Source organism: Vallicoccus soli, from assembly GCF_003594885.1.
GTDB classification, from domain to species: Bacteria; Actinomycetota; Actinomycetes; order Motilibacterales; family Motilibacteraceae; genus Vallicoccus; species Vallicoccus soli.
On the sequence record NZ_QZEZ01000001.1, the window covers coordinates 567,948 to 797,491 of the forward strand.

204 protein-coding genes, 1 tRNA gene, 2 pseudogenes and 1 riboswitch (1 of these 208 only partly in view) are annotated in these 229,544 nt (G+C 77.4%); of the genes and pseudogenes, 128 read left to right on the top strand and 79 right to left on the bottom strand.

Annotated features, from left to right (window positions below):
- On the bottom strand, positions 1-1,475 hold the 5' portion of the coding sequence (ppc, locus tag D5H78_RS02745) for a phosphoenolpyruvate carboxylase (RefSeq protein WP_119948828.1). Its footprint begins 1,264 nt before the window's first position; 1,475 of the gene's 2,739 nt are visible here — the first part of the coding sequence; the start codon lies at positions 1,473-1,475; its stop codon lies beyond the left edge, outside the window.
- Between the two features lie 296 nt (positions 1,476-1,771).
- Between ppc and D5H78_RS02750 the strand changes: the two genes are divergently transcribed.
- A complete protein-coding gene (locus tag D5H78_RS02750; protein ID WP_119948829.1) occupies positions 1,772-2,557 on the top strand; it encodes a LamG-like jellyroll fold domain-containing protein in 786 nt (261 codons plus the stop codon).
- Between the two features lie 66 nt (positions 2,558-2,623).
- Here the strand turns inward: D5H78_RS02750 and D5H78_RS19535 are convergent, their stop codons facing one another.
- Positions 2,624-3,718, bottom strand: a complete 1,095-nt coding sequence (locus tag D5H78_RS19535) for a cellulase family glycosylhydrolase (RefSeq protein WP_119948830.1) — start codon at positions 3,716-3,718, stop codon at positions 2,624-2,626.
- 274 nt (positions 3,719-3,992) lie between these two features.
- On the opposite strand from D5H78_RS19535, the gene D5H78_RS02760 reads away from it, so the two are divergent.
- A complete protein-coding gene (locus D5H78_RS02760) occupies positions 3,993-5,600 on the top strand; it encodes a malectin domain-containing carbohydrate-binding protein (RefSeq protein WP_177891088.1) in 1,608 nt (535 codons plus the stop codon).
- A 63-nt stretch (positions 5,601-5,663) separates the two neighbouring features.
- Here D5H78_RS02760 and D5H78_RS02765 read toward each other — a convergent pair whose 3' ends face one another.
- Genes D5H78_RS02765 through D5H78_RS02785 form a run of 5 tightly spaced genes read right to left on the bottom strand, consistent with a single transcriptional unit; the run spans position 5,664 to position 12,420 of the window.
- Positions 5,664-6,581, bottom strand: coding sequence for a sulfotransferase (locus D5H78_RS02765; protein WP_119948832.1), 918 nt, complete (start codon positions 6,579-6,581; stop codon positions 5,664-5,666).
- Positions 6,582-6,591: 10 nt separating this feature from the next.
- Positions 6,592-8,139, bottom strand: coding sequence for a lipopolysaccharide biosynthesis protein (locus D5H78_RS02770; RefSeq protein ID WP_119948833.1), 1,548 nt, complete (start codon positions 8,137-8,139; stop codon positions 6,592-6,594).
- Positions 8,136-9,527: an O-antigen ligase family protein gene (locus tag D5H78_RS02775; protein ID WP_119948834.1), complete on the bottom strand. Its 1,392-nt coding sequence runs from the start codon at positions 9,525-9,527 to the stop codon at positions 8,136-8,138. Before D5H78_RS02775 ends, D5H78_RS02770 begins: the two co-directional genes overlap by 4 nt.
- 53 nt (positions 9,528-9,580) lie before the next feature.
- Complete coding sequence (locus D5H78_RS20225; RefSeq protein WP_119948835.1) at positions 9,581-11,719, bottom strand: glycosyltransferase; 2,139 nt, start codon at positions 11,717-11,719, stop codon at positions 9,581-9,583.
- On the bottom strand, positions 11,716-12,420 hold the full coding sequence (locus tag D5H78_RS02785; RefSeq protein WP_133411989.1) for a hypothetical protein: 705 nt from the start codon (positions 12,418-12,420) through the stop codon (positions 11,716-11,718). Before D5H78_RS02785 ends, D5H78_RS20225 begins: the two co-directional genes overlap by 4 nt.
- A 196-nt stretch (positions 12,421-12,616) precedes the next feature.
- Here D5H78_RS02785 and D5H78_RS02790 point away from each other — a divergent pair, with 196 nt between their 5' ends.
- Both D5H78_RS02790 and D5H78_RS02795 read left to right on the top strand, forming a co-directional pair.
- Positions 12,617-13,693, top strand: a complete 1,077-nt coding sequence (locus D5H78_RS02790) for an SdiA-regulated/phytase-like domain-containing protein (protein ID WP_119948837.1) — start codon at positions 12,617-12,619, stop codon at positions 13,691-13,693.
- A complete protein-coding gene (locus D5H78_RS02795; RefSeq protein ID WP_119948838.1) occupies positions 13,690-14,568 on the top strand; it encodes a phosphotransferase in 879 nt (292 codons plus the stop codon). Before D5H78_RS02790 ends, D5H78_RS02795 begins: the two co-directional genes overlap by 4 nt.
- Here D5H78_RS02795 and D5H78_RS02800 read toward each other — a convergent pair.
- Complete coding sequence (locus tag D5H78_RS02800; protein ID WP_119948839.1) at positions 14,487-15,731, bottom strand: glycosyltransferase family 4 protein; 1,245 nt, start codon at positions 15,729-15,731, stop codon at positions 14,487-14,489. The two genes, D5H78_RS02795 and D5H78_RS02800, sit on opposite strands and share 82 nt — an antisense overlap.
- Before the next feature lie 258 nt (positions 15,732-15,989).
- Here D5H78_RS02800 and D5H78_RS02805 point away from each other — a divergent pair, with 258 nt between their 5' ends.
- A complete protein-coding gene (locus D5H78_RS02805; RefSeq protein WP_165865572.1) occupies positions 15,990-17,072 on the top strand; it encodes a cellulase family glycosylhydrolase in 1,083 nt (360 codons plus the stop codon).
- A 4-nt stretch (positions 17,073-17,076) separates the two neighbouring features.
- Here the strand turns inward: D5H78_RS02805 and D5H78_RS02810 are convergent, their stop codons facing one another.
- A complete protein-coding gene (locus D5H78_RS02810; RefSeq protein WP_133411990.1) occupies positions 17,077-17,841 on the bottom strand; it encodes a class I SAM-dependent methyltransferase in 765 nt (254 codons plus the stop codon).
- A 206-nt stretch (positions 17,842-18,047) separates the two neighbouring features.
- On the opposite strand from D5H78_RS02810, the gene D5H78_RS02815 reads away from it, so the two are divergent.
- Both D5H78_RS02815 and D5H78_RS02820 read left to right on the top strand, forming a co-directional pair.
- Positions 18,048-20,405: a LamG-like jellyroll fold domain-containing protein gene (locus D5H78_RS02815; RefSeq protein WP_119948842.1), complete on the top strand. Its 2,358-nt coding sequence runs from the start codon at positions 18,048-18,050 to the stop codon at positions 20,403-20,405.
- A gap of 174 nt (positions 20,406-20,579) precedes the next feature.
- Positions 20,580-21,419 (top strand): hypothetical protein, encoded by an 840-nt coding sequence (locus D5H78_RS02820; RefSeq protein ID WP_119948843.1) that lies wholly within the window; start codon positions 20,580-20,582, stop codon positions 21,417-21,419.
- Between the two features lie 9 nt (positions 21,420-21,428).
- On the opposite strand, the gene D5H78_RS02825 is transcribed toward D5H78_RS02820, so the two are convergent.
- The gene (locus D5H78_RS02825; RefSeq protein WP_119948844.1) at positions 21,429-23,375 is read right to left on the bottom strand and encodes a fibronectin type III domain-containing protein; all 1,947 of its coding nucleotides are present in this window, start codon (positions 23,373-23,375) and stop codon (positions 21,429-21,431) included.
- Between the two features lie 190 nt (positions 23,376-23,565).
- Between D5H78_RS02825 and mfd the strand changes: the two genes are divergently transcribed.
- The 4 genes from mfd to D5H78_RS02845 all read left to right on the top strand — a co-directional run bounded on the left by mfd (position 23,566) and on the right by D5H78_RS02845 (position 29,253).
- Positions 23,566-27,120 (top strand): transcription-repair coupling factor, encoded by a 3,555-nt coding sequence (gene mfd, locus D5H78_RS02830; RefSeq protein WP_119948845.1) that lies wholly within the window; start codon positions 23,566-23,568, stop codon positions 27,118-27,120.
- A gap of 145 nt (positions 27,121-27,265) precedes the next feature.
- Positions 27,266-27,703, top strand: a complete 438-nt coding sequence (locus tag D5H78_RS02835) for a phosphomannose isomerase type II C-terminal cupin domain (protein ID WP_218566151.1) — start codon at positions 27,266-27,268, stop codon at positions 27,701-27,703.
- 29 nt (positions 27,704-27,732) lie between these two features.
- Positions 27,733-28,797, top strand: coding sequence for an alpha-hydroxy acid oxidase (locus D5H78_RS02840; RefSeq protein ID WP_119948846.1), 1,065 nt, complete (start codon positions 27,733-27,735; stop codon positions 28,795-28,797).
- A gap of 57 nt (positions 28,798-28,854) precedes the next feature.
- Positions 28,855-29,253 carry a MerR family transcriptional regulator gene (locus D5H78_RS02845; protein WP_119949311.1) on the top strand — a complete coding sequence of 133 codons (399 nt, stop codon included), beginning with the start codon at positions 28,855-28,857 and terminating at the stop codon, positions 29,251-29,253.
- A gap of 47 nt (positions 29,254-29,300) precedes the next feature.
- Here D5H78_RS02845 and D5H78_RS02850 read toward each other — a convergent pair whose 3' ends face one another.
- On the bottom strand, positions 29,301-30,131 hold the full coding sequence (locus D5H78_RS02850) for a DUF6299 family protein (protein WP_119948847.1): 831 nt from the start codon (positions 30,129-30,131) through the stop codon (positions 29,301-29,303).
- 189 nt (positions 30,132-30,320) lie between these two features.
- On the opposite strand from D5H78_RS02850, the gene D5H78_RS02855 reads away from it, so the two are divergent.
- The 10 genes from D5H78_RS02855 (at position 30,321) to D5H78_RS02900 (ending at position 38,876) form a co-directional block, all read left to right on the top strand.
- Positions 30,321-31,043 (top strand): hypothetical protein, encoded by a 723-nt coding sequence (locus tag D5H78_RS02855; RefSeq protein ID WP_119948848.1) that lies wholly within the window; start codon positions 30,321-30,323, stop codon positions 31,041-31,043.
- Between the two features lie 101 nt (positions 31,044-31,144).
- A complete protein-coding gene (locus tag D5H78_RS02860) occupies positions 31,145-32,146 on the top strand; it encodes a nucleoside triphosphate pyrophosphohydrolase (protein WP_218566153.1) in 1,002 nt (333 codons plus the stop codon).
- A gap of 110 nt (positions 32,147-32,256) precedes the next feature.
- Entirely contained in the window at positions 32,257-33,543 is a 1,287-nt protein-coding gene (gene eno / locus D5H78_RS02865; RefSeq protein ID WP_119948849.1) for a phosphopyruvate hydratase, read from the top strand.
- Between the two features lie 10 nt (positions 33,544-33,553).
- Positions 33,554-34,126 carry a septum formation initiator family protein gene (locus D5H78_RS02870; RefSeq protein ID WP_119948850.1) on the top strand — a complete coding sequence of 191 codons (573 nt, stop codon included), beginning with the start codon at positions 33,554-33,556 and terminating at the stop codon, positions 34,124-34,126.
- A gap of 26 nt (positions 34,127-34,152) precedes the next feature.
- Positions 34,153-34,647 (top strand): DUF501 domain-containing protein, encoded by a 495-nt coding sequence (locus D5H78_RS02875; protein WP_119948851.1) that lies wholly within the window; start codon positions 34,153-34,155, stop codon positions 34,645-34,647.
- Positions 34,644-35,570: a Ppx/GppA phosphatase family protein gene (locus tag D5H78_RS02880; protein WP_119948852.1), complete on the top strand. Its 927-nt coding sequence runs from the start codon at positions 34,644-34,646 to the stop codon at positions 35,568-35,570. Before D5H78_RS02875 ends, D5H78_RS02880 begins: the two co-directional genes overlap by 4 nt.
- The gene (locus D5H78_RS02885; protein ID WP_119948853.1) at positions 35,567-36,439 is read left to right on the top strand and encodes a uracil-DNA glycosylase; all 873 of its coding nucleotides are present in this window, start codon (positions 35,567-35,569) and stop codon (positions 36,437-36,439) included. Before D5H78_RS02880 ends, D5H78_RS02885 begins: the two co-directional genes overlap by 4 nt.
- Positions 36,440-36,447: 8 nt before the next feature.
- A complete protein-coding gene (locus D5H78_RS02890) occupies positions 36,448-37,788 on the top strand; it encodes an NAD(P)/FAD-dependent oxidoreductase (protein ID WP_119948854.1) in 1,341 nt (446 codons plus the stop codon).
- A 61-nt stretch (positions 37,789-37,849) separates the two neighbouring features.
- Positions 37,850-37,934, top strand: a tRNA-Leu gene (locus tag D5H78_RS02895).
- A 117-nt stretch (positions 37,935-38,051) separates the two neighbouring features.
- Positions 38,052-38,876 carry a Bax inhibitor-1/YccA family protein gene (locus D5H78_RS02900; protein ID WP_119948855.1) on the top strand — a complete coding sequence of 275 codons (825 nt, stop codon included), beginning with the start codon at positions 38,052-38,054 and terminating at the stop codon, positions 38,874-38,876.
- 85 nt (positions 38,877-38,961) lie between these two features.
- Here D5H78_RS02900 and D5H78_RS02905 read toward each other — a convergent pair whose 3' ends face one another.
- The 3 genes from D5H78_RS02905 to D5H78_RS02915 form a co-directional block, all read right to left on the bottom strand.
- Positions 38,962-39,183 (bottom strand): DUF4287 domain-containing protein, encoded by a 222-nt coding sequence (locus tag D5H78_RS02905; protein WP_119948856.1) that lies wholly within the window; start codon positions 39,181-39,183, stop codon positions 38,962-38,964.
- An 80-nt stretch (positions 39,184-39,263) separates the two neighbouring features.
- Positions 39,264-39,635 (bottom strand): hypothetical protein, encoded by a 372-nt coding sequence (locus D5H78_RS02910; protein WP_119948857.1) that lies wholly within the window; start codon positions 39,633-39,635, stop codon positions 39,264-39,266.
- A complete protein-coding gene (locus D5H78_RS02915) occupies positions 39,632-40,729 on the bottom strand; it encodes an SGNH/GDSL hydrolase family protein (RefSeq protein ID WP_218566154.1) in 1,098 nt (365 codons plus the stop codon). Before D5H78_RS02915 ends, D5H78_RS02910 begins: the two co-directional genes overlap by 4 nt.
- 37 nt (positions 40,730-40,766) lie before the next feature.
- Here D5H78_RS02915 and D5H78_RS02920 point away from each other — a divergent pair, with 37 nt between their 5' ends.
- From D5H78_RS02920 to D5H78_RS20580, 3 genes are all read left to right on the top strand, one after another.
- On the top strand, positions 40,767-42,134 hold the full coding sequence (locus D5H78_RS02920; protein ID WP_119948858.1) for a cystathionine beta-synthase: 1,368 nt from the start codon (positions 40,767-40,769) through the stop codon (positions 42,132-42,134).
- A 95-nt stretch (positions 42,135-42,229) separates the two neighbouring features.
- A complete protein-coding gene (locus D5H78_RS02925; RefSeq protein WP_119948859.1) occupies positions 42,230-42,778 on the top strand; it encodes a PAS domain-containing protein in 549 nt (182 codons plus the stop codon).
- Positions 42,779-43,248: 470 nt separating this feature from the next.
- The gene (locus D5H78_RS20580) at positions 43,249-43,755 is read left to right on the top strand and encodes a methyl-accepting chemotaxis protein (protein ID WP_484444086.1); all 507 of its coding nucleotides are present in this window, start codon (positions 43,249-43,251) and stop codon (positions 43,753-43,755) included.
- A gap of 91 nt (positions 43,756-43,846) precedes the next feature.
- On the opposite strand, the gene msrA is transcribed toward D5H78_RS20580, so the two are convergent.
- Positions 43,847-44,512, bottom strand: coding sequence for a peptide-methionine (S)-S-oxide reductase MsrA (gene msrA / locus D5H78_RS02935; RefSeq protein WP_119948861.1), 666 nt, complete (start codon positions 44,510-44,512; stop codon positions 43,847-43,849).
- A gap of 132 nt (positions 44,513-44,644) precedes the next feature.
- On the opposite strand from msrA, the gene D5H78_RS02940 reads away from it, so the two are divergent.
- Complete coding sequence (locus tag D5H78_RS02940; RefSeq protein ID WP_119948862.1) at positions 44,645-45,037, top strand: VOC family protein; 393 nt, start codon at positions 44,645-44,647, stop codon at positions 45,035-45,037.
- On the opposite strand, the gene D5H78_RS02945 is transcribed toward D5H78_RS02940, so the two are convergent.
- Positions 44,977-45,729, bottom strand: a complete 753-nt coding sequence (locus D5H78_RS02945) for an AraC family transcriptional regulator (RefSeq protein ID WP_218566155.1) — start codon at positions 45,727-45,729, stop codon at positions 44,977-44,979. The two genes, D5H78_RS02940 and D5H78_RS02945, sit on opposite strands and share 61 nt — an antisense overlap.
- Positions 45,730-45,787: 58 nt before the next feature.
- Between D5H78_RS02945 and speB the strand changes: the two genes are divergently transcribed.
- The 3 genes from speB to D5H78_RS02960 are packed head-to-tail and all read left to right on the top strand — an operon-like array spanning position 45,788 to position 49,312.
- Positions 45,788-46,831 carry an agmatinase gene (gene speB, locus D5H78_RS02950; protein ID WP_119948864.1) on the top strand — a complete coding sequence of 348 codons (1,044 nt, stop codon included), beginning with the start codon at positions 45,788-45,790 and terminating at the stop codon, positions 46,829-46,831.
- 10 nt (positions 46,832-46,841) lie between these two features.
- Positions 46,842-48,005: a cystathionine gamma-synthase gene (locus D5H78_RS02955; protein WP_119948865.1), complete on the top strand. Its 1,164-nt coding sequence runs from the start codon at positions 46,842-46,844 to the stop codon at positions 48,003-48,005.
- Positions 48,002-49,312 carry a glutamate mutase L gene (locus D5H78_RS02960; protein WP_119949314.1) on the top strand — a complete coding sequence of 437 codons (1,311 nt, stop codon included), beginning with the start codon at positions 48,002-48,004 and terminating at the stop codon, positions 49,310-49,312. Before D5H78_RS02955 ends, D5H78_RS02960 begins: the two co-directional genes overlap by 4 nt.
- Before the next feature lie 231 nt (positions 49,313-49,543).
- Here the strand turns inward: D5H78_RS02960 and D5H78_RS02965 are convergent, their stop codons facing one another.
- From D5H78_RS02965 to D5H78_RS02985, 5 genes are all read right to left on the bottom strand, one after another.
- A complete protein-coding gene (locus D5H78_RS02965; RefSeq protein WP_119948866.1) occupies positions 49,544-50,293 on the bottom strand; it encodes a ZIP family metal transporter in 750 nt (249 codons plus the stop codon).
- Between the two features lie 38 nt (positions 50,294-50,331).
- Complete coding sequence (locus tag D5H78_RS02970) at positions 50,332-51,558, bottom strand: MFS transporter (RefSeq protein WP_218566156.1); 1,227 nt, start codon at positions 51,556-51,558, stop codon at positions 50,332-50,334.
- Between the two features lie 25 nt (positions 51,559-51,583).
- Positions 51,584-53,551, bottom strand: coding sequence for a vWA domain-containing protein (locus tag D5H78_RS02975; RefSeq protein ID WP_119948867.1), 1,968 nt, complete (start codon positions 53,549-53,551; stop codon positions 51,584-51,586).
- Positions 53,548-54,945 carry a sigma 54-interacting transcriptional regulator gene (locus D5H78_RS02980; RefSeq protein ID WP_119948868.1) on the bottom strand — a complete coding sequence of 466 codons (1,398 nt, stop codon included), beginning with the start codon at positions 54,943-54,945 and terminating at the stop codon, positions 53,548-53,550. The genes D5H78_RS02975 and D5H78_RS02980 overlap by 4 nt, the downstream gene beginning before the upstream one ends.
- Positions 54,946-55,034: 89 nt before the next feature.
- The gene (locus D5H78_RS02985) at positions 55,035-55,877 is read right to left on the bottom strand and encodes a zinc metalloprotease (protein WP_119948869.1); all 843 of its coding nucleotides are present in this window, start codon (positions 55,875-55,877) and stop codon (positions 55,035-55,037) included.
- 78 nt (positions 55,878-55,955) lie between these two features.
- On the opposite strand from D5H78_RS02985, the gene ilvA reads away from it, so the two are divergent.
- The 4 genes from ilvA to D5H78_RS03005 all read left to right on the top strand — a co-directional run bounded on the left by ilvA (position 55,956) and on the right by D5H78_RS03005 (position 60,532).
- A complete protein-coding gene (gene ilvA, locus D5H78_RS02990; RefSeq protein ID WP_218566157.1) occupies positions 55,956-57,170 on the top strand; it encodes a threonine ammonia-lyase in 1,215 nt (404 codons plus the stop codon).
- Between the two features lie 153 nt (positions 57,171-57,323).
- The gene (locus tag D5H78_RS02995) at positions 57,324-58,325 is read left to right on the top strand and encodes an ATP-binding cassette domain-containing protein (protein ID WP_119948871.1); all 1,002 of its coding nucleotides are present in this window, start codon (positions 57,324-57,326) and stop codon (positions 58,323-58,325) included.
- On the top strand, positions 58,322-59,119 hold the full coding sequence (locus tag D5H78_RS03000) for an ABC transporter permease (RefSeq protein WP_119948872.1): 798 nt from the start codon (positions 58,322-58,324) through the stop codon (positions 59,117-59,119). Before D5H78_RS02995 ends, D5H78_RS03000 begins: the two co-directional genes overlap by 4 nt.
- A gap of 168 nt (positions 59,120-59,287) precedes the next feature.
- Complete coding sequence (locus D5H78_RS03005; RefSeq protein ID WP_133411991.1) at positions 59,288-60,532, top strand: ATP-binding protein; 1,245 nt, start codon at positions 59,288-59,290, stop codon at positions 60,530-60,532.
- A gap of 145 nt (positions 60,533-60,677) precedes the next feature.
- Here the strand turns inward: D5H78_RS03005 and greA are convergent, their stop codons facing one another.
- On the bottom strand, positions 60,678-61,166 hold the full coding sequence (greA, locus tag D5H78_RS03010) for a transcription elongation factor GreA (RefSeq protein WP_119948874.1): 489 nt from the start codon (positions 61,164-61,166) through the stop codon (positions 60,678-60,680).
- An 89-nt stretch (positions 61,167-61,255) separates the two neighbouring features.
- The gene (locus tag D5H78_RS03015; protein ID WP_165865573.1) at positions 61,256-61,660 is read right to left on the bottom strand and encodes a DUF4307 domain-containing protein; all 405 of its coding nucleotides are present in this window, start codon (positions 61,658-61,660) and stop codon (positions 61,256-61,258) included.
- Positions 61,661-61,747: 87 nt separating this feature from the next.
- On the opposite strand from D5H78_RS03015, the gene mca reads away from it, so the two are divergent.
- From mca to D5H78_RS03030, 3 genes are all read left to right on the top strand, one after another.
- Positions 61,748-62,620: a mycothiol conjugate amidase Mca gene (mca, locus tag D5H78_RS03020; RefSeq protein ID WP_119948876.1), complete on the top strand. Its 873-nt coding sequence runs from the start codon at positions 61,748-61,750 to the stop codon at positions 62,618-62,620.
- A 74-nt stretch (positions 62,621-62,694) separates the two neighbouring features.
- Complete coding sequence (locus D5H78_RS03025) at positions 62,695-63,072, top strand: hypothetical protein (protein WP_119948877.1); 378 nt, start codon at positions 62,695-62,697, stop codon at positions 63,070-63,072.
- 75 nt (positions 63,073-63,147) lie between these two features.
- Entirely contained in the window at positions 63,148-63,936 is a 789-nt protein-coding gene (locus D5H78_RS03030; RefSeq protein ID WP_218566158.1) for a hypothetical protein, read from the top strand.
- 56 nt (positions 63,937-63,992) lie between these two features.
- Here D5H78_RS03030 and D5H78_RS03035 read toward each other — a convergent pair whose 3' ends face one another.
- The 3 genes from D5H78_RS03035 to D5H78_RS03045 form a co-directional block, all read right to left on the bottom strand.
- A complete protein-coding gene (locus D5H78_RS03035) occupies positions 63,993-65,162 on the bottom strand; it encodes a zinc-dependent alcohol dehydrogenase (RefSeq protein WP_119948878.1) in 1,170 nt (389 codons plus the stop codon).
- Complete coding sequence (locus D5H78_RS03040) at positions 65,159-65,677, bottom strand: hypothetical protein (protein ID WP_119948879.1); 519 nt, start codon at positions 65,675-65,677, stop codon at positions 65,159-65,161. The genes D5H78_RS03035 and D5H78_RS03040 overlap by 4 nt, the downstream gene beginning before the upstream one ends.
- A gap of 318 nt (positions 65,678-65,995) precedes the next feature.
- Entirely contained in the window at positions 65,996-67,912 is a 1,917-nt protein-coding gene (locus D5H78_RS03045; RefSeq protein WP_119948880.1) for an ATP-dependent metallopeptidase FtsH/Yme1/Tma family protein, read from the bottom strand.
- A gap of 250 nt (positions 67,913-68,162) precedes the next feature.
- Here D5H78_RS03045 and D5H78_RS03050 point away from each other — a divergent pair, with 250 nt between their 5' ends.
- Both D5H78_RS03050 and D5H78_RS03055 read left to right on the top strand, forming a co-directional pair.
- Positions 68,163-70,079: a S8 family serine peptidase gene (locus D5H78_RS03050; protein ID WP_119948881.1), complete on the top strand. Its 1,917-nt coding sequence runs from the start codon at positions 68,163-68,165 to the stop codon at positions 70,077-70,079.
- A 59-nt stretch (positions 70,080-70,138) separates the two neighbouring features.
- Positions 70,139-72,613, top strand: a complete 2,475-nt coding sequence (locus D5H78_RS03055; protein ID WP_119948882.1) for a phosphoketolase family protein — start codon at positions 70,139-70,141, stop codon at positions 72,611-72,613.
- Positions 72,614-72,736: 123 nt separating this feature from the next.
- On the opposite strand, the gene D5H78_RS03060 is transcribed toward D5H78_RS03055, so the two are convergent.
- From D5H78_RS03060 to D5H78_RS03070, 3 genes are all read right to left on the bottom strand, one after another.
- Positions 72,737-74,332 (bottom strand): OmpA family protein, encoded by a 1,596-nt coding sequence (locus D5H78_RS03060; RefSeq protein ID WP_119948883.1) that lies wholly within the window; start codon positions 74,330-74,332, stop codon positions 72,737-72,739.
- A 52-nt stretch (positions 74,333-74,384) separates the two neighbouring features.
- Positions 74,385-76,331, bottom strand: a complete 1,947-nt coding sequence (locus D5H78_RS03065) for a 3-keto-alpha-glucoside-1,2-lyase-like domain-containing protein (RefSeq protein ID WP_218566159.1) — start codon at positions 76,329-76,331, stop codon at positions 74,385-74,387.
- A 145-nt stretch (positions 76,332-76,476) separates the two neighbouring features.
- Positions 76,477-78,144 carry an SIR2 family NAD-dependent protein deacylase gene (locus tag D5H78_RS03070; protein ID WP_119948885.1) on the bottom strand — a complete coding sequence of 556 codons (1,668 nt, stop codon included), beginning with the start codon at positions 78,142-78,144 and terminating at the stop codon, positions 76,477-76,479.
- A 179-nt stretch (positions 78,145-78,323) separates the two neighbouring features.
- Between D5H78_RS03070 and D5H78_RS03075 the strand changes: the two genes are divergently transcribed.
- From D5H78_RS03075 to D5H78_RS03125, 11 genes are all read left to right on the top strand, one after another.
- Positions 78,324-80,195 (top strand): glycoside hydrolase family 3 protein, encoded by a 1,872-nt coding sequence (locus tag D5H78_RS03075; protein ID WP_119948886.1) that lies wholly within the window; start codon positions 78,324-78,326, stop codon positions 80,193-80,195.
- Entirely contained in the window at positions 80,192-81,490 is a 1,299-nt protein-coding gene (locus D5H78_RS03080; protein ID WP_119948887.1) for an exo-beta-N-acetylmuramidase NamZ family protein, read from the top strand. Before D5H78_RS03075 ends, D5H78_RS03080 begins: the two co-directional genes overlap by 4 nt.
- Entirely contained in the window at positions 81,487-83,223 is a 1,737-nt protein-coding gene (locus D5H78_RS03085; protein WP_119948888.1) for a serine hydrolase domain-containing protein, read from the top strand. Before D5H78_RS03080 ends, D5H78_RS03085 begins: the two co-directional genes overlap by 4 nt.
- 19 nt (positions 83,224-83,242) lie before the next feature.
- Entirely contained in the window at positions 83,243-84,151 is a 909-nt protein-coding gene (locus tag D5H78_RS03090; RefSeq protein ID WP_218566160.1) for a MurR/RpiR family transcriptional regulator, read from the top strand.
- Positions 84,152-84,182: 31 nt separating this feature from the next.
- The gene (locus D5H78_RS03095) at positions 84,183-85,139 is read left to right on the top strand and encodes an N-acetylmuramic acid 6-phosphate etherase (protein ID WP_119948890.1); all 957 of its coding nucleotides are present in this window, start codon (positions 84,183-84,185) and stop codon (positions 85,137-85,139) included.
- A gap of 4 nt (positions 85,140-85,143) precedes the next feature.
- Positions 85,144-86,439: an extracellular solute-binding protein gene (locus D5H78_RS03100; protein WP_119948891.1), complete on the top strand. Its 1,296-nt coding sequence runs from the start codon at positions 85,144-85,146 to the stop codon at positions 86,437-86,439.
- Positions 86,436-87,386 carry a carbohydrate ABC transporter permease gene (locus D5H78_RS03105; RefSeq protein ID WP_218566161.1) on the top strand — a complete coding sequence of 317 codons (951 nt, stop codon included), beginning with the start codon at positions 86,436-86,438 and terminating at the stop codon, positions 87,384-87,386. Before D5H78_RS03100 ends, D5H78_RS03105 begins: the two co-directional genes overlap by 4 nt.
- On the top strand, positions 87,383-88,285 hold the full coding sequence (locus D5H78_RS03110) for a carbohydrate ABC transporter permease (protein ID WP_218566162.1): 903 nt from the start codon (positions 87,383-87,385) through the stop codon (positions 88,283-88,285). Before D5H78_RS03105 ends, D5H78_RS03110 begins: the two co-directional genes overlap by 4 nt.
- Positions 88,282-89,232 carry an N-acetylglucosamine kinase gene (locus D5H78_RS03115; RefSeq protein ID WP_218566163.1) on the top strand — a complete coding sequence of 317 codons (951 nt, stop codon included), beginning with the start codon at positions 88,282-88,284 and terminating at the stop codon, positions 89,230-89,232. Before D5H78_RS03110 ends, D5H78_RS03115 begins: the two co-directional genes overlap by 4 nt.
- Before the next feature lie 174 nt (positions 89,233-89,406).
- Positions 89,407-92,769, top strand: coding sequence for an EAL domain-containing protein (locus D5H78_RS03120; protein WP_119948892.1), 3,363 nt, complete (start codon positions 89,407-89,409; stop codon positions 92,767-92,769).
- A gap of 10 nt (positions 92,770-92,779) precedes the next feature.
- Complete coding sequence (locus D5H78_RS03125; RefSeq protein WP_119948893.1) at positions 92,780-94,804, top strand: thioredoxin domain-containing protein; 2,025 nt, start codon at positions 92,780-92,782, stop codon at positions 94,802-94,804.
- A 26-nt stretch (positions 94,805-94,830) separates the two neighbouring features.
- Here the strand turns inward: D5H78_RS03125 and D5H78_RS03130 are convergent, their stop codons facing one another.
- Both D5H78_RS03130 and trhA read right to left on the bottom strand, forming a co-directional pair.
- A complete protein-coding gene (locus D5H78_RS03130) occupies positions 94,831-95,361 on the bottom strand; it encodes a hypothetical protein (protein WP_119948894.1) in 531 nt (176 codons plus the stop codon).
- Positions 95,362-95,420: 59 nt separating this feature from the next.
- Positions 95,421-96,179: a PAQR family membrane homeostasis protein TrhA gene (gene trhA, locus D5H78_RS03135; RefSeq protein WP_119948895.1), complete on the bottom strand. Its 759-nt coding sequence runs from the start codon at positions 96,177-96,179 to the stop codon at positions 95,421-95,423.
- A gap of 102 nt (positions 96,180-96,281) precedes the next feature.
- Here trhA and D5H78_RS03140 point away from each other — a divergent pair, with 102 nt between their 5' ends.
- The 3 genes from D5H78_RS03140 to D5H78_RS03150 all read left to right on the top strand — a co-directional run bounded on the left by D5H78_RS03140 (position 96,282) and on the right by D5H78_RS03150 (position 99,633).
- Positions 96,282-97,091: an isoprenyl transferase gene (locus D5H78_RS03140; RefSeq protein ID WP_245941579.1), complete on the top strand. Its 810-nt coding sequence runs from the start codon at positions 96,282-96,284 to the stop codon at positions 97,089-97,091.
- Between the two features lie 158 nt (positions 97,092-97,249).
- Positions 97,250-98,548, top strand: coding sequence for an RNA 5'-3' helicase PhoH2 (gene phoH2, locus D5H78_RS03145; RefSeq protein ID WP_218566164.1), 1,299 nt, complete (start codon positions 97,250-97,252; stop codon positions 98,546-98,548).
- A 383-nt stretch (positions 98,549-98,931) separates the two neighbouring features.
- A complete protein-coding gene (locus tag D5H78_RS03150) occupies positions 98,932-99,633 on the top strand; it encodes an aggregation-promoting factor C-terminal-like domain-containing protein (protein ID WP_119948896.1) in 702 nt (233 codons plus the stop codon).
- 79 nt (positions 99,634-99,712) lie between these two features.
- Here D5H78_RS03150 and D5H78_RS03155 read toward each other — a convergent pair whose 3' ends face one another.
- Both D5H78_RS03155 and D5H78_RS03160 read right to left on the bottom strand, forming a co-directional pair.
- On the bottom strand, positions 99,713-101,137 hold the full coding sequence (locus D5H78_RS03155) for a class II fumarate hydratase (RefSeq protein ID WP_119948897.1): 1,425 nt from the start codon (positions 101,135-101,137) through the stop codon (positions 99,713-99,715).
- A gap of 113 nt (positions 101,138-101,250) precedes the next feature.
- Positions 101,251-102,078: a DUF2382 domain-containing protein gene (locus D5H78_RS03160; protein ID WP_119948898.1), complete on the bottom strand. Its 828-nt coding sequence runs from the start codon at positions 102,076-102,078 to the stop codon at positions 101,251-101,253.
- A gap of 303 nt (positions 102,079-102,381) precedes the next feature.
- Between D5H78_RS03160 and D5H78_RS03165 the strand changes: the two genes are divergently transcribed.
- From D5H78_RS03165 to D5H78_RS03190, 6 genes are all read left to right on the top strand, one after another.
- Positions 102,382-103,737 (top strand): extracellular solute-binding protein, encoded by a 1,356-nt coding sequence (locus D5H78_RS03165; RefSeq protein ID WP_119948899.1) that lies wholly within the window; start codon positions 102,382-102,384, stop codon positions 103,735-103,737.
- Positions 103,734-104,696, top strand: a complete 963-nt coding sequence (locus D5H78_RS03170; protein WP_119948900.1) for a carbohydrate ABC transporter permease — start codon at positions 103,734-103,736, stop codon at positions 104,694-104,696. The genes D5H78_RS03165 and D5H78_RS03170 overlap by 4 nt, the downstream gene beginning before the upstream one ends.
- Positions 104,696-105,529, top strand: a complete 834-nt coding sequence (locus D5H78_RS03175; protein WP_119948901.1) for a carbohydrate ABC transporter permease — start codon at positions 104,696-104,698, stop codon at positions 105,527-105,529. The genes D5H78_RS03170 and D5H78_RS03175 overlap by 1 nt, the downstream gene beginning before the upstream one ends.
- Positions 105,530-105,562: 33 nt before the next feature.
- Positions 105,563-106,879: an ABC transporter ATP-binding protein gene (locus D5H78_RS03180; protein ID WP_119948902.1), complete on the top strand. Its 1,317-nt coding sequence runs from the start codon at positions 105,563-105,565 to the stop codon at positions 106,877-106,879.
- A 74-nt stretch (positions 106,880-106,953) separates the two neighbouring features.
- On the top strand, positions 106,954-108,606 hold the full coding sequence (locus D5H78_RS03185) for a glycoside hydrolase family 13 protein (protein WP_119948903.1): 1,653 nt from the start codon (positions 106,954-106,956) through the stop codon (positions 108,604-108,606).
- A gap of 35 nt (positions 108,607-108,641) precedes the next feature.
- Positions 108,642-109,346 carry a DUF1707 SHOCT-like domain-containing protein gene (locus D5H78_RS03190; protein WP_119948904.1) on the top strand — a complete coding sequence of 235 codons (705 nt, stop codon included), beginning with the start codon at positions 108,642-108,644 and terminating at the stop codon, positions 109,344-109,346.
- A gap of 39 nt (positions 109,347-109,385) precedes the next feature.
- On the opposite strand, the gene D5H78_RS03195 is transcribed toward D5H78_RS03190, so the two are convergent.
- A complete protein-coding gene (locus D5H78_RS03195) occupies positions 109,386-110,318 on the bottom strand; it encodes a carbohydrate kinase family protein (protein ID WP_119948905.1) in 933 nt (310 codons plus the stop codon).
- Positions 110,315-111,349, bottom strand: coding sequence for a class II fructose-bisphosphatase (gene glpX / locus D5H78_RS03200; RefSeq protein WP_119948906.1), 1,035 nt, complete (start codon positions 111,347-111,349; stop codon positions 110,315-110,317). The genes D5H78_RS03195 and glpX overlap by 4 nt, the downstream gene beginning before the upstream one ends.
- A 145-nt stretch (positions 111,350-111,494) precedes the next feature.
- On the opposite strand from glpX, the gene D5H78_RS03205 reads away from it, so the two are divergent.
- Positions 111,495-112,136 carry a DUF4245 domain-containing protein gene (locus D5H78_RS03205; RefSeq protein ID WP_165865574.1) on the top strand — a complete coding sequence of 214 codons (642 nt, stop codon included), beginning with the start codon at positions 111,495-111,497 and terminating at the stop codon, positions 112,134-112,136.
- A 63-nt stretch (positions 112,137-112,199) separates the two neighbouring features.
- Here D5H78_RS03205 and D5H78_RS03210 read toward each other — a convergent pair whose 3' ends face one another.
- Positions 112,200-112,514 carry an exodeoxyribonuclease VII small subunit gene (locus D5H78_RS03210; RefSeq protein ID WP_119948907.1) on the bottom strand — a complete coding sequence of 105 codons (315 nt, stop codon included), beginning with the start codon at positions 112,512-112,514 and terminating at the stop codon, positions 112,200-112,202.
- 76 nt (positions 112,515-112,590) lie between these two features.
- Complete coding sequence (xseA, locus tag D5H78_RS03215) at positions 112,591-113,823, bottom strand: exodeoxyribonuclease VII large subunit (RefSeq protein WP_119948908.1); 1,233 nt, start codon at positions 113,821-113,823, stop codon at positions 112,591-112,593.
- A gap of 103 nt (positions 113,824-113,926) precedes the next feature.
- Between xseA and D5H78_RS03220 the strand changes: the two genes are divergently transcribed.
- Both D5H78_RS03220 and D5H78_RS03225 read left to right on the top strand, forming a co-directional pair.
- Entirely contained in the window at positions 113,927-114,958 is a 1,032-nt protein-coding gene (locus D5H78_RS03220; RefSeq protein ID WP_119948909.1) for a 4-hydroxy-3-methylbut-2-enyl diphosphate reductase, read from the top strand.
- A gap of 69 nt (positions 114,959-115,027) precedes the next feature.
- Complete coding sequence (locus tag D5H78_RS03225) at positions 115,028-115,333, top strand: hypothetical protein (RefSeq protein ID WP_119948910.1); 306 nt, start codon at positions 115,028-115,030, stop codon at positions 115,331-115,333.
- 52 nt (positions 115,334-115,385) lie between these two features.
- Here D5H78_RS03225 and D5H78_RS03230 read toward each other — a convergent pair whose 3' ends face one another.
- Positions 115,386-116,558 carry a DNA recombination protein RmuC gene (locus tag D5H78_RS03230; RefSeq protein ID WP_119948911.1) on the bottom strand — a complete coding sequence of 391 codons (1,173 nt, stop codon included), beginning with the start codon at positions 116,556-116,558 and terminating at the stop codon, positions 115,386-115,388.
- 144 nt (positions 116,559-116,702) lie between these two features.
- Between D5H78_RS03230 and ychF the strand changes: the two genes are divergently transcribed.
- On the top strand, positions 116,703-117,794 hold the full coding sequence (ychF, locus tag D5H78_RS03235) for a redox-regulated ATPase YchF (protein ID WP_119948912.1): 1,092 nt from the start codon (positions 116,703-116,705) through the stop codon (positions 117,792-117,794).
- A 4-nt stretch (positions 117,795-117,798) separates the two neighbouring features.
- Here the strand turns inward: ychF and D5H78_RS03240 are convergent, their stop codons facing one another.
- A complete protein-coding gene (locus tag D5H78_RS03240; RefSeq protein WP_119948913.1) occupies positions 117,799-118,005 on the bottom strand; it encodes a hypothetical protein in 207 nt (68 codons plus the stop codon).
- A 193-nt stretch (positions 118,006-118,198) separates the two neighbouring features.
- Here D5H78_RS03240 and D5H78_RS03245 point away from each other — a divergent pair, with 193 nt between their 5' ends.
- Positions 118,199-120,589 (top strand): sensor domain-containing diguanylate cyclase, encoded by a 2,391-nt coding sequence (locus tag D5H78_RS03245; protein ID WP_133411992.1) that lies wholly within the window; start codon positions 118,199-118,201, stop codon positions 120,587-120,589.
- A gap of 14 nt (positions 120,590-120,603) precedes the next feature.
- Here D5H78_RS03245 and D5H78_RS03250 read toward each other — a convergent pair whose 3' ends face one another.
- Entirely contained in the window at positions 120,604-121,020 is a 417-nt protein-coding gene (locus D5H78_RS03250; protein WP_119948915.1) for a VOC family protein, read from the bottom strand.
- Between the two features lie 179 nt (positions 121,021-121,199).
- Between D5H78_RS03250 and D5H78_RS19185 the strand changes: the two genes are divergently transcribed.
- Both D5H78_RS19185 and D5H78_RS03255 read left to right on the top strand, forming a co-directional pair.
- Complete coding sequence (locus D5H78_RS19185) at positions 121,200-121,376, top strand: hypothetical protein (protein WP_165865575.1); 177 nt, start codon at positions 121,200-121,202, stop codon at positions 121,374-121,376.
- Between the two features lie 72 nt (positions 121,377-121,448).
- A complete protein-coding gene (locus D5H78_RS03255) occupies positions 121,449-122,459 on the top strand; it encodes a Gfo/Idh/MocA family protein (protein WP_119948916.1) in 1,011 nt (336 codons plus the stop codon).
- 30 nt (positions 122,460-122,489) lie between these two features.
- Here the strand turns inward: D5H78_RS03255 and D5H78_RS03260 are convergent, their stop codons facing one another.
- From D5H78_RS03260 to D5H78_RS03270, 3 genes are all read right to left on the bottom strand, one after another.
- Entirely contained in the window at positions 122,490-123,401 is a 912-nt protein-coding gene (locus tag D5H78_RS03260) for a neutral zinc metallopeptidase (RefSeq protein ID WP_119948917.1), read from the bottom strand.
- Positions 123,402-123,493: 92 nt separating this feature from the next.
- On the bottom strand, positions 123,494-124,345 hold the full coding sequence (locus D5H78_RS03265; RefSeq protein WP_119948918.1) for an NAD-dependent protein deacetylase: 852 nt from the start codon (positions 124,343-124,345) through the stop codon (positions 123,494-123,496).
- Positions 124,342-124,554: a hypothetical protein gene (locus D5H78_RS03270; RefSeq protein WP_119948919.1), complete on the bottom strand. Its 213-nt coding sequence runs from the start codon at positions 124,552-124,554 to the stop codon at positions 124,342-124,344. Before D5H78_RS03270 ends, D5H78_RS03265 begins: the two co-directional genes overlap by 4 nt.
- Positions 124,555-124,639: 85 nt before the next feature.
- On the opposite strand from D5H78_RS03270, the gene D5H78_RS03275 reads away from it, so the two are divergent.
- The 3 genes from D5H78_RS03275 to D5H78_RS03285 all read left to right on the top strand — a co-directional run bounded on the left by D5H78_RS03275 (position 124,640) and on the right by D5H78_RS03285 (position 128,070).
- On the top strand, positions 124,640-125,626 hold the full coding sequence (locus D5H78_RS03275) for an aldo/keto reductase (protein WP_119948920.1): 987 nt from the start codon (positions 124,640-124,642) through the stop codon (positions 125,624-125,626).
- Between the two features lie 58 nt (positions 125,627-125,684).
- Positions 125,685-126,035 carry an NUDIX domain-containing protein gene (locus D5H78_RS03280; RefSeq protein WP_245941597.1) on the top strand — a complete coding sequence of 117 codons (351 nt, stop codon included), beginning with the start codon at positions 125,685-125,687 and terminating at the stop codon, positions 126,033-126,035.
- A gap of 70 nt (positions 126,036-126,105) precedes the next feature.
- Positions 126,106-128,070 carry a SpoIIE family protein phosphatase gene (locus D5H78_RS03285; RefSeq protein WP_165865576.1) on the top strand — a complete coding sequence of 655 codons (1,965 nt, stop codon included), beginning with the start codon at positions 126,106-126,108 and terminating at the stop codon, positions 128,068-128,070.
- 9 nt (positions 128,071-128,079) lie between these two features.
- Here D5H78_RS03285 and D5H78_RS03290 read toward each other — a convergent pair whose 3' ends face one another.
- Both D5H78_RS03290 and D5H78_RS03295 read right to left on the bottom strand, forming a co-directional pair.
- Positions 128,080-129,516 (bottom strand): sensor histidine kinase, encoded by a 1,437-nt coding sequence (locus D5H78_RS03290; protein ID WP_119949323.1) that lies wholly within the window; start codon positions 129,514-129,516, stop codon positions 128,080-128,082.
- Between the two features lie 105 nt (positions 129,517-129,621).
- Entirely contained in the window at positions 129,622-130,386 is a 765-nt protein-coding gene (locus tag D5H78_RS03295; RefSeq protein WP_165865611.1) for a response regulator, read from the bottom strand.
- 159 nt (positions 130,387-130,545) lie between these two features.
- Between D5H78_RS03295 and typA the strand changes: the two genes are divergently transcribed.
- The 7 genes from typA (at position 130,546) to D5H78_RS03330 (ending at position 138,932) form a co-directional block, all read left to right on the top strand.
- Positions 130,546-132,396 (top strand): translational GTPase TypA, encoded by a 1,851-nt coding sequence (gene typA, locus D5H78_RS03300; RefSeq protein ID WP_119948924.1) that lies wholly within the window; start codon positions 130,546-130,548, stop codon positions 132,394-132,396.
- A gap of 290 nt (positions 132,397-132,686) precedes the next feature.
- The gene (locus D5H78_RS03305; protein ID WP_119948925.1) at positions 132,687-134,339 is read left to right on the top strand and encodes a peptide ABC transporter substrate-binding protein; all 1,653 of its coding nucleotides are present in this window, start codon (positions 132,687-132,689) and stop codon (positions 134,337-134,339) included.
- Between the two features lie 182 nt (positions 134,340-134,521).
- Complete coding sequence (locus tag D5H78_RS03310; RefSeq protein WP_119948926.1) at positions 134,522-135,448, top strand: ABC transporter permease; 927 nt, start codon at positions 134,522-134,524, stop codon at positions 135,446-135,448.
- Positions 135,441-136,418, top strand: a complete 978-nt coding sequence (locus tag D5H78_RS03315; RefSeq protein WP_119948927.1) for an ABC transporter permease — start codon at positions 135,441-135,443, stop codon at positions 136,416-136,418. The genes D5H78_RS03310 and D5H78_RS03315 overlap by 8 nt, the downstream gene beginning before the upstream one ends.
- An 11-nt stretch (positions 136,419-136,429) precedes the next feature.
- Positions 136,430-137,464: an ABC transporter ATP-binding protein gene (locus D5H78_RS03320; protein WP_119948928.1), complete on the top strand. Its 1,035-nt coding sequence runs from the start codon at positions 136,430-136,432 to the stop codon at positions 137,462-137,464.
- A complete protein-coding gene (locus D5H78_RS03325) occupies positions 137,451-138,470 on the top strand; it encodes an ABC transporter ATP-binding protein (protein ID WP_119948929.1) in 1,020 nt (339 codons plus the stop codon). Before D5H78_RS03320 ends, D5H78_RS03325 begins: the two co-directional genes overlap by 14 nt.
- Complete coding sequence (locus tag D5H78_RS03330) at positions 138,471-138,932, top strand: PPOX class F420-dependent oxidoreductase (RefSeq protein WP_119948930.1); 462 nt, start codon at positions 138,471-138,473, stop codon at positions 138,930-138,932. It begins immediately after the preceding gene.
- Positions 138,933-139,004: 72 nt separating this feature from the next.
- Here the strand turns inward: D5H78_RS03330 and D5H78_RS03335 are convergent, their stop codons facing one another.
- Positions 139,005-141,122 (bottom strand): S9 family peptidase, encoded by a 2,118-nt coding sequence (locus tag D5H78_RS03335; protein ID WP_119949324.1) that lies wholly within the window; start codon positions 141,120-141,122, stop codon positions 139,005-139,007.
- A gap of 151 nt (positions 141,123-141,273) precedes the next feature.
- Between D5H78_RS03335 and D5H78_RS03340 the strand changes: the two genes are divergently transcribed.
- Together D5H78_RS03340 and D5H78_RS03345 are read left to right on the top strand one after the other, a co-directional pair.
- Complete coding sequence (locus D5H78_RS03340) at positions 141,274-141,885, top strand: class I SAM-dependent methyltransferase (protein WP_119948931.1); 612 nt, start codon at positions 141,274-141,276, stop codon at positions 141,883-141,885.
- Between the two features lie 52 nt (positions 141,886-141,937).
- Complete coding sequence (locus tag D5H78_RS03345; RefSeq protein ID WP_119948932.1) at positions 141,938-144,739, top strand: beta-N-acetylglucosaminidase domain-containing protein; 2,802 nt, start codon at positions 141,938-141,940, stop codon at positions 144,737-144,739.
- Between the two features lie 161 nt (positions 144,740-144,900).
- Here D5H78_RS03345 and D5H78_RS03350 read toward each other — a convergent pair whose 3' ends face one another.
- The gene (locus D5H78_RS03350; RefSeq protein ID WP_119948933.1) at positions 144,901-145,851 is read right to left on the bottom strand and encodes an EamA family transporter; all 951 of its coding nucleotides are present in this window, start codon (positions 145,849-145,851) and stop codon (positions 144,901-144,903) included.
- A gap of 69 nt (positions 145,852-145,920) precedes the next feature.
- Between D5H78_RS03350 and D5H78_RS03355 the strand changes: the two genes are divergently transcribed.
- The 3 genes from D5H78_RS03355 to D5H78_RS03365 all read left to right on the top strand — a co-directional run bounded on the left by D5H78_RS03355 (position 145,921) and on the right by D5H78_RS03365 (position 149,520).
- The gene (locus tag D5H78_RS03355) at positions 145,921-146,469 is read left to right on the top strand and encodes a CGNR zinc finger domain-containing protein (protein WP_119948934.1); all 549 of its coding nucleotides are present in this window, start codon (positions 145,921-145,923) and stop codon (positions 146,467-146,469) included.
- 139 nt (positions 146,470-146,608) lie between these two features.
- The gene (gene mshB, locus D5H78_RS03360; RefSeq protein ID WP_119949325.1) at positions 146,609-147,499 is read left to right on the top strand and encodes an N-acetyl-1-D-myo-inositol-2-amino-2-deoxy-alpha-D-glucopyranoside deacetylase; all 891 of its coding nucleotides are present in this window, start codon (positions 146,609-146,611) and stop codon (positions 147,497-147,499) included.
- 128 nt (positions 147,500-147,627) lie between these two features.
- Positions 147,628-149,520 carry an AAA family ATPase gene (locus tag D5H78_RS03365; protein WP_218566167.1) on the top strand — a complete coding sequence of 631 codons (1,893 nt, stop codon included), beginning with the start codon at positions 147,628-147,630 and terminating at the stop codon, positions 149,518-149,520.
- Positions 149,521-149,548: 28 nt separating this feature from the next.
- Here D5H78_RS03365 and D5H78_RS03370 read toward each other — a convergent pair whose 3' ends face one another.
- Positions 149,549-150,013 carry a heme-degrading domain-containing protein gene (locus tag D5H78_RS03370; protein ID WP_119949326.1) on the bottom strand — a complete coding sequence of 155 codons (465 nt, stop codon included), beginning with the start codon at positions 150,011-150,013 and terminating at the stop codon, positions 149,549-149,551.
- Positions 150,014-150,154: 141 nt separating this feature from the next.
- Between D5H78_RS03370 and D5H78_RS03375 the strand changes: the two genes are divergently transcribed.
- The 3 genes from D5H78_RS03375 (at position 150,155) to D5H78_RS03385 (ending at position 152,824) form a co-directional block, all read left to right on the top strand.
- A complete protein-coding gene (locus D5H78_RS03375; RefSeq protein WP_133411993.1) occupies positions 150,155-150,520 on the top strand; it encodes a DUF6113 family protein in 366 nt (121 codons plus the stop codon).
- Positions 150,517-151,011, top strand: a complete 495-nt coding sequence (locus D5H78_RS03380) for a flavin reductase family protein (RefSeq protein ID WP_218566169.1) — start codon at positions 150,517-150,519, stop codon at positions 151,009-151,011. The genes D5H78_RS03375 and D5H78_RS03380 overlap by 4 nt, the downstream gene beginning before the upstream one ends.
- 88 nt (positions 151,012-151,099) lie before the next feature.
- Positions 151,100-152,824 carry a VanW family protein gene (locus tag D5H78_RS03385; RefSeq protein WP_165865577.1) on the top strand — a complete coding sequence of 575 codons (1,725 nt, stop codon included), beginning with the start codon at positions 151,100-151,102 and terminating at the stop codon, positions 152,822-152,824.
- Between the two features lie 30 nt (positions 152,825-152,854).
- Here the strand turns inward: D5H78_RS03385 and D5H78_RS03390 are convergent, their stop codons facing one another.
- Together D5H78_RS03390 and D5H78_RS03395 are read right to left on the bottom strand one after the other, a co-directional pair.
- On the bottom strand, positions 152,855-153,619 hold the full coding sequence (locus D5H78_RS03390) for a transglutaminase family protein (RefSeq protein ID WP_165865578.1): 765 nt from the start codon (positions 153,617-153,619) through the stop codon (positions 152,855-152,857).
- The gene (locus D5H78_RS03395; protein ID WP_218566170.1) at positions 153,616-154,689 is read right to left on the bottom strand and encodes a GNAT family N-acetyltransferase; all 1,074 of its coding nucleotides are present in this window, start codon (positions 154,687-154,689) and stop codon (positions 153,616-153,618) included. The genes D5H78_RS03390 and D5H78_RS03395 overlap by 4 nt, the downstream gene beginning before the upstream one ends.
- A gap of 124 nt (positions 154,690-154,813) precedes the next feature.
- Between D5H78_RS03395 and fdxA the strand changes: the two genes are divergently transcribed.
- The gene (gene fdxA / locus D5H78_RS19660; RefSeq protein WP_119948940.1) at positions 154,814-155,140 is read left to right on the top strand and encodes a ferredoxin; all 327 of its coding nucleotides are present in this window, start codon (positions 154,814-154,816) and stop codon (positions 155,138-155,140) included.
- Positions 155,137-156,231 carry a succinyldiaminopimelate transaminase gene (gene dapC / locus D5H78_RS03405; RefSeq protein WP_165865612.1) on the top strand — a complete coding sequence of 365 codons (1,095 nt, stop codon included), beginning with the start codon at positions 155,137-155,139 and terminating at the stop codon, positions 156,229-156,231. The genes fdxA and dapC overlap by 4 nt, the downstream gene beginning before the upstream one ends.
- Before the next feature lie 21 nt (positions 156,232-156,252).
- Here dapC and D5H78_RS03410 read toward each other — a convergent pair whose 3' ends face one another.
- Positions 156,253-156,843 carry a transglycosylase SLT domain-containing protein gene (locus D5H78_RS03410; RefSeq protein WP_119948942.1) on the bottom strand — a complete coding sequence of 197 codons (591 nt, stop codon included), beginning with the start codon at positions 156,841-156,843 and terminating at the stop codon, positions 156,253-156,255.
- 65 nt (positions 156,844-156,908) lie between these two features.
- Between D5H78_RS03410 and D5H78_RS03415 the strand changes: the two genes are divergently transcribed.
- Positions 156,909-157,604, top strand: a complete 696-nt coding sequence (locus tag D5H78_RS03415) for a Pr6Pr family membrane protein (protein WP_218566171.1) — start codon at positions 156,909-156,911, stop codon at positions 157,602-157,604.
- 89 nt (positions 157,605-157,693) lie between these two features.
- Here D5H78_RS03415 and D5H78_RS03420 read toward each other — a convergent pair whose 3' ends face one another.
- On the bottom strand, positions 157,694-159,025 hold the full coding sequence (locus tag D5H78_RS03420; protein ID WP_119949329.1) for a 6-phospho-beta-glucosidase: 1,332 nt from the start codon (positions 159,023-159,025) through the stop codon (positions 157,694-157,696).
- A gap of 160 nt (positions 159,026-159,185) precedes the next feature.
- Between D5H78_RS03420 and D5H78_RS03425 the strand changes: the two genes are divergently transcribed.
- The 5 genes from D5H78_RS03425 to D5H78_RS03445 all read left to right on the top strand — a co-directional run bounded on the left by D5H78_RS03425 (position 159,186) and on the right by D5H78_RS03445 (position 166,241).
- Complete coding sequence (locus D5H78_RS03425; protein ID WP_425472910.1) at positions 159,186-160,373, top strand: carbohydrate kinase family protein; 1,188 nt, start codon at positions 159,186-159,188, stop codon at positions 160,371-160,373.
- Positions 160,370-161,740, top strand: a complete 1,371-nt coding sequence (locus tag D5H78_RS03430) for an extracellular solute-binding protein (RefSeq protein ID WP_119948943.1) — start codon at positions 160,370-160,372, stop codon at positions 161,738-161,740. Before D5H78_RS03425 ends, D5H78_RS03430 begins: the two co-directional genes overlap by 4 nt.
- Positions 161,737-162,639 (top strand): carbohydrate ABC transporter permease, encoded by a 903-nt coding sequence (locus D5H78_RS03435; RefSeq protein WP_119948944.1) that lies wholly within the window; start codon positions 161,737-161,739, stop codon positions 162,637-162,639. Before D5H78_RS03430 ends, D5H78_RS03435 begins: the two co-directional genes overlap by 4 nt.
- Positions 162,636-163,469 carry a carbohydrate ABC transporter permease gene (locus D5H78_RS03440; RefSeq protein ID WP_119948945.1) on the top strand — a complete coding sequence of 278 codons (834 nt, stop codon included), beginning with the start codon at positions 162,636-162,638 and terminating at the stop codon, positions 163,467-163,469. Before D5H78_RS03435 ends, D5H78_RS03440 begins: the two co-directional genes overlap by 4 nt.
- A gap of 171 nt (positions 163,470-163,640) precedes the next feature.
- A complete protein-coding gene (locus D5H78_RS03445) occupies positions 163,641-166,241 on the top strand; it encodes a sugar-binding protein (protein ID WP_425472892.1) in 2,601 nt (866 codons plus the stop codon).
- A gap of 126 nt (positions 166,242-166,367) precedes the next feature.
- Here the strand turns inward: D5H78_RS03445 and D5H78_RS03450 are convergent, their stop codons facing one another.
- Positions 166,368-167,009 (bottom strand): FMN-dependent NADH-azoreductase, encoded by a 642-nt coding sequence (locus tag D5H78_RS03450; RefSeq protein ID WP_119948946.1) that lies wholly within the window; start codon positions 167,007-167,009, stop codon positions 166,368-166,370.
- Between the two features lie 90 nt (positions 167,010-167,099).
- On the opposite strand from D5H78_RS03450, the gene D5H78_RS03455 reads away from it, so the two are divergent.
- Positions 167,100-167,660, top strand: a complete 561-nt coding sequence (locus D5H78_RS03455; protein WP_218566174.1) for a MarR family winged helix-turn-helix transcriptional regulator — start codon at positions 167,100-167,102, stop codon at positions 167,658-167,660.
- 17 nt (positions 167,661-167,677) lie between these two features.
- Here D5H78_RS03455 and D5H78_RS03460 read toward each other — a convergent pair whose 3' ends face one another.
- Together D5H78_RS03460 and D5H78_RS03465 are read right to left on the bottom strand one after the other, a co-directional pair.
- Entirely contained in the window at positions 167,678-167,851 is a 174-nt protein-coding gene (locus D5H78_RS03460) for a DUF1059 domain-containing protein (RefSeq protein ID WP_165865579.1), read from the bottom strand.
- 121 nt (positions 167,852-167,972) lie between these two features.
- Positions 167,973-168,668 carry a helix-turn-helix transcriptional regulator gene (locus D5H78_RS03465; RefSeq protein ID WP_119948949.1) on the bottom strand — a complete coding sequence of 232 codons (696 nt, stop codon included), beginning with the start codon at positions 168,666-168,668 and terminating at the stop codon, positions 167,973-167,975.
- A 72-nt stretch (positions 168,669-168,740) separates the two neighbouring features.
- On the opposite strand from D5H78_RS03465, the gene D5H78_RS03470 reads away from it, so the two are divergent.
- Positions 168,741-169,607, top strand: coding sequence for an alpha/beta fold hydrolase (locus D5H78_RS03470; protein ID WP_119948950.1), 867 nt, complete (start codon positions 168,741-168,743; stop codon positions 169,605-169,607).
- A 7-nt stretch (positions 169,608-169,614) separates the two neighbouring features.
- Here the strand turns inward: D5H78_RS03470 and D5H78_RS03475 are convergent, their stop codons facing one another.
- Genes D5H78_RS03475 through D5H78_RS03495 form a run of 6 tightly spaced genes read right to left on the bottom strand, consistent with a single transcriptional unit; the run spans position 169,615 to position 177,573 of the window.
- The gene (locus D5H78_RS03475; protein WP_119948951.1) at positions 169,615-170,208 is read right to left on the bottom strand and encodes a GNAT family N-acetyltransferase; all 594 of its coding nucleotides are present in this window, start codon (positions 170,206-170,208) and stop codon (positions 169,615-169,617) included.
- The gene (locus D5H78_RS03480; protein ID WP_119948952.1) at positions 170,205-172,301 is read right to left on the bottom strand and encodes a penicillin acylase family protein; all 2,097 of its coding nucleotides are present in this window, start codon (positions 172,299-172,301) and stop codon (positions 170,205-170,207) included. The genes D5H78_RS03475 and D5H78_RS03480 overlap by 4 nt, the downstream gene beginning before the upstream one ends.
- Before the next feature lie 4 nt (positions 172,302-172,305).
- Positions 172,306-174,165: an IucA/IucC family protein gene (locus D5H78_RS03485; protein WP_133411994.1), complete on the bottom strand. Its 1,860-nt coding sequence runs from the start codon at positions 174,163-174,165 to the stop codon at positions 172,306-172,308.
- Positions 174,162-174,755: a GNAT family N-acetyltransferase gene (locus tag D5H78_RS19055; RefSeq protein WP_133411995.1), complete on the bottom strand. Its 594-nt coding sequence runs from the start codon at positions 174,753-174,755 to the stop codon at positions 174,162-174,164. Before D5H78_RS19055 ends, D5H78_RS03485 begins: the two co-directional genes overlap by 4 nt.
- Complete coding sequence (locus D5H78_RS03490; RefSeq protein WP_119948953.1) at positions 174,752-176,128, bottom strand: lysine N(6)-hydroxylase/L-ornithine N(5)-oxygenase family protein; 1,377 nt, start codon at positions 176,126-176,128, stop codon at positions 174,752-174,754. Before D5H78_RS03490 ends, D5H78_RS19055 begins: the two co-directional genes overlap by 4 nt.
- Positions 176,125-177,573: a pyridoxal phosphate-dependent decarboxylase family protein gene (locus tag D5H78_RS03495; protein ID WP_119949332.1), complete on the bottom strand. Its 1,449-nt coding sequence runs from the start codon at positions 177,571-177,573 to the stop codon at positions 176,125-176,127. The genes D5H78_RS03490 and D5H78_RS03495 overlap by 4 nt, the downstream gene beginning before the upstream one ends.
- Positions 177,574-177,741: 168 nt before the next feature.
- Between D5H78_RS03495 and D5H78_RS03500 the strand changes: the two genes are divergently transcribed.
- Positions 177,742-178,482, top strand: coding sequence for a siderophore-interacting protein (locus tag D5H78_RS03500; RefSeq protein WP_119948954.1), 741 nt, complete (start codon positions 177,742-177,744; stop codon positions 178,480-178,482).
- A 24-nt stretch (positions 178,483-178,506) separates the two neighbouring features.
- Here D5H78_RS03500 and dapD read toward each other — a convergent pair whose 3' ends face one another.
- A complete protein-coding gene (dapD, locus tag D5H78_RS03505) occupies positions 178,507-179,457 on the bottom strand; it encodes a 2,3,4,5-tetrahydropyridine-2,6-dicarboxylate N-succinyltransferase (RefSeq protein WP_119948955.1) in 951 nt (316 codons plus the stop codon).
- Positions 179,458-179,477: 20 nt separating this feature from the next.
- On the opposite strand from dapD, the gene dapE reads away from it, so the two are divergent.
- A complete protein-coding gene (dapE, locus tag D5H78_RS03510) occupies positions 179,478-180,536 on the top strand; it encodes a succinyl-diaminopimelate desuccinylase (RefSeq protein ID WP_119948956.1) in 1,059 nt (352 codons plus the stop codon).
- Between the two features lie 3 nt (positions 180,537-180,539).
- On the opposite strand, the gene D5H78_RS03515 is transcribed toward dapE, so the two are convergent.
- From D5H78_RS03515 to wrbA, 4 genes are all read right to left on the bottom strand, one after another.
- Positions 180,540-181,403, bottom strand: coding sequence for a carbohydrate ABC transporter permease (locus D5H78_RS03515; RefSeq protein ID WP_119948957.1), 864 nt, complete (start codon positions 181,401-181,403; stop codon positions 180,540-180,542).
- Positions 181,400-182,422: a carbohydrate ABC transporter permease gene (locus D5H78_RS03520; RefSeq protein WP_218566176.1), complete on the bottom strand. Its 1,023-nt coding sequence runs from the start codon at positions 182,420-182,422 to the stop codon at positions 181,400-181,402. The genes D5H78_RS03515 and D5H78_RS03520 overlap by 4 nt, the downstream gene beginning before the upstream one ends.
- Positions 182,415-183,827: an extracellular solute-binding protein gene (locus D5H78_RS03525; protein WP_119948958.1), complete on the bottom strand. Its 1,413-nt coding sequence runs from the start codon at positions 183,825-183,827 to the stop codon at positions 182,415-182,417. Before D5H78_RS03525 ends, D5H78_RS03520 begins: the two co-directional genes overlap by 8 nt.
- A gap of 145 nt (positions 183,828-183,972) precedes the next feature.
- Positions 183,973-184,578, bottom strand: coding sequence for an NAD(P)H:quinone oxidoreductase (gene wrbA / locus D5H78_RS03530; RefSeq protein ID WP_119948959.1), 606 nt, complete (start codon positions 184,576-184,578; stop codon positions 183,973-183,975).
- Positions 184,579-184,688: 110 nt separating this feature from the next.
- Here wrbA and D5H78_RS03535 point away from each other — a divergent pair, with 110 nt between their 5' ends.
- From D5H78_RS03535 to D5H78_RS03560, 6 genes are all read left to right on the top strand, one after another.
- Positions 184,689-185,558 carry an LOG family protein gene (locus D5H78_RS03535; protein ID WP_119948960.1) on the top strand — a complete coding sequence of 290 codons (870 nt, stop codon included), beginning with the start codon at positions 184,689-184,691 and terminating at the stop codon, positions 185,556-185,558.
- A 24-nt stretch (positions 185,559-185,582) separates the two neighbouring features.
- Entirely contained in the window at positions 185,583-185,939 is a 357-nt protein-coding gene (locus D5H78_RS03540; protein WP_218566177.1) for a DivIVA domain-containing protein, read from the top strand.
- Positions 185,921-186,379 carry an SRPBCC family protein gene (locus D5H78_RS03545; protein WP_218566178.1) on the top strand — a complete coding sequence of 153 codons (459 nt, stop codon included), beginning with the start codon at positions 185,921-185,923 and terminating at the stop codon, positions 186,377-186,379. Before D5H78_RS03540 ends, D5H78_RS03545 begins: the two co-directional genes overlap by 19 nt.
- Positions 186,376-186,948 (top strand): DNA-3-methyladenine glycosylase I, encoded by a 573-nt coding sequence (locus tag D5H78_RS03550; RefSeq protein WP_218566179.1) that lies wholly within the window; start codon positions 186,376-186,378, stop codon positions 186,946-186,948. The genes D5H78_RS03545 and D5H78_RS03550 overlap by 4 nt, the downstream gene beginning before the upstream one ends.
- A gap of 153 nt (positions 186,949-187,101) precedes the next feature.
- Positions 187,102-187,269, top strand: a complete 168-nt coding sequence (locus D5H78_RS03555) for a DUF3117 domain-containing protein (protein ID WP_177891090.1) — start codon at positions 187,102-187,104, stop codon at positions 187,267-187,269.
- 253 nt (positions 187,270-187,522) lie between these two features.
- Positions 187,523-189,151 carry a leucyl aminopeptidase family protein gene (locus D5H78_RS03560; RefSeq protein WP_218566180.1) on the top strand — a complete coding sequence of 543 codons (1,629 nt, stop codon included), beginning with the start codon at positions 187,523-187,525 and terminating at the stop codon, positions 189,149-189,151.
- Between the two features lie 73 nt (positions 189,152-189,224).
- On the opposite strand, the gene D5H78_RS03565 is transcribed toward D5H78_RS03560, so the two are convergent.
- Positions 189,225-189,872 (bottom strand): O-methyltransferase, encoded by a 648-nt coding sequence (locus D5H78_RS03565; RefSeq protein WP_119949336.1) that lies wholly within the window; start codon positions 189,870-189,872, stop codon positions 189,225-189,227.
- A gap of 338 nt (positions 189,873-190,210) precedes the next feature.
- Between D5H78_RS03565 and sigE the strand changes: the two genes are divergently transcribed.
- The 4 genes from sigE (at position 190,211) to D5H78_RS03590 (ending at position 193,727) form a co-directional block, all read left to right on the top strand.
- Positions 190,211-190,840, top strand: coding sequence for an RNA polymerase sigma factor SigE (sigE, locus tag D5H78_RS03570; RefSeq protein WP_119949337.1), 630 nt, complete (start codon positions 190,211-190,213; stop codon positions 190,838-190,840).
- On the top strand, positions 190,837-191,616 hold the full coding sequence (locus tag D5H78_RS19665; protein WP_218566181.1) for a zf-HC2 domain-containing protein: 780 nt from the start codon (positions 190,837-190,839) through the stop codon (positions 191,614-191,616). The genes sigE and D5H78_RS19665 overlap by 4 nt, the downstream gene beginning before the upstream one ends.
- An 84-nt stretch (positions 191,617-191,700) precedes the next feature.
- Positions 191,701-193,146 (top strand): S1C family serine protease, encoded by a 1,446-nt coding sequence (locus tag D5H78_RS03580; RefSeq protein ID WP_119948963.1) that lies wholly within the window; start codon positions 191,701-191,703, stop codon positions 193,144-193,146.
- 149 nt (positions 193,147-193,295) lie between these two features.
- A complete protein-coding gene (locus D5H78_RS03590; protein ID WP_119948964.1) occupies positions 193,296-193,727 on the top strand; it encodes a sec-independent translocase in 432 nt (143 codons plus the stop codon).
- A 73-nt stretch (positions 193,728-193,800) separates the two neighbouring features.
- Here D5H78_RS03590 and D5H78_RS03595 read toward each other — a convergent pair whose 3' ends face one another.
- A complete protein-coding gene (locus tag D5H78_RS03595) occupies positions 193,801-194,952 on the bottom strand; it encodes an Mrp/NBP35 family ATP-binding protein (protein ID WP_119948965.1) in 1,152 nt (383 codons plus the stop codon).
- Positions 194,953-195,026: 74 nt separating this feature from the next.
- On the opposite strand from D5H78_RS03595, the gene D5H78_RS03600 reads away from it, so the two are divergent.
- Positions 195,027-195,503, top strand: a complete 477-nt coding sequence (locus D5H78_RS03600) for a MarR family winged helix-turn-helix transcriptional regulator (RefSeq protein WP_218566182.1) — start codon at positions 195,027-195,029, stop codon at positions 195,501-195,503.
- Positions 195,504-195,572: 69 nt separating this feature from the next.
- On the opposite strand, the gene D5H78_RS03605 is transcribed toward D5H78_RS03600, so the two are convergent.
- The 5 genes from D5H78_RS03605 to D5H78_RS03625 form a co-directional block, all read right to left on the bottom strand.
- The gene (locus tag D5H78_RS03605) at positions 195,573-196,373 is read right to left on the bottom strand and encodes an energy-coupling factor transporter transmembrane component T family protein (RefSeq protein ID WP_119948967.1); all 801 of its coding nucleotides are present in this window, start codon (positions 196,371-196,373) and stop codon (positions 195,573-195,575) included.
- Complete coding sequence (locus tag D5H78_RS03610) at positions 196,370-197,833, bottom strand: ABC transporter ATP-binding protein (protein ID WP_218566183.1); 1,464 nt, start codon at positions 197,831-197,833, stop codon at positions 196,370-196,372. The genes D5H78_RS03605 and D5H78_RS03610 overlap by 4 nt, the downstream gene beginning before the upstream one ends.
- Positions 197,830-198,447 carry an ECF transporter S component gene (locus D5H78_RS03615; protein WP_119948968.1) on the bottom strand — a complete coding sequence of 206 codons (618 nt, stop codon included), beginning with the start codon at positions 198,445-198,447 and terminating at the stop codon, positions 197,830-197,832. The genes D5H78_RS03610 and D5H78_RS03615 overlap by 4 nt, the downstream gene beginning before the upstream one ends.
- A gap of 107 nt (positions 198,448-198,554) precedes the next feature.
- Positions 198,555-198,659: riboswitch (TPP riboswitch) on the bottom strand.
- A 38-nt stretch (positions 198,660-198,697) separates the two neighbouring features.
- Entirely contained in the window at positions 198,698-199,303 is a 606-nt protein-coding gene (locus tag D5H78_RS03620) for a DUF1003 domain-containing protein (protein ID WP_245941583.1), read from the bottom strand.
- Between the two features lie 16 nt (positions 199,304-199,319).
- Entirely contained in the window at positions 199,320-200,588 is a 1,269-nt protein-coding gene (locus D5H78_RS03625; protein ID WP_119948970.1) for a magnesium transporter MgtE N-terminal domain-containing protein, read from the bottom strand.
- A 63-nt stretch (positions 200,589-200,651) separates the two neighbouring features.
- Here D5H78_RS03625 and D5H78_RS03630 point away from each other — a divergent pair, with 63 nt between their 5' ends.
- The 9 genes and pseudogenes from D5H78_RS03630 (at position 200,652) to D5H78_RS03665 (ending at position 210,116) form a co-directional block, all read left to right on the top strand.
- Entirely contained in the window at positions 200,652-201,533 is an 882-nt protein-coding gene (locus tag D5H78_RS03630) for a PhzF family phenazine biosynthesis protein (protein ID WP_119949339.1), read from the top strand.
- Positions 201,530-202,750 (top strand): heparan-alpha-glucosaminide N-acetyltransferase domain-containing protein, encoded by a 1,221-nt coding sequence (locus D5H78_RS03635; RefSeq protein WP_218566185.1) that lies wholly within the window; start codon positions 201,530-201,532, stop codon positions 202,748-202,750. The genes D5H78_RS03630 and D5H78_RS03635 overlap by 4 nt, the downstream gene beginning before the upstream one ends.
- A complete protein-coding gene (locus tag D5H78_RS03640; RefSeq protein WP_218566186.1) occupies positions 202,747-203,574 on the top strand; it encodes a hypothetical protein in 828 nt (275 codons plus the stop codon). The genes D5H78_RS03635 and D5H78_RS03640 overlap by 4 nt, the downstream gene beginning before the upstream one ends.
- Positions 203,575-203,653: 79 nt before the next feature.
- Positions 203,654-204,601, top strand: coding sequence for an alpha/beta hydrolase (locus D5H78_RS03645; RefSeq protein ID WP_119948971.1), 948 nt, complete (start codon positions 203,654-203,656; stop codon positions 204,599-204,601).
- A 416-nt stretch (positions 204,602-205,017) separates the two neighbouring features.
- Positions 205,018-205,572: pseudogene (locus tag D5H78_RS20405) on the top strand (ABC transporter transmembrane domain-containing protein); the annotation flags it as partial.
- Positions 205,573-205,936: 364 nt separating this feature from the next.
- Entirely contained in the window at positions 205,937-208,234 is a 2,298-nt protein-coding gene (locus D5H78_RS20410; RefSeq protein ID WP_218566187.1) for an ATP-binding cassette domain-containing protein, read from the top strand.
- Positions 208,235-208,883: 649 nt separating this feature from the next.
- Positions 208,884-209,030: a hypothetical protein gene (locus tag D5H78_RS19190; RefSeq protein WP_165865580.1), complete on the top strand. Its 147-nt coding sequence runs from the start codon at positions 208,884-208,886 to the stop codon at positions 209,028-209,030.
- A 172-nt stretch (positions 209,031-209,202) separates the two neighbouring features.
- Positions 209,203-209,463 (top strand): annotated as a pseudogene (locus D5H78_RS20415) (sugar phosphate isomerase/epimerase); the annotation flags it as partial.
- Complete coding sequence (locus tag D5H78_RS03665) at positions 209,460-210,116, top strand: nucleoside/nucleotide kinase family protein (protein WP_218566189.1); 657 nt, start codon at positions 209,460-209,462, stop codon at positions 210,114-210,116. The pseudogene D5H78_RS20415 and the gene D5H78_RS03665, both read left to right, overlap by 4 nt.
- A gap of 1 nt (position 210,117) precedes the next feature.
- Here D5H78_RS03665 and D5H78_RS03670 read toward each other — a convergent pair whose 3' ends face one another.
- On the bottom strand, positions 210,118-210,669 hold the full coding sequence (locus D5H78_RS03670) for a hypothetical protein (protein WP_119948975.1): 552 nt from the start codon (positions 210,667-210,669) through the stop codon (positions 210,118-210,120).
- Between the two features lie 35 nt (positions 210,670-210,704).
- On the opposite strand from D5H78_RS03670, the gene D5H78_RS03675 reads away from it, so the two are divergent.
- A complete protein-coding gene (locus D5H78_RS03675) occupies positions 210,705-211,628 on the top strand; it encodes a DMT family transporter (RefSeq protein ID WP_177891092.1) in 924 nt (307 codons plus the stop codon).
- 68 nt (positions 211,629-211,696) lie between these two features.
- Positions 211,697-213,577, top strand: coding sequence for an NPCBM/NEW2 domain-containing protein (locus D5H78_RS03680; RefSeq protein ID WP_119948976.1), 1,881 nt, complete (start codon positions 211,697-211,699; stop codon positions 213,575-213,577).
- 32 nt (positions 213,578-213,609) lie between these two features.
- On the opposite strand, the gene D5H78_RS03685 is transcribed toward D5H78_RS03680, so the two are convergent.
- From D5H78_RS03685 to D5H78_RS03695, 3 genes are all read right to left on the bottom strand, one after another.
- Positions 213,610-215,208: a histidine kinase N-terminal 7TM domain-containing diguanylate cyclase gene (locus D5H78_RS03685; protein WP_119948977.1), complete on the bottom strand. Its 1,599-nt coding sequence runs from the start codon at positions 215,206-215,208 to the stop codon at positions 213,610-213,612.
- 87 nt (positions 215,209-215,295) lie between these two features.
- The gene (locus D5H78_RS03690) at positions 215,296-215,655 is read right to left on the bottom strand and encodes a hypothetical protein (RefSeq protein WP_119948978.1); all 360 of its coding nucleotides are present in this window, start codon (positions 215,653-215,655) and stop codon (positions 215,296-215,298) included.
- A 134-nt stretch (positions 215,656-215,789) separates the two neighbouring features.
- Positions 215,790-216,833 carry a YihY/virulence factor BrkB family protein gene (locus D5H78_RS03695; protein ID WP_165865581.1) on the bottom strand — a complete coding sequence of 348 codons (1,044 nt, stop codon included), beginning with the start codon at positions 216,831-216,833 and terminating at the stop codon, positions 215,790-215,792.
- A gap of 476 nt (positions 216,834-217,309) precedes the next feature.
- On the opposite strand from D5H78_RS03695, the gene D5H78_RS03700 reads away from it, so the two are divergent.
- Positions 217,310-217,762, top strand: coding sequence for a YflT domain-containing protein (locus D5H78_RS03700; protein WP_119948980.1), 453 nt, complete (start codon positions 217,310-217,312; stop codon positions 217,760-217,762).
- A 3-nt stretch (positions 217,763-217,765) separates the two neighbouring features.
- Positions 217,766-218,809 carry a DUF2332 domain-containing protein gene (locus D5H78_RS03705; RefSeq protein ID WP_119948981.1) on the top strand — a complete coding sequence of 348 codons (1,044 nt, stop codon included), beginning with the start codon at positions 217,766-217,768 and terminating at the stop codon, positions 218,807-218,809.
- 11 nt (positions 218,810-218,820) lie between these two features.
- On the opposite strand, the gene D5H78_RS03710 is transcribed toward D5H78_RS03705, so the two are convergent.
- Positions 218,821-219,225 (bottom strand): NUDIX hydrolase, encoded by a 405-nt coding sequence (locus D5H78_RS03710; RefSeq protein WP_218566190.1) that lies wholly within the window; start codon positions 219,223-219,225, stop codon positions 218,821-218,823.
- 92 nt (positions 219,226-219,317) lie between these two features.
- Here D5H78_RS03710 and D5H78_RS03715 point away from each other — a divergent pair, with 92 nt between their 5' ends.
- From D5H78_RS03715 to D5H78_RS03755, 8 genes are all read left to right on the top strand, one after another.
- Entirely contained in the window at positions 219,318-219,950 is a 633-nt protein-coding gene (locus tag D5H78_RS03715; RefSeq protein ID WP_119948982.1) for a DUF6758 family protein, read from the top strand.
- Between the two features lie 38 nt (positions 219,951-219,988).
- The gene (locus D5H78_RS03720; RefSeq protein ID WP_119948983.1) at positions 219,989-220,855 is read left to right on the top strand and encodes a PHP domain-containing protein; all 867 of its coding nucleotides are present in this window, start codon (positions 219,989-219,991) and stop codon (positions 220,853-220,855) included.
- Complete coding sequence (locus tag D5H78_RS03725; RefSeq protein ID WP_119948984.1) at positions 220,852-221,460, top strand: MarC family protein; 609 nt, start codon at positions 220,852-220,854, stop codon at positions 221,458-221,460. Before D5H78_RS03720 ends, D5H78_RS03725 begins: the two co-directional genes overlap by 4 nt.
- Before the next feature lie 56 nt (positions 221,461-221,516).
- Entirely contained in the window at positions 221,517-222,257 is a 741-nt protein-coding gene (locus tag D5H78_RS20420; protein ID WP_165865582.1) for a cold-shock protein, read from the top strand.
- A 38-nt stretch (positions 222,258-222,295) separates the two neighbouring features.
- Positions 222,296-223,720, top strand: coding sequence for a glycosyltransferase family 39 protein (locus tag D5H78_RS03740; protein ID WP_119948985.1), 1,425 nt, complete (start codon positions 222,296-222,298; stop codon positions 223,718-223,720).
- An 88-nt stretch (positions 223,721-223,808) separates the two neighbouring features.
- Complete coding sequence (locus D5H78_RS03745; protein ID WP_119948986.1) at positions 223,809-224,909, top strand: S-(hydroxymethyl)mycothiol dehydrogenase; 1,101 nt, start codon at positions 223,809-223,811, stop codon at positions 224,907-224,909.
- Complete coding sequence (locus D5H78_RS03750) at positions 224,906-225,535, top strand: MBL fold metallo-hydrolase (RefSeq protein WP_119949345.1); 630 nt, start codon at positions 224,906-224,908, stop codon at positions 225,533-225,535. The genes D5H78_RS03745 and D5H78_RS03750 overlap by 4 nt, the downstream gene beginning before the upstream one ends.
- Positions 225,536-225,784: 249 nt before the next feature.
- The gene (locus D5H78_RS03755; protein ID WP_425472911.1) at positions 225,785-226,855 is read left to right on the top strand and encodes a S1 family peptidase; all 1,071 of its coding nucleotides are present in this window, start codon (positions 225,785-225,787) and stop codon (positions 226,853-226,855) included.
- Positions 226,856-226,910: 55 nt separating this feature from the next.
- On the opposite strand, the gene D5H78_RS03760 is transcribed toward D5H78_RS03755, so the two are convergent.
- Entirely contained in the window at positions 226,911-227,738 is an 828-nt protein-coding gene (locus D5H78_RS03760; RefSeq protein ID WP_119948988.1) for an oxygenase MpaB family protein, read from the bottom strand.
- Positions 227,739-227,797: 59 nt separating this feature from the next.
- Here D5H78_RS03760 and D5H78_RS19685 point away from each other — a divergent pair, with 59 nt between their 5' ends.
- Both D5H78_RS19685 and D5H78_RS19690 read left to right on the top strand, forming a co-directional pair.
- Entirely contained in the window at positions 227,798-228,835 is a 1,038-nt protein-coding gene (locus D5H78_RS19685; protein ID WP_119948989.1) for an alpha/beta hydrolase, read from the top strand.
- On the top strand, positions 228,832-229,536 hold the full coding sequence (locus D5H78_RS19690) for an alpha/beta hydrolase-fold protein (protein ID WP_218566191.1): 705 nt from the start codon (positions 228,832-228,834) through the stop codon (positions 229,534-229,536). The genes D5H78_RS19685 and D5H78_RS19690 overlap by 4 nt, the downstream gene beginning before the upstream one ends.
- The last annotated feature ends 8 nt before the right edge of the window (positions 229,537-229,544 follow it).

Genomic DNA, 229,544 nt, shown 5'->3' on the forward strand with positions numbered 1-229,544 from the left:
ATGTACGACTCCACGGCCGCGTCGCCGTAGCGCTCGAGGCTCTCGCGGATGGTCGCGAAGACGGCGACGGTCTTGGCGCCGGCCTCGTCGAGCGGCGGCGGCACCGGGGCGAGCGGGCGGCGGCCGGCGAGCTCGCGGCGCAGCAGCGCGAGGCGCTCGGGGCGGGACAGGTCGGCGTACGGGCGGTCGAGCTCGCCGAGGCGGTCGACGAGCTGGCCGAGGGCCTGGTGGTGGGCGTCGGAGTGCTCGCGCACGTCCATCGTGGCCAGGTGCAGGCCGAACGCGCCCACCGTGCGCACCGCGCGGTCGAGGCAGCCGCGCGCCATGAGCTCGCCGCGGTGGGCCAGCAGGCTGTCGCGCATGACGAGCAGGTCGTCGAGCAGCTCCTGCGTCGAGGCGTAGTCCTGCCCCGGGCGGTGCGGCCCCCCGGCGGCGAGGCGCCGGCGGGTCTCGGCGATCTTCTCCCGGATGCAGGTGGCCTTGAGCCGGTACGGCTCCTCCACGTTGAGCCGCCGGTAGCGCGGCTCGATCCCGGGCAGCGCCGCGAGGTCCGCCTCGACGCTCTCGAGGAGCTCGCGGCTGGCACCGGCGATGCGGCTGGAGGTGGAGAGCTCGGCGCGCAGCTGGTCGACGAGCTCGGCGGCGTCGCGCAGGGCGTGGTCGTGCTGCAGGCGCAGGACCTCGGCCGTCACGGCCGGCGTCACGAACGGGTTGCCGTCGCGGTCGCCGCCGATCCAGGTGCCGAACGTCAGCGGCCGCGGCCCCACGGCGTCGCCGAGGCCGACCGCGCGCAGCTGCTCGTGCAGCTCCTCGACGACGTCGGGGACGGTGTCGCGGTAGAGCTGGTCGAAGTAGTAGAGGGCGTTGCGCGCCTCGTCCATGACGTCGGGCTTGCCCACGCGCAGCTCGTCGGTCTGCCACAGCGAGTCGATCGTCTCGGCGAGGCGGCGGTCGACGCGGGGCGACGGCGGGGCGTCGAGCAGGTCGGCGACGTCGCGCAGCTTGCCGAGGACGGTGCGCCGCGCCGCCTCCGTGGGGTGCGCGGTGAAGACCGGGCGCACCTCCAGCCCGGCGATGCCCCGGCGCGCGTCCTCGCCGAGGCCGGCCGCGGCGATCTCGCCGGCGGCCTGCTCGAGCCAGCCGCCCTGCTCGCGGCGCTGGCGGGCCAGCTCGCGGCCGCGGTGGACCTGCTCGGTGACGTTGGCGAGCTGGAAGTAGGTCGAGAAGGCGCGCACGAGCCGCGCGGCCGTCGCGGTGTCGAGGCCGTCGAGCAGCGCCGCGGCGGCCTCGCTGTCCTCGCGCACCAGGGCGCGCACCCGCTCGACGAGGTCGAAGAGCTCCTGGCCCTCCTGGCGCACCAGCGTCTCGCCGAGCAGCCGGCCGAGGCGGCGGATGTCGGCGCGCAGGGCCGCGTGGGCGTCGGCCTGACCGGGCGCGGCGGGCGCGGTCGCGGTCGGCTCGAGGGGGGAGTCCACAGCGGTCACGGGGGGCTCCTCGGCAGCGGGGTCGGGGCAGCGGGGTCGGGGCAGCGTGCGGTGCCGGACGCCGTCGTCCGCGCGGCACCCTACCCCGGGGCCGCGGGGCGCGGCCGGGGTGCGAGGGCGGGGGACCTCCCCGCCGGCGGCGCCGCGCGGGTCGGGGACGGGCCCAGCCCCCCGGCGACCGACTGTTGCGTGGGTCACCAGGTCACTGGCAGCATCCGGCCCGACCCCCACCGTCGACGGTCCCCCTCCGCCGCCGGCGCACCACCGCGCACGTCCCGAGGAGCGCCGTGACGCACGCCCGCACGCCCGCAAGCCCCTCCCGCCGCGGCCGCCGCGCGCTCGCCGCCGCGGCCCTCGCCGCGGGGCTGGCCACTCCGCTCGCGGCCGTCCCGGCCGCCCCTGCCGCCGCCGTCCCCGCCGGCGCCACCTGGGCGCTCGACTTCGACCAGTCCCTGCTCGGCGGCCTGCTCCCCAGCGACCGGGTCACGGACGTGACCGGGCGGGGCAACGACGGGCGGGTGCGGCTCGCGCGCGGGGGCGCCCTGCGCTCCGTCGTCGGCGCGCTGACGGGCTCACGGGCCCTGCAGTTCCCCGCCGCGTGCTCCGGCGCCGCCTGCCCCGCGGCCGTCGTCAAGGTGCCGGACGCTGCCGTGCTGGTGCCGCGCACCCGTCCCTTCGCCTACGGCGCGCGGCTGCGCCTGCCGGCCGCCGCGGTGACCCACGGCGCCAACGTCGTCCAGAAGGGCCTCTGGGGCGACCGCGGGCAGTGGAAGCTGCAGGTCGACGACGGCCGGCCCGGGTGCGTCGTCGCCGGGCAGCACGACGGCGACCTGCGCCGCGCCGTGGTCGCGGCCCCCCGCAGCATCGCCGACGGGCGGTGGCACGAGCTCGAGTGCCGCCGCACCGCCACCGCCGTCGAGCTCGTGGTCGACGGCGCCGTGGCCGCGCGCCAGGCGGCGCCGGCGGTGGACGTGCGCCCGGGCGCCGCCGTCGCCGTCGGCGGCAAGGGCGTCTCGAGCAGCGGGGACCAGTTCCACGGGGCGCTCGACGAGGTGTGGCTGCGGGTCGGCTGACGAGGCGCTGACGCAGCTCGGGGCCGGTGGCGGTCGCCACCGGCCCCGAGCCCCGGAGGGGTCCGCTCAGCAGCGGCCGAGGTAGGCGCAGCCGGCAGCGCGCAGCGCGGGCTTCGCCGTCAGGTCCCGCCGCATCAGGCCGAAGCGGTCCTGGTGCAGGTCGCCCGTCGCCTTGTCCCGGGAGTTGTACCAGTACGCCCGCGTCACCTGCGGGAACTGCGCACTGGCGTACCGGACGCTGCGGACGAGGTAGTCGGCCTGCACGGCCTCGCTCACCCCGCGCGCCCAGACGGGCGTGCTGCTGGTGTTGGCGTGCGCCGACCACCCCATCTCGGTGAACCAGACGTGCTTGGCGCCGTCACCGTGCTTGCGCATGACGTCGAGCAGGACCCGGGTCTGGTCGAGCCACCACTTGTTGCCGTCGGTCGGGTGCTCCGGGGCGGCGCTGCTGTCCCCCTGGTAGGGGTGGACGGCCATGACGTCGAAGGCCGAGCGCGCGCCGGCCTGGTACGCGCGGTCGATCCACGCGGTGTCGACGTACTCCGTGCCGCCGAAGACCACGCGGGCGGCCGGGTTGCCCGCCTTGATCTGCGGATAGGCCGCCTTCAGCAGGCGGGTGTACGCCGTCGGGTCCGGCGGGCTCAGGAAGGCGGCCGAGTTCGGCTCGTTCCAGACCTGCCACGCCTCGACGTCCTTCCACCGGGACGCTGCGAAGCGCGCGACGCGCCCGTAGTCCGCCACGTCGGTGGGCAGGACCTTGTCGCCCCTCCCGCCGTTGGCCCAGGAGGGGGTCAGCCAGAGCGTCGCCAGGACGCGGAGGCCGCGCTCTCGGGCCATGCGCAGGACCTTGTCGACCTGCGGGACGCCCCAGCCGTAGTCGTACTGGCCGCGCCGGGGCTCGATCATGCCCCAGCCCACGTCGATGCGGACCGAGGTCACGCCGTTGGCGCGGAGGGTGTCGAGGGCCTTGGCGCGCTGGGCGTCGGTCCAGTCGGCCCAGAGGCCGTGGAACTGCGCGCCCAGGGCGACCCGGGGCGGGGCGGCGGCCGCGGCGGCAGCCGAGGGCGGGGCGCTCGCGGTGGCGGCCGGCACGAGGCCGACGACGAGCAGCAGGGCCAGTGCGAGGAGCACGGCACGGGGTCGGGGCAGGGTGGGGCTCACGTCTCTCCAGGGGTGCGGCCAACAGGGGGTGCCCGCGACCGTGGGGTCGCGGGATGGCGCGCACGGGACCGAACCAGGACGGCATGGCTGGTGTCAAACCGGCACGGCCCGTCGCGAGTTCACCCGTACGGCCTATCGAGGGGGCCGTCCGCACGGGTCGATGCCTGTCCCACGTGACGGTGGCGCGCCGCCCGCGGCGCCCGGCGCCCGGCAGGCGCCCCGTCCTCCCCTGCCGCACCCCCCACCCCGAGAGGCCGATCTCGTGCATCGACCCGTGTCCCGGACCCTGCGCGCCCTGACGGGCGCCGCCCTGCTCGCCGGGGCCCTCGTCCCCGCCCTGCCCCCGCTCGCCGCCGGCGCCTCGGCCACCGCGACGACCGCGGCCACCGCGACGACCACGACCACCACGACCACCGCGACGACGGTGCGCATCGACGCCGGCGGGTCGTCGTCGACGGCGGGCGCCGACGCCCGCGCCTGGTCCGCCGACGCCGGTGCGACGGGCGGCGCCGTCGCGCGGACCAGCGCCGCGATCGCCGGGACCACCGACGACGCCCTGTACCAGTCGGTCCGCTGGGGCATGCAGCGCTACGCGGTGCCGGTGGCCCGTCGGGGCGTCTACCGCGTCACCCTGCACGTTGCGGAAACCGCGTTCCGCAGCGCGGGGAAGAGGGTCTTCAGCGTCACGGGCGAAGGTGCCCCGGTCGTCACCGACCTGGACGTGTACCGCGTCGCCGGCGCGAACACCGCTCACACCGTGAGCAAGGACCTGCAGGTGCTGGACGGCGTCCTCGACCTCGGGTTCACCGCCCGTGTGGACAACGCGATGCTCGCCGCCCTCGAGGTGGAGCTGCTCCGCCCCGTGGAGCCCCCGGTCGGCGTGGGCTCGCAGTTCCACTGCATGTGGTCCGGCGCCAGCGGCTACGGCACGTACGCCTTCGACGCGCAGCGCGCCGCCGTCCTCGACAAGCTGGTCGAGGCCGGGGTGCGCACGGTCCGCATCGACGTGGGCTGGGACGGCCTGCAGCCCACGGCGACCGCGCTGCCCGACCCTGCGAACTGGTACGTGAAGCTGCTCGACGGCTGCGTCGCCGGCGCCCGTGCCCGGGGCCTGGAGGTCCTGCTCACGCTCGACCGCAGCCCGGCGTGGGCGCGGCCGACCGCGTACGCGTCCACCGCGCGCGTCCTGCCTGCCGACCCCGCGCGCATCCGCCCGGTGGCGGGCTGGCTCGCCGCGCGCTACGCGACGTCCGTCTCGGCGATCGAGGTGTGGAACGAGCCCAACCTCAAGGACTTCGTGCAGGTCGTCGACCCGGCGAAGTACGTCGCCGTGCTGAAGGCCGCCCACGGCGCCATCAAGGCGGCGGCACCCGGCATGCAGGTCGTCTTCTCGGGGGCCGACCGCGTCGCGGTGCGCCCCGGCGCCGCTCCGGTCGACGACTTCTACAGCCTCGCCTACGCGGCGGGCGCCAAGGGCGCGTTCGACGTCATGGGCGTGCACACCTACCAGGGGGCGTCGAACGAGGCCCCGGACGCGCCGGACATCGGCACCTGGCGCATCCTGCACATGCCGGCCCTGCTCGACCTCATGCGGGCCAACGGCGACGGCGCGAAGCCCGTGTGGGTCACCGAGTTCGGCTGGTCGGTCCACCCGAACGCCGCCGGCGCCCCCTCGTGGGCCCTGGGCGTGACGGAGCAGCAGCAGGCGGACTACACCGTCCGGGCCTTCGACATCTTCGCCCGCTGGCCGCAGGTGCAGCGCGCGTTCGTCTACGCGGAGCGGCAGAAGCAGACCGGGGACGCCCACCAGGACGGCTACGGCATCCTGCGGCGCGACCTCACCCCGCGCCCGCTCTTCACCGCGCTCGTGGCGCGGCGCTGACGCCCGCGCACCGACGAGCCGCCCGGGGGGCGGCGGTCCCCGGACCGCCGCCCCTCTGGCGTGTCAGCGGTCCCAGGGCAGGTCGCGCCCGAGCACCCGGGCCAGTTCGGCGTTGGGCCCGCGGAAGTGCTCGACGAGCCGCGCGCGGGTCGCCGGGGCCATGCCGCGCGCCGGCAGGTGGTTGTGGCGCGGGAAGGAGGGGGGCGTCCAGCCCGCGAGCCCCAGGAACGCGCAGACCTGCCGGAAGGTGCGGTCGGGGTCCGCGTAGAGGTCCTCGGCCACGAGGACCAGGAGGCGATCGGGGGGGAGGTCGCGCAGCCAGGGCGCCAGGTGCTCGACGTAGCGCCCCCTGGCGAGGTACGACGAGTTGTCGTGGTGGTGGCTGTAGTAGCCGGGCGACCGGCGGATGCGCTCCTCCTCGCCGCGCAGCCGCTCGGGCTCCGCCTCGATCGCCTCCTCGAACGTGCGCAGCGGCTCCGTGCCGCCCCCCACGCGCTCGTTGTAGTGCGAGTAGGCCCGGTCCACCGGGTTGCGCAGCGTGACGAGGACGCGCACGTCGGGCAGGTCCCGCACGATGCGCTCCCGCGCGAGCGGGTGGAAGACGTAGTAGGGGCTGGCCTCCCCGGTGCGCACGGGTGCCCCGGTGCGCCGTCGCGCCCGCTCGCGCTGCCCCGCGGTGGGGAAGTGCGAGAGGTACCAGTCCCGGCCCCGCCCGTAGTGGATGTCGAAGTAGTGGGGGCTCTTGATCTGCTGCGCCGCGGGGAACATCGGCAGCACCCCGGGGTGCGCGACCAGGTAGTTCCACAGCGAGGTGGTGCCCCCGCGCTTGGTCCCGACGAGCAGGAAGTCCGGGGGTACCCGCCTGCCGGCCGTCGCGACCCCGGCGGTGCGCAGCGCCCGGCGGGCCGCCGCCTTGGCCGGGGCCGGGACCCTGCGCTTGAGCGTGCGCAGCCGGTCGGGGACCTCCACGTGCTGGGCCATCGTGACTCCCTCAGGTCGTGGGTGCGGTGGTCGTCCCGCGCAGGGCCGCGACGAGGGCAGGCAGCCCGAGGCGGTCCCGCGCGAGCAGGAGCAGGAGGGCGTACGCGAGCGTGCCGGACGCCGCGGCGCAGAGCAGGCCCACGGCGCCGTCGCCGAGGACCGTGCGCGCCGCCAGGGCCCCGCCCCCGTAGGCGGCCCCTGCGACGGCGGCGGCGAGGAGGACGGGCTGGCCGACGACGCTGACGCCCGCGCGCAGGCGCACGTCCGCGGCGGTCAGGAGGTTCTCCAGCACGAGGCAGACAGCCCAGGCGGCGGCGGCGCCGGTGACGCCGTGGGCGGGCACGAGCAGGAGGCAGAGCCCCGCGTTGACCGCGAGCGAGCCGAGCACGACGGCCAGGTTCACCCCGCTGCCACCACTCATCAGCTGCACCGTCTGCACGTTGCCGGCGGCGAGGCTGACGAGCATCCCCGCCGCCAGGAGGGCCAGGGCGGTCGCGCCGTCCTCGAACCCCGGCCCGAAGGCGCTCAGCAGCGGAGCCGGGAAAGCGAGGGCCAGGACGAACGGCGGCCACGACGCGAGCACCACCCACACCGTCGACGTCAGGTGCAGGTCCGACGCCGCGTGGCGGTCGCGCTGCGCCATGGCCTGGGCCACGGCGGGGGCCGCGACGAGCCGTACCGCCGTGAGGACGAGCGACCCCGCGACGACGTAGCGCGCGGCGGCGGCGTACACCCCTGCGTCCGCCGAGCCGGCGAGCGCGCTCACGAGGAGCAGCCCCACGGTGGCCGACAGCACCTCGACGGTGGCGGCGACGGCCCGCGGCGCGCTGAAGCGCCAGAAGGGCGCGGCGAGCGCGCGCGGTGGCAGCGCGCCCGTGGCGGCACCGGGCCGCCGGGCGGGCAGGAGGCGCGCGAGCTGCACCCCGGCGACGACCGCGCCGGCGAGGACGGGCAGCACCCAGGCGGCCGCCATCATGAGGGCCGAGCCGCCCGCGAGCGCCACGAGAGCGGCCAGGACCACGCGTGAGAACGGTTTCCCGACGTTCTCGACGAGGACGACCGGAGCGACCCGCCCCAGGCCTCGCACGCCCCCCAGCGCCACCGCGGTGAGCGCGCCGAAGGGCAGCGCGGCGGCGAGCACCCGGAGGAGGTCGGCAGCGCCGCCCGGTCCCGCACCGGGCAGGAAGGTCCGGGCCAGCCAGGGGGCCGCGGCGGCGACGCCGGCGGAGCAGAGCACGGACGCGGCGAGCACCGGGAGGACGGCCGCACGGACGGTCGGGCGCAGGTCCTCGAGCCGACCCGTCGCCCGTGCCGCCGCCAGTGCCCGCACCAGCCCGGTGTCGGCGCCGAGCTCGAGGGTGTTGCTCGCGATGGTGAACAGGGCGGCCGCGGCGAAGAAGACGCCGGCGCCCGCGGGCCCGAGCGCCCGGCCGACGACCACGGTCAGCGCGAACGCGAGGAGCCCGTTGGCCACCGCGCCGGCCATGCCGAGGGCGCTGCCCCTCGCCAGGCCGGCGGCCGCCGGCACCGGGGGCGGCCGGTGCTGCGCCGTGCTCACGGCGCGGCCCCGGGGACGTGCGGGGCGAGCGGCGACGTTCCGGGGACCCGCGCTGGCGGGAGGGTCGCGCGGGCGGTGCCGGCCGCGGCGGACGCGAGACCGAGCAGCGCCCAGACGAGCGCCATGACGAGGGGGTTCTGGAAGGTGACGTCGACCAGGCCCTGGCCCGCGACCGCGACGAGCCCCCCGCCGAGGGCCGCGACCGGCCCTGACGCGGCGGAGGGCGCCGGCGAGCGGGCGGCGGCCACGACGGCCGCGCCGGTCGCCGCGGTCAGGCCCAGCAGCAGGGCGAGGCCGACCAGGCCCGTCTCCGCGGCGACGTGCAAGGGGACCTGGTGGGCGTGGAGGCGGTGGTAGGCGGCGACGAGGGAGTCCGCCTCCTCGGCCTCCACCTTGAACGAGCCCGGTCCGTGACCGGTCACGGGGGACTCCGCGACGAGCCGCGCGGCCTCGCGGAACACCAGGTCGCGGTGGTCGTCCGGGTTGCCGGCCGGGTCGGCGACGCTCGTCAGGCGCTGCCCGACGACGGCGGCCGCCCCGCCGAGCGGGGTGAGGGCGAGCAGCAGCGCGAGGGCGGCCGCGCCCGCGGCCGCGGCGCGCAGGGCCGGCCCCGCGAGCGCGGGGCGGAGCACCAGCAGGGCCACCAGGCCGGCCGCGGTGCCGAGCCACGCACCGCGCGAGAGCGAGAGCGCGAGCCCCAGCAGGCCCGCGACCAGGGCGGCCGCGGCCAGGCCGCGCTGCACCCGGCGGCCCCCGGCGAGCAGGAGCGCGAGGGCGACGAAGACCGTCGTCATGCAGTAGGTGCCGAACTCGTTCGGCTGCACGAACGCGCCGGTCGCGCGGCCCTCGACCAGCGCGCCGCCGTACCTGCTGCTGAGGCCGCCGGCGCCCTGCAGCGCGGGCAGGCAGACCACGAGGGAGCCGGCGCACCAGGCGCTCAGCAGCAGCCGGAGGTCCGGCCCGCGTCGGCACACGGCGACCACGCAGGCGCACAGCGCCAGGCCGACGAGCAGGTTGGCGTCCACGCGCAGCGAGCGCTGGAAGGTCGAGGACGGCAGCGTGGTCACCAGCGCCCAGGTGACGAGGGCGCCGGCCCACAGCAGCTCAGCGGGCAGCGCCCGGGCGGGCGCCGCGGGACGGCGCCCCAGCACGACCGCCCCGAGGGTCAGCACGCCCAGGACCTGCACCACCTGCACCCCGGCCGCGAGCTCGACGAGGCCCCAGGGAGCCGCTGCCAGGGTCCCGGCCACGGCCCAGCGCGGGTCGCGCAGCGCCAGCGCCGCCGCGGCACCGGCCAGGGGCAGGGCCAGGACCGCGCCCGCGCCGGCGGTGCCGCCGAGGAGCCCGAGCACGGCCCCGGCGAGCACGCCGACGGCCGCGAGGGCCACCGCCGCGGCTCCTGCGGCGGCGGGGGTGCGCCCCGCCCCTCCCGGCCCGCTGCTCACCGCGCGTCCGCACCCCGGGCGCGGGACCGGGCGCGCCGTGCGAGCCCCTGTGCGCACCCGACCGCCTTGGCGAGGTCGCGCAGGCCCGCGACCACCGGCACGAGGGCGGCGGCCCGGGCGCCGAGGCGGTGCCGGCGCACGCGCACCAGGGGCAGCGAGGCGTAGGCCGCCGCGCCGGCGACCACGGCGGTGCGCACGGCCGGGCCGCCGCGCGCCAGGGCCAGCGGGCCGGCCACGTACGCGAGGGCCCGCGCCGCGTCCCGGCCGACGAGGAGGGGCGAGCCCGCGAGCCCGCCGCCCCGGCCGTAGGAGCGGTACATCCGCAGCGTGGCCGCCAGGCTCTCGCGCTGCTGCCAGGTGACGAGGGCGCGGCGCACGAGCACGGCGCGACCACCCGCCGCGACCACCGCCCGCCCGAAGAGCACGTCCTCGGCGGTCTGCAGGTGCTCGGGGAAGCCCCCCGCAGCGGCCCAGGCGCTGCGGCGGAACGCCATGGAGCGCCCCGTCGGGAGCGTGGCGTCGTAGAGGCGCCCGAAGGCCCTCCCGTACGCCCGCACGAGCGGTCCCGCGCGCCGCGCCTCGTCGGGGTCGGGGTAGCCGACGGCCGTCCACGCCGCCTCCACGGCGGAGCCGGGCCGGTGGGCCGCCCGGTAGGTGCCCGTCATGAGGTCGGCCGGCCGCCGCTCCGCGGCCGCCGCCCGGAAGGCGTCGAGCCAGCCGGCGTCGGGGTGGCAGCCCGCGTCGGTGCAGGCGACCGTGCCGTGCCGGGCGGCGCGCACCCCGGTGTTGCGCCCGCGGGAGATCCCGGCGCCGGGGTCCTCCACGAGGCGCACCCGGGGGTCCGCGCGACCCCGCGCCCGCACCAGGGACGGCGTCGCGTCGCGCGACCCCCCGTCGACGACGACCACCTCGTCGTCGTCGCGCAGCTGGGGCAGCAGGGCGTCGAGCAGGGCGTCGACCGACGCCGCCTCGTCGAGGACGGTCGTGACGACGCTCAGCGGCGGGCCCCCGGCGGTGCCGGCGCCCGGCAGGCCCGCCGCCTCGGCGAGCACGGCGGCCAGGTCGTCGGCGCAGGAGCCGGCCCGGGGGTGGTCGGCCACCAGCGCCGACCCCCGCGCCCCGAGGCGCTCGCGCGCGGCGGCGTCGAGGCCCGCCAGGGCCGCGGCGACGGCCGCCGGCTCGGCGCGGCCGACGAGGACCCCGCAGCCGCCGGCCGCCCGGCGCGCCACCGGCCCGCCGTCGTCGAGGGCGAGGAAGGGCGTGCCCGCCACCATCGCCTCGAGCGCCGCCATGCCCGCGCCCTCGCGCCCCGGGCCGCGACCGTCGGGGTGGGTGAGGACCGCGACGGCGTCGACGGCGCGCAGGAGGCGACCGGCGGCGGGGACCTGCCCGAGCAGGTGCACGCGCCCGGCCACCCCGCAGCCGCGGGCGACCGCGCGCAGGCGGCGGGCCTCGCCGGGGGCGGCGGGGTCCTCGGACCCCATGACCACGAGCCGCCAGCCCGCGGCGCCGGGCTGCGCGAGGGCCCGTACCGCGACGTCGACGCCCTTGTAGGGGATGAGGCGGGTGAGCATGGCGAGCACCGGCGCACCGTCCGCGGGGACGCCCCGCCGCCGCAGCTCCGCCTGCGCCGCGGCGCGCGGGAGCGGGTCGGGCGGGCGCGGGGGCGGCACGAGCACCACGTCGTCGCGCCCCGTGGCGTCCGCGACGCCGTCGCCGGTGGTCACCACGCGCGTCGCGAGCCGGCCGAGCGGGCGCGCGAGCGCCCGGTCGTGGCTGTAGTCGTGCTTCACCCACACGACCGGGACGCCCTGGACCGAGGCCGGGACCGCGACCGCCGCCTGCGCCTTGACCCCGTTCGCGAGCACGACGTCCGGGTCCAGGCGCCGCAGGACGCGGTGCACCTCCGGCGCGGCCCTCGCCAGGTCGGCCGGTCGAGGTCCCACCGGGAGCACCCGCACGGGCACGCCCCGGCGCTCCAGCTCGCCCCGCAGCGGCCCGGCCTCGAGGAGCACGGCGCTCACGTCCAGGCGCTGCGTCGCGTCGAGCAGCGAGAGCAGCCAGGCCTCGGCGCCGCCCACGAACCCCTTGGGCAGCACGGCGCAGACGCGCAGGCGCGCTCGCCGCGCGGTCACCGGACCGACCTCCGCGGGGGCGCGACCTCACCGGGCGGGCCGGCGGCCGGCCCGCCCCGCCGGCTCCGCTCCCGGGCGCGGGGACGCGGGGCCACCAGCCCTCGAGGGCCGCTGCGGGACGGCGTCGCGAGCCGCCCCAGCAGCAGCACGGCGAGCGCCCCGGCGGCGACGGCCACGACGGCGCCGGCGGCCAGCAGCAGCCGCGGCGGTGTCCCGCTCGGGAACGCGGGTTCCACAGCGGGTGCCACGAGGTCGGCGCGCAGGTTGACGTCAACGGCGGACTGGCGCACGACGGCCGCGCCCAGCGCGTTGGCCAGCCGCGCGGCCTCCGCCGGGTCGGCGGCCGTCGCGCTGACGGAGAGGTTCGCCGTGGCGGGCGGGATGACGGCGGACACCGCGTCCTGGAGCGCGCCGGCGTCGGTGCCCGTCTCCGCTGCCGTGCGCCGCAGGGTGGCGGGCGCCGAGATGTACGCGACGTACTTCGCGGACAGCACCTCGAGCGTGTCCGCCCCGAGCTGGCGGTCCGCGCGCGGCGCGAAGCTGACGACGGCGGTGCTCGTGTACTCCTCGGGCTGCCCGAGCACCTGCTGCGCCACCCCCGCCATGACCGCCAGGGCGACGAGGACGCCCGCGACCGCACGCCGCGCGAGGAGGGCCGTGGCACCCCGTCGCGCGCGCCGGACCACGTCGTCGCGTCGCACGTCGCCCCCCGAGGGTGGTGGATCGCGCCGAGCATAGGCACGCACGGGCCCTGCGCACGGGGCTTCCGCGCAACGGTCGTGCGCCGCCGTCCCGGTGCCGCGCAGTCGCGCGACCCGCGGCGGACGGCGGCCGCGCGCGCCTATGCTCGCCGCCACCGCGGGGCCGACGACGCCCGCGCGGCCGGGGAGGTGTCGCGTGGCGCTGCTCGGGGGGCCCTGCCGCGTGCGGCCAGGGCGCCGGCTCGTGGCCGGCGCCGCTCCCGCCGCGGTCGCCGTGCTGGCCGTGCTGGCCGTGCTCGCCGCGCCCGCCGCGCTCGCGGGCCCCGCGGCCGCGGCACCCGCGGGGCTCCTCGTGTGCACCGTGCAGGACCCCCGGCTCGCCGGCCTCAGCGGCCTCGCGGCGCGGGGCGGGCAGCTGTACGCCGTCTCCGACCAGCCCCCGGCCGCGGTCTACGAGCTGGGCCCCGACTGCGGCGTGACGGCCGTGCGCCCGGTGCCGGGCCGGTTCGTGGACGTCGAGGACCTCGCGCTGCGCCCGGACGGCACGCTGTGGCTCGGCGACACGGGCGGGAACCGCGTGCGGCGCGACGTCGTGGCGCTGCACGCCCTGAGCGCCGACGGCAAGCGGACGACCGCCCACCCGCTGCGCTACCCCGACGGCCCGCACGACGCGGAGGCGTTCGTGGTGGCGGCCGACGGGACGGTGCTCGTGGTCACCAAGTCCTCGAGCGGCGTGGCCGGCGTGTACGCCGCCCCCGCCCCCGTGCTGCCGGACGAGACCACGCCGCTGCGCCGCGTCGCCGACGTCGACCTGCGCGACGTCCCCGGGCGCACGCCAGGCGACGGCTCGACCCTCGTGACCGGTGCGGCGCTGTCGCCCGACGGCACGCGGCTCGTCCTGCGCACCTACCTCGACGCGTACGAGTGGGACGCCCCGGACACCGACCTCGTCGCCGCCCTGCGCGACGGCGAGCCCCGTGTGGTGCCGCTGCCCGCCTCGCCGCAGGGCGAGGCGGTCGCGTACGCCGCCGACGGCGCCTCCCTCCTCGTCGGCACCGAGGGGTCGCCGGCGCCCCTGCACCAGGTGCCGCTCGCCCGGCCGCGGCAGGGCCGGGCCCCGGCCGCGCCCGCCTCCCCGGTCGGAGGGCTCGTGCCGGGCGCCCTCGGGGTGGCAGCGGCGCTCTCGCTGGGGCTGGCGGCCCGGCGAGCCCGCTCGCGGGCGACGGGGGCACCGGTGGGCAGCACGGGCGGGACCGGCGGCGGGGACCGGTGAGGGAGCTCCCCGCGCCGCTCGTCCGCGAGCTGCACGGCCTCGGGGTGGACCCCGCGCGGCTGGTCGAGGCGCCGGCGGCGGGGCCGCCGTCGCCGGTCCGGCACCTCGCCGGCGACGGCGTGGTGGTGGACGTGGCGAGCGCGCCGGACGGCGTCCGCCGCGTCCTGCTCGAGCTGCGGGGCCGGGCGTGGGCCGCCGGCCAGGGCGTGCGGACGGTCCCGGTCCTGCGCGCCGACGCGGCCGGGCGCTGGGCGGTGTCCGCCGCGGTGCGCCCGACCGCCTCGGCCGGTGCCGACTACGTGCTCGCGGCGCTGGAGGCCGCGCGCCGCGTGGCACGGGCCGCTCCGCCGCCGGCTGCCGGCCCCGCGGCGAGCACGTGGCGGGCGCCGCGCCGGACCGTGCTGGCCCGCGCCGCCCGGGCCCGCGCCGCGGGAGTGCCGCTGCTGCGGCTGCGGCGCGCCCGGGGGCGGGCGGCGGCGCTGCCGGTGGCCGCCGCCGCCCACGGGGACTTCCACGCGCGCAACGTGCTCGGCACGGCCGACGGCGTGCTCGTGGTCGACTGGGAGCACCTGGGCCCCGCGCCGGCGGGCACGGACGCGGTGCGGCTCTGGACCACCCTGCGCCGGCAGGACGACCGCGACCTGCTGCTCGAGCACCTGCTGCGGGGACGGACCCCGGTCCTCGCACCGGCGGTCCTGGCGGACCTGCTCGAGCACCTCGGGCTGCGGCTGTGGGCCGAGAACGTCTCCTCGCCGCGGAGCCACCAGCGGCGCGACGACCGCGAGCACGCGCGTCAGGTCGCGGCGGAGGCCCGAGCCCTGGCCGCGGACCTCCGGGGCCGCGGTGCCGGCCGGCGGGCCAGCAGGTCCTCGTAGAGCTCGGAGAGCCGCCGCGCACCGTGCAGGGTCGCGGGCTCGCCCCAGGGGTCGCTCAGGCCGGGCGGCTGGTCGGCGCTCCCGGTGGCGGCGAGCGCCGCGGACAGGGCCCGGGCGAGGCCGGCAGGGTCGTCCGGGGGGACCAGCGTCGCCGCTGCACCCTCGAGCGCCTCCGCCATGCCGACGACGTCGCTCGCCACCACCGGCCGCTGCAGGGCGCGCGCCTCGAGGGCGGCGATCGACATCCCCTCCCAGCGCGAGGGGAGGGCCACGACGTCGGCCGCCGTCATCCACGACAGCGCCTCGTGCCGCGGCGCCACCCCGACGAGCCGCACGCCCCGCAGGCCCGCTGCCCGGGCGACGATCTCCTCCTCCATCGGCCCCCCGCCCACGAGGACGAGCAGGCCCGCGCCCTGCAGGCGCTCCCACGCGTCCAGCAGCACGTCCTGGCCCTTCTGGCGGCACAGCCGCCCGACGCACACCACGACGCGCGCGTGCTGCGGGACGCCGAGGGCCGAGCGCGCCGCAGCGCGGGTGCGCAGCAGCGCGTGGGCAGGGAGGTCGACCCGGTTGGGGACCACCTCCCAGCGGGCGCGCACCCCGGCATCCTCGCCCTCGCGGCGCTCCGCCTCGCTGACGCACACGACGAGGTCGGTCCAGCGGACGGCGAACCTCTCCCAGGCGAGCGCCTGGCGGCGCACGGCGCCCTCGACGGCGCGCCAGGACCAGGCGTGCGGGCTGAAGACGGTGGGGAGACCGCCGCGGACCGCGAGCCGGCCCGCCAGCCCCGCCTTCGCGCAGTGCAGGTGCAGCAGGTCCGGGGCGGTGCTGCGCACCAGCCCGTGCAGGGCCGCCACCTCGCCCCCGGTGCTCCGTCCCGGAGCGCGCGCCGCCTCCCAGGCGAGCACCTGGACGCCCGCGTCGCCCGCCCGGTCCGCGAGCTCCCCCGGTGGGCACGCGAGCAGCACGCTCCAGCCCAGCGCCCGCTGGTGCACCAGGTGGTCGAGCAGGCAGTGGGTCAGCCCGCCGATCTCGCTGACCTGCGACACGTGCAGCACGGCGCCCCGGGTCGGGGGCGCCCCGGCCGTGCCCGCCGTCCACCGGCCGGCCTCCAGAGCGCTCCCGCGCTGGCGGACCAGCCGCCGCGTCGCCTCGAGCCTCATCCCCACCCCCGGGCCGAGAGTCGCCGGGCGACGTCGTCGCTCGCCCGTACGTGTTGCACAGTAGCCATCCGGGAGTCACCTGACAGCCTTCCGTCGATCATCTCGTGCACGTCCTGAGTGCGATCCGGACCCCGGATGACAAAGGCGGCGGCGGGCTGCGGGACAAGCGGGACAACGTTTGCCGCCAGGTCCTACGGTGAGCAGGTGGAGCGCGGCGGCGTCGGTGCGCAGGGCGGTCCCCGACGGCCGCGTCGCCCGGTGGGGACCGCCGTCCTCGCCCTGCTGCTGGCGGTCCTCGCCGGCTCCGGCGCCACCCCGCCCGAGGGCCCGGCCGAGGTCCGCGGCGAGCATCACGGGCCCGTCGTGGGGGCGCAGTTCCACGGGCTCTGGGACGAGTGGGGCCCGGGGGAGCGGGCGCTCGTGCTCGACCGGCTCGCCGCGCGGGGCGTGCGGCACCTGCGCATCGACGTGTCGTGGGCGATGATCCAGCCGGCCGGGCGCGACCGCTACGACATGGCGTGGGGGGTGCCCTTCGTCGACCGCGTGCTCGCGATGGCGCACGAGCGCGGCTTCGAGGTCACGGCCACCTTCTGGCTCACGCCCGAATGGGCGCGGCCCCCGCGGGGGGAGCGCTCGCTGCCGGCCGACCCCGCCGACTACGCCGCGGCGCTGCGCTGGGCAGCGGAGCGCTGGCGTGACGAGGTGGTCGCCTGGGAGGTGTGGAACGAGCCGAACAGCGCCACCTACCTCGACCCGCCGGACCCCGTCGCGTACACCCGCCTGCTCCGCGCGGCGCACGGGGCCGTCCGGGCGGGCGACCGCTCCGCGTGGACCGTGCTCGGGGGGACGGAGTACGTCGACGTCGACTGGCTGCGACGGTGCTACGAGGCCGGCGCCCAGGGGAGCTTCGACGTCCTGGCCGTGCACCCCTACCCCAGCCCCTCCGACGCGTCACCGCTCGACCCGGTCCCGCCCGAGGGGCACGGCCTGCGCGACCTCGACGCGCTGCTGGCCGAGATGGACCGCCGCGGGGACGCGTCGCCCGTGTGGCTCACCGAGCTCGGGTGGTCGGTCCACGGCGACCTGGCGAGCACGCCGCCCTGGGCGAGGGGAGTGGACGAGGCGGAGCAGGCGCGCCACCTCCAGCAGGCCCTGGAGCTGCTGAGGACCGAGTTCCCGAGGGTCCGGCGCGTCTACTGGTACGCCGCGTCCGACACCTCCACGGGGCGGGCCCACCAGGACCACTTCGGTCTCCTGCGGCGCGACGGGTCCCCGCGGCCGGTCCTCGACGTTCTGGGCTGCCACGCCACGGGACGCTGCGGGCGTCCCGCGACGGGATAGCGCTTCACGGACGTCGCAGGACCACCCGGGCGAACGAGGTCAGGGCGGGCACGGGGTGCCGTACGAGGAAGCCCGCCTTGGCCTGCTCCAGCGCGTCCAGCGGCGGGACGCGGTCGTAGTAGCTGTGCCCGAAGTAGCCCTCGTAGGCGACGACCTCGAAGCCCGTCGACCGCAGCCTGCGGAACTGGCGCTCGCCCGGTCCGCGGCACCAGTCGTAGTGCGCGACGAACTTCGCCTCCTGGTGGGCGTCGCGGGGGTGCAGGCGGCGCAGGATCGCCGCACCGACGGCCTCGGGGAGCGCCAGGTTCACCACCAGCGGCAGCGTCCACAGCGTCGGGAAGAAGTGCATGGCGGTGCCCCCCGGGCGGAGCAGGGCGTGCACCGAGCGGTGGAAGGCCCGCGCGTCGGGCACGTGCTCCGCGGTCATCTTGCTGACGACCAGGTCGAAGCCCCCCCGCAGGTGCTCCGGCGGCGGCCCGGCGCACAGGTCCAGCACCTCGGTCGCGTAGCCGGCGGGCGCCTTGCGCAGCTCGTCCGCGGAGACGTCGAGCACCGTGCAGCGGACGCCCGAGGCCTCGACCTCGTCCGGTGCCAGCAGCGGGTTGGCGCCGCCCCCCACGTCGCACACGTCCCGGACCTGCTCCCCGCCCGCCGCGGAGAGGGCTTCCTGGTGGTGGCGCACCCAGGCCTGCGCGAAGTGCGCGAAGCGGACCTCGGGGCGCCCCTCGAGACGGCTGGTGGTGGTTCGGCGGCTCGGCGACGTCAGCATCACGGCCCCCCCGGGGCTCGGCCGGCGACCGTCGCCGGCGCTGCTCGGACAGTAGCCCAGAGCGGTCGCGCGGATGATCGGAAAGCGGCTGCTCGTTCACCCGTCCGGGCGTACGGTGCCGCTGACCGGACACGGACGTCCCTGCGCGTCCTCATCGTCGGGGCGACGGGTGGCCGGTCGCAGGACTCCCGGACGGGGCGGTTCCCATGGCACGACGCAAAGGCGCGCTCGTACTCGCGCTGGCCCTGACACTCCCGCTCTCCGCGACCGCCGGGCTACCGGCGGGCCCAGCGGCGGCCGACACGGCGCCGGCGGCCGGCGTCCCCGAGACGCTCACCGCCGACCCCCAGCCCACGTGGCAGACCAACGGGGTGGTCTGGGCGACGGAGATCGTCGGTGACGTCGTCTACGTCGGGGGCAGCTTCACGGCGGTGCGCCCGCCCGGCGCGGCGCCGGGTGCCCAGGAGGTGCCGCGGCGCAACCTCGCCGCCTTCGACAAGCGGACCGGCGCGCTGCTGCCCTTCGCCCACGACGTGCGGGCACCCGAGTCGACCGCGACGACCGACATCACCTGCCAGCCGGGGACCGCGCCCGGGACGCGCACCTGCGACACGGTGTACGAGATCCAGGCGTCGCCCGACGGCTCCCGCCTCTACGTCGGCGGCGACTTCGCCACCGTCGACGGCAAGCCCCGGGACAAGGTCGCGGCCTTCCTCACGGCCACGGGGGCGCTGGACACGGTCTTCAAGCCGCCGGTGTACGGGAGGGTGCGCGCCATCGCCGTCACCGACTCGACCGTCTACGTGGGCGGGCACTTCACCAGCGTGTGGCCGTCCACGCCGCGCCAGCGCCTGGCGGCGTACGCGCGCTCCACCGGGGCGCTGCTGCCGTGGGCCCCCACGGCCGACCGGCCGGTCCTCGCCATGGCGATGGCGCCCGACGGGAGCCGGGTCGTGCTCGGGGGGCAGTTCGACCGGGTGAACGGCGTGGACATCCACGGCCTCGCCGCCGTGGACGCCACCACCGGCGAGAGCACGCGCTGGGACAGCCGCCCGATCCCGAAGGTGTCCGACACGCGGTACTCGTACGTGACCGACCTCGTGGTCGACGAGGACACGGTCTACGCGAGCTCCAACGGCGAGGGCACGTTCGACGGGCGGGTCGCCGCGGACCCGTACACCGGTCAGCTACGCTGGGTCGACAGCTGCCTGGGCGCCACGTGGTCGCTGGCGCTGGTGCGAGGCCTGCTCTACAGCGGCTCGCACGCGCACAACTGCAGCAGCACGCCGGGCGGCTTCCCGGAGGCGTACAACGGGATCCTCCCGGAGAACCAGCGGTACTACCGGCTGCTCGCGCAGGACGCGCGGGGCGGCACCACGGAGATCCGCCACTGGTTCCCGACGACGAACGGGGGCATCCAGGGCAAGCTCGGGCCGCGCACCATGGCGTCGGACGCGGACCACCTCTGGGTCGGCGGCGAGTTCACGACCGTCAACGGGGTGGCGCAGCAGGGGCTCACGCGCTTCACGTTCCACGGGGTGTCGCCCGACGTCGGGCGCCCGCGCACGCCCGCCGCCGTCCGCGCGTCGACGTCGGTGCCGGGCCAGGTGGTCGTGCACGCCTTCGGCACCGAGGACCTGGACAACGAGCAGCTGGTGTACGAGCTCATCCGCGACCACGACACCGCGCGGCCGCTGCAGCGCTGGGAGGCCGGGTCCAGGCCCTGGGCCTACCCGCAGTTCACCTACGTCGACACCGACGTGGCCCCCGGGTCCACGCACACCTACGACCTGCGCGCCACCGACCCCTGGGGCAACCGGAGCTACCGCTCCTGGGAGGTCCGGGCCACGGTGGCGTCCGAGCGGGGCGCGTACGCGCGGAACGTCCTCGGCGCCGTGCCCGGCGCCTACTGGCGGCTCTCGGAGGCGTCGGGCTCGACGGCCGCCGACGCGTCGACGGGCGGCGTCCCGGGCGCGTACGGCAGCGGCGTGGCGCGCGGCGTCGCGTCCGCGGTCGCCAGCGAGCCCGGCGACGGCGCGGCCTCCTTCGACGGGACCTCGCGCGGCGTGGTCCGGGCCACGCGCAAGATGGCCGGGCCGCAGCACTTCTCGCTCGAGCTCTGGTTCCGCACGACGACGACCCGCGGCGGCAAGCTCGTCGGGTTCGGCACGAGCGCGAGCACGACGGGCGGCACCAGCGGGAGCTACGACCGGCACGTGTACATGAACGGCGCGGGGCAGCTCCTCTTCGGCGCGTACCCGGGCTCGGCGGTCGTCGTCAAGAGCCCCGGCAGCTACCGCGACGGGGCCTGGCACCACCTCGCGGCCACCATGGGGGCAGGCGGGATGCGCCTGTACGTCGACGGGCAGCAGGTCGCCGCGGGCCCGAGCCGCGCCGCGCAGCCGTACGAGGGCTACTGGGGCCTCGGCGGCGACAGCCTCGGCGGCTGGCCCGAGCGCCCGGCCAGCGACTTCTTCGCCGGCCAGCTCGACGACTTCTCCTACTACCCCTTCGAGCTGACGCCGGAGGAGGTCGCGGCGCACCGGGCGTCCGCGACCCCCTGAGGCCCGCGCGACGGTGCCCGTCCCGATGCCCGGGGCGGGCACCGTGGCGCGGACGCCCGGCTTGCGCCGCCGGGCCCGGGTGCGCGAGGGTGCCCCCGCCGGGGGGGACCCGCCGCGCCCGGGCGGCCCGCAGCTCCCGCGGGCGGCCCGCGCGCCCCACCGAGAGGCCCGCCCGTGCCGCCCTGCTCCGTCCTGCGCCCGGCTGCCCGCTCCGCCCTGCTCCTCGCAGCGGCGGCGGCGCTGCTCCTGCCGTCCGCCCCCGTCGCCGCCGTGGAGGCCGCGCGCCTCGACCGCACCCTGCTCGACGCCCGCATCACCGAGTCCAGCGGCCTCGCGCGCAGCGGCTACGACGACGGGCTGCTCTGGACGCACAACGACAGCGGGGACGGCCCCCGCCTCTTCGCGGTGGGACCCGACGGCAGGACCGTGGCGACCGCGGTGCTCCGCGGTGCGTCCGCGGTCGACTGGGAGGCCCTCGCGCGCTACCGCGGCGCCGACCGCTCGTACCTCTACGTCGGCGACGTCGGCGACAACGCGCGGGCCCGGCGCGAGGTCGCCGTGCACCGGGTGGAGGAGCCCCGCTCGCCCCGCGGGGACCTGGTGCTGGCCCCCCGGACGTACCGGCTCGCGTACGAGGACGGTCCGCGCGACGCCGAGGCGCTGCTCGTGCACCCCTGGACCGGGCGGCTGTACGTGGTGTCGAAGGACTACCGGGGCGGCGCGGTGTACGAGGCGCCCGCGGCCCTCAGCACCACCGGGGTGAACGTCCTGCGCCGGGTGGCGTCGGCGCCGGCGCTCGTCACCGACGGCGCGGTGCTCTTCGACGGGCGGGTCGTGCTGCGCGACTACGTCGCGGCGTGGGTGTCGCCGCGCATCGGCGCGCCGGCCACGCGCGTGCCGCTGCCGGCCAGCGCCCAGGGGGAGTCGCTCGCCCCCGCGCCCGGGTCCCGCGCGGTGCTCGTCGGCTCGGAGGGGCTCCGCAGCCCGGTCCACCGCCAGCCGCTCCCCGGCTGAGGCGCCCGCTCAGCCGGTCGGGGACAGCTCGAGGTCGAAGCTGACGTCCGACGAGGACGTCCCGGCGTTGTGCACCTCGACGGCGACGACGTTGGTCCCGGGCAGGAGCAGCGAGCTCGGCAGCAGCTGCTCGACGAAGGTCGTCTCGGCGGCACCGCCCAGGGCCGTCGACGCGGGGGTCGCCGCGGTCACGGGCCCGGCCGGCATGTTGGTGCGCCAGACCTCCGTGCCGTTGAGGTGCACCACCGCGCCGTCGTCGCGCAGCAGGCGAAGGCGCAGGCCCGGCACGGCAGCGGGGTCCGCGACCTGGAAGGACTGGCGGAAGTAGTGCGTCAGCCCCAGGGGGCTGACGACCGTCACCTCGTCCCCGTCGCCGTAGCCGAGCTGGGCGTCGCCCACGGCCCACCCGCGGTCGTCGAAGGCCCGCCCGCGCCAGGCGGTGCCCTGGTCGCTGCCGTTCGACAGGTAGCGCCAGGTCGACCCCTGGCGGACGAGGCTCGTGGACGGGGCGCGGGTCGTGACCTCGAGCGGCGCCGAGGGCGCCGAGCGGTTGCCGGCGGCGTCCACCGCCTCGACCCGGTACGCGTACCGGGTGCCGGGCACCAGCCCGGTGTCCGTCCAGCTCCGGCCGCCGAGCTCGGTGAGGAGCGCACCGTCGCGCAGGAGCCGGTAGCCCACGACACCGCGGTCGTCCGTGCTGGCCGACCAGGCGGTCGTGACCTGCGTGTCACCGACGGCGGTGGCGGTGAGGCCCTGCGGGGTCGTCGGCGGGGTGGTGTCCGCGCTGCTCGCGCCCTGCGGGAACTCGGCGTAGCGCTGCTCCCCGGTGCCCTGGAGCAGCGTGAACCCGCCGCCGACGCGCAGGTGGTCCGGCCCGGGGAGGACGTCCCAGACCCCCGCCCCACCCGTCAGGCGCGGGGCGAAGCCGGGCAGGACCCCGCCGGTGAAGGCGCTCAGCGCGACCAGGCCCGCCCGCGGCTGCCCCGCGAAGGCCGTGTCGAAGTGCCCGCCGGCGTAGAGCGTCGTGCCCTCGAGCGCGACCGCCTGGACGTCCCCGTCGGTGGTCGAGGCCCAGCGCCGGTTCCCCGTGGCGCCGTCCCACGCGCTGACCCGCCCGCCGGGCCCGCCGACCGCCGCGTACACGCTGCCGGTGTCCGCGGCGAGGTCGTAGACGATGCACGGGTTCGTGCTGTCCAGGCAGGGCGCGGGGGGCCGCCAGGCGTGCAGGGCGCCCGACGCGGCCACGAGCCGGCCGACGTAGTCGCGCGGCTGGCCGGCGAGGGTGCGGAAGTGGCCCCCGACCAGCAGACCGGTCCCGTCCGGTGTCGCGGCGAGGGCGTTGACCGCGTCCCCGGCACCCGTCGACCAGCCCGTCAGGAGCGCGCCGGTGGCCGCGTCGACGGCCGCGAGCCGCGCTCGCGGGACGGTGCGGACGTAGGTGAAGGTGCCGCCGAGGAAGAGGGTGCTCCCGATCCGCTCCAGCGCGTGGACGCCGATGTTCACCTCCGCGCCGAAGGCGGCGACGGGCCGCCCGTCGGCCAGGCCGACCGCGCCCAGCCCGCGGCGGGCCTGACCGGCCAGGCCGGTGAAGTAGCCGCCCACGTAGACCGTCGAGCCGTCCCCGGAGACCTCCAGCGCACGCACGTCGCCGCCGCTCGCGCCGGGGTCCCACGGCAGGAGGGCGCCCGACCCCGCGTCGAGCGCCGCGAGCCGGGCCCGCGCGACCGTCGTGCGGTCGTCGGGGCTGCGCAGCGCCGTGAAGGACCCGCCGAGCAGGACGACGTCGCCGACCCGGGCCACCGCGTAGACGCGCCCGCCGGTCGGCGTCCACGCGGCGCGGGGCGACTCGGCCGGGAGGGCGCCGGCGGGAGCGGCGGGCAGGACCAGGGCGAGCGCGGCCACGGCGAGCGCGAGCACGACGCGCAGGAGGCGGGGGACGACGGACGACGCGCTCATGGGCACCACCCTCGGGCCGGGCTCCGGTGCCCCGGCACGCTACTCCGGCCGCGCGTCCCCGTCCGGGGTTCGGCCGAGCCCGCGCCCGCTCCCGCCGGGCGGTGGGTCGCGGGCGGGCGCCGTACCCTGGGAGGACCCCCGGGCCCTCTCGTCGGCGCCCGGCGTTCGTGCTGCCCCGAGGAGCGCCCCCGTGAGCCTGTCCGGCCTGCTCGACGTCCTGCTCGACCCGCAGCGCCCCGACCCCGCCCTGGCGGAGGCGGTCGAGGCGGCGCGCTCGGGCGCGCGGGGGTCGTTCGACGTCACCGGCCCCGCCGCCGCGCGCCCGCTGGTGGCCGCGGCGCTGGCCCGCGACGGCGGGCGCACCGTGCTCGCGGTCACGGCGACGGGCCGGGAGGCGGAGGACCTCACCACGGCGCTGGGCAGCTTCCTCGGCGAGCACGCCGTGGCCGAGCTGCCCGCCTGGGAGACGCTGCCGCACGAGCGGCTCAGCCCCCGCTCCGACACCGTCGGCCGGCGCCTCGCGGTGCTCCGGCGGCTGGCGCACCCCAGCGCCGACGACCCCGAGCACGGCCCGCTGCAGGTCGTCGTCGCGACCGTGCGCAGCCTGCTGCAGCCCATGGTCAAGGGCCTTGGCGACCTCGCGCCGGTGGGGCTGCAGCAGGGGCAGGACGCGGAGCTGGACGACGTGGTGCACCGGCTGGCGGCGGCGGCGTACAGCCGGGTCGACCTGGTGGAGAAGCGCGGTGAGTTCGCGGTGCGCGGCGGCATCCTCGACGTCTTCCCGCCGACCGAGGAGCACCCCGTACGGGTCGAGTTCTGGGGCGACACGGTCGAGGAGGTCCGCTACTTCAAGGTCGCGGACCAGCGCTCGCTCGAGGTCGCCGAGCACGGCCTGTGGGCGCCGCCGTGCCGTGAGCTGCTGCTCACCCCGCAGGTGCGCGAGCGCGCCGCCGCGCTGCTCGAGCAGCACCCCGGCCTCGCCGACGTGCTCGGGAAGGTCTCCGAGGGCGTCGCGGTCGAGGGCATGGAGTCGCTCGCGCCGGCCCTGGTCGACGACATGGAGCTGCTGCTCGACGTGCTGCCCGCGGGGTCGCTCGTCCTGCTCTGCGACCCCGAGCGCGTGCGCACCCGGGCCCGCGACCTCGTGGCCACGAGCCAGGAGTTCCTCGAGGCGTCCTGGGCCACCGCGGCGATGAGCACGGACGCCGCGGCACCGATCGACCTGGGCGCGGCGTCGTACCGCACCCTCGCCGACGTCCGCGAGCACGCGGTCGAGGTCGGGGTGCCGTGGTTCTCGCTGTCCCCCTTCACCGCCGACGCGGAGCTCGACCCCGCCACGGTCGCGCTCGGGGTGCGCGAGCCGGACGGCTACCGCGGCGACGTGCAGCGCGCGCTCGCCGACGTCAAGGGCTGGCTCGGCGACGGCTGGCGGGTCGTCATGCTCAGCGAGGGGCACGGACCGGCCCAGCGCATCGTCGAGCGGCTCGGCGACGCCGGCGTGGCGGCCCGCCTCGTGGAGGACCTCTCGGCGCCGCCCGGCCCCGACGTCGTGCACGTGGGCTGCGGCTGCCTCGAGCACGGCGTGGTCGCGGAGGACCTGCGCCTCGCCGTGCTCACCGAGACCGACCTCGTCGGGCAGAAGTCGTCGACGAAGGACATGCGCCGCATGCCCAGCCGGCGGCGGAACACCGTCGACCCGCTCTCGCTCAAGGCGGGGGACCTCGTCGTCCACGAGCAGCACGGCGTCGGGCGCTACGTGGAGATGATCCAGCGCACGGTGCAGGGCGCCACCCGCGAGTACCTCGTCATCGAGTACGCCCCCGCCCGCAAGGGCCAGCCGGGCGACCGGCTCTTCGTGCCCACCGACCAGCTCGACCAGGTCACCCGGTACGTCGGCGGCGAGGCCCCCTCGCTGCACCGCCTCGGCGGCGCCGACTGGGCCAAGCAGAAGGGCCGCGCCCGCAAGGCGGTCCGCGAGATCGCCATGGAGCTGATCCGGCTCTACTCCGCGCGCATGGCCGCGCCGGGGCACGCCTTCGGCCCCGACACCCCCTGGCAGCGCGAGCTCGAGGACGCCTTCGCCCACGTCGAGACGCCCGACCAGCTCAGCACCATCGACGAGGTCAAGCACGACATGGAGCAGTCCGTGCCGATGGACCGCATCGTCTGCGGCGACGTCGGCTACGGCAAGACCGAGATCGCCGTACGGGCCGCCTTCAAGGCCGTCCAGGACGGCAAGCAGGTCGCGGTGCTCGTCCCCACGACCCTCCTGGTGCAGCAGCACTTCTCGACGTTCGCCGAGCGCTACGCCAACTTCCCGGTCACGGTGAAGGCGCTTTCCCGGTTCCAGTCCGCGAAGGAGTCCGCGGCGGTCACGGCCGGGGTCGCGGACGGCAGCGTCGACGTCGTCATCGGCACGCACCGCCTGCTGTCCGGCGAGGTGCGCTTCAAGGACCTCGGCCTCGTCATCGTCGACGAGGAGCAGCGCTTCGGCGTCGAGCACAAGGAGTACCTCAAGCAGATGCGCACCGCGGTGGACGTGCTCACGATGAGCGCGACGCCGATCCCGCGCACCCTCGAGATGGCGGTCACCGGCATCCGCGAGATGTCGACGATCCTCACCCCGCCCGAGGAGCGCCACCCCGTCCTCACGTTCGTCGGGCCGTACGACGAGAAGCAGATCGGCGCGGCGATCCGCCGCGAGCTCCTGCGCGAGGGCCAGGTCTTCTACATCCACAACCGGGTCGAGTCGATCGACCGCGCCGCGAAGCGCATCCGGGACGTCGTCCCCGAGGCGCGGGTCGCCGTGGCGCACGGGCAGATGGGCGAGCACCAGCTCGAGCAGGTCGTCGTGGACTTCTGGAACAAGGAGTTCGACGTCCTCGTCTGCACGACGATCGTCGAGAGCGGCATCGACATCTCCAACGCCAACACCCTCATCGTCGAGCGGGGCGACACCTTCGGCCTCTCGCAGCTGCACCAGCTGCGCGGGCGCGTGGGTCGCGGGCGGGAGCGGGCGTACGCCTACTTCCTCTACCCCCCGGAGAAGCCCCTGACGGAGACGGCGCACGACCGCCTGGCGACGATCGCCGCGCACACCGACCTCGGCGCCGGCATGCAGGTGGCGATGAAGGACCTCGAGATCCGCGGCGCCGGCAACCTGCTCGGCGGCGAGCAGTCGGGGCACATCGCCAACGTCGGCTTCGACCTCTACGTCCGCCTCGTCGGCGAGGCCGTCAACGAGTTCAAGCAGGGCGGCCCGGTCGTCGAGCAGGCCGAGGTCAAGGTCGAGCTGCCGGTCGACGCGCACATCCCGCACGAGTACGTCCCCGGCGAGCGGCTGCGCCTCGAGGCGTACCGCAAGCTCGCGGCCGTCACGGGGGAGGAGGAGCTCGAGGCCGTCCGCGCCGAGCTCGCCGACCGCTACGGCCAGCTGCCCCCGCCCGTCGAGAACCTCATCGCCGTGGCCCGCTTCCGCGTGCTGGCGCGGCGCGCGGGGCTCACCGAGGTCGTCCTGGCCGGCAACCACGTCCGCTTCGGCGGGGTGGAGCTGCGCGAGAGCCAGGAGCTGCGGGTGAAGCGGCTCTACCCCGGCACGCTCGTCAAGCCCGCGGTGCGCAGCATCATGGTCCCCAAGCCGATGACCGCCCGGGTGGGCGGGCAGCCGGTGCGCGACACCGCGCTGCTGCAGTGGTGCACCGACCTCGTCACGGCGGTCCTCGAGCCCGCGCCGGCCGCCGCGTAGGGCGACGGCGCTGCTGCGCACGGGGGACGTGACGCGCGCCGCCCCGGCGACCTGCCCGGAACGCCGGCAGGGGCGCGCCCGCCGCCGGTAGCCTCGCCCCACCGGCGGCGGGGGGTCGCCGGCGCGCCAGGGGACGGGAGCGGACGTGACGCAGCTCGACGGGGTGGACCGGGTCGAGGCCCTCGACGGCCTCGGGGGCCCCGGGGGGCTCGGGAGCGGCGGTGCCGTGGGCGGGCCGCCGGCGGTCCACGTCGACCACCGGCCCTGGGGCCGGTTCGAGCTGCTGCTGCTCAACGGCCGTGCGAGCGTCAAGGTCCTCACGGTGGAGCCGGGGGCCCGGCTGTCCCTGCAGCGGCACGCCCGCCGCGACGAGTGGTGGCAGATGCTCGACGACGGGCTCGAGGTCGAGGTCGACGGGCAGGCCCGCGCCGTGCCCCGCGGCGAGCGGGCGTGGGTGCCCCGCGGCGCCGCCCACCGCGTCCGCAACACCGGTGACGCCCCGGCGCGCTTCCTCGAGATCGCCTTCGGCGACTTCGACGAGGACGACATCGAGCGCCTCGCCGACGACTACCGCCGCGCCTGAGCGCCGCAGACCACCACCGGAGGACCCCCGTGCTCGCCGTGCTCGAGGAGCAGCTCGCCGCTGCCCAGCGCTCGCTGCCCGCCCCCGTGTACGAGTACTACGCCGCCGGCGCCGGCGAGGAGACGACGCTGGCCGAGTCCGCGCGGGCCTGGTCCGCGTTCCGCCTGCGCCCCCGGCCCCTGCGCGACGTCAGCGCCGTCGACCTCACCACCACGCTGCTCGGCGCGCCCCTCGAGGCCCCCCTGCTCGTCGCGCCCATGGCCTTCCACCGCCTCGCGCACGAGGAGGCCGAGGCGGCCACGGCGCGCGGCACCCGGGAGGCCGGCGGGCTCATGGTCGTCTCGACCCGGGCCTCGCTCGCGGTCGAGGACATCGGCGCCGTCGCGGGCCCCTGGTGGTTCCAGGTGTACGTCATGAAGGACCGCGACATCACCGCGCGCCTCGTCGAGCGGGCGGCCGCCTCCGGCGCCCAGGCGCTCGTGCTGACCGGCGACACCCCGTACGTCGGGGTGAAGCGCAAGGTCGGCGGCGTGCGCATCGACATGCCGGAGGACCACTTCCTCGTCAACCTGCGCCGGCACCTCGGCGACCGGGTCGACGGGGCGGCGGCGGCCGCGCAGGACCCGTCGGTCGACCTGGGCGCGGTCGAGTGGCTCCGCCGGCTCACCGGCCTGCCGGTCGTCGTCAAGGGCGTCCTGCGCGGCGACGCGGCGCAGGAGTGCCTCGACGCCGGGGCGGCGGGCGTCGTCGTCTCCAACCACGGCGGGCGCCAGCTCGACCGCGCGGTCCCCTCCGCGCTCGCCCTCGCCGAGGTCGTCGACGCCGTGGCCGGGCGCGCTCCCGTGCTCGTGGACGGCGGGGTGCGCAGCGGCCTCGACGCGCTGGTGGCGCTGGCCCTCGGCGCCAGCGGCGTGCTCGTCGGCCGGCCGGTGCTCTGGGCGCTCGCGCACGGCGGGGCCGACGGGGTGCGCGCCGCGCTCGCCGCCGTCCGCGACGACCTCGCGCACGCCCTGGCCCTGTGCGGCGCGGCGTCGCTGGCCGAGCTCGACCGCTCGTTCGTCGTCCCCGCCGCGGCCCCGGTGCCGGGGTGGTGAACGCCGGGCGGACCGCCCGTGGACGCCGTCCCCTACCCTGAGCGGGTGGAGCGGCGGATGCAGATCGGCGAGGTGGCCGAGCAGATCGGCCTGAGCCTGCGCACCATCCGCTACTACGACGAGATCGGGCTGGCGCCGCCGACGGCACGCACCCCGGGCGGTTTCCGGCTCTACACCGACGAGGACGTCGCCCGCCTCCTGCTCGTCAAGCGGATGAAGCCGCTCGGCTACAGCCTGGAGGAGATGCGCGACCTCGTCGAGCTCATGGACGCGCTGGCGAGCGAGGAGCGCGAGGACGAGCGGGCCGAGCTGCTGGGGCGCGTGGAGCTCTGGGAGCAGGCGGTCGCCGAGCGCGTCGCGGCGCTGCGCCAGCAGCTCTCGTACGCCGAGGAGTTCTCCTCCCGGGTGGCCGGGGAGAAGGAGCGCCGGCGCGCCCGCACGGCACCGCGCGCCTGAGGGGCGGCGCGGGCGCCGCACGGGCGCGGGAGGGGCCGGAGGGGCCGTCAGCCGCGGGCGCGGGCGATGCGCGTGGCGCCGCGCACGGAGCCCTCGCCGCAGCCGGCGCCGGTGCACACCGTCGCGGCCAGGGCGACGACGGCACGGCCCGGCACCGCGCTCGTGCGGCCCGTGCGCGCGGCCCAGGGGTGCGCCTCGCCGTCGCACAGCGCGAGCGTGCCGTCGAGGGCGAAGGTCCCGGCCGGGCGCCCGCCCTGGCGCAGGGTCCCGCCGGAGAACTCCACGACGACCTGGCCGGCGCGCGGGTCGAGCGCCCCGGTGCAGCGGTACGTCCCGCCCACGACGACGCGGCCCGAGCGCAGCACGGCCGCCGGGTCCACGGTCAGCGACACCTCCGGCGCCGCCGGCGCGTCGCCCAGCGCCACCCGGTAGGCCCCGGGCACCGCGCCGCCCGTCGCCCCCACCGCGAGCAGGTAGCGCTGCCCGGCCACGACGTCCAGGGGCACCGCGCCGCCCAGCGAGCACCACGTGCCGGCCCCGGGGCGCCCGTCGGCGCCGACGGGGAAGGCGGCCACCGTGGGCTCCCAGCCCGGCGTCGTCACCTCGACGAGCACCTGCCCGGTCGCCGAGGCGGTGAAGGCGTGCCAGGTCGTCGCGGCCAGCCGGTCGCTGCAGCCGGGCACCGGGTCGCCGGGGTCGGCGGTCGCCGCGCCGGCGTCGCCCGCGAAGGCGCCGGGGACGGCGAGCTCGACGGGGGCGGTGCGCGCGTCACCGGCCACCGGGGCGGGGGCGGCCGCCGCCGCGGGCAGCCCCGGTGCCGCCAGCAGCGCGAGCGCCCCCAGCGCTGCCGCCGCCCGTCGCGCCGTCGTCGTCGCCATGCGGTCCCCCTGTGGTCGTCATCACCTTGCGCGCCCAGTCTGCTACGGCGCGCACACGCACCTGGAGAGCCGAACGGGTGAACCACGGCGGCCGCGCCGCGCCGCGCCGCGGCCCGCGGTCGCGCCCCCGCCGGCTGCGCCGCCCCCTAGGCTGGCCCGGACGGCGGCGGGTCGACGGGAGGCGGTCGGGTGCGAGGGAGCACGCGTACGGGGCGGGCGGCGCGCGCCGCGACGCTGGCGGCGGCGGCCGCCCTGGCCCTCGGCGGCTGCGCCGTGCTCGAGGAGGCCGGCACGGCGGTGACGGTGGCCGGGGACCGGGTGAGCACCGAGCGGCTGCAGGACCTCACGCAGGAGCTCGTCGGCAGCGGCTGGGCGGTCGACCCGCAGACGCAGCAGCCGCTGGCGCCCGGCGACGCCCAGCGCACCGTGCTCGGCGTGGTCGTCACGAGCCGGGTGCTCGAGCGGCTCGCCGCCGAGGAGGGCGTGAGCGTGAGCGACGGGCAGGTCGACGCGCGCTGGGCGGAGTACGTCGAGGCCACCGGCGGCGAGGAGGCGCTGCGCCAGGGCCTGGCGTCGCAGCGCGGCGTGCCCCCGTCCTACGCCCGCGACTACGTCCGCGACCTCCTCCTCGCCGAGGAGGTGCAGCGCGCCCTCGTGCCCGGGGACGACGCCGACCCGGCCGTGCAGCAGGAGCGCGCGCAGGCGCTCTCCGAGCGGCTCGTGCAGGTCGGGCAGGAGGCCGACGTCGAGGTCAACCCGCGGTACGGCACCTGGTCCCCGACGACGGGGCAGGTGGCCCCGCTGGTCAGCGCGGGCCTGGCCGTGCCCGAGGGCGGGGCGCCCGGGCAGGCGCCGGCCGCGCCGGCGCCGCAGGACCCGGGCGGCGAGCAGCCGGCCCCGGAGCAGCCCTGAGCGCGGGGGCCGGGCGCGTCGTCCTGCTCGCCACGACCCACCGGGTCGCCCCCGGGCTGCTGAGCGGCCCGGCCTGGGCCGCGCTGCACGCGGCGGGCGCCGTGCTGGCCCGCGCCGCCGGCGACCCGCAGGCCGCGGCGGTGCGCGCGGCCGGCGTCGCCGTGCAGGACGCGCACGACCTGCCCGACGCGCGGCTCGCCGCCCGGCTGGCGCAGGAGGCGGAGCGCCACGTCGTCGTCCTGCTGCCCGGACCGGCCGGCGACCCCGCCGCGGACGGGCTCGCCGAGGCCCTGGCCGCCGAGCTCACCCGCCGCTCCTCCGCCGGCGCGCCCGTCCCCGAGGTGGAGCTGGTGCCGGCCTCCTGGGACGTCCCGGGCGCGCGGCTGCTCGACCTCGTCGCCGTCATGGACCGCCTGCGCTCGCCCGGCGGCTGCCCCTGGGACGCCGAGCAGACCCACGAGAGCCTCCTGCGCTACCTCGTCGAGGAGGCGTACGAGGTCGTGGAGGCCGTCGAGCACGGCGACGCGGCCGACCTGCGCGAGGAGCTCGGCGACCTGCTCCTGCAGGTCGTCTTCCACGCGCGGGTCGCCGAGGAGCGCGCCGAGGCCCCCTTCGGCGTCGACGACGTCGCCGCCGGCATCGTCGACAAGCTCGTGCGCCGGCACCCGCACGTCTTCGGCCCCGAGGACGGGGCGGACGCCGGGCCGGACGCCGGGCCGGCGAGCACGGCCGCGGACGTCGAGGCGTCCTGGGAGGTGCTCAAGGCGCGGGAGAAGCGCCGCGCGAGCGCCCTGGAGGGGGTGCCCGCGGCGCTGCCCGCGCTGCACCGCGCCGCCAGCCTGCTCGAGCGGGTGCGCCGCCGCGGCGTCGACGCCCCGGCGCCGGCGCTGCCCGCCGGGGTGGCGCTGCCCGCCGGGGGCGACGCCGCGCTGGGCGACCTGCTGCTGGCGCTCGTCGACGCCGCCGTCGGGGCCGGGCTCGACCCGGAGGCGGCGCTGCGCGGCGCGCTCGCCCGCTGGTCCGAACGGGTCCGTGCCGCGGAGGGGGCCGCCGCGGAGGCCGGGGCCGCGCCCACCGGGGAGGCGGACGCGCCCGGGCCCTGAGCCCCGCCTGCGCGGGGCGGGCCCCGCCCGCCGGTAGGGTCGGGGACGACGTACGAGACGAGGCATCCGCGGTCGGCCGACCGGCCCGCCGCGAGCGAGGAGCAGCCGCAGTGGCCACCATCGAAGCCGTCGGAGCCCGCGAGGTCCTGGACTCGCGCGGCAACCCCACCGTCGAGGTGGAGGTCGCCCTCGACGACGGCACCATCGCCCGCGCGGCCGTGCCCAGCGGCGCCTCGACCGGCGCGTTCGAGGCCGTCGAGCTGCGCGACAGCGAGGAGCGCTACGGCGGCAAGGGCGTGGAGAAGGCCGTCCTCGCCGTGCTCGACGAGATCGGCCCCGAGCTGCTCGGGTACGAGGCGAGCGAGCAGCGCCTCGTCGACCAGGCGATGATCGACCTCGACGGGACGCCGAACAAGGCGCGCCTGGGCGCCAACGCGATCCTGGGCGTCTCGCTCGCGGTCGCCCGCGCCGCCGCGGACTCCGCGGAGCTGCCGCTGTTCCGCTACGTCGGCGGGCCGAACGCGCACGTCCTCCCGGTGCCGATGATGAACATCCTCAACGGCGGCGCGCACGCCGACAGCAACGTCGACGTCCAGGAGTTCATGGTCGCGCCGGTCGGCGCGGAGAGCTTCCGCGAGGCGCTGCGCTGGGGCACGGAGGTCTACCACGCGCTGAAGTCGGTGCTCAAGGCGCAGGGGCTCGCCACGGGCCTCGGCGACGAGGGCGGCTTCGCGCCGAGCCTGCCGAGCAACCGCGACGCGCTCGACCTCATCGTCACCGCAGTGGAGAAGGCCGGCTTCCGGGTCGGCACGGACATCGCGTTCGCGCTCGACGTGGCCGCGACGGAGTTCTTCGCCGACGGGTCGTACCGCTTCGAGGGCGGGCAGAAGAGCGCCGAGGAGATGACGGCGTACTACGCCTCGCTCGTCGACGCGTACCCCCTGGTGTCCATCGAGGACCCGCTGAGCGAGGACGACTGGGCCGGCTGGGCCTCGCTGACCTCGGAGCTGGGCGGGCGCGTGCAGATCGTCGGCGACGACCTGTTCGTGACCAACCCCGAGCGCCTGCAGCGCGGCATCGACCAGAGCGCGGCCAACGCCCTGCTCGTCAAGGTCAACCAGATCGGCTCGCTCACCGAGACCCTCGACGCGGTCTCGCTGGCGCACCGCAACGGCTACCGCTGCATGATGAGCCACCGCTCGGGCGAGACCGAGGACACGACGATCGCCGACCTCGCCGTCGCCACCGACTGCGGGCAGATCAAGACCGGCGCCCCGGCGCGCTCGGAGCGCGTGGCGAAGTACAACCAGCTCCTGCGCATCGAGGAGGAGCTCGACGACGCGGCCCGGTACGCCGGGCGCGGCGCCTTCCCCCGCTCCGCCGCGACGGCGGGCTGAGGCGGTCCCCGTGGCGCCCGACCCCCGCGGCGCACGCCCCGGCCGCCGCTCCGGACGCCCCCAGGGCGCCGGGCGGTCGGCCCGGGCCGGCGCCCGTCCCGCGCGCACGCGCCGGGCCGGGCGCGCGGGCGCGCCCGCGGGGGCGGCGCCGGGCGGCGCGCACGCGCTGCGCCGCGACGGGCGGCCGGGCCTCACCGGCCGGGCCGCGGTGCTCGCGGTGGTGCTCGTCGCGCTCGCCCTGACGCTGGCGTACCCGCTGCGCAGCTACCTCGGCCAGCGCAGCGACATCTCCGGGCTGCGCGCCGAGGTCGCGGCGCAGCAGCAGCGCGTCGCCGACCTGGAGCGGGCGACGGCGCGCTGGCAGGACGAGGCGTACGTCACGGCGCAGGCGCGCGAGCGGCTGCACTACGCCCTGCCCGGGGAGACGCAGTACACGGTGCTCGAGCCGGAGGAGGCCCCGGCCGAGGACCGCGCCGCCGCGGCGCCGCAGGCGCCCGACGGGCCCTGGTACACCGAGCTGTGGGAGTCCGTCGGCAGCGTCGCCGGCGCCGAGCGCAGCGCCGCCCCCGGGGAGGGGCGCTGAGCGCCTCGCCCGAGGACCTCGCGGCGATGCGCGCGCAGCTCGGTCGGCCGCTGCGCGGGGTCCGCGCGGTCGCGCACCGCTGCCGCTGCGGGCTGCCCGACGTGGTGGAGACCTCGCCCGAGCTCGACGACGGGACGCCGTTCCCGACGCTCTACTACCTCACCTGCCCCCGCGCGACCGGCGCGGTGAGCACCCTGGAGTCCCAGGGCCTCATGCGGCGGATGCAGGAGCGGCTGGGGGAGGACCCGGAGCTCGCCGCGCGCTACGCGGACGCCCACGAGGACTACCTCGCCCGGCGCGAGGCCGTCGCCCACGTCGAGCGGATCGCCGGCACGAGCGCCGGCGGCATGCCCGAGCGCGTCAAGTGCCTGCACGTGCTCGTCGCGCACTCCCTGGCCGCCGGCCCGGGCACGAACCCGCTCGGCGACGAGGCGCTCGCGGCGCTGCCGGACTGGGGCGCCGCCGGCCCGTGCGTCGCGCCCGGGGAGCCGGACGGGGCCGGTACGGGGGCCGGCGCGTGAGGGTCGCCGCCGTCGACTGCGGCACCAACTCGATCCGCCTGCTCGTGGCCGAGGCGACGGGCGACCCGGCGGCGCCGCTGGCCGACCTGCACCGCGAGATGCGCGTCGTGCGGCTCGGCCAGGGCGTCGACCGCACCGGCCGCTTCGCGCCCGAGGCGCTCGAGCGCACCCTCGCCGCCTGCCGGGACTACGCCGAGGTGGTGCGCGGGCTCGGTGCGGGCGCGGTGCGGTTCGTCGCGACGAGCGCCACCCGCGACGCGCAGGACCGCGGCGCCTTCGTCGCCGGGGTGCGGGCCGCCCTCGGCGTCGAGCCCGAGGTGGTCAGCGGCGAGGAGGAGGCCCGCCTCTCCTTCCTCGGCGCCACCGGCGAGCTCGCCGCGGCGGGCCTGCCCGGGCCGTACCTCGCGGTCGACATCGGCGGCGGCTCGACGGAGTTCGTGCTCGGCGACGGCGAGGTGACGGCCGCGCGCTCGGTCGACGTGGGCTGCGTGCGCATGACCGAGCGCCACCTGCACGACGACCCGCCGACGCCGGCCCAGGTCGCCGCGGCCCGCGCCGACGTCGAGGCCGCCGTCGCCCTCGCCGGGGAGGCGGTCCCGCTGCGGGCCGCCGGCACCCTCGTCGGGCTCGCCGGCTCGGTCACCACGGTGACGGCCATGGCGCTGGACCTGCCGGCGTACGACAGCGCTTGGATCCACCACGCGCGGGTGCCGGCCGGGCGGGTGCACGAGGTCGCCGGGCGGCTGCTCGCGATGCCCCGCCGCGAGCGCGCGGCGCTGCCCTTCATGCACCCGGGCCGGGTCGACGTCATCGGCGCCGGGGCCCTCGTGCTCTCGGTCGTCGTGGAGCGCACCGGCGCCGCGGAGGTCGTCGCCAGCGAGCACGACATCCTCGACGGCATCGCCCTGGACCTGCTCGGGTGATCGCCCGCGGGGAGGGGCAGGACCCCGACCGGCTCCCGGTCGCCCCGGGCACCGGGTGGCCCGGCGACCCGGCGGGCCCTTCGACGCCGGTCGCGCGCGACCCCGCGCAGGTCGCGGCGCTCGCCGCGGCGGCGCCGGACCTGCGCGAGCTCGAGGCCCGCCAGTCGGTGTGCCGCGCCTGCCCGCGCCTCGTGGCGTGGCGCGAGGACGTGGCGGCCGCCCGGCGCCGGGCGTACGCCGACCAGCGCTACTGGGGGCGGCCCGTGCCGGGGTGGGGCGAGGAGCACCCCCGCGTGCTCGTGGTCGGGCTGGCCCCGGCCGCGCACGGCGGCAACCGCACGGGGCGGATCTTCACCGGGGACCCCAGCGGCGACTGGCTCTTCGCGGCCCTGCACCGCGCCGGGCTCGCGGCGCAGCCGACGTCGGTGCGCGCGGGGGACGGGCAGCGGCTCCTGGGCACGCGCATGCTCGCGGCCGTGCGCTGCGCCCCGCCGGACAACAGGCCGAGCGTCGAGGAGCGCGACGCGTGCGCGCCGTGGGCGCGGGCCGAGGTCGCGGCCGTGCTGCCCGGGCTGCGCGTCGTCGTGGCGCTGGGGGCGTTCGCCTGGCAGGCCTCGCTCGGGCTGCTGAGCGGCGCCGGCGTGCAGGTGCCGCGGCCCCGCCCGCGCTTCGGGCACGGCGCCGAGGTCGCCCTCGAGGGGCCGTCGGGAACCCTCCTGCTCCTCGGGTCGTTCCACCCGAGCCAGCAGAACACCGCCACCCGCCGGCTCACCGCGCCGATGCTCGACGACGTGCTCGGGCGCGCGGCGCGGGCCGCCGGGCTGCCCGCCGGACCCCGGGGCGGTTCACCGGCCCCCGAGGTGGGATGATCCCTGGCATGACCAAGCCCCGGATCCTCATCGTCGGCGGCGGCTACGTCGGCATGTACACGGCCCTGCGCCTGCAGCGGAAGCTGGCGCGCAGCGAGGCGGAGATCGTCGTCGTCGACCCGCGCTCCTACATGACGTACCAGCCGTTCCTGCCGGAGGCCGCGGCGGGCAGCCTCGAGCCGCGCCACGTCGTGGTCCCGCTGCGCAAGGTGCTGCCGGGCTGCGACGTGCTCACCGCCTCGGTGAGCGGCATCGACCACGCGCGCAAGACCGCGACGGTCATCCCGCACCAGGGCGACGCGTTCGAGGTGTCGTACGACCACCTCGTGGTCGCCCTCGGCTCCGTCGCGCGCACCCTGCCCATCCCGGGCCTGGCCGAGTGCGGCGTCGGCTTCAAGCGCGTGGAGGAGGCGATCTTCCTGCGCAACCACGTCATCGACCAGCTCGACATCGCCGAGTCGACCGACGACGAGGCGCTGCGCCGCCGCGCGCTCACCTTCGTCTTCGTCGGCGGCGGCTACGCCGGCGTCGAGGCGTTCGCCGAGCTCGAGGACATGGCGCGCGACGCCTGCCGCTACTACGAGAACATCACGCCGGCCGACATGCACTGGGTGCTCGTCGAGGCGTCCAACCGCATCCTCCCCGAGGTCGGCTGGGAGATGGGGCAGTACACCCTCGAGCGCCTGCGCGAGCGCGGCATGGACGTGCGCCTCGAGACGCTGCTCAAGTCCACGGTGGACAAGCACGTGGTCCTCTCCGACGGCAGCGAGTTCGACACCAACACGGTCGTGTGGACGGCGGGCGTCAAGCCGCACCCGCTGCTCAAGGAGACCGACCTGCCGGTGGACGACAAGGGCCGGCTGATGGCCACCGCGGAGCTGCGCGTCGAGGGCGTCGAGGGCGCCTGGACGGCCGGCGACTGCGCGGCCGTGCCCGACGTCACCAAGGGCCCGGGCAACTTCACCGGCCCGAGCGCGCAGCACGCGGTGCGCCAGGCCAAGCGCCTGGCCGACAACATCGTCGCCGAGCTGCGCGGCCTGCCGACGCAGAACTACCGGCACGAGTACGCCGGGTCGGTCGCCTCGCTCGGCCTGCACAAGGGCGTCGCGGCGGTCTACGGCGTCAAGCTCAAGGGCTGGCCGGCGTGGCTCATGCACCGCGCCTACCACCTGAGCCGCGTCCCCACGACGACCCGCAAGGCCCAGGTGCTCGCCGACTGGACGACCGCGGCGCTCTTCCGCCGCGAGACGGTGAGCCTCGGCTCGCTGTCCCGCCCGCGCGACGAGTTCTCGACCTACGCGGTGCGCACCCAGCCCGAGCCGGCGCTCAACCCCGGCAAGGGGCAGTAGCCGCGGGGCCGGCACGAGCACGCACCACCGGCGCCGGGGCCCGCGGGCCCCGGCGCCGCCCGCCCGGGTGGCGTAACTGGCAGGCGCACGGGGCTTAAACCCCCGGGCCGCGCAGCGGCGTGCGGGTTCGAACCCCGCCCCGGGCACGCCGGCGCACGCGGGTGCGCGCGCCGGGAACGCGGGCGGGCCCGCCGTCGTTACGCTGGGCAGCACCACTCCCAGGACGGGGCCGACCGGCCCCCCTGGCCCGACGGAGGGACACGATGGCGAGGCAGTCCGGCTTCGGACACAGCAACCCCGCGTTCGACCGCAACCCGGCGTTCTCCGGGCACTCGAGCTACGCGGCGGCGGCCCCGGCGATGAGCGCGGCCGACCTGCAGTCGATGTACGACGCCCCCTCCGCGGGGCCGGTCCAGACCCAGCGGATGACGCTGGACGACGTCGTCGTCAAGTGCGCGATCGTGTTCGGCGCCCTCTTCGTGGCCGCCGGCGTGACCTTCTTCGTCCTGCCGGAGTCCACGGCCGCCGGCCTGGCGCTGCCGGGCCTGCTCGTCGGCCTGGTCCTGGGCCTGGTCATCTCGTTCAAGCAGTCGACCAACCCGGCGCTGATCCTGTCGTACGCGGTCGCCGAGGGCCTGTTCCTCGGGGCGATCAGCCGCTTCTTCGACGCGGCGTACGACGGCATCGTGGCGCAGGCCGTGCTCGGCACCCTCGCGGCGGCCGGCGCGATGCTCTTCGTCTTCAGCACCGGGCGCCTGCGCGCCACCCCGAAGTTCACCAAGGTGCTGCTCACGGCGGGCCTGGCGTACGTCGGGATCGCGCTGGTCAACCTCGTGCTGCGCCTGACCGGCGTGCTCGACGGCTGGGGCTTCTACGGCGCCGGCCCGCTGGGCCTGCTGCTCTGCGCCGCGGGCGTGGCCCTGGCGAGCTTCTTCCTCATCCTCGACTTCGACTTCATCCAGCGCGGCATCCAGAACGGCGCCCCGGCCCGCTACTCGTGGTTCGCGGCCGCCGGCCTGCTCATGACGCTGGTGTGGCTCTACGTCGAGATGCTGCGCCTGCTGGCGATCCTGCGCGGCGACGAGTGACCAGCCGCTGACGCGCACCGCAGCACGGCCCGGAGGCCGGTCCCCGCGAGGGGGCCGGCCTCCGGCGCGTCGCGGGGTGCCCCCGTCAGCCGAAGGCGCGCTGCCCGCGGCGCAGGTCGTGCTCGTGCACGATCGCCGAGGCGTAGCCGTGCGGCAGGTCGTGCTCGTCGCGCAGCCAGTTCACCCGCTCGTCGAAGCGCAGCAGGCTCGGGCCGGCCTCGAGGGCGGCCAGCCACGTGGGCAGGTCCTTGCCCGTGACGGCGGGGATGCGGGCCAGCAGCTGCTTGTGCGTCTCCTCGCTGTGCATGGCAGCGAGGGTGCTACAACCGTGACCGGCGCCACAAGACCCCTCCGCGCAGCGGGTCGCCGCCGGGCGGGGCGCCGGCCTCAGAGCGCCCGGCGCAGCCGGACGAGCGCGGCGTGCGCGGCCCGCAGCGCGCCGGCCGCCGCTGCCGGGTCCGCGGCGGCGGCGCGCAGCAGGTCGTGCCCGGTCACCGCGAGGACGTCGCCGCTCGCCGCCGGGGCGAGCACGGGCAGGGCGCGCCGCGTCGCCCCGGCGCCCTCCTCGAGGTCCTGCGCGAGGTCGGCGAGCACCTGCGCCGCGGCGCGCGCCGCTGCGGTGCGCGAGGGCCAGGGCGGGGCGGGGTCGTCGAGCCGGGCGAGCGGCAGCGTCCTCAGCCGATCGGTGCTGCGCCGCAGCTCGCGGGCCACCTCCTCGGCGCCGGCGTCGGCGCCGGCGTCGTCCCCGGGCCCGGTCACGGCCGCTCCACAGCTGGCTCGGCGGGCTCGGCGGGCCCGCCGGGCTCGGCGGGCTCGGCGGGTCGGGGCGTGGGCGGCGGGTCCTGCCGCGACCGGCGCCGCAGCAGGGTCCAGCGGCCCCACGGGCCGCGGTCCCGACCGGCGACGTCGGCGGCGGTGACCTCCGTGCCCGCCCGCCCGGCGGCCTCGACCGCGGCCTCGGCGACGGAGCGCACGCCCTCGCCGCGCCGGGCGTCCGGGGCCGCGTCGGTGCCGACCCCGACGGCCGCGCAGACCGTCGGCAGGAGCGCCCCGGCCGCGGCGCGGTAGCCGGCGGCCGACGGGTGGAACCGGTCCGGCGCGAACATCTCGCGCGGGCGCGCGGCGAACTCCGGGCCCAGCAGGTCGCCGAGCGAGACCGAGCGCCCGCCGGCCTCGACGACCACCATCGTCTGGGCGGCGGCGAGGTTGCGGCTCCACTGCCGGGCGACGAGGCGCAGCGGCTGGCCGATGGGCTCGATCGTGCCGAGGTCGGGGCAGGTGCCGACGACGACCTCGGTGCCGGCGGCGCGCAGGCGCGCGACCGCCTCGGCGAGCAGGCGCACCGAGGTCGCCGGGCGCATGCGGTGCGTGACGTCGTTCGCGCCGACCATGACGAGGACCACGTCGGGGACCGGCCCGGCGAGGGCCAGGCCGACCTGGCGCTCGAGGTCGGAGGAGCGGGCCCCGATGCGCGCGTGCACGACGAGCTCGACCGAGCGCCCCGCGGCCTCGGCCAGGCCGGCCGCCACGAGCGCGCCGGTGGTCTCCGAGGCCCGCTGCACGCCGAACCCGGCGGCGCTGGAGTCGCCGACGACGGTGAGCCGCAGCGGGTCGGCGGTCGGGCCGGGCGGGGGGTCGTACCGGCCGTCGGGGACCGGGGGGCGCTCGGTGGCGCGGGGGATCGCGCGGCGCGCGAGGCGCACCTGCGCGGCGAGGACCGCGACGGCGCCGGCCGAGAAGGCCCCGAGCCCGCCCCCGCCGTACGCGGCGGCGACGGCGACGCGGCGCACGTGCCGCACCCGCACCACGTCGCCCACCTCCTGACCCCGCTGCGGCTGGTTGCCGGTGGCCACCGACCACGTCCCACCGTAGCGGCCCTACGCTGGCGCCATGGAGTACGCGGACTCGGTCGTCGACCTCATCGGGGGCACGCCCCTCGTCCGGCTCAGAACGGTCACCGAGGGCCTCGCGCCCCTCGTGCTGGCGAAGGTGGAGTACTTCAACCCCGGCGGGTCGGTGAAGGATCGCATCGCCGTGCGCATGGTCGACGCCGCGGAGGCGTCCGGCGCGCTGCAGCCGGGCGGCACCATCGTCGAGCCGACCTCGGGCAACACCGGCGTGGGCCTGGCGATCGTGGCGCAGCAGCGGGGCTACTCCTGCGTCTTCGTGTGCCCGGACAAGGTGAGCCAGGACAAGGTCAACACCCTGCGGGCGTACGGCGCGGAGGTCGTCGTCTGCCCGACGGCCGTCGCGCCGGAGGACCCGCGCTCGTACTACAGCGTCAGCGACCGGCTGGTCCGCGAGCGGCCGGGGGCCTGGAAGCCCGACCAGTACGCCAACCCGGAGAACCCGGCCTCGCACTACCACTCCACGGGCCCGGAGCTCTGGGAGCAGACCGCGGGGCGCATCACCCACTTCGTCACCGGCGTCGGCACCGGCGGCACGATCAGCGGCACCGGGCGCTACCTCAAGGAGGCCTCCGGCGGCCGGGTGCGGGTCGTGGGCGTCGACCCGGAGGGGTCGGTCTACTCCGGCGGCGACGGGCGGCCGTACCTCGTCGAGGGCGTGGGCGAGGACTTCTGGCCCGAGGCGTACGACAAGGGCGTCGCCGACGAGATCGTCGCGGTGTCCGACCGCGACTCCTTCGTCATGACCCGCCGGCTCGCCCGCGAGGAGGGCCTGCTCGTGGGCGGCTCCTGCGGCATGGCCGTCGCGGGCGCGCTGCGGGTGGCCGAGCGGCTCGGCCCGGACGACGTCGTCGTCGTGCTGCTGCCCGACGGCGGGCGCGGCTACCTGTCCAAGATCTTCAACGACGAGTGGATGGCCGACTACGGCTTCCTGTCCCGCCCCGGCGGGGCCACCGTCGGCGACGTCCTCGCGCGCAAGGAGGGCTCGCTGCCCTCGTTCGTGCACGTGCACCCGTCGGAGACGGTGCGCGAGGCGGTCGACATCCTGCGCGAGTACGCGGTGAGCCAGATGCCGGTGGTCAAGGCCGAGCCGCCCGTCATGGCCGCCGAGATCGTCGGCTCGGTCGCCGAGCGGGACCTGCTCGACGCCCTGTTCGGCGGGCGCGCCCAGCTCGCCGACCGGCTCGACAAGCACATGTCGGCGCCGCTGCCGCAGGTCGGTGCCGGCGAGGAGGTGTCCGCCGCCGTGCAGGCCCTCGAGCACTCCGACGCCGCGGTCGTCCTCGACGACGGCAAGCCCACCGGCATCGTGACCCGCCAGGACCTGCTGACGTACCTCGCGCAGGACTGACGGCCCCGGCGCGGTGGGGCTCAAGGCCCCTGCGCGCACTGCCGAGAGGATCCCGGAGAGGGCGTCGAGAGGCAGGCGCCCGCACGGGAGGCCACATGGCGGGCAACGCCGTCCGACCCACCGGGGTCGAGCGCACCTTCAGCGACGACGAGATCATCGTCACCAAGACGGACCTGCAGGGGCGGATCACGTACGCGAACGACGTGTTCCTGCGCGTCTCGGCGTTCAGCACCGAGGACGAGGTCCTCGGCAAGCCGCACAGCATCATCCGGCACCCCGACATGCCCCGCGCGGTGTTCAAGCTGCTGTGGGACACGCTGGCGGCCAAGGAGGAGCTGTTCGCGTACGTGGTCAACCTGGCCGCGGACGGGGCGCACTACTGGGTCCTGGCGCACGTCACGCCCTCGTTCGGGCCGGGCGGCGCGGTCGTCGGCTACCACTCGAGCCGGCGCACCCCGGACCGCCGCGCGCTGGAGCAGGTGCGCCCGCTCTACCAGCGCCTGCTCGCCGAGGAGCGGCGCCACAGCGGCGCCCGCGCCGCGGCCGACGCGGGCGCGCGGGCGCTGTCCGAGGTCGTCGCCCAGGCGGCCGGGTCGTACGACGAGTTCGTGTGGTCGCTCGAGCCGCAGGGCAGGGCCGCCTGATGGGCGGGCTGGGGAGCCTGCTCGGCGGGCGCGCCGCCCGCCGGGGCGAGGCCGAGCAGCTGGCGCTCTACCGCGAGGCCGTCGCCCGGGTCGCGGAGGTCTGCGCGGCCGCCGCCCGCGGCGACTCCGAGGCCCGCGTCGTCGGGCTGCCCGGCGCGCAGGAGCACCAGGACCTGGCCGCGCTGCGCACGGCGGTCAACGGGATGCTCGACCGCACCGACGCGTTCGTCCGCGAGGCGGGCGCCTCGCTCACCGCCGCCAGCGAGGGGCGGTTCCACCGCCGCTTCCTGCTGCGCGGCATGCTCGGCGCGTTCCGCGACGGGGCCGTGACGATCTCGCGGGCCAGCGCGGCGATGCAGGCCGGCACGGACCGGGTCGAGAGCGCCCGCACGGCGCGCCTCGGGCTGGCCGACGAGTTCGAGACGGTCGTGCTGTCGATGTCGGAGCAGGTGGCCACGGCGTCCACCGAGATGAGCGCGTCGGCGGCGGGCCTCACGGGCTCGGCCGCGGCCGCGGTCGACGAGGTCGGCCGGGCGCAGGAGACCATCCGCTCGCTCACCCGCTCCTCGGAGGAGATCCAGCAGGTCGTCGCCCTCATCAGCGAGGTCGCGGCGCAGACCAAGCTCCTCGCGCTCAACGCGACCATCGAGGCCGCGCGGGCCGGCGAGGCGGGCAAGGGGTTCGCCGTGGTCGCCAGCGAGGTCAAGGAGCTGGCCGACCAGACGGGGCGCGCGACCGAGCAGGTCATCGCCCAGGTCGCGTCGATCCAGCAGGTGACCGACGCCGCGGTGTCGGTGATCTCCGGCGTGGGCACGACGGTCGCGGAGATGAACGCGCTCGTCGAGGGCATCGCGGTCGCCGTCGACGGCGGCTCGACGGGCACGCTCGGTGGCGACGACTTCTCCGGGCTCTCGCAGATGGCCGAGCGGCTGCGCGCGGAGATGACCGACTTCCTGGCGGTCATGCGCCGGGACTGAGCCGCCCGCAGGCGGCCGCCGGCGCCGCCCAGGCCGAGGGCCCCCTCCCCGTGCGGGAGGGGGCCCTCGGTGCGCCCGGGGCGCCGGGTGCTCAGTCCTGCGGGACGCTGGCGCCGGTGCCCACCGGGCAGCTGACGCCGGTGCCGGCCAGGCCGCAGTAGCCGTTCGGCACCTTGTGGAGGTACTGCTGGTGGTAGTCCTCGGCGAGGTAGAACGGGCCCGCCGGGACGATCTCGGTGGTGATGGGGCGGTGGCCCCGCTCCTGGAGCACGCGGTCGTACGCCGCCCGCGACGCCTCGGCGGCGGCCTGCTGCTGCGGGCTCGTCGTGTAGACCGCCGAGCGGTACTGGGTGCCGACGTCGTTGCCCTGGCGGTGGCCCTGGGTGGGGTCGTGCTCCTCCCAGAACACCCTGAGCAGCCGCTCGTACGACACCTGCTGCGGGTCGAACACGACCTGCACGGCCTCGGTGTGCCCGGTGAGGCCGGTGCACGTCTCCTCGTACGTCGGGTTCGGGGTCACGCCGCCGGCGTAGCCCACGGCGGTGCTCCAGACGCCCGGGGTCTGCCAGAACAGGCGCTCGGCGCCCCAGAAGCAGCCGAGGCCGAAGTACGCGACCTCCAGGCCCTCGGGGAACGGGCCCTCGAGCGGCGTGCCCAGCACCGCGTGGGCCGCCGGCACGGCGTACGGGCGCTCGGCGCGGCCGGGCAGCGCGGTCTCGGGGGTGGGGAGCTCTCGCTTGGCGCGGCTGAACAGCACGTGCGGTCCTCTCGTCGTCGGGCTCCCGCTCCAACGCCCGGCGGGGCGCGACCCTTCCCGCGGGGGCGGGGGGCCCGCCCGTGGCCGGAACGTCCACGACGCGCCGCGCCCCGCGGCCCTAGCGTCGGAGCCATGGAGCTGCGCCCCGCCGTCGTCGAGCTCGTCGTGCCGGACATGGCCGCGAGCGTCGCCTTCTACCGCCGCCTCGGCCTGGACTTCCCCGAAGGGGCCGAGGACGCCCCGCACGCCGAGGCCGAGCTCGGCGGCGGCCTGCGCCTCGCCCTGGACACCGAGGAGACCGTGCGCTCCTTCGACCCCGAGTGGGTGCCGCCGACGGGCGGGCACCGGTGCGCCCTCGCCTTCGCGTGCCCGTCGCCGGCGGCGGTGGACGCGGCGTACGCGGAGCTCACCGCCGCCGGCGTGCAGGGGCACCTCGCGCCGTGGGACGCCCCGTGGGGCCAGCGCTACGCCGTCGTGCTCGGGCCGGGCGGCGCCTCGGTCGACCTGTTCGCGCCGCTGGGCTGAGCGGCGCGGGCCGCCTCCTCCGCCAGCAGCCCCGTCGGGGTGGTGCCCGTGAGGGCGCGGACCTCGCGGGACAGGTGCTGCTGGTCGGCGTGACCGGTGCGGGCGGCGACCTCCGCGAGCGGCAGGCCGGCCCGGGCCAGGTCCAGCGCCCGCCCCAGGCGCAGGACGCGGGCGAGGTGGCGGGGGCCGTACCCGAAGAGCTCGTGCGCCCGCCGCCGCAGCTGGCGCTCGGACCAGCCGGTGGCGGCGGCCGCGACGGGCACGGGCGCGCCGCGCTCGGCGAGGGCGAGCAGGCGGGGGCCCAGCGGGTCGACGTCGAGCCGGGGCAGCCGCCGGGCCCACCAGGCGGCGAGGGCGCCGGCCGGGTCGGCGCCGGCGCCGGCGAGGTCGGCCGCGGCGCGGTCGCCGAGGACGGCGGCGAGGTCGACGGTGCGGTCGCGCAGGGCGTGCGCCGGCACGCCGAGCAGGGCCGGCCCGCGCCCGCCGGGCAGGCGCAGCCCGGCGTGCGCCGCGCCGGCACCGCTCGTGTGGAGCCGCGCCGCGGTGTCGGGGCCCGCGACGACCCAGCGCCCGTCGAGGTGCAGCACGTCGAGGCAGCCGTCGGGGAGGATGCGCCGGGTGACCGGCGCCGGCGGGGCGTCGCTGCGCCACAGCACGGCCCCGCCGGGCAGGGTCCGCTCGCGGTACGCCACCCGGCCATGATGGCCGCCCTCCTGGACCCCGGGCGGCCGGCCCGGCAGGGTGGGCGCCATGGCCCGCTACGGCGCGATGTACGGCCCCGACGTCACGTTCCTCGGGGTGCCGCGGTGCGACCTGGGCGACCCGGCGACGTACGAGGGCGCCGACGTCGTCGTCGTGGGTGCGCCGTTCGACGGGGGGACGTCGCACCGGCCGGGGACGCGCTTCGGCCCGCAGGCGATCCGGACGACGGACTACCTCGGGCACGACGGCTCGCGCCCGAGCCTCGCGCTGCGGACCGACGGCCTGCGCGACCTGCGGGTCCTCGACGCCGGGGACGTCGAGATGCCCTCGGGGCACGTCGAGCGGTCGCTGGCCGCGCTGCGGGAGGCCGTGGCGCGGGTGGCGCGGGCGGGCGCGCTGCCGGTGGTGCTCGGCGGGGACCACGCGGTGGCGTACGCCGACGTCAGCGGGGTGGCGGACGTGCTCGGCGCCGGGCGCGTGTCGATGGTCCACTTCGACGCGCACGCCGACACCGGCGACGAGGAGTTCGGCTCGCTGTGGGGGCACGGGCAGCCGATGCGCCGGCTCATCGAGTCCGGGGCGCTGCGGGGCGACCGGTTCCTCCAGGTCGGGCTGCGCGGCTACTGGCCCGGCCCGGAGGTGCTGGACTGGATGGCCGAGCAGGGGCTGCGCTCGTACGAGATGACCGAGGTCGTGCACCGCGGCCTCGACGCCTGCCTCACGGAGGCCATGGGCATCGCGGTCGACGGCTGCGACGGGGTGTTCCTGTCCGTCGACATCGACGTCTGCGACCCGGGGCACGCGCCGGGCACCGGGACGCCGGAGCCGGGCGGGCTCACGGCGCGCGAGCTGCTCGACGCCGTGCGCCGGCTGTGCCTCGAGCTGCCCGTCGTGGGGATCGACGTGGTCGAGGTGAGCCCTCCGTACGACCACGCCGACGTCACCGCCGCCCTCGCGAACCGGGTGGTCCTCGAGGCGCTCAGCGCCGTCACGCGGCGGCGGCGCGACGCCGAGGACGGGACGCGGTGGGACCCCGCGCGCCCGCTCCTGGCCGACCGGCCCGACCGGCGCCCGGGGCGGGACCGGGGCTAGCCTCGCGGCCATGACGGACCCGCGCGGAGACCTCGCCGACCTCGGCTTCGAGACGCTCGCCCTGCACGCCGGCCAGGAGGCCGACGCGTCGACCGGCGCGGTCGTGCCGCCCATCCACCAGGTGTCGACGTACAAGCAGGACGGCGTCGGCGGCCTGCGCGGCGGCTACGAGTACAGCCGCAGCGCGAACCCCACCCGCACCGCCCTGGAGGAGTGCCTCGCCGCGCTCGACGGCGGCGCGAAGGCGATGGCCTTCGCCAGCGGGCTCGCGGCGGAGGACACGCTGCTGCGCACCGTCTGCGTCCCCGGCGACCACGTGGTCATCCCCGGCGACGCGTACGGCGGGACGTACCGGCTGTTCTCGCAGGTCCTGGCGCGCTGGGGGGTCGAGCACACGCCGGCCGGGGACGACATCGACTCCCTCGCCGCGGCGGTGCAGTCGGGGCGCACCAAGGTCGTGTGGGTCGAGACGCCGACCAACCCGCTGCTCTCGATCGTCGACGTCGCGGCCGCCGCGCAGGTCGCGCACGACGCCGGCGCCCTGCTCGTCGTCGACTCGACCTTCGCCTCGCCGTACCTGCAGCAGCCGATCGCCCTCGGCGCCGACGTCGTCGTGCACTCGACGACGAAGTACATGGGCGGGCACAGCGACGTCGTCGGCGGCGCGCTCGTCGCCGCGACGCAGGAGCTGGGGGAGCGGCTGCAGTACCACCAGAACGCGATGGGCGCCGTCGCCGGGCCGTTCGACTCCTGGCTCGTGCTGCGCGGGCTCAAGACGCTGGCGCTGCGCATGGAGCGGCACAGCGACAACGCCGAGAAGGTCGTGGACCTGCTCGTGAGCCACCCCGCGGTGGACCAGGTGCTCTACCCCGGGCTCCCGACGCACCCGCGGCACGACGTGGCGGCGCGGCAGATGCGGCGCTTCGGCGGCATGGTGTCGTTCCGGGTCACCGGCGGCGCCGAGCAGGCGCTGCGGGTGTGCGAGCGGGCGCGGCTGTTCACCCTCGCGGAGTCGCTCGGCGGCGTCGAGTCGCTCATCGAGCACCCGGCGCGCATGACCCACCAGTCCGCCGCCGGGTCGCCGCTCGAGGTGCCCGACGACCTCGTGCGGCTCTCGGTCGGCGTGGAGACCGCCGACGACCTGCTCGCCGACCTGTCGCGGGCGCTGTCCTGAGCGCTGCCTGCTGCGTCGACGTCGGCTCGACCTGGACCAAGGCCGCGCTCGTCGACCTCGCCGACGGGGCGCTGCTGGGCACCGCGGCGCACCCGACGACGTCCGCCACTGACGTCCTGCACGGCGTCGACGCGTGCGTCGCCGAGCTCGGGGCGCGGGGCGCGCCGCTGCTGCTGTGCTCGTCGGCCGGCGGCGGGCTGCGGCTCGGGGTGGTCGGGTACGAGCGCGTGGTCACCGCGGAGGCGGGGCACCGGGTCGGGCTCACGGCGGGCGCGCGCGTCGTCCACGTGGCGGCCGGGCGGCTCGACCCCGCGGCCGTACGGGCGCTGCGGGCCGACCGGCCGGACCTGCTGCTGCTCGTGGGGGGCACCGACGGCGGGAACGCCGAGGTCCTCCTGCACAACGCGGCCCGCCTCGCGCGCTCGCGGTGGCGCCGCCCGGTCGTCGTCGCCGGGAACGCCGCCGCCGCGGACGAGGTGCTGGGGGTGCTGCGGGCCGGCGGGGTGCCCGCGGAGGCCGTCGCCAACGTGCTGCCCGAGATCGGGACGCTGGAGCCGGCGCCGGCGCGGGCAGCCATCCGCGGGGCGTTCCTGCGCCACGTCATCGGCGGCAAGGGGCTCTCGCGGGGCCCGCGGTTCGCCCGGCTGGTGCGCGCCGCGACCCCGGACGCGGTGCTCACCGGCGTCGAGGTGCTCGCTGGGCTCGCCGGGCCGGTGCTCGTCGTGGACGTGGGCGGCGCGACGACCGACGTGTTCTCGGTGGTCGGGCCGGACGAGGAGCACGCGTCGGACGCGCCCGCGCGGCGCGAGGTCGTGGAGCAGCCGCCGGCGGCGCGCACCGTCGAGGGGGACCTCGGGCTGCGCTGGAGCGCGCCCGGCGTCGTCGACGCCGCGGCTGCCGAGCGGCTGCTGGGCCCGGCCGACGACGGGCTGGCGGCGGCCGCCGCCGCGCGGCACGACGACCCCGGCCTGCTGCCCGCGGACCCGGAGGGGGCGCGGGTGGACGCGCGGCTCGCCGAGCTCGCCGTCACGGTCGCCCTGCGCCGCCACGCGCGGGCGGGCGCGCGCGACCTGTGGCGCGTGCGCCTCGTCGTCGGCTCCGGCGGGGTCCTGCGCCACGGCGACGACGCCCTGCGCCGGCAGGTCCTCGCCCCGGCGACCGGTGACCTGGCGGGCGGGTGGCGGCTCCCCGAGGGCGCGCGCACGCTCGTCGACGCCCGGTACGTCCTCGCCGCCGCCGGGCTGCTCGCGGCCGAGCACCCGGCCGCGGCGCGGGGGCTGCTGGAGGCGGGGCTGCTGGGGCGCTGACGCGTCTCCCTGAGGGGCACCCCCACGCGCCGCGTCTCCTTGAGGGGCACCCTCAGGCGCCGCGTCTCCTTGAGGGGCACCCTCAGGCGCCGCGTCTCCTTGAGGGGCACCCCCAGGCGCCGCGCCTCCCTGAGGGGCACCCCCAGCAGGGTCGAGTCTGCTGAGGGGCACCCCGAGGCGGCGTCCGCGCCTGGGGGTGCCCCTCATGGGTCACGCCCAGGCGCGCCCCGGTCACACCTGGTCCAGCGCGAACGCCGTGAGGAAGCCGAGCGCCGTGATGAGCCCGGTGGAGAGCTGCGCCCGCTCGAAGGCCTCGGGGATCATGGTGTCCGCGAGCATGGCGAGTATCGCGCCCGCGGCGACGGCGGTGATCGCCGCGAGCACCGACGGCGGGACGTCGGCGAGGGCGGCGTACCCGACCGCGGCGGCGGCGGCGCTGGCCAGGGCGATGCCGCCCCAGACGCCGAAGACGTACGCCGCGGAGCGCCCGGCCCGCTTCATGCCGGCCGCCGAGGACAGCCCCTCGGGGACGTTGCTGATGAACACCGCAGCGAGCACCGCGACGCCGACGCCCCCGCCGCCGAGCAGGCTCGTGCCCAGCACCACCGACTCGGGCACGCCGTCGAGCAGCGCGCCGACGGCGATGGCCGCGCCGCTGCCGCCCTGCTCGCCCTCGGACGGCTGCTGGTCGCCGGAGCGCTTGCGGTGGCGGGCGCCGCGCCGGGCGAGCGCGACGTTGGCGAGCACGTACGCGACGGCACCGCCGAGGAAGCCGAGCGCCGTGGGCCCGAGGCCCCCGGTCTCCGCGGCGTCCTGCATGAGCTCGAACGACAGCGCCGAGATGAGCACGCCCGCGCCGAACGCCATGATCGCGGCGATGAGCCGCTGCGGGACCCGGACGAACCAGGCGACGGCGGCACCGAGGACCAGCGCCCCGCCGCCGAGCAGGCCCCACAGCCCCGCCTCGAGCCATCCCGGCACACGTCCTCCTCGGGTCCCGACCGCACCGGCGGCCCCACCTACCCCGGCCGGTGCCCCGCAACCGGACCGGCGGGCGCCGCCCTGCGCGTCTCGGGCATCACCGCGGTGAGCAGCAGGCCCGCCGCGAGGACGCCGGCGCTGGCGCCCCAGGCGGCGCCGTACGACACCGAGTCCGCGAGCGCGCCGGCGAGCACCGGCCCGACGACGGCGCCGAGGTCGCTCGCCATCTGGAACGCCGCGACGGACGTGCCGCCCCGGCCGGGTGCCACGTCGCCGACCACCGCGGCCGGTGCGGTGCCGAGGAAGGCGAAGCCCGCGCCGAAGGCGACCATGGCGAGGACGTACGCGACGACGGACGTCGACAGCGCGAGGGTGGCGGTCGAGCCGACCGCCAGCACCCCGCCGAGGAGCATCGCCGGGCGGCGGCCCACGGTGTCCGCCACCCGCCCGGCCGGCAGGAGCAGCGCGGCCTGCCCGAGGGCGGACACGACGAGCCCGACGCCCGTCCAGAACGGGTCGCGGCCCAGCCCCTCGACGACGAAGAGCGGCAGCAGGGACGCGCGCAAGCCCAGCAGCACCCAGCCCACGCCGAGGTTGGTGACGAGCGCCGCGCGGTACGAGGCCAGCCCCAGCGACTGCCGCAGCGTCGTGCGCTCCGGCGCGGCGGTGCCCTGCGCCGGCGCCTCGCCGAGGTGGGCGGCGCGCAGGAAGACCATGCCGATCGCGCCCGCCGCCGCGAGCGTCGCGGCGTAGACGAAGAACGGCGCGCGCAGCGACCCGCCCGCGAGCGCCCCGCCGAAGGCCGGTCCCGCGATGCCGCCGAGGATGAACCCGCCCTGGTAGACGCCCATCGCCCGCGCCCGCTGGTCCGGCCCCACGACCCGCAGCACCAGGCTCACCGCGGAGACGGTGAACATCGCCGAGCCGACGCCGCCCACCCCGCGCAGGACGAGCAGCTGCGCGTACGACTGCGCCAGGCCCGCGAGCAGGCTGGACACGGCGACGATGCCGATGCCGGTCGCGAGGACGAGCCGCTCGCCGTACCGGTCGACGAGGCGGCCGCCGAGCAGCGCCGAGGCCAGGCGCATCGCGGCGAACGCGGACACGACCGCGCCGGCCGCGGTGCGCCCGACGCCGAACTCGCGGGCGAACAGCGGGATCGCCGGGGCGACGACGCCGAAGCCGAGGGCGACCGCGAACGCGACCGCGGCGAGGACGGCGACCTCCCGGGGCAGGCTCCGGAAGGGGTTGGAGGGGGAGCGCACGAGGGGGCAGGATACGTCGGGCCGCTCAGGACGCCCGCCGCCCCCGCCCGCGCCGCCCGCGCCGCGACCGCAGGTAGTCGTCGACGACGTACGCCCCGAGCCGCTCCGGCGACGGGGAGAGCACCCGCCCGCCGTTGCGCCGCGCGACCTCCTGCACGAAGGCGCGCAGCCGCGGGTCGTCGTCGAGGAGGAAGACGTTGAGCACCGCGCCGCGGCGGGTCATCCGGTCGACCTCCGCGACCGTCGCCGTGATGGTCTCCGGCTCCGGCGGCCAGGCGAACCACGGCCGACCGTCCGGCAGCAGGTGCGCCGTCGGCTCGCCGTCGGTCACCACCATGACGACCGGCTCGGCGCCGCGGTGCTCGTCGAGGAACCGGCCGGCGAGCATGAGCGCGTGCTGCAGGTTCGTGCCCTGCACCATGTCCGCCTCGAGCCCGGCCAGCTCCGCGGGCCGCAGCGGGCGGGCGTACGACGAGAACCCGATGAGCTGGACCGCGTCCTGCGGGAACTGCGTCGTGGCCAGGCTGTGCAGGGCGAGCGCGGTCTGCTTGGCCGCGGCCCAGGTGTCGCGCAGGACCATCGAGTACGACAGGTCGACGAGCAGGCACACGGCCGCGGTCGTGCGCCGCTCGGTCTCCACGACCTCGAAGTCCTCGACGTCGAGCCGGATCGGGCGCCCGCCGCCGGTGCGCCGGACCGCGTTGGAGAGCGTGCGGACCACGTCGACCGGCTGCTCGTCGCCGAAGCGCCACGGCCGGGTCGCGCCGGTCCGCTCGCCGGCGGCCCCCGCGTCGTGCACGTCGTGCCCGCCGCGGCCCGCGCCGTCGAGGTCGGCGAAGACGCGGCGCAGCGCGGTCTGCCCCAGGCGCCGCACCGCGCGCGGGGTGAGCTCGAGCCGGCCGCCCTCGCGCTGCAGGTAGCCCTGGCGCTCCAGCTCGCGCTCGAGCTCCTTGAGCGCGCGCAGGTCGTCGACCGCCGAGCGACCCAGCGCCCGGCGGACCGCCTCCTCGTCGACGTCGTCGAGGTCGGCGCCGCGGTAGTCCTGCCCGAGCGTCGCCTCGAGCTCCTCGAGGTCGGCGAGGTCCTCCAGCGCGGACGTCGCGTCGCCCATGCCCAGCGGCTCGTCGCCGCGCATCCGCTGGCGGCCCTGCCAGTCCAGGTCGGGGCGCCGCTGGCGCAGCGCGGAGGAGAGCCGGTCCATCTCCTGCGCCAGGTCGAGGTCGGCGAGGGCCTGCGCGGCGAGCGCGGCGAGCTCGTCGCGCTGCTCGGGGGTGAGCGACTGCATCATCCGCTCGGCGGCGGCGGCCCGCCGGGCGAGGGCGTCCACGAGCTCGTCGAGGTCCTGCGGGTCGTCGGGGAAGAGGTCCCCGTGCCGGCGCATGAACCCCTCGAACGCCTCCTGGGTGTGCTCGCCGCGGGCGTCCGCCTCGAGCATCGCGTTGAGGTCGTTGAGCATGTCCTTGACCCGCGCCATCGCCTGCGGGTCGGGCGACTCCATCGCCTGCTTCATCCCGCGGAAGCGGGAGTCGAGGACCTCGCGGCGCAGCAGGTCCTGCAGCTCCTGGAAGGTCGCCCGGGCCTGCGGGGAGCGCCACTCGTACGACGAGAGCTCGCGCACCCCCCGCGCCGGGTCGGCGGGCAGGGCGTCGAGCTGGGTCTCGCGGAACCGCGCGTCGTCGGACGGGTCGGGGAAGAGCTCGGCCCGCTCCTCGCCGACGGCGCGGTCGAGCAGCGCGCGCACCTCCTCCAGCGTGCCGTCGAGCCGCCCGCGCGAGCGCGCCTCCTCGCGCCGGCGCCGCGCCTCGCGGCGCAGCGCGTCCAGGCCCCTGCGCCCCTGCAGGCCCTGGCGCAGCAGGTCGCGCAGGGCCTCGCGGGGCGTCTGCCCCGCGAGGACGCCGTCGCCGAGGGCGTCGACCGCCGCCCGCACGTCGTACGGGGGGGCGAGGGGGTCCGGCCCCTCGTGGAACTGCCCGTAGCGGTAGGGGCTGCTCATGCCGCGCCGTACACCGTGCGGCCCGGGACCGCGTCCTTGGCGATGCGCCGGTTGAGGAACAGGCCCTCCATCGCGAACTCCACGGCGCTCGCCGCGAGCGCCGGCTCCTCCGCGGCGTCGTCCATGCCGAGGCGCTCGAGCAGGTGCGCGAGGCCGGGCAGCGGGCCGAGCTGCTCGAGCAGCGTCGAGGACGGCACGAGCTCGCCGCTCTCCACGACGAGGCCCTCGTCGAAGCGCGCGATGAGCCCGGACAGGTCGGAGGCGCCCAGCCGGCGGCGGAAGGTCTCCGCGGTGGCCCGGCGCAGCAGGTGGTCGAGCACCTCGCGCTCGCGGCCCTCGTCGTCCACCTCGAACTCGACCTTGCCCTGCAGCGTCTCGGGCATCCCGGCGAGGTCGGCGACGCGCGCGACGGGGCGGTCCTCGCCGGCGATGGCCGCGCGGCGCAGCGCGCTGGCCGCGACGGTCTCGGCGCCGGCGACGGCGAAGCGCGCCGACACCCCCGAGCGGGAGTCCACCGACGGCGACTCGCGCACCGCGCGGGTGAAGCGGGCGACGACCTCGAGCAGGTGCCGCGGGACGACCGCCTCGAGCTGCGCCTCCTGCTCCAGCAGGGCCACCTCGTCGTCGAGCCGCAGCGGGTAGTGCGTGCGCACCTCGGCGCCGAAGCGGTCCTTGAGCGGGGTGATGATGCGCCCGCGGTTGGTGTAGTCCTCGGGGTTGGCGCTGGCCACGACGAGCAGGTCCAGCGGCAGGCGCAGCTGGTAGCCGCGGACCTGGATGTCGCGCTCCTCGAGCACGTTGAGCAGCGAGACCTGGATGCGCTCGGCGAGGTCGGGCAGCTCGTTCACGGCGAAGACCCCGCGGTTGGTGCGCGGCACCAGGCCGTAGTGCACGGTCTCGGGGTCGCCGAGCGCGCGGCCCTCGGCCACCTTGACCGGGTCTACGTCGCCGATGAGGTCGCCGACCGAGGTGTCGGGCGTCGCGAGCTTCTCGCCGTAGCGCTCCGAGCGGTGCAGCCACTCCACGGGCAGCGCGTCGCCGAGCTCGGCCGCGCGGCGGCGCGAGGCGGGGGTGATGGGCTCGTACGGGTGCTCGTTGGTCTCGGACCCCGCCACGACGGGCGTCCACTCGTCGAGCAGGCCGACGATGGTGCGGATGAGGCGGGTCTTGCCCTGGCCCCGGGCGCCGAGCAGGACGACGTCGTGGCCGGCGAGCAGGGCCCGCTCGACGTGGGGGAGGACGGTCTCGTCGAAGCCGACGATGCCGGGCCAGCGCTCGGCGGTGGTGAGGCCGGCGCGCATGCGCGCGACCAGGTTGTCGCGGATCTCCTGCTTGACGGTCTTGTGGGCGTGCCCGCTCGCGCGGAGCTCGCCGAGGGTCCTCGGTCGGGTCACGCGACGACCGTACGTCGCGCCAGGGCCCCCCGCGAGCGCCGGCGCCGGCGGGTGGTCGGCGGTGGTCGGCGGGTGGTCGGCGGGGCGGCTCAGAAGCAGCGGGACTTCGCCAGCAGCCCGAGGCCGGCCTTGTCGCCCTCCCGGTACGCCGGCCGCGAGGCCCCCGAGATCGTGCCGTGCATGGTCTGGGCGGGGTCGGCGACGTGCGCGAGGTTCACGGCGTGGCCGAGCTCGTGGAGCAGGAGGGTGCCGCGGCTGGCGCCGGGCCCGAAGCCGGGGGTGAGCGCGGTGGCGCGGTCCAGGACGACCGCCCCGAGCACGACGCGCCGCTCGCGCCCGCGGACCTCGACGGTGGAGGCGCCGCCGAGCCCGGCGACGCTGCCGGCGAGGGCGGGCACGGACCGGGCGTCGGACCAGCCGACGTAGATGTCCGAGCGGTGGCTCTCGGGCACCGCCCCGGTCCACCCGCTGCGCAGCGGCTGCACGGCGGTCGTGCCGGCGTAGACCAGGCGCAGCCCCGAGGCGTTCGCCAGCCGCGACGCGGCCTCGTGCACATCGGCCAGCGCGCCGGCGGGGGCCCCGGCGGTGTTCACCCGGTAGCGCACCGGGGTGCAGCGGTCCCAGTGGGCGGCGCCCTGCGGGCCGCTGACGGTGAAGGCGTACGGGGCCGCGGCGGCGGCGGTGCGGGGGGCGGAGGTGGTGGTGGACACGACCGTCGCGGCGCCGCCCGCGACGTCGGTGACCTCGCGGTGCTCCAGCACCGGCGTCCCGTCCACCGTCGCGGCCTCCACCACCGTCGTCAGCCGCTCGGGCGCGGGGGCCGCGGCGCCCGGGCCGGCAGGGGAGGGCCCGGGGGCCAGCACGGCCGCCGCGGCGGCGGCGAGGGCGCCGAGGAGCGCGAGGGGGCGGAGGGTGCGGGCGCTGTTGTCCACACAACGTGTGTCGGTCGCGCGCAGGGCCGCCTGTAGCCCTGGCGGGGCGCGCGCCACCCGGCTGGCAGACTGCGCGCCGTGGTGGTCCCTGCCGTGGTGCTCGACGACGTGCTCGCGGCCCGCGAGCTGCTGCGCGGGGTCGCCCGGCGCACCCCGCTCGAGGGCAGCCGGCCCCTGTCCGAGGCCGTGGGCGGCCCGGTCCACCTCAAGTGCGAGAACCTGCAGCGGGCCGGCTCCTTCAAGATCCGGGGGGCGTACACCCGCATCGCCCGGCTCCCGGCGCACGAGCGCGCGCTCGGCGTCGTCGCGGCCAGCGCCGGCAACCACGCGCAGGGCGTCGCCCTCGCCGCCTCGCTGCTCGGCGCCGCCGCCACCGTGGTCATGCCCGTCGGCGCGGCGATCCCCAAGGTCGAGGCCACCCGGGCGTACGGCGCCGAGGTCGTCCTCGCCGGCACCACCGTGGACGAGGCGCTCGACGTGGCGCGCGAGCGGGCGGCCGCGACGGGCGCCTCGCTCATCCACCCCTTCGACCACCAGGACGTCGTCGCCGGCCAGGGCACGCTGGGCCTCGAGGTGCTCGAGCAGTGCCCGGACGTGCGCACCCTCCTCGTGTGCACCGGCGGGGGCGGGCTGCTGGCCGGCACGGCGGTCGCCGTCAAGGCCCTGCGGCCGGACGTGCGGGTCGTCGGGGTGCAGGCGGCGGCCGCGGCGGCCTGGCCGGGCTCGCTGCGCGCGGGCCGCCCGGTCGCCCTGCCGCGGATGGCGACGATGGCCGACGGCATCGCGGTCGGCCGCCCGGGCGAGGTGCCCTTCGGCCTGGTCCGCGACCTCGTCGACGAGGTCGTGACCGTGCAGGAGGCGACGCTCTCGCGGGCCCTGCTGCTGTGCCTCGAGCGCGCGAAGCTGGTCGTGGAGCCGGCGGGCGCCGCGGCCGTGGCCGCCCTGCTCGAGGACCCGGGCCGGTACGAGCCCCCCGTGGTCGCCGTGCTCTCCGGCGGCAACGTCGACCCGCTGCTCATGGTCCGCGTGCTGCGCCACGGGCTCGCGGTGGCCGGGCGCTACCTCGCGGTGCGGGTGCGCCTGCTCGACCGGGCCGGCTCGCTGGCCGGGGTCCTGCAGGAGGTCGCCGCCACGGGCGCCAGCGTGCTGGAGGTCGAGCACGTGCGCACCGACTCCCGGCTGTCCGTGGACGAGGTCGAGGCGGTGGTGCGCCTGGAGACGCGCGGCGCGGAGCACGCCGAGGAGGTCGTGGCCCGGCTGCGCGCCGCGGGGCACGTGGTCGAGCGCGCCTGAGGTGGAACCTGTCGGTCCCCCGTGGGAGGTTGCCCGCGGACCCGGCGACGGGGGTTAACCGGTGGCAGCCGCGGGCGCCGCTGGCCCAGGATCGGGTCCCGGGGCGCGCCGGGCGGGGCGCGCCCCGCGAGCGTCGACCCGGAGGGGGCAGCGGTGGCGGTGGCGGTCAGCGCCGAGGGGCTGGTCAAGCGCTACGGGGAGGTGACGGCGCTCGACGGGGTCGACCTCGAGGTCCCGGAGGGCACCGTGCTCAGCCTGCTCGGCCCCAACGGCGCGGGCAAGACGACCACGGTGCGCATCCTCGCGACCCTCCTGCAGCCCGACGCGGGCAGCGCGCGGGTGGCCGGGGTCGACGTGCTGGCCGACCCCGCGGGGGTGCGCCGGCGCATCGGCCTGTCGGGGCAGTACGCGGCGGTCGACGAGTACCTCACGGGCTACGAGAACCTCGAGATGTTCGGCCGGCTCTACAAGCTCGGCAAGGCCGGCGCGCGGGCGCGCGCGCAGGAGCTGCTCGAGCGGTTCTCCCTCACCGAGGCGGCGCACCGGCCGGTCAAGACCTACTCCGGCGGCATGCGCCGGCGCCTCGACCTGGCCGGCGCGCTCGTCGCGACCCCGCCGGTGCTCTTCCTCGACGAGCCGACGACCGGGCTCGACCCGCGCAGCCGGCTCGAGATGTGGGAGGTCATCGCCGAGCTCGTGCGCTCCGGGGTCACGCTGCTGCTGACGACGCAGTACCTCGAGGAGGCCGACCGGCTCGCCGACTCCATCGCGGTCGTCGACCGCGGGCGGGTCATCGCGCGCGGCACCGCCGACGAGCTCAAGGCCCGCCTGGGCGGTGACACGCTCGAGGTCGTGGTCGACGGCGAGGCCGGCCTGGCCGCGGCCGAGGGGGTGCTGCGCGGCGTCGGCACCGCCGAGCCCGTGGTGGACCGGGGCTCGCGGCGGGTGTCGGTCGCGGTCGGCGCGGGCCCGGCGAGCCTGCTCGCCGCGGTGCGCGAGCTCGACGACCGCGGCGTCGCCCTGCTCGACGTCGGCCTGCACCGGCCCTCGCTCGACGACGTGTTCCTGGCCCTGACGGGCCGGGCCGCCGGCGACGACGAGCCGTCCCCCGACCCGGCGCCCGCGGGGCGCGAGCACGAGGAGGTGCGCCCGTGAGCGCGCTCGGCGACACGCTGTCCGACGGCCTCACCGTCACCCGGCGCAACATCACCAAGCTGCGCCGGATCCCGGACGTCATCGTCTTCTCGCTCATCCAGCCGGTGATGTTCATCGTGCTGTTCGTCTACGTCTTCGGCAGCGCGATCGAGGTCCCCGGGGTGGAGTACGAGGACTACCTGATCCCCGGCATCTTCGCCCAGACCCTGGTGTTCGGCTCGGCGCTCACGGGCCTCGGCCTCGCCGAGGACCTGCAGAAGGGCATCATCGACCGGTTCCGGTCCCTGCCCATGGCGCGCTCGGCCGTGCTCGTCGGGCGCACGGCGGCCGACCTGCTCAACAACGCCCTCGTGCTCGTCGTCATGGTGCTCGTCGGGCTGCTCGTGGGCTGGCGCCCGACGACGGGCCCGCTCCCGGTGGCGGCCGGCATCCTGCTCATGCTCCTGTTCGCCTACGCCTTCTCGTGGATCTCCGCGACGATCGGGCTCGCCGTGCGCAGCGTCGAGGTGGCGCAGAGCGCCGGATTCATCTGGCTGTTCCCGGTGACCTTCCTGTCCAACGTGTTCGTGCAGCCGGCGGGGCTCAACGACGTGCTGCGCGTGGTCGCCGAGTGGAACCCGGTCAGCGCGCTCGCGGCCGCCGTGCGCGACCTCTTCGGCAACGAGTCGTCGATCCCCGTGGAGGCCTGGCCGCTGCAGCACGCCGCGCTCGTCTCGGTCGGCTGGTCGCTGCTCATCCTGGCCGTCTTCGTGCCGCTGTCGGTCAACCGCTACCGCAAGGCCGCGGCGCGCTGACCCCCGGGCGGGGCCGGCGCCCTGCCGGCCCGGCGCGGAGGGGCGCGGCCGCCCCGCGTGGTTGACGGTGGCCGCGGGGGGAAGAGCGCTCGCGAGGTCGCCGCGCCGGCGGGGGGCCGGCCGGGACAGCGCGGCGACGACGAGGGGCGGGGGCGTGCGGTGGGGGTGGTGAGCCGTCGGCAGGTGGCCCCGTGCGCCGGAGAGGGCGGGGCGGCCCTGCAGCTGGCGCCGGAGCCGTCGAGCGTGGCCGCGGCCCGGCGGTTCGTCGCCGAGCGGGTGCGCGGCTGGGGCGCCGACGAGGCCGTGGTCGACACCTGCGTCCTGCTGGCCTCCGAGCTCGCGACCAACGCCCTGCTGCACGCGGGCACGCCGTTCTCGGTGGCGGTCTGCGGCGACGGCGACGGGGTCGTCGTCGACGTGCGCGACGGCGAGGAGGCGCTGCCCGTCGTGCACCGCTTCGCCGCGACGAGCACCACCGGACGGGGCCTGCGCCTGCTCGTCGGCCTCGCCGAGGACTGGGCCGCCACGGCAGCGCCGGACGGCAGCGGCAAGTCGGTCCGCTTCCGCGTCCCGCTGCGCAGCCGGGCCGGGTCCGGCGGCGGTGCCGACGGTCCCGACGGTGCCGACGGTGCGGGCGCCGGGGGGGCGCAGGGCGCCGACGAGGCGGCGGGCCTCGAGGGCTTCCTCGCGACGGACTGGCTCGCCGAGCTCGAGGGGCCGGCGGCGGACGACCGCCCGGCCGGCGGTGGCGCGGAGCGGGCCGGCGGGGGCGCCGGCGGGCACGTCCGCGGGGCCGCCGGTGCGGGCCGCGAGCGGGGAGCCGCCGCGCCGCCGGCCGCGTCCAGCGGCGCCGGCTCGGCTGCCGGCTCGGCTGCCGGCCCGGCTGCCGGCCCGTCGGTCGGCCCCGCGGTGCCCCCGTCGGCGCCCGGCGCGCGGCCCGAGGACGGTGAGGTGCGCCTGCGCCTGCTGCACGCCCCGGTGGCGCTGTGGGCCCGCTCGGAGGCGCACCGGGCCGAGCTGCTGCGCGAGTTCCGGCTGCTGGCCGCCGCGGGGGAGGGCGAGAGCGCCGAGCCCGCCGGGCGGCTGGTGCACGTGCTGCCCACGACCTTCGCCCGCTACCAGCCGCTGGCCGAGGCCGTCGACCGGGCCCGGGCGGGCGCGGCCCGGGAGGGCTCGCCGTGGACCGACGCGGCGTACGACGTGCCGCCCGAGGCGGTCGAGGAGCTCGTGCTCGCGCTGCCGCGGGTCCTCGCCCTGCTCGAGGAGGCGGACGAGCTGTGCCGGCGCGGCACCGACCTGCTCACCCTCGCCGCACCGCCGCAGGTCGCGGCCTTCCGCCGGTGGTACGTCCACGAGCTCGTCGGGCAGCTGCGGGGCGGCCCGGCGCACCCCTGGACCGGCCCCGCCGCCTGACGCTCCCCGCGGGACGGCCGGGACGGCCGGGGCGCCGGGGTGCCGGCTGCTGGCCGGCCGGACGGCGACGGGGCCGGGCGCCCGCGACGAGGGGCGCCCGGCCCGTCGCGGGTCCGGTCGGTGCCGGTGCTGGAGGTGCTGCCGGTCAGCCCGCGTAGGGGCGGGCCGCGGTGATCCGCACCTCGATCTGCCGGCCGTTCGGCGCTGCGTACGACGTCGTGTCGCCCACGGAGCGGCCGTTGATCGCCGCGCCCAGCGGCGAGGTGGGGGAGTAGACGTCGATGTCGCCGCCGGCCACCTCGCGGCTGCCCAGCAGGAAGGTCATCTCGTCGCCGGCCACGGTCGCGGTGACGACCATGCCGGGCTCGACGACGCCGTCGTCCGGCGGGGCCTCGCCGACCTGCGCGCGCTCGAGGAGGTCGCGCAGCTGGCGGATGCGGGCCTCCTGCTTGCCCTGCTCCTCCTTGGCGGCGTGGTACCCGCCGTTCTCGCGCAGGTCGCCCTCCTCGCGGGCGGCCTCGATCTTGCGGGCGATCTCCAGCCGTCCCTCGCCGGAGAGGTGGTCGAGCTCCGCCTGGAGCCGGTCGAACGCCTCCTGCGTCAGCCAGGTCGTGGCAGGGGTCGTCTCGGTCACGGGGTTCTCCGTCGTCCTCGGTCGGTCTGGTGGTCGTGGCCCGGTCGTGCCGGGGAAACGGCCAGTCTAACGAGAGGTCGTGCCGGGGGTCACTCCTCGCGGCAGTCGCCGACCTCGGCGGTGACCGGCGGGGCGCTGGCCTCGACCAGGACGGGCACCGTCGTGCGCCCGCCGGCCTCGGGGCCCACGACGAGCTCCTCGGCCCCGACGACGCTCGCGCCCGCGTCCCGCACCACGACGCGGCAGACCACGGTCGCCCCCTCGTCCTTGAGCACCCGCACCTGCGCGCGCAGCGACGTCGGCGTCGGCAGGTCGAAGGCGACCACGTCGGCGCGCACCGGGCGGTCGGCCTGGTGCAGCCCGATCCAGGCCACGAGGGCCACGCCCGCGGCGAGGAGCAGCGCGAGGCCGGCGCGCACCCGGGCGCGGTGGCGGGGGCCGGTGCGGTCGCCGTAGCGGTCCGCGGGGCGAGGGGTCGCAGGTCCGTCGGGCACGCCTGCCATCCTCTCCCCCGAGGGACCGCCCGTCGCGGCGCGGTCCGGGGGCCCGCGAGGGACGAGCGGCAGCAGGGAGGTCAGCAGGTGAGCGAGCGGCTCCGGTTGATGGCGGTGCACGCCCACCCCGACGACGAGTCGAGCAAGGGCGCGGCCACGATGGCGCGCTACGTCGACGAGGGGGTGGACGTCCTCGTGGCCACGTGCACCGGCGGCGAGCGGGGGTCGGTGCTCAACCCGCGGCTGCAGGACGACCCCAACGTGCTGGCGAACCTGCCCGACATCCGGCGCCGGGAGATGGACACCGCGCGGGAGATCCTCGGCGTGCGCCAGGCCTGGCTCGGGTTCGTCGACTCCGGGCTGCCCGAGGGCGACCCGCTGCCGCCGCTGCCCGAGGGCTGCTTCGCCCTGGTGCCGCTGGAGGAGGCGACGGCCCCGCTCGTGCGCCTCGTGCGCGAGTTCCGCCCGCACGTCATGACGACGTACGACGAGAACGGCGGCTACCCGCACCCCGACCACATCAAGTGCCACCAGGTCGCCGCGGCGGCGTTCGACGCGGCGGGCGACCCCGAGCGCTACCCCGGGCTCGGCGAGCCGTGGCAGCCGCTGAAGCTCTACTACAACCAGACGTTCTCCCGGGCCCGCACCCTCGCCCTGCACGAGGGCATGCTCGCCGAGGGCATGGAGTCGCCCTGGGGCGAGATGCTCGAGCGCTGGAAGGACCGCGAGGACCGGGCCACCACGACGCACGTGCCGTGCGCGGACTACTTCTCGGTGCGCGACCGCGCCCTGCTGGCCCACGCCACGCAGGTCGACCCCGACGGGTTCTGGTTCGCCTGCCCGCTCGAGCTGCAGCGCCGCCTCTGGCCGACCGAGGACTTCGAGCTGGCCCGCTCGCTCGTCCCGGTCGAGCTGCCCGAGGACGACCTCTTCGCGGGGGTGCGCGAGCGCCTCGCCTGAGGTGGGCCGGCTCACCCCGCGCCCGGCGGGCGGGGCCGGCCCGGGCTGCCACACTGGGAGCAGGAGGTCCCCCCGTGCTGCTCGCCGTCCCCACGCCCGCCACCACCCCCACCCCGGCCGTCGACGAGTACGACGTCACGCCGGGCCTGCTGGGCTTCCTCGTGATCGTCGCCGTCGGCCTCGCCCTGTGGGTGCTGCTGCGCTCGATGAGCCGGCACCTCGGCCGCATCGACGTACCCCACGACGAGCGCCCGCGCGCCCGTCGCGGGCTGGCCTCGCGGGCGTACGCGCCGGTCGTCGCGGACCGCGGCGTCGCGCCCGTGCGGTACGACCGGGCGCCGGACGCCGCCGACGGCGGCCCCGGCCGCGGTGCCGGCGACGACCCGGCCGGGCCGGCCGGGTCCCTGCCGGACCCCGGCGCCGCCGACGGCGGCGGGCGCCGCGGCGCCTGACCCGAGGGCCCCGCGGCACCGCAGGACGGTGGCCTGCGCGCGCGTCCCGCGGCCGTGTCCGGGTAGCACGGGCGCGTGCACCGACCCGCCACCGCGACCCCCGACCCCGCCGACGCCGTGACGAGCGCCGTCACCGGGGCGCTGACCGCCGCCGCGTCCGCCGGGCTGGGCGCCGCCTTCCGCGGCGTCGCGGCGCTGCGCGCGGCCAAGCCGCTGCACCCGTACGGCGTGCTGCTGCGCGCCACGGTGCGCCGCACCGCCGGCGGCCGCTGGGGGGCGCCCTGGCTGGACGAGGCGGGGGAGGACCGCGGTGCCGTGCGCGTCTCGCGCTCGGCCGGCCTGCCCCACCCGCTGCCCGACGTCCTCGGGCTGGCCCTGCGCGTCCCGGGCCCGGACGGGCCCGCCGACCTGCTCCTCGCCTCGTGCCTGGCGGCGGGGGTCCCGGGCCGCTTCGTCTTCGCGCCCCGCCTGGACGTCGCCGCCCGGTGCAGCTCGGTCATGACCTACCGCACCGCGACGGGCCGCGAGGTAGTCCTGGGCGTCGCGCCGCCCGCCGGCGGCCGGCGGGTCCCGATGGACCTGGCGACCCTCCCCGAGCGGCTCGCCGCCGACCCGCTGCTGCTCGACCTGGTCGTCGCGACGCCGGCGGGGCCGTGGCAGCCGTACGGCACCCTCGAGGTCGCCGGCGCGGCGGCCGACGAGCCGGACCCGGCGCTGGCGTACGAGCCGGTGCGCCACCCGCTGCCCGGCCTGCGGATGGCGGGCCCGCTGGCCCGGGTGCGCTCGGACGCCTACACCCAGGCCCGGCGGGGTCGCGGTGCCGACGAGGCGGACCTGGACCGCGAGGTCCCGGTCCGCCCCTGACCGCGCCGGTCCACCGGCCCCCGGCAGCCGCCCTCAGCGGCGGCGCCGGGCTCCGCTCACGGGACGACGACCGAGCGCACGCAGCCGTCCTCCTTGTCCTTGAACATGGCGTAGCCGCGCGGCGCGTCCTCCAGGCCCACCGTGTGGGTCTCGAGGTGCTCGGTGGTGACCTCGCCGGCGGCCATGCGCTCGAGGATCCGCGGGATGTAGCGGTGCCCGTGCATCTGCGCCCCGCGCACCGTCAGGCCCTTGTTGACCACGGCGCCGAGGGGGAACTTGTCGACGACCTCGGCGAAGACGCCGAGCACGAAGACGCTGCCGCCCTTGCGGCAGTTGTGCACCGCCTCGCGCACCGCGGTGGGCCGGTCGGTCTGCAGCCGCAGCTGCTGCTTCACCTGGTCGTACGCGCCCGCGACGCCCTCGCCGTGCGCCTCCATGCCGACCGCCTCGATGCACACGTCGGGCCCGCGCCCGCCGGTCATCTCGCGCAGCTCGCCACCGACGTCGGTCGCCGAGTAGTCGAGGACCTCGGCCCCGATGACGTCCTCCGCCTGCGCCAGCCGCTCGGGGATGCGGTCGATGACGACGACCCGGTCCGCGCCGAGCAGCTGCGCCCCGCGGGCCGCCATCTGCCCCACGGCGCCGGCGCCCCACACCGCGACGACCTTGCCGGGGCCGGCCTCGCCGAGGTGCGCGCCCATGAAGCCGGTCGGCACGGAGTCCGAGGCGAAGAGCGCGCGCTGGTCGCTCACGCCCTCCGGGACGCTGAAGGCGCCGTAGTCCGCGTACGGCACGCGGACGTACTCCGCCATGCTGCCGGAGTAGCCGCCCATGACGTGCGAGTAGCCGAAGCACCCCCCGGGCGCGAAGCCCCAGAGGTTCTCCGGGATGGCCGGGTTGGGGTTGCCGTTGTCGCAGGCCGACCACAGGTCGTTGCGGCAGTACCAGCAGCGCCCGCAGGCGATGAAGGAGCACACGACGACGCGGTCGCCGACGCGGTGGCGGGTCACCGCCCTGCCGACCTCCACGACCTCGCCGACGAACTCGTGCCCGAGCACGTCCCCCTTCTTCATGAAGGGGATGTAGCCGCCCACGAGGTGCAGGTCCGAGCCGCAGGTCGTCGTGCGGGTCACCCGGAGCACGACGTCCTGGTCGTTCTGCACGTGCGGGTCGGGGACGTCCTCGACCGACAGCTCGTTCACGCCCTGCCAGGTCAGTGCCCTCACAGCCGCCCCTCGTCCCGTCCGTGCCCGGTGGCCCACTGCAGCTGCAGGTTGGCCGGCGTGGTCTCCGTCGACGCCGTGCTGTCCGGCTGCAGCACCTCGCCGGTCTCCAGCAGCAGCTTGCTCTCGCGCAGGGCGCGCCGGACGTCCTGCCGGGGGTCCTGGCCCGTGAGCCGCGCGGCGGCCCCGGACACCCCCGACGGCTCCCCGTCGCGCAGGCGCACGTGCACCTCGGTGCCGCGGTCGCCCGGCGCGTCGACGAGGCGCACCTCCAGCGCGTCGCCCAGCTCGGCGAGCGGGGCCGGCAGCCCCCGCTCGAGCTCGCTGCGGGGCACCTGCACCGTCACCGCCCGCCAGCGCCCCGGTGCCTCGTCGTCGTCGCGGCTGAGCGCGCGGGCCGCGAGCGCACCGGCGGCCGCCGCGGCGACCCCCACCGCCCCGGCCACGGCCGCTGCGTGCCCCGACCCCTCGTCCTGGCCCCCGGCGGCGTGCGCGCCGGCGCCCTGCTCGTCCTGCACGTGGACCTCCTGTCGCCGTCCGCCCCCGCTGCCCGCCCCGCCCCGGCGGAAACGGGGGCGCCCGGCCCGGGGTGCTGCCCGCGTGCGACGCGGCCCAGGCGCCGCCGCCCCTGGCGCGCCATCCCCGCGGGAGCACGGCGGAGGGATGGCCGCCACGTGCGCATGATCAGGGCGGGACCTCCTGCGGCGATCATGCGGAGAGGGTCGCCACGTGCGCATGGTCGCGGCGGGACCTCCTGCGGCGATCATGCGGGGATGGTCGCCACGTGCGCGTGGTCGCGGCGGAGATCCCGCGGCGATCGTGCGCGGGGGGTGCCGTCAGCGGCCGGGGACGTTGACCGCCTCGACGCCGTGGGCGCGGGCGAGGGCGGCGACGGCGGCGTGCTCGACGTCCTCCTCGAGCAGCAGGAGCTCGGCGAGGGCGTCGAGGAGGGCGCGGTGCTCGCGCAGGAGGGTGCGGGCGCGCTCGAGCGCGTCGACGAGGAGCTCCTCGACGCGGGCGCGGACGGCGTCGGTCGGGGGGCCGTCGTGGACGGCGAGGGTGCCGGCGAGGCCGTACCGGGCGACGAGGGAGGTCGCGAGCGACGTGGCGCTCTCGAGGTCGTTGTGCGCGCCGGTGGTCGGGTCGCCGTCGAGCAGCAGCTCCTCGGCGGCGCGCCCGCCGAGCGCCACGGCGAGCTGGGCGTGCGCGGCGCTGCGGGCGAGGAAGGCGTCGTCGGAGCCGGCCATCCAGGTCACGCCGCCGGCGTGCCCGCGGGGGACGATCGACACCTGCACGGGCGGGTGGGCGCCGGGCAGCAGGAGCGCGCAGAGCGTGTGCCCCGCCTCGTGCCACGCCGTCACCGCGCGGTCCCGCTCGCTGACCAGCGCGTGCCGGCTGGCCTTGCCGAGGGCGACCGTGGCGAGGGCCGTCGCCACGTGGTCGCCGTCGACGCGGGCGGCGCCCGTGCGGACGGCCTCCAGGGCCGCCTCGTTGAGCAGCTGCTCGAGCTGCGCGCCGCTCATGCCGGGGGTGCGGCGCGAGAGCAGGGCCCAGTCGACGTCGTCGGCGACGACCTTGCCGGCGGCGTAGTGCCGCAGCAGCCCCTCGCGGGCCCGCCGGTCGGGCAGCCCGACGGCGACCGTGCGGTCGAACCGCCCCGGGCGGGTGAGCGCGGGGTCGAGCATCTCGGGGCGGTTCGTGGCGCCGATGACCACGAGGTGGCCGCGCTCGCCGAAGCCGTCGAGCTCGACGAGGAGCTGGTTGAGGGTGCGCTCCGCCTCGCCGTCGGCGCCGCTGCCGCCGCCCTCGGTGCGCCGGCGCCCCACGGCGTCGATCTCGTCGAGGAACACGATCGCGGCCGGGTGCTTGCGGGCCTGGGCGAAGAGCTCGCGGACGCGGGCGGCGCCCTTGCCGGCGAAGACCTCCACGAACTCCGAGCCGGAGACGATGAACACCGGCACGCCGGCCTCGCCGGCCAGGGCGCGCGCGAGCAGCGTCTTGCCGGTGCCGGGCGGGCCGCTGAACAGCAGGCCCCGCGGCATGCGCGCGCCGAGGGCGGCGAACGCGCCGGGGTCGTGCAGGAAGGTCACGACCTCGCGGAGCTCGGCGACGGTCTCCTCGGCGCCGATGACGTCGTCGAAGCGGGTCGTGGGGACCTCGGCGGGCAACCGCTTGCCGCCGCTGAGGCCGAGGGCGCCGCCCTGGCGGCGCAGCACGACGACGAGGACGGCGAGCAGGAGCAGCACCGGCAGCAGGGGGAGCAGGACGTCGGTCGGCGACAGCCCCGCGGGCTCGACCTCGACGGGGACCCGGGCGTCGAGCAGGCGGTCGAGCACCTCCTCCGCACCGGCCCGGGGGACCGCGGACACGACCTGCGCCCCGTCCGGTGCCGTGACGACGAGGCGGCCGGGGCCTTCCTCGTACGAGACCTCCTCCGCGGCGGTGGCCGCCCGCAGCGCGGCGTCGAGGGGCACCTCGCGCGGGTGCGGCCCGTCCGCCACGAGCGCGCTGCCGCCCAGCCAGGCGGCCAGCAGCAGCGCGGCCAGCAGGGCGACGAGCGGGCGCTCGTGGCGGCGGGCCCGCTCCCGGAGCCGCTCGCGCCGCGGCCTCCGGTCGAGGGGGCTGCTCCCGGCCGGCCCGGTCGGGCCGGCCCCGGCCGCCCCGGTCGTGCCGGCCCGGGCCGCGCCGGTCGTGCCGTCCCCGGTCGCCCCGGCCGTGCCGGTGCGACCCGTCGTCCCCGTCGTCCCCGCCATGGACCCGTCCCGCCTGCCGGTGCGCCCCCGGCGCCGCTGCGCGCTCTCCCGCGCTCCTCGGCGGTCCCGGCCCCGGCCTTGAGCGGGAGCGCTGCACCGGCCGGGTGACGGCGCTGGCCCGTACGGGTGCCCGTGGCGCCGAGGCGCTCGCCGCGGGGGCCGTGCGGCCGACAGGGACGTGCCGGGTCCCGCGACGAGCGGTGACCGGGACGCCCGGCGCCCGGGCGCACCACCAGCAGGAGGAGGACCCGTGCCCGTCACCCGTCGTGCCGCCCACCGCCCGCGGGCCGCTCTCGCGGCGGTGCTGGCCGCGGCGCTGCTCGGCGGCGCGACCGCCCCGGCCGCGGCCTCGACGGACGGTGCGGCGGCGACCGCCGCGCTGGCGGGCCTGCTGCCGGCCGACGTCCTGGCCGACCTCGGCGCCGGCGAGCGGCGGGCCGCCGCGGCGGCGCTGCCCGGCCCCGGCGAGCGCGCCGGGCAGGTCGCCCTCGCGGTCGGGGACGGCGACCGGCTGCGGATCAGCACGGTCCCCTCGGCGCCGCCGGACGCCGCCGGGCTCGCCGCCCTGCTCGGGGCGCAGCCCTCGGTCGAGGCGGCGGCGCCGGTGGGGAGGGTCCGGGCCCACGAGGACCCGCTGCGGGGCTACCAGTGGCCGCTGGACCGGCTGGCCGCCGAGGACCTCCGCGCGGACGTCGCGGCCACGGGGACCGGCTGGGACGCGCTGCCCGTCGTCGCCGTCGTGGACACCGGGGTCGACGCCACGCACCCGGACCTGGCCGGGCGGACGGTGGCGGGGTACGACGCCGTGACGGGCACCGCGCTCGCCCCCGGCGCCGCGCGCGACCCCGACGGGCACGGCACCCACGTCGCGGGCATCCTCGGCGCCACCGTCGGCAACGGCGTCGGCGTCGAGGGCCTGCTCCCGCAGGCGCGGATCATGCCGGTGCGGGTGCTCGGAGAGGACGGCAGCGGTACCGACGCGGACGTCGCCGAGGGGGTCGTGTGGGCGGCCGAGCACGGTGCGCGCGTCGTCAACCTGTCCCTGGGCGGCGCCGGCGCGTCGTCGGTGCTCGCCGCCGCCGTGCGGCACGCCCACGCGCGCGGCGCGGTCGTGGTGGCGGCCTCCGGCAACGACGGCGACGGCGCCAACGAGGTGCAGTACCCCTGCGCGAGCGCCGCCACGGTGCTCTGCGTCGGCGCGACCACGCCGGAGGACCGGCGCGCGGCGTTCTCCACCCACGGTCCCCAGGTCGACGTCGCCGCACCGGGCCAGGACATCGCCTCGACCTTCCCCGGCGACGGCTACGTGCTCATGGACGGCACCTCCATGGCGACCCCGTACGCCGCCGCGACCGTGGCCCTCGCCGCCGCGGCGATGCCCTGGGCCGGGCCGGACGCGGTGCGCGCCCGGGTGGTGGGCACGGCCGAGGACCTCGGGCCGGCCGGGGTCGACACCGCCTTCGGCGCGGGCCTCGTGCGCCCCCGTGCCGCGGCGGTGCCGGTGCCCCTCGCACCCCCGCTGCCGGTCGGGACGGGGGCCACGACGTACCCCGCGCCCGGGCGCGTGGTCCTCGCGTGGACCGCGCCGGCGCCGGCGGACGGGCGCGCCGCCGTGACCGGGTACGCCGTGCGGGTCGACGGCGGCGCCGCCCGCGCCCTGCCGGCGACGGCCGCCTCGGTCGTGCTCGCGGGGCTCGCGCCCGGCTCGGCGCACACCGTCTCGGTGGAGGTGCGCTCGGCCGTCGGCGGCCCGGCGAGCAGCCGCCGGGTGGTGCTGCCCCGGCTGCTGCCCGGCGCCCTGGGCGCCGCGGCGCCCGCGTCGGTCGCCGTCGCCGGCGCGCGGGTGCGCGTGACCGGCCGCCTGACGACCCGCCCCACGACGGGCAGCAGCCCCGTCGCCGTCGCCGGCGCCGTCGTGGAGCTGTGGGCCGCCCGGGCCGGGCGCCCGGCGGCGCGGGTGGCGGCGGCCCGTACGGACGCCACCGGCCGGGTCGCGCTCGTCGCGCCCGTGACGGCCGCGGGGACCCTGCAGCTGCGCTCCCCTCTGGGCCGGACCGCGGGCGGCGCCTTCGTCGGGGCGGCCGCCTCGCCGGCCCTGCGCGTGGCGGTGCGCGCCCCCGCGGCGGTCCCGGGCGCGGCAGGGGCGCGCTGGGCCCCGCGCCGCTAGCGTGGCCCCGCACCGACCGTCGCGGGTGTGGGCCCGCCGTCCCCGGGGAGCAGGCGCGCATGACGCAGCTGGCGAGCATGGGCGGGGACACCTCCGCCGACAACGAGTCCGCGGGCGGCGGCGAGAGCCGGGCGCCGCAGCCGTACGCGCTGGGGGAGGTGCCGGGCCCGCTCGACCGCGAGCAGCTCCGGCTGCTCGACCAGTGGTGGCGGGCGGCGAACTACCTGTCGGTGGGCCAGATCTACCTCATGGCCGACCCGCTGCTGCGCGAGCCGCTGCGCCCGGAGCACGTCAAGCCCCGCCTGCTCGGGCACTTCGGGACGGTCCCCGGGCTCAACCTCGTCTACGCGCACGTCAACCGGCTCATCCGCGAGCGCGACCTCGAGGCGGTGTTCGTCGCGGGGCCCGGGCACGGCGGTCCCGGGCCGAACGCGTGCGCGTGGCTCGAGGGGACGTACACCGAGCTCTACAGCCACATCACCCGCGATGAGGAGGGGATGCGCGAGCTGTTCCGCCAGTTCTCCTTCCCGGGCGGCGTCCCGAGCCACTGCGCGCCGGAGACGCCCGGCTCCTTCCACGAGGGCGGCGAGCTGGGCTACGCCCTCCTGCACGCGTACGGCGCCGTGCTGGACAACCCGGACCTCGTGGCGGTCGCGGTGGTGGGCGACGGCGAGGCGGAGACCGGCCCGCTCGCGACGTCGTGGCACTGCGGCAAGTTCGTGAACCCGGCCCGCGACGGGGCCGTGCTGCCCGTCCTGCACCTCAACGAGTACAAGATCGCGAACCCGACCCTCCTCGCCCGCATCCCCGAGGAGGAGCTGCTGACCCTGCTCCGCGGCTACGGGTACGCGCCGCGGGTCGTCGCCGGCAGCGACCCGGCGGCGGTGCACCAGGCGACGGCCCGGGCGTTCGACGAGTGCCTCGACGAGATCCGCGCGATCCAGGCCGCGGCCCGCGCCGGGGGCGCCGCGCCGGAGCGGCGGCCGTGGCCGATGGTCGTGCTGCGCACCCCGAAGGGCTGGACCTGCCCGCCGGTCGTCGACGGCCAGCAGGTGGAGGGCACGTTCCGCGCGCACCAGGTGCCCCTGCCGGGCGCCCGGGGCGACGACGGGCACCGGCGCGTCCTCGAGGAGTGGATGCGCTCGTACCGCCCGGAGGAGCTCTTCGACGAGCAGGGCCGCCCGGTGCAGGAGCTGCTCGAGCTCAACCCGGTCGGGACGCGGCGGATGAGCGCGAGCCCGCACGCCAACGGCAACGTCGTGCGCGACCTGCGCCTGCCCGACTGGCGGGACTACACGGTCGAGGTGGACCCGGCGCACCGCGGCGCGCTGCTGCACGAGGCGACGCGGGTGCTCGGCACGTGGCTGCGCGACGTCACCCGGCTCAACCCCGACAACTTCCTCACCTTCGCCCCGGACGAGCTGGCGAGCAACCGCCTGCAGGACATCCTCGAGGTGACGGGGCGGTCCTGGCAGGCCGAGGTGGGGGAGTTCGACGTCGGCCTGGACCGGCTCGGGCGCACCGTCGAGGTGCTCTCCGAGCACGTCTGCCAGGGCCTGCTCGAGGGCTACACGCTGACCGGCCGGCACGGGCTGTTCACGTGCTACGAGGCGTTCATCCACATCGTCGACGCGATGTTCAACCAGCACGCCAAGTGGCTGCAGGCGAGCGCCGCCGTCGAGTGGCGCCACCCGGTGCCGAGCCTGAACTACCTGCTCTCGTCGCACGTCTGGCGCCAGGACCACAACGGGTTCACCCACCAGGACCCGGGCTTCCTCGACGTCGTGCTCAACAAGGACCCCGCCGTGGTGCGGATCTACCTGCCGCCGGACGCCAACACCCTGCTGTCGACGTACGACCACTGCCTGCGGTCGCGGCACTACGTCAACGTCGTCGTCGCCGGCAAGCAGCCGCAGCAGGACTGGCTCACGGCCGAGGAGGCGGCCCTGCACTGCGCCCGCGGGGCCGGCATCTGGGACTGGGCGGGCACGGAGGGCGGCCCGGGCACGCTGCCCGACGTCGTCCTGGCCTGCGCCGGCGACGTGCCGACCCTGGAGACGCTGGCCGCCGCGTCGATCCTGCGCGAGGAGCTGCCCGACCTCGCCGTGCGGGTCGTCAACGTCGTCGACCTCATGCGCCTGCTGCCGGAGACCGAGCACCCGCACGGGCTGCCGGACCGCGAGTTCGACACGCTGTTCACCGAGGACCGGCCCGTGGTCTTCGCCTTCCACGGCTACCCGTGGCTGGTGCACCGGCTGACGTACCGCCGCCGCAACCACGCCCAGCTGCACGTGCGCGGCTTCAAGGAGAAGGGCACCACGACGACGCCCTTCGACATGGTCATGCTCAACGACCTGGACCGCTACCACCTGGTCATCGACGTGGTCGACCGCGTCCCGTCGCTCGGTCCCCGCGCCGCCGCGCTGCGCCAGCGGATGGTCGACGCCCGCCTGCGCGCCCGCACCTGGACCCGCGAGCACGGCGAGGACGCCCCGGAGGTCACCGGGTGGAGCTGGCCGGGGGACGCCCGTTGACCACGTGAGGCAGGCGCACGGGTGCCCGCGGGGCCGCGGGGCCCCGTCACGCACCCGTGCGCCTCGTCCGGCGCCCGCGCCGCTGCGCCCTGCTCGGTGCCGCTCGGTCCTGGTCGGTGCCGCTCAGTCCTGCTCGGGCTCCACGGGCACGTCGGTGAGGCGCAGCGCGTCCGAGCCGAGGCCCGCGTCCACCTGCACGGTGACCGTCCCGTGCTCGCCCACCTCCGGGTAGAGGACGCTGAAGGTCCGCGTCTGGCCACCGTCGAGCCGCGCGAGCGTGTCGAGGTCGGTCAGGGGCAGCCACAGCCGCGCGCCCGTGGGGCCGACGGCCTCGAGGTGGTCCAGCGGGTAGACGGCCGACCCGCCGAGGAGCACCGTGAGCCCGCCCGCCGAGTGCTGCGGCTGCACGGCGTCCTCGCCGCGGTGGTGCCAGACGCCCGAGAGCGACGCGAAGCCGAAGGCCGAGTCGACCTCCCGGTCCAGCGCGGTCACCTCCACGTCGAGCACCAGGTGCCCGTCCACCGTCCGGGCCCGCGGTGCGGCGACGCGGAACGGCCGCGTGGTCCCCACCTCGACCCCCTCCGGCCCGGGCGCCGTGGGACCGTCGAAGGGCGGCAGCCCGCCGCTCGCCCGTACCGGCGTGCTGGTCGTCACCTCGGAGGCGAGGGTGAGGGTGACGCGCCGGTTGAGGGCGCGCTCGGCGTCGGAGCCGTTCGGCGCCACGGGGTCGAGCTCGCCGCGGCCCGACGCCCGCAGCGGGTAGGAGCCGGCGTCCACGCGCTCGGCGAGCGCCTGCGCCACCGCCGCGGCCCGGCGCTCGGACAGGGCCTGGTTGTACGCCTCGTCCCCGCTGTCGTCCGTGTGCCCGACGACGTCGACGGTGCCGGGGGCGCGCTCGGTGAGGCGCGCGGCGGCGACGTCCAGCGCGGCCCGGGCCCGGGGCGAGAGCTCCGCGGAGTCGACCGCGAAGAGCACGTCCGACCCGAGCGTGACCTGCACCTCCTCCGTGCTCGTGAGGGTGGAGACCGCGCCCTCGAGCTCGCGGGTGAAGGAGTCGAGCCCGACGGTGCGGGCCTCGACCACGGCGGCGAGGTCGAGCGTTGCGACGTCGCCGGGCGCGGGGGCGCCGGTCGCCCCGGGGGCGGGCAGCCCGGGGGGAGGCACCTGCCCGTCGACGACGGGGACCTCGGCGAGGTAGGGCGCCGCCGGCAGGAGCAGCCCCAGCGCCTCGACGCCCGGCGGCGGGGCGGCGTAGGCGAGCTGCAGCCGCGCGCCGCCCGGCCGGACGGTGCCCGCCGGGTCGACGCCGGCCGTCACGGCGTCGCCGTCGGCGTCGACGGCCACGGGGTGCACCCGGTCGTGGGCGAGGTCGACCAGCCGGACGCCGGCGAGCGCGGGCACGCGCACGGGGGTGGTGGCGCCGAGGGCGCCGCCCAGGGGCAGCCCGTCCTCGCCGACCGCGTCGGCGCCCAGGTCGATCGTCGCGACCACGTGCTCGCCCACCCGCACCAGGGGGTGGACCCCCGCGGTGACGGTGGTCCCGCCGAGGGTGAGCTCGACGCGGGCGGCGACGTCCTCGGGGGACGGGCCGGCCGACGGGGCGCCACCGCCCTCCGGCGGCCCGGGACGGGGGTCCCCGCCGGACGTGCAGGCCGCGAGGGCCCCGGCGAGGCAGGCCGCCGCGACCAGCCGGCGGGCCGGTCCAGGTGTCGTACGCACCGGGACAAGGTCGCACAGGCCCGGCGAGCCGACGCCGAGGGTGCGGAGCCGGTCAGCGCACCCCGGTGAGGTCCCGCACCCGGACGTTGCGGAACGACACCCGGTCCGGGTCGCTGCCGTGCGCCTGCAGGCCGACGTGCCCGACGAGCACGCGGCTGCTCGTGCCGGGGTCGAGGGGCCGGTCCGGGAAGGGCAGCCCCGGCCGGTTCACGAACTCGTTGACGACCTCGCCGTTGCGGATCACCGTGTAGCGCTGCCCGACGACCCGCACCTCGAGGTCGTTCCAGACGCCCTTGGGCGTCGGGTCGGCGCGGTCGAGGCCGATGTCGGCGAACCCGTACACCGAGCCGGTCTTGCGCGGGTCGTTGCCCTCGGCCTCGGGGGAGTCGTTGACCTGGATCTCGTGCCCGCAGTTGACGGCGATCCACGAGAGGTTGCCCTGCTCGGAGCCGTTGAAGGTGGTCGGGCAGCCCGGCACCGGCCCGTCGAGGGACGGGAACCGCACCTGCACGCCGCTGTTGCCGCGGGTGCCCCCGGGCGCGTCGTCCCGGAACTGCAGCCTCAGCGAGAAGTCGGCGTACTGGCGGCGGGTGTACCAGAGCGTGCCGAACCCGCCGTCCTCGCCGACCCGGCTCCGCAGCACGCCGCCGGGCAGCACGTCGAAGCCGCCGTCGCCGGCGTACTCCCAGCCGTCGAGGGTGCCGTCGAAGATCCGCTGGTACGACGACGTGCCGCGCTCGCGGAAGGGCTGCAGCGGCACGGCGCTGCCGAGGGCCGCCATGCCCTCGTCGTTCGGGTGCAGCCCGTCGCCGGAGTCGTAGCGGGCGAGCATCCGCTGGGGGCGGTCCGGGTCGCGCAGCACGCGGTCCACGTCGACGACCGCGTCGAAGACCCCGCTGGTGCGGATCCACCGGTTGACCGCCTGGCGCTCGCGCTCCCCCTCCGGGGTCCAGTAGCCGGGGATGGTCGTGCCGCGGTACGGCGCCAGGGTCGCCCCGTGCACGGTGATCCCGCGCTCGTGCGCCCGGTCCACGATCTGCCGGTACGCCCCGATCACCTGCCGCGCGCTGACGTCCTCGGACGGCGGCGCCACCGACGTCGGGTGGCCGAGGTCGTTGATGCCGAGCAGCACGACGAGGTGCTCGACGCCGGGCTGGGCGAGCACGTCGCGGTCGAGGCGCCGCAGCGCGCTCTCGCCGAAGAGCGGGCCGATGCCCGCCGCGTCGGAGTCGGGCAGGGTGTTCCCGTCGTGCAGGAGGCGGTTGCCGCCGATCCCGGCGTTGAGGACCCCGAGGTGGCGCAGCCCCCGCTCGTCCTGGAAGCGGCGGGCGAGCACGTCGGTCCAGCGGGCGTTCGCCCCCGGGGTCGTCGAGGAGCCGTCGGTGATCGAGTCGCCGAGCGCGACGACCGAGGCGCCGCGGGCCCGCTCCACGCTCACCCCGGACAGGAAGTACCAGGAGGTCCGCGTCGCACCCGTCGGGAAGCGGCCCTCGCCGGTGGCGTCGCCGTCGGCGAGGTACGTCGTGGTGAAGGCCGAGCTGTGCAGCGTCGTCGCCGGGGTGCGCCGCGGCAGGTAGAGGTCGACGACGAGGTCCGACCCCGGCGGCAGGCGCAGGTCGACGGGGTCGCTCAGCACGGGGGCGCCGGCGGGGACGGTGACGGCGCCGCGCCCGCCGAAGGTCAGGGCCCGGCCGGTGCCGGCGCGGGCCGCGTCGCCGCCGGCCGAGAGGGCGACGTGCGCGCCGCCGATGCGCAGCGGCCGGTCGCCGTGCTCGTTGGAGAAGCGCACCCGCACCTCGCCGCCGCCGACGCTCGTGCGCACGACCTGGCGCAGCGTCTGGTCGTGGAAGACGTCCGGCGACAGCGGCGCGCCCGGGCCCGCGGTCACGGCCGTGGCCCACGTGCCCACGCGCACGGGCTCCGAGCGCACCGGCCCCTGGTGGGCGGCGCCCGCGGGCGGTGCGGTGAGGGCGAGGCCGGCGGCGGCGAGCAGCGCCACCACCGCCCGTCCGGCGCGGGAGCGGGGTGGGCGCGGTGCTGCAGCGGTCATCGTCGACCGACCTCCGAGGGCGTCGCGGCGGTGCCCGGGACCGGGCGGGGCGCAGGGACGTACGTGTCGAACCTAGGCACGGCGGTCCCCAGCGTCAACGGTCGTCACGCTGGGTCACGGCGGTCGCTGCCGTCCCGGCGCCCGCGCCCGCGCCGCCCCGCCGGCCGGGCGGGCAGCCGCCGAGGCCGTCCTCGAGCAGGGCGCGGACCTCCTCCCACGCCGGGGAGCCCGTGGCCTCCTCGGGCAGCTCGCGCCGCAGCCGGGCGAGGGCGCCGGCGAGGGCGGCGTCCTGCGGGCTGCGCAGGGCGGCGTACCGGTCGTCGAGGAGCCAGCCGCTGCGGGGGGTCGAGGACGCGGCCACCCGGTCGAGGAGCACCTCGAGCCGGCGCGCCGCGGCGGGCAGCGGCGTCGTCGCCCCGCCCAGGCTGACCTGCGTCAGGTCCTGGGCCCACAGCTCCTGGCGCAGCGGCTCCTCGCGCAGGGCCAGCGCGGTGCCGACGGGCGGGCCGCCGTGCTCCTCGCGCAGGCGGCGCACCTGGTGCGCGGCGCGGATGAAGGTGTCGTCGAGGAGGCTGAACCCGACGAAGAGGACGTGCTGGGCGAGCAGCAGCGAGGGCACCACCCCCGCGAGCGCCGCGCGCTCCTCGGGCAGGCGCAGGAAGCCCTCGCGGGTCAGCACCACGTCCCCGGGGCGGCGCACGTCCCCGTGCACCTTGAGGAGCCACGGCTCGCCGGGGCCCTGCGCCGGGGCGTCCCCCGGCAGCAGGCGCAGCGCGCGCCCGGCCCCGGCGAAGGCTACCTCGAGCAGCGGGTCGAAGTTCGTCGTCACGACCTGGCGCACGGGCAGGGCGGCCAGCAGCGCGTGGCTCAGGGCGTGCTCGGTGCGGTCGTAGAGGCTGCGGAGCTCGTCGGCGAGCCCCTGCGGGCCGAGCCGGCCCTCGAGCAGCTGCGCGGCGTCCGGCGGCGCGAGCGCGGCCAGGGCCTCGCGCTCGCCGTCCCCGAGGCCGGCGCGCACGGCGAGGCGGTCGAGCAGCTCCTGCCAGACGGGCAGCCCGGCGGCGCGGCTCACGCCCGCCCCGACGAAGAGGGCGAGCCGCCCGGCCGTCGCGAGCCGGGCGAGCTCGTCGGCGCGGTCGAGCAGCCCCCGCGGCAGCGGCCACCGGCCCTCGCGCCGGCGGACCTCCTGCGCCGCGGCGTGGTCGCGCGGGTCGGCGAGCACCAGGGCGGCGTCCACGTCGAGCTCCGCGCAGAGCCGGTGCAGCAGCGGGAGCAGCCCGCCGATGACGTCGCCGCGGCGGCCCGCCGCGCCGCCCTCGCCGGTGCCCACCAGCGGCATCGCCAGCAGCCGCTTGGCCCGCCCGTGCCGCGGGCCGCCGGGCCGTGCGGCGGCGGCCCGCACGAAGCGCTCCACCTGGGCCGCCAGGCGCTGGACGTCGCCCGAGGCGGTGTCGACCAGCCAGGTGCCCCGCTCGCCGTCGCCCCGCAGGCGCTCCAGCCCGTCCCCGCCCGCCTCGAGCGCCTCCGCCGCGACGTGCCCGCGCCCGCCGGGACCGGCCCGCAGGGCGTCGCCGAGCAGCGGCGCGAAGCCGCGGGTCACCCGGCCCTGCGCGTCGGTCGGCACGAGCACGTCGTCGCAGGCGAGGAGCGAGAGGTCCCCGTGCACGACGAAGACGTGCGCCGCGTCGGCGCCCTCGGGCGCGGCGGCCGCCGCCTGCGCGGCCCTGGCCGGCCCGGCGCCCTCGTCGTCCTCGTCGACCCGCACGGCGCCCGCGCTACCCGGGCTGCGCCGGGCCATGCCCGCCTGCCACCCCGCCGGTCGCCACCGTGCGTCGACGGCTCGTGACCGTTGACCGCTCCCCGGACCGTAGGTATGTTCCGGCGCACCGCAAGACCCGGTGAACGAGCAACATCCGCCCGGTGACCCAGCACCCAGGAGGCCCCGTGCCCCGCTCCACCCCGCCCCGCGAGCACCGGCGCAGCGCCGGGCTCGGTGGCGCCCTCGCCCTCGCCGTCGCGGCGGGCTCGCTGCTCGCGGCGCCCGCCGCCGCGGCTCCCGCCGCCCCCGCCCCGCAGGCGGCCCCTGCCGCCCAGGCCGGCGTAGCCCAGCCGCCGGCCGCGGCCCGCGGCTACGCCCAGCGGACCCTGCGCCGGATGACGCTGGAGGAGAAGGTCGGCCAGCTCATCACGGGCTACGCCTACGGCTCCTCCGCGACCACCGCCGACCCGCGCAACGAGGCGCTCTACGGCGAGGGCGTCGCGACGCCCGCCGACGTCGTCGAGCGCTACCACCTCGGCGGCGTCATCTACTTCGCCTGGACCGACAACGTGCGCAACCCCTCGCAGACCGCCGCGCTGTCCAACGGCCTCCAGGACGCGGCCCTGTCCAGCGGCGCGGAGGTCCCGCTGCTCATCAGCACCGACCAGGAGCAGGGCGTCGTCACCCGGCTCGGCCCGCCCGCGACCGCGCTGCCGGGCGCGATGGCCCTCGGCGCCGGGCGCAGCAGCACCGACGCGCGCCGCGCGGCCGCCATCACCGGCACCGAGCTCGCCGCGGTCGGGATCCGCCAGGACTTCGCGCCCGTCGCCGACGTCAACGTCGACCCCGCCAACCCGGTCATCGGCGTCCGGTCGCACTCGAGCGACCCGCAGCTCGCGGCGCGGATGGTCACCGCGCAGGTCCGCGGCTTCCAGGGGGACGCGGGCGTCGTCGCCACCGCGAAGCACTTCCCGGGGCACGGCGACACCTCGACGGACAGCCACGTCGGGCTGCCGGTCATCGACCACACCCGCGAGGAGTGGGAGCGCATCGACGCGCCGCCCTTCCGGGCGGCGGTCGCCGCGGGCGTCGACTCGATCATGACGGCGCACATCGTCGTCCCCAGCCTCGACCCGTCGGGCGACCCGGCGACCCTCAGCGAGCCGATCATCACCGGGGTGCTGCGCGGGGAGCTCGGCTACGACGGCGTCGTCACGACGGACTCCCTCGAGATGGCCGGCGTCCGCCAGCAGTACGGCGACGGCGAGGTCGCGGTGCGCGCCCTCGAGGCCGGCGCCGACGTCCTGCTCATGCCCGCCGACCCCGCCGCGGCGGTCGAGGCGATCCACGAGGCCCTCGACGGCGGCCGGCTCACCGAGCGGCGCATCGACCAGTCCGTGCGCCGCGTCCTCGAGCTGAAGCACCGCCGGGGCGTCGTGCAGGAGCCGTACGCCGACCCGGACCGCGTCGGCGCCGTCGTGGGCAGCGACGCCCACCGCGCCGAGGCGCAGGCCATCAGCGACCGCACCGTGACGGTGCTGCGCGACGACGCCGGCCTGCTGCCCCTCGCGGCCGGCGCGCGCAGGGTGCTCGTCGCCGGCCCCGGCGCCGGGCCGACCGCGGCGCTGTCCGCGGCGCTGGGCCGACGCGGCCACGCGGTCACCACGCTCGAGACCGGCACCCGCCCGAGCGACGCCGCCCTCGACGCGGCGGCGGCCGGCGCCGCGCGCAGCGACCTCGTCGTCGTCCTCACCAACAAGGCCTGGGACCGCGCGGTCACCGACCGGGAGGGCCGTCAGCAGCGGCTCGTCGCGGGGGTCGTGGCGAGCGGGACGCCCGTCGTGCACGTCGCGGTCCGCGACCCGTACGACGTCGCGCACCTGCCCGGCGCCACGACGAGCCTGGCGACGTACTCGACCACGGACGTCTCGATGGAGTCGGTGGCCCGGGTCGTCACCGGCGAGGTGGCGCCGCACGGGAGGCTGCCCGTCGACGTCCCGCGCGCCGACGACCCGTCGCAGGTCCTCCTGCCCTTCGGGACGGGGGTGACCTGGTGACCCGGGGCACGAGCCGCCGCGCGTTCCTCGCCGGCACCGGCGCCGCCGTCGCGGCGCCCGCCCTGGGGGCCGCGGCCCCCGCCGCGGCCTCCGGGCGCCCCTCCGGCGTCGTCCCCGGCGTCGACGTCCTCGCCGCGCAGGGCTGGTCGCTGCTGCGCGGTCAGCGCGTCGGCGTGGTCACCAACCCGACCGGGGTGCTGCGCGACCTGCGGCACGAGGTCGACGCCATGGCGGCCTCGGGCGCCGTCGACCTCGTCGCGGTCTTCGGCCCGGAGCACGGTTTCCGCGGGGCCGCCCAGGCGGGCGGCTCCGAGGGCACGTACGAGGACCCCCGCACCGGCGTCACGGTCTACGACGCCTACGGCGCCACGGCCGACGACCTGGCCGCCATGTACGCCGCCGCCGACGTCGACACGGTCGTCTTCGACATCCAGGACGTGGGCTCGCGGTTCTACACCTACGTCTGGACGATGTACGACGCCATGGTCGCCGCCGCGCGGGCCGGCAAGCGCTTCGTGGTGCTGGACCGGCCCAACCCGGTCGGCGGCTCGCCGCGCGGCCCGCTCATGACGCCGGCCTTCACGACGTTCGTCGGCAAGCGCGAGGTCGTGCAGCAGCACGGCATGACCGTCGGCGAGCTGGCCCGGCTGTTCGACGAGGAGTTCGTGCCCGACGAGGCGGGCCGGCGGGTGCCGCGCCTCGACGTGGTGGAGGCGCGCGGGTGGCGCCGGGACGTGCTCTGGGAGCAGACCGGCCTGGAGTGGGTGATGCCGAGCCCCAACATGCCGACGCCGACCACCGCGCTCGTCTACCCGGGCACGTGCCTGTTCGAGGGCACGAACCTGTCCGAGGGGCGCGGCACCACGCGCCCGTTCGAGCTCGTGGGAGCGCCCTGGGCGGACCACCGGTGGGCGGAGGCGCTGCGCGCGCTCGACCTGCCGGGGGTGCTGGTGCGCGAGGCGTACTTCCAGCCCACGATCAGCAAGCACGCGGGGGCGACCTGCGGCGGCGTGCAGCTGCACGTCACCGACCCGCACCGGTTCGAGGCGGTCCGCACGGCGGTGGCCATGCTCGTGACCGCCAAGGAGCTCTACGCCGACTTCGCGTGGCGCTACGACTCCTACGACCCGCAGCGGCCGTACTGGGTCGACAAGCTGTCGGGCTCGCCGCGGCTGCGCGAGATGGTCGACGCCGGCGCGGGCGTCGACGAGGTCGAGGCGGCCTGGCAGCAGGAGCTGCGCGCGTTCGCGCGGCTGCGGCGGCCGTACCTGCTCTACCCCGGGCGCTCGTCGTGAGGGCCGCGGTGCTCGCGGGCGCCACGGTGCTGGCCCTCCTGGCGAGCGTCGCGCCCGCGGCTGCGGGGGACGCCGCGCGGTTCGACCAGCCGCGCCGGGGCTTCAGCCCGGCCGGTACGGAGCTCCGCGACAGCTCGCCGCGCGCGGCGGGCCTCGACCCGGCGCCGGTCAGGGAAGCGCTTGCCGCGGTGGAGCGAGGTACGCGCGAGGGTGGCGCCGACGCGTCGGGCACCTCGCGGCCGCTCTTCTCCGGCGCGGTCACGGTCATGGCGACCGGCGGCGAGGTCGTCGCCCGGGAGGCCACGGGATGGGCGCTGCGCTACGCCGACGGGCAGGGCACGGAGCTGCCCCGCGACCAGTGGGAGCCGGTCACCGAGGACACGGTCTTCGACATGGCGTCGGTGTCCAAGCTCTTCACGTCCGTCGTCGTCATGCAGCAGGTCGAGGCCGGCCGGGTCGACCTCGACGAGCCCGTCGCGACGTACCTGCCGGAGTTCGCCGCGGGCGGCAAGGAGGGCGTGACCGTCCGGCACCTGCTCACCCACACCGGGGGGCTGCCGGCCTGGCTGCCGCTCTGGAGCGCGTACCCGGACCCGGGCTCGCGCCTGCGCGCGGCCCTCGAGGCCACCCCGGTCGGCGCGCCGGGGGAGCAGTACCTCTACAGCGACCTCGGCCTCATCGCGCTCGGCGCGCTCGTGGAGCGGGTCAGCGGCGACCCGCTCGACGCGCTCGTGGCCGAGGGCGTCACCGGGCCCCTGGGCATGGTGGACACCGGCTACAACCCCACCGGCGACGTCCGGGACCGGGCGGCGGCCACGGAGCACCAGACGACCCCGCCGCGCGGCATGGTCCGCGGGGAGGTCCACGACGAGAACGCGTGGGCCCTCGGCGGCGTCTCCGGGCACGCCGGGGTCTTCTCCACGGCGCGCGACATGTCCGTGCTCGCCCAGGCGATGCTCGACGGCGGCACCTACGCCGGAGAGCGCATCCTCTCCCGGTCCTCGGTCGAGCAGATGCTGGCCGACGAGAACCGCGAGTTCCCGGGCGACGCCCACGGCCTGGGGTTCGAGCTCGACCAGCGCTGGTACATGGGGGCGCTCAGCGGCCCGCGCACCGCCGGGCACACGGGCTACACCGGCACCTCGCTGGTCCTGGACTACCAGTCCGGCTCCTTCGCCGTGCTGCTCACCAACCGGGTCCACCCCTCGCGCAGCTGGGGGTCGGTCAACGCCGTGCGCCGCGCGGTCGCCGACGGCCTCGCCCGGGCGCTGCGGGTGCCGCCGCGCGAGGGCCGCACGGCCTGGGCGACCCCCACGACCGACGCCACGACCTCCACGCTCACCGCGGCGGTCGAGGTGCCGGCCCGCGGCGGCCGCCTCGCCTTCGACCTGTTCGTCGACACCGAGGCGACCGACGTGCTGGCGCTGGAGACCTCCGCGGACGGCGGGGCCACCTGGTCCCCGCTGCCGTTCGACGTGCGCGACCGCGGCGTGGTGACGCGCACGGACGGGACCGTCGCCGGTGCGGGGCACCGCACCTGGTGGCAGGCATCCACCCGGCTGCCCGCGGGCGACCTGCTCCTGCGGTGGCGCTACACCACCGACGCGGGCGAGCAGGGCCGGGGCGTCCTCGTCGACGGCGTCGTCGCCAGGTCCGGCGGGCAGGTGCTGCTCGACGGCGAGCGGCGCCCGGGCGCGTTCACCGGCGTGGGCTGGCGGACCGTCCGCGGGTGAGGGGCCTACCGTGAGGCGCGTGAGCGACCTCGTCGTGCCGGAGCAGGGGGGCGCCGCCGGCGCCCCCCTGCTCGTCCGCCTGCGCGCGGCCCTGCCGGACCTCGCGCCGGCGGAGCGCCGCGTCGGCCAGCGGGTGCTCGACGACCCGTACGGCACGGCCGCCCTGACCATCTCCGAGCTCGCGCAGGCGGCGGCCACCTCGGAGACGACGGTCATCCGCTTCTGCAAGGCGCTGGGGCTGCCGGGCTACCCGCAGCTGCGGCTCACCCTGGCCGCGGAGTCGGGCGGCGGGGGCGCCGCGCAGGAGGTGGGCGCGGAGATCGGCCCCGACGACGACCTGCGCGACGTGGTGGCCAAGGTGGCGTGGGCCGACGCCCGCGCCGTCGAGGAGACCGCCCAGCAGCTCGACGTCCCGGCGCTGGAGCGGGTCGTGGACGCCCTGGCGGGGGCTGCGCGCGTCGACGTGTACGGCGTCGGGGCAAGCGCTTTCGTCGCCGCCGACCTGCAGCAGAAGCTGCACCGGATCGGGCGGGTGGCCTTCGCCTGGTCCGACACCCACATCGCGCTCACCTCGGCGGCGCTGCTGCGCCCCGGCGACGTCGCGGTCGCGGTGAGCCACACCGGCACGACCGCGGAGGTCGTCGAGGCCCTGCGCCTCGCCGGCCGGCGGGGTGCCACGACCGTGGCGGTGACCAACTTCCCGCGCTCGCCGGTGGCCCGCGCGGCCGACCACGTCCTCACGACGGCCGCGCGCGAGACGACGTACCGCTCGGGCGCCATGGCGAGCCGCATCGCGCAGCTCGTCCTCGTCGACTGCCTCTTCATCGGCCTCGCGCAGCGCCTGCTGCCCGAGGCGCGCGAGGCGCTCGGGGTCACGTACGAGGCCGTGCGCGCGCACCACCTCGACGGGCGCTCCGCCGACCGTTGACGCGCCGCTCGGAGGTAATTAACCTCCGAGCATGACGGTGACCCGGAAGGAAACCTTCGAGGCGGTCCCGGGGCCCACGGAGCTGCGCAACCCGCGCACCACGGGGATCGACGCCCTCGGGACGCTCGAGGTCCTGCACCTGCTCAACGACGAGGACGGGCGCGTCCCCGCCGCGGTCCGCGCGGTCCTGCCGGCCCTCGCCCGGGCCGTCGACCTCGCGGTGGAGCGGGTGCGCGCGGGCGGGCGGGTCCACTACTTCGGGGCGGGCACCTCGGGCCGCCTCGCGGTCCTCGACGCGGCCGAGCTGCTGCCGACGTTCAACGCGCCGCCGGGGCTGGTCGTCGCGCACCACGCCGGCGGGGCGGAGGCGCTCGTGCGGGCGGTCGAGGAGGTCGAGGACTCCGAGGCGCTCGGTGCGCGCGAGGCCGCCGCCGTCGGCCCGTCCGACCTGGCCCTGGGGATCACCGCCTCGGGCCGCACGCCCTACGTGGCGGGCGCGCTCGCCGCCGCGCGCCGCACGGGCGCGGCCACGGTGCTCGTGACGTCCGACCCGGCCAGCGCGCTCGCGCCGCTGGCCGACGTGCTCGTCGCGCCCGACACCGGCCCCGAGGCCGTCGCGGGCTCCACCCGCCTCAAGGCGGGCACGGCGCAGAAGCTCCTGCTCAACGGCTTCTCGACCGCGCTCATGGTCCGGCTGGGCCGCACCTGGTCGAACCTCATGGTCGACGTCGTGCCCACGAACGCCAAGCTGCGCCGGCGGGTGGTCCGCATCCTCGGCGAGGCCACGGGGGCCGACGAGCAGGCCTGCCTCGAGGCGCTGGACGCCTGCGGGGGCGAGCTCAAGACCGCCCTCGTCCACATGCTGACGGGGGCGCCGCCGGCCGCGTGCCGCGACGCCCTCGCTGCGGCCGGCGGCGTGGCCGCCGACGCCGTGACCCGACTCCAGGCAGCGGGGCACCCCCTGCCCGACGCCACTCACCGGAGGTAGTGGAATGCGTTTCCCAACCCCTGCCCGGGCCCTGCTCGGCGCGGCCGGAGCGGTCGCCCTGCTCGTCTCCTGCGCACCCTCCGACGAGGGGTCCGCGGGCGGCTCCGCCGCCGGCGAGGGCGGCGACCAGACCGTCACCGTCTGGTCGTGGCGCACGGAGGACGCGGCGGCGTACGAGCAGATCTTCGACGCGTACGAGGAGGCGAACCCGGGGGTCACCGTCGACTTCCGCGCCTTCAAGAACACCGAGTACAACCAGATCCTCAGCACGGGCCTCACGGGGGACGGCGGTCCCGACGTGGCCCAGCTGCGGGCGTACGGCCAGCTGCAGCCGCTCGTCGAGGGCGGCGACCTCGTGCCGCTGCCGGACGACGTCGACGTGGCGGGCTTCGACGAGACGGTGCTCGAGGGCGCCCGGGGCCGCGAGGACGGCGAGCTCTACGGCGTGCCGTTCGCCGTGCAGACCCTGCAGGTCTACTACAACAAGGGGCTCTTCGCGGACAACGGCATCGAGGTGCCCACCACCTGGGAGGAGATGCTCCAGGCCGCGCAGACCCTGCAGGAGGCCGGCGTCACGCCCTTCGCGGTGGGCGCCAAGGACGCCTGGACGCTGCCGATCCTGCACGACATCGTGGGGTCCGCCCGCTACGGCGGCCCGCAGTTCGAGCAGCAGGTCCTGAGCGGGGAGAAGGACTTCACCGACCCGGCGTGGGTGGACTCCCTCGGCCTGCTCGGGCAGCTGCAGCCCTACATGCCCGAGGACGTCGTCGGCGTCGCGTACACCGACGCGCAGGTGCTGTTCACCTCCGGCCAGGCCGCGATGTTCCCCGGCGGCTCCTTCGAGCTCGGCTTCTTCCAGGAGCAGGCGCCGGACCTCGACATGGGGGTCTTCGAGGTGCCGCCGCCGCCCGGCTCGGTGCTCACCGAGCCCGTCACGCCCGGGTACGCCGACGGCTCCTTCGGGGTCTCGGCGGCGAGCGACGCGCCCGACGCGGCGATGGACCTCGTGCGCTGGATGGCGACGCCCGAGTTCGGCCAGGCCTTCACCGACGCGGTCAAGCAGCTCTCGCCGGTCCCCGGCGTGGAGCCCAGCGACCCGCTGCTGCAGGAGATGGCGACGAACTACGAGGAGAGCGGCGCGCCGTACCTCATGCTCGTCGACTTCCGGTACGGCCAGCCGCTCGGCACCGACCTCGTCGGCACCGGGGTGCAGGAGCTGCTGCTCGGGCAGAAGGACGCCCCGGCGGTCGCGCAGGACGTCCAGGCGGGGATCTCGTCGTGGTTCACGCCCCAGGGGTGACGCGGCGCCGGGGCGCCCGGCCGGCGGCGGGGGGCGCGCCGGCCGGGCTGACCCTCGGGCGGGCCGCGCTCTTCGTGGCGCCGGCGCTCGTGCTCTTCGGGGTGTTCGTGCTCTACCCGATGGTCACGGCGTTCTCGTACGCCTTCTACGACTGGCGGGGCACGGCGCGCGGGGGCTTCGCCGGCCTCGAGAACTTCACGACGCTGTTCACCGAGGCGCCGTACGCCGACCAGCTCCCGCGGGCCTTCGGGCACAACCTGCTGTTCTTCGCGGGCACCATGCTCGTCCAGAACACGCTGGGCCTGGGGTTCGCCGTGCTCCTGCACCGCGGACGGAGGAGCAAGCGCCTGCTGCAGACGCTCTACGCGATGCCCTACCTCGTGAGCCCGCTGGTCATCGGCTACCTGTGGACCCTGCTGCTCTCGCCCACCTTCGGCCCGGTGAACGCGCTGCTCGAGGCCGTGGGCCTCGGCTCGCTCGCCCAGCCCTGGCTCGGCGACCCGACCACCGCGCTGCCGGTCATCGTGCTCATCAGCGCCTGGCAGTGGGTCGGCTTCCCCGTGCTGCTCTACGGCGCGGCCCTCGGCGGCCTGCCCGAGGAGCTCTCCGAGGCGGCGCGCATGGACGGCGCGAGCTCGTGGCAGGTCTTCCGGCGCATCACGCTGCCGCTGCTGCTGCCGGCCATCGGCACCGTCGGCGTGCTCACCTTCATCATGGCGATGGAGGCCTTCGCCCTGCCGTACGCCCTGGGCGGCTCCACGGGAAGCCCGGCGGGCGCGACCGACGTGCTCTCCCTGCTCTTCTACCGGACGGCCTTCGAGTCCGGTGCGACCAACGCCATCGGCGTCTCCTCCGCGCTCGCCACGGTCCTGTTCGCCGTCATCTTCGGCGGCGCCGTCCTGGCGACCCGGGTGCTGCGCCGCCAGGAGGAGGCGATGCTCCGGTGAGCGACGTCGTCCAGACCGCCACCGCCCTGCCCGTCGGCGTCGCCGTCGACGAGCGCCCCCCGTCGCGGCGCCCCCGCCGCCGGCGCGGCGCAGGCCCCGTCGTCGCCTCCGGGCTGCTCTGGGGCTACGCCGTGGTCGCGGTCGCCCCGCTGCTCGTCATGGTGGTCAGCTCGCTGCGCCCCACCCGCGAGCTGTACGACCAGCCCCTCGCGCTGCCGTGGCCGCTCTCGGTGGAGAGCTACCGCACGGCGTGGACGGAGGCGTCGTTCGGCACGTACTTCCTGACCTCGCTGCTCGTCACCGTCGGCGCGGTCCTGCTCTCGACGGCGGTGGCGACCCTCGCCGCGTACGGCCTGGCGCGCAGCCGGTCCCGCGTCATGCGCGGGCTCGAGGCGCTCTTCCTGTCCGGGCTCATGCTCCCGATCCACCTGGCGATCCTGCCGATCTTCTACCTGCTCGACGGCTTCGGCCTCGTCGACAGCCGGCTCGGCCTGACGCTGGTGTACGCCGCCGCCGGCGTCCCGTTCTCCGTGTTCGTCCTCACGACCTTCTTCCGCCAGCTCCCGCTGGACCTGGAGGAGGCCGCGCGGATCGACGGGGCGGGCGCCTTCGCCACCTTCCGGCACGTCATGCTGCCGCTGGTGCGCCCGGCCATGGCCACGGTGCTCGTCTTCCGCTTCGTGCCTGTGTGGAACGACTTCCTCTACCCCCTCGTGCTGCTGCGCAGCAGCGAGAAGTACACCCTCCCCGTGGGGCTGACGACGTTCTTCGGCGAGTACCAGACCGACTGGTCGACGCTCTTCGCCGGGCTCGTCATCGCCACCCTGCCCCTCGTGCTGCTGTTCGTCCTCGCGACGCGGCAGATCGTCGCCGGCCTCACCGCCGGCATGGGGCGGTGATCAGCGGGTCAGGACAGCGTCGTCCTGACGGCACCCCCGTCGCCGGCGTCGACGTCGGCGGCGGGGGCTGCCGGGTCCGCGTCGCGTGGCCCGGCGGCAGCGCCGAGGGCGCGGGGGAGGGCGTACGGGTCCGCGGCGCCGGCATCGACGTCGACGAGGTGGCCGCCGCGGTGGCCGCGGTGCTGGGCCGGCTCCGGGCGCAGGGCGCCCCCGCCCCGGGGGCCGTGGGACTGGGCATGACCGGCCTGCTCACGCTCGCCGACCGCCCGGGCGGGCTGCACGCCGCGCTGCGCGAGCGCCTCGGCGTCGCGCGCACGGTGGTCGCACCGGACGCGGTGACCGCGCTCGTCGGCGCGCTCGGCGGCCTCGTGCCCGGCGCGGTGGTCGCCGCCGGCACCGGCGCGATCGCGCTGGGCACCGACGGGCGCGGGGCCTGGCGGCGCGTCGACGGCTGGGGGCACCTGCTCGGCGACGACGGGGCGGGCTCCTGGGTCGGGCAGGCGGGGCTGCGCGCGGCCTTCCGCGCCCACGACGGCCGCCCCCGCGGGTCGGCCCGGCTGCTCGAGCTCGCCCGGGCCCGCTACGGCGCCCCCGAGGACCTGCCCCGCGCGCTCTACCCCGCGCCCGACCGGGCCGCGCGCCTCGCGGCGTTCGCCCCCGACGTCGCCCTGGCCGCGCGCGAGGGCGACCCGGTGGCGGCGGCGGTGTGGCGCGGCGCGGGGGAGCGGCTCGCCGAGGCGCTGCTCGCGGCCGTGCCCCCGGGCGTGCCCGACCCGGCGCTCAGCCGCACGGGCGGCCTCTTCGCGGCCGGCGGGCTGCTGCTCGAGCCGCTCGCGGCCGCGCTGGCGGCCGCCGGCGCGCCGCCGCTGCGCGCGCCGCGGGGCGGCCCGCTGGACGGCGCGGTGCTCCTCGCCCGCGACGGCGCGGAGGCGGGGCCGGCGGCCTGAGCGGGCGCCCGGGGGGGGCGGGACGACACGTGACGCACGTCGACGGGCCGTGCGCGACCGTCCGCGCTGCGTAGCCAGACGGGCGGCGGGCACCTACCCTCTCCTGCACGGGACGGACGGGCACCCGCACCGCTCCGGACCGCCCTGCCCTGCCGCGACCCCTGGACGTACCGCATGCCCCTGCACGACGACGCCCCGCGCACCCCGGGCGACCCCGAGCCCCTCCCGGGCCTGCACCGGGACCGCGACGGGCTGGTCCGCGCCGCCGTGCGCCACGCGCGCCGCCTCGAGGTGCTGCTGCAGCTGGGCCTGCTCGGCGAGCGCGGGGCCGAGGAGCTCGACGACATCGCGGCGCTCGCCGCGGCCGTGGCCGGGGCGCCGAGCGCGGCGGTGAGCATCGCGCTGCCCGAGCGGGTCGTCTTCGCCGGACGGCACGGCCTGCCCGGCGGCCGGCGCCTCGACGTGCCGGAGACGAGCGTGCCGTGCGCCCACGTGGTGGCCGGGCGCGCCGCGGTGCGGGTCGTCGACGCGACCCTCGACCCGTACTGGGAGAGCACCGAGCTGGTCGTGGCGGGGGCGCTGCGCGGCTACGCCGGGCACCCCGTCGTCGTCGAGGACCAGGTGCTCGCCTCGCTGTGCGTGCTCGGGGACCAGCCCCTCGACCTGCCCCCGGAGGCGCACCGGCGCCTCGCCGCGCTCGCGCGCCAGGTCTCGGACCTGCTCACCCTGCGCCTGCGGGTGCAGGACCTGCAGGACGACCGCGAGCAGCTGCACTCCGAGCGCGGTCTGCTGCACCAGCTCAACGCCGGCCAGCCGGTCGGCGAGGTGCTGCGCCTGCTCGCGGCGCAGGTCGTGGAGGGCCAGGAGGGCGCCGCCGCGCTCGTGCTGCGCGTGCTCGGCGGGCGGCTGCGGGTGGCGGCCGCCCACGGGCTCGGGCCGGTCGAGCGCGCCGTGCTCGACGACCTGCCGGCGACGCCGGTGGGCGGGCCGCTGGGCGAGGCCGCGCAGCGGGGGGTGCCGGTGGACACCGCCGGGCTCGCCGAGGACTACCCGGCGCTCGGGCACCGCCTGCGCGCCGCGCGCGCCGTGCCGGTGCTCGGCCCGAGCGGGGCGGTGCTGGGCGTGCTCGCGCTGCTGACCCGCCAGGAGCGGGTCGAGCCGCGGGCCGGCGCCCGCCTGCTCGCCGCGGCGAGCCTGGCGGGCCTGGCACTGCGCCGCGAGGAGTCCGAGGGCGCGCGCGGCCAGGGCGGCGAGCGGCTGCGGGACGCGCTCACCGGCCTGCTCACCCGCGTCGGCTTCCTCTCCGCGGCGGTGGAGGCCGTACGGGGCGTGCCCGGCCCCCACGCGCTGCTGTGCCTCGACCTGGACCGGCTGGCCGTGGTCAACGACTCGCTCGGCCACCAGCACGGCGACGCCCTGCTCGCCGTCGTCGCCGAGCGCCTGCGCGAGACGGTGCGCGCCAGCGACCTCGTGGGACGGCTCGGCGGGGACGAGTTCGCCGTGCTGTGCCCCGGCCTCGACGCCGCCGCCGCCGCCGAGGTGGCCCGCCGGCTCGCCGCGGACGTCGCGCGCCCCGTGCCCTTGGCGGGGTCGCCCGTCGCGGTGACCGCGAGCGTGGGCGTCGCCGCCGCGGACGCCACCGACGACCTCGTCGCCGTGCTCCGCGCCGCCGAGCACGCCGTCGTCGCGGCCAAGGCCGGCGGGCGGGGGCGCGTCGCCCTCGCCGACCCGGAGGCCGCGAGCGCCGCGCAGGAGAGCAACCTGCTCGAGCTGGACCTGCGGCGCCTGCTCGACGGCGGCGCCCCCGGCGCCCAGCTGCGCCTGGTCTACCAGCCGCAGGTCGACCTCGCCGACGGGCGCGTCTCGGGCCTGGAGGCCCTGCTGCGGTGGGACCACCCCGCGCGCGGCGCGGTGCCCCCCGACCAGTTCATCGCCGTCGCGGAGGACGCCGGCCTCATGCCGGTGCTCGGCGACCACGTGCTGCGCGAGGCCCTCGAGCAGCACCGGCGCTGGCAGGAGGAGGGGGCGCCCTGGGCCGCCAGCGTGGTCTGGGTCAACGTGTCGGGCCGCCAGCTCGAGGAGCGCGGCTTCGCCGCCCGCGTCGCCCGGGCCCTCGCCGACCACCAGGTCGACGCCGAGCGCCTGGGGCTCGAGATCACCGAGAGCGTCGTCACCGGGCGCACGCCCACCGCCCGGCGCGAGCTCGCCGCGCTGCGCGGGCTGGGCGTGCGGCTCGCCGTCGACGACTTCGGGACCGGGTTCTCCAACCTCGCGCTGCTGCGCGGGGCACCGCTCGACGTGGTCAAGGTGGACCGCTCGCTGGTCGCCGGCATGGGGCGCGACCGCGACGGCGCCCGGCTCGTCGACGCGGTCCTCGGCCTCGCGCGCGCCTTCGACCTCGAGGTCGTCGCCGAGGGCGTGGAGACCGCCGAGCAGCTCGACGCCCTCGTGGACCGCGCCTGCACCTCCGCGCAGGGCTACCTGCTGGGCCGGCCCGTGCCCGCCGGCGAGCTCGTCGCGCCGCCCGCGGTGCCGGCACGCGGGGGTGCGTCGGAGCAGGCGGCACCCCCGGCCGTGCCCGGGGCCCCGCCGGTCTTCGCCGACTTCCGCTCGGCCGCCGCGGCCGTGCTGCGGCTGCTGCGCGACGAGGTGGGCATGGACCTCTGGGCGGTCTGCCGCGCCTCCGGCGACGACCAGGTCGTCCTGCTCGCCGAGCGGGAGGCCGGTTCCGCGTACGGCTTCGCCGAGGGCGACGCCCTGCCGTGGCAGTCCTCGCTGTGCCGGCGGATGCTCCACGGGACGGCGCCCAAGGTCGCCCCGCGGGTCGAGGAGGTGCCGGCCTACGCCACCGCCGGCAACCGCTCGCTCCTGCCCATCGCCGCCTACGTCGGGATGCCGCTGCACGACCACCGCGGCGACGTGTTCGGCACGCTCTGCGGCTTCGACGCCCGCGAGCAGCCGGAGCGGCTGCGCGAGGCCGAGCCCCGCATCGAGCTCCTCGCCCGGTTGCTCTCGACCCTGCTGGCCCGCGAGCTCGCCCAGGACGAGCTGGCCCGCCGGCTCGAGCGCGCCGAGGCCGACGCGGCGCGCGACCCCCTCACCGGGCTCGCGAACCGGCGCGGCTGGGCGGACGTGCTCGCCCGCGAGGAGGCGCGCTGCCGGCGGTACGGGGGCCCGGCCTCCGTCGTCGTGCTCGACCTCGACGCGCTCAAGGAGGTCAACGACACGCAGGGCCACGCCGCGGGCGACGACCTGCTGCGCCGCACCGCCCGGGTGCTGCGCGGCACCGCCCGCAGCGTGGACCTCGTCGCCCGCCTCGGCGGGGACGAGTTCGGGGTGCTGTCGGTGCAGGCCGACGGCGCGGGGGTCGACGCCGAGGTGCGCCGGCTCGGCGCCGCCCTCGACGAGGCCGGCGTCGTGGCGAGCATCGGCTGCGCCGCGCGCGGGGCGGGCGGCACGCTCGCCGACGCGTGGGCCGCTGCCGACGCGGCCATGTACGCGCAGAAGCGGGCGCGAGGGGGCCGCGCGGCGGGGTAGGGGAGGGCGCATGCCGAACCGCCTGGCCCGCGCCACCTCCCCGTACCTGCAGCAGCACCGCGACAACCCGGTCGACTGGTGGGAGTGGGGCGTGGAGGCCTTCGCCGAGGCCCGCCGCCGCGACGTGCCGCTCCTGCTGTCGGTCGGCTACGCCGCCTGCCACTGGTGCCACGTCATGGCGCACGAGTCCTTCGAGGACGCCGCGACGGCGGCGTACATGAACGAGCGGTTCGTCAACGTCAAGGTCGACCGCGAGGAGCGCCCCGACGTCGACGCGGTCTACATGGAGGCCACCCAGGCCATGACGGGCCACGGCGGCTGGCCGATGACCGTCTTCGCCACCCCGGACGGGCGCCCGTTCTACTGCGGGACGTACTTCCCGCCGCGGCCCGCCCACCGGATGCCCTCCTTCCGCCAGGTGCTCGAGGCGGTCGCGGACACCTGGGCCACCCGGCGCGAGGAGGTCGAGGACGCGGGGACCCGGGTCGTCGAGCAGCTCTCGGCCCGGGGCGGGGTCCCGTCCGGGCCGCAGCCGCCCGGGCCCGACCAGCTGGCCGCGGCGGTGCGCCGGCTGCGGGCCGAGCACGACGCCGAGCGCGGCGGCTTCGGCGGGGCGCCGAAGTTCCCGCCGTCGATGGTGCTCGAGATGCTCCTGCGCCACCACGCGCTCACCGGCGACGCGGACGCGCTCGCGATGGCCGAGCGCACCCTCGTGGCCATGGCCCGCGGCGGCATGTACGACCAGCTCGGCGGCGGCTTCGCGCGGTACTCGGTCGACGCGTCGTGGGTGGTGCCGCACTTCGAGAAGATGCTCTACGACAACGCGCTCCTGCTGCGGGTCTACCTGCACTGGTGGCGGGCCACCGGCGACCCGCTCGGGCGGAGGGTGGCCGAGGAGACCGCCGACTTCCTGCTGCGCGAGCTGCGCACCCCCGAGGGCGGGTTCGCCTCGGCGCTCGACGCGGACAGCGAGGGGGAGGAGGGACGCTTCTACGTCTGGACCCCCCAGCAGCTGTTCGACGTGCTCGGCGTCGACGACGGCGCGTGGGCCGCGGACCTGCTGGAGGTCACGCCGGAGGGCACCTTCGAGCACGGCAGCTCGGTCCTGCAACTGCTGCGCGACCCGGACGACGCCGCGCGCTGGGCGTCGGTGCGCGCGCGGCTCCTCGCCGCGCGGGCGGGGCGCGTGCGGCCGGGGCGCGACGACAAGGTGGTGCTGGCGTGGAACGGGCTGGCCGTCGCGGCCCTCGCCGAGGCCGGGGAGCTGCTGGGGCGCCCCGACCTCACCGCCGCCGCCGTCGCCGCCGGGGAGCTGCTGGTGCGGGTGCACGTCGTCGACGGGCGGCTGCGCCGGGTGTCGCGCGACGGGGTGGCCGGCGCCCCGGCGGGGGTGCTGGAGGACCACGGGGACGGCGCGGAGGGGCTGCTCGCCCTGCACCAGGTGACCGGCGACCCGCGCTGGCTCGAGGCCGCGGGGGCCTGGCTCGACCTCGTGCTCGAGCGCTTCGCCGACGGCGAGGGCGGGTTCCACGACACGGCCGACGACGCCGAGGCCCTCGTGCGCCGACCCCAGGACCCCACCGACGGCGCCACGCCGTCGGGCCGCTCGGCGGCGGCGGGCGCCCTGCTGTCGTACGCCGCCCTCACCGGCTCGGACCGGCACCGCACCGCGGCCGAGGCCGCGCTCGGCGTCGCCGGGCTGCTCGCGGAGCAGGCCCCGCGCTTCGCCGGGTGGGGCCTGGCGGTGGCCGAGGCGCTCGTCGACGGCCCGCGCGAGGTGGCGGTCGTCGGCGACCCCGCCGACCCGGCGACCGCCGCGCTGCGGGCGACGGCGCTGCGCGGCACGGCGCCCGGGGCCGTGCTCGCCGTCGGCGCGCCGGGCGCGGCGCCCCGCGGCGCGGCGCCGCTCCTCGAGGGGCGGGACCTCGTGGGCGGCGCTCCGGCGGCGTACGTCTGCCGGCACTTCGCCTGCGAGCGGCCGGTCACCGCGCCGGACGAGCTGGCCGCGCTGGTCCTGGCCCGGCGCGGCGGCTGAGGGCGGCGGGCAGGGCCGGCGGGGCCTCAGGCCCCGCGGCCCTCCGGCCCGGCGTCGCGGACGCGCTGCACGGCCTCCATGGCCGAGCGCAGCTCGTCGAGCCAGTCGCCGGTGTGGCGCCCGACGAGGCGCACGCACCACGCGAGGGCGTCGGAGCGCGAGCGGGCGACGCCGGCCTCGACGAGCGTGTCGAGCACCTGGCGCTCGGGCTGGCGCAGCCGGGTCATCACGGGCACCGCGAGGTGGGTGAAGAGCTGCTGGTGCCCGCCGCAGCGCGCGCCCCAGGCGACCTTGCGCCCGAAGCGGTGCTCGGCCTCGCGGGCGACGGCGATCCGCTCGTCACGGGTGCGCTCGCGGAAGGCGCCGACGCGCCCGGCGAGGGCGGCCTCGCGCTCGGCGTCGGTGACGGAGGGGGGCAGGTCGGGGGCGGGGACCGGGACGACGACGGTGATCTCCTCGCGGTCCACGGTGACCTCGAGCGGGCCGGCGGCCCACCCGTCGGGCAGGCGGCCGGTGAACCAGCCGCGGACGGTCTCGGGGGAGGGGGTAGTGCTCATGCAACGATGATTACACCGTTGCAGGAGTGCGTCGAGGTCGTCCGCCGAGGGCGGAACGCTCAGGCGGCCGCAGCGTCCACGACGAGCGCGACGGCGACGAAGTGCAGCGCGAAGGCGGCGAGGGTGAAGGCGTGGAAGACCTCGTGGAAGCCGAACCAGCGCGGCGACGGGTCCGGGCGGCGCAGGCCGTACACGACGGCGCCGATGCTGTAGAGCGCGCCGCCGGCGAGCAGCAGGGTCGTCACCGCCGCGCCGCCGGTGGCGAGGATGTCGGGCACGTAGAAGGCGGCGACCCAGCCGAGCGCGATGTACACCGGGGTGTAGAGCCAGCGCGGCGCGCCGATCCACAGCACCCGGAAGGCGACGCCGAGCAGCGCCCCGGTCCAGACGATCCACAGCAGCGTGCGCCCGCCGCGGTCGTGCAGCAGGAGCAGGCCGAACGGGGTGTACGTGCCGGCGATGATGAGGAAGATGTTGGCGTGGTCCAGGCGCTTGAGGGTGCCGGCCGCGCGCGGGCGCCAGGTGCCGCGGTGGTAGACCGCGGAGACGCCGAACAGCAGCACCGCGGTGAGGGCGAACACGCCCGTCGCGACCCGCGCCGTCGGCGTCGGGCTCAGCAGGACCAGCACGACGCCGGCGACGAGCGCCAGGGGGAAGATGCCGGCGTGCAGCCAGCCGCGCAGGCGCGGCTTGACGAGCACGACCGCCCGGTCGACCGCCTCCTCGACGACCTCGCGGGCCTCCCGCGCGGCCTCCCGCGCCTGCTGCAGCGGGCGCGCGGCCTCGTCGTGCTCGTCCTGCCACTGCTGCTCGGGCATGTCCCGAGCCTAACCTACGGGAGCGTAACCAAACCTGGCGGCGCGGACCCGTCGGCGCGCGCGCCCGGGCTGGGTAGGGTTCGTGCGTTCGCCACGAGGGGGGTGCTCGTCGCCGTGGGCCTGCGCGCCGTCGTCTCGCGCCCGTTCGTGGCGCCGCTGGTCTACGGCCCGTACGAGCGCCGGCTCGCCCGGCACGTGCGGGCCCTGCCCCCCGAGCGCCGCCCCCGCCACGTGGGGGTCATCCTCGACGGCAACCGGCGCTGGGCGCGCGCCGCGGGCTCGCACCCGACCGCCGGGCACCGCGCCGGGGCGGACAAGATCGAGGAGTTCCTCGGCTGGTGCGAGGAGGCCGGGGTCGAGGTCGTCACCCTGTGGCTGCTCTCCACCGACAACCTCGCCCGCTCGCCCGACGAGCTCGCCCCGCTCCTGGCGATCATCGAGGACGTCGTGGGCGAGCTCGGCGCCACCGGGCGCTGGCGCGTGCACCCGGTCGGCGCGCTCGACCTGCTGCCGGCCGAGACGGCGCAGCGGCTGAAGGAGGTCGGCGCGAGCACCGCCGGCTGCCGCGGCACGGTGGTCAACGTCGCGGTCGGGTACGGCGGCCGGCGCGAGATCGCCGACGCCGTGCGGGCGATGCTCCAGGAGCACGCGGGGCGCGGGACGACGATCGAGGAGCTCGCCGGCTCGCTGGACGTCGAGCACATCGCCGAGCACCTCTACACCAAGGGCCAGCCCGACCCCGACCTCGTCATCCGCACCTCCGGGGAGCAGCGCCTCGGCGGGTTCCTGCTGTGGCAGAGCGCGCACTCGGAGTTCTACTTCTGCGAGGCCTACTGGCCGGACTTCCGGCGGGTGGACTTCCTGCGCGCGCTGCGGGCGTACAGCCTGCGCCACCGCCGCCTCGGGACGTAGGGGCGCTGCTCCGTCCGGGTGGTCCGTCCGGGAGTTCACCCGGGGGCAACGCGCGCGTCAGCGTGTTCGCCGCCGGGCGGGCGCGGGCGGGCGTAGCGTCCGGGGGGTCAGCCCCAGACGAGCCGGGCGACCTGCGCCCGGGGCCGGGAGGCGCCCCCGTGACGACCAGCGCGATCCGCACGTACGTCCTGGACACCAGCGTCCTGCTCTCCGACCCGCGCGCGCTGCTGCGCTTCGAGGAGCACGAGGTGGTCCTGCCGCTCGTGGTGGTGACCGAGCTCGAGGCCAAGCGGGACCACCCGGAGATCGGCTGGTTCGCGCGGGCGGCGCTGCGGGTGCTCGACGGGCTGCGCGAGCAGCACGGCCGCCTCGACGCCGCGATGCCGCTGCCCGACGGCGGCACCGTGCGGGTCGAGCTGAACCACACCGACCCCGCCGTGCTGCCGCCGGGCTTCCGCCTCGGCGACGCGGACACCCGGATCCTCGCCGTCGCGCGCAACCTCGCGGCCGAGGGCCGGGCGGTCGTGCTCGTGTCCAAGGACCTGCCGCTGCGCATCAAGGCGGGCGCGGTCGGGCTGGTGGCGCAGGAGTACCGCAACGAGCTGGCGCGGGACACGGGGTGGACGGGCACCGCGGAGCTCGAGGTGACCGGCGCCGACCTCGACGCCCTCTACGCGCAGGAGCGCATCGACCTGCCCGAGGCGCGCGGGCTGCCGTGCCACACCGGGCTGCGCCTGCTCAGCGAGCGGGGGAGCGGGCTCGGGCGGGTGACCCCCGACAAGCAGGTGCGCCTCGTGCGCGGCGACCGCGAGGCCTTCGGGCTGCACGGGCGCAGCGCGGAGCAGCGCATCGCCCTGGACCTGCTCCTCGACCCCGACGTGGGGATCGTCTCGCTCGGCGGGCGCGCGGGCACCGGCAAGTCCGCGCTCGCGCTGTGCGCGGGCCTGGAGGCGGTGCTCGAGCGCCGCGCGCACAAGAAGGTCGTCGTCTTCCGCCCCCTCTACGCCGTGGGCGGGCAGGACCTCGGCTACCTGCCGGGCGCGGAGTCGGAGAAGATGTCGCCCTGGGCCCAGGCGGTCTTCGACACCCTCGGGGCGCTCGTGCCCGGCGAGGTCGTCGAGGAGGTCCTCGCCCGCGGCATGCTCGAGGTGCTCCCGCTCACGCACATCCGGGGCCGGTCGCTGCACGACGCGTTCGTCATCGTCGACGAGGCCCAGTCGCTCGAGCGCAACGTGCTCCTCACCGTGCTCTCGCGCATCGGCCAGGGCTCGAAGGTGGTGCTGACGCACGACGTGGCGCAGCGGGACAACCTGCGGGTCGGCCGGCACGACGGCGTGGCGGCGGTCATCGAGAAGCTGCGCGGGCACCCCCTCTTCGCCCACGTCACCCTCACCCGCAGCGAGCGCTCGGCGATCGCGGCGCTCGTCACGGAGATGCTCGAGGACCTCACGGCCTGACACCGGCGCCGGGCGCCTGCGCACGCGGGGCGACCGTGTCGTCGCGCTGCGTCCCGGATCGGGCGGGGGGACGCGCCTGTGACCATGCCCACGGGGCCTTGCGCTTGCCCTGCGGAGCTCCCGTCGGGCACCGTCGGACGACGTAAGGCCCCGCGGTGAGCGCCGCGAGGGGCGCCACCGCGCCCCGTACGAGCCCCTGGCGGGGCCGGCGCCCCACCGCCGCTCCCGGGGTGCCCCGCACGGCGGCGGCACCGGCCGGCGCCCCCGCGCCCTGGCCACCGGGAGCCGGCCCGCCCCGGCAGCACCGGGCCGTGCCGTGCCCGGGGCGACGCCGCGCCGGCGGACCCGCCGCGCGCGCTGACGGCTGGAAGGTCCCACCCCCCATGACGAAGCGCCCCACCCTGCGCGGGCTCGCCGTCGCCACCGCGACCGTCGTCGCGACCGGCGGCGCGGCCCTCGGCGTGAGCGCCTGGTCCGACTCCCCCTCCGCGCCCAGCGCGGCCACCCTCGCCGCGATGCAGGCCTCGCGCGACGCCGCCGCCCGCGAGGAGGTGCGCGACAAGCAGGAGGCCCTGCGCGCCGCGGAGGCCCAGCGCCGCGCCGAGGTCGCCGCCCAGCGCGCGGCCGAGCGCAAGGCCGCCCTGGAGCGCAAGGCGGCCCTCGAGCGCAAGGCGGCCCTCGAGCGCGCCGCCGCCGAGCGCGCCGCCGCCGAGCGCGCGGCCGCGGAGCGCGAGGCCGCCGAGGAGCGGGCCGAGGAGCGCGCGAGCCGCAGCACCGAGCGCAGCGGCGACCCCCGCGACATCGCCCGTGCCATGCTCGGCGAGCACGGCTGGAGCGACAGCCAGTTCGACTGCCTGGACTCGCTCTGGACCAAGGAGAGCGGCTGGAACCCCACGGCGGACAACCCGACGTCCAGCGCGTACGGCATCCCGCAGGCCCTGCCCGGCAGCAAGATGGCCAGCGCCGGCCCGGACTGGGAGACCGACCCCGCCACCCAGATCGCGTGGGGGCTCGGCTACATCGCCGAGGTGTACGGCACCCCCTGCTCCGCCTGGGACCACAGCCAGGCGAACGACTGGTACTGATCCCCCCCACCCCGCCGTGGCCGTGCGCGGGCGGCGCCGTCCGGGCGCCGTCCGCGCACGACCACGCAGGGGTGCCGGGTCAGGGGTGCGTCATGGAGAGCACGTCGAGCGCCTCGTCGAGCTGCTGCTCGGTGAGGTCGCCGCGCTCGACGTAGCCCCGCTCGAGGACCACCTGGCGGATCGTCTTGCGCTCGGCCAGCGACTGCTTGGCGACCTTGGCCGCCTCCTCGTAGCCGATGTGCTTGTTGAGCGGCGTGACGACCGAGGGCGAGGACTCGGCGTACTCGCGGCAGCGCTCCACGTCGGCCTCGATGCCGTCGACGCAGCGGTCCGCGAAGAGCCGCGAGGCGTTGGCGAGCAGGCGCACCGACTCCAGGACGTTGCGCGCGAGCACCGGCAGCATGACGTTGAGCTCGAACGTCCCCGCGGCGCCGGCGAAGGCGACGGTCGCGTCGTTGCCGACGACCTGCGCGCACACCATGCACAGGGCCTCGGGCACGACCGGGTTGACCTTGCCCGGCATGATCGACGAGCCCGGCTGCAGGTCGGGCAGGCGGATCTCGGCGAGGCCGGTGCGCGGGCCCGAGCCCATCCAGCGCACGTCGTTGGACACCTTGAACAGGCCGACCGCGATCGTGCGCAGCTGGCCGGAGAGCTCGACGAGCGCGTCGCGCGCGCCCTGCGCCTCGAAGTGGTCGCGCGCCTCGGTCAGCGGCAGGCCGGTGGCGCCCGCCAGCTCGGCGATGACGCGCGCGGCGAAGCCGGGCGGGGTGTTGATGCCGGTGCCGACGGCGGTCCCGCCCAGCGGCAGCTCGGCGACGCGGGGGAGCGCGGCCCGCAGCCGCTCGACGCCGTACGCGACCTGGGCGGCGTACCCGCCGAACTCCTGCCCGAGGGTGACCGGCGTGGCGTCCATGAGGTGCGTGCGCCCGCTCTTGACGACCTGCGCGAACTCCTCGGCCTTGCGCCGCAGCGACGCCTGCAGGTGCTCCAGCGCCGGGACGAGGTCCTCGACGACGGCCTGCGTGGCGGCGACGTGGATCGAGGACGGGAAGACGTCGTTGCTCGACTGGGAGGCGTTGACGTGGTCGTTCGGGTGCACCGGGCGCCCGAGCCGCTCGGTGGCCAGGGTCGCGATGACCTCGTTGGCGTTCATGTTGCTCGAGGTGCCCGAGCCGGTCTGGAAGACGTCGACGGGGAAGTGGGCGTCCCAGTCGCCGCGCGCGACCTCCTCCGCGGCCCCCTGCACCGCGCGCGCGAGGTCCGCGTCGAGCACGCCCAGCTCGGCGTTGACCTTCGCCGCCGCGGCCTTGATCCGCGCCAGCGCCGCGATGTGCGAGCGCTCCAGCGGCGTGCCGGAGACCGGGAAGTTCTCCACGGCGCGCTGGGTCTGCGCGCGGTACTTCGCCAGCGCCGGGACCTGCACCTCCCCCATCGTGTCGTGCTCGGTGCGGAAGCCCTCGCCCTCGAGGGCCGCGGTGCTGGCTGCGGTCGGTGAGCTCATGCGCCCATCATGGCCGCGGCCCGGCCCCGGACGTGCGACGACCCCCGCGGCGCGCGCCGCGGGGGTCGTCGGGTGCTCGCCGGGGCCCTGCCGGGGCCCCTGCTGGCGCTGCGTCAGCGGCGGTCGCTGCGGACGCCCTCGGCGTCGGTGACGTCGATCTCCTCGTGGCGCACGGTGTCGGACACCGTCTCCTGGGAGACCTCGACGTCCTTGTCGAGGCGCACGCGCTCGACCGGGACGGTCTCCTTGGCGACCACGGGGCGCTCCTCGGTGAGGGTCACCTCGTGCTCCTCCTCGGAGAGCTCCGGGCCGGAGTACGCCGCGCCGCGGTTGGCGTCGGTGATCGGCTCGCGCTCGACGTGCACCGTCTCGCGCTCGACCGGCACCGTCTCGGTGACGTTCTCGCTGACGATGTACTTGCGCAGGCGCGCCCGGCCGGTCTGCACGCGCTCGGTGCCGACGTGGAGCCGCTCCTCCGAGCGGGTCATCGCGTCGTCCGTCGTCGGGCCCGAGGTGTCGTGCCCGACGGTGCCGGCGGCGTCGGTGCCGGTGGTGGTGCCCGCGGTGCCCACGGTGCCCGTGGTGCCCGTCGTCGTCGTGGTCGTCGTCGTGTCGTAGCCGCTCGTGCCCGAGAGGCCGTAGTAGCGGTAGAGGGCGTCCTCCTCGGACTCGGAGATGTGCCCGTCGCCGCTGTCGACGCTGGGGGCGCCCTTCACCTTCTCCTTGTCGTAGGGGACGGTGAAGTCGTCGCCCCGCGCGGTGATGCCCTGCAGCGGGACGAAGGTCTCCTTGGTGCCGAAGAGGCCCGTGTTGACGGTCACCCACTCGGGCTGGCCCGAGGCGTCGTCGAGGAAGACCTGGCCGGCCTTGCCCAGCTTCTCGCCGTCGCTGCCGTAGATGGTCGAACCGAGGATGCTCTGCGGGTTGCTCAGGGGGTCCATCGCTGTCCTGTCCTCCGTCGTGTGTGCGGTCGTCCTTCGGTGACGACCCCGGGTCTCGCCACTGCGACGGCCCGCAAACCAGCGCCGCGGGATCACCCCGCTGCGTGACGGCAAGCCGGCGAGGAGTAGCCGGGGGTGGCGTGTCGTCCGCTTCGTCCGGGTACGTCCCCGCAGGTCGGCCGGGTCCTGCCGGCATCGAGCGCGGGCGGGCGAAGAGCGGCCCGTCCGGGTGAGTGCCGCGCGGGGAGCAGGGGTAGGGCCCCGTCCACCGCCCTGCCGCGGGGCGGGGCTCGAGGAGGCGACGTGGCCACCAGGACCCCACGCGGGAGCGCACCGGCACGCCCACGCGGGCGTGCACCGGGAGCAGGACGACGACGGCGGCGCGCCCTCGCGGGGGCGCTCGCCCTCACGACGGCCGCGGCGCTCGCGGCCTGCGGCGGCGACGGCGGGGGGCCGCCGACGCTGACCTGGTACATCAACCCGGACTCCGGGGGCCAGGCGGAGATCGCCGCCCGGTGCACCGAGGCGGCGCAGGGCCGCTACACCATCGAGGTCTCGCAGCTGCCGCGCGAGTCGAGCGAGCAGCGCCAGCAGCTCGTGCGGCGCCTCGCCGCCGAGGACGACTCCATCGACCTCATGAGCCTGGACCCGCCGTACATCCCGGAGTTCGCCGAGGCCGGCTTCCTCGCCCCGGTGCCCGAGGAGCTGGCGCAGCGGGTCAGCGAGGACGTCGTGCAGGTGGCCCTGGACGGCAGCACCTGGCGCGACGAGCTCGTCGCGGTGCCGTTCTGGGCCAACACCCAGCTGCTCTGGTACAAGAAGTCGGTCGCCGAGGCGGCCGGGCTGGACCTGAGCCGGCCGGTCACGTGGGACCAGATCGTGCAGGCCGCGCAGGACCAGGACGTCGACCTCGCGGTGCAGGGCATCCGCGCGGAGGCGCTCACCGTCTGGGTCAACGCGCTCGTGGAGTCCGCCGGCGGGTCGGTCATCCAGGACACCGAGGCCCAGCCCGAGGACATCGAGCTCGGCCTCACCGAGGAGCCCGCGGTCCGGGCCGCCGAGGTCATGCAGGAGATCGCCGACGCCGGCATCGCCGGCCCCGCGTTCTCCACCGCGGGCGAGGACGCGAACGTCATCGCCTTCGAGAACGGCGACGCGGCGTTCATGGTCAACTGGCCCTTCGTCTGGCCGCGCGCGCTGTCCGGCGTCGAGGCGGGCACGCTCGACGCGTCCGTGCCGGAGGACTACGGCTGGGCGCTCTACCCGCAGGTCGTCGAGGGCGAGGAGAGCGCACCGCCGTACGGCGGCATCAGCCTCGGCGTCGGCGCCTTCAGCGAGCACCCCGACCTGGCCTACGAGGCCGCCGAGTGCGCCATCAGCGCCGAGAACCAGGCGTACTACTTCGTCACCAACGGCAACCCGGCGGCGCGGGCCTCGGTCTACGACGACCCCGCCGTCCTCGAGGAGTTCCCGATGGCCCCGGTCATCCGGGAGTCGCTGGAGCAGGCCGCGACGCGGCCGCAGACGCCGTACTACAGCGAGGTGTCGAGCAGCATCCAGCGCATCTACCACCCGCCGAGCGCCGTGACCCCGGGGGAGACCGGGCAGCGGGCGGCGGAGCTGATCCAGGCGGTCCTGGCCAAGGAGGAGCTGCTGTGAGCACCACGACACTCCCGCCCGGCACCAAGCAGGAGCCGGTCTCCGCGCCGCCCGGCGGCACCAGCGACCGCGCCCGGGCCGAGCGCCGGCTCGGCTGGCTCCTGGCGGGCCCGGCCTTCCTCGTCATGCTGCTCGTCACCGCCTACCCGATCGCGCAGGCGGTGTACGACTCGCTCTTCGACTTCCGGCTCACCGACCCGGAGAACCGCTCGTTCACCGGGCTCAGCAACTACGCGGTCATCCTCACCGACCGGATCTGGTGGACCTCGCTCGGCGTCACCTTCTTCATCACGGTCGTCACGGTGGCGGTCGAGCTCGTCCTCGGCTTCGCCCTCGCGCTCGTCATGATGAAGGCGCTCAAGTCCATCCGGCCCGTCGTGCGCGCCGCGATCCTCATCCCGTACGCCGTCATCACCGTCGTCTCCGCCTTCGCGTGGCAGTTCGCCTTCGACATCAGCACCGGGTTCGTCAACACCTGGTTCGGCTGGGTCCCCGGCATCGGCCCGGACACCGACTGGTTCGGCGGCACGTGGTCCGCGCTGTTCGTCGTCTGCATCGCCGAGATCTGGAAGACGACCCCGTTCATCTCGCTGCTGCTCCTGGCCGGGCTCGCCCAGGTGCCCGACGTCCTGCAGGAGGCCGCCCGCGTCGACGGGGCCACCTGGTGGCAGCGGATGCGCCGCGTCACGATCCCCAACATGAAGGCCGCCATCATGGTGGCCCTGCTCTTCCGCAGCCTCGACGCCTTCCGCGTCTTCGACAGCATCTTCGTCATGACCGGCGGGGCCAACAGCACCGAGTCCGTCTCGTTCCTCGCCTACCGCCAGACCATCGCGCGGCTCGAGATCGGCCTGGGCTCGGCGGTGTCGGTGCTGCTCTTCCTCTGCGTGGTGCTCATCAGCTTCACGTTCATCAAGGTGTTCAAGGTCGACCTGTCGTCCACGAGGGGGGACGCCTGATGTCCACGCGGGAGCGGAACCTCTGGCTCGTCGCGGGCCTCGTCATCGTCGTCTACGCGCTCTTCCCGGTGGCGTGGATCGTCTCGCTGTCGCTCAAGGCGCCGGCCGACATCGCCAACGGGCAGTTCCTGCCCACGGACTTCTCGTGGACCAACTACGAGCAGATCCTCAGCGGCTCGGCGAGCGACCTGTTCCTGCCGGCGCTGCGCAACTCGTTCGGCATCTGCCTCATCGCCACGTTCATCTCGTGCGTGCTCGCGATGTTCGCGGCGTACGCCATCGCCCGGCTCGACTTCCCGGGCAAGAAGGTCATCCTCTCGACCGCCCTCGCGGTCGCGATCTTCCCGGTCATCTCCATCGTGACGCCGCTGTTCAACCTGTGGCGGCAGGTCGGGCTGTACGACACCTGGCCCGGGCTCATCATCCCGTACCTCTCGCTGACGCTGCCCATCTCGATCTGGACCCTGTCGGCGTTCTTCCGGGAGATCCCCTGGGAGATGGAGCAGGCCGCGCAGGTGGACGGCGCCACGACCTGGCAGGCGTTCCGCAAGGTCATCGTCCCGCTGGCCGCCCCCGGCGTCTTCACGACCGCGATCATCGCGTTCTTCATCGCGTGGAACGACTTCGTCTACGGCATCGTGCTGACCTCGACGGAGGCGGCCCGCCCGGTGCCCGCCGCGCTGGGGCTCTTCTCCGGCGCCTCGCAGTTCGAGGACCCGAACGGCCCGATCGCCGCCGCGGCCGTCGTGGTCACCATCCCGGTCGTCGTGCTCGTCCTGCTCTTCCAGCGGCGCATCGTCGCCGGCCTCACCAACGGCGCCGTCAAGGGCTGACGCCCGCGCCCAGCACGAAGGAGACCTGCCCACATGGCTTCCATCGAGATGCGCAACATCGTCAAGAAGTACGGCGACGGGTTCCCGGCCGTGAACGACGTCAGCCTCGACATCGCCGACGGGGAGTTCGTCATCCTCGTCGGCCCGTCCGGCTGCGGGAAGTCCACGCTGCTGCGGATGATCGTCGGGCTGGAGGACATCACCTCCGGCGACATGGTCATCGGCGGCAAGCGCGTCAACGACAAGGCCCCGCGCGACCGCAACCTGTCGATGGTGTTCCAGAACTACGCCCTCTACCCGCACCTGTCGGTCTTCGAGAACATCGCCTTCCCGCTGCGCCTGGCCAAGCTGCCCGACGACGAGGTGCGCCGCCGGGTCAACGAGGCCGCCGACGTCCTCGAGCTGCACGAGCACCTCGAGCGCAAGCCGGCCAACCTCTCCGGGGGCCAGCGCCAGCGCGTGGCCATGGGGCGGGCCATCGTGCGCCAGGCCGAGGCGTTCCTCTTCGACGAGCCGCTGTCCAACCTCGACGCCAAGCTGCGCGGCCAGATGCGCACGGAGATCTCGCGCCTGCAGCGCCGGCTCGGCATCACCACGGTGTACGTCACGCACGACCAGACCGAGGCGATGACCCTCGGGGACCGGGTCGCCGTGCTCCGCAAGGGCGTCCTGCAGCAGGTCGCGTCGCCGCGCGAGCTGTACGAGCAGCCGGTGAACCTCTTCGTCGCCGGCTTCATCGGCTCGCCGCCGATGAACTTCCTCCCCGCCACGCTGGACGGGACCCGGCTGTCCACCCCGTTCGGCCCGATCGACATGGCCGGGCGCAAGGGCGCGGAGAAGCTGCAGGGCAAGGAGCTGCTGCTCGTGGGCATCCGGCCGGAGTACTTCGAGGACGCCTCGCTCGTCGACCCGGCCAAGCGGGACGTCGGCACGACGTTCCGGGCGCCGGTCGACGTCACCGAGTGGCTGGGCGACCAGCAGTACGCCTACATCCCCTTCGAGGCGCCCGAGGCCGTGCGCACCCAGCTGCGCGACCTGTCCCGCGAGCTCGACAGCGACCAGCTGCGCACCCAGGCGATCGTGTCCATCGACGCGACGAGCCGGCTGCGCGAGGGGCGCGAGGCGGAGTTCTGGCTCGACACCCGCAAGGTGCACGTCTTCGACCCGGCCACGGGCGAGAACCTCACCCGCGACGCCGAGGCGGGCGCCGAGCTGACCCGGATGGTCGCCGAGGAGCGCGAGGAGCAGCTCGACGAGGCGCAGGGCGGCGGCGGGCGCGACGTCGACCTGCGCGAGCGGGCGGACGGGCGCACCGGCTCGGCCGCGTCGGGCGGGGCCACCGCGATCTGAGGCAGCGGTACGACGCCGGCGGGGCGGTCCGGGTCACTCCCGGGCCGCCCCGCCGCAGCGGGGAGGGAGGCGCGGTGGGCGGGCGGGAGCGGCCCTGGTGGCGCGACGCGGTGGTCTACGAGGTCTACCTGCGCAGCTTCCAGGACTCCGACGACGACGGGCAGGGCGACGTCGAGGGGCTGCGGCGGCGCCTGCCGTACCTCGCCGACCTCGGGGTGGACGCCCTCTGGGTAACCCCCTGGTACCCCTCGCCGCTGGCCGACGGCGGGTACGACGTCGCGGACTACCGCGACGTGCACCCCGACCTCGGCACGCTGCAGGACGTCGAGCGCCTGCTCGACGAGGCGCACGCGCTCGGGCTGCGGGTCGTCGTCGACCTCGTCGCGAACCACACCTCGCAGGAGCACCCCTGGTTCCGCGAGGCGCTGGCGGGCGGGCCGGGCTCCCCGGCGCGGGCGCGGTACTTCTTCCGCGACGGGTGCGCGGGCGGGGCGGAGCCGCCGAACGACTGGATCAGCGCGTTCGGCGGCCCGGCCTGGACCCGGGTCACCGAGCCGGACGGGCGCCCGGGGCAGTGGTACCTGCACCTGTTCGCCCCCGAGCAGCCCGACCTGGACTGGACCGACCCGCGGGTGGGCGAGGACTTCGACGAGGTGCTGCGCTTCTGGCTGGACCGCGGCGTCGACGGCGTCCGGGTCGACGCGGCGCCCGCGATGGCCAAGGTCCCGGGGCTGCCCGACGCGGGGCACGCGCCCGGCGCGCTCTTCGAGTCGACGCGCTGGGTCGGCAACCCGCACTGGGACGTGGACGCGGTGCACGAGGTCCTGCGCCGGTGGCGGCGGGTCGGCGACGGGTACGACGGCGACCGGGTCTTCGTCGCCGAGGCCGTCGTCAACGGGCCCGAGCGGCTCGCCCGGTACCTGCGCCCCGACGAGATGCACACCGCCTTCAACTTCGACTTCCTGCACTGCCCCTGGGAGCCGGCTGCGCTGCGCGACGTCGTCGACCGGACCCTGGCCGCGCTCGCGCCGGTCGGCGCCCCGGCGACGTGGGTGCTGTCGAGCCACGACGAGACCCGCCACGCCACCCGCTTCGGGCGCGGGCGCACCGGCGCGGCGGCGATGGGCTTCGACGCGGGGGAGGCCTCGGACCCGGAGCTGGGGCTGGCCCGCGCCCGGGCCGCGCTGCTGCTCCTGCTGGCCCTGCCCGGCGGGGCGTACCTCTACCAGGGCGAGGAGCTGGGGCTGCCCGAGGTCGAGGACCTGCCGGAGGACGTGCTGCAGGACCCGACCTTCCGCCGCTCGGGCGGCACGGCGAGGGGCCGGGACGGCTGCCGCGTGCCGCTGCCGTGGTCCGGGGACGCCCCGCCCTTCGGCTTCTCCTCCCCGGGCGTGCGCCCGTGGCTGCCCCAGCCGCCCGCCTGGCGGGGGCTCACCGTCGAGGCGCAGGAGAGGGACCCCGGCTCGACGCTGCGGCTCTACCGGTCCGCGCTGCGGCTGCGCCGCGGGCTGGCGGCGCTGCACGAGGAGCCGCTGGCCTGGGCGGGGGACGAGGGGGGCAGGGCGCTGGTGCTGGACCGCGGCCCGGGCCTGCGCTGCCTCGTCGACTTCTCCGGCGCGCCCCGCCGGCTGCCGGGGGACCGGGAGGTGCTGCTCAGCAGCGCGCCGGTGCGCGACGGCGTGCTGGCGCCGCACGCCGCCGCGTGGCTGGGGCCGGCGGCGGGCTGACCCCACCGCGGGGCAGCGGCGCTAGGGTCGCCCGCATGAGCGAGGACGTCCCCGGCGCCGGGGCGACACCGCCGCGGCGCCCGCCGCTGCGCATCTCCGACCGCGACCGGGAGGTCGTGGCCGACGCGCTGCGCGAGGCGTACGCCGAGGGCCGGCTGACCTACGAGGAGCACGACGAGCGGCTCGGCCGGGTGTGGCAGGCGCGCACCGCCGCCGACCTCGAGCCGCTCGTCGAGGACCTGCCCGTGGGCGGCGGCGTCGTGCCGCGCGACGACGGCGCCGGGCCGTCGCGCGGTGCCGCGGCCGGGCCGGGGCTGCCGGTCCCGCCGCCGCCCCCCGCCGCGCAGCCCGGGGGCCACGGGATGCACGGGGTGCACGGGCTGCCCGCCCTGCCCGGCGGCTCCGGCCTGGCGCTGCTCTCGGAGTCCACGGTCCGCCCGCCGGCGGGCAGCCGGGAGGCGGCCGGCGCGGCCGTGCTCGGCAACCTCAAGGTCGACCTGCGCGACGCCCTCGGCGAGGGCGCCACGGGCACCTTCCGGCTCACCGTCAACGCCCTGCTGGGCAGCGCGGAGGTCGTCGTGCCGCTGGGCGTCGAGGTGCGCGTGGGCGGGACCGCCGTGGCCGGGTCGCGGCAGCTGCACGGCCCCACCGGCGGCCGGCCCGGCGGCCCGGTGCTCGTCGTCGACGGCGTGGCGCTGCTCGGCAGCGTGGACGTGCGCCGGGTGCGCGCGGAGGACTGAGCCGGTCCCGGTCCCGGGGCCCCGGCCCGGGCAGGGGGGTCAGGCGCCGCCCGCCCGGCGGGCCGCGACCTCCTCGCGGGTCGGTGGGTCGGCGCCCGGGCGGGCGACGGTCATCGCCGCGACGAGGGCGGCCTCGTCGAGCAGCGCGGTGAGCGCCTCCGGGTCGAGGGCGCGCAGGCGCTCGGCGGCCGCCGGCCCGAGCAGCTCGCGCCGGTGCAGCCCGTCGAGCAGCCCGGCCATGAACGCGTCGCCGGCGCCGACCGTGTCGACGACGTCGACCCGCACCGCCGGGCGCTGCACCACCCCGCTCGCCGCGACCGCCCAGGGGCCGTCGGCCCCGCGGGTCACGACGACCAGCGCCGGTCCGAGGCCGAGCCAGCCCGTGGCCACCGCGTCGTACGGCTCGCCCGGGCGCAGCCACGCGAGGTCCTCGTCGCTGACCTTCACCACGTCGCTCTGCGCGACGAGCGCCTCGACCTGCTCGCGCGCCCGCTCCGGCGCGCCCATGAGGGCCGGGCGTGCGTTGGGGTCGTACGACACCGTCGCCCGCCCGCGCGCGGCCGCGACCATGCGGCGCACCGCCGCGGCGCCGGGCTCGAGCGTCGCGCCGATCGAGCCGGTGTGCAGGCAGGTGGTGCCGTCGGCCAGGCCGGGGGTGCCGTCGCCGAGGTCCCAGGCGAGCGAGAAGTCGTACGAGGCCGTGCCGTCGGCGTCGAGGGTCGCCGCGGCCACGCTCGTGGCCGGCGCGCCCGTCGTGCCGGGGCCGAGGCGCACGCCGTTGCCCCGCAGGTGCGCGTCGACGAGGGCGCCGTGCGCGTCGTCGGCGTAGCGCGTCACCAGCTCCACCGGGCAGCCGAGCCGGGCCAGGCCCACCGCGACGTTGGCGGGGCTGCCGCCGGGGTGCGCCACCTCGGTGCCGTCGGTGCGCCGGACCAGGTCGACGAGCGCCTCGCCGACGACGGTCACCGTCATCGGGCGTGCTCGAAGTCGATAGCGGAGTACGCGCGCAGCTTGCTCAGCGCGTGCTCGGACCGGATGGTGCGGATGGTGCCGCTCTTGGAGCGCATGACGATGGACTCCGTGACGGCCGAGCCGCCGCGGTAGCGCACCCCGTCGAGCAGCTCGCCGTCGGTGATGCCGGTGGCGACGAAGAAGACGTTGTCGCTGCGGACCAGGTCGTCGGTGTGCAGCACGCGGTCGAGGTCGTGCCCCGCGTCGAGCGCCTTGCGGCGCTCGTCGTCGTCGCGCGGCCACAGCCGGCCCTGGATCGTGCCGCCGAGGCACTTCACGGCGCAGGCGGTGATGACGCCCTCGGGCGTGCCGCCGACGCCGAGGAGCAGGTCCACGCCGGTGCCGTCGCGGGCGGCGAGGATCGCGCCGGCGACGTCGCCGTCGCTGATGAACTTGATGCGCGCCCCGGTCGCGCGCACCTCCTCGACGAGGTCCCGGTGCCGCGGCCGGTCGAGCACGCACACCGTGACGTCGTCGGGCGCCTCGCCCAGCGCGTCGGCGACGCGGCGGATGTTCTCCGCGGCGGGCTCGCGGATGTCGACCACGCCCGCGGCGGCCGGGCCGGTGACGAGCTTCTCCATGTAGAACACGGCCGAGGGGTCGTACATCGACCCGCGCTCGGCCACCGCCATGACGCTGATGGCGTCGGGCATCCCCTTGGCGGTCAGCGTGGTGCCGTCGATGGGGTCGACGGCCACGTCGCAGTCCGGGCCGCGCCCGTCGCCGACGCGCTCGCCGTTGAAGAGCATCGGCGCGTCGTCCTTCTCACCCTCGCCGATGACGACGACGCCGGCCATGGAGACGGTGGTGATGAGCTGGCGCATCGCGTTGACCGCCGCGCCGTCGGCGCCGTTCTTGTCGCCGCGGCCGACCCAGCGCCCGCCGGCCATGGCCGCGGCCTCGGTGACGCGCACGAGCTCGAGCGCGAGGTTGCGGTCCGGCGCCTCCCGCCCCACCTTGAGCTCCGTCGGCAGGTCGGTGGCGTCGCTCATGCAGGTCCTTTCGGGCCGGGGCGGGGGCCGGCGGCACCCCGCTGCTCGAGTTCCCCGGGATCGTAGCGAGCACCCCCGCCAGGTTCGCGCCCGTGCGCGCGATCGGCGACCATGGGCTGGTGCGACCCCGACCCCTCCCTCGGCGATGAGCGAGCCCGGCGGCCCGGCCGCCCCCGTCGACCCGGCCGGCGGGCCGGCCCCGCGGGCGGGCGCGCCCGGGGGGGGTGCCACCGCGGCCCGCGCCCCGCAGCGCCGGGTCCGCGGCGGTGGCACGGTCGGCGACATGGTGCGCTCGCTCGCGCTCATCCTCGGCATCGTCGCCGTCGTGCTCGTGCTCGTGCCCCGCCCGAGCGGGGAGACCGTGCGCACCGTCGACTGGCGCCCCGTGGCGCAGCAGGCGGCGGGGTCGGCGACGTACGACGTCCTCGTCCCCGCGGGCCTGCCCGAGGACTGGCGCTCGACGAGCGCCCGGGTGGACCGCGCCCCCGGCGAGGGCGGCAGCGTCGCCTGGACGATCGGGTTCGTCACGCCGGAGGACGACTACGCCGCGACCGGGCAGTCCGACGGCGACGCGGCGGTCTTCGTCGAGGACCTGACCAAGCAGGGCGCCGCGACGGGCACGGTCGAGGTCGGCGGCGCGACGTGGGAGCGCCGCGAGCGCGACCTCGCCGGCGAGCCGCGCCGCTCGCTGGTGCGCGAGCTCGACGGCTCGACCGTGCTCGTCACCGGCACCGCCTCCTGGGCCGAGCTCGAGGTCCTCGCCGGGTCGCTGCGCCCGCAGGCCTGAGCGGGCCCGCGGCGCCGCGGGCCGCCGTACGGCGCCCGGCCCGGGCGCCCTCGGCGCCTCGGCTCAGGCGTCCTCGGCGCCCCGGGGCCCGGTGCCGTCGGCGTCGTCGTCCGCCGGCGCGCCGTCGGTGCGGGCCCGGGCCGCGTCGAGGCGCTCGCGCGCCCCGTCGAGCCAGGCCTGGCAGGTGCGGGCCAGCTCCTCGCCCCGCTCCCAGAGGGCCAGCGACTCCTCCAGCGTCGTCCCGCCGGCCTCGAGCCGGCGCACGACCTCGGCGAGCTCGTCGCGCGCCCGCTCGTAGCCGAGCGGGCCCTGCTGCCCCTGCTGCCCCTGCTGGCCCTGCCCCTGCTGCCCCTGCTGCGCGTCGGCCCCCTGCGTCACGCGGCCACCCTACGGACCGGCCCGGTCGCGACCGCGGGGCCGACCCCCGCGCCGGGCGCTGACGCCGGGCCCGCGCTCAGCCCCGGCGCGCCACGGCCGCGAGGTCGCCGCCGGCGAGGCGCAGCCGCAGCGGCGCACCGTCCGCGGCGTCCTGCGGCCGGCGCAGGACGCTGCCGTCGGCGGCCTGCACGACGGCGTACCCGCGCTCGAGCGTCGCCAGCGGGGACAGCGCCCGGACCCGCGCACGGGTGTGCGCGAGGTCGTCGACCGCGGCGTCGAGCCGGGCCGCGGTGCAGCGGCGCGCGCGGTCGCGCAGGGCGAGCACCTGCTCCTCGCGCCGGTCGAGCCCGCTGGCCGGGTCGGCGAGCACCGGTCGCGAGCGCAGGGCGTCGAGCCGCGCCCGCTCCCGCTCGAGCCCGCCGACGACGGCCCGCAGCAGCCGCTCCCGGGCGTGCTCCACGCGGGCCCGCTCCTCGCGCACGTCCGGCACCACCCGCTTCGCCGCGTCGGTGGGCGTGGACGCGCGCGCGTCGGCGACGAGGTCGAGCAGCGGGGTGTCGACCTCGTGGCCGATCGCGGAGACCACGGGCGTGCGGCAGGCCGCCACGGCGCGCACCAGCGCCTCGTTGCTGAACGGCAGCAGGTCCTCCAGCGAGCCGCCCCCGCGGGTCACGACGATGACGTCGACCTCGTCGTGCCCGTCGAGCTCGGCCAGCGCCCGGCCCACCTCGGTCACGGCGTTCACGCCCTGCACCGCCACCTCGCGGACCTCGAACCGCACGGACGGCCAGCGCCGCCGCGCGTTCTCGACGACGTCGCGCTCGGCCGCCGAGGCGCGCCCGCAGACCAGGCCGACCCGGCGCGGCAGGAACGGCAGCGTGCGCTTGCGGGCGGGCTCGAACAGGCCCTCCTGGGTCAGCACGCGCTTGAGCTGCTCGAGCCGGGCGAGGAGCTGGCCGACCCCCACCGGGCGCACCTCGTCGGCGGCGAGCGACAGCGTGCCGCGGCCCATCCAGTAGCTCGGCCGGGCGTGCACCACGACCGTCGCGCCGTCCAGCAGCGGCGCCCCCAGGGCGTCGAGCACGCGCGGCGGGCAGGTCACCGTCATCGACACGTCCGCGGCCGGGTCGCGCAGGGTGAGGAAGACGGTGCCCGCGCCCGGGCGGCGGCTCACCTGCGTCACCTGCCCCTCGACCCAGACGTCGCCGAGCCGGGAGACCCACTGCAGGATCTTCTGCGACACCGTGCGCACCGGCCAGGGCGCCTCGGGGGAGGAGGGCGGCCGCGGCGCCGCCGCGGGAGCGCTCATGCGCCCGAGGCTAGCCGGGCCCGCCGCGCCGGCCGGCCCCGCGTGACCCCGGTCACCGCGCGCGGCCGGGTACCGGGGCTGCCCCGCACCTACCATGGGGGGCATGACGACGAGCGCCACGACCAGCGCCCCGACGCCCGCCACCACCGGGCGGCGCGTCCTGCTCGCGGCGCCCCGCGGCTACTGCGCCGGGGTCGACCGCGCCGTCGTGACGGTCGAGAAGGCGCTCGAGCTGCACGGCGCGCCGGTCTACGTGCGCAAGCAGATCGTCCACAACCGCCACGTCGTCGAGACGCTCGAGGCGCGCGGCGCGGTGTTCGTCGACGAGACCGACGAGGTGCCCGAGGGCGCGCTCGTCATCTTCTCGGCGCACGGCGTGGCCCCGGTGGTGCACGACGAGGCGCGCAGCCGCGGCCTGCGCACCATCGACGCGACCTGCCCGCTGGTGACGAAGGTGCACCACGAGGCGCGGCGCTTCGCCGCCGAGGACGTCGACATCCTGCTCATCGGCCACGAGGGCCACGAGGAGGTCATCGGCACCAGCGGCGAGGCGCCCGAGCACATCCACCTCGTCGACGGCCCCGACGACGTGCCGAACGTGCAGGTGCGCGACCCCGAGCGCGTCGCCTGGCTGTCGCAGACCACCCTCAGCGTCGACGAGACGATGGAGACGGTGCGCCGGCTGCGCGAGCGCTTCCCCGCGCTGCAGGACCCGCCCAGCGACGACATCTGCTACGCGACCCAGAACCGGCAGGTCGCCGTCAAGGACATCGCCGCGCAGAGCGACCTCGTCATCGTCGTCGGCTCGGGCAACTCCTCGAACTCCGTGCGGCTCGTCGAGGTCGCCCTCGAGGCGGGCGCCGGGGCGTCGTACCGGGTGGACAAGGCCTCGGAGATCGACCCGGCCACGCTCGAGGGCGTGCGGACCGTGGGCGTCACGAGCGGCGCCTCGGTGCCGGAGGTCCTCGTGCGCGGCGTGCTCGAGCTGCTCGCCGAGCACGGCTTCGGCCAGGTCGAGGAGGTCGTGTCGGCGAAGGAGAGCCTGCTCTTCGCCCTGCCCCCGGAGCTGCGCCGCGACCTGCGCGCCGCCGGCGCCGCGTCCGGGCGCGCCGCCGAGCCCGCCCCCACCGCCTGAGCGCACGCCGTGCCGCCGCGGCCGGTGCCGTGGCGAGCGGCCCCTGGCCCCCGCGTACCCTGCACGAGCATGACCCACTGGGGCGGGACGGGGCGGTACGTCGAGGGCGAGCGCGTCTTCGCGCCGCCGGCGGGCACGTTCGACGCGGACTGGGCCGCGGCGCTGGCCCGCGAGCGCCTCGGCGCCGCGGCGCCCCCGCAGGAGGACCTCGTCGCCGCGGCGGGCACGGCCTGGCGGGCGCTGCGCGCGGGTGCCGACGAGGGCTCGCTCGCCCCGCTCCTGCAGCGCGAGCACCGGCTCACCGCCGAGGCGGCGTCCGCGGTCCTGCGCAGCGTCCGGGACTACGTCGCGGCCTACGGCGCCGCCCCCGCCTGACCGGGCGCCCCCCGCCCGCGCGTGGCCGCCCGGGCCCGGCCCCCGGTGGCCCTCACGGCTCGCCGACCACCCGCAGGCGCGCCTGCTCCGCCCCGTCGAGCAGCTCCGGCGCGGTGAGCGGGCGGGGCACCTCCTCCACCGGCGCCGGCTCGGCGAGGTCGCGGTCGGTGACCCGCAGCTCGGCCAGGCGCCGCGCCGGGCGCAGGACGCTGCGCTCGAGCGAGCCGACCGCCGCGTTGTAGTCCTCGACGGAGCGGCGCAGCGAGCGCCCGAGCTTGTCGACGTGCCCGCCGAGGGTGCCGAGCCGCTGGTAGAGCTCCTGCCCCAGCTCGAACACCTCCCGCGCGTTGTCGGTGAGCGCCTGCTGCTGCCACGCGTACGCCACCGTGCGCAGCATCGCGACGAGCGTCGTCGGGGTCGCGATGACGACCCGGCGGGCCATCGCGTGCTCGAGCAGGGCCGGGTCCTGCTCGAGGGCCGGGGCCAGGAACGCCTCTCCGGGGACGAAGAGGACGACGAGCTCGGGGGTCGGTCGGAAGGCCGCCCAGTACTCCTTGTCGGCGAGCCCGTCGACGTGCGCGCGCAGGTGCCGCGCGTGGGCGGCGAGCCGCTCGGCCCGCAGCGCGTCGTCGCGGGCCTCGGCCGCCTGCAGGAAGGCGGCCAGCGAGACCTTCGCGTCGACGACGACGCTGCGCCCGCCGGCGAGCCGTACGACGAGGTCGGGGCGCTGCACGCGCCCGTCGACGACGACCGACGGCTGCTCGTCGAAGTCGCACCGCTCGAGCATCCCGGCGAGCTCGACGACCCGCCGCAGCTGCACCTCGCCCCAGCGCCCGCGGGCCTGCGGCGCGCTGAGCGCCGAGACGAGGGACGCGGTCTGCTCGCGCAGCGCCTCGCTCGTCTCGCGCGCGAGCCCGACCTGCTGGGTCAGGGCGTGGTAGGCGCCGACCCGCGCGCGCTCGAGCTCGTGCAGGTGGCCCTCGACGCGGGCGAGGGTCTCGCGCAGCGGGGCGACGACGCCCTCCACCTCGGCCCGCCGCGCGGCGAGCTCCCCGCCCGCGGCGGCGCCCGCCTCGCGGAACCGGGCGTCGGCGAGCTCGAGCAGCCGGCGGTCGCGGGCCTCCATCGCGGCCGGGTCGAGGGCCCGGCGCTGGGCGAGCAGGAGCCCCAGGGCCAGGCCGGCGGCGAGGCCGAGCAGCAGCAGGAGGACGGGCGTCGGGTCCATGGCGCGGATGCTCCCGGGGGCGTCCGACAGGTTCGCCGTGCGAGGCGTACGGGTGCCGGACGAGGCCAGGACGCCTCGCGGGGCACCCGTACGGGTGCCTCGCGTGGTCAACGAGGGGGAGGTCGCGCCGTAGGATCGAACCCCGTGAGCCTCAGCATCGGGATCGTCGGCCTGCCCAACGTCGGCAAGTCGACCCTCTTCAACGCCCTGACGAAGAACGACGTCCTCGCGGCGAACTACCCGTTCGCGACGATCGAGCCGAACGTCGGCGTCGTCGGGGTGCCCGACCCGCGGCTCGACGTGCTCGCGCGCATCTTCTCGTCGCAGAAGACGATCCCCGCGACGGTGTCGTTCGTCGACATCGCCGGGATCGTGCGCGGGGCCAGCGAGGGGCAGGGGCTCGGCAACAAGTTCCTCGCCAACATCCGCGAGGCCGATGCCATCTGCCAGGTCATCCGCGTCTTCGACGACCCCGACGTCGTGCACGTCGACGGGCGGGTCGCGCCGAAGGACGACATCGAGACGATCAACACCGAGCTGATCCTCGCGGACCTGCAGACCATCGAGAAGGCGCTGTCGCGGCTGGAGAAGGAGTCGCGGCTCGCGCGCGACAAGGTCAAGGCCGGCGCGCTCGACGCGGTGCGCAGGGCCAAGGACCTCCTCGACACCGGCACGACGCTCTTCGCGGGCGCCCGCGCGGCGGGGATCGACCTCGAGGAGCTGCGCGAGCTGCACCTGCTCACGGCGAAGCCGTTCCTCTACGTCTTCAACGTCGACGAGTCCGAGATGGGCGACGAGGCGCTCAAGGAGGAGCTGCGCGCGCTCGTCGCCCCCGCGGAGGCGGTCTTCCTCGACGCGAAGATCGAGTCCGAGCTGGTCGAGCTGCCCGACGACGAGGCCCTCGAGCTCCTCGCCTCCATCGGCCAGGAGGAGTCCGGCCTGGCGATCCTCGCCCGCGTCGGCTTCCGCACGCTCGGCCTGCAGACCTACCTGACCGCGGGCCCGAAGGAGGCCCGGGCCTGGACGATCCCCGCCGGCGCGACCGCGCCCGAGGCGGCCGGCGTCATCCACACCGACTTCCAGCGCGGCTTCATCAAGGCCGAGGTGGTGTCGTACGACGACCTGGTCGACGCCGGCTCGATGACCGAGGCCAAGTCCCGCGGCAAGGTGCGGATCGAGGGCAAGGACTACGTGATGGCCGACGGCGACGTCGTGGAGTTCCGCTTCAACGTCTGACCCCTCACGCGCGGTGCACCGCGCGCTCGTGCCGGGTCAGGTCCAGCGTGCGCGGCACGGCGACCCGGTGGTCGTCCGCCAGCCGTTGCAGCGCCGCGAGGTCACCCTCCAGCACCGACTGCCCGTACTCGTCCCCCTGCACCCTCGCCTGCAGCAGGGCGTGCTCCGCCGCCACCACCCGACGACGCAGCTCCGACGCGAACTCACCCATGGCGTGCCTCCTGCGCCGCCCCGCGGCCCCGCGGCCCTCGTGCTGAAGCCCGACCACGTCGAGCGGCGCGGCACGGATCCCCGGTGGTGCGCCGGGGCAAACACCGGTGCGACGAGCGGGTGCGCGCCGCGGCGCCCCGGTGCCGCACGGGCCGGGCCTCAAGCGGCGCGGCGCGGCTGCCGACGGGTCCACGGTGAGCCAGGACCGACCCTCCGCCGCGGCGCTCGTGCGCAGCGGCGCGTTCGCCCTCGCCCACCTCGCCGCCGTCCTGCTGGGCCGGCTCACGGTCGAGGAGGGCGCGAGCCTCAGCCTCGTGTGGCCGGCCGGCGGCGTGGCCGCGGTGTGGTTCGCCGCCCAGCGCCGCGCCGGGACGCGGGGGCCGGACCTGGCCGCGCTCGCGCTGACGACCGGCGGGGCCAACCTCGTGACCGGCGCCGAGCCGGTCCTCGCCGCCTGCTCCGCCGCGGCGGGGCTGCTGCAGGTGCTCGTCCTGCACGCCCTGCTCGCCCGCTGGTGCCCCTCGCTGTGGGGGGCCGGCGGCGAGGAGCCGCTGCGCCGGCCCCGCCAGCTCGGGGCGCTGGTCCTCGCCGCGGTGAGCGCCACCGCGGCGGGCGCCGCCCTGGGCCCGGGCGCGGTGGGGGTGCTCGAGGGCACCTGGTCGCTCGTCACGCTGGGGGTCTGGGTGACCCGCGGCACGGTGAGCGTCGTGGTGCTCGGGACCGTCGGCCTGCTGCTGGGGGCCCGGCTCGCCCAGCACCGCCGCCGCCGGGCGGGCGCGCCCGCGCGGGCGGACGACCTGCCGCCGCTGCTGCCCCCGGGCCGCTGGGCGCGCGTCGAGCTCGCGCTCGCGGTGGTCGCCACGGCCGCCGGCTACGTCCTCGTCTTCACCGTCCTCGACGGCCTGCCCATCGCGTTCCCCCTGCTCGCGCTCACGGTCTGGGTGGCGCTGCGCGCGGGCACGACGGTCGTCGCGCTGCACGGCCTCGCCGCCGCCGTCACGGCGGTCGCGTTCACGCTGCACGGCGAGGGCCCCTTCGCCGCGGTCGCCGACCACCCCGCGCGCGCGCTCGTGGTGCAGCTCTTCGGCGGGCTCGTCGCGGTGCTCGGGACGCTGCTGGCGCTCGGCCGTGACGAGCGCGACGACCTGCTGCGCGCCGTGCGCGCCGTCGCGCGCGAGGCCGAGCGCCGCGAGCGCCTGACGCAGACCGTGCTCGACACGGTGGACGTCGGGATCGTGGTCGCGGACCCCCAGGGCCGGCTGGTCCTGCTCAACGACGCGGCGCGCGGCTGGCACGGCCTCGACGCGCGGGCCGCCCTCGACCCCGGCGAGCACGCGCAGGCGTACGGGCTCCTCGCCCCCGACGGGCGCCCCCTCGACGCCGACGAGGTGCCGCTGCGCCGCGCCCTGGCGGAGGGGGCGGTGGACGGCGTGCCCATGCTCATCCGCGCGCAGGGGCGGGCCGACCGCAGCGTCGTGTGCACCGGCCGCACGATGGCGGCGGCGGACGGCAGCCCCCTCGGTGCGGTCGTGGCCATGCACGACGTGACGCAGGCGCTCGCCCGCGAGGGCGAGCTGCGCACCGCGCACGACCGGCTCACCGAGCACATCGAGCACGCCGAGGTGCTGGCGCGGGCGTCGCGCTCCCTCGCCACGAGCGACGACCCCCGCGGGGCCATCTGCCGCGCCGTCTGCGAGCTCACCGGCGCGGAGGGGGCGTACCTGCTGCAGCCCGACGAGCACGGGGTCCTCGTCTCGACGGCGCTCGTCGGGCTCGACGACGTGCCGGTGCGGCTCGACCCGTCGTCGGACGTCTCGCTGGCGCTCGTCGCGTACGGGTCGGCGCGCCCGCTCTTCGTCGCCGACGTGCGCAGCCACCCGGAGAACAGCGACGCGCTGCGGCGCGCCTTCGACATCGCCTCGGGCGCCTGGCAGCCCCTCGTGCTGCCCGGGGACCGGGTCGTCGGCGTGATCGGCGCGCTGTGGCACCGCCCGGTGGCCGGGCTCCCCGCGCACGTCCCGGCGATGCTCGAGACGCTGGCCGCGGAGGCCGCGCACGTCGTGGAGCGCGCCGACCTGCTCTCCCGCCTCGAGCGCGCCGCGCAGCGCGACCCGCTGACCGGGCTGGCCAACCGGCGGCGCTGGGACGAGGTCGCCGCCCAGGAGACCGCGCGGGCCGCCCGCTCGGGGGCGCCGCTGACCTTCGCCCTCGTCGACCTCGACCGGTTCAAGGCGTACAACGACGGCCTCGGGCACCTCGCCGGCGACGCGCTGCTGCGCGACTTCGCCGTGGCGGCCGAGGCGTGCCTGCGCCGCGAGGACGTCCTCGCGCGCTGGGGCGGCGAGGAGTTCGCGCTCGCCCTGCCCGGCTGCGCGGGGGCCGACGCCGTCGCCGTCGCGGACCGGGTGCGGGCCGCGGTCCCGCACGGGCAGACCTGCACGGTCGGGCTGGCCACGTGGTGGCCGGGGGAGACGGCGGCCGAGGCCCTCGCGCGCGCGGACGCGGCGCTCTACCGCGGCAAGCAGGCCGGGCGCGACGCCACCGTCGTCGCCGACCCGCCCGGCGCCGTGCCGGCGCTGCGCTGAGGGGCCGGCCCGGCTCAGGACCCGGCGACGTTGACCATCCAGTCGATGCCGTAGCGGTCCGAGCACATCCCGAACCAGTCGCCCCAGGGCGCCTTCTCCAGCGGCACCGTGACCTGGCCGCCGTCGGTGAGGCGCTCCCAGACCCCGCGCAGGCGCTCCTCGTCCTCCGGCCCGCCGCTGAGCGAGACCGCGTGCCGCGACTGCTCCGGGGTCGGCATCCCGGCCGGGGTGTCGGCGGCCATGAGGACCATGCCGTCCTCGGTGCGCAGCTGGGAGTGCATGACCTTGTCGGCGTCGGCCGGGTCCTGGGCCATCCCGAACTCGGCGAAGGTGCTGCGCTCGAGCGTGCCGCCCAGCACGGACCGGTAGAAGTCCATGGCCTGGCGGGCCTCGTCGCGGAAGTTGAGGTACGGGTTCAGCTGGACGCTCACGGGTTCCTCCTCGGCTCCGTCGACCCGGTCGGTCGACGTGCTGGCAGACCGGTGCCGGGGACGCTACTCATCGGCCGGCCCGCGCGGGGGCTGCTGCCGGGGGACTAGTCACGACGGGCTAGCCCGGACGGTGCCGACGGGCCATGCGGCGCCCGCGCCCGCGCGCCGAGGGACACCGGGTGACGACAGCGACCACCCGTACGAGGGCCCGCGCGGCCGGCCGGCGCGAGCGCCTGCTCCGCCACCGCTGCGGCGCCTGCCGCTCCCTGTGGACGCTGCAGGTGGACCTGCGGGGCGGCGTCCCGCTCGTGCGCTGCACGGCCTGCGGCGCCCAGCGGGGGCGCGGGGCGGCCTGAGCACGGGGGGCTCGAGCACGGGGCGTGGGAGCGCTCTCGCCCCCGGCTGCGCGGGTGGGGCAGACTGCCCCCGTGCCCACCACCGAGCCCCTGCGCATCGGCGTCCTCGGCGCCGCCCGCATCGCCCCGCGCGCCCTCGTCGCGCCCGCCCACGAGACCGGCGCGCGGCTGGTCGCCGTCGCCGCGCGGGACCGGTCCCGCGCCGAGGCCTTCGCCGCCGAGCACGGGTTCGAGCGCGTCGTCGGGTCGTACGAGGAGGTCCTCGCCGACCCCGAGGTCGAGCTGGTCTACGTCCCGCTCGCCAACGGCCTGCACGGGCCGTGGAACCTGCGCGCGGTGCGCGCGGGCAAGCACGTCCTCAGCGAGAAGCCGTTCGCGAGCGACGCCGTCGAGGCCGAGGAGGTCGTCGCGGCGGCGCGCGGCGCCGGCGTGCGGGTGGTCGAGGGCTTCCACTACGCCCACCACCCGCTCGTGCGCCGGGTGCTCGAGCTCGTGGGCTCCGGCGAGATCGGGGCGCTGCGCCACGTCGAGGCGCACGTCGACATCCCGGCGCCGGCCGACGACGACCCCCGCTGGTCGCTGGAGCTCGCGGGCGGCGCCTTCATGGACCTCGGCTGCTACGCCCTGCACGTCGTGCGGCTGCTCGCGGCGGCGGCCGGCGGCGCTCCGCGCGTCGTCGCGGCCACCGCCCGCGAGCGGGACGGGCACCCCGGCGTGGACGAGCGCCTCGCGGTCGACCTCGAGCTCCCCGGCGGCGCCACGGCGCTCGCCTCCTGCGACATGGCCGCGGCGGGCGTGCGGATGTCGCTGCGCGTCGAGGGCACCGCGGGCGAGCTCTCCGCCCCGGACTTCGTGCTGCCGCACGGCGACGACCGGCTCGTCGTGCGCAGCGCGCGCGAGGAGCGCGTCGAGCGCCTGGGCACGCGCTCGACCTTCACCTACCAGCTCGAGGCCGTCGCCGCGCACGTGCGCGACGGCGCCCCGATCGTCACCGACGCGGACGACGCCGTCGCGCAGGCCCGCCTCGTCGACGCCTGCTACGCCGCGGCGGGGCTGCCGCCCCGCCCCCGCACCGCGCTCTGAGCCGGGCGCCGGGGGCCGGGGGCCGGGGCCTCAGCCGACGGCCCCCGGCGTCGCCGGGCCCGTCGGCTGCACGGCCGCCCCGGGCAGGATCCACTTCTCCGCGGGCGCGGGGTAGCAGGCCGTCGGGCCCCCCTCGTAGCCGTCGCCGAAGGCGCGGATGCGCTGGAAGCCGGTGCCGTGCGCCTGCGGCTCGGTCCACGGCGTCCCCGGCACGTCGCGCGCGGAGATGACGGCGACCGTCGCCTCGTCGAGGTCGCCGGCCTCGAGCAGGCGCTGGTCGGCCGCCGAGCGCGACCAGGCGCCGGCGAAGCAGTCCGCCTGCAGCTCGCGCAGGATGCCGAGCCGCTCCTGGCGCGGCAGGCGCACCTGCACGGCGTGGCCGAACTCGTGGGCGAGGACGAAGGCGGCGGCGAAGTCCCCGGCCTGCACGTAGTAGGGGATGATGAGGCCGGTCTCGTCCCAGGCGATGAAGTCGCCCCGCGAGCAGTAGAACGCGTTGCGCGCGGGCGCCGGCTCGCCGCCGCACGAGGGGCCGGGCTCCTCCTCGGGGCGGTAGTACGTGTAGCCGCCCTGCAGCGGCGTGAACCGCACGCCGAACTCGTCCGGGAGCGTCTCGCCCCAGTAGTCCTCGAGCGACCCGAGCACCGTGCGCAGCGTCGTCTGGAAGGTGGGGTAGTCGAACTCGGTGCGGGTGTCCGAGCGGATCACCACGCCCTCGCGCGCCGCCTGCCCGGGCTCGGCGCGCTCGACCCGGCCGGTCTGCTCGCCCGCGCGCTCCTTGGCCTCCTCGACGGCGCCGCGCACCACCTCGACGATGCGCTGGCCCACGCGGTCGGCGTCGACGGAGTTGCTCTCGCCGGTGCTGCACCCCGCCACGAGCAGGGACAGGGCGGCGGCGGTCGCGGCGGCGGCCGTACGGGCGGTGCGGTGCGGGCTGCGCACGGGGCGGCTCCTCGGGGGTCGGGCTCGGCGGGGCGCTACCCGTCCGCGGGCCCGGGACACCACGGGGGCGCGGCGTCCTCGGCCGCGACCGCTCAGGTGCGCGCCGGGACGAGCCGCGCGGCCAGCGCGGGCAGCACCCGGCCCAGCGGCGCGTCGAGGCGCACCTCCGCGTGCGCGTCGCCCCGGGTGGGTCCCTGGTTGACCACGGCGACCGGGATGCCGCGGTCGGCCGCGCGCAGGACGAAGCGGTACCCCGACATCACCGTGAGGGAGCTGCCGAGGACGAGCAGGCACGAGGCGCCCTCGACGAGGGCGTAGCTGCGCTCGACGCGCTCGCGGGGGACGGTCTCGCCGAAGTACACGACGTCGGGCTTGAGCGGGCCCTGCCCGCACACCCCGCACCCGACGACGTGGAACCCGTCGAGGTCGGTCTCGTCGATCTCGGCGTCGCCGTCGGCGTTGACCACGCGGGCGCGGGCCCCGAAGCCGGGGTTGGCCTCGGTGAGGCGCCGCTCGACCTCCTCGCGGGAGACGTGCGCCCCGCAGCGCAGGCAGACGACCCGGTCGAGCCGCCCGTGCAGGTCGACGACGTCGCGGGCGCCGGCGGCCTGGTGCAGCCCGTCGACGTTCTGCGTGACGATGCCGCGCAGCAGCCCGGCGCGCTCGAGCTCCGCGACCGCGCGGTGCCCGTCGTTGGGCCGCGCGGAGGAGAAGTACGGCCACCCGACGTGGCTGCGCGCCCAGTAGCGCCGGCGGGCGACGGGGTCGCCCACGAACACCTGGAAGCGCATCGGTGCGGTCGTGCGCCGCGAGCCGCTCGGGCCGCGGTAGTCGGGGATGCCGGACTCCGTCGACAGCCCGGCGCCGCTGAGCACGACGGCGCCGCCGTCCGCGACGAGCCCGGCCAGCGCCTCCAGGTCGCCCCGCGGGCCCGCCTCGCTCACCCCTCCATGGTGCCCCGCTCCCCGGGCACCCGCCGCACGGCGGCGACCTCGCGGGCCGGCACGCGCAGCGCGACGACGGCGCGCGGCGCGCCGACGACCAGCCGGTAGTCGGTGAACTCCAGGTGCGGGCCGGCGCGGACCACGTCGAGCGCCTCGACGCGCTCGGGCGCCCGGCCGGTCCAGGGGACGTACTCCACGACGAAGGGCACGGGTCGGCTCCTGCTCCTGCAGCGGCTCGACCCGTCGCGCATCCTGCCCGCGGGGTCCGACGCCCACGCGGCTAGGGTCCGGCGCATGGAGATGAGGACCTTCGGCCGGCTCGGCCGGGACGCGTCGGTGGTCGGCCTCGGGGCGTGGCAGATCGGCGCCGACTGGGGCCGGGTCGACGAGGACGACGCCCTGGCGACGCTCACCGCGGCCGTGGACGCCGGGGTGACCTTCGTCGACACGGCGGACGTGTACGGCGACGGTCGCAGCGAGCGGCTCGTCGGCCGGCTGCTGCGCGAGCGCCCGGACGCCGGCCTGCTCGTGGCGACGAAGATGGGCCGGCGCGCCGACCCGCACGTGGCGGCCGGCTACACCCCGGACGCCTTCCGCGCCTGGAACGACCGCAGCCGCGAGAACCTCGGCGTCGACACGCTCGACCTCGTGCAGCTGCACTGCCCGCCGAGCGAGGTGTACGGCCGCGACGACCTCTTCGACGCGCTCGACGCGATGGTGGGCGAGGGGCGCGTGCGCGCGTACGGCGTCAGCGTCGAGACCGTCGACGAGGCCCTGTCCGCGATCGCCCGCCCGCACGTGGCGAGCGTGCAGATCATCGTCAACGCCTTCCGGCAGAAGCCGCTGGAGCAGGTGCTCCCGGCCGCCGCCGAGGCGGGGGTCGGGATCATCGCGCGGGTCCCGCTGGCCAGCGGGCTGCTGACCGGCAAGTACGACGAGACGACCACCTTCGCGCCGGACGACCACCGCACGTACAACCGCAACGGGGAGGCCTTCGACGTCGGCGAGACCTTCGCCGGCGTGGACTTCACCACCGGGGTGCGGGCGGCCCGCGAGGTGGCGGCGCTCGCGCCCGAGGGCGTCACCACGGCGCAGCTCGCCCTGCGCTGGGTCGTCGACCAGCCGGGCGTCACCACGGTCATCCCCGGCGCGCGCAACGCCGAGCAGGCGCGCGCCAACGCCGCGGCCGCCGGCGTCCCGCCGCTGGCCCCGGAGGTGCTCGAGGGCGTGCGCCGCGTCTACGACGAGCACGTGCGCCCGCTCGTCCACGACCGGTGGTGACGCGCTGAGCGGCGGGCCGCTGGTCGTCGTCGGGGCCGCCCTGCTCGACGGCGGCCGGCTGCTCGCGGCCCGGCGCACCGGCCCGCCCGCGCTCGCCGGCGGTTGGGAGCTGCCCGGCGGCAAGGTGGACCCCGGCGAGGGCGAGCGCGCGGCGCTCGTGCGCGAGTGCCGGGAGGAGCTCGGCGTGGAGGTCGAGCTGCTGCAGCGCGTCGGCGGCGACTGGCCGCTGCCGCCGTCGGCGGTCCTGCGGGTCTGGACCGCGCGGGTCGTGGCCGGGGTCCCGGCGGCCGGGCCCGACCACAGCGAGCTGCGCTGGCTCGACCCGGGCGACTGGTACGGCGTGGCGTGGCTCGACGCGGACCTGCCGGTCGTCCGGGCGGTGCAGGCCCTCGCCGGGCCGGCCGCGTGAGCCCCGCGCGGGGCCGGTCGGCCCCGCGCCGGGCGGCATGGGCGGACCCGCGCAGGGGAGGACCGCCCTCGTGAGCGGAGCGGGCGGTGGCGCGGCGGACGGCGGTGCGCCGGTCGGGGGTGCGCCGGCACCGGGCCGCGACGCGCTCCTCGCCGCGGCGCTGGACCGGCTGCCCGTCGGGGTCGTCGTGCTCGACGCCGACCTGCGGGTGCTCGCGGCGAGCGCCGGGGTCCCGGCGCCGGGCGCCGCGCCGCCGTGGCTCGAGGGGCAGCGCGGACGGCTGCTCGAGGTGCTGCGCACGGGGGAGCCGCTGGAGCCGGGCGGGGCGGCCCCGCTGCGCGCGCGGCGGCTGCGGGCGGCGGACGGCCGCGCGCTCGTGGGCGTGCTCGTCGACCCGCCCGGCGGCCCCCGGGAGCGGCCCGGGCGGGGGCGCCCCGACGTGCTCGCCCTGCTCGACGAGGCCGCGCGGCGCGTGGGCAGCACCCTCGACGTGGCGACGACCGCCCGCGAGGTCGTGCAGGTCGCGGTCCCGGCCTTCGCCGACCTGGCGGCCGTGGACCTGCTCGAGGAGCAGGGTCCGCCCGGCGCGCGCCCGCGGCTGCGCCGGGTCGCCCGGGCCGCGGCGGACCCGGCGCCCGCGGGGCCGTACGCGGCCGCCGGGGCGCCGCCCGTCGATGACGGCGGCCTGGTCGCGCGGGTGCTCGAGGGGCGCGAGCCGGTGCTCGTGGCCGACCCCGGCGCCCCCGCGCCCGGCCCGCCGGGCGGGCCGCCGGGGGAGGGGCCGGGCCCGCTCGTGCTCGCCCCGCTCGTCGCCCGCGGCGCCGTGCTCGGCCTCGTCACCCTCGGGCGCGGCGCCGGAGCCTCCGCGTTCGACGCGCAGGACCTGCGCCTGGCCGGGGAGCTGGCGCGCCGCGCCGCGCTCGCCGTGGACAACGCCCGCCTCTACTCCCGGGAGCGGGCGACGGCGGTGGAGCTGCAGCGCTCGCTGCTGCCCCGCGAGGACCCCGAGCTGGGGCGGGTCGCCGTCGCCCACCGCTACCTCCCCGGCGGCACGACCCAGGTGGGGGGCGACTGGTTCGACGTCATCGCCCTCGCCGGCGGGCGCGTGGCGCTCGTCGTGGGGGACGTCATGGGGCGCGGGCTGCGCGCCGCCGCGGCCATGGGCCAGCTGCGCACCGCCGTGCGCACGCTCGCCGTGCTCGACCTCATGCCCGAGGACGTGCTCGCGCACCTCGACGACCTCGCCCAGTCCCTCGACGAGGTGCAGCTCGCGACGTGCGCCTACGCCGTGTACGACCCGGTGGACCGCGCCCTGCGCTACGCGACGGCCGGGCACCTCCCGCCGGTCCTGCTCGACCCGTCCGGCGCGCCGCGGGTGCTGGCGCCGGCCTCGGGCGCCCCGCTGGGGGTGGGCGGGGTCCCCTTCGGCAGCGTCGTGGTGGACGTGCCCGACGGCTGCCGGCTGGTGCTGTGCACCGACGGGCTCGTCGAGTCGCGCGGCGCCGACGTGGACGACGGCACGGCCCGGCTCCTGGAGGCGCTGCGTCGGGGCCCGGACGACCTCGAGGCGCTCTGCGACGCGGTGCTCGCCGAGACCGGCCGCGACCGCGGCCACGACGACGACGTCGCGCTGCTCGTCGCCCGCCTCGAGGGGGTCGACCCGGCCTCCTGCACCGCGGTCGCCGTACGGGCCGACCTCGCCGCCGTCGGCCGCGCCCGCCGGCTGGCCCGCCGCCGCCTCGAGGAGTGGGGCCTGCACCGCCTCGTCGACACCGCCGAGCTGCTCGTGAGCGAGCTGGTCACCAACGCCGTGCGCTACGCCCGCGAGCCGGTCGTGCTGCGGCTGCTGCTGCTCGACGACCGGGTCGAGGTCTCCGTGGCCGACAGCGACGCCCGCCTGCCCCGCCTGCGCCGGGCCGCGCCCGACGACGAGGGCGGGCGGGGCCTGCACCTCGTCGGCAGCCTCGCCCGGCGCTGGGGCGCCCGCTCGACGCCCGGCGGCAAGGTGGTCTGGTTCGACCTGCCGCTGCGCTGAGGCCGGTCCTCAGGAGGGCGTCCCCGTGCCCGCCAGCGGCAGCGCGACCGTGAACCGCGTGCACCCGGGCGCGCTCGCGACCTCGACGGTGCCGCCGTGGGCCGCGACCACGGCCCGCACGATGGCCAGCCCGAGCCCGGTGCTGCCCGTGGTGCCCTGCCCGCTGCCGCCGGCGCGGGCCCGCCCCTCGTCGCCGCGCGCGAAGCGCTCGAAGACCGTCGGCAGCAGCGCGGGCGCGATGCCGGGCCCCTCGTCCTGCACCGTGAGCACCGCCCGGCCGCGCGCGGTCGCGAGGCCCGCCACGACCCGGGTGCCGGGCGGCGTGTGCACGCGGGCGTTCGCCAGCAGGTTGGCGACGACCTGGTGCAGGCGCGCGGCGTCGCCGTCGACGACGACGGGCTCCTCGGGGAGGTCGAGGTCCCAGCGGTGCCCGGGCCCCGCTGCGTGCGCGTCCCCGACGGCGTCGACGAGCAGGGCCGTGAGGTCGACCGGGCCGTGCGCCACGGGACGGCCGGCGTCGAGGCGGGCGAGGAGCAGCAGGTCCTCGACGAGCGCGCTCATGCGCACCGCCTCGGACTCCACCCGCCGCAGCGCGTGGGCCACGTCGGGGGGAGCGGCCTCGCGGCTGCGCCGGGTCAGCTCCGCGTAGCCGCGGATCGAGGCGAGGGGCGTGCGCAGCTCGTGGCTGGCGTCGGCGACGAAGCGCCGGACGCGGGTCTCGCTCTCCTGGCGGGCCGCCAGCGCGGCGGCGACGTGCTCGAGGAGCCGGTTGAGGGCGGCACCGACCTGCCCGACCTCCGTACGGGGGTCGGTGCCGGCCTCGGGCACGCGCTGGGCCAGCGCCACCTCGCCCGTGCCCAGGGGGAGCCGCGCCACCTCGGTGGCGGTGGCCGCCACCCGCCGCAGCGGGCGCAGGCCGAGCCGGACGATCGCCGCGCCGGCCAGGGCGGCGAGCCCGAGGCCGGCGAGGCCGACCGCCGTGATCGTCCACGCCAGGGTCCGCACCGTGCTCTGCACGGGGGCGAGCGGGAGGCCGACGACGCGCTGCAGGCCGCCGGGCGCGCGGGCGAGCAGCACCCGGTACGCCCCCACCTCGCCGAGGTCCGCCGTCCTCGGCCGGTCCGCGCCGCGCAGGGTGGCGGCGGCTCCGGGGGGCACCTCGACGCCCAGCCGCGAGCCGTCCTCCTGGTCCACCCACGCGGCGCTCACCTCCCCCTCGTCGAGGACCACCGTGAGCCGCCCGGCGCCCTCGGGGGACGGGTCGTCGCCGCGCTCGAAGGCCCCGCCCGGCCCGCCGGCCCCGCCGGGCCCGCCGAGCCCGCCGGGTGCGCCGAGCCCGGGCGGCGCCTGCGCGGCCGCGCGCACCTGGTCGTCGAGGCGGTCCTGCAGCGACCGGCGCAGCAGGGCGGTGCTCACGACGCCGACGACGAGCACCACCACGGCCATGAGCGCCACCAGCGCGACGAGCAGGCGGGCGCGCAGCGTCCACCGCCGCGGGTGGAGCAGCAGGCGGCGCCCGCGCGCCGAGCGCAGGTGGGCGGGGGCCACGCGTCAGCCGGCCGGGTCCGCGGGCTTGAGCACGTACCCCGCGCCGCGCCGGGTGTGGATCATCGGGGCGCGGCCGGCGTCCACCTTCTTGCGCAGGTAGGACACGTAGAGCTCCACCACGTTGGCCTGCCCGCCGAAGTCGTAGTCCCAGACCCGGTCGAGGATCTGCGCCTTGCTCAGCACGCGCCGGGGGTTGCGCATGAGGAAGCGCAGCAGCTCGAACTCGGTCGCCGTGAGGTGCACGGCGTCCCCGCCGCGGTGCACCTCGCGGCTGTCCTCGTCCATGACGAGGTCGCCGACGACGAGCCGCCCGCCCTCGCGCTGGGCGAGCGAGCCGCTGCGGCGCACGAGCCCGCGCAGGCGCGCGACGACCTCCTCCAGGCTGAACGGCTTGGTCACGTAGTCGTCGCCACCGGCGGTCAGCCCCGCGACGCGGTCCTCGACGGCGTCCCTCGCGGTGAGGAAGAGCACGGGCACGTCGGTCGCGTCGGCGCGCAGGCGGCGCAGCACCTCCAGGCCGTCCATGTCCGGCAGCATCATGTCGAGGACGACCGCGTCCGGCCGGAAGCCGCGCGCGGCCCGGGTCGCCGCGCCGCCGTCGCCCGCCGTGCGCACGTCCCAGCCCTCGTAGCGCAGCGCCATGGACAGCAGCTCGGTGAGCGCCGGCTCGTCGTCGACGACGAGGACCCGCACCGGGGTGCCGTCGGGGCGGCGCAGGCGGGGCGGGCCGGGGGCCGCTGCGGGCCCGGGGTGCGGGGCGTCCGTCATCTGCATGCTCCCCACGGTCGGAGGCGTCGCTGTGCGGTCCCGGTGCGCTCCCTGTGGACCCGCTGTGAGCGTACGGACGGGCGCCCGGGCCGGCGCCGTAGACTCCAGGAGCGCCGGTCCGTCGGTGCCCCGCCACCGAGCCAGGAGTCGTACCCCCGCATGCCCCGCCGCGAAGACCTCCGCAACGTCGCCATCGTCGCCCACGTCGACCACGGCAAGACCACCCTCGTCGACGCCATGCTCTGGCAGTCCGGGGCGTTCACCCAGCACCAGGCCGACCAGGGCGACGTGAACGAGCGCGTCATGGACTCGATGGACCTCGAGCGCGAGAAGGGCATCACCATCCTCGCGAAGAACACCGCGGTCCGGCACGGCGACCTCACCATCAACATCATCGACACCCCCGGCCACGCCGACTTCGGCGGCGAGGTCGAGCGCGGGCTGTCGATGGTCGACGGCGTCGTGCTGCTCGTCGACGCCTCCGAGGGCCCGCTGCCGCAGACGCGCTTCGTCCTGCGCAAGGCGCTGCAGTCGCGGCTGCCCGTCATCCTCGTCATCAACAAGGTCGACCGCCCCGACGCGCGGATCGCCGAGGTGGTCGACGAGACGTACGAGCTGTTCCTCGACCTCGACGCGGACGAGGACCAGATCGACTTCCCGATCGTCTACTGCCACGCGAAGGCCGGGAAGGCCTCGCTGGAGCGGCCCAAGGACGGCGAGTCGCCGGACAGCCCCGACCTCGAGCCGCTGTTCCAGGTCATCCGCGACACCATCCCGGCGCCGTCCTTCACCGAGGGCGCGCCGCTGCAGGCGCACGTCACGAACCTCGACGCCTCGCCCTACCTCGGGCGCCTCGCGCTGTGCCGCGTGCACGAGGGCACGATCCGCAAGGGCCAGAGCGTCACCTGGTGCCGCACCGACGGCTCCCAGCAGCGGGTGCGCATCACCGAGCTGCTCATGACCGAGGCGCTCGAGCGCGTCCCGGCGGAGGAGGCCGGCCCGGGCGACATCATCGCCATCGCCGGCATCGAGGACATCACCATCGGCGAGACGCTCGCCGACCCCGAGGACCCGCGCCCGCTGCCGGTCATCACCGTCGACGAGCCGTCCATTTCGATGACCATCGGCATCAACACCTCGCCGCTGGCCGGCAAGTCCGGCACCAAGCTCACGGCCCGCCTGGTGAAGAACCGGCTCGACGCCGAGCTCGTCGGCAACGTGTCGATCCGCGTCGTGCCGACCGACCGCCCCGACACGTGGGAGGTCCAGGGCCGCGGCGAGCTGCAGCTGGCGATCCTCGTCGAGCTCATGCGCCGCGAGGGCTTCGAGCTGACCGTGGGCAAGCCGCAGGTCGTGACCCGCGTCGTCGACGGCAAGGTCCACGAGCCGGTCGAGCGCCTCACCGTCGACATCCCCGAGGAGTACCTCGGCGTCGTCACCCAGCTCATGGCCCTGCGCAAGGGGCGCATGGAGCAGATGGTCAACCACGGCACCGGCTGGGTCCGGATGGAGTACGTCGTCCCGGCCCGCGGGCTCATCGGCTTCCGCACCGAGTTCCTCACCGAGACCCGCGGCACCGGCCTGCTGCACCACGTCTTCGAGGCGTACGAGCCGTGGCACGGCGAGCTGCGCACCCGCCCGACCGGCTCGCTGGTGGCCGACCGCAGCGGGCCCGTGACGTCCTTCGCCTGCCACAACCTGCAGGAGCGCGGCACGCTCTTCGTGAGCCCCACGACCGAGGTCTACGAGGGCATGATCGTCGGCGAGAACTCCCGGGCGGACGACATGGACGTCAACATCTGCAAGGAGAAGAAGCTCACGAACATGCGCTCGTCGACCGGCGACGAGCTCGTGCGGCTCATCCCGCCGCGCGCCATGGGCATGGAGCAGGCGCTGGAGTTCTGCCGCGAGGACGAGTGCGTCGAGGTGACGCCGGCGACGGTGCGCCTGCGCAAGGTGGTCCTGTCCGCGCAGGAGCGCGAGCGCACGCGGGCCCGCCGGAGCCGCTGAGCCCGGTCCCGTCGCCGTGCTGGGGCTGCTCACGGTCGGTGGGCCCGGCGGTGCGGGGCGTGCTCCCGTACCGCCGAGCGTTACCTGATCGGTACGCGTCCGAGCCCGTCGCGAGAGCGATCCGGGCAGATGCGTCGGTTAGCGTCGACGGGTGCCGATCGCGGCGCCGGCCGGAGGATCTCCCGCCGGGGCACGATCCGGTAACGGACCTTGCGGTGCGCCGCGCCCCTCGGGTTGGGTCCTGACGGCCAGAGCTCGAACCTTTCGAGCGTCCACACAGGAGGATCTCTATGCGCGGTCTCGAGCGCGCCCGCTGGGCTGTGGGGGTGGCGTCGATCGCCCTCCTCGCCACGGCCTGCGGCGGCGGGGACGACGACAACGCGGGCGGCAGCGGCGGCGACTCCGCCGGCGGCCCCAGCGGCACGGTCACCATCCAGAACGGTGAGCCGCAGAACCCGCTCGTCGGCTTCAACACCAACGAGACCGAGGGCGGCCTCGTGGTCGACTCGATCACCACGGGCCTCGTGGAGTACGACGTCGAGGACGGCTCGCCGGTGATGGCGGTCGCCGAGTCCATCGAGACCGACGACAACACCACCTACACGGTGACGCTCAAGGACTGGACGTTCCACGACGGCAGCCCGGTGACGGCGAACAGCTTCGTCGACGCCTGGAACTACGGCGCCTACGGCCCGAACGCCCAGCTCAACTCGTACTTCTTCGAGCCCATCCAGGGCTACACCGAGGTGCAGGGCGAGGACGCCAACGGCGACGAGACCATCACGGCCGACGAGGCCCCGGTCACGGAGATGTCCGGCCTCAAGGTCGTCGACGACAAGACCTTCACCATCACGCTGACCGCCCCGGCGTCCTCGTTCATCAACCGCCTCGGCTACTCGGCGTTCGTGCCGCTGCCGGAGTCCTTCTTCGAGGACCCGGAGGCCTACGGCGAGGAGCCGGTCGGCAACGGCCCGTTCCGCTTCGTCAGCTGGGACCACGACGTGCAGATCGACGTCGAGGCCTGGGAGGACTACCCGGGCGAGCGCCCGGCGCAGGTCCAGGCCGTGCAGTTCAAGGTCTACACCGACTCCGACGCGGCGTACGCCGACCTGACGAGCGGCAACCTCGACATCGTCGACACGCTGCCGACGTCGGCGCTGGCCGGCGAGCAGTTCAAGTCCGACCTCGGCGAGGGCCGCTACGTCGAGCAGCCCGAGGGCGTGTTCCAGTCCTTCACGCTGCCGCAGTACCTGCCGGAGTACGCCGACCCGAACCTCGGCAAGGCGCTGTCGCTGGCGATCGACCGCGAGTCGATCACCCAGACCATCTTCAACGGCGGCCGCACCCCGGCCACCGGCTGGGTCGCCCCGGTCGTCGAGGGCTACGTCGAGGGCCAGTGCGGCGAGTTCTGCACCTACGACCCGGCCAAGGCGAAGGAGTACTTCGCCCAGACCGACTTCCAGGGCCCGCTGACCATCGGCTACAACGCCGACGGCGACCACAAGGCCTGGGTCGACGCGACCTGCAACAGCATCAAGAACGCCATCGGCCTGGACTGCCAGGGCCAGCCGACGCCGGACTTCGCCACCTTCCGCGAGGCGATCACGAACCGCGAGGAGGACGGCGCCTTCCGCACCGGCTGGCAGATGGACTACCCGTCGATCGAGAACTTCCTCGCCCCGCTCTACGCGACCGGCGCCTCCTCGAACGACGGCGAGTACAGCAACCCGCAGTTCGACCAGCTCCTGCAGCAGGCCGCCTCGGCCGAGGGCGAGGAGTCGCTCGAGCTCTACCAGCAGGCCGAGCGCCTGCTGGCCGAGGACATGACGGTCATCCCGCTCTGGTACAGCACCCTCCAGGCCGGTTGGTCCGAGCGCCTCGAGAACGTCCGGTTCACGCCCTTCGGCACCCCGGACCTGCAGGGCATCACCGTCAGCGAGTGATCGACCCACGGGCGGCCCGCCGCACCCCCCACCGGGGGGCGGCGGGCCGTCCGCCGTCACGACCCCGTCGCGCGCCCCGTGCGGAGACCCCGCGCGGACGACGTACCCTCGTCGTCGCGCCGGACGACGGGCCGGCCGGCGGGATCCCCACGGACGGGACCCGCCGCTCCTAGGAGGTGTGGATGGGCCGCTACGTGCTGCGGCGCCTGTTGCAGATGATCCCGGTGGTCATCGGTACGACGCTGCTGATCTTCCTCGTCGTCTACGCGCTGCCGGGCGACCCGTTCGCCGGCAAGTGCGGGGACCGCCCGTGCCCCGAGGCCTACGTGCAGGCCGAGCGGGCCCGGCTGAACCTCGACGACCCGGTGTTCGTCCAGTACGGCAAGTACATGCTGAACCTGCTGCAGGGCGACTTCGGGACGACGTCGGCGCAGCGGCCCGTGCTCGAGCTCGTGACGAGCGCGTACCAGGTGACCCTGAAGCTGGCGTTCGTCGCGATCGTCTTCGAGCTCGTCATCGGCATCCTGGCCGGCGTGCTCGCCGGCCTGCGCCGCGGCAGCTTCCTGGACAACCTCGTGCTCGTCTCGACGCTGTTCGTCGTGTCGATCCCGGTCTTCGTCATCGGCTTCGTGCTGCAGCTCGTCCTCGGCGTCCAGCTGGGGTGGTTCCCCGCGACGGTCGGGGCGGGGGCGCCGTGGGGCGACCTGCTCATGCCGGGCTTCGTCCTCGGCTCGCTGTCGCTGGCGTACGTCGCCCGCCTCACCCGCGGGAGCATCGCGGAGAACCTGCGCTCGGACTACGTGCGCACCGCCGTGGCCAAGGGCCTGCCGCGCTCGCGCGTCGTCGGGGTCCACACCCTGCGCAACTCGCTCATCCCCGTCATCACCTTCATCGGCGCCGACTTCGGCACCCTGCTCGGCGGCGCGATCATCACCGAGGGCATCTTCAACATCAACGGCGTCGGCGGCCTGACCTTCCGGGCCATCACGACCCGCGAGAACGCCACCGTCGTGGCCGTGGTGACCCTCCTCGTGCTGGTCTTCCTCCTCGTCAACCTGCTCGTCGACCTGCTCTACGGCGTGCTCGACCCCCGGATCCGCCATGAGTGACCCGCGCACCGCCGGTGCCGCCACCGACCCCGTCGACAACCAGCACTCCGCGCCCGACGTCGACCCGGTCACGCCGGCGACGTACGACGCGGCGGAGCACAGGCCGCGCTCGCTCGCGGGCGACGCGGTGCGCGACCTGGTCCGCAACCCGCTGTTCGCCGTCTCGGCGGTGCTCATCGCGATCCTCGTCGTGATGGCGGCGTTCCCGCAGCTGTTCACCGACCAGCGCCCCGGCACGGCGGGCTTCTGCAACCTCGCCAACAGCCGGCAGGGCCCGTCCTCCCAGGCGTGGTTCGGCTACGACCTGCAGGGCTGCGACGTCTACACGCTGACGATCTACGGCGCGCGCGCCTCGATCCTCGTGGGCATCCTCGGCACCGGCTTCGCGCTGCTGCTCGGCCTGCTCGCGGGCGTCGCGTCCGGCTTCTACGGCGGCTGGGTCGACACGCTCATCTCGCGGATCACCGACATCTTCTTCGGCATCCCGAGCCTGCTGGGCGCGCTGCTCGTCCTGGTCTCCTTCCCGCCGGGGGACAGCGCTCTCAGCTCGATCCTCACGGTCACGGTGGCGCTCGGCATCCTCGGCTGGACGTCGATGGCCCGCATCATGCGCGCGACCGTCATCCAGGTGAAGCAGGCGGACTACGTGCAGGCGGCGCGCGCGCTCGGCGCCCGGGGCGGGCGCATCATCCTGCGCCACGTCCTGCCGAACGGCCTGGCCCCCGTGCTCGTCTACGCGACGATCGCGCTCGGCGTCTTCATCGCCGCCGAGGCGAGCCTGTCGTTCCTCGGCGTCGGCCTGCAGCCGCCGACGGTGTCGTGGGGGATCGCGCTGTCCGACGCGCGCAACTTCATCCGCCAGTCGCCGCACATGCTGCTGTTCCCCGGCGCGTTCCTGTCCGTCACGGTGCTCGCGTTCATCATGCTCGGCGAGGCCGTGCGCGACGCGTTCGACCCGAAGCTGCGCTGAGAGGCACCCGCGTGACCACCACCCAGTCCACGCCGGCGCCGGGCACCCCCGCCGGCGCCGGAGCCCCCCTGCTCGAGGTGGACGACCTCCACGTCGAGTTCCGCACCCGCGACGGCGTCGCGCGCGCCGTCAACGGCGTGAGCTACACGGTGCGCGAGGGCGAGACCCTCGCGGTCCTCGGCGAGTCCGGCTCGGGCAAGTCCGTCACCGCCCAGGCGATCATGGGCATCCTCGACACCCCGCCCGGCTTCATCACCCAGGGCCAGGTGCGCTTCCGCGGCGAGGACCTGCTGGCCCTGCCCGAGGACCGGCGCCGCCAGTTCCGCGGCAAGAAGATCAGCATGATCTTCCAGGACGCGCTGTCCTCGCTGAACCCCGTCTTCACCGTCGGCGACCAGATCGCGGAGATGTTCCGGGTGCACGAGGGCATGAGCAAGAAGGACGCGCGCAAGCGGGCCCTGGACCTCATGGAGCTCGTGCGCATCCCCGCGGCGGCCCAGCGGCTGCGCGACTACCCGCACCAGTTCTCCGGCGGCATGCGCCAGCGCATCATGATCGCGATGGCGATCGCGCTCGACCCCGACCTGCTCATCGCCGACGAGCCCACCACGGCCCTCGACGTGACGGTGCAGGCCCAGGTCATGGACCTGCTCAAGGACCTGCAGCGCGAGCGCCGCATGGGGCTCATCCTCATCACCCACGACCTGGGGGTCGTCGCCGACGTCGCGGACCAGATCGCGGTGATGTACGCCGGGCGGATCGTCGAGCGCGCGCCGGTCCACGACATCTACGCGCGGGCGGCGCACCCCTACACCAAGGGCCTGCTCGCCTCGATCCCGCGCGTGGACATGAAGGGCCAGGAGCTCTACGCCATCAAGGGCATCCCGCCGAACCTCACGAGGATCCCGAGCGGCTGCCCGTTCAACCCGCGCTGCCCGCACGTGCGCGACGTGTGCACCAAGGAGGTGCCGCCGAACTACCAGGTCGACGGCACCCACGACAGCGCCTGCCACTTCTGGGAAGAGGTCCAGCATGCCCGTGTCTAGCGAGCCCGTCCTGCAGGTGCGGGACCTCGTCAAGCACTTCCCGCTCACCCGGGGCATCGTCCTCAAGCGCCAGGTCGGCGCGGTCCAGGCCGTCGACGGCGTGAGCTTCGACCTGCTCAAGGGCGAGACGCTCGGCGTCGTCGGCGAGTCCGGCTGCGGCAAGTCGACCCTGGCGAAGCTGCTCATGGTGCTCGAGCGCCCCACGAGCGGGCAGGTGCTCTACAAGGGCCAGGACATCTACGCCCTCAAGGGCAAGGCGTTCCAGGAGATGCGCCGGAACATCCAGATCGTGTTCCAGGACCCGTACTCCTCGCTGAACCCGCGCATGACGGTCGGCGACATCGTCGGCGAGCCGTACGAGATCCACCCCGAGGTCGCCCCGAAGGGCGACCGGCGCCGGCGGGTGCAGGAGCTGCTCGACCTCGTCGGGCTCAACCCGGAGCACATCAACCGCTACCCGCACCAGTTCTCCGGCGGGCAGCGCCAGCGCATCGGCATCGCCCGCGGCCTCGCGCTGCGCCCCGAGGTCATCATCTGCGACGAGCCGGTGTCCGCCCTCGACGTGTCGGTGCAGGCGCAGGTCGTCAACCTGCTCGGCGACCTGCAGCGCGACCTGGGGCTGTCGTACATCTTCATCGCCCACGACCTCTCCGTCGTGCGGCACATCTCCGACCGCGTCGGGGTCATGTACCTCGGGCGCATGGTGGAGCTGGGCGACGACGAGCAGATCTACGAGCGCCCGTCGCACCCCTACACCCAGGCGCTGCTCTCGGCGGTGCCGGTGCCCGACCCGGCCGCGCGCGAGCACAAGGCCCGCATCGTGCTCGAGGGCGACGTGCCGAGCCCGGCCGACCCGCCGTCGGGCTGCCGGTTCCGCACCCGCTGCTGGAAGGCGCAGGACGTGTGCGCGGTCGAGGACCCGGCGCTCGTCGTCCGGCCGGGCTCGGACCACCCGAGCGCGTGCCACTTCGCGGAGGGCCGCGAGGTCGTGGAGCAGGTGGGCTGAGTGGCCCGCCGCATCGCCACGAGCACGACGGTCGACCGCGACGCACTGCTGGAGTTCCTGCGCCCGCGGCACCGCGCCGTGCTCATGACCACCCGGCGCGACGGCCGGCCGCAGGCCTCGCCGGTGACCTGCGGGGTGGACGCCGAGGGGCGCGTGGTCGTGTCGACGTACCCGCAGCGGGCCAAGGCGGTCAACGCGCGCCGCGACCCGCGGGTGTCGCTGTGCGTGCTCTCCGACGACTTCGACGGCCCGTGGGTGCAGGTCGAGGGCAGCGCCGAGGTGCTCGACCTGCCCGACGCCGTCGAGCCCCTCGTCGACTACTACCGCGCGATCAGCGGCGAGCACCCGGACTGGGACGAGTACCGCGAGGCGATGCGGACCCAGGGCAAGTCCCTCATCCGCGTGACCCTCGAGCGCTGGGGCCCCGTCGCCACCGGCGGCTTCCCGGAGCACCTGGCCTGAGCCCCGCCCCCGCGGCGACCTGCGGGGAGGCCGCCACCCCGCCGTGATCATGCGGGGATGGCGGCCGACCGCTCACCCCTCGCGTCGGGCAAGCGCTTCCTCGAGGAAGCGCACCTGGAGCAGGAGGAGGTTCTCCGCGACGACCTCCTGCGGGGTCATGTGCGTGACCCCGGACAGCGGGAGCACGGTGTGCGGGCGCCCGGCCGCGAGCAGCGCGGAGGACAGCCGCAGCGAGTGCGCGGCCACGACGTTGTCGTCCGCCAGGCCGTGGATGACCATGAGCGGGCGCTCGAGGCGGTGCGCCTCGTCGACGATCGAGCTGCCCGCGTACGCCGCCGGGTGCGACGCCGGGGTGCCGAGGTAGCGCTCGGTGTAGTGGGTGTCGTAGAGCGCCCAGTCCGTGACCGGGGCCCCGGCCACGGCGGCGTGGAAGACGTCGGGGCGGCGCAGCACCGCGAGCGCGGCGAGGTAGCCGCCGAACGACCAGCCGCGCACGCCCACCCGCGACAGGTCGAGCTCGGGGTGGTCCTCGGCGAGGGAGTGCAGCGCGTCGACCTGGTCCTCGAGGACGGGACCGGCGAGGTCGTACGCGATCTCGCGCTCCCAGGCCGGGCCGCGCCCCGGTGTGCCGCGCCCGTCGACGACGACGACCGCGAAGCCCTGGTCCGCGAACCACTGCGACGACAGGTACGCCGAGCGCGCCGCGAGGACGCGCTGGGCGCCCGGCCCGCCGTACGGGTCCATGAGCACCGGCAGCGGCCCCTGCGCCGGGTCGTAGCCCGTCGGCAGGACCAGCGCGGTGCGCAGGTCGCGCTCCGCGGCCCGCAGCAGGGTGACGCGCGGGACGAGGTCGGGGACGGCGGCGTACGAGGGGATCTCGGTGCCGGGGCCGTCCACCCCGTCGAGCGTGTGCACCACCGTGCGGGTGCCCGCGCGCTCGAGCGAGGACGCCGCGACGACGAGCAGCCCGCCGCCGAGCCGCCCGCCGTGCAGGCCGCTGCCGGAGGTGAGCCGGCTCAGCGACCCGTCCCAGCCGGCGAGCCAGAGGTGGCGCTCGGTCGGCTCGTCGGACGCGGCCACGAGGACGCCCTGCTCGTCGACGTCGAGGACGGCCTGCACCTGCAGGTCGGCGGGGGTGAGCACGTCGTCGCCGGCGACGAGGCGCCGGGCGCCGTCGCGGTCCACCGTGCGCACCAGCCGGCCGTCGGGCGACCAGGCGGGGACGCCGGCGACGAGCTCGAGCCAGGCGTCGTCCGCGTCCTCCGCGACGACGCGGGTGGCCCCGGTGCCGGCGTCGACGGCGAGCACCTGCACCCGCCGCTGGTCGCGCGACTGCACCTGCACGAGCGGGTCGCCGTGGGACGACCAGTGCGCCGTCGTGAGGTACTCGTGCGCCGCCCGGTCCCAGGCCACCTCGGTGCGGGCGCCGTCCAGGTCGACGAGGAAGAGCCGCACGTCGGCGTTGGGGGTGCCGGCCGCCGGGTACGCGACCTCGGCCGGGCGCCGCTCGGGGTGCTCGGGGTCGGCGATGTGCCAGCGCTGCACGGGGCTCTCGTCGACGCGGGCGACGAGCAGGCGCTCCCCGTCCGGGGCCCACCAGGTGCCGCGGTAGCGGCCCATCTCCTCCGAGGCCACGAACTCGGCGAGCCCCCAGGTGACGTCGTCCCCGTCGGGCTCGACCAGCACGCGCGGGTCGGAGCCGTCGACGCCCGCGACGTGCAGCGCGCCGCGGGCGACCCAGGCGACGCGCCGGCCGGTGGGGTCCGGGCGCGGGTCGATGACCGGGCCGGCGGCCTCGAGCTCGCGCGTGGTGCCCGCGACGAGGTCGCTGACGAAGAGGCGGCTGGACAGCGCGAACGCCGCGGTGCGCACCTCGCGGTCGGTCGCGTAGCCGACCACCCCGCCGGCGCCCTCCCGGGTCCGCTCGCGCCGGGCCCGCTCCTCGGCCGAGAGCTCCTCCTCGCCGCTCGCCAGCAGCGCCGACGGGTCCGCGACGAGCACCTCCGCGCCCGTCGCCGGGTCGACCGTCCACAGGCAGGTCACGCGGTCGGTGCCGCCGCGCGAGCGCAGGAACGCCACCCTGCTCCCGTCGGGCGCCGGCGTCGCCGCCCGCGGTGCTCCGAGGGTGAAGCGCTGCGTCCGCGCGCTCTGGCGGGGGTACGAGGTCTGGCCCTGGGGCGTCGTCGTCACGCCCGCGATCGTGCCAGGTCCGGCCGCGTCGACCACGTGAGGCACCCGTACGGGTGCCGGGGCAGGCTCGTTGGCCTTGGCCGGCACCCGTACGCCTGCTCCACGTGGTCGACGAGGTGGGGGTCCGCCGCGCTCCGCTAGCGTCGCGGACGTGCCCGACACCCCGCAGAACCGCTGGATCGCCGAGACCGGCGGGACCCGAGGCCCGGACTACGCGCAGCGGTTCCGCGAGCTCGCCGCGGCGGGGGAGGACGTGCACGGGGAGGCGGCGCTCGTCGACGCCCTCGTCGCCCCGCGCAGCCGGGTCCTCGACGCCGGGTGCGGCACCGGGCGGGTCGGCATCGAGCTGGCCCGGCGCGGCCACGAGGTCACCGGCGTCGACCTCGACGCGTCGATGCTCGCGGAGGCGCGCGCCGACGCGCCGGACCTCGCGTGGGTCGAGGCCGACCTCGCGGCGCTGGAGCTGCCCGGGCCGCCGTACGACGCGGTCGTCCTCGCGGGCAACGTCGTCGTCTACCTGACCCCGGCGACCGAGCGGCAGGTCGTACGGCGCCTCGCCGCGCACCTGCGCCCCGGCGGCCTGCTCGTCGCCGGGTTCCGGGTCGAGCACGAGCCGGGGGTCGCGACGCCCGCGGACTACGACGCGGCGTGCGCCGCCGCCGGGCTGGAGGACCTGCACCGCTGGGCGTCCTGGGACCGGGCGCCGTGGGACGGCGGGGGCTACGTGGTCCGGGTGCACCGGCTCCCCGACCCGCGCGCCTGAACCCGGGCGAACGGGGGCTTCCTGGGCGCACGGGACTGTGCTCCGATGGAGCATGCGCTCCTCGGCCCCCCGCACGCGCGTCCCCCTCCTGCCCGCACTGCTCGTCGGCCTGCTGGCGCTCCTGGCGCCGCTGCTCGGGGCCGCGCCCGCCCCGCCGGCCGCGGCCGCGGTCGCCGCCGACCGGGCGGGCCTGCCGCCGGTGGCGCCCGTGCCGCAGGAGGCGCGCCGTACCGGCCCCGACCTGCGCCTGGGCGCCGCCGCGCGGCTCGTCGCGGGGCCGGGGGCCGACCGCGCGGCCGTGCGGCTGGTCCGCTCGGTCCTGCGCGGCGCGGGGGTCCGCCCGGTCACCGGGGACGCTCCCGTGGTCGTCCGCGTGGCCGGGCCCCGCGGCGGCGCCGGCGCTGCCGCCGCCCTGCGCTCGCTGCGCGTCCAGGGCCCGGGCGGCCTGCCGGAGGAGGGGTACGTCCTCGCCGCCGGCCGGGTCCGCGGCACCACGCAGGTCGTGCTCGCCGGCGTCGACGGCGCGGGCCAGCTGCACGCCGCGCACACCCTGCGCCAGCTCGTGCGGCTGGACGCCCGGGGCGCGACGCTGCCGCGGGTCGCGGTGCGGGACTGGCCGGAGCTGCAGTGGCGCGGCACCATCGAGGGCTTCTACGGCGACCCCTGGTCGCACGAGGACCGGCTGCGCCAGCTCGACGAGTACGCCGCGGACAAGATGGACACCTACGTCTACGCGCCGAAGGACGACCCCTTCCACCGCGAGCGCTGGCGCGAGCCGTACCCCGCCGCGGAGCGGGCCCTGCTCGCCGAGCTCGTCGCGCGGGGCCGTGGCCAGCACGTCGACGTCGTCTTCACCGTCTCACCCGGCCTCGACGTCTGCTACTCCTCGCCGGCGGACCAGCGCGCCCTGCTCGCCAAGGCGCAGGACGTGTGGGACCTGGGCGTGCGGACGTACGGGATCCTGCTCGACGACATCGGCAGCGGCCTGCACTGCGCCGAGGACGAAGCCCGCTTCGGCGCCGACGCGAGCCCGCTCGCCGCGGCGCAGGCGCACCTGCTCAACGCGTTCCAGCGGGACTTCCTCGACACGCACCCCGGCGCAGGGCGGCTGCTCACCGTGCCCACCGAGTACTCCGGCAACGGCACGTCGCCGTACCGCGAGCGCTTCGCCGTGCTGCTCGAGGAGCGGGCCGTCGTGATGTGGACCGGCGCCGAGGTCGTGCCGCCCACGGTCACCGACGAGGACGCCGACGCGGCGTCGGCGGTCTTCCGGCACGACCTGCTGCTGTGGGACAACTACCCGGTCAACGACTACCTGCCGCGCCAGCTCTTCCTCGGCCCGCTCACCGGGCGCTCGCCGTCGCTCGGCGAGCACGGCGTCGTGGGCATCACCGCGAACCCGATGCCCCAGGCCGCGCCGTCGCTGCTCGCGCTGCAGACGGTCGCGGACTACGCCTGGAACCCCGACGCGTACGACCCCGAGCGCTCCTGGCAGCGCGCCGTGCACGACCTCGGCGGCGACGCGGCGGCGGCGCTGCGGGTGTTCGCGGAGAACAGCCGCTCGTCCGACCTGGACCGCACCGAGTCGCCGCGCCTCGTCGCGCTGCTCGCGGCGTACGAGGCGTCGGGCAGCCGCGCCGACGCCCTGCGGCTGCAGGACCACTTCGAGGCCATGGCCGCCGCGCCCGGGCGGCTGCGCGAGCGCATGGGCGACCCGGACTTCGTCGAGCAGGCCGCTCCGTGGCTGACCAAGCTGCGCTGGTACGGCGTCGCCGGTGCGGCCTCGGTCCGCTCGCTGCTCGCCGAGCAGGACGGCGACGGCACCCGCGCCTGGCGCCAGCGCGTGCTCGCCGACCGGGCGGCGCAGGCGGCTCGGCAGACGTACGAGACCGTCGCCACCGGCGTCGTCCCGCCGTTCCTCGAGCGCGCGGCGGCGGCGAGCCGCGTCGTCGAGCTCTCGGCGCCGGCGGCCGCCGCGCCCGGGGACGACGTGCGGCTCGCCGCGGACGTCGACGCCGGCGCGGTGCGGGTGAGCGCTGTCCGCTTCTACGCCGGCACCACGGAGGTCGGGGTGGACCGGACGGCGCCGTACGAGCTCGTGCTCCCCGACGCGCCCGAGGGCCTGCACCTGGTGACGGCGCGGGCCGAGTCGGCGGTGGGGGCGGAGGTCCCCTCGGCGCCCGTGCGGCTGACCGTCGGTGCCCCGGACCCGGTGCTGCTCCTCGTCGGCGACGACGCACCGGTGCCGGCCGGGGCGGCGCTGAGCAGCGGCGACGAGGCGGTGCGGCAGCGGCTCGAGCTGCTCGGGCACCCGGTGCAGGTGGTGCAGGGCGCGGAGGCGACGACGCAGGACGCGCAGGGCAAGGCCGCCGTCGTCATCACCTCCACCCTGGCCTCCAGCGAGGCAGGGACGAAGTTCCGGGACAGCCCTGTCCCCGTGCTGACGTACGAGGCGTTCGTCCTCGACGACATGGGCATGGCGACGGCACCGGGCGAGGCGTTCCGCTCCTCGCAGCTGGAGGTCGTCGACCCCGCGTCGCCGCTCGCGGCGGGGCTGAGCGGCGTGGTCGACGTCTACCGCGGCGCGGACCGCGTCCGCTTCGGCACGCCGGCCGCGTCGGCCGAGGTCGGTGCCGTGGTGCCCGGGCAGCCGCAGCAGGGCGCGCTCTTCGGGTACGCGGCCGGGGACGCGATGGTCGACCTCGTCGCCCCGGCAGCCCGGGTGGCGCTGCCCTTCGGCGACGAGGGCGTCGACCCCGACGTCGTCACCGACGAGGGCCTCGCCCTCTTCGACGCCGCCGTGCGCTGGGCCGTCCCGTCGCCGCTCGCCGCGCCGGCGCCCGGGGCCCCCTGAGGCGCATGGTCGCGGCCGGGGGCTGCATGATCGGCGCCGGGGGCCGCATGATCGGCGCCGGGGGGCCGCATGATCGGTGCCGGGGGAGCGCATGATCGCGGCCGGGGCGTTGCATGATCGCGGCCGGGGAGGCGCATGGTCGCGGCCGGGGCTGGGCGGGGTCAGGGGCGGGGGGCGGCGAGCTCCTGGGCCGGCGCGGCGGCGACGGCGGGGGCGCCGCGGAGCTCGTCGAGCCGCACGAGCGCGATGCCGCCGAGCACGAGCAGGCCGCCAGCGAGCTGCACCGGGGCGGGGACCTGCCCGAGGAGCAGCCAGGCGAAGAGGACCGCGAAGAGCACCTCGGTGAGGCCGACGAAGGAGGCGACCTTGGCGCCGAGGCGGCGGGCGCCGGCGATGCCGGCGACGTACGCGACGACGGCCGCGAGCAGCGCCAGGCCGAGCACGGGCAGCCACCACGGGACGCCGGCGCCGGCGAGCTCGACCTGGGCCCGCGGGGCGGCGAGGGGGAGCGCGCCGACCGCGCCGGCGAGCAGCAGCACGCCGCCGCCGACGAGCAGCCCGCCCCACGCGACCACGATGGGCGGCAGCGCGTCCTCGGTGCCCGCGGACAGCACGAAGTAGACGGCGAGCCCCACGGCCGCCCCGAGCCCCCACAGCACGCCGACCGGGTCGACCTCCTGGTCGCCGAGCACGTCGAGCACGAGCACCAGCCCCGCGACGGCCAGCGCGGCGCCGGCGACCGTCAGCCCGCGCGGGCGCTGCCCGCGGCGCAGCCACAGCCACAGCACGACGAGCAGCGCGCCGGAGTACTCCAGCAGCAGCGCGACCGCGACCGACAGGTGCTGCACCGCGTTGAAGTACGCGAGCTGGCAGCCCGCGACCGCGACCAGGCCGTACGCCGTCACGGTGCCGGCGCCGCGGCGCAGGGACGCGCCGCTGCGGCGCAGCGCGAGCAGCGCGGGCACCGCGAGCACGAGCGCGGCGAGCACCACGCGCGCGGTCACCGCGGCGCCCGGGGTCCACCCCGCGGCGAGCAGGCTGGCCGCGAAGGCGCCCGAGGTGCCGAAGGTGGCGGCGGAGAGCACCGCCAGGCCGAGTCCCGTACCGCCCACGACGCCTCCCTGTCACGACCGTCCCGCGCTACGGTGCTGACCGTAGGGCCATCGCGTGAAAGGGGTCAAGTGCTCTTCGCCCATGACACCGAGGTCGCGCTCGCGGCGGCCGCGGACCTCGTCAACACCGCGCAGGACGGCGGCGACGCGCTCGGCGACGTCGTCGGGCTCCACGGCTTCGTCGCCCGGTGGTCGTACACCGGGTCCCGCGGCGACGCGGAGGAGGAGCTGGCGGCGGTGCGCGCCCTGCGGGACCGGCTGCGCCGGCTGTGGGAGCTGGACGAGGACGGCGTCGCCGCGGAGGTCAACGCGATGCTGCGCGAGTCCCGGGCGCTGCCGCAGCTCGTGGCGCACGACGACTGGGGCTACCACCTGCACGCGACCGCCCCGGACGCCCCGCTGGCGGACCGGATGGCCGTGGAGGCCGCCATGGCCCTCGTCGACGTCGTGCGCTCGGGCGAGCTCGCCCGGCTCCGCGTCTGCCCCGCCCCCGGCTGCGGCGACGTGATCGTCGACCTGTCGCGGAACCGCTCGCGCCGCTACTGCAGCACCTCGTGCGCCAACCGGGTCAACGTGGCGGCCTTCCGCGCGCGGCGCGCCGGGGAGGGGCCCGCCTAGGCTCGGGGCCATGACCACCACCCCGGAACCCGTCGCCGGCGGCGGCCCCGACGAGCCGCAGGGCGGCGTCGACGACGCCGTGCTCGCGGAGGCCGCCCGCGTCGTCGAGGGCGAGCTCGACCCCCAGGAGGAGGCGAGCATGGACGCCCTGGACAACCCGCGGCGGCTGCTGCTCGTCCACGCCCACCCCGACGACGAGACCATCGGGACCGGCGCGACCATGGCGACGTACGCCGCCCGGGGCGCCCACGTCACCCTCGTCACCTGCACCCTCGGCGAGGAGGGGGAGGTGCTCGTCCCCGAGCTCGCCCACCTCGCCGCCGACCGCGAGGACGGCCTCGGGCAGCACCGCATCGGCGAGCTGGCCGCCGCGATGGAGGCCCTCGGCGTCACCGACCACCGCTTCCTCGGCGGCCCCGGGCGCTACCGCGACAGCGGGATGATGGGCCTGCCCACGAACGAGCGGCCCGACTGCTTCTGGCAGGCCGACCTCGACGAGGCCGCGATGCTGCTCGTCGCCGTGGTCCGCGAGGTCCGGCCGCAGGTGCTCGTGACGTACGACGAGGACGGCGGCTACGGCCACCCGGACCACATCCAGGCCCACCGCGTCGCGATGCGCGCCGTGGAGCTCGCGGCGCAGGAGGGGGTCGGCGAGGGCGAGCCGTGGCAGGTGGAGAAGGTCTACTGGAGCGCCCAGCCGGAGTCGCAGGTGCGCGACTCGCTGCGCCGGCTGGCCGAGGCGGGCACGCCGTTCGAGGGCATGGACCCCGACGGCGAGCTGCCGTCGTTCGTCGTCCCGGACGAGGCCGTCACGACCGTCGTGGACGGCAGCGCCCAGGTGGACGCCAAGGTCGCCGCGATGCGCGCGCACGCGACGCAGATCGCCGTCGACGGCCCGTTCTTCGCGCTGTCGAACAACCTCGGCAACGGCGTGTGGGGCATCGAGCACTACCGCATCGTCCGCGGGCACGCGGTGCCCGGCCCCGGCCCGCACGGCTGGGAGGAGGACCTCTTCGCCGGCGTCCTCTGAGGCCCGCGCTGGGCCGTACGGGTGGTCCTGGCGCTGCAGGGCCGCCCGTCCGGCCGCGCAGCGCCCCCGCGCGGGGGATGCTGGGCCGGCGGCGCCGCGCGGGCGCCGCGAGGACCCGGGAGGCGCGCGTGACGGCGACGGACGGGGTGGCGCCGCTCTGGGGCGCCGCGGACGTGCGGGTGGACCGCGAGCGGCTGCGCCGCCGGCGCCTGCGGCGGGTCGCCGCGGTGCTCGGCCCCGTCGCCGCCTGGCTCTGGTACCGCCTGCTCACCGGCGACCCCGTCGACTGGGGCCTGCCGCAGGTCGACTGGCTGCTCGTCGCGCCGCTGCTCTTCTTCGTCCTGCTCACCGCGCTGCTGGTCGGCGTGCAGGTGGGCACCGGCCGCAGCCCGCACGTGCTGCTGCGCCCCGAGCAGCTCGACGTCCGGCTCGACGACGTGGTGGGCATCGACGTGGTCAAGGACGAGGTCGTGCGCTCGCTGCAGCTGTTCCTCTCCTCGACCACGTTCCGCGAGCAGATGGGCGGGCGGGCCCGGCGCGGCATGCTCTTCGAGGGCGGCCCCGGCACCGGCAAGACCCACACGGCGAAGGCCCTCGCCGCCGAGGCTGGCGTCCCCTTCCTCGTCGCGACCGCGACGTCGTTCCACTCCAGCTACCAGGGAGCGACCGCCCGCAAGGTCCGCCGCTACTTCAAGGCCCTGCGCGCGGCCGCGCGCAGCGAGGGCGGCGCCGTCGGCTTCATCGACGAGTTCGACGCCATCGCGCTGAGCCGCAGCGGCGTCAGCCGTACGGTCCCGGCCCCCGCCGGCGCCCCGCCGCTCGGCTGCGGCGGGCTCGAGGGCCTGCCGGCCCCGGCGGGGGCGCCGGCCACCGGCGCGCCGCCGGCCGGCACCGTGGTCGCGCCGTGGAGCGGCGACCTGGGCATGGCCGTCAACGAGCTGCTCGTGCAGATGCAGTCGATCGACGAGCCGACCGGCGCGGCGAAGGCGCTCGCCCGGGCGGTCGGCGCGGTCAACCTGCTCCTGCCCGGGCACCGGCAGCTGCCCGTGCCGCGCACGGTGCCGGCCAACGTCCTGCTCATCGCCTCCACCAACCGCGCGGACGCGCTCGACCCCGCCCTGGTGCGCCCCGGCCGCTTCGACCAGCGCCTCACCTTCGAGCTGCCGACGAAGGCCGGGCGGCGCCTGCTCGTCGACCACTTCCTCGCCCGCAAGGCGCACACCGCCGAGCTCGACGACCCGGAGCGCCGCGACGCGCTGGCGGCGGTCACCCAGGCGTACAGCCCGGCGATGCTCGAGGGCCTGCTCGACGAAGCCCTCGTGCAGGCGGTCGGGCGGGGCGCGACCGCGATGACGTGGCGCGACGTCGAGCGGGCCCGGATGGTGCTCGAGGTGGGCCTGGCCCAGCCGGTCGACTACACCGAGCACGAGCGCCGGCTCATCGCGACGCACGAGGCGGGGCACGCCGTCACCGCCTGGCTCGTCGCGCCGCAGCGCCGGCTCGAGGTGCTGACCATCGTCAAGCGCCGCGACGCCCTCGGCCTGCTCGCGCACGGCGACCGCGAGGACGTCTACACCCGCTCGCGCGCGGAGATGGCCGCGCTCGTGCAGATCGCGCTGGGCGGGCAGGTCGCGGAGGAGCTGTTCCTCGGCGACGTCTCCACGGGCCCCGGCGGCGACCTGCAGTACGCCACCGGCGTCGCCGCCCAGATGGTCGGCGCGGTCGGGATGGCCGGCTCCCTCGTCTCCTACGCCGCCGTCCCCGGCGGGGAGGGCCTCGTCGCCCGCGTGCTCGGCGACGCGCAGGGCCGCGCCGCCGTCGAGGCGCTGCTGGGCGAGCAGAAGGAGGCCGTGCGGGAGCTGCTCGGCGCCCGCCGGCACCTCGTCGCCGCCCTGCGCGACGCGCTCCTCGCGCGCCACGAGCTCGTCGGGCACGAGATCACCGACGTGCTCGAGGCCGCGGCCGCGCACCCGGTCCTCGACCTGACCGCCGTCGAGCAGCGCGGGCCCGCCCGCCCCTGAGCAGGGCCCGCGGTGGGGGCGCGCCGCCTCAGCCGCGCGCCTCGGCCCGCAGGAACGCCCCGACCTGCCCCACGACGAACGCGTGGTCCTCGGCCTGCGGCAGCCCGGAGACCCCCACGGTCCCGACCGGGCCGACGCCCTCGACGACGACCGGCACGACGCCGCCGTGCGCGGCGTACCGGTCGGGGTCCAGGCGCGAGGAGGCCTCGAACGTCGTGCCCTTGGCCCGGGCCCGCGTGCCCACGAGGTAGGACGCCTCGCCGAAGCGGTCCACGACGGCGGACTTGCGCTCGATCCAGGCGTCGTTGTCGGCGGCCGTGCCCGGCAGGGCGGCGTGGAACAGCCGCTGCTGGCCGCGCCGGACCGAGACGACGACCGGCAGGCCCTGCGCCCGCGCGGCCTCGACGAGGTGCACGCCGAGCCGCCAGGCCGTGTCGTGGTCGAAGCGGGTGAAGACCAGCCCCTCCTGCTGGCGCTGCAGCTGCCCCACCAGCTCGCGCGCCGCGGCCCGCTCGTCCGCCCCGCCGTCCGCGCCGCCCGCCCCGTCCGCCCCGCCGACCCTGCCCGCCACCCGACGTCCCCTCGCTCCGCGCCCGCCCGTCGCGGGGCGCCCGGGGCAGCCTAGGCTCGCGGGGTGCGGCGCGCAGTGGACCTCCTGGTGCTCGTGGGCGCCGTCGTCGCCGGGGCGCTCGCCGCGCTCGTCGGCTCCTTCCTGCACGCCGCGACCGTCGCGGGCCTGCCCACGGGGCTGCTGCTCGCGCTCGCGCTCAGCGGGGCCGCGGTCGTGGCCCCCGCGCTCGCCCTGGGCTCGAGCGCCGCGGCCCTGCTCGCGGTCGGGGGCTGGGTCGCCACCGCCCTCTACGCCTCGGTGCGCCGCCCGGAGGGGGACCTGCTCGTGCAGGCCGACGGTGTCGGCTACGCCTGGCTCTACGGCGGCACCGTCCTGCTCGCGGCCCTCGCGGCGGCGGTGCACCGGCTGCGGCCCCGGTGGGAGCCGTGAGCGGCGTCGACCCCGACGCGTACCGGCGGGCGGTCGGGCGCTTCGCCACCGGCGTGACGGTCGTGACGACCGTGGCCGGGGGGACCGACCAGGCGATGACGGCGAACGCGTTCACCTCGGTGTCCCTCGAGCCGGTGCTCGTGCTGGTCTGCCTCGACAAGGACGCGCGGGTGCACGACGCGGTCCTCGCGTCCGGCACCTGGGGGGTCAGCGTGCTCACCGAGGGGGCCCGGCCGGCGGCGCAGTGGTTCGCCAGCGTCGGGCGCCCGGTGCACGGCCAGCTGGCCCGCGTGCCGCACCACCGCGGCCCCGCCACCGGCGTCGCGCTGCTCGACGACGCGCTCGCCACGCTCGAGGTGGCGACGCGCGCGGTGCACGACGGCGGCGACCACAGCATCGTCGTCGGGGAGGTCCTCGCCGTGGCGACGCCGGTCGCCGAGGCCGGCCCGCTGCTGTGGCACCGGGGCCGCTACCGCGGCCTCGCCCGCTGACAGCGCCTACCATGACCGCGCGGGGGCGCGTCCAGGGGTGCCCCGCGCCAGCCCGCGCACGCGCCGCACCCGGAGGTCGTACCCCCTCGTGACCAGCACGGACACCACCACCGAGCCGTCCCCGACCCCGCCGCCCGCGCGCCGCGGCCGCCGCCGGCTGCTGCTCGCGCTGGCCGGCCTCGTGGTCCTGCTCGGCGCCCTCTGGGTGGCCGGGTACGCCCTCGCGGGCGGGCGCACGCCCTCGGAGGCGAGCGTGGCCGGCGTCGACATCGGCGGGCTGGCGCCGGAGGAGGCCGAGCGGCGGGTCGCCGAGGGCCTGTCCGCCCGCGCCACCGCGCCGCTGCAGGTCGTGGTCGGCGGGCGCGAGGACAGCCTCGACCCTGCCGCCGCGGGGCTGTCGGTCGACGCGGCCGCGACGGTGCGCGCGACGGGCACCCGCTCGTGGGACCCCGTCGGCATCGTGCGGCACCTCACCGGCGGCGAGGAGGTCGAGCCGGTCGTCCGGGTCGACGACGCCGCGCTCACCGCGGCCCTCGAGGAGCTGGCCGGGCGGGTCGCCCGCGAGCCCCGCGACGGCGGGGTCGCCTTCGACGGGGCGCGCCCCGTGGCGGTCGAGCCCGTGACCGGGGTCGCCCTCGACGTGGAGCGCTCCGCGGAGGTCGTGGAGCGGACGTACCTGCGCACCGACGGCCCCGTCGAGCTTCCGGCCCGCGAGACCCAGCCGGCGATCGACGCGGCCGACGTGGAGGAGGCGCTGCGGACCAGGGCCCAGCCCGCGGTGAGCGCCCCCGTCGTCCTCGTCAGCGCCGGCGAGCGCTTCCCCGTGGAGCCCGACGTCATCGCGGCCGCCACGACGCTCGTGCCGCGCGACGGCGAGCTCGTGCTGTCCGTCGACGGGCGCCGGCTCAAGGAGGCCGTCCACGACGACCTCGACGCGCTCGAGGAGGAGCCGCAGGACGCGTCGTTCCGGCTCGAGGACGGCCGCCCGGTCGTCGTCCCGGCCGTGGAGGGCCGTGCCTTCAGCGGCCGCGACCTGGCCCGCGCCGTCACCCCGGCGCTCACCCGCACGGGCGACGAGCGCGTGGCCGAGGTCCGCACGAGCGTCACGCAGCCCGACCTCACCACGGCCGAGGCCCGGGCCCTCGGGGTCACCGACGAGCTGTCCAGCTTCACCCAGGACTTCCCCTACGCCGCGTACCGCGTGACGAACATCGGGCAGGCCGCCCGCACCATCGACGGCACGCTGCTCGAGCCGGGCGAGACGTTCAGCATGAACGGGACGCTGGGGGAGCGCACCGAGGCCAACGGCTACACCACCGGCACCGTGATCTCGGGCGGGCGCTACCGGCAGGAGCTCGGCGGCGGCGTCTCGACGATCACCACCGCGATGTGGACCGCGGCCTTCTACGCCGGGCTCGAGCGCGTCGAGTCCAAGGCGCACAGCCTCTACATCAGCCGCTACGAGGCGGGACTCGAGGCGACCGTGAGCTGGCCGTCGCTCGACCTGAAGTTCCGCAACGACACCGGCAAGGGCGTCTACATCCAGGCCGAGTCCGGCGACGACTACGTGACGATCACGATGTTCGGCACGAAGCGCTACGACGTGACCGCCGAGAGCGGGCCGCGCGCGAACGTCCGGACGCCGGACACCGTCTACGACACGGCCGCCGACTGCACCCCGCAGTCCGGGGTCGACGGCTTCGACATCACCGTGACCCGCGTCTTCCGCCAGGGCGGCGAGGTCGTGCGGCGCGAGCCGATCACGACGTCGTACAACGCGACCGACCGGATCATCTGCGGCCCGCGCCCCTGACCGGCCGGCACGCGCGCACGGCCGTCCGCGTCAGTTGAGGCCGGCCAGCGCCGAGCGGGCCTCGCGCCGCGCGCGCTCGGCCCCCTGCGGGTCGACCGCCGCGACGGCCTCGGCGTAGTCCCGCAGCCGCTGCGCGCCGCGGACCGGGTCGCCCGTCGCGACGAGGAGGCGTCCGTGCTCGCGGCGCAGCGCCAGCGGGTGCCGCGGCAGCTGCAGGCGCAGCTCGACCGCGGTGAGCAGGGCCCGGGTGCGGTCGACCCGCCCGGACGCCCAGGCGGTGACGTTGGCGAGCACCCGCTCCAGCACCTCGACCGGCTCCCAGGCGCGCACGTCGGCGGCGTCGCCGGGGCGCAGCCGCCACGGGCGGCCCCCGCTCGCGGGGTCGACGAGGCGGTGCGCGCCCGCGGGGTCGCCGAGGCCGACGACGAAGTGCCCGCGCAGCCCGACGCCGAACGCCGGCACCCCGCTGCGCGCGGCCACGTCGAGCCACAGCACGGACAGCAGGATCGGCAGGCCGTGCCCGCGGCGGCGCACCTGCGGCAGCAGCGACGTGCGCAGGTCGCCGTAGTCGCCGGGCAGGGTGCGGTGCCCGCCCAGCGCGGCGGCGAGCCGGCGCTCGGGCGCACCGCTCGCGGGCACCCGCGCGGCCAGGTCGGCCAGCGCCGTCCGCTCGGCGTCCTGCGCGGCCGGGTCGTCCAGGGCCGGGTCGTACGCCGCGGCGAGCAGCAGGCACGCCCCGGTCAGGTCGACCGGGGCGGCCCGCACGGCCGCGCCGAAGCGCTCCACCGCGCTCACGGCGCCACCGGCACGGGGTCGCCGGGGCGCAGGTAGCGGTAGCGGTGGTGCACCGCGAAGCCCGCGCCGGCGTAGAGCGCCAGCGCGGGACCGTTGTCCTCGGCGACCTGCAGGTAGGTGCCGGACGCCCCGCGCGCGGCGCCCCAGGCGCAGCCGGCGCGCAGCAGGGCGCGGGCCAGGCCCCGCCCGCGGGCCCGCTCGGCCACCTCGACCGCGGTGAGCCCTGCCCAGCCGTCCGCGACGGCCACCCGGGCGATCCCGAGCGGCGGGCCGCCGTCGGGGTCGGGCACCTGCAGGAACGCGCGCTGCTCCCCGCCCTCGAGCACGGCCCGCGCCGCCGGCGGCAGCGGCGCGCCCCGGTAGTGGTACGCCGCCAGCCACCCCTCGGCGGGCCGCCCGGCGGCCTCCACCGCGACGCCCGGGTCGGGGACCTGCGCGAGCACGTCCGCGGTCGCGGCGGTGAGCACCAGCGTGGGGTGGTACGCCTGCCACCCGCGCGCCAGGAGGTCCGCGTCCAGGCCCCGGGCGGCCGGCAGCGGCACCTGGAAGCGGGGGACGAGGCCGCGGGCGGCGTACCAGGCGACGACGCGCTCCAGCGCCGCGTCGAGGGGGAGGCCGGGGTCGCCGAGGGGCAGCACCGCGTTGCCCCGGCCGGTGAAGCCGGCGCTCGCGCGCAGCAGCCAGCCGCCGAGCTCCTCGCGCTCGAGCGGCGGCCAGCCCTGCGCCGCGGCGCGCTCGAGGGCGAGGTCGGCGCGGACCCGTCCCGGGTCGGGCTCCGGCGCGCCGCGGCGGGCGGGCGGGGGCGGCACCGGCTTGCCGGCGAGGACGGCCCCGTGCTCGACGAGCACGTCGCGCCCGTCGCGGGCGCGCACGGCCAGGCGGTCCGGGCCCCAGGCGACGAGCTCGCCGAGCACGTCGCCGGCCGAGCCGTCCGCGAGCGCGCGGCGCACGACGACCCGCCGGCCCAGGTGCTGCGGCCCGAGGTCGCGGGCGAGGCGCACCCCGGCCCGTGCTCCGCCGGCGACGGCCCCGGGCCGCCCGCCGTCCCCGCCGTCCCCGCCGTGGACCACCGAGCGCCTCCCGCCGTGCGCGACCCCTCGTGCGCCGCGGCGGCGCCGCCCGCGATACTAGGCCGGTGCGTGCGCCCGCAGGCGGGGCGCTGCGCGGCCCAGGACAGCTCAGGAGGATCTCCCCGTGACCTACGTCATCGCGCAGCCCTGCGTGGACCTCAAGGACAAGGCCTGCATCGAGGAGTGCCCTGTCGACTGCATCTACGAGGGCCAGCGCTCGCTCTACATCCACCCCGACGAGTGCGTGGACTGCGGCGCCTGCGAGCCGGTGTGCCCGGTGGAGGCCATCTACTACGAGGACGACGTCCCCGAGCAGTGGAAGGACTTCTACAAGGCCAACGTCGAGTTCTTCGACGACCTGGGCTCGCCGGGCGGCGCCTCCAAGATGGGCCTCATCCCCAAGGACCACCCGGTGATCAGCGCGCTGCCGCCGCAGGAGGCGGAGCACTGACGCTCGCCGCGTCCCTCCCGGACTTCCCCTGGGACCGGCTCGCGCCCGCGGCGGCGCGGGCCCGGTCCCACCCCGAGGGCGTCGTCGACCTCTCGGTCGGCACCCCGGTCGACCCCACGCCGGCGCTCGTGCAGCGGGCGCTGGCGGGGGCGGCCGACGCGCCGGGCTACCCGCAGACGTGGGGCACGCCGGCGCTGCGCTCGGCCGTCGCCGCCTGGTTCGCGCGCCGCCGCGGCGTGCCCGGGCTCGACCCCGACGGCGTCCTGCCGACGGTCGGCTCCAAGGAGCTCGTCGCCTGGCTGCCGACCCTGCTCGGCGCCGGTCCCGGGGACGTCGTGGTGCACCCCGAGGTCGCCTACCCGACGTACGACGTCGGGGCGCGGATCGCCCGGGCGACCCCCCTGGCCTCGGACGCCCTCACGGCGGCCGGGCCGGCGCGGGTGCCGCTGGTGTGGGTCAACTCGCCGTCCAACCCGACGGGGCGCGTGCTGCCCGTCGAGCACCTGCGCGAGGTCGTCGCGTGGGCGCGCGAGCGCGGCGCCGTCGTGGCCAGCGACGAGTGCTACGCCGAGCTCGTCTGGTCCGGCCGCGCGCCCTCCGTGCTCGACCCGGAGGTCTGCGGCGGGTCGCACGAGGGCCTGCTCGCGGTCTACTCGCTGTCCAAGCAGTCCAACCTCGCGGGCTACCGGGCGGCCTTCGTCGCGGGCGACCCCGCGCTGGTGCGGCGCCTGCTCGAGGTCCGCAAGCACGCGGGCATGATCGTCCCCTGGCCGGTGCAGGCGGCGCTCACCGCCGCCCTGGGCGACGACGAGCACGTGCAGGAGCAGCGCGAGCGCTACCGCCGCCGCCGCGAGGTCCTGCTCGGCGCCCTGACGGGCGCGGGGTTCCGCGTCGACCACTCCGAGGCCGGGCTCTACCTCTGGGCGACGCGCGACGAGCCGTGCTGGGACACCGTCGGGTGGCTCGCCGAGCGCGGCGTCCTCGTGGCCCCCGGCGAGTTCTACGGCGCGGCCGGCGCCCGGCACGTGCGGGTCGCGCTCACCGCGACCGACGAGCGGGTCGGCGCGGTCGCCGCGCGGCTCACCGGCTGACCGGCCGCGCCCGGCGGGGCGTCACACGGCGCCGACGATCTCCCCGCAGGTCCAGGGCCGCCAGCCCCGCTCGCGCACGTACGCCCGCGCGGCGCGGGCCGACGCGTCGGGGTCGAGGGCCCGCGCCGTGCTGCCCACGTAGTGCTGCAGCGTCCCGCCGTCGTTGAACTGGAAGAGCCCGACGTCGGAGGTCCCGTCGCGGTTGCGCCCGACCGCCGCGGGGTCCAGCCGCGACTCGCACCAGGCGACGCGCACCGCGTCGCGCCGCTGCGCGCGCGGGAAGTGCGCGAGCACCGCGCTCAGCCCGGCGCGCTGCGCCCGCGTGGAGCGGCCCTCCGGCTCGAGCCCGTAGGACGTGAGGACCGCGGCGAAGCGCGCGTCGTCGAGCGGCGCCGGCGCGGGGCGGGCGGGAGCGGCCACCGCGGCGGCGGCCGGTGCGGGAGTGGCACCGGAGGGCGCGAGGTGCGCCGCGGCCACGGCGAGCAGCGCCGCCGCGGCGGCCCGACGGCGCAGCGCGGCCGCGGAGCGGGCGTCGACGGCGTACCAGGGCTGCGGCCCGCTCCACCCGCGGGCGCTGCGCCGCAGCGGCGGCAGGAGGTCGCGGGGGTCCATGCCCAGGACGTCGGCAGCGGGGTGCCCCGCCTTGACGGGTGGCGCCCGCCACCTACGCTGCCCGGGTGGACGCAGCGGAAGGGCGCCCGGGCGGGCTGCCGGTGGTGGCGCGGGCGTGGTCCGCCGCGGTGGCGCTCGTCGCGGGGGGCACGTTCCTCGTACGGCTCGTCCTCGTCGTCGCGCGCGACGCCGACGAGCCGCTGCCCACCCGGCTGCTGCGCTTCGTCAGCTACTTCACGGTGCAGAGCAACCTGCTCGTCGCCGTCGCCCTGGGCGGCCTCGCGCTCGGCTGGTCGATGCGCTCGCGGCTGGCCGAGGTGGTGCGGCTCGACGCGCTGCTCGGCATCGCCGTCACCGGCCTCGTCTTCCAGACCGTCCTCGCCGACGACGAGGTGCTCACCGGCATCGACGTCTGGACCGACGCGGGCTTCCACGCGGTGTCGCCCGCGGGGGCGGTGCTCGGGTGGCTGCTCCTCGGGCCGCGGCGGCGGTGGTGGCCCGGCGCGCTCGCCCTGGCCATGGTCTGGGCGTTCGGCTGGCTCGGCTGGACGATGCTGCACGGCGCGCTCACCGGCTGGTACCCGTACCCGTTCCTCGACGTGGGCGAGCTCGGCTACGCCCGGGCGCTGCTGCACTGCGGGTACGTCGTCGCCCTCGGCCTCGTCGTGGGGGCCCTGCTGCTCCTCGGCGACCGGCACCTGCCGGCGTACGGGCACCGGACCGCCCCCGCCGAGGCCGACGACCCCGCCCTGCGCGCCTGACCCGGCGCCTGACCCGGCGCCTGACCCGGCGCCTGACCCGCGCGCCCGACCCCCCTCCCCCCGCGGCGACCGTGCGCCGGTGGCGGCCGTCAGGCGAGGGCGCCCCGCTCGGCGTACCCCTCGACGAGCCGGCGCGCGACCGCCACGGAGTCGACGAGCGGGTGCGAGGCGAACGCCGCCAGCGCGTCGCGGCGCGAGCCGCTGAGCGCCGCGGCGATCGTGAGCCGCTCGACGTGCTTGACCTGCTGCACGAGGCCCAGCTGGTGCCCGGTCAGTGGAGCGGTGGCGACCGGCCGCACGCCGGAGCCGTCGACGACGCAGGGGACCTCGACGACCGCGTCGGCCGGCAGGCCCGGCACCGCGCCGCCGCCGCGCACGTCGAGCACGAGCGCGTCGCGCTCGCCGCGCACGAGCGCGCGCATGAGGCTCAGGGCGACGCCCTCGTAGCCGCCGGCCTCGGCCGGGTCGCGCTCCTCGGCCTCGCCCGACGCGGGGTCGCGGCGGGACTCGGCCATGTACGTCGCCTCGCGCTCGTCGCGCGTGCGGTGCCAGAGCTCCAGCGCGCGGGAGGGCTCGGCGGCGACCTGCTCGTAGAAGCGCGCCTGCTGCTGCAGGAGGAACTCGCCGCGGGTCTGCGCGCCCCCGCGCAGCGCCGCGAGGGCCTCGCGGGCGCAGTAGTAGTAGTAGAGGTACTCGTTGGGCAGGGCGCCGAGCGCGCGCACCCAGTCGGTCCCGACGAGGCGGGCCTCCTCGATGCCCCCGAGCAGCGCGTCGTCGGCGAGCACCCGCGGCAGCACGTCCTCGCCGCCGGCGTGCAGGCCGCGCAGCCAGCCCAGGTGGTTGAGCCCGACGTAGTCCGGCCACGCCGTCGCCGGGTCGACGCCCGCGGCGACGGCGGCCCGGCGCGCGAGGCCGACGGGGGAGTCGCAGATGCCGACGACCCGGTCGCCGAGCACCTGCTGCATGGCCTCGGTGACCATCCCCGCAGGGTTGGTGAAGTTGATGACCCAGGCGCGCGGGGCGACCCGGGCGACCCGCTCGGCGACGTCGAGCGCGACGGGGACCGTCCGCAGGCCGTACGCGACCCCGCCCGGCCCGGTCGTCTCCTGCCCCAGCACCCCGAGGTCGAGCGCGACCCGCTCGTCGCGCACCCGTCCCTCGAGCCCGCCGACGCGGATCGCCGAGAAGACGACGTCGGCGCCCGCGAGCGCCGCGTCGAGGTCCGTCGTCGTGCGCACCGCGGGGGCGTCCGGCGCGTGCGCGGCCTGCTGCTCGAGGACCGCCGCGACGGCGGCGAGCCGCGGGGCCGCCACGTCGTGCAGCACGAGCTCGGACACCCGCCCCGGCCCGGTGTCGGCGAGCAGGGCCCGGTGCACGAGGGGGACGCGGAAGCCGCCCCCGCCCAGGATCGTCAGCCGCACGGCCCGCACCCCCTCCGGCGCGCCCCGAGGGCGCGCCTCGTTGTCCTCGGCGTGGCCGAGGGTGTCAGATGGCGGGGCAGGGGCACACGGGCGCCCGGCGGGACGGTCCGGACGAGCCGCGGGAGGTCGGGTGGCGGGCACGGGGGTCGGTGCGGGCGCGGTGCCCAGCGCGCGCGGTGCGGCCCCGGCCCACGCCGTGGACCCGCTGCGCGCGGTGCGCGAGCGCGACGCGGCCGCGGGCCGCCCGGAGCCGCAGCACGACGTCTTCCTCGCCGGCACGGTCTTCCTCGACATCGTCTTCACCGGGCTCGAGCACATGCCCGCGGCCGGCACCGAGGTGTGGGCGCCCGGCATGGGCTCGAGCCCGGGCGGAGTGGCGAACCTCGCCATCGCCTGCAGCCGGCTGGGCCTGCGCACCAGCCTCGCGGCGGCCTTCGGCGACGACTACTACGCGGAGTTCTGCTACCGCACGCTGCAGGAGCAGGAGGGCGTCGACCTCTCCCGCTCGCGCCGCTTCGGCCGCTGGCACACCCCGGTGACGGTCTCGATGGCCGTCGAGCGCGACCGCAGCATGGTCACCCACGAGCACGAGCCGCCGCTGTGCGCGGGGCACATGATCGGCGACCCGCCCACGAGCCGCGCCGGCTTCGTCGACCTCGGTGCCCCCGACCCCTGCGGCAGCGCGCCGGACTGGGTCCCGCAGGCCGCGGCGCGCGGCACGCTGCTCTTCGCCGACGTCGGCTGGGACCCGACCGGCGCCTGGTCGCCGGCCGTGCTCGACCACCTCGCCGGCTGCCACGCCTTCATGCCCAACGCGGTCGAGGCGATGTCGTACACCCGCACGGGCACCCCGCGGGCGGCCGTCGAGGCGCTCGCCGGGCGCACGCCGCTCGTGGTCGTCACCGACGGGGCCCGGGGCGCGCTCGCGGTGGACGCGACCACCGGCGAGCGCGCTCAGGTGCCGGCGCTGCAGGTCGACGCGCTCGACCCCACCGGCGCGGGCGACGTGTTCGGCGCCGGCGTGGTCCTCGGCACGCTCGCCGGGTGGCCGCTGGCCGACCGCCTGGCCTTCGCCGCGCTCTGCTCCGGCCTGGCCGTGCAGCAGTTCGGCGGCAGCCTCGCCGCGCCGGGCTGGGGCGACATCGCGGACTGGTGGCACGCGGTGCGCGACGGCGACGACCGCGCCCTGCGCGAGCGCTACGCCTTCCTCGACCGGGTCGTGCCGCCGGGGCCGGTGCGCGCGGTCCGGCGGGCGGAGGCGACGATCGCCCAGCGCGCGGACCTCGCCGAGCCGGACGACCTCAGCGAGCCCGACCCGTCCCGTCCCGACCTCGGAGGAGCCCCGTGAACCGACCCCGCCCCGCAGCCCTGCTCGCGGCGCTCGCCTCCGCGGCCCTGCTCGCCACGGCCTGCACGCCGGGGTCCGGCTCCGAGGACGAGGGCGCGCCGGCGCCGCGCTCGACCGGCGACGTGCAGACCGACGTCTCGGCGCTCGGCGACGTCGAGCTCGTGCTGTGGGACCAGGAGGTCCGCGGCGGGCAGGCGGCGCAGATGGAGCGGCTGGTGGCCTCGTTCCAGGACGAGCACCCGAACGTGCGCATCGAGCGGGTCTCGCGCTCGTTCGACGACCTCAAGACGACCCTGCGCCTGGCGCTGTCCAGCGAGGACGCCCCCGACGTCGTGCAGGCCAACAACGGCCGCAGCGACATGGGCGCCTTCGTCGAGGCGGGGCAGCTGCTGCCGCTCGACGCCTACGCCGACGCGTACGGCTGGACCGACCGCTACCCGGACTCGGTGCTGCAGTACAGCCGCTACAGCGAGGACGGCGCGACGTTCGGCGAGGGCGACCTCTACGGCCTGCCGCAGGTCGGCGAGGTCGTCGGCGTCTTCTACAACGAGGCCAAGCTCGCCGCGCTGGGCCTGGAGCCGCCGAGGACGTTCCAGGAGCTCGAGGACGCGATGGCGACGGCGAAGGAGGCCGGCGAGCTGCCGATGCAGCTGGGCAACCTCGACGGCTGGCCGGCGATCCACGTCTTCGGCACCGTCCTCGGCGCCCACGTGCCGGCGGAGCAGGTCACCGAGCTCGCCTTCGGCCGGCCCGGCCAGTCGTGGACGACCCCCGAGGCGCAGCAGGCCGCCGAGCAGCTGCGCGGCTGGGTCGACGCGGGCTACTTCCCGGAGGGCTTCAACGGCGTCGGCTACGACCCCGCCTGGCAGGCCTTCGCCGAGGGCGAGGGGGTCTTCCTCGTCGGGGGGACGTGGCTCACCGCGGACCTCAACCGCGCGATGGGCGCGCAGGTCGGGTTCATGCTGCCGCCGCCGGCCGAGGCCGGGCGCGAGGCGACGGTCACGGGCGGCACCGGGCTGCCGTTCGCCGTCACGGCGCAGAGCCCCGACGCCGACGCGGCGGCGGCGTTCATCGACCACATCACCAGCGAGCAGGCGATGGGCGTGCTCGCCGAGACCGGCAACCTGCCGATCGTCGACACGGCCGGGCAGGACGCGGACTCGCCGCTGTCGGACCAGGTGTTCGGCGCGTTCCAGGAGGCCACCGAGGGCGGCGGCCTCGTGCCCTACCTCGACTACGCCACGCCCACGATGTACGACACCCTCACGCAGTCGCTGCAGGACCTGCTCGGCGGGCAGGCGTCGCCGGACGAGGTGCTCCAGCGCATCGACGAGGACTACCAGCAGTTCGCCGAGGGCGAGGGGTGAGGGGCGGCCGGAGCCGCCGGAGCGGCCCGCCCGGGGAGCCCCGCCTCGTCGCGTACCTCTACCTGGCGCCCGCGCTCCTCGTCTTCGGCGCGTTCGCGCTCTACCCGCTGGGCCGCACGGTCCAGATCTCGCTGTTCGACTGGGACGGGCTGACGCTCGCCACCTGGGTCGGGCTCGGCAACTACGCCGACGTCCTGCAGGACGAGCAGCTGCGCGGCGCGTTCGGCCACGCGGCGGTCCTCGTCGTCTTCTGGTCGCTGCTGCCGCTGCTCATCGGGATGGTCCTGGCCTCGGTGCTGCACCGCGCGCGCGTACGGGGCCTCGGCTTCTTCCGCACCGTGGTGTTCCTGCCGCAGGTGGTGGCGATGGTCGTCATCGCGGTGGCGTGGCGCCGGCTCTACGCGCCCGAGGGGCTCGTCAACGACGTGCTGCGCGCCGTGGGCCTCGACGGCCTGGCGCGGGGCTGGCTGGGCGACTACACCTTCGCGCTGCCGGCGGTCGGGCTGGTGGGCACCTGGTTCGAGACGGGCCTGGTGACGATCCTGCTGCTCGCCGGCATGGGGAAGGTGCCGCAGGAGCTGTACGAGGCGGCGCGGCTGGACGGCGCGGGCCGCGTGCGCGAGTTCCTCGCGGTGACGCTGCCGAGCCTGCGCGGCGAGATCGCCGTCGCGCTCGTGCTGACGATCGTCGCCGCGCTCAAGACGTTCGACCTCGTCTACGTGACGACGAGCGGCGGGCCGGGCGGGTCGACCACCGTCCCCTCGTACGAGGTCTACCGCCGCGCCTTCGAGCTCGGCGAGGTCGGCTCCGCCGCGGCCGTCGGCGTGACGCTGACCGCCGCGATCTTCGTCGTCACCGTGCTGGTCACCCGGCTCGTCGAGCAGCGGGACGAGCGGTGACCGGCCGAGTCTCGCGCTTCGAGCGCACGACGAACTACCTCGTCCTCGGCGTCTTCGCGGTGCTGGCGCTGACCCCGGTGCTCTCGGTCCTCGTCGCGGCCCTGGGGCCCGACGACAGCGCGACCGCCGGCCCGGTGACGACGGTGGCGGGGCTGCACGTCGGCAACTTCGCCGAGGCGTGGGACGTGGGGCAGTTCGGGACGTACCTGCGCACGAGCCTGCTGGTGTCGGTCCTCGTGGTCGCGGCGGCGCTCGTGCTGAGCCTGCTGAGCGGCTACGCCTTCGGCGTCATGCGCTTCCCCGGCCAGCGCGCGCTCTTCGCGCTGTTCCTGCTCGGGATCATGCTGCCGACGGAGGCGGTCGTGGTGCCGCTCTACTTCGACCTGCGCACGCTCGGGCTCACCGACACCCTCTGGGCGCTGGTGCTGCCGCAGGTCGCGCAGTCCGTCGCGTTCGGCACCTTCTGGATGCGGGCGTACTTCCGCTCGAGCAGCCGCGCGGTCGTCGAGGCCGCGCGGCTCGACGGCGCCTCGCACTGGCAGGTGCTCTGGCTCGTCCTCGCCCCGCTGGCGCGCCCGGCGCTCGTGACGCTCACCGTGCTCGTCTTCATGTGGACCTGGAACGAGTTCCTCATCCCGCTGGTCATGGTCACCTCGGAGTCGCTGCGCACCGCCCCGCTGGGGCTCGCGTTCTTCCAGGGGCAGTACACCTCGGGCTTCACGCTGCTCGCGGCCGGGGCGGTGATCGTCGCGACCCCGGTCGTGCTGGTCTACCTGGTCCTGCAGCGCCACTTCATCGCCGGGATGCTGGAAGGATCCGTGCGCGAGTAGTCGGACCGTCACGAAGGGGTGCGGGTCATGGGTGCAGGGCACGTGGTACGCGGTCTGGTCGCCGCCGTGGGCGGCGCGGCGCTGCTGGCCGGGGGGCTCGCGGCCCCGGCGACGGCGGCGCCGCCGGGACCGCCCGGGCCGCCGGAGCGCACGACGTCGGCGGGGGACCCGGTGGACCTGGGCGCCCTCTTCGTCGGGGCGCACCCGGACGACGAGGCCGGGACGCTGTCGACGTTCGGGCAGTGGGGGCAGGACCACGGCCTGCGCACCGGCGTCGTCACGATCACCCGCGGCGAGGGCGGCGGCAACGCGGTCGGCCCGGAGGAGGGCCCGGCGCTGGGGCTGCTGCGCGAGGCGGAGGAGCGCGCGGCCGTCGGCCGGGCCGGCATCACCGAGGTCTTCAACCTCGACGAGGTCGACTTCTACTACACGGTGAGCGCCCCGCTCACCCAGCAGGTGTGGGGCGAGGATGACACGCTGGCCGAGGTGGTGCGCCTGGTGCGCCAGACCCGCCCCGAGGTGCTCGTGACCATGGACCCGGCGCCCTCGCCGGGCAACCACGGCAACCACCAGGAGGCGGCGCGGCTCGCGCTCGAGGCGTTCTACGCCGCCGCGGACCCGCTCGCCTTCCCCGAGCAGCTCGCCCGCGAGGGCCTGCGCCCCTGGGCGGCCTCGCGCGTGCTGCTCAACCGCTCGCGCGGCACCGGCACCCCCGGCCCGGCGTGCGCGACCTCGTTCGTCCCGGTCGACCCCAGCCAGACCGTGTACGGCGTCTGGTCCGGCCGCGACGCCGGCGGCGGGCGGACGTGGGCGCAGGTCGAGCGCGACGCCCAGCGGGTGTACGCCTCCCAGGGCTGGGCGGTCTTCCCCGACGTCCCGACCGACCCGGCCCAGCTCGGCTGCGACTACCTCACCCAGGTCGACAGCCGGGTGCCCTCGGCGCGCCCCGGCTCCGCCGCCGCCGCCGACCCGGCGGCGGCCCTCTACGGCGCGACCGTGCGGGCCCCCGGCGGCACGCCGCTCGGCACGGGGCTGGCGGTGCGGACCTCGCAGTTCGACGTGCAGCCGGGCGAGCGCCTCGCGGTGACCGTCACGGCGCAGGCCCCGGACCGGACCGGCCTCGGCCGCGCGCAGGTGCGCCTGCAGGTCCCCGCGGGCTGGCGGGTGCGCGGCGACGGCGACCTCGGGGCGCTGCGCCCGGGCCGCTCGGCGACCGCCACGTTCACGGTGACCGCCCCGGCCGACGCCGCCCCCGGGACCCGGGTCCGGGTCGGCGCCTCGCTGCGCACCGACCGCGGCACGGGCTGGGCCGACCGCCCGGTGCAGGTGGCCGCGGAGGTGACGGCGCACCAGCAGCCGCTGCCGCAGGTGGCCGAGTTCGAGGAGGCCGTGACCGCTCTCGGCCTGCCGCAGCTGCAGGGGTTCGTCCAGCCGGTCCTGACCCTGCCGTCCGGCGGCAGCCGCGAGGTGCGGGTCGACCTGCGCAGCGCGAGCGACGAGCCCGAGCAGGGCACGGTCGCCATGGAGCTGCCGGCCGGGTTCGCCGCCGAGCCGGTCGAGCAGCCGTACGAGGTCGCCGCCGGCGGCACGGCCTCCGTCACGTTCACCGTGACGAACACCGACGCCTCCCTGCCGACGAGCAACCAGGGCGGGACGGCCGGGGACTACCTCTACGCGCTGCGCACGACGACCGGGGACGGCTCCACGTCCACGACGACGCCGGCCCTCGAGCTCGTCCCGTCGACGACCGTGCCCGCCGCCGCGACGGCGCCGGTGGTCGACGGGGTGGCGTCCCCCGGCGAGTACGCCGGGGAGGAGCTCGACCTGTCCCGGCTCTGGGAGGGCACCGCGTGCACCTCCCCGGCCGACTGCTCCGCCACCGGGCACGTCACGCACCACGACGGCGACCTCTACGTGCACGTCGACGTCACCGACGACGTCGCCGGGACGGCGCTGGCGCAGGCGGACTGCAAGCGCCACTGGCGCACCGACTCCGTCGAGGTGGCGGTCGACCCGACGGGGACGTCGGAGAACACCTCGACGACCTTCAAGGCCTTCGTCCTGCCCCGCACCGCGCAGGGCGGGCCGTGCGCCGGGCGCGACGCCGACAACCGGCAGGGGCCGGCCGCGGAGACGGCGCCCGGGCTGGGGTTCGCGTCGGTCGAGCGGGCGGGCGGCTGGTCCGTGGAGCTCAAGATCGACGCCGCTGACCTGCCCGCGGCGGTCGACCCGCAGCGCATGGGCTTCGACGCCTTCGTCTACGACAGCGACACCCAGGACCGCACCGGGCAGACCCGCATCGGCTGGTCCACCTGGCAGGGCGTGCAGGGCGACCCCTACCGCTGGGGCCGGGCCGTCCTCGAGGGCTACGAGGTCCCGGACGACGCCCCGGACGCCCCCGTCGCGCCGGTCGTGCCGAGCGAGGCGCTGGACTCGCTGGACTCCCCGCAGTCGCTGGAGCAGGCGGTGCGGGTCGACGTGCCGCTGGCCGGCGGGCCGCAGGCCCCGGCGCGGCGCAGCGGCTGGGTGGCCGCCGCCGAGGAGCGGGGCTCCGCGGTCGCGGTGCGGGTGCGCGCCACCGGCGCGGGCCGGATGACGCTCTTCGTCCGCGACGCGGGCGGCACGGCCGGGCAGCGGGCCGTCCGGGTCCCGGGCGCCGGCACGCTCACCGTGCGCGTCCCGCTCGACCGGGCCCTCGACGGCCCCTCGGCGGTCGTCGCCGGCTGGCGCGTGCCCGCCGGGACGCTGGCGTCGAGGACGCCCGTGCGGTAGCCGCGCTGACCGCGCGAGGGGCACGACGGGGTGCTCCGCGGGGCCGCGAGGCCCCGCGGGGCACCCCGTCGCCCCGTACGGCGTGGGCGCGCGCCCGGGCGGGCGCGCGCCGTCGGTGCGCGCCGGTCAGGCGGCGTGGCGCGCCGCGAGCGTGGCGCCCGCCTCGACCGCCGCCTCCTCGGCCGCCTTGCGCATGAGGGCCGCGGTCTCGGTGAACTCGTCGAGGGCCGGGTTGACGCCGACGAGGGTGAACTCGCGCTCGACGAGGGTGAGGTCGGCGCCCCAGACGTCGGCGAGGATCCGCTGCAGGAACGCGGTGCTGTGGTCCCAGCCCTCGCGGGGCGTGCCCGGCCCGTAGGCGCCGCCGCGGGTGGTGACCAGGACGGTCGGCGTGCCCTCGAGCAGGCGGGTGCCGAGGGGGGCCCCGGCCATGGCGAGGTCGATCCAGGCCTTCGCGTGCTGGGACACCCCGAAGTTGTAGAGCGGCAGGGCGAGCACGGCGCTCGTGGCGTGGCGGAGCTCGTCGGCGAGCCGGCCGGCCAGGGCGAGCGCGTCGCGCTGGGCCTCGGTGCGCTCGGCCTCGGGGACGTAGCTGGCCGCGATCGCGGTCTGCCAGGCGTGCGCGGGCAAGGGGTCCTGGCCGAGGTGGCGGTGGACGACGGGCAGGCCGGGGTGGGCGCCGGCGACGTGCTCGACCACGAGGTCGGCGAGGGCGCTGCTGGCCGAGCGCTCGCCCTGGATGCTGGCGTCGACGCGGAGCAGGGTCATGGAGGTCTCCCGGGGTGCGACGTGAATGTTCAAGTCGCGACGCTACGACGCCGGGCTTGAATGTTCAACCCCGGGCGTAGGATGAGGCCCGTGACCGCCGACACCCAGCCCGAGGTCGCCCAGCGCGGGGTCGCCCAGCACGGGGTCGCCCGGCCCGGGGCTCCCGACGTCCCCTGGCTCACCGACGAGCAGCAGGAGCACTGGCGCGCGCTCATGGCCCTGCTCATGACGCTGCCGCCGGCCCTGGACGCGCAGATCCGGCGCGACGGCGGCCTCAACACGTTCGAGTACCACGTCCTCGCGGCCCTGTCGGAGGCCCGCGCGCGGACCCTGGTGCTGAGCGACCTCGCCGAGCTCGCACGGGGCTCGCTGTCGAGGCTGTCCCACGCGGTCACCCGGCTCGAGCGCGCGGGGTGGGTGGAGCGGCGCAGCTGCACCGAGGGCGGGGGGCGGCGCACCGAGGCGCGCCTGACGCCCGCCGGGCTGGAGAAGCTCGAGCAGGTGGCGCCGGGGCACGTCCGCGAGGTCCGCCGGCTCGTCGTCGACGTGCTGGCGCCGGAGCAGCTCGCCGCCCTCGCCGACGCGGCCCGGGCCGTCCGGGCCGGCCCGCTGGCCGGCGCCGGGGAGGGCTGCCGCGCCGTCGACTGCTGAGCGCGGGCGCCGGGTCGTCAGGCGGCGTCGCGCACCGCGCGCTGCAGCGCCGCGGCGAGCTGCGGCGAGGACTCGCGGCGGTGCACGTCGCGCAGGTGCGCGGCCACCACGGCCCACAGCGCGTGGACGCCGTCGGCGCGGAAGACGCGGTGGCACCCCGGCTCGACGTCGGCGCACGTGAACCGCTGCATGCCGCCACTCCCGCCGCCCGCCCGTCCCGTCACCAGGAGCATCGGCCGCACGGGCGCCCCCTGCAGCGGGGACGCCCCCGCACCACCCGCCCGGAGCAGCGGCGGCGGGCGAGGGCCGCCCTCACCCGAGCGGCCGCGCGTCCGCCGGCGGCGTGCCGACGACCTGGGCGAGGTCGCGCTCCGGGCAGCGCTCGGTCGTCGCCACCGCACCGGCGACCCGGTCGAGGCGGAACCACCGCCCGGCCCGGCGCCGGCGGCACCAGGCGACCAGGTACCAGTGCCCGCCCGTGCGGGCGAGCAGGAGCGGCTCCACCGGGCGGCGCTGCGTGCTCGTCCCCGCCGCGTCGACGTAGTCGAGCACCACGACCACCCGGTCGCGCAGCGCCTCGTCGAGCACCCGCGCCGCGGGTCCGCGCCCGGGGGCGCCCTCGGTGCGGAGCCACACCCGCGACCCGAGGTCGTCGGCCGCGGCCCGGGCCGCCGGCGGCATGGCGGCGCGCAGCTTGGCGAGCGCGGACCTGCCGTCGGCGGCGAACGGCAGGTCCGGCTGCACGGACAGCGCGACCGCTACGGCGGTCGCCTCGGCGTCGGTGAACGCCAGCGGGGGCAGCGAGGCGGCCGCGTCGAGCACGTACCCGCCGCCCGGGCCGCCGGTGCCGGTGACCGGCACCCCGGCCTGCTGCAGCGCGCTGACGTCGCGCTTCACGGTGCGCAGGTGCACCTCGAAGCGGGCCGCGAGCCAGGACGCCGTACGGCCGCGCGGCCCGGCCGCGCGCAGCTCCTCGGCGAGCGCGTAGAGCCGGTCGGTCCGGTTCACCGGACGAGCATCCCAGGAGGCAGGGGAGACGGTGGCAGGACGGTGCCACCCGGGCGGGTCGAGGCTGGGGCCATGACGCGCACCGACGCCCCCACCGAGCTCTCCGCCACCCTCCCCGACGGCCGCCGCGTGGCCGTGGCCGCGTACGGCGACCCCGCCGGCCCCGCCGTCGTCCTCCTGCCGAGCGGCCCGGGCTCGCGGCGGATCGACCCCGACCCGGCGGCGACGGCCGCCGCCGGCGTGCGCCTGCTCGTCGTCGACCGCCCCGGGTACGGCGGCTCGGACCCGCTGCCCGCGGGCGCGGTGCCGACCCTGCCCGCGGTCGCGGACGTCGTCGCGGCCGCGCTGGCGGACCTCGGGGTCCGCGACGCCGGCGTCGTCGGGTGGTCCAGCGGCGGCTGGGTCGCCGCGGCCCTCGCCGCGCGGCACCCCGACCTCGTGCGGGCCCTGGCCGTCGTCGGCAGCCCCGCCCCCGACGACGAGGTGCCGTGGGTGGGGGAGGAGCACCGGGCGGCGCTGCGCACGATGCGCCGGGACCCCGCCGGCGCGCTGGCGGCGCTGGCCGCGCAGCTGGCCCCGCTGGCCGGCACCGGCGGGGACGCCGCGCTCGTCGGCGCCGGGCCCGCGGACGAGCGGCTGCTGGCGGACCCGCAGGTGCGCGAGCGCGTCGAGGCGATGCTGCGCGAGGCCGTGCGCCCCGGCGTGCTGGGCATGGCGACGGACGTCGTCGCGGTCAACGTCTCCCCGCCCGGCTTCGACCTCGGCGCGGTCGGCGCGCGGACCACCCTCTTCTACGCGGAGCAGGACGCGGTCGTGCCGCTGGAGGCCGGCGGGTGGTGGGCGGCGCGCGTCCCCGGCGCCCGGCTCGAGACCGTCGCCGGCGTCGGGCACCTGCTGCTGCTGCCCGCCTGGGGCCGGGTCCTCGCCGCGGTGCGCTGACCGGTCCTCAGCGCGGCGCCACCGCGGTCGCCGCGGCCAGCGCCGCGCCGACCACCTCGCGGCGCAGGAACGCCAGGCGGGCCCGCTTGGTCGGCAGGTCGACCTCCGGCCCGAGCTCGAACCCCGTCGCCACGAGCCGGCGCAGCGCCCGCTCGTTGCGGGCGTCCGGCTCGACGACGACCCGGCGCACCTCGGGCTCGGCGAGGACGACCGCGCCGAGGGCCAGGGCGAGCCGCCCGGTGAAACCGCTCTCCGGCGCCTGCGCCGGCGCCAGGAGCAGGTGCACGCCCAGGTCCCCGGGCTCGACGTCGTACGTCTCCCCGACGGGGTCGGCAGCCGGCTGGTACGTCTGCAGCAGCCCGACCGGCGCACCGTCGAGCGAGAGGAGGTACGCGTGGTGGGTGTCCAGGCCGTCGACGAAGGCGTAGACCTCACGGACCTGCTCCACGGTGCGGTCGGTCATGCCCCAGAAGCGCGCGCGCTCCTCGCGGACCCACGCGTGCACGAGCGCCGCGTCGCGGGCGGGGTCGAGCCGGCGCACCCCGAGGGTGCGCCCGTCGCCGAACGGGTGGTCGCCCTCGGTGAGCCGGGCGTCGGTCATCGGTCCTCCTGGTGCTCGGGTGCGTCGGTCGGTACGGGGACGAGCTCGCCGCGGGCCCACAGCGGCGCCTGGTCCTCGGCGTGCGGTCCGGGGGCGCCGTCGGCGCCCAGGGGGACGACCCACCGGCTGGCGTCGCGGTCGGCGAGGTCCCAGACGTAGCGGGCGACCGGGCCGCGCAGGCAGAGGTCGGTGAGGCCGGGCACGCTCGCGGTGGCCAGGACGCAGTCGACGTCGCCGTGCAGGGGGGTGCCGTCGGCGGGGCGGTCGACGGCCGCCTCCCACGCCGTCCCGTCGAGCCCGTGCACGGTGCGGAGCCGGTGCGCCGCCCCCCACGGCGCGGCCGGCGCCCGGGCCGCGTCCGCGAGGGCGTCGCGCACGAGCGCGCCGGCGTCCACGCCGTGGGCCGGGAGCACGGCGAGGAGCCGCTCCAGCGCGGTCCCGATCCGCTCGAGCGGGGACAGCCACGGCGCGAGCACGTCGGGGGCGCCGGTCGGGCGGTGCAGCGGCGCGAGGAGCGGCAGGGCCGCGACCCGCTGCACCAGGGCGGCGCGCCAGGCGGCGAAGGCCCCGGCACCGGGGCTGCCCGCGTCCATCCGCCCGTCCCAGGCGAGGAGCCGGTCCCGCAGCCCGGCCGCGGGCGTGCCGGGCGCGACCGGTGCCCCGCGCAGGTGCGCGAGCAGCGCCGTCGCCGGCCCGGACGCGGTGTCGACGAGCGCGGCGGCCAGGTCGTCCACCCCGAGGCCGGTCCGCCCGGCGAGCAGCCCGTGCAGCCGCGCCGCCCGGTGGGGCGGGGCGAAGACGGTCCCGAGGTCCGCGACGTCGGGCCGCTCGTCGTTGGCGGTGACGGCCAGCCCGTCCACCGGGAGCCCCGGCGGCACGCCGAGCGTGCCGCGCCAGGCGAGGTCGGGCTCCCAGGCCGGCACCGGCGCCCAGGCGCAGCGGGCGTCGCGGTCCGGCACCCGCCCCGCGACGAGCAGGCGCACGTCGCCCGCGGTGTCGGCGACGAGGACGCTGTTGACGGGCTCGACCCAGGCGGCGAGCGCCGCCTCGACGTCGGAGCAGGTGCGCGCGCGCAGCAGCGCCGGCAAGGCGGCGAAGCCCAGCGCGGCGTCGACCCGGGTCGGCGTGCGCAGGCTCAGCGCCTCGGCGCCGCCCCCGTCCGGACCGTCCCCCGCGGGCACCACGACCGGCCCGCGTGCGGTCTCCACGACCTCGACCTCGACCGGGTCGCCGTCGCGCACCGCGAGCACCGCCGTGCCCACCTCGGCGGGCTCCCAGCCCTCGGGGCCGAGCGCGAGCACGCGCCCGCCCTCGCGGCGCAGCCGCTCCCGGTAGAGGTCCTGGTAGTCGGCCATCGCGTTGGTGACGGCCCACGCGACCGTCCCCGTGTGCCCGAAGTGCGCGACGCCCGGCACGCCCGGGAACGCCAGGCCCACGACGTCGACGCCCTCGTCCTCCGCGACGAGGTGGACCTGCTGGTACACCCCGGGCCGCTCGAGCACCCGGTGCGGGTCGCCCGCGAGGAGCGGGAGCCCGGAGGCCGTGCGCGCGCCGGTGACCGCGACGGCGTTGCTGCCGTCGGGCGGGCCGAGCCCGAGCGCCACCGCGAGCTCGGCGCCGAGCGCCGGGCCGTACGCGCGGAGCACGTGCCCGCGCCACACCTTCGTCCCCACCGACCCGAAGAGCACGTGCTGGACGAGGAACACCCCGAGCGGCGTCCACGGGCGCCACGCACCGCTCCCGCCCCGGGGCAGGCCGAGGGCGCGCAGCTCCGGCGAGCGCGCGGCGCCGGCGGGGAGCCCCTCGCGGACGCCCTCGGCGTACGCGGCGACCCACCGCTGCGTGGCCGCGTCGAGGGCGGCCCAGCAGCGCCGCGCGGTGTCGTCGAGGCGCGCCCGCACCGCGAAGGCGTCCCAGGCGAGGCCGGGGGCGCCGACGTGCGCGGCGAGCACCGCCTCGCTGCGCCAGCGCTCCACCTCCAGCTGCCACGCCCGGTCCAGCGCGGTCGCCCGGCCCTGGGCGCGGGCCAGGTCGTCGAGCGACCCGGCCCGCACCGTCGGCACCCCCCACGCGTCGCGCGCGATCCCGTCCACGGCCTCAGGCCCCGTCCGGGCGGTGGGGCGCCACCGGGTTCGCCAGGGTGCCGGCGAACTGCAGCGAGGAGGCCTGGTCGGCCAGGTCCACCATCTGCAGCGTGTCGCGCAGCTGCAGCCGGTTGAGGCACGAGTGCCGGAAGCGCGGCGTGAACAGGTCGAAGCGCCGGTGCAGGGCGGGGTGCAGGTCGCGGTGCGCGGCCAGGCACGCGGCGACCGTGCGCCAGGCCGCCCCGGCGTCGAGCAGGCCGTCGCCGTCGAGCACGGCGACGAGGTGGCGCAGGAAGCCGTCGAACACGTCGGTGAACACCGACAGCAGGCGCACCTCGTCGTCGTAGTCGACGCGGACCCGCTCGACCCCGCCGGGCAGCGGGCGGTCGCCGAACACGGCCACCTCCTCGCCCACGTCCTTCATGAGCGCCCGGGACGGGACGTCGCCGCGCAGCACCAGGATCACGTTCTCCCCGTGCGGCATGAACGCCAGGTCGTGCGCGAGCAGGCAGTGCACGACGGGTCGCAGGTACGCGTCGAGGTAGCGCTCGAACCAGGCCCGCGCCGGCAGGCCCGACCCCGCGACGAGGGCGCCGACGAGCGAGCGCCCCTCGGCGTCCCGGTGCAGCAGCGCGGCCATGGTCATGGCGCGCTCGTCGGGTGCCAGCCGCGGGACAGGGCTTTCCCGCCAGAGCGCGGCGACCATCCGCTGGTACGGCGAGCGGGTGCCCCGCCCGGCCGTGCGGTGGTACGCGTCGCCGGTGTAGCCGACCGACGCCAGCTCGCGCAGGACCGCGAAACCGCTGCCGCCGAGCTCCGGGTCGCCCGCGACGACCCCGGCCACCCAGTCGTTGATGGCGGGCGTCGCGCGCATGTACGCGGGCGACAGGCCGCGCAGGAAGCCCATGTTCTGCACCGCCAGCGCGGTCTTGACGTAGTGCCGGTCGGGCCGGTCGAGGTCGAAGAACGTCCGGATCGACTGCTGCGCCTGGTAGCGGTCCTCGCCGGTGCCCACGGGCACGAGGTCGCGGCGGCCGAGGTCGGCGGCGAACGTCACCGCGACCCGGTGCTCCCACTGCCACGGGTGCACGGGGACGTACAGGTAGTCCGCGGGGTCGAGGCCGAGGCCGCGCAGCCGGTCCGCGAAGCGCCCGAGCTGGCCGGGGCCGAGCTGGGAGGCGTACAGGGAGCGTTCGTCGACGCCGGCACCGCACGCGAGGTGCGTGTGCTCGCGCCGCGCCGCGACCCAGACCAGGCGGACCGGGGCGCCGGCCTCGGGCGCGTACGCCGCGGCGTCGGACACCCCGAACCCGATGCGCCCGTTGTTCGCGACGAACGCCGGGTGCCCCTCGGTCATCGAGCGCTCGACGGTCTGCAGGTCGGCCCGCGCCAGCGCCCGCGCGTCGGCGCGCCGGTGGTGCAGCTTCCAGGCCGCTCCGGCAAGGGTCGCGCTGAGCTCCTCGAGGTACGTCCCCAGCAGCCGGTCGGGCAGGCCCAGCAGGGGCTGCAGCTCGTCGACGAGGGCGAGGACGTCGAGCGGGGCGGGGAGCCCGTCGACGGTGCGCGACACCGTCGCCGGGTCGACGTCCCAGTGCTCGAGGGGCAGCACCCGCGCGGCGAACCGGTAGCGGCTCCCCGCCGGGGTGCCCAGCTCCCACCAGGTCCGCCCGAGCGCGTCCGCGGGGCCGGGGGCCGGCCCAGGGGCCGGCTCGGGCGTCAGGAGCCGCTCGTGGCTGAACTCCGCGAGCGCCTTGGTGACGAGGTGGCGGTGCGCCCGACCGACGGCCACCGGCTCGAGGTGCCCGGCGCCGAGGTCGGGGTCGGCCGCCAGGGGACCCGTCCCCGCGGCGCGGCCCAGCACGGGCGCGCTCATGCGAGCACCCCCGCCAGGGCGCTCGCCGCGAAGCCCTCGGGCGTGCAGGTGCTGACGACGGCGGTCTTGCACCCCAGGTCGAGCGGGCCGTGCTCCACGAACCCGGCGGCGCGGTTCTTCGCCCGTACGGCCGTGTTGCGCTCGTCGGGCTCGACCACCACGCGGCGCGCCCCCGGCCGGTCGAGGCAGAAGCGCACGACCGCCGCCATGACCGCGGACGTCAGCCCGTGGAGCGGGGCGGTGCCCTGCGCCGGCGGCGCCACGAGCAGGTGCATGCCGACGTCGCCGGGGGAGGCGTCCCAGTGCCCGACGAGCTCGCGGTGGCGCGGGTCGTACGTCTCGGCGAGGAAGGCCGGCGCCCCGTCCACGCGGCCGAGCCACGCGTCGTGGTGCGGGTCCGCGGCGATCGCGGCGTAGGCGGTCCGGACGTCCTCGCGGGACGCGCCCTGCATGAGCCAGGACGCGCAGCGCGGGTGGGTGACCCACGCGTGCAGCAGGTCGGCGTCGCGGTCCACGACCACCGGCTCCAGCGCGAGGACGCCGACGGGGGTGCGCGCCGACCAGGTGGGCGCGAGCGGGACAGCGCTCACCGGAGCGCCCCCGCCCCGGCCAGGCCGCCCCCGGTGACGGCGGCCCCGACGCCATCGCCGTCCCCGGCCGCACCGTCGTCCTCGGCCTCGACCCCGAAGTCCTGGTACGCGATGCGCCGCTCCACCGGGTAGACCTCCCGGCCGCACATCGCGTTGATGATCACCGAGCTGCGGTGGGCGCCCATGCCGAGGTCGGGCGCGGTGAGGCTGTGCGTGTGCTCCTCGGCGTTCTGCACGTAGACCTCGCGGCCGGTGACGTCGACGGCGTAGTCGAGCGCCACGTCATAGCGCCCCCGCGCGTCCCAGCGGATGCGGTGCCGCACGGGGTCGAGGAAGGACGGGACCCCGGCGCGGTAGCCGGTGGCCAGCACGAGCGCCGACGTCGTGCGGGTGACCGTGCGGCCCTGCTCCGCGTGGTGCAGGCGCAGCGCGTAGCGGCGGCGCTCGGCGTCCCAGGACGCATCGACGAGCTCGACGCCGGTGAGCAGCGACGTGGGGACCTCGCCGCGCACGCCCTTGCGGTAGAGGGTGTCGTACACGGCGTCGACGAGGTCGCCGCTGATGCCCTTGTAGAGGTGGCGCTGCTCGCGGGCGAGCGCGTCGCGGCGCGCCGCCGGCAGCGCGTGGTGGTAGCGCACGTAGTCCGGCGAGGTCATCTCGAGGGTGAGCTTGGTGTACTCCATCGGGAAGAAGCGCGGGGAGCGGGTCACCCAGTCCACGCGGTAGCCGAGGCGGTCGGCGTCCTCGAGCAGGTCGAGGTAGACCTCAGCCGCGCTCTGCCCGCTGCCGACGACGGTGACGTGCCCGAGCGCCTGCAGCTCCTCCTTGTGCTGCAGGTACGACGCCGTGTGCCAGGCGGGGCCGGGCAGGCCCCGCGCCGGCTCCGGCACCCACGGCGCCGTGCCGACACCGAGGACGAGGCGCCGCCCGAGGTGCACCTCGGACGCGCCGGAGCGCACGTCGCGGGCGTGGACCCGGTACGCGCCGAGCGCGGCGTCGTGCTCGACCCGCTCGACCCGCCGGCCCCAGCGCAGCCCCGGCACCCGCCCCGCGACCCAGCGGCAGTACGCGTCGTACTCCGCCCGCAGCGGGTAGAAGCTCTCCCGGATGTAGAAGGGGTAGAGCCGCCCGGTCGCCTTGAGGTACGCCAGGAACGAGTACGGCGACGTCGGGTCGGCCATCGTCACCAGGTCCGCGAGGAAGGGGACCTGGATCGTCGCGCCCTCGATCATCATCCCGTGGTGCCACGCGAACTCCTCGCGCGCGTCGAGGAAGACGCCGGACAGGTCGGGCACCGGGGCGCTCAGCGCGGCGAGGCCCAGGTTGAAGGGGCCGATCCCGACGGCGACGAAGTCGTGCACGGGGGCGCTCACGCCGGCACCCCCTCGCGCTCGGCGCGCGCCGGGCCCGCCGGGTGCGGCACGGCCCCGCGCAGCAGGTCCTGCCCGGCCTCGCGCACCAGCGCGAGCACGGCGCGCACGTCCTCGCGCGTCGTCGCCGGGTTGAGCAGCGTGAGCTTCAGCCACGGGCGCCCGCCGACGACCGTGCGGGCCACCACGGCCTCGCCCTCGTCGAAGAGGCGGTCGCGGACCGCGCCGACGAGCAGGTCCGCCGTCGCCGCGGGCACCCGCCCGCCCGGCCCGGCGGGGCGGTAGCGGAACAGGACGGTGCTCAGCACGGGGGCGCTGTGGACCTCGACGTCGGGGTCGGCGAGGAGGTCCTCGTGGACCTGCGCCGCGAGGTCGATGCACGCGTCGAAGGCGTCGCCGACGGCGTCCGCGCCCATCGTCCGCAGGGTGAGCCACAGCTTGAGCGCGTCGAAGCGGCGGGTGGTCTGCAGGCTGCGGTCCACCTGGTTCGGCACCCGCTCGCCGCGCGGGTTGAGGTACGCGGCGTGGTGGGTCGCGTGACGCAGCGCGGCGCCGTCGCGCACGAGCAGCGCCGAGGACGCCACCGGCTGGAAGAAGCTCTTGTGGAAGTCCACGGTGAGGGAGTCCGCGCGCTCCACGCCGTCGAGCAGGTGCCGGCGCCGGCGCGAGACGAGCAGGCCGCAGCCGTACGCCGCGTCGACGTGCAGCCGCACGCCGAGCTCGCCGCAGACGTCGGCCAGCGCGGCGAGCGGGTCGACCGCCCCGAGGTCGGTCGTCCCGGCGGTGGCGACGACGGCGGCGACGACGTCGCCGGCCGCCCGCGTGCGCAGCACGGCCGCGCGCAGCGCGGCGGGGTCCATCCGGTGCCGCGCGTCCGTCCCGACGGTGACGACCGCGCCGTCGCCGAGCCCGAGCAGCCGGGCGCCCTTGGCGACGCTGAAGTGCCCCTGGTCCGTTGCGAGGACCCGCAGGCGCGCCCCGGGCGGCAGCGCGCCCCCGGGCAGGGCCGCGAGGGCCTCCTCGCGGGCGAGCAGCAGGGCCTGCAGGTTGGACTGGGTGCCGCCGCTGGTGAAGACCCCGTCGGCGGCGGGCCCGAGACCGGCCCGCTGCGCGGTCCAGGCGACGAGCCGGCGCTCCATCAGCGTCGCCGTCGTCGACTGGTCCCAGGTGTCGACCGAGGTGTTGACCGCGGAGGCCAGCAGGTCGGCCGCGAGCGCCGGGACGGCGACCGGGCAGTTGAGGTGGGCGACGTACCCCGGCTCGTGGAACCACACCGCGTGCTCCAGGTAGAGGCGGGACGCCTCGCGCAGCGCCGCGGTCGTGTCGCCGAGCGGGGCGTCGAGGTCGACGCCGGCGACGAGGTCCTCGAGGTCCTCGAGCGCCGCGCCCGAGCGCGGTCGCTGCACGACGCGCACCCGGTCGGTGAGGACGTCGAGCGCGGTCGTCATGGCCGCGGCGTAGTGGTCCACCGTCGCCCCCGAGAACAGGTGCGCGGCAGGCGTGTGCTCCGTCACAGAGCGTCCCTCCGGCTAGCATAGGCTCACCTAAGTCGGAGCGAGACACTACACAGATGGCGGCGCCGCGGTCACCCCGGGCGACGCGAGGAGGGACGCGGCGTGCAGCACGGCTGGGAGGGGGTCGTCCTCAAGGCCCTGCGGGGCAAGGACTTCGTGCTGACGGTCCGGGGGACCGAGCGGGTGTCCGAGCGCTACCAGCGGGTCCGCGTCGAGGACGGCGGGCTGCTCGCGGCCTGCGGCGCGCACCCGGCCATGTGGGTGCGCCTCTGGTTCGACGACGGCGGCAGGCCGCACCAGCGGGCGTACACCGTGGTCGACCCCGACCCGGCCGCGGGGACCTTCGACCTCGAGTTCGCCCTCCACGAGGGCCCCGCCGCGCGCTGGTCGCTCGCGGCGGCCCCGGGCACGACGATCGACGCGACCGTGCAGGGCACGCGCGACACCCCACCGCCCGCGGGGAGCCGCGCGCTGCACCTCGTCGGCGACCCGGCGTCGCTGCCCGCGGTCAACGCCGTGCTCGAGGCGCACCCGTCGACGCCCGCGCGGGTGTGGCTCGAGGCCGGGCACCCCTCCGACCGCGGGCTGCCCGTGCGCGCGGGGGCCCCGCACGAGGTCACCTGGGTCGACCGCGGCAGCGGCGAGGGCGCGGGGCGGGGCCTCGTCGACGCCGTCACCGCCGCCTGGTCCGGTGCCGAGGGCGGGGCGGCCGACCCCGGGCGCGACTGGTTCTGGGTCGCCTGCGAGGCCGCGAGCGCGCGGGCCCTCGGCCGGCACCTGCGCCGCGAGCTCGGCGTGCCCAAGGCCCGCGTGGAGGCGACGGGGTACTGGCGCGCCACCTAGGGCACCGGCGCCACGCGGCGGGCGTCAGTCGTTCGCGTGCAGGGCCGCGTTGAGCCCGCCCCAGCTGCCGCTGCGGGGCACGGCCTCGACCGCGCCGGTGACGCTGTTGCGCCGGAACAGCAGCCCCGGCACGCCGGAGAGCTCGAGCGCCTTGACGACCTGCCCGTCGGGCAGCAGCACCTTGGTGCCGGCCGTGACGTAGGTGCCCGCCTCGACGACGGAGTCGTCGCCGAGCGAGATGCCGATGCCGGCGTTCGCGCCGAGCAGCGCCCGCTCGCCGACGCGCACGACCTCCTTGCCGCCGCCGGAGAGCGTGCCCATGATCGACGCCCCGCCGCCGACGTCGGAGCCGTCGCCCACGACGACGCCGGCGGAGATGCGGCCCTCGACCATGGAGGCGCCGAGCGTGCCCGCGTTGTAGTTCACGAAGCCCTCGTGCATCACCGTGGTCCCGCTCGCCAGGTGCGCGCCGAGGCGGACCCGGTCCGCGTCGGCGATCCGGACGCCGGTGGGCACGACGTAGTCGACCATCCGCGGGAACTTGTCGACCCCCAGCACCTGCACCGGGCCCGACGCGCGCAGCCGCAGGCGGGTCTCCTCGAAGCCCTCGACCGCGCAGGGGCCGTGGTTGGTCCACACGACGTTCGCCAGCGCGCCGAAGACGCCGTCGAGGACGACCTCGTGCGGGCGCACGAGCCGGTGCGAGAGCAGGTGCAGGCGCAGGTACGCGTCCTGGGTCCCGGTGATCGGCCCGTCCAGGTCGGCCTCGACGCGCTGCACGTCGAGCCGCACCCCGCGCCGCTCGTCCTGCCCGGCCAGCGCCGCGAGCGCCTCGGGCGCCGCGGCGTCCCCCGGCTCGCCGAGCGCGGGGGAGGGGAACCACGCGTCGAGCACCTGGCCGGCGCTGCTCGTGGTGACGAGGGCCCAGCCCCAGGCGCGGCGGGGGGCGGTGTCGGCGGCGGTCTCGGTGCTCACGGGCGGCTACGGTACCGAGGGTGCCGATCGACCTCGACCTGCCCGTGGACGACCTCACGGCCGCCCTGTGCGACGTGCCCAGCGTCAGCGGCGCCGAGGGCCCGCTGGCCGACGCGGTCGAGGCGGCGCTGCGCCGGGTCCCGCACCTGCGGGTCGACCGCGACGGCGACTGCGTCGTCGCCCGTACGGAGCTGGGGCGCCCCGAGCGCGTGGTCGTCGCCGGCCACCTCGACACCGTCCCCGTGGCCGGCAACCTGCCGGTGCGCCGCGAGGGGGGCGACCTCGTGGGGCGCGGCACCTGCGACATGAAGGGCGGCGTCGCGGTCGCGCTGCGCCTCGCGGCCCACGTGCCCGGGCCGGTGCGCGACGTCACCTACGTCCTCTACGACCACGAGGAGGTCGAGGCCGCCCGCAACGGCCTCGGCCGGGTCGCGCGCACGCACCCGGAGTGGCTCGACGGCGACTTCGCGATCCTCATGGAGCCCTCGCTCGCCGGCGTCGAGGGCGGCTGCAACGGCACGCTGCGCGCGGAGGTGACGACGCGCGGCACCGCCGCGCACAGCGCCCGCAGCTGGACCGGGCACAACGCGATCCACGACGCGGGCGAGGTGCTGCGCCGGCTCGCGGACTACGCCCCCCAGAGCCGGGAGGTCGACGGGCTCGTCTACCGCGAGGGGCTCAACGCGGTCGGGATCCGTGGCGGCATCGCCGGCAACGTCGTGCCCGACCTCTGCGTCGTCACCGTGAACTTCCGCTTCGCCCCCGACCGCAGCGAGGAGCAGGCGGCCCAGCACGTCCGGGAGGTGCTCGACGGGTACGAGGTCGCCGTCGTCGACTCCGCGCCCGGCGCGCGGCCCGGGCTCGACCACCCCGCCGCGGCCGCGTTCGTCGCGGCGGTGGGGGAGGAGCCGCGGCCCAAGTACGGCTGGACCGACGTCGCCCGCTTCTCCGCGCTCGGCGTGCCCGCCGTCAACTACGGCCCCGGCGACCCGCTCCTCGCCCACAAGGACGACGAGCGGGTGCCGGTCGAGCACCTGCACCGCTGCGAGCGGCGGCTGCGGGAGTGGCTCGGCGCCTGAGGCCTACTTCTCCGCGCCGCCGGTCAGCCCCTCGGTGAGGAAGCGCTCGAGGAGCAGGAAGACCACGACCACCGGCACGGTGATGACCACCGACCCGGCCATGAGCACGGTCGTCGGCACCTCGATGCTGCCGGAGAGCTGCGCCAGGCCCAGCGAGACCGTCCAGCGCGAGCGGTCCTCGACGAGGAACAGCAGCGCGAAGAGGAACTCGTTCCACGCGATGACGGCGACGAAGAGCCCGGTCGCGAGCACCGAGGGCAGCGCCAGCGGGAGCACGATGCGCCGGACGACCCCGAGGGTCCCGAGCCCGTCGACGAGCGCCGCCTCCTCGACGCTCTCGGGCACCGTCGTGAAGTAGTTGCGCAGCATGTAGATCGCCACGGGGACGGTCTGCGCGACGTAGACCAGCACGAGGCCCACGAGCGACCCGCGCAGCTGCAGGCGGCTGAGCAGCACGAAGAGGGGGATCGCCATGACGATCGCGGGGAGCAGGTAGACGCCGAGGAACAGCGCGCTCACCTGCCGCCGGCCGACGAAGGGGAGCCGCGCGACGGCGTACGCGCCGGGGACGGCGACGAGGAGGGCGACGACCACCGTGGCCGCGGCGACGACCGCGCTGTTGGCGAGCAGGTCGACGAAGCCCTGCCCGCCCTCGTCGACGGGCGTGAGCACCTCGCGGTAGCCGGACAGGGTGAGCTCGCCGAGCCCGACGAGGACGTCGCCGGGGTCGCGCAGGAGCTCGGCGATCGGCCGGGCCGAGAGCAGCAGCATGTAGGCGAAGGGCAGCAGGGTCGCGAGCAGGAGCCCCGCGACGACGACGGGCCGGGCCACCCGCAGGACAGCGGTCTCCACGCGGTCGCGGCTCACAGCGGGTCCTCCCCGCGCCGGCGCAGCAGCCACAGGTAGAGCGAGACCAGCACGACGAGCACCGCGGCGAGCACGAGGCTCTGCGCCGCGGCCGCGCCGACGTTGCGCTGCACGGTGAGCAGCTCGTACACCCGCACGCTGGCGACGCCGGTGCCGGCGGCGCCGCCGGTGAGCAGGAAGATGTCGTCGAACTCGTTGAAGGTCCAGATGCTGCGCAGGACGACGAGGACCGCGATGACGGGGAGCAGCTGCGGCAGGACGATGTGCCGGAACGTCTGCAGCGGCGTCGCGCCGTCGACCCGGGCGGCCTCCTCGACGTCGGCGGGCAGCGCCTGCAGCCGCGCGAGCAGGAAGAGGAAGGCGAAGGGGAAGTAGCGCCAGCCCTCGAAGACGACGACCGTCAGCAGGGCCGTCGGCACGGGCACGTCCAGGCCGAGCAGCGACAGCTCGCCGCGCGCCTGCGACAGGAACGCGACGGGGTCGTCCCACCCGAGGAAGCGCTGCCCCCAGACGTTGACGACCCCGAACTCGGGGTTGAGCATCGTCCGCCAGACGAAGGTCACCGCGACGACGGGCGCGATGTACGGCAGCAGCATCGCCGCCCGCACGAGCCCCCGGCCGCGGAAGGGGCGGCGCAGCGCCAGCGCCGCGACGAGGCCGACGCCGACCGCCACCGCCGTCGAGCCGACGGTGTAGACGAGCGTCGTGCGCAGCGACTCCAGCAGCGCGTCCGACAGCAGGACCCGCTCGAGGTTGTCCAGCGTCAGCGGGTCGGTGAGGCCCGCCTGCCCGACGCGGATGAGCCGCAGGTCCTGGAAGGCGATGAGGACCGACCACAGCAGGGGGGCCAGCACGAGCGCCAGGACGATGACGAGCGTCGGCGACATCAGCCACAGGCCCGTGCGCCCGCGCCGCTGGGCCAGCGTGCGCCGGCGCCCGCGGCGCCCCCGGTCCCGGCCGTCCTGCGGGGGCGGCGCTCCGCGCTCGGCGAGCGCCGCCCCCGCGGGGGCGTCAGCCACCGAGGTCCTCCTGCACGGTGCGCGCCTCCTCGGCCATCTGCGTCGCGGCGTCGGCGGGCTCGGCCCCGCCGCTCAGCGCCGTCGCGAGGGCCTGCGGCACGACGAACTGCCCGGCCACGGCCCCGGCCAGCTCGCCCTGCCCCTGCGGGAAGCCCCAGCGGGCGAAGGTCTCCGGGCTCGCCGCGACCGCGTCGAGCACCTCGGCCGGGTAGAAGTCGGACAGCGGCGCCTTGCGGTCGACGCCCGCCTCGAGCCCGCGCCACGCCGTGAGGAACGCCTCCGGGTCGTCCGCGGTCCCGGTGCGGACCGGCACCTTGCCCTCGGGCGCGATGGCGAGCCACTGCTCGTACGCGTCCCCCATGACGTGCTGGACGAGCTCCGACGCCGCGTCCGCGTCGCCGCCGGAGAGCATCGCGAAGGAGACCACCTCGCCGTAGTTCGCCGGCCCACCGCTCGGGCCCTGCAGCGACGTGACGATGCCGGTGTTCTCCGCGAGGAACGTCGGGTCGGCGGCGCACTCGGAGCAGGTCGGCAGCGCGTCGTCGCGCAGCCCGGCGAGCTCGTCGAGGATGAACGAGGACCAGACGACCATGGCCGCGCGCCCGGCGAAGTACGCCGCCCGCGTCGTGTCGACGTCCTGGTTCCCGCTCGGGGCGTGCTCGCGCAGCAGGTCGGTCCAGAAGCCGACGCTCTCGACGCACGCGTCGCTGTCCAGGGCGACCTCCTCGCCGTCCACGAGCTCGCAGCCGTTCGCCAGCGCGACGTGCTCGAAGGTCTGCTGCGTGAACGAGTCGTTGGGAGCGGTGCTGGCGACGATCCCGCGCACGTCCCCCTGGTCCAGGGCCGCCGCGGCGGCGGCGAGCGCCTCGTACGAGTCCGGCGCCGGCAGCCCGGCCGCCTCGAACAGGTCGGTGCGGTAGAGCAGCAGCTGCGCCCAGCCGTCGCTGGGCACGGCGAGCTGCTCGTCGCCGTCCCGGGTCAGCTCGAGCGCACCGGCGGAGAAGGTGTCCTCGCCGAGCGCCTCGACGACGGACGCGGCCGCCCCCGTGTCGAGCAGCCCGTCGGTCTGCAGCCGGCTCACCGCCGCGAGCGGCGCGGCCGCGATGACGTCCGGGAGCTCGTCCGACGCCGCGGCCGAGCTCAGGACCGTCGTGAGCTGGTCCTCGGCGACGGGGACCAGCTCGACCTCGGTCCCCGTGCGCTCGCCGAACGCGTCGACGATCCGCTGCTGCGCCTGGACCCGGTCGGTGAGGTCCTCGACCGTCCAGACCGTGAGGGCACCGCCCGACCCGCCGTCCGACCCGCCGTCGTCGCCCCCGCAGGCCGTGGCCAGCAGCGCTGCCGCCGCCACCGCCGCGGCGAGGCGGCCGGCCCGCACCCGGGGCCCTGCCAGTGGACGCACCATCGTCGCCTCCCCGTCGTCACGCGCGCCGGGAGGGGCCCGCGGCGCTGCGGTGCGCCGATGGTAGGGGCGTCGGGGCCGCGAGGGCGGGCACTCCGGCGGCGGCGCGCCCCGCGGGCCGCGCCGCCGCCACGACGGGTGCGCTCCGTCAGCCCTTGAGGCGCTCGGCGACGCGCACGCACCGCGTCGCCATGTGGTCGAGCGCCGCGTGCTCCTCCTCGCCCGGGTCGATGTCGTTCGCACCGCCGGAGACGTGCGAGACGCCGTACGGGTTGCCGTCGTTGAACTTGACCGCGGGGTCGGTGTAGCCGGGCGGGACGATGATGCCGCCGAAGTGGTAGACGGAGTTGTACAGCGCGAGCAGGGTCGACTCCTGGCCGCCGTGCTTGGTCTGCGTCGAGGTGAAGCCGGCGTAGACCTTGTCCGCCAGCTTGCCCTGCGCCCACAGCCCGCCGAGCGTGTCGAGGAACTGCTTGAGCTGCGCGGCGACGTTGCCGTAGCGGGTGGGCGAGCCGAGCAGGACCACGTCGGCCCAGTCCATGTCGTCCGCCGTCGCCTCGGGGACGTCCTTGGTCGCCTCGGCGTGCGCCGCCCAGCCGGCGTTGCTGCGGACGGCCTCCTCGGGGGCGAGCTCGTGGACCTTGCGCACGCGGACCTCCGCGCCCGCCGCCTGCGCGGCCTGCCCGGCGCGCTGCGCCATGTGCGCGACGTGTCCGGTGGAGGAGTAGTAGATGACGGCGACGTTGACGGGCATGGGACCTCCGGTGCTCGGCGCGGGGCGCGCCCTCGACGACTGCTTGCCGGGTCAACGACTACCCCACGGCGGGGCGTCGCGCACCCCCGGGCGTGGCTAGCCTGCCGCCCATGGCCGTCGACCCGCAGCACGAGCCCCAGCCCGCCGCGCCCGCGCGCGACGTCCCCCCGCGCGAGCGCCAGCGCGGGCCGGTCGTCCTGCGCCGGGGCCAGGTCGAGGAGGGCACCACCACGGACCAGCGGCTGCTGGACAGCCGCGGGCCGGCGGACTGGGTGCACACCGACCCGTGGCGCGTCCTGCGCATCCAGAGCGAGTTCGTCGAGGGCTTCGGCACGCTCGCCGAGCTCGGGCCGGCCGTGAGCGTCTTCGGCTCGGCCCGCACCCACCGGGACTCCCCGGACTACGCGCTCGGCGTCGAGGTCGGCCGGCTCATCGCCGAGGCCGGGTACGCCGTCATCACCGGCGGCGGCCCCGGCGCCATGGAGGCGGCGAACAAGGGGTGCTGCGAGGCCGGCGGCACCTCGGTGGGCCTCGGCATCGAGCTGCCCTTCGAGCAGGGCATGAACGCGTGGGTCGACCTCGGGGTCAACTTCCGCTACTTCTTCGCTCGCAAGACGATGTTCGTGAAGTACGCCCAGGGCTTCGTCGTCCTGCCGGGCGGGTTCGGCACGCTCGACGAGCTCTTCGAGGCGCTCGTCCTCGTCCAGACCCGCAAGGTGACCCGGTTCCCGGTCGTGCTGCTCGGCACGGCGTACTGGGGCGGGCTCGTGGACTGGGTCCGCAGCACCGTGCTGCCGCACGGGATGGTGTCCGGCGCCGACCTGGACCTGCTGCACGTCACGGACGACCCCCGCGAGGCCGTACGGCTCGTCATCGGCTCGGAGGAGGAGCGCGCGGCCGAGCTGCGCGCGGCCCGCGCCAAGGCCGACGCCGACCGCGAGGCGGGCGGCTGGGACCCCACCGCGGCCGGGCGCGGCTGAGGGCCGGCTGGCAGCATGGCGGGCGTGCCGACCTGGGTCCTGCTCCTCGTCGTCGTCGTCCTCGGGGCGGTGGCGGTGGTGGTGACCGGCCTGCGCGGGCGCGGGCCCGACCCCGCCCCCGGGCCGGACGCGCACGACGTCGCGCCGGGCCCGGCAGCGGCCGTCGCCGGCGAGGAGGGCCTCGCCGCGCTGGAGCGGGCGCGCTTCCCGGTGGTCCTGCGCGGCTACCGCCCGGACGACGTCGAGGACGTCCTCGACCGCCTCCTGGGCGAGCTGCACGAGCGCGACCGGCGCATCGCCGAGCTCGAGGCGCTCCTCGAGGACCGCGGGGCCCGCGCCCTGCACGAGCGGGAGGAGGGGCCGTGGCGTCCTTCGACGTGACGGTCGACGTCGACGCCCCCGTGCAGCGCACGTGGGACGCGCTCACCGACTGGTCCTCGCACGGTGCGTGGATCCCCCTCACCCGCGTGCGCGTGACCTCCCAGGGCGGTCGCGGCGTCGGGGCCGGGTTCGTCGGGCGCACCGGCGTCGGCCCGCTCGCCTTCGACGACCCCATGGTCGTGCAGGAGTGGGAGCCCCCGCGCGACGGGCGCCCCGGCCGCTGCGCGGTGCGCAAGACCGGGCGGGTCGTGCTCGGCGGGGCGTCCTTCACCGTCGCGGAGCGCCCGGGCGGCTCCCGGGTGGTGTGGCACGAGGACGTCGAGGTCCCGCCCGTCGCGCTGACCCGCCGCGCCGCCCCGCTCGTCGCCGCCGGCGGGCGCGCGCTGTTCGGGCTGGCGCTGCGGCGCTTCGCCCGGCGGGTGGAGCGGGCGGCGGCGTGAGCGGGCCGGTCGTCGGGGCCGACGGGCGGGCGCGCTGCCCCTGGGCCGCGGGGGAGCTCTACGAGCGCTACCACGACGAGGAGTGGGGCCGGCCGGTCCACGGCACCGCGCCGCTCTTCGAGCGGCTGACCCTCGAGGCCTTCCAGTCGGGCCTGTCCTGGATCACCGTCCTGCGCAAGCGCCCCGCCTTCCGCGCGGCCTTCGCCGGGTTCGCGCCGGAGGTCGTGGCGGCGTACGGGCCCGAGGACGTCGAGCGCCTCCTCGGCGACGCCGGCATCGTGCGCAACCGGGCCAAGGTCGAGGCGACCGTCGCGAACGCGCGGGCCGTGCTCGCGCTCGACGTGCCCCTCGACGCGCTGCTGTGGTCCTACGCCCCCGACCCGCCGCCGCCGGCGCCGCGGACCACCGCCGACGTCGCCGCGACGAGCCCGGCCTCGACCGCGATGGCCCGCGACCTGCGGGCGCGCGGCTTCCGCTTCGTCGGGCCGACCACGTGCCACGCGCTCATGCAGGCCACCGGCATGGTGGACGAGCACCTCGCCGGCTGCTGGCGCCGCTCCTCGACGTGACCGGAGCGTCACGCGAGGTGCCGGGCGGCGCGCCGGGCGCGCCCGTACGGGTGACGGTGGTCCGACCCCTGCCGCTCATGCGGGATGATGGTGCCCATCACACCAACCGTGTGGCCGCGGCGGGCGCCGCGGTGCGCGACGAGAGGAGCGAGCATGGCGGCTATGAAGCCGCGGACGGGCGACGGCCCGCTCGAGGTGACCAAGGAGGGCCGCGGCATCGTCATGCGCGTGCCCCTCGAGGGCGGTGGCCGCCTGGTGGTCGAGCTGTCGGCCGACGAGGCCAACGCGCTCGGCGACGCCCTCAAGGACGTCGCGGGCTGAGCCCGCGCCGCACCGTCCCCGCACCCGGCCCGCTCGGGCCCGTCGGGGACGACGCGCCACGACCCCGGTCGCGACCGCCCGCCAGGGCGGGGCGGCCGGGGTCGTAGCGTGTCACCCCGCAGGAGCTCCCCGGCGCCGCGCCCGAGCACGCCGTGCACCCCGTGCACCCCGTGCCCCCGGAGCGGCCCCGGCGCCCCTGCCCAGCCCGGGACCGGCCGCCGCCGGTCACCCGCACGCGAGGACAGGAGCCGCCGTGCCGCGCAGCGCGACGACCGAGCGCACCACCGCAGCCGACGCCGCCCCCCGCCGGCGGCGCGCCCGCACGACGGGCACCGGCGCCGTGGCCACCCCGCTGCCCGCCCTCGAGGCGCGCGACGGCGGGCTCGACGCCCTCCTCGGGCAGGGCGACGCCGACGCGGTCGTGGTGTGGCTGCGGCCCGGCGACGACGGTCCCGTCCTCGACCCGGCCGCCGCTGGCGTCGGCGAGGCGCTCGGCGTGGACCTCGCCGACGAGGCGGCGCGCGCCGGCGCCCGGGGCTCCGAGGCCGAGGTCAATGCCGTACCGGTGCGCGCCGAGGGCGTCGCCGTCGAGGTCGTGCTGCTGGCCGGCGCGGGCGACGGCACGCCGCGCGCCCTGCGCCGCGCCGGCGCCGCCCTGGCGCGGCGGGCCCGCGGCCGGCGCGCGCTCGCGGCCGCCCTGCCGGAGGCCGTCGAGGGGCCGCGCGACGAGGCGGCCCGGGCCCTCGGCGAGGGGCTCGCCCTCGCCGCGTACGCCTTCCCCCGCCGCGGCACCACGCCGCCGCAGCCCGGCGCGCAGGGGGGCGCGCTGGGCCGGCTGCTCCTCGTCGAGCGCGGCGCCGCGGAGCCGCTGCGCCGGGCCGCCGCGACGGCCCGCGCGGTCGCCACCGCCCGCGACCTCGCCAACACCCCCGCCGACGTCGAGGACCCCGCGTGGCTCGCCGCGCGCGCCGGCGAGCTGCTCGAGGGGGCGGGGGTCGCCCTGCGGGTCCGCGACGAGGCCGAGCTCGCCGAGGAGGGCTTCGGCGGGGTCCTCGCGGTGGGCGCCGGCAGCGCCCGGCCGCCGCGCCTGCTCGAGATGGCGTACGAGCCCGAGGGTGCCGGGCGGCGCACCCCGCACGTCGTGCTCGTGGGCAAGGGCATCACGTTCGACTCCGGCGGCCTGTCGCTCAAGCCGCGCGAGGCGATGGTGCCGATGAAGACCGACATGGCCGCCGGCGGCGCGGTCGTCGCCGTGATGACCGCGCTCGCGGAGCTCGGCGTCACGGCCCGGGTCACCGCGCTCGTGCCCGCCGCGGAGAACCTGCCCGGCGCCTCGGCCATGCGCCCGGGGGACGTCGTCACGCACTACGGCGGGCGCACCGTCGAGGTGCTCAACACCGACGCCGAGGGCCGGCTCGTGCTCGCCGACGCCCTGGCCTACGCCGACGCGGTGCTCGACCCCGACGTGGTCGTCGACATCGCCACGCTCACCGGTGCCGCGTCGCTCGGGCTGGGCAGGCGCCACGGCGCGCTCTACTCCGGCGACGACGACCTCGCGGCCGCCCTCGTCGCGGCCGGCGTCGCGAGCGGCGACGCCCTGTGGCGCATGCCGCTCGTCGAGGACTACCGCCGCGCCATGGACTCGCCGGTGGCCGACCTGTCGAACATCAGCCGGGACAGCACCGTCAGCGGCGGCTCGATCACCGCCGCGCTCTTCCTGCGCGAGTTCGCGGGCGGGCGCCGCTGGGCCCACCTCGACGTGGCCGGGCCCGCCCGCGCCGACGGCGACGAGCACGAGGTGACCAAGGGCGGCACCGGCTTCGGCACCCGCGTGCTGCTGCGCTGGCTCGAGGGCCTCGGCGGGGGCCGGCGCCGGCGCTGAGGCGGGCGGCCCTGCGCCGTCAGCCGGGACGGCGCCTCGGCCCCGTCCCGGCCCCGACCCGGCCGGCGCCGGGTCAGCGGCGCTTGACCGCGCAGAGCAGGCCGTCGCCCACGGGCAGCAGGGCCGGGACGAGCCGCTCGTCGTCGCGCACGGCCTTGCCGAACTCCCGGATCGCGACCGTCGCCGCGTCGCGCTGGGCGGGGTCGGCGACCCGGTCGTGCCACAGCGCGTTGTCCATGCAGAAGACGCCGCCGGGGCGCAGCAGGCGCAGGGCCTCGGCGAGGTACGCCTCGAGGTCCTGCTTGTCCGCGTCGACGAGGACCAGGTCGTAGTGCCCGTCGGTGAGGCGCGGCAGGACGTCGAGCGCGCGCCCGGAGATGAGGCGCGCGCGGTTGGCGGGGATGCCCTCGGCGGCGAAGGCCTCGCGCGCCGCCCGCTGGTGCTCGGGCTCGACGTCGATCGTCGTGAGCACGCCCTCGGGGTGCATGCCCCGCAGCAGCCACGTGCCGGAGACGCCGGTGCCGGTGCCGACCTCGACCACGTTGCGGGCGTCGATCGCGGCGGCGAGCAGGCGCAGCGCGGCGCCGCCGCCCGGGCCGACCGGGGTGCAGCCGAGCTCGGCCGCGCGGGCGCGGGCGTCGGTGAGGACGGCGTCCTCGGCGACGAGCTCCTCGGCGTACTGGCGCGATGCCTGCTGGGCGGCCTGCTGGGCGCTGGCGATGACTGCCTCCTCGACGACGTCCCCCGGTCGCTGCGCCCGGCGCGCGCGGCGCCCGGGCAGCCGGGGCCCGCCGCCGAGGATAGTGCCCGCCGGAACCGGGCCCGGGCGCCGGGCGTTGCGGGGGTGCGGGGGCGCGACCGCGTCCCTGAGAAGACCCTGAGAATGGCGCCCGGCGCTCGCCGGGGCCCGACGAGTGGGGGACGATGGACGGGACCGCGCTGCTCGAACCCGGGGAGGTCGCCGTGACCGCCAGGCCTGGCACCACCGCACCCGAGCACGCCCCCGCGGCCGCCGCCGCGCCCGCCGCGCCGGCCGCGCCCGCCGCGCCCGCCGCGCCCCTGCCGGCCGGGGACCTCCCGGGCGGGGACCTCCCCGGCGAGGACGAGGTCCGCGCCGCCGCCGAGGCCGCGCCGGAGTGGGTGCCGCCGTCCTGGGAGGACGTGGTCCGCACCCACTCGGCGCGGGTCTACCGGCTGGCGTACCGGCTCACCGGCAACCAGCACGACGCCGAGGACCTCACCCAGGAGGTCTTCGTCCGGGTCTTCCGGTCCCTGTCGAGCTACACCCCCGGCACCTTCGAGGGCTGGCTGCACCGCATCACCACGAACCTCTTCCTCGACCAGGTGCGCCGCAAGCAGCGCATCCGCTTCGACGCCCTCGCCGACGACGCCGCGGACCGGCTCGCCGGGCGCGAGCCGACCCCGGCGCAGTGGTACGACGACCGCACCCTCGACGGCGACGTCCAGGCCGCGCTCGACGCGCTGCCGCCGGACTTCCGGGCCGCCGTCGTGCTCTGCGACGTCGAGGGGCTCTCGTACGAGGAGATCTCCGCGACCCTCGGCGTCAAGCTCGGCACCGTCCGCAGCCGCATCCACCGCGGCCGCGCGCAGCTGCGCGCGGCGCTCGAGCACCGGGCGCCCCGCCGCGCGGCCGAGGGGGCGCCCGAGGGCGCGGAGAGCGGGCGATGACCGGCGCACGCACCCCGCGCGGGCCCCACCTGGGTCCGCGGGTGTCCGCGCTCGTCGACGGGGAGCTGGGCCACGACGACCGGGACCGCTGCCTGGCCCACGCCGCCGAGTGCCCGCCGTGCCTGGCCGCCCTCGACGCCGAGCGCCGGGCCAAGGCCGCCGTGGCCCGCCTGGGCGCCGGCGCCGAGGACCGGGACGGTGCGGCCGCCGGGCTCCCGCCGGGGCTCGCCGCGCGGCTGCTGGCCATCGCGGACCCGCCGCCGGCAGCTCCCCCGGGCCCGCCCGCGGGCGCCGGCGCGGGCCTGGCCGGTGGTCCCCGCGGTGCCACCCGCCCCGGCCGCGGCCCCCAGCGCGAGGCGCGCCCCGGCGGGCGCGCCGACGCGACCGGCCCCGGCCGCCCCGGCGGCGCGCGCGAGCGCTCGCCGCTGCGCCGGGTGTCGGCCACCGCCGGCGGCCTCGTCGTGGCCGCCTCCGCGACCCTCGGGGTCGCGCTGCTCGTCGGCGGCGGTGCCGGCGGGGTCGGCGGGGGTGCCGCCCGCCCGCCCGTCGCGGCGCTGACCGGCTCCGCGCCGAGCGCGAGCGAGGTCGTCGAGCGGCCCCGCGCGCGCACCTCGCAGGTCGCCCTCGGCCGGCGCTGCTCCGGCGTGCCCGGCGGCGTCCCCGTGGCCCCCGCGGGGCTGCCCGAGTGCGTGCAGCGCCCGGCGGCGCCGGGCTGGTACGCCGCGTCGACCCGCGCGCTGCCCCTGCGCACCGCCTCGGCGGTCCTCGCCCCCTGACGGCCGCGGCGCCCGCGGGCGCGGACGGGTGCACCGGCGCCGCGCGGGGGAGGATGGACCGGTGGTCGACGGGCGGGAGGCGGCGTGAGCAGCACGGGCGGTGCGGGGACCGGTGGCACCGGGGCCGACTGGTGGGAGCGCCCTGCCGGCGCGAGCGGCTCCAGCGCCTGGGACGCCCCCGGCCCCGGCGGCGTCCCCGGGACCGGTGGCGCCGGAGGCGCCGGTGGTGACGCGTACGGCGCCCCGGCCGCGCCCGGCGGTGGTGCGCACGGCGCCCCCCAGCGCGCCCCGGACCCCTGGGCCGGGCCGCAGGGCGGCTGGGCCGACGACCCGTTCGGCCCGAGCCCGTACAGCGCCCCCGGCACGTCCCCCGGCGCGCCCGCCGCGGCCTGGGGCGACCCCTTCGGGGGCACGGGCGGCGGCTACCCGCCGCCGGCCCCGCCCCGGCCGGTGCGCCGGCTCGGCGCGGGCGCCGCGCTCGCCCTGGCGCTGCTGGCCGGCGTCGTCGGCGGGGGCGTCGGCGGCACCGTGGGCTACCTCGCCGCGGACCGCCAGGAGGGGTCCGTCCTCGACGGCGACGCGCGGCTCGGGCCCAGCGCGACGCGCTCGAGCGAGCGCCCCCCGGAGAGCGTCGCCGGCGTGGCCGCGCGGCTGCTGCCCTCGGTGGTGTCCATCGCGGTGGAGGGCACGAGCAGCGCGGGCACCGGCTCGGGCTTCGTGCTGCGCGAGGACGGCTACGTGCTCACCAACAACCACGTCGTCGCGGCCGGCGCCTCCGGCGGCGAGATCACGGTGAGCTTCGACGACGGCTCGGAGCGGCCGGCGCGCATCGTGGGGCGCGACCCCAACTACGACCTCGCGGTCATCAAGGTCGAGGCGCGCGACCTGCCGGTCGCGGCGCTCGCCGACAGCGACGACGTCGTCGTGGGCGACCCGGTCATCGCGGTCGGCAGCCCGCTCGGGCTCTCCGGGACGGTCACCACGGGCATCGTCAGCGCCCTCGACCGGCCGGTGACCGCCGGCGAGAGCAGCGGCTCGGAGGCCGCCTTCATCAACGCGATCCAGACCGACGCCGCGATCAACCCCGGCAACTCCGGCGGCCCGCTCGTCGACGCCACCGGGCGCGTCATCGGCGTGAACTCGGCCATCGCCACGACGAGCTCCGGGCTGGGCGGGCAGAGCGGGTCCATCGGCCTCGGGTTCGCCATCCCCATGAACCAGGCCAAGCGGACGGCCGAGCAGCTCATCGAGACCGGGCGGGCGACGTACCCGATCATCGGCGCCGTGCTCGACGGGCGCTTCGGCGGCGAGGGGGCGCGGGTGCGCGAGCTGACCGCGGGCGGTCCGGCGGACAGCGCGGGGCTGCGCGAGGGCGACGTCGTGACCTCCATCGACGGGCGTCGGGTCGACGACTCCTCCGAGCTCATCGTGGCGATCCGGGCCCTCGAGCCCGGCGACCGCGTCGAGCTCACCGTCGAGCGCGGCGGGGACGAGCAGGTGCTCCAGGTCGAGCTGGGGGAGTCCGACTAGGGGAGGGGGCCCAGCGGGCCACCGGTCCAGCAGGTCCAGCAGGTCCAGCAGGTCCAGCAGGTCCAGCAGGGCCGCGCGCGGGCGGCGCGCGGGCCGGGCCCGGCGGTTAGGCTGGCCCCGTCCGTGCGGCACGAGGAGTGCGAGGAGCCATGTTCGGCATCAACGGCTGGGAGATCCCGGTCCTCGCGATCATCGCCCTGCTCGTGCTCGGCCCCGACAAGCTGCCGAAGTTCGCGGCCGACGCGGCGCGGATGATCCGCCAGGTGCGCCGCATGGCCACCGACGCGCGCGACGAGGTGACCCGCGACCTGGGCCCGGAGTTCCGCGACATCGACCTGCAGGACCTCAACCCGCGCCGCTTCGTCACCAAGCACCTGCTCGAGGGCGACTCGTTCGGCCTCGACGACGACGAGCCCGAGCGGCCCGCCCGCCGCTCGTCGACGGCCCCCCGCCCGCGCAGCGCGGCCGAGGGCACCGGGCGCCGGGCGCTCGGCTCCGGCGGCTCCGGCGGGCGCCCCGGCGGTTCGTCGGTCCCCGGCGCCTCGGGCGAGCGGCCGCCGTACGACCTCGACGCCACCTGACGCCCTCGCCCTGACGCCCTCGCCCTGACGCCCGACCCCCTGGACCGGCGGGGTCGGGCGCGTCGGGCCCGGCTCAGCGCCGGGTGGGCGTGATGGTGAGGGAGCGGCCGGCGAGGCCGCGGGCGCGGGTGGAGAGGCGGTCGGCGACCGCCCCGAGGGCCTGCGCGGCCGGGGCCGCCGGGTCGGTGAGCACGAGGGGCACGCCCTGGTCGCCGCCCTCGCGCAGCCGCACGTCGAGCGGCACCTGGCCGAGCAGCGGCACCGGGGCGCCCAGCAGCCGGGTGAGCCCGTCGGACACCGTCTGCCCGCCGCCCGAGCCGAAGACGTCGACCCGCTCGCCGCAGTGCGGGCAGGGCAGCCACGCCATGTTCTCCACGACGCCGACGACGTGCTGGCGGGTCTGCGTGGCGATCGCGCCCGCGCGCTCGGCGACCTCCGCCGCGGCCTGCTGCGGCGTCGTCACCACGAGCAGCTCGGCGCCGGGCAGCAGCTGGGCCACGGAGATCGCGATGTCGCCGGTGCCCGGCGGCAGGTCGAGCAGCAGCACGTCGAGGTCGCCCCAGAAGACGTCGGCGAGGAACTGCTGCAGCGCGCGGTGCAGCATCGGCCCGCGCCAGACCACCGGGGCGTTGTCGGCGACGAACATGCCGATGCTGATGACCTTCACCCCGTGCGCCGACGGCGGCAGGATCATCTGCTCGACCTGCGTGGGCCGGCCCGTCACGCCGAGCATGCGCGGGACGGAGTGGCCGTAGATGTCCGCGTCGACGACGCCGACCTTGAGCCCGCGGGCGGCGAGCGCCGCGGCGAGGTTCACGGTCACCGAGGACTTGCCGACGCCGCCCTTGCCGGAGGCGACGGCGTACACCCGGGTCAGCGAGCCGGGCGCCGCGAAGGGGATCTCGCGCTCGGCCTGCCCGCCGCGCAGGCTGGTCTGCAGGTCGCGGCGCTGCTGGTCGCTCATGACGTCGAGGACGACCTCGACGCCGGCGACGCCCGGCACGGCCCCCACGGCGGCGGTGACGTCGCGGGTGATCTTGTCCTTGAGGGGGCAGCCCGCCACGGTGAGGTAGACCTCGACGCGGACCCGGCCGTCGTCGCCGACGCGCACGTCCTTGACCATGCCGAGCTCGGTGATCGGGCGGTGGATCTCGGGGTCCTGCACGGTCGCCAGGGCGGCGTCGAGCGCGGAGCGGTCGGGGAGCGTGGAGGACGGGGTCGGCACCCGACGATGCTACGTGCGGCCCTCCCGGTGCGCCGGGGCGCGGTCCGCGGTGAGGCAGCCCTAAGATCCGCAGCGTGAGCAGCAGCCCAGCAGCGAGTGGCCGTCGCCGCCGACGGCTCACGGCGGACGAGCTGGAGGCGTGGCGGGTGTTCCTGCGCGCGCACGCGCTGCTGACCCGCCGCCTGGAGGCCGACCTCGTGGCCGAGCAGGGCATGTCCCTGGCGTCGTACGACGTGCTGGTCACCCTCGTCGACGCGCCCGCCCGCTCGCTGCGGATGACCGAGCTCGCCGACCGGGTCCTCATCAGCCGCAGCGGCCTCACCCGGCTGGTGGACCGGCTCGAGCGCGACGGGCTGGTGCGCCGCGAGCCCGCGCCGGACGACGCGCGCGGGCTGCTCGCCGTCCTCACCGACACCGGGTACGACCGCCTGCGCCGCGCCTCCTCGACGCACCTGCGGGGCATCGACGAGTACGTCGTCTCCCGGCTCACGACCGGGGAGCTGCTCGAGACCGGGCGGGTGCTCGGCAAGCTCGTCGACCGGCTCGACTGACGCGACCGGCTCGACCGGCTCGACGGGAGCGGCCGGCTCGGCCGGCTCGCGGGGGCGGCCGCCGGCCGGTCAGGACAGCAGCGGCTCCCAGACGCCGACGGCGACGCTGAGGGCGGTCGCGCCGAGCGCGAGGGCGGTGGCGCCCGCGAGCAGCGCCACGTCGCCGCGGTCGAGCACCTGGCGGCGGGCGTACGTGCGGGCCAGCCCGCTGTCGAAGCCGCGCGCGTCCATGGCGGTGGCCAGCCGGGTGGCCCGGCGCACCGCGGCGACGAGCAGGCCGAGCAGGGTCCCGGTGCCGAGGCGCACCGCCGCCACCGGCCCGCGGGCGTCGACCCCCCGGGCGCGCCGGGCCCGCGCCAGCGAGCGCCGGTCCTCCGCGAGCAGCAGGACGAGGCGCCACGCGGCGAGGGCGCCGTACACGGGCCGGGGCGGCAGGCGCAGCTGCTGGGCCAGGGCGTCGGCGAGGTCGACGGGGTCGATCGTGGCGAAGGCGACGACGCCCGGCAGCGCCACGGCGAGCACGCGCAGGCCGGCGGTGAGCCCGACGGCGAGGCCGTCGGCGGTGAGGTGCAGCGGCCCGGCGTCGAGGAGCACCCGCCCGGTGCCGACGTCGGTGAGCAGCGCGTTGGCGAGGGCGAGGCTCAGCGCCGCGATGAGCAGCGGCCAGCCGCGGCGCAGCAGCGCCCGCGGCGGCACCCCGGCGAACGGCAGGGCGAGCAGCTCGGCGGCCAGCAGCACCGCCGGGGTGAGCGGGTCGACGGTGACGAGCAGGACGGCCATGACGACGAGGGCGGCGCCGAGCTTGGCGAGCGGCCCGCGGCGGGCCAGCGGCGCCGACGGGTCGGTGGCGAGCGGGGCGAGCAGGCTCACGCGGCCGCCCCGGCGGGCGCGGGCGGGCGGGCCAGGGCGAGCCGCCGGTCGGCGAGCGCCGCGGCGAACGGCTCGTCGTGGGTGACGGCCAGCAGGCTGGTGCCGCCGTCGCGCAGCGCGGCGAGCAGGTCGAGCAGCTCGGCCCAGGTGCGCGCGTCCTGCCCGAAGGTGGGCTCGTCGAGGACGAGGACGTCCGGCGCGGTGGCGAGCGCGGTGGCCACGGACAGCCGCCGCTTCTCCCCGCCGGAGAGGGTGAAGGGGTTGGCCCCGGCGAGGCCGTCGAGGCGCAGCCGGGCCAGGAGCTCGTCGACCCTGGCGCGCGCGGCCGCCTCGGGGACGCCCGTGCGCCGCGGCCCGAGCAGCAGCTCGTCGTCGACGCGGGCGGTGAGGAACTGGTGCTCCGGGTCCTGGAAGACCGTCCCCACCCGGCGGCAGAGGTCGCGCGCGCGCCACCGGTGCAGCGGGCGGGCCCCCGCCCCGGGCAGCCGGACGGCGCCGGCGGCGGGGGCGAGCAGCCCGGCGAGGGCGAGGGCGAGCGTGGACTTGCCGGCGCCGTTCGGCCCGACGACGGCGGTGGCCTCCCCGGCGCGCAGGGCCACGTCGAGCCCGTCGACGACGGGCGGGCGCCCGGGGTGCGCGAGGACGAGGCCGTCGCCCTCGAGCACCGCCGGGCCGGGGGCGCGCGCCGCCCGGCGCGGCGGCGCCGCGGCGGCCCCGGGGACCCAGACGCCGGCCGCGGCGAGCGCGCGGCCGTGCGCGGCGAAGACGGCGCCGGGCGCGCCGTCGGCGACGACGCCCCCGCCCGGCTCGAGCACCACGACCCGGTCGACGAGCTCGAGCGCGTCGGCGACGCGGTGCTCGACGAGCAGGAGCGTCGCGCCGGTCGCGTCGAGGGCGCGGCGGACCGCGGCCCGTACGAGCGCCGCCCCCTGCGGGTCGAGGTTCGCCGTCGGCTCGTCGAGCAGCAGCAGCGCCGGCTCGGCGGCCACGGCCCCCGCGAGGGCCAGGCGCTGCTGCTCGCCGCCGGACAGCGCGGTGGTGGGCCGGTCGTGCCCGTACGGGAAGCCGACCGCCCGCACCGCCGCGTCGACCCGCGGCCAGATCTCCGCGGCGGGCACCCCGCGGTTCTCCAGGCCGAACGCCACGTCGTCGCCGGCCCGCGCCATCACCAGCGAGGTCTCCGGGTCCTGGAACAGCATCCCGACCCGCGTGCGCTGCCGGTCGGCGGGCGCGCCGTCGACGAGCGCCGCGCCCTCCTGCTCCGCGGCGGTCGACGCGTCGAGCAGCCCGGCCAGCCCGGCCAGCAGCGTCGACTTGCCCGCGCCGGAGGGCCCGAGGAGCAGCACCCGCTCGCCGGGCTCGACGCGCAGGTCGACCCGGCGCACCGCCCAGCGGCGGCGGCCCGCGTGCCGCCAGCCCCAGCCGCGCAGGTCGACCCGCGCGGGCGCCGTACCGCTCACACCTCGCGCTGCTGGGCGCGCCCGGCGGCGAAGGGGGCGAGCACGCCGGTCCGGGCCAGGGCCCGGACGAGCCACCAGGCGAGGACGCCGGCGAGGACCCCGGTCGCCATCGAGCTGGCGACGTACACGGTGCGGGCGCCCGCCCCGAGCGCGTAGCTCAGGACGACCGACTCGTAGACGCCCATGGCGAAGCCGGCGCCGACGCCGGCGAGCGCCCCGGCGACCACGCCCCAGCGGCGGTAGAGCAGCGCGGCGAGCACCAGCTCGGCGCCCAGGCCCTGCCAGACGCCGGACATGAGCACCGACAGGCCCCAGACGCTGCCGAAGAAGAGCGACACGGTGGCGGCGACGAACTCGGTGTAGAGCGCGGCGCCCGGCCGGCGCACGACCAGCCCGCCGACGACGCCGGGCACGAGCCAGACGAAGGCGAGGAGCGGCTGCGCCGGGCTGCCGGACAGCGGCGCCGAGACGACGCTGTAGAGGTAGTTGTTCCAGACCGCGAAGACGAGGCCGAAGGCGACCGCGATGACGGAGGCGACGACGATGTCGACGGTGCGCCAGCGGCCCGGGACGCGCCCGTCCGCCGCGGCTGCCCGTCGTGAGGTGTCGACCATGGTGCTGAGCTCCTGCCCCTGGGAGAGGACCGGAGGGCGTGACGTACTGAGCGGCCCCGGGCAGCACGGCGCGCACCGGGGGACGGACCCCTGGTGCGCGCGGTGCTGCGAGGCCTGAACCGACTCCCTGCGCTGGCATGACCCAGATCAGGTTCGAGGGTCTGCGGGCGGGCCCGCACTCTCAGCGCTGCTGCGCTCCCCTGTCGCGTGGACGTGTGCGCCGCGACGCTAGCACGCGCGGGGCGGCCCCTCAGCCCGGCGGGCGCTCCTCGTCGTCGCGGCGCAGGGTCTTGCGCAGGTCCTTGCGGATGCCCGAGCGCAGGTCCTTGGACAGGTCCCGGCTCAGGTCGCGGCTCAGGTCGCTCTTGAGGTCCGAGCCGAGCTCGTCGCGCAGCTGCTCGCGCATCTCGTCGAGCAGGTCGCGCAGCTCCGAGCGCAGGAAGTCGCGGGTGGCCACGTCGCCGACGCTGATGCGCAGCGAGGCGAGCTCGCGCGTGAGGTACTCGGTGTCGGCGATCGTCCGCTCGGAGCGGGCGCGGTCCTGCTCGTACTGGACGCGGTCGCGGTCGTCCTGGCGGTTCTGCGCCAGCAGGATGAGCGGCGCGGCGTACGACGCCTGCAGCGACAGCATGAGGGTCAGGAAGATGAACGGGTAGTCGTCGAAGCGCATCTCGACCGGAGCAAGCGCGTTCCAGAGCACCCAGGCGAGCACGAAGCCCGTCATGTAGACGAGGAAGCGGCCCGTGCCGAGGAACCGCGCGATGCGCTCGCTCAGCCGCCCGAAGGCGTCGGGGTCGTACGACGGCGCCACGACGACCCGGCGGCGCACCTCGCGCGGCTGGTCGAGCCGCGCCACCCGGCGCGACCGCTCCTCACGCGCCACGCTGAGCCCCCGCGGGCTCGTCGGCCGCCTGCTGGCGCCAGTCGTCGGGCAGCAGGTGGTCGAGCACGTCGTCCACGCTCACCACGCCCACGAGGTGGTCCGCCTCGTCGACGACCGGGACCGCCACGAGGTTGTACGTCGCCAGGTGCCGGGTGACCGCGGCGAGCGGCGTCTCCGGGCGCACGGGCTCGATGCCGTTGTCGACGATGCCCGCGACGAGGGTCGACGGCGGCTCGCGCAGCAGCCGCTGGATGTGCGCGATGCCGAGGTACTTGCCGGTGGGGGTCTCCAGCGGCGGGCGCACCACGTAGACCATCGAGGCCAGCGCCGTCGACAGCTCGGGGTTGCGCACCCGGGCGAGCGCCTCGGCGACCGTGGCGTCCGGGGCGAGGATCACCGGCTCGGTCGTCATCATGCCGCCGGCGGTGTCGTCGCCGAAGGCGAGCAGCCGGCGCAGCGGCGCGGAGTCCTCGGGCTCCATGAGCTCGAGGAGCTTCTCCGCCTCGTGCGGCTGGAGCTCGGACAGCAGGTCGGCGGCGTCGTCGGGGTCCATCGCCTCGAGCACGTCGGCGGCGCGCTCCTCCTCGAGCTTGCCGAGGATCTCCACCTGGTCGTCCTCGGTCATCTCCTCGAGGACGTCGGCCAGCTGCTCGTCGGCCAGCGCGGCGGCCACCTCGAGGCGGCGCTTGGGGGAGAGGTCGTGCATGACCTGGGCGAGGTCGGCGGGGCGCAGCTTCTCGAAGGTCGCCAGCAGGTTCGCCGCGCCCTGGCCCTCCTCGGCGAGCGAGAAGCCGGTGACCGCGTCCCAGTCCACGAGCAGCGTCTCGCCCCGGCGGCGCAGCCCCTTGGCGGGCCGGCTGACGAAGACCTTGGCGACGAGCCACTCGCGCAGGCGCGTCTCCTCCATCGCCACGTCCTCGACGGTGACCGTGGTGCCGTCCTCGACCAGGGTGACGCTGCGGTCGAGCAGCTCGCCGAGCACGAGCGTCTCCGTCGCCCGCTGCTCGAACCGGCGCATGTTGACCAGGCCGGTCGTGATCACCTTGCCGGCGTCGAGCGCCGTCACCCGCCCGATCGGCAGGAACACCCGGCGGCGGCCGAACACCTCGACGACGAGCCCCAGCACGCGCGGCGGCTGGCGCCCGATCCGCAGGGTCACGACGACGTCGCGCACCTTGCCGACCTGGTCGCCGGTGGGGTCGAACACGGCGAGGCCGGCGAGGCGCGCGATGAAGACCCTGCTCGGCGCTCCGCTCACGGGGCGAGGCTACCGAGCCGCGGCGGGCCGGCGGACGCCACGGAGCGCCATGATGGGCCGGTGCTGCGCTACGAGGTCGTCGACGTGTTCACCGCCACGCCCTTCGCGGGGAACCCGCTGGCCGTCGTCCTGGGGACGGAGGGGCTGGCGACCGAGCAGCTGCAGGCCCTCGCCCGCGAGTTCCACCTGTCGGAGACCGCGTTCCCCACCGTCCTCGAGGACGACCCCGACGCGGACTACGCGATGCGGATCTTCACCCCCGAGACCGAGCTGCCGTTCGCCGGGCACCCGACGGTCGGGACCGCGTGGGTGCTCGCCCGCCTCGGGCACGTCCTCACCGGGCCGCTGCGCCAGCGGTGCGGGGCGGGGACGTACGACCTGGACGTCGCGGCCGCGCCCGGGGGCGGACCGGGGCGGGTCGAGCTCGACGGCGGCGCGCCGGACGTCGGCGGGGAGCTGGCGGCCGACCGGCTGCTCGAGGCGGTCGGCCTGGGCCCGGACGACGTCGCCGCGCCGCCGCGGCGCGCCGGCACGGGCCTGGGGTGGACGCACCTGACGGTGCGGCACGGCGCTGTCGCCCGGGCCGTCGCCGACGTGACGCGGCTGCGCGCGGTGGCCGACCTCGCCCCGGTCGGGGTCTACCTGCACGAGGTGCACCACGCGCCGCACGGGCTCGACGTGCGCGCCCGCGCGTTCACCCCCGAGCTGGGCGTGACCGAGGACCCCGCCACCGGCTCGGCCGCGCTCGGCCTCGGCGGGCACCTCGTCGCCTCCGGCCTCGCACCGGGCGACGGCACGACGGCGTACGTCGTGCGCCAGGGCGTGGAGATGGGCCGGCCCTCGGTGCTGCACGCGCTCGTGGCGGCCTCGGGGGGAGCGGCCACCGGGACGCGGGTCGCCGGGGACGTCGTGCCCGTGGCGTCCGGGGAGGTGCGCGTCCCGTGACCCCGGCCGCGGCGGACCCGGCGACCGGGGCCGGGCAGCCCCCCCGCGCGCGCCGCCTCGCGGGCGTCGACGCGGCGCGGGGCGTCGCGCTGCTCGGGATGATGGCCGTCCACGTCCTGCCGGACGTCGACCCCGACGGGAGCACCTCCCTGGCGTACCTCCTCGCCAGCGGCCGGGCCGCCGCGCTCTTCGCCCTGCTCGCCGGGGTCGGCCTGGCGCTCGCCCACGGCGGGTCGCGGCGCCTGCCGCAGGGGAGGGGCTGGGCGGCGGACGGGGCGGGGCTCGCGGTCCGCGCCGCGTGCATCGGGCTGGTCGGGCTGCTGCTCGGCGAGGTCGACAGCGGGGTGGCGGTGATCCTGCCGTACTACGCCGTGCTCTTCGTGCTCGCCGTGCCGCTGCTCGGGCTGCGCCCGCCCGCCCTCGTCGGCGTCGCCGTGGCGGCGGCCGCCGTCGTGCCGGTGCTCAGCCACGACCTGCGCCGCGCGCTCCCGGCCCCCGACCGCACCAACCCGACGCTCGCCGACCTCGCCGCCCCGGGCGACCTGCTGCGCGAGCTGCTGCTCACCGGCTACTACCCGGCGCTGCCGTGGGTGGCGTACGTCGCCACCGGGCTCGCCGTCGGCCGGCTCGCGCTCGGCGCGGTGCGGGTGCAGGCCGGGCTGCTCGCGGTCGGCGCCGCCCTGGCGCTGGGCGCCGCGGGGGCGTCCTCGCTGCTGCTCGGACCGCTCGGGGGTCGCGCGGCGCTCGAGGCCGACCTCGCGGGCTACCCGCCGGCGGAGGTGGACCGGCTGCTGGCGTCGTCCCAGTACGGCACCACCCCGCCCGGGACCTGGTGGTGGCTGGCCCTGGACGCCCCGCACTCCAGCACCCCCCTGGACCTCCTGCACACGACCGGCACGTCGCTCGCGGTGCTCGGTGCCGTGCTGCTGCTCGCCCGGGTCGCCGGGCCGCTGCTCGTGCCGCTGGCGGCGGCGGGCGGGATGACCCTGAGCCTCTACTCCGCCCACGTCCTGCTGCTCTCCTCGGGCCTGCTGCCCGCGGAGCCCCTCGCCTCGTGGCTCGTGCAGTGCGCCGCCGCCCTCGCGGGGGCGACCGCCTGGCGCCTCGCCGTCGGTCGCGGTCCGCTCGAGGCGGCGGTGGCCGGGCTCGTCCGGCCCGTGCGCCGCGCGGTCGGGGGTGTGCAGGAGCCGTCGCCACGGGGCAGTGTGGAGCGGTGACCGACGACCCCGTCGAGGCCATGGCCCTCACGAGCCGCGAGGCGCTGCGCGACCGCGCCGGAGCCCTGGTGGAGGAGGCGTGCGCGTGGGCCGTCGGGCTGTCCGACCGGCCCTGGGTCCAGCGGCGCCACGGGCGCGTCGTCGACGGCGGGCAGACGATCGGCTCGCGCGCCCTCTCGGGCCTGCCGCTCGCCGGCGAGGAGGACGCCCGGCTCGAGCTCGGCGACGCCGCCCCCGGCAGCTTCCAGGACGCCCTCGGGGCGCTCGCCCCCGACGGCACCCTGCTCGCCGAGCGCTTCGACGACGAGGTCCTCGTGCCGTTCGCCCTGGCGGCGGGTGTCGTGGCGGCCGGGCGGCTGCAGCGGGCCGACCCGCAGGGCTGGGCCGACCTGCTCGACGAGCTCGGCGAGGACGGCAGCGACCTCGAGGCGGTGGTGCGCGCCGGCGAGTGGGACGCGCCGCTGCGCGCCGACGCCGAGCAGCTCGTCCTCGGCGCGCTCGGGCGGCGCCCCCTCGCGGAGGTGGAGGCCGAGGGGCTGCCGCTGGCGGTGGTGCGCGCGGCCGAGGCCCAGACCCGCGCCGCCGCCGAGCGCCCGCCCGCCGCGCCGCCCGGGGCCGCGGCCCTGGAGGGCGCGGTGTTCCTCGCCGAGGCCGCCGTGGCCGGGGCCGGGCTCACCGTGCCCGTGCCGCCGGACGAGGCCGAGGTCCTGCTCCTCGCGCTGCGCGACGAGGGGCTGGAGGAGGACGAGGTCCTGGCCGTGCTGCCGCTGCTCCCGCTGGCGCCCGGCACGGCCGCGGCCGTCGCGGCGCGGCTCTCGCCGTGACGCGGGCGGGCGCGGTCCGGCCGGTGCCCGCGGACCGCCCGGTCCCCGACGAGGTCCTGGCGGCGCGAGGGCGCCGGCCGTGACGGGCGGGTGGTCGCCCGACGTCCTCGGGGAGCCGTACGCCGCCCGCACCCTCGCCCTGCGCCCGGACGCGGAGGGGGAGGTCGTGGCCACGCTCGTGCGGCGGGGCGCCCCGGCGTCGCGGCGCGCGGTGCTCTACGTGCACGGCTTCGTCGACTACTTCTTCCAGACCCACCTCGCCGACGCGTGGGCCGCGCGCGGCTACGACTTCTACGCCCTCGACCTGCGCAAGTACGGCCGCTCGCTGCTCCCGCACCAGACGCCGAACCTCTGCCTGTCGCTGGAGGAGTACGACGAGGAGCTCGACGCGGCGGCCCGCGTGGTGCGCGAGGAGGACGGGCACGACGTGCTCGTCGTCATGGCGCACTCGACCGGCGGGCTCGTCGTGCCGCTGTGGGTGGACCGGCGGCCGGGCCCCGTCGACGCGCTGGTGCTCAACAGCCCGTGGTTCGACCTCAACGCCGGGCTGCTGCAGCGCACCGTCGGAACGCGCGTGCTCGACGTCGTCGGGGCGCTCGACCCGCGGCGGCGGGTCGCGACGCTGCCGTCGGTGTACGGCCGGGGCCTGCACGCGTCCACCGGCGGGTCCTGGGACTACGACCTGGCGTGGAAGCCGCTCGACGGGTTCCCCGTGCTCGCGGGCTGGCTCCGGGCGGTGCGCCGGGGGCACGCCCGGCTGGCCTGCGGCCTCGCCGTCGACTGCCCGGTGCTCGTGTGCGCCTCGACGCTGAGCGGCCCGGCCGACCGGTGGTCGGACCTGCTGACGCGGGCCGACTGCGTGCTCGACGTCGAGCACATGGCGGCGCGCGCGACGCGGCTCGGGCCCCGCGTCACGGTCGTACGGGTCGAGGGGGGCATCCACGACCTCGCGCTGTCGCCGGAGCCCGCGCGCCGACGGTTCCTCGACGAGGTGTTCCGCTGGGCGTCGGCGTACGTGCCGGGCTGACCGCGCGGGGCCGGCGCCGCGGGGCGGGGCGGGTGCGGCGGGCGGGCCGGCGGGCGTACCGGCAGGAAAAGGGCGGGCGCCGGGGCGTGCCGGGGGCCTAGCGTGGGCCGGCCCCGAGCGGGGCCGGGCGGGGGTCGCGGGGCGAGGTGCGCGGGGCGGCAGGGGCGCGGGACGGGGGGGTCGGGGTGCGGGCGGAGCGGCGGCCGGAGCCGGTCGGGTGGCAGCGGCTGCGGGGCCGGGGGGCGTCCGTCGCGCTGGCGCTCGCCGCGGTCGCAGCGCTGGCGGAGACGCTGGGCAGCGTCGTCGCGGGGCAGGTGGCGGCGGGCCCGGAGTGGGGCGCGATCGGGCAGCTGGCGGCGCTGCTCGTCGGCTCCGCGCTGCTCGACACCGCGGGGCGCACCGTCGCCTCCGGCGTGGTGGGCACCGCCGAGGGACGGCTCCGCGCCGACCTGCTGCGCTCGGCGCTGCACCAGCCGCTGCCGGCCCTCGAGGAGCAGGCGGTCGGCGAGGTGCTCGACCGGGTCGACGACGACCCGGCGCAGGTGGCGAACCTGCTGCGGCGCGCCGGCTGGGAGATGGGCCGCGCGGTCCTGCGCTCGGTGCTGGCCTGGGTCGTCGCGGGGCTCACCTGGTGGGGCGCCTGGCTCGCCTTCCCGGTCGTGGCCGCGGTGGCGCTGCTCGTGGTGCGACCGTTGACGCCGATCATCGCGGAGCGCAAGCAGGCCGAGGAGGCCGCCTGGTCCGAGCACGCGGCGCAGCTCGAGGAGGCCGTCGCCGGCCGCGACGACGTGCGCTCCTCGCTGGGCCAGGCCCACGTGGTGCGCCAGTACGCCCGCCGCAGCGCCGCCCTGCTCGACCGCGTCCGCGCCACGTGCCGGGCGTCGACGACGGCGGCCCTGCGCGCCGGGCTCGTGCTGCACGCGCTCCTCGCCGCGCTCGCGCTCGGCGGCACCGCGCTGGTGGCCGGCGGCCGCCTCGGCGTGGCCGAGCTGGTGACGCTGTGGCTGCTGGCGACGTCGTTCGTCGGCCAGCTCAGCCGGGTGACCGACCACCTGCCCGAGCTGCAGGCCGGGCTCGGCGCGGTGGCGCGGATCCGGGCGCTGCTGCAGGCGCCGCAGGAGCCGGAGGGCGGGGCGCCGCTGCCGCCCGGTTCCGCCGACGTCGAGTTCCGGGGGGTGACCTTCGGGTACGACGGCGGCTTCGCCCTGCAGGGCGTCGACCTCGTCGTCCCGGCGGGGACCACGTGCGCCCTCGTCGGGCGCACCGGCGCGGGCAAAGTCGACCCTCGCGAAGCTCGTCCCGCGCGCGGTCGAGCCCCGGCCGGGGCAGGTGCTCGTGGCCGGCCAGGACGTCACCCGCACCGCCCTGGACGACCTGCGCCGGGCCGTCGGGGTCGTCACCCAGCGCACCGAGGTCCTCGCCGCGACCCTCGAGGAGAACATCACGCTCTTCGCCGACGTGCCGCGCGAGCGCGTCGACGCCGCGGTCGAGGCGCTCGGGCTCGGCTCCTGGGTGGCCTCGCTGCCGCAGGGGCTCGCGACCCGCCTCGGCGTCGGGGGCACGACGCTCTCGGCGGGGGAGGAGCAGCTCGTCGCGTTCGCGCGGCTCCTCGTGCGCGACGTGCGGGTCGTCGTCCTCGACGAGGCGACGGCCCGCATGGACCCGCAGACCGAGCAGCGGGTGACCCGCGCGACGGAGCGGCTGCTCCGGGGCCGTACGGGCCTCCTCGTCGCCCACCGGCTCCCCACGACGGAGCGCTGCGACGCGGTCGCCGTCCTCGACGGCGGCCGGGTCGTGCAGCACGGGGCCCGCGCCGACCTCGCCGCCGCCCCCGGCCCCTTCCGCGACCTCCTGCGGGCGTCGGGCCGCGCGGCCGCGCCGCTGCCGCCCGCCGCCCCCGGCGCGCTGGCCCGCGCCGGGCGGCGGCGGGGGCGCCCGGAGCCGGCGCCACCGCGCCCGTCGCTGGGGCGGACGGTCGTGCGGCTGCTCGGGGCGTACCCGCGCTGGGGGCTCCTCGGCGGCGCGCTCTTCCTCGGGCCGGTGCTCCTGGGCTCGTACGGGGCCGTGTCCGGCGCGCTCTGGGGCGCGCTCGTCGCCGGCCTCGAGGCCGGGGAGCGGCCGTGGGGGGCCGCCGCCGGGCTCGCGGCGGGGCTGCTCGTGGCGCCGGTCGCGGTGGCGGGGGCGTTCCGGACGTACCCGCTGTGGTGGTCGGCGGTGCACCTGCGGATGCGCCTGGCGGTGCTGCTGGGCCAGACCGCGCAGCGGCGGCTGCGGCGCACCCCGCCGGGCGAGGTGGTGGCGCGCGCGCTCGACTCCGAGCGCATGGTGCTGTACGCCGACCGCTGGGTCGACGTCGCCTTCAGCCTCGTGGCCGTGGCCGCGACCGCCGCCCTGGGCGGTGCCGCGCTGTCGGCGGCCGTCCTGGGCGGGGTGCTCGTCGGCTCCGCGCTGGTGTCGGCGGCGGGGGCGCCGCTGGCCGGTGCGGCGGCCCGCGAGGCCGGCGACCGCCGGGCGCTGCTCGGGCGCTCGCTCGCCTCCACGCTCGACGCCGCGAGGACCGTGAAGCTCGCCGGGGCGACGGCGGCGGTGCGGGCCCACCTGGAGGAGGTCGACGCGCAGCGCACCGCGGCCTCGGTGCGCGAGCACCGGGTGCGCTCGCTGCTGCTCGGCGTGCCCGGCGTGCTCGTGCAGGCGGGCGTCGTCGCCGGGTGGGCCGCTCACCTCGTCGGCGCCTTCGACCTGGCGACCGCGCTGCTCGTGACGACGGCGGTCAGCGGCTTCGGCTGGTTCGGCACGGTCGCCGGCGCCGCCGTCACCGAGGCGCCGGTCGCCCGGCGGTGGCTGCGCGCGACCGCCGAGCTGGCGGGGCGGGACGACCTCGTGCGCGCACCGGCCGAGGTGGACCTCGTGCACGGCGCGGCGCCGCCGCCGCCCGAGGCGCCGCGCGAGCCGCTGCGCCGGCTCGTCCTCGAGGGCGTCGGCGCGGTGCACGACGACGGCACGGTCGGGGTGGAGGGCGTCGACCTCACCGTGGACCGGGGGGAGCTCGTCCTGCTCGCGGGGCGGGTCGGCTCGGGCAAGTCCAGCCTGCTGTCCAGCCTGGCGGGGCTCGTCGACCACGAGGGCACCGTGCGCTGGAACGACCGGGCCGTCGCCGACCCGCAGGTGTTCCTGCGCCCCGGCCAGGTCGCGTACGTCGGCCAGGTCCCCCGCGTCCTGTCCGGCACGTTCCTCGACAACGTGGCCCTCGACCACGCGCGCGACGTGGCGGCCCCGCTGGAGGACGCCCGGATGGGGCCCGACGTCGCGGCGGCCGGCGGGCACGCCGCCCTCGTCGGCCACCGCGGCGTACGCCTCTCCGGCGGGCAGGTGCAACGGCTAGCGCTCGCCCGGGCCCTCGCCACCGGCGCCGAGCTGCTCGTCGCCGACGACGTGTCGTCGGCGCTCGACGCGCGCACCGAGGTCGAGCTGTGGGAGGCGCTGCGCGCCCGCGGCACCACCGTCGTCGGGTCGAGCTCCAAGCGCTCCGCCCTCGAGCGCGCCGACACCGTCGTCGTCCTCGACGGCGGCCGCGTCGCCGCCACCGGCCGCTGGGAGGACCTCGCCGGCGACTGGGGGCACCTGGCGGGGTGACGCGGGGTAGTGCCGCGGGGCCGAGGCCTCGCCGCTCGGAACGGCGGCTCGTCGTCGAGCCCGGGCCACGAGCTGTGGGAGCGCTGAGGGCGGATGGTGTGGGCGTTCGCGTGCTGGTCCCGGGCGGTGGTGGCGCGCAGCGGCGGTGCGTAGGGGCTGAGGCTGGGGCCGGTGGTGCTGGTGCGTCCGGTGCGGCTGGTCCAGGTGGTGGTGGGGCCGGTGTCGGGAGTCTCGTCGGTCTGGCAGCGGGCGGCGGGGCGGGCGCAGCCGGGGAACACGCAGGTGTGGTTGCTGGCCAGGACGTGGTCGCGCAGCTGCTGGGCCGGCTCGTACCGACGGCGTCCGGCGTCGAGCAGGTGCCCGGTGACCGGGTCGCGCACCCAGCGCTGCCAGGCGGTGTCGGCGGCGAGGGAGCGGGCGATGCTGGCGGGGAGGACGCCGCCGGTGGCGCCGGTGACGCCGATGGCGCCGGTGGCGCCGATGGCGCCGGTGGCGCCGGTGGCGCCGGTGGCGAGCGCGGGTTCCTCGCGCAGGCCGAGCAGGGTGGGCAGGTCGCCGTGCACGTGCAGCGTGAGGTGCCGGCCGTGACGGTGGGCAGGGTGGGGTCGTCGAGGGCGTGCAGCGCCCAGGCGAGCAGGGTGTTCACGCGGTGCTGCCCGAGCAGCAGCTCCCGCTCACCCAGCTCATCCTGCTCGCCGTCAGTCCTGCCGTGATCATGCGCGGATGGCGCGGGGGTGCCGATGTCGTCGTCGGCGCGCTGCCCGTCGGGGGCGGGGTGCGCGCCATCCGCGCATGATCGCGGCGGTGGGTCGGTGGGTGCTGCCGGGCGTCCGGCTGCCGGTCTTGGCGGCGTTGCGTGCGGCGTGGGCGGCGGTGTCGAATCTCCCGCAGTCTCGTGCTCCGCCACGAGCGCATGATCGCGGCAGGCGTCGGCCGACGAGGTCGAGCGGGGGCCGGACCACGGTGTCGTCGGCGACGTCCACGTCGGCGAGAACCACCGGGGCTACCTCGGCTCCGGGCACCTCGACCTCGGCGCGTTCTTCCACGCACTGTCCGACGTGCGGTACACCGGGCCCGTGACCTTCGAGTCGTTCTCCTCCGCGGTCGTGGCACAGGGCCTGTCCAACGACCTCGCCGTGTGGCGCAACCTCTGGGACGACGGCGAGGACCTCGCCCGCCACGCCCGCTCGTTCATGGCCGACCGCATCGCGGCGGCGCAGCGCCGGTGACGGAGCTCGCCCCGCTGCTGGACCGCGCGCGCTCCCTCGTCCGCGGGGGAGGGCGCGCGGTGCTCGGCATCACCGGCAGCCCCGGTGCCGGGAAGACCACGCTGGCCGAGGCGCTCGTACGGGCCCTCGCCGCAGCGCCGCCGGAGGGGCTGGGGCCCGACGGGGTGGCGCACGTGCCCATGGACGGGTTCCACCTCGCCGACGTCGAGCTCGACCGGCTCGGCCGGCGCGAGCGCAAGGGGGCGCCGGACACCTTCGACGCCGCCGGGTACGTCGCGCTCGTGGAGCGGCTGCGCCGCGACGCGGACGAGGTCGTCTACGCGCCGGCGTTCGAGCGGACCCTCGAGCAGCCGGTGGCGGGCAGCATCCCGGTGCCGCCCGCCGCCCGGCTCGTCGTCACCGAGGGCAACTACCTGCTGCTCGACGAGGGCGACTGGCCTCGGGTGCGCCCGCACCTGGACGAGGTGTGGTTCTGCGAGGTGCCCGCGCAGGAGCGGGTGCGCCGCCTCGTGGGGCGCCACACCGCGTTCGGCAAGGCGCCGGACGCCGCCGAGGCCTGGGTCGCGACGGTCGACGAGTCGAACGCGGCGCTCGTCGAGGCGACGAGGGCCCGCGCGGACCTGTTGGTCCCGACGGGCACCCCGTACGCCTGAGTCAGGTGCGGCCCCGGCGGCGGCGCAGCCGGCGGGCCCGTCCCAGCACCGTGGGCAGGGGGCCGCGCGTCGTCGCGGGGGTCGGGGCCGGGGCTGCGGCGAGGGAGCCGTCGGGCATGGCGCCCGGCTGCTCGAGCAGCTCGCCGGTGGGCTCGAGCCGCGTCACGCGCGACGCCTCCCGCCAGCGCCGGTCCTGCTCGCCCAGGTCGCGAGCGTTCAGCCGCTTGGAGGCGAGGGCGGCGACGGCGGCGCCGTACCGCTCGCTGCCCGGCTCCTCGTCCAGGACCCGGGCGACCCAGGTCACGAGCCGGCCGCCCTGGTCCTTGCTGCGCACCGTCACCACCGCGCGGTCGACCCCCGGTGCGAGCGGGTCGAGCGGCTGCTCGCCGCCGCCGTGGACGACGTACGCCGCGCCCTCGGCCCACGCGTGCCACGCCGGCACCGGCCGCCCGCCGGCGACGGACACCCAGAGCAGGCCGGAGCGGGTGCAGGCCTCGGCCACGAGCGCCTGCGCCCAGGCGGGGTCGGCGTCGTCCTCGGCGTGCCCTGTCACCGGGCCAGGGTAGGGCCGCTGGCAGGATCCCCGGCGTGACCGCCCCCGCCGCGGCGCGGCCGCGGACCCTCGGGCGGCCGGGCGCCGCCGACGCCCTGCTCATCGCCGTCGGCGTCGTGGGGGTGTCGACCTCCGGCCCCCTCATCGCCGCGATCGCCGCGCCGGCCCTGGCGGTGGCGCTGTGGCGCAACGCCCTGTCGCTCGCGCTGCTCGTGCCCGCCGTCGCGCTGCGGCACCGGGCCGAGGTCGCGGCCGTGGGGCGGCGCACCCTGCTGCTCGGCCTGCTCGCCGGGCTGCTGCTGGCCGGTCACTTCGCGCTGTGGGTCCCGAGCCTGTCGATGACGTCGGTGGCCTCGGCGACCGCCCTCGTCTGCACTCAGGCCGTCTGGACCGCCGTGTTGGCGCGCCTCGCCGGGCACCACGTGCCGCGGCGCGCCTGGCTCGGCATGGCGGTCGCCCTCGCGGGCGTGCTCGCGGTCAGCGGCGTCGACGCGGCGCTGAGCCGCGAGGCCCTGCTCGGCGACCTGCTCGCGCTCGGCGGCGGGGTGTTCTCCGGCGCGTACGTCGTGCTGGGCGCCGAGGTCCGCCGCCACCTGAGCACGACGACGTACACGGCGGTCTGCTACGGCGCCTGCGCCGCGGTGCTCCTCGCGGTGTGCCTGGCCGCGGGCGTGCCGCTCGGCGGGTACGCCGCCCGCGACTGGTGGCTGCTTGTCGCCCTCACCGTCGCCGCGCAGATGCTCGGGCACAGCGTCTTCAACCTCGTGGTGCAGCGCGTCAGCCCCGTCGTGGTCAGCCTCTGCATCCTCCTCGAGGTCCCCGGCGCGGCCCTGCTCGCCGCGCTGTGGCTCGGGCAGGTGCCGCCCGCGGCCGCGGTGCCCGGGATGCTCCTCGTGCTCGCCGGCATCGCCGTCGTCGTGCGCGCCGACCCGGCCGCGCCGGAGGCGCCGCAGGGGTGAAGGTGGCTTCACAGCACCTGCGGCCGGGACTACCTTCCAGGTCCCATCCCTCGTCGCGGGGAGGCGCTGTGCACCGCGTGCGGGTCGTCCTGGTCCTCCTCGCCCTGGTCGCCGCGGCCCCGGCGCCCCCGGCGGGCGCCGCTCGGGCCCCGGCGCAGGGTCCCGTCCAGGCCGACCGAGCGCTGACGGCCAGCCGTGCGACGGTCCTGCCCGTCGCCTGGACCCGGCAGGTCGTGCACGCCGGCCAGGGGGTCGTGCTCGCCACGCGGCTGAGGGGACCCGACGGCCGGGACCTGGAGGAGCCCGTGACGTTGTACGGCCGGTCCGCCGGGCAGACGCGGTGGCGCGCCCTGCAGCGCTTCCCCGACGGCGGCCGGGTGGCCGCGGACGAGTCGCCGCGCACCGATGCCGAGTACTTCTTCCGCCACTGGCCGTCGGCGCGCCTCGGCCTCGCCTCCAGCCCCGTCATCCGGATCGACGTGCAGGAGGACCCTTCTCCGGCGGTCACCCTGCAGCTCGTCCCGGGGGCCCTGCAGACCTTCGGGCCCATCGACAGCTGCTGCCCGAACCTGGTGGCGGACGAGCGTCTCGGACCCGCGGTGGAGGGCGAGCTGCTCCAGGTGCAGGGCGCGTACGTCGACCCTGGATCCGCCACTGGCACGACCCGGTTCCCCGTCCTCCAGACGTGGACGAGTGGCCGGTGGCGGGCGATCGGGGGAGGCAACCTCGCTCGCTCCTCATGGCACACGACGACCGCGGCACCCTCGGCCGGTCGGCACCTGTACCGCGCGGTGCTGCCGGCGGCGCCTGGGCTCCCCGCCGTGGTGTCCGGGGTGCGCGAGCTCGTCGTCACCCGGCAGAGGACCGCCCTGAGCGCGCCGCCCCAGGCGCGGCAGGGGACGGTCCTGCGGTTCCGCGGTCTCTCCGCGCCCCACCGCCCTGGCCGTCACTTGGCTGTGCAGGAGCTGCGGGACGGCCGTTGGCTGTCCGTCGCGAGCACTGGCACGGGCACCGGTGGCGCGTCCAGCCTGGCCCTGCGGGCGCCAAGGCCGGGCGTCCACCGCTACCGCGCAGTCGCCGCCGACTACAGCGGAGCGCCGGCGAGGGCGTCCCTCCCGGTGGACGTCGAGGTCCTGCCGTCGCCTGTTCCCCGTCCGTGGGTGACGCACCTGGACGAGCTGAGCCCCGCCACCGGGGAGCGCGAGCACCTGGTGCGGGGCCCGGTACTCATCGAGGGCCGTACCTACCGGCGGTCCGTCCAGATGTCCAACGGCGGGAGCATCGTCGTCGAGCTCGGGACGCACGCCGCCACGCTCAAGGCCGCCGTGGGCGCCGGACCACCGGAGGTGGGCCTCGACCCCGTGCCGGTCTTCACGGTGGTGGTCGACGGGCGTACCGTCCTGCGCCGGATGGTGCCGTCCCAGAGCGCGTTCCCGCTGTCGGTCGACGTGCGCGGTGCCCGCCGGGCCGTTCTGACCTTCAGCAGCCGGGGCAGCATCTACGAGAACGAGTACCCGCCTCCTCGGCTCCTCCTCGGAGACGCGGTGGTCACGTCGCGGGCGGAGCCCCAGCGAGGGCTGGTGCCGGACGCGCTCTACCTCCTGGACCTCCCGCCGGTGTCGACGCGCGGGGATGTCGGCCTTGACGACGACGGGGACCACAAGCTCCGCAGCGGGCCGTCAGAAGGTGCTCTTGAGTACGACCTACCGCGCCCCTACAGGAGGTTCACCGCTACCGCGCGCCTCTTCGGCGAAGTCGTCGACGCCGTGGGCTCCGTGCGGGTCGTGGGGGACGGCCGCTTGCTCGCCAGCTACGACGAGGTCGGGACGGACTACCGGCGCGTCGACGTCGACGTCACGGGTGTCCGTCATCTGCGCCTCGAACTGGCGGCAACTGCAGGGGGGCTGAGCTACGGCCTGGCCGTGCACGACGCGGCACTCCTACCTTGACCGCGCCGCCGACTCATCGAGACCGGTCCCCGTCACGCGGCGACGAGCGCGGCCGCGTCGACGACCCGGTCCCGCCCGCCGGCCTTGGCGGCGTAGAGGGCGCGGTCGGCGGCGTCGAGCAGGGCCGCGGCGGTGGCGCCGGCGCCGGGGGAGGCGGCGACGCCGACGGAGGCGGTGACGCGGACGGGGGTGCCGCCGAGGACGTGGACGCGCCGGGCGCACTGGCGGCGCAGGCGCTCCCCGCGGCGCACCGCCTGCGCGGCCGCGGCACCGGGCAGCACGAGGACGAACTCCTCGCCGCCCCAGCGGGCGACGGTGTCGCCGGCGCGGGCGCCCTCGACGAGGTCCTGCGCCAGGCCGCGCAGGACGGCGTCGCCGGCCGGGTGCCCGTGGGTGTCGTTGACGGCCTTGAAGTGGTCGACGTCGACGACGAGGACCGCGACGGGCCCGCCGCCCTCGAGGGCCGCGTCGAGGGCGCGCTCGAGGTGCCGCCGGTTGTGCAGGCCGGTCAGGCTGTCGCGCTCGACCTCCTCGGCGAGCTCGGCGCGCAGCCCCTCGATGACCTCGAGCTGCTCGCGCAGGCGCCGGTGGGCCTCGGCGAGCTCGGCGTGGCGGGCGTGCTCCTCGCTGACGTCGCGGGTCACGACGACGCGCCCCGCCTCGGCCCCCCGCCCGTCGAGCAGCAGCGAGATGCGCAGGTCCAGGTGCAGGCCGGGCCGCGGCTCGAGCAGCTCGCGGCGCTCGCGCCCGGCGACCGGCGCCATGACGGCGGGGGAGACGACCTCGGCGGCGGGCAGGCCCACCACGTCGACGGGGCCGTGCGGGCGCAGGGTCCGCAGCATCGCCCGGCCCGCGGGGTTGAGGTCGAGCACCAGCCCCTGCGCGTCGACGACGAGCACGGCGTCCGACATCGTCTCCACGACCTGCCCCCGCGCCACCGGGACGAGCTGCATGAGCCCCTGGCGGGTCAGGGCCCACCAGGCGACGACGCCGGTGACCGTGAAGAACAGCGGGGTGTGGTCGGCGCTGCGGCCGTCGTGCGAGGCGACGAGGGACGCCGCGTTGCCGACGATGGGCACGACCGAGGCGACGAGCAGGCTGCTCACCTGGCGCCGCTGCACGCCCGGCGCCTGCAGCCACGAGCGGGCGAGGAGGACCAGCCCCACCGCGAGGACGGAGTAGCTGTACGCGGTGTGGGCGAGGAACAGCGGGCCCAGCCAGGTGTGCAGCTCGGCCGGGTCGCCCTCGTGCCACTGGCGCACGAAGAGGCGGTGCAGGTCGTTCGTGGCCACGGCCGAGAGCGCGAGGGCGGGCTCGACCGCGAGGAGGGCGTACGTGCGCCGCCCGGGCCGCCAGCCGCGGTCCGCCACCGAGCGGCACATGCAGAACGCGCTCGCGACCGTGCCCACGACGCCGACGAAGCCGACCTCGGTGGCCCGCGACTGCACCTCGAGCGGGAGCGGCAGGTGCGCCAGCGACCAGCAGGCCGACCACCAGGCCAGGCTCGCCATCGTGGCCGCGAGGGCCGGCGCCGCCGGGGTGGCGCGGCGCCGCTGCCAGGCGAGCCCGGCGACGGCGACGGAGACGAGGGCCGAGACGACGTACAGGGCGAACAGCGGCAGCTGCGGCACGGCACCCCCTCCCGGCGGGCCCCCGACGGGCCCTCACGGGCAGGATCGGCAGCGGGCCGCCCGGCCTGAACGCCGCGGGTGCGCCGGCTACGCCCGGCGGGCGGCGACGAAGGAGCGCACGGCCAGCGCGACGAAGGCCGCGCAGACCACGAGCGTCGCCCAGCCGGCGGCGGTCGCGATGCCCGCGTCGTCCGAGCCCGCGGCCGGGCGCGCCACGAGCTGGCCGACGGTGCCGAGCACGCCGAGCAGGCCCACCGCGGCCGCGGCGTGCATCGCGTGCTTGCGCGCGGTGCCGCCGCGCAGGCCGACGGCGCCGGCCCCGGCGATGAGCAGGCCCAGCAGCGCGGGGATGAGCGCCGTCGGGCTCGCCCCCGGGCCGGACGCCGCGTAGGCGACCACGCCCACGACGACGAGCAGCGCCCCTGCGGCGACGGCGGTCCTCGGCACGGTGGTCCCTCCAGGGTCGGTGGCGACGGGGTGGCGGGGCGCGGACGCACCGCGCCCCCGCCGGGACGGGTCCCGACGGGGGCGAGGCTACCGGGGGCGGTCGCCGCCCGCGCCCTGCGAGGGCGGCACCGCCCTCAGTGGTGGTCGATCTTCTTCGTGTCGCGCGGCGGCAGCTGGATCTGGTCCTCCGCGCCCGGGATGCCGGCCTGCAGCTGGCGCCCGCGCTCGGTCTCGGCGTCGAACTCCGCGCCGAAGAGCAGGGCGAGGTTCGTGATCCAGAGCCACAGCAGGAAGATGACGACGCCGGCGAGGCTCCCGTACGTCGCGCCGTAGCTGGAGAAGTTCGCGACGTAGAACCCGAAGCCCAGCGAGGCGACGACCCACACGAGCAGCGCGATGAACGAGCCCATGCTGATCCAGTGGAACTTGGGCTGGCGCACGTTCGGCGTCGCGTAGTAGAGGCCCGCGATGAGCAGCGCCACCACGACGACGAGCACCGGCCACTTGGCCCAGTTCCACACCGTCACCGCGGTGTCGCCGAGCCCGATGACGTCGCCGATGGACTGCGCGACCGGGCCGGTGGCGACGAGCGCGATGGCGACCGCGGCGACGACGACGAGGCCGACCACGGTGATGAGCAGCTGCAGCGGGCGCATCTTCCAGAACGGGCGCCCCTCCTCGACCTCGTAGATCCGGTTCATCGCGCGCGAGAACGCGCCGACGTACCCCGACGCCGACCAGATCGCGCCGAGCAGGCCGAAGCCGATGCCCGCGCCGGCCGCGTTGGTGACCACGTTGCTGATCGGGCCCTCGAGCGCCTCGACGCCGCTCTGCCCACCGAGGTCGGAGACGATCTGCAGCAGGTTGTCCACCGCGCGCTGCGGGTCGGACACCAGCCCGATGAGCGACACCATGGCGATGAGCGCGGGGAAGAGGGCGAGCAGCGCGTAGTACGTCAACGCCGCCGCCGAGTCGGTGCACTGGTCCTCGTTGAACTCCTTGACCGTGCGCTTGAGGACGCCCTTCCAGGACGACCCCGTCAGGTCGGTCGGCGAGTCCGGCTTGCGCGGGTCGTCGGGGTCGGGGGCGCCGTACGCCGCGCCGGGCTCGGACCGCCTGACCTGGAGGTCGTCGCGGTCGGACCCGCGGGCCTCCTCGGTCAACTTCCTGCTCGCCACGAGGGCACCTCCGATCGCGCCGCGGACCCTCCGCGACCGACCGTCCTGTCCCCGCAGGCGCCGGCGCTAAGCCTCCGCGGCGCGGCCCGCGGACGTGCACGAGGGCCGGGACCCTCGCGGGTGCCGGCCCTCGGCGGGAGCGGGTGGGGAGCGTCGTCGCGGCACTCGCCGCATGCGCCCGGTGCCCGGCCCCGCGCTCGCGCTGCGGGACGGGGTCGACTGCGACGCGGTCAGGGGCGCGCCACCCGCCGTGCTGTGGTCCCCGTGGCTGTCAGGGAGCGTGCTCCCGGACCGGGGTCTGCGTGCGCCTCTCCAAACGTCGCTCCTTCCCCTGGGGGTGGGTCCGACGTCTCCGACGGTACGCCGCGCGCCCGGCCAGTCAACCCCCCGCGGCGTGTCGGAGGATGGGGGCCGAGCGACCCCGCTCGGCGCACCACCCCCGCCCGCGAGGGCCCGGACCGCACCAGGAGGCCGCGATGACCGGCACGGCAGCGCGCGAGAGCGTCGCGCGCACGACCTCGTACGCCACCGCGCAGGAGGCCGTCGACCTGCTGGCCGACCGCGGCTTCCCCGTCGAGGCGGTGCAGATCGTCGGCACCGACCTGCGCCTCGTCGAGCAGGTGTACGGCCGCCTCGACCGCGGCCGCGCCGCGCTCATGGGCGCGGCGAGCGGCGCCTGGGTCGGCCTGCTCGTGGGGGTGCTGCTGGCGCTGTTCGCCACCTCCGGCACGGCCGCCGTGCTCCTGCTGCTGTGGGGCCTGCTCGTCGGCGCGGCGTTCGGCGCCCTCGCCGGCGTCGCGGCGCACGCCCTGAGCGGCGGGCGCCGCGACTTCGTCGCGCGCAGCCAGGTGGTGCCGCAGCACTACGACGTGCTCGTCGAGGCCCCGCACGTGGCGCGGGCGCGCGAACTGCTGGCCGCGGGGCGCTGACCCGTGGCGCCGGCGGGGGCGGCTGCGGTCGCCGCGCACGTGCGGCGCCAGGCCGGGTGGTGCGCCGACCTCGGCTCGCCGCTCTACGCCGCGCTGCTCGCGCGGGCCGCGGACGACGTCGACGCGGGCGGCCCGGTCGCCGAGGCGCTCGCCGACCACGAGGGCGACCCCGACGACGACGCGCTGGCGCTGCGCCTCGCCGGCACGGTGCACCGGCTCGTCCTCGCGCGCGAGGCCCCGGCGCTCGCCCTGCACTACCCGTCGGTGGGCGGCACCCCGGGCCCGCCGGAGCAGGTGTGGGGCGCGTTCCGCGACGTCGTGGCGCAGCGCCTGCCCGCCGTGCGGGCCGGGCTCGCCTCGGCCCCGCAGACCAACGAGGTCGGGCGCAGCGCGCCCCTGCTCGGGGGGCTGCGCCACCTCGCCGCCCGCGCGCCGCTGCCGGTGCGCCTCGTCGAGGTGGGGTCCAGCGCGGGGCTGAACCTGCGACCCGACCTCGTCCGGGTGCAGGGCGACGACGGCTGGGAGGGGCCGCGGGCGTCGCCGGTCGCCCTCCCCGGCGCGTGGCGCGGTCCCGTGCCGCGGGCGGGCGTGCGGGTCGTCGAGCGCCGCGGCTCGGACGTGGCCCCGGTCGACCCCGCGACGACGCAGGGGCGGCTGCGGCTGACCGCGTACGTCTGGCCGGACATGGCCGAGCGGCTGGCCCGCCTGCGGGGCGCCCTCGAGCTCGCCCGCCGGGCCCCCGCGCGGCTCGAGCGCTCGGGCGCCGCGGCAGCGGTGTCGGCGCTGCGCCCGGCCGAGGGCGCGTGGACCGTCGTGCACCACTCGGTCGTGCGCCAGTACCTCCCCCCGGCGGAGCGCGACGCCCTCGACGCCGCGCTGGAGGCGCTCGGCGGCGCGGCCTCGCCCGCCTCGCCCGTCGCCCACCTCGCGCTCGAGCCCGAGGGCGGGCGCTTCGTCGTGCGGCTGCGCACCTGGCCGGACGGGGACGACGCGGTGCTCGGGACGGCCGCGCCCCACGGGGTCCCCGTGCGGTGGGGCGACGGCTGAGGGCACCGCGGTCACGGGTCGAGGGCGCCCCAGGCGGTGAGGTGCCCGAGCAGGCCGTCGACGAGGTCGAGCCCCGGGAGGTCGGCCACGGGCACGAAGCGGGCCTCGGCGGCGTCGTCCCCGGCGCGCAGCGCGCCGCCGGCGAGGGTGCAGGCGTGGTCGCGGACGTCGTACACGGCCCCGCCGGGGCCCGGCACCCGCACGGCGCCGAGCAGCGGCCCCACCACCACCTCCAGCCCGGTCTCCTCGCGGACCTCCCGGCGCACGGCGGCCGCGTCGTCCTCCCCGGGCTCCACCCGCCCGCCGGGCACCGACCACCGCCCGGCCTGGGGCGGACGGCCGCGGCGGACGAGCAGCAGGGCGCCGGAGGCGTCGCGCACGACCGCTCCCACGCAGGGCACGGCGCGCTCGCCCACGGCCACCCCTCGTGCTCGTACGGCCCCGCGCCGTCGCGCTGGGTGACGGCAGCCTATTGACGGGCGCGCGGCGGGGGAGGACCGTCGGGGGGATGAAGGGCACGCCCACCTGCCCGCGCTGCAGCGAGGCGGCGCACCCCCCGGGGCTGTGGTCCAGCGCCTGGACCTGCCCCGTGCACGGGGAGGTCGCGCCCCTGCAGCCGCTCGTCCAGCCCTCGCCCGACGTGCTCGCGCTCGTCGCCAAGGAGGCGCGGGTCCCCGCCTGGCTGCCGTGGCCGCTGCCGCGCGGCTGGCTCGTCACGGGCGTCGCGCACGCCGGGGACGACCGCACCGGCCCGCGCGCGGTGGCCCTGGCCTGCTCCGGCCCGGCGCCGCTCGGCGGGATGGGCGAGCTCGTCCTCGTCGCCGAGGAGCCCGGTGTCGGGCTCGGGGCGCGGTACGCCGGGCTGCCCGGCCCCGACCCGGGCGAGGCGCCGTCGGCCCCGCCGGCCGCCCGGCTGCAGGCCGCCGGGCACGAGACCGCGCTGTGGTGCCTGCCCGCGCCGGCGGACCGGGCCGCCTTCGTGGGCGAGGCCCGCGGCTGCTGGCTGTGGCTCGTGCTCTGGCCCGAGCCGTGCGGCGCCATGCTGCTCGAGGACCTCGAGCTCGCCGACGCGCGCGACGTCGTGCCCGAGCTGGCGCTGGTGCCCGTGGGCGCCCTCACACCCCGGCTGCAGCCGGAGTAGGGGTCCCGGCGGGGGAGCGGCCGTTACGCTGGCCGCTCGTGCGCATCGACCTCCACACCCACAGCCGGGCCAGCGACGGCACCGACGCCCCGGCCGGGGTCGTCGCCGCCGCGGCCGCCGCGGGGCTCGACGTCGTCGCGCTCACCGACCACGACACCACGTCCGGCTGGGCCGCCGCCGCGGCCGCGCTCGACGCCCTGGCGCGCCCGCTGGTCCTCGTGCCCGGGATGGAGCTCTCCTGCGAGCACGAGGGCACCAGCCTGCACCTGCTCGCGTACCTCGCCGACCCGGCGCACCCGGCCCTCGCGGCCGCCGTCGCGCGGGTGCGCGAGGACCGCGTCCCCCGGGCCCGCGCCATGGTCGAGAGCCTCGCCGCCGCCGGGCTGCCCGTGACCTGGGAGGCCGTGCTCGCCCGCGCCGCCGGGGGCACGGTCGGGCGCCCGCACCTCGCCGACGCGCTCGTGGACGCCGGCGCGGTGCGCGACCGCGACGAGGCCTTCGCCGGGCCGCTCAGCACGCGCAGCCCGCACTTCGTCCGCCACGCCACGCTGCCGGCGCTCGAGGCCGTGCGCCTCGTCGTCGCCGCGGGCGGGGTCCCGGTGCTCGCGCACCCGCGGGCCGGGCGCCGCGGGCGCACGGTGGACGACGCCGCCGTCGCCGCGATGGCGCGCGAGGGCCTGGCCGGGCTCGAGGTCGACCACCGCGACCACGAGCCGGCCGAGCGCGCGCACCTGCGCGGGCTCGCGGCCGACCTCGGGCTGCTCACGACGGGGTCGAGCGACTACCACGGCACCGGCAAGCGCAACCGGATCGGCGAGGAGACCACGCCCCCGGAGGCGTACGAGGCCCTGCTCGACCGCGCGACCGGCGCGGTCCGCCCGCTCACGGCGGGGGCCGCCGCGTGAGCTGGTTCGACACCCGGCTCTTCGGCGAGTCGTTCCTGACCCTGTTCGTGATCATGGACCCGCCGGGGACCATCCCCCTCTTCCTCAGCCTCACCAGCGGGCGGTCCGCCCGGGTGCGCAAGCGCATCGCCGGCCAGGCCGCCTCGGTGGCGCTGCTCGTCATCGTCCTGTTCGCGCTGTTCGGGCAGACGATCCTGTCGTACCTGCACATCTCGCTGCCCGCGCTGAAGTGCGCCGGCGGCCTGCTCCTGCTCCTCGTCGCCCTCGAGCTGCTCACCGGCAAGGCCGACGAGCCGACCGCGACGACCGGCACCAACGTGGCGCTCGTGCCGCTCGGCACGCCGCTGCTCGCCGGGCCGGGCGCCATCGTCGCGACGATGGTGTTCGTGCAGCAGGTCGACGGCTGGGGCGACGCGGTCTCGCTGAGCGCCGGGGTGCTCGCGGTGCACGGGATCCTCTGGCTGACGATGCGCTTCAGCGTCGGCATCATCCGGGTCATCAAGGACTCCGGCGTCCTGCTCATCACGCGCATCTCCGGCCTGCTGCTCTCGGCGATCGCCGTCCAGCTCGTCGCGGACGCCGTCCGGGAGTTCGCGACGGGGTAGCGCGCGGCCGGGACGGGCAGGGGAGCGGGACGTACGCGAGCAGCGAGGGGTCAGCAGTGGCGCAGGGCACGGTCCGGTGGTTCGACGCGGGCAAGGGCTACGGGTTCATCGAGCCCGACGAGGGCGGCGGCGACGTCTTCGTGCACTTCTCGGCGATCGTCGAGGACGGGGGGTTCCGCACCCTCGAGGAGGGCCAGCGGGTCGAGTACGGCTCCTCGACCGGCCCGCGCGGCGGCCCGGTGGCCGAGGACGTGCGCCCGCTCGGCGGCGCGCCGGCCCCGGCCGAGGGGCCGCGCGGACCGGTCGTCACCGGCACGGTCGTCCGGTACGACGCCGACCGCGGCTTCGGCTTCATCCAGGTCGACGACGTCTTCGTGCACGCCAAGGAGGTCCGCGGGCTGCGCGGCGAAGGGCTGCAGGAGGGGGACCGGGTCGAGCTCGAGCTCGTCGAGGGCCCGCGCGGGCCGCAGGCGCTCGACGTCGACCTGCTCCCGCCGCCGCGCCCGAGCGCCGCGGCGCGCCCCGCGCGCGGGCGCCAGCAGCGCCCGGCCCCGGCCCGCGGCGGGTCCGGCGGCGGCGCCGGCGGCGAGGTCGAGGGCACCGTGCAGTGGTTCGACGCCGGCAAGGGCTTCGGCTTCATCACCCCCGACGACGGGGGCGACGACGTGTTCGTCCACGTGTCGCAGGTCGAGGGCGACGACGGCCCGGCGGCGCTCGCCGAGGGCCAGCGGGTGCGCTTCGGCCGCGCCGAGGGCGACCGCGGCCCGACGGCCTCGCGCGTGCGCAGCGCGGACTGAGCCCGGGCGCCCGGCCCGGGCGCTAGGGTCCCGCGGGCATGGGGGACCTCCGGGCCGCGCTGCGCTCGCCGTGGCTGCCGCCCGTCGCGCTGGTGCTCGTGCTGGTGCTGCCCGGCATCGGCGAGCGCGCCCTGTGGCAGGACGAGCTGGCGACGCGTTCGGCGGTCGACCGCTCGCTGCCGGACCTCGTCCTGCTGGCGAGCCACCGCGACGGTGTCGTCGCCGCCTACTACGCGCTGGTGCAGGCGTGGTCGTGGGTGGCGGGCCTCTCGCCGGCCGCCCTGCGGCTGCCGTCCGCGCTCGGGGTCGCGGCCGCGGCGGGCCTCACGGCGCAGGTCGGTGCCCGGCTGGCGGGGCGCCGGGCCGGCCTCCTCGCCGGGCTCGTCCTCGCCGTGCTCCCCGCCGTGGCGCAGTACGGGCAGGAGGCGCGGGCGTACGGCCTGACCATGGCCGCGGGAGCCCTCGCGACGCTGCTGCTCCTGCGCCTCCTCGAGCGGGCGTCGCGGGGCCGCGCGCTCGCGTACGCCGCCTCGGTGCTGGTCCTCGGGTGCCTGCAGCTGACCGCGCTGCTGCTGCTCGCCGGGCACGCCGCGCTGGTCCTCGCCGCGCGCCGGGGCGCCACCGCCGAACCCCCGGCCCGGCGCGCGTGGGCGGCGGCGACCGGGAGCGCGCTGCTCCTCCTGCTGCCCCTCGCCTACGTGGGGTCCCGGCAGAGCGGCGTCGTCGGCGGCCTCGAGCCCCCCGGCTGGCAGGACGTCGCGGACCTGCCGGCCGGGCTCTTCGGCGCCTCGACCGTCGGCGGCGCGGTGCTCGTCCTGGCGGCGCTGAGCGCCCTGCGCCGGGACGTCCGCGGGCCGGCCCTGCTGGCGGCGGCGGCGCTGCCGCCGCTCCTGCTGCTCCTGCTGTCCCAGGTGACGCCGCTCTGGCGCGACCGCTACGCCCTCGTGACCCTGCCCGCCTGGGCGCTGCTGGTCGGCGCCGCGCTGGCCCGGGCGGGGCGCCGGGAGGGCGCCCTGGCCCTCGCCGCCCTGGCGCTGCTGGCGCTGCCCGACCAGGTGGACCTGCGCGGCCCGGTCCGCAGCGGGCAGCCGGACTTCCCGGCCCTCGCCGCGGTCCTGGCCGAGCGAGTGCGCGAGGGCGACGCCGTCGTCGTCCCGACCGCCCGCGGGGCGCGCATGCGCCAGGGGCTGCAGGCCTACCTGCCCCCGGGGGCCTGGCCCGAGGACGTGCTCGTGCGCGAGGGCGCGGTCGAGGCCGGCGAGCTGGACGCGGTGGAGTGCGACCCCGCCACCTGCTTCCCCGACCCGCTGCCCCCGCGCGTCTGGGCCGGGTGCCGCCGGGACTGCCGCGACCCCCTCGCCGCGCTCGAGCCCGAGACGGCCCGGCTGCTGCGGGGGGCGTACGAGGTCGAGCGGACGTGGCGGGCCGGCGCAGGTGCCGTGTCCCTCCTCGTGCTCCGCTGAGCCCCGCGCCCCGGGCCCTGCGCGGCGCGCCCTGTGCCAGGCTGGCCCCCCGGCAGCGAGGGGCAGCGAGTGACGAGGAGGCACGCAGGTGGCAGCAGCGCGGGTGCGCGGGGTGGTGGCGCGGGGCAAGGGGCAGCCGGTCTCGCTCGAGACGGTGCTCGTGCCCGAGCCGGGTCCGGGCGAGGCCCGGGTGCGGGTGCAGGCGTGCGGGGTGTGCCACACGGACCTGCACTACCGCGAGGGCGGCATCAACGACGACTTCCCGTTCCTGCTGGGCCACGAGGCCGCGGGCGTCGTGGAGTCCGTCGGGCCGGACGTCGCGGACCTCGCCGTCGGCGACTACGTGGTGCTCAACTGGCGCGCCGTCTGCGGCCACTGCCGCGCCTGCCTGCGGGGGCGCCCCTGGTACTGCTTCGCCACGCACAACGCCACCCAGCGCATGACGCTCGAGGACGGCACGCCGCTGGCGCCGGCGCTGGGCATCGGCGCCTTCGCCGACCTCACGCTCGTGGCCGCCGGGCAGTGCACGAAGGTCGACGAGCGCGCGCGGCCGGCGGTCGCCGGCCTGCTGGGCTGCGGCGTCATGGCCGGCATCGGTGCGGCGATCAACACCGGCGGGGTGACGCGCGGGGACTCGGTGGCGGTCATCGGGTGCGGCGGCGTGGGCGACGCGGCGATCGCCGGGGCGCGCCTCGCGGGCGCGTCCACGATCGTCGCGGTCGACGTCGACGAGCGGAAGCTGGAGCGGGCCCGGGGCTTCGGCGCCACCCACACGGTCGACGCGCGCGAGCAGGACGTCGTCGAGGCGGTGCAGGGCCTCACCGGGGGCTTCGGCGCCGACGTCGTCATCGAGGCGGTCGGGCGGCCGGAGACGTACCGCCAGGCGTTCTACGCCCGCGACCTCGCCGGCACCGTGGTGCTCGTGGGGGTGCCCACGCCGCAGATGGAGCTCACCCTGCCGCTGCTCGACGTGTTCGGCCGCGGCGGCGCCCTGAAGTCCTCCTGGTACGGCGACTGCCTGCCGTCCCGGGACTTCCCGATGCTCGTCGACCTCTACCTGCAGGGCAGGCTGCCGCTGGACGGCTTCGTCACCGAGGAGGTCGGGATCGGCGACGTCGAGGAGGCGTTCCACCGGATGGAGAGCGGCGACGTGCTCCGCTCGGTCGTGGTCATGGAGGGGCAGGGCTGATGGCGCGCATCGAGCGGGTCGTGACGAGCGGGGTCTTCTCGATCGACGGCGAGGACTTCGACGTCGAGAACAACGTGTGGATCGTCGGCGACGACGAGGAGGTCGTGGTCGTCGACGCCGCGCACGACGCGCAGGCGATCCTCGCCGCCGTCGGCGAGCGGGACGTGCTGGCGGTGGTCTGCACCCACGGGCACAACGACCACATCGGCGCCGCCGTGGAGGTCGCGGAGGCGACGGGCTCGGAGATCGCGCTGCACCCGGCGGACGGGATGTTCTGGGAGCAGGTGCACCCCGACGACGTCCCGGACATCGAGATGGCCGAGGGCGGCTGGTTCGACGTCGCCGGCGTGCGCCTCGACGTGCTGCACACGCCCGGCCACTCGCCCGGGGCGGTCTCGCTGCACGTCCCGGACCTCGAGGTCGTCTTCACCGGCGACACCCTGTTCCAGGGCGGGCCCGGGGCGACGGGGCGCTCGCACTCGGACTTCCCGACGATCCTCGCGTCGATCAAGGAGAAGCTGCTCGTCCTGCCGAACCACACGCGGGTGCTGACCGGGCACGGCGACGAGACGACCATCGGCGCCGAGGCGCCCGACTACGACGCCTGGGTCGCCCGCGGGCACTGAGGGCGGCGGGCCCGGGGCGGGGGAGCGTACGCGCGCCGGCGGGCCAGGGGGAGGGTCGGAGCGGGCAAGACCGGGTCAACACCACATCACCAACTCTTTGCGACCGTACCCTCACAGAAGGTATTGACCCGGGCGCGACGGGCTGGTGAGACTGCGGCCCTCACGGGGAACTCCCACTCACCCTTGGAGCCGCAGATGCGCTCGTCCACCCTGGGCCGCCGCGCCACCCTCCTCGCCGCGGCCTGCGGCATGGCCGCCGCGGGCGCCGTCGGGACGGTCACCACCGCCACGACGGCCGCCGCCACCCCCGCGGGCCCCGCCGCCCCCCGCGCCGCCGCCCCCGCGGCGCAGGCCGCGGCCCCGGCCGAGCTCGCCGCCACCCGCGCGGCCGCGGCGGCCGGCGCCCTCGAGGCCGGCGCCGGGGCCAGCGCCGCGGGCAGCTGGCTCGAGGACGGCCGCGTCGTCGTCGCCGTCACCGACCGCGCCGCCGCGGCCCGGGTCCGCGCCGCGGGCGGGACGGCCCGGCTCGTGGCGCGCAGCGCAGCGCAGCTCGCCGGCGCCCAGCGCCACCTGGACCGGACGGCCGCCGTCCCGGGCACCTCGTGGGCGGTGGACCCGCGCACCAACCGCGTCGTCGTCACCGCCGACGAGAGCGTGCGGGGCGCCGACCTGGCGACGGTGACCGCCGCCGTGCGCGCCCTGCGGGGCGCGGCGGTGCTCGAGCGCACCCCCGGCACGCTGAGCACCACGCTCGCCGGCGGCGAGGCGGTCTACGGCGGTGGCGGGCGCTGCTCCCTCGGCTTCAACGTGCGCAGCGGCTCGACGTACTCGTTCGTCACCGCCGGGCACTGCACGGACCTGGGCAGCACCTGGTACGCGAACTCGGCGCAGACCGCCGTCCTGGGCAGCCGCACCGGCACGAGCTTCCCCGGCGACGACTACGGCATCGTGCGCTACGCGGCCGGCCAGCCCACCGCGCCCGGCTCGGTCTCCCTCTACAACGGCAGCACCCGCGACATCACCGGTGCGGGCACGCCCGTCGTCGGGCAGACCGTCTACCGCAGCGGCAGCACCACCGGCCTCCACAGCGGCACGGTGCAGGCCCTCAACGCGACGGTGAACTACGCCGAGGGCAGCGTCCGCGGGCTCATCCGCACCACGGTCTGCGCCGAGCCCGGCGACAGCGGCGGCGCGCTCTTCGCGGGGAACACCGCCCTGGGGCTCACCTCCGGCGGCAGCGGCGACTGCCGGCGCGGGGGCACGACGTACTTCCAGCCGGTCACCGAGGTGCTCAGCCGCTACGGCGTGAGCGTCTACTGAGCCGACGCCCGACGGCGTCCGCGACCCTGTCCGGGGTGCCGGGCCCGTCGCCGCCTCACGCGAGGCGGCGGCGGGCCTGCGTCAGGTGCGGGCCCTCCCGCAGCGCCGCCGGGAGCGCGAGCAGCGACAACCGCAGCGCGCGCAGCCCCGCCGTCGTGGCCAGGTCGGTCGTCGGCAGGCCGGGCAGGCGGAACATCCGCCGCGCCCAGCCCGGCAGCGCGGAGAACGCGAGGCCGGCCACGCCCGCCCATGCGGGGCGCGCCGGCGTGGCCACCTGCACGAGGGTCGGCATGGGCGGCAGGAGGACGAAGCGCGCCGCCTCCCGGGCCTCCGGGGTCGCCGCCAGCTGCGGTCGCACGTCCCGGAAGTAGTCGGCGAGGTCGGCGCTGCTCGCCGGCACGGGCACCCCGCGCACCCCGACGAGCCGGGCGAGGCGCACCTGCTCGGCCACGTACGCGTCGGCGTCGGCGCCGCCCACCCCGCCGCCGCGGCGGACCGTGGACAGCAGCGAGTCGACCAGGCAGCAGTGCACCCACAGCAGGAGGTCCGCGTCGCTCGCGCGGTAGTCGCGCCCGGTCGTCGGGTCGGTGCCGGCGACGGCGCGGTGGACGCGCCGCACGGCGGCCGCCGCGCGGCGCGCGTCCTCGGTGGTGCCGAAGGAGACCGTGCCGACGTACTCGGCCGTGCGCTGCAGCCGGCCCCAGGGGTCGGACCGGAACGAGGAGTTCTGGGCGACGCCGGCCATGGCGACCGGGTGCAGCGACTGCAGCAGCAGGGCGCGCAGGCCGCCGATGCCGGCGAGCGGGTCGCCGTGGACCCGCCAGGTCACCGACCCGGGCCCGAAGAGCCCCGGGTCGCCCGTACCGTCCCGCTCCGCGCCCACCCGCCCAGCGTCGCACCGCCCGGACCGGGGCGCGCGCCGGGGCGGCTACTGTCGGGCGGGTGAGCAGCAGCCGCCCGGCGGAGCCCCGCGTCGCCGGGCGCACGGCGCACCTGCGGCTCGCCGACCCCGAGGGCCGCTGGCGGTCGGTGCGCCTCTGGCAGGAGGTCGGCCTGCCCGGGAGCCGGCTCGACCTGGCCCCGGCCGACGGCGGGTGGGAGCTCGCCCTCGACCTGCCCGCGGACGTCGACCGGGTCGAGTACCTCTTCGTCGCCACCGGCCCCGACGGCGGGACCGAGCACCTGCTCGACCCCGCGAACCCGCGTCGCGTCGGCGGCGCCTTCGGCGACCACTCCGTCCTCGAGCTGCCCGGGTACGCGCCCCCGCCCTGGCTCGGCGTCGACGCGCCGGAGGGGACCCGCGAGCCCCTCGCCGCCGGGGGCGTCGACGGGCAGCTGTGGGCGTCGGCCGGGCTCGCGGGGGACGCCCCCGCCCCGCTGGTCGTCGCCCACGACGGGCCCGAGTACGACGACCTCGCCGCCCTCACCCGCTGCCTCGCCGGGCTCGGGCGCCCGGTGCGCGCCGCGCTGCTCGCCCCCGGCCCGCGCGACGAGCGCTACTCGGCCGACCCCGCCTACGCCGACCTGCTCGCCGGGGAGGTGCTGCCGGCGCTGCGCGCGCGGGTGCCCGTGACGGGGGTGCTCGGCCTCGGGGCGAGCCTCGGCGGCCTCGCCTGGCTGCACGCCCAGCGCCGCCACCCCGGCGTCGCCGACGCGCTGCTGCTGCAGTCCGCGACGTTCTTCCACCGGCGCCTGGACCCCCAGGAGGCGGGCTTCGCGCGCTTCGGGCGCATCGCGCGCTTCGTCGAGGAGGTGCTCGCCGCGCGCACGGCCCCCCGCCCGGTGCCGACGGTCCTCACCTGCGGGCGCCGGGAGGAGAACCTCGCCAACAACCGCGCGGTCGCGCAGGCGCTGGCCCGCCAGGGGTACGGCGCCCGGCTCGTCGAGGTCGCCGACGTGCACAACTACACCGCCTGGCGCGACGCGCTGCAGCCGCACCTGGGCGCGCTGGTGGCCCGGGTGGCGAGGGCCGCCCCGTGAGCGGGGAGGTGCGCGCGTACGGCCACTGGGGCCGCCCCGTGCTCGCCTTCCCCGCCGAGGACGGGCGCGCGGGGGACTGGGAGGCGCACGGCCTCGTCGACGCCGTGCGCCCGCTGCTCGACGCGGGCCGCTGCAAGCTCTACTGCGTCGACAGCGACGACGGCGCGTCCTGGTCCGACCGCTCGGTGCCCACGGAGGAGCGGGCGCGCCGGCACGACGGCTACGAGGGCTGGCTGCTCGGGCACGTGCTCCCCGGCATCGACGCCGACTGCGGCGGGCCGCAGGAGGTCGTGGCGGTCGGGGTCAGCCTCGGCGCCTTCCACGCGGTCAACCTCGCCCTGCGCCACGCCGACCGGGTGCCGCTGGCGATCGGCCTGTCCGGCAACTACGAGCCGTCGACGTGGCACGGCTGGGGCGAGCGCGGGTTCGCCGCGTTCGTGCACGACCCCTCGGCGTACGTCCCCCAGCTGCACGGGGACCACCTGCGGTGGCTGCAGGAGCGCCTGTCGGTGCTCCTCGTCGTGGGCGAGGGCGCGTTCGAGGTGCACCCGACCCGGGCCCTGCCCTCGACCCGGCACCTCGCGCACCTGCTCGCCGACAGGGGGATCCGCTGCGAGCTCGACGTCTGGGGCCCCGACACCCCGCACGACTGGCCCTCGTGGGCGCGCCAGCTGGCCCACCACCTGCCCCGCTTCTGCTGACGGGGCTA

What these genes read in the sequence shown, in the direction of transcription:
- D5H78_RS02765 (WP_119948832.1), bottom strand. Translation starts at nt 6,581, where the DNA reads ATGGCCCAGCACGTGGAGGTCCCCGACCGGCTGCGCACGCTCAAGCGC.
- D5H78_RS02800 (WP_119948839.1), bottom strand. Translation starts at nt 15,731, where the DNA reads ATGAGGCTCGAGGCGACGCGGCGGCTGGTCCGCCAGCGCGGGAGCGCT.
- D5H78_RS02810 (WP_133411990.1), bottom strand. Translation starts at nt 17,841, where the DNA reads ATGCTGACGTCGCCGAGCCGCCGAACCACCACCAGCCGTCTCGAGGGG.
- D5H78_RS02815 (WP_119948842.1), top strand. Translation starts at nt 18,048, where the DNA reads ATGGCACGACGCAAAGGCGCGCTCGTACTCGCGCTGGCCCTGACACTC.
- D5H78_RS02825 (WP_119948844.1), bottom strand. Translation starts at nt 23,375, where the DNA reads ATGAGCGCGTCGTCCGTCGTCCCCCGCCTCCTGCGCGTCGTGCTCGCG.
- D5H78_RS02845 (WP_119949311.1), top strand. Translation starts at nt 28,855, where the DNA reads ATGCAGATCGGCGAGGTGGCCGAGCAGATCGGCCTGAGCCTGCGCACC.
- D5H78_RS02850 (WP_119948847.1), bottom strand. Translation starts at nt 30,131, where the DNA reads ATGGCGACGACGACGGCGCGACGGGCGGCGGCAGCGCTGGGGGCGCTC.
- D5H78_RS02875 (WP_119948851.1), top strand. Translation starts at nt 34,153, where the DNA reads ATGCGCGCGCAGCTCGGTCGGCCGCTGCGCGGGGTCCGCGCGGTCGCG.
- D5H78_RS02890 (WP_119948854.1), top strand. Translation starts at nt 36,448, where the DNA reads ATGACCAAGCCCCGGATCCTCATCGTCGGCGGCGGCTACGTCGGCATG.
- D5H78_RS02900 (WP_119948855.1), top strand. Translation starts at nt 38,052, where the DNA reads ATGGCGAGGCAGTCCGGCTTCGGACACAGCAACCCCGCGTTCGACCGC.
- D5H78_RS02905 (WP_119948856.1), bottom strand. Translation starts at nt 39,183, where the DNA reads ATGCACAGCGAGGAGACGCACAAGCAGCTGCTGGCCCGCATCCCCGCC.
- D5H78_RS02920 (WP_119948858.1), top strand. Translation starts at nt 40,767, where the DNA reads ATGGAGTACGCGGACTCGGTCGTCGACCTCATCGGGGGCACGCCCCTC.
- D5H78_RS02925 (WP_119948859.1), top strand. Translation starts at nt 42,230, where the DNA reads ATGGCGGGCAACGCCGTCCGACCCACCGGGGTCGAGCGCACCTTCAGC.
- D5H78_RS20580 (WP_484444086.1), top strand. Translation starts at nt 43,249, where the DNA reads ATGAGCGCGTCGGCGGCGGGCCTCACGGGCTCGGCCGCGGCCGCGGTC.
- D5H78_RS02940 (WP_119948862.1), top strand. Translation starts at nt 44,645, where the DNA reads ATGGAGCTGCGCCCCGCCGTCGTCGAGCTCGTCGTGCCGGACATGGCC.
- speB (WP_119948864.1), top strand. Translation starts at nt 45,788, where the DNA reads ATGGCCCGCTACGGCGCGATGTACGGCCCCGACGTCACGTTCCTCGGG.
- D5H78_RS02955 (WP_119948865.1), top strand. Translation starts at nt 46,842, where the DNA reads ATGACGGACCCGCGCGGAGACCTCGCCGACCTCGGCTTCGAGACGCTC.
- D5H78_RS02975 (WP_119948867.1), bottom strand. Translation starts at nt 53,551, where the DNA reads ATGAGCAGCCCCTACCGCTACGGGCAGTTCCACGAGGGGCCGGACCCC.
- D5H78_RS03045 (WP_119948880.1), bottom strand. Translation starts at nt 67,912, where the DNA reads ATGGCGGGGACGACGGGGACGACGGGTCGCACCGGCACGGCCGGGGCG.
- D5H78_RS03055 (WP_119948882.1), top strand. Translation starts at nt 70,139, where the DNA reads ATGACGCAGCTGGCGAGCATGGGCGGGGACACCTCCGCCGACAACGAG.
- D5H78_RS03095 (WP_119948890.1), top strand. Translation starts at nt 84,183, where the DNA reads ATGACGGTGACCCGGAAGGAAACCTTCGAGGCGGTCCCGGGGCCCACG.
- D5H78_RS03100 (WP_119948891.1), top strand. Translation starts at nt 85,144, where the DNA reads ATGCGTTTCCCAACCCCTGCCCGGGCCCTGCTCGGCGCGGCCGGAGCG.
- D5H78_RS03120 (WP_119948892.1), top strand. Translation starts at nt 89,407, where the DNA reads ATGCCCCTGCACGACGACGCCCCGCGCACCCCGGGCGACCCCGAGCCC.
- D5H78_RS03125 (WP_119948893.1), top strand. Translation starts at nt 92,780, where the DNA reads ATGCCGAACCGCCTGGCCCGCGCCACCTCCCCGTACCTGCAGCAGCAC.
- D5H78_RS03130 (WP_119948894.1), bottom strand. Translation starts at nt 95,361, where the DNA reads ATGAGCACTACCCCCTCCCCCGAGACCGTCCGCGGCTGGTTCACCGGC.
- trhA (WP_119948895.1), bottom strand. Translation starts at nt 96,179, where the DNA reads ATGCCCGAGCAGCAGTGGCAGGACGAGCACGACGAGGCCGCGCGCCCG.
- D5H78_RS03150 (WP_119948896.1), top strand. Translation starts at nt 98,932, where the DNA reads ATGACGAAGCGCCCCACCCTGCGCGGGCTCGCCGTCGCCACCGCGACC.
- D5H78_RS03155 (WP_119948897.1), bottom strand. Translation starts at nt 101,137, where the DNA reads ATGAGCTCACCGACCGCAGCCAGCACCGCGGCCCTCGAGGGCGAGGGC.
- D5H78_RS03160 (WP_119948898.1), bottom strand. Translation starts at nt 102,078, where the DNA reads ATGGACCCCCTGAGCAACCCGCAGAGCATCCTCGGTTCGACCATCTAC.
- D5H78_RS03175 (WP_119948901.1), top strand. Translation starts at nt 104,696, where the DNA reads ATGTCCACGCGGGAGCGGAACCTCTGGCTCGTCGCGGGCCTCGTCATC.
- D5H78_RS03180 (WP_119948902.1), top strand. Translation starts at nt 105,563, where the DNA reads ATGGCTTCCATCGAGATGCGCAACATCGTCAAGAAGTACGGCGACGGG.
- D5H78_RS03190 (WP_119948904.1), top strand. Translation starts at nt 108,642, where the DNA reads ATGAGCGAGGACGTCCCCGGCGCCGGGGCGACACCGCCGCGGCGCCCG.
- D5H78_RS03195 (WP_119948905.1), bottom strand. Translation starts at nt 110,318, where the DNA reads ATGACGGTGACCGTCGTCGGCGAGGCGCTCGTCGACCTGGTCCGGCGC.
- glpX (WP_119948906.1), bottom strand. Translation starts at nt 111,349, where the DNA reads ATGAGCGACGCCACCGACCTGCCGACGGAGCTCAAGGTGGGGCGGGAG.
- D5H78_RS03205 (WP_165865574.1), top strand. Translation starts at nt 111,495, where the DNA reads ATGAGCGAGCCCGGCGGCCCGGCCGCCCCCGTCGACCCGGCCGGCGGG.
- xseA (WP_119948908.1), bottom strand. Translation starts at nt 113,823, where the DNA reads ATGAGCGCTCCCGCGGCGGCGCCGCGGCCGCCCTCCTCCCCCGAGGCG.
- D5H78_RS03220 (WP_119948909.1), top strand. Translation starts at nt 113,927, where the DNA reads ATGACGACGAGCGCCACGACCAGCGCCCCGACGCCCGCCACCACCGGG.
- D5H78_RS03225 (WP_119948910.1), top strand. Translation starts at nt 115,028, where the DNA reads ATGACCCACTGGGGCGGGACGGGGCGGTACGTCGAGGGCGAGCGCGTC.
- D5H78_RS03230 (WP_119948911.1), bottom strand. Translation starts at nt 116,558, where the DNA reads ATGGACCCGACGCCCGTCCTCCTGCTGCTGCTCGGCCTCGCCGCCGGC.
- D5H78_RS03240 (WP_119948913.1), bottom strand. Translation starts at nt 118,005, where the DNA reads ATGGGTGAGTTCGCGTCGGAGCTGCGTCGTCGGGTGGTGGCGGCGGAG.
- D5H78_RS03275 (WP_119948920.1), top strand. Translation starts at nt 124,640, where the DNA reads ATGGAGATGAGGACCTTCGGCCGGCTCGGCCGGGACGCGTCGGTGGTC.
- D5H78_RS03290 (WP_119949323.1), bottom strand. Translation starts at nt 129,516, where the DNA reads ATGGCCGTGGTGGTGCTCGTCGTCGGCGTCGTGAGCACCGCCCTGCTG.
- D5H78_RS03295 (WP_165865611.1), bottom strand. Translation starts at nt 130,386, where the DNA reads ATGACGGACGCCCCGCACCCCGGGCCCGCAGCGGCCCCCGGCCCGCCC.
- typA (WP_119948924.1), top strand. Translation starts at nt 130,546, where the DNA reads ATGCCCCGCCGCGAAGACCTCCGCAACGTCGCCATCGTCGCCCACGTC.
- D5H78_RS03305 (WP_119948925.1), top strand. Translation starts at nt 132,687, where the DNA reads ATGCGCGGTCTCGAGCGCGCCCGCTGGGCTGTGGGGGTGGCGTCGATC.
- D5H78_RS03310 (WP_119948926.1), top strand. Translation starts at nt 134,522, where the DNA reads ATGGGCCGCTACGTGCTGCGGCGCCTGTTGCAGATGATCCCGGTGGTC.
- D5H78_RS03315 (WP_119948927.1), top strand. Translation starts at nt 135,441, where the DNA reads ATGAGTGACCCGCGCACCGCCGGTGCCGCCACCGACCCCGTCGACAAC.
- D5H78_RS03325 (WP_119948929.1), top strand. Translation starts at nt 137,451, where the DNA reads ATGCCCGTGTCTAGCGAGCCCGTCCTGCAGGTGCGGGACCTCGTCAAG.
- D5H78_RS03345 (WP_119948932.1), top strand. Translation starts at nt 141,938, where the DNA reads ATGCGCTCCTCGGCCCCCCGCACGCGCGTCCCCCTCCTGCCCGCACTG.
- mshB (WP_119949325.1), top strand. Translation starts at nt 146,609, where the DNA reads ATGGACGCCCTGGACAACCCGCGGCGGCTGCTGCTCGTCCACGCCCAC.
- D5H78_RS03410 (WP_119948942.1), bottom strand. Translation starts at nt 156,843, where the DNA reads ATGGACCCCCGCGACCTCCTGCCGCCGCTGCGGCGCAGCGCCCGCGGG.
- D5H78_RS03450 (WP_119948946.1), bottom strand. Translation starts at nt 167,009, where the DNA reads ATGACCCTGCTCCGCGTCGACGCCAGCATCCAGGGCGAGCGCTCGGCC.
- D5H78_RS03460 (WP_165865579.1), bottom strand. Translation starts at nt 167,851, where the DNA reads ATGCAGCGGTTCACGTGCGCCGACGTCGAGCCGGGGTGCCACCGCGTC.
- D5H78_RS03470 (WP_119948950.1), top strand. Translation starts at nt 168,741, where the DNA reads ATGACGCGCACCGACGCCCCCACCGAGCTCTCCGCCACCCTCCCCGAC.
- D5H78_RS03475 (WP_119948951.1), bottom strand. Translation starts at nt 170,208, where the DNA reads ATGACCGACGCCCGGCTCACCGAGGGCGACCACCCGTTCGGCGACGGG.
- D5H78_RS03485 (WP_133411994.1), bottom strand. Translation starts at nt 174,165, where the DNA reads ATGAGCGCGCCCGTGCTGGGCCGCGCCGCGGGGACGGGTCCCCTGGCG.
- D5H78_RS03495 (WP_119949332.1), bottom strand. Translation starts at nt 177,573, where the DNA reads ATGACGACCGCGCTCGACGTCCTCACCGACCGGGTGCGCGTCGTGCAG.
- D5H78_RS03525 (WP_119948958.1), bottom strand. Translation starts at nt 183,827, where the DNA reads ATGGTGCGTCCACTGGCAGGGCCCCGGGTGCGGGCCGGCCGCCTCGCC.
- wrbA (WP_119948959.1), bottom strand. Translation starts at nt 184,578, where the DNA reads ATGCCCGTCAACGTCGCCGTCATCTACTACTCCTCCACCGGACACGTC.
- D5H78_RS03535 (WP_119948960.1), top strand. Translation starts at nt 184,689, where the DNA reads ATGGCCGTCGACCCGCAGCACGAGCCCCAGCCCGCCGCGCCCGCGCGC.
- D5H78_RS03555 (WP_177891090.1), top strand. Translation starts at nt 187,102, where the DNA reads ATGGCGGCTATGAAGCCGCGGACGGGCGACGGCCCGCTCGAGGTGACC.
- D5H78_RS19665 (WP_218566181.1), top strand. Translation starts at nt 190,837, where the DNA reads ATGACCGGCGCACGCACCCCGCGCGGGCCCCACCTGGGTCCGCGGGTG.
- D5H78_RS03590 (WP_119948964.1), top strand. Translation starts at nt 193,296, where the DNA reads ATGTTCGGCATCAACGGCTGGGAGATCCCGGTCCTCGCGATCATCGCC.
- D5H78_RS03615 (WP_119948968.1), bottom strand. Translation starts at nt 198,447, where the DNA reads ATGGTCGACACCTCACGACGGGCAGCCGCGGCGGACGGGCGCGTCCCG.
- D5H78_RS03700 (WP_119948980.1), top strand. Translation starts at nt 217,310, where the DNA reads ATGACCGGCACGGCAGCGCGCGAGAGCGTCGCGCGCACGACCTCGTAC.
- D5H78_RS03715 (WP_119948982.1), top strand. Translation starts at nt 219,318, where the DNA reads ATGAAGGGCACGCCCACCTGCCCGCGCTGCAGCGAGGCGGCGCACCCC.
- D5H78_RS03740 (WP_119948985.1), top strand. Translation starts at nt 222,296, where the DNA reads ATGGGGGACCTCCGGGCCGCGCTGCGCTCGCCGTGGCTGCCGCCCGTC.
- D5H78_RS03755 (WP_425472911.1), top strand. Translation starts at nt 225,785, where the DNA reads ATGGCCGCCGCGGGCGCCGTCGGGACGGTCACCACCGCCACGACGGCC.